At 64.9% G+C, this 230079-nt stretch carries 193 protein-coding genes and 4 tRNA genes (2 of these 197 cut by a window edge); 96 read left to right on the forward strand and 101 right to left on the reverse strand.

Features of this window, described 5'->3' with window-relative positions:
* A protein-coding gene (locus AC56LG_RS06760; RefSeq protein ID WP_497165343.1) for a TonB-dependent receptor crosses the window boundary here: on the forward strand, positions 1 to 1068 show its 3' portion. Its footprint begins 966 nt before the window's first position; the window shows 1068 of its 2034 coding nt (coding positions 967-2034); the start codon falls outside the window, past its left edge; it ends in the stop codon at positions 1066 to 1068.
* A gap of 54 nt (positions 1069 to 1122) precedes the next feature.
* Entirely contained in the window at positions 1123 to 1860 is a 738-nt protein-coding gene (locus tag AC56LG_RS06765; RefSeq protein ID WP_497165344.1) for a 2OG-Fe dioxygenase family protein, read from the forward strand.
* Positions 1861 to 2123: 263 nt separating this feature from the next.
* Here AC56LG_RS06765 and AC56LG_RS06770 read toward each other — a convergent pair whose 3' ends face one another.
* Together AC56LG_RS06770 and AC56LG_RS06775 are read right to left on the reverse strand one after the other, a co-directional pair.
* Positions 2124 to 2492: a hypothetical protein gene (locus AC56LG_RS06770; protein WP_497165345.1), complete on the reverse strand. Its 369-nt coding sequence runs from the start codon at positions 2490 to 2492 to the stop codon at positions 2124 to 2126.
* Between the two features lie 25 nt (positions 2493 to 2517).
* Entirely contained in the window at positions 2518 to 3426 is a 909-nt protein-coding gene (locus AC56LG_RS06775) for a LysR family transcriptional regulator ArgP (RefSeq protein WP_497165346.1), read from the reverse strand.
* A 97-nt stretch (positions 3427 to 3523) separates the two neighbouring features.
* Between AC56LG_RS06775 and AC56LG_RS06780 the strand changes: the two genes are divergently transcribed.
* The 3 genes from AC56LG_RS06780 (at position 3524) to AC56LG_RS06790 (ending at position 8512) form a co-directional block, all read left to right on the forward strand.
* The gene (locus AC56LG_RS06780; protein WP_497165347.1) at positions 3524 to 4141 is read left to right on the forward strand and encodes a LysE/ArgO family amino acid transporter; all 618 of its coding nucleotides are present in this window, start codon (positions 3524 to 3526) and stop codon (positions 4139 to 4141) included.
* Between the two features lie 108 nt (positions 4142 to 4249).
* The gene (locus AC56LG_RS06785; protein ID WP_497165348.1) at positions 4250 to 5386 is read left to right on the forward strand and encodes an efflux RND transporter periplasmic adaptor subunit; all 1137 of its coding nucleotides are present in this window, start codon (positions 4250 to 4252) and stop codon (positions 5384 to 5386) included.
* Positions 5387 to 5395: 9 nt separating this feature from the next.
* Entirely contained in the window at positions 5396 to 8512 is a 3117-nt protein-coding gene (locus tag AC56LG_RS06790; protein WP_497165349.1) for an efflux RND transporter permease subunit, read from the forward strand.
* Positions 8513 to 8774: 262 nt separating this feature from the next.
* Here the strand turns inward: AC56LG_RS06790 and AC56LG_RS06795 are convergent, their stop codons facing one another.
* Both AC56LG_RS06795 and AC56LG_RS06800 read right to left on the reverse strand, forming a co-directional pair.
* The gene (locus tag AC56LG_RS06795; RefSeq protein ID WP_497165350.1) at positions 8775 to 9701 is read right to left on the reverse strand and encodes a hypothetical protein; all 927 of its coding nucleotides are present in this window, start codon (positions 9699 to 9701) and stop codon (positions 8775 to 8777) included.
* A gap of 84 nt (positions 9702 to 9785) precedes the next feature.
* On the reverse strand, positions 9786 to 10100 hold the full coding sequence (locus AC56LG_RS06800) for an ElaB/YgaM/YqjD family protein (RefSeq protein WP_497165351.1): 315 nt from the start codon (positions 10098 to 10100) through the stop codon (positions 9786 to 9788).
* On the opposite strand from AC56LG_RS06800, the gene AC56LG_RS06805 reads away from it, so the two are divergent.
* Entirely contained in the window at positions 10084 to 10578 is a 495-nt protein-coding gene (locus tag AC56LG_RS06805; RefSeq protein ID WP_497165352.1) for a hypothetical protein, read from the forward strand. The two genes, AC56LG_RS06800 and AC56LG_RS06805, sit on opposite strands and share 17 nt — an antisense overlap.
* A 767-nt stretch (positions 10579 to 11345) precedes the next feature.
* Here AC56LG_RS06805 and AC56LG_RS06810 read toward each other — a convergent pair.
* The 3 genes from AC56LG_RS06810 to pepN form a co-directional block, all read right to left on the reverse strand.
* Positions 11346 to 11421 (reverse strand) — tRNA-Thr (locus tag AC56LG_RS06810).
* A 105-nt stretch (positions 11422 to 11526) separates the two neighbouring features.
* Positions 11527 to 12528, reverse strand: a complete 1002-nt coding sequence (locus AC56LG_RS06815) for a class 1 fructose-bisphosphatase (protein WP_497165353.1) — start codon at positions 12526 to 12528, stop codon at positions 11527 to 11529.
* A gap of 28 nt (positions 12529 to 12556) precedes the next feature.
* The gene (gene pepN, locus AC56LG_RS06820) at positions 12557 to 15202 is read right to left on the reverse strand and encodes an aminopeptidase N (protein ID WP_497165354.1); all 2646 of its coding nucleotides are present in this window, start codon (positions 15200 to 15202) and stop codon (positions 12557 to 12559) included.
* Positions 15203 to 15408: 206 nt separating this feature from the next.
* Between pepN and AC56LG_RS06825 the strand changes: the two genes are divergently transcribed.
* Positions 15409 to 16056 (forward strand): DUF4136 domain-containing protein, encoded by a 648-nt coding sequence (locus AC56LG_RS06825; RefSeq protein ID WP_497165355.1) that lies wholly within the window; start codon positions 15409 to 15411, stop codon positions 16054 to 16056.
* Between the two features lie 69 nt (positions 16057 to 16125).
* Here the strand turns inward: AC56LG_RS06825 and AC56LG_RS06830 are convergent, their stop codons facing one another.
* The 4 genes from AC56LG_RS06830 to AC56LG_RS06845 are packed head-to-tail and all read right to left on the reverse strand — an operon-like array spanning position 16126 to position 18534.
* Positions 16126 to 16269 (reverse strand): hypothetical protein, encoded by a 144-nt coding sequence (locus AC56LG_RS06830; RefSeq protein WP_192049446.1) that lies wholly within the window; start codon positions 16267 to 16269, stop codon positions 16126 to 16128.
* Complete coding sequence (locus AC56LG_RS06835) at positions 16266 to 17240, reverse strand: quinone oxidoreductase family protein (protein ID WP_497165827.1); 975 nt, start codon at positions 17238 to 17240, stop codon at positions 16266 to 16268. The genes AC56LG_RS06830 and AC56LG_RS06835 overlap by 4 nt, the downstream gene beginning before the upstream one ends.
* Positions 17240 to 17635 (reverse strand): methylglyoxal synthase, encoded by a 396-nt coding sequence (locus AC56LG_RS06840; protein ID WP_497165356.1) that lies wholly within the window; start codon positions 17633 to 17635, stop codon positions 17240 to 17242. Before AC56LG_RS06840 ends, AC56LG_RS06835 begins: the two co-directional genes overlap by 1 nt.
* A gap of 11 nt (positions 17636 to 17646) precedes the next feature.
* On the reverse strand, positions 17647 to 18534 hold the full coding sequence (locus AC56LG_RS06845; protein ID WP_497165357.1) for a DMT family transporter: 888 nt from the start codon (positions 18532 to 18534) through the stop codon (positions 17647 to 17649).
* A gap of 135 nt (positions 18535 to 18669) precedes the next feature.
* Here AC56LG_RS06845 and AC56LG_RS06850 point away from each other — a divergent pair, with 135 nt between their 5' ends.
* The 12 genes from AC56LG_RS06850 to pepA all read left to right on the forward strand — a co-directional run bounded on the left by AC56LG_RS06850 (position 18670) and on the right by pepA (position 29622).
* Entirely contained in the window at positions 18670 to 19545 is an 876-nt protein-coding gene (locus AC56LG_RS06850; protein ID WP_497165358.1) for a DUF2182 domain-containing protein, read from the forward strand.
* A 77-nt stretch (positions 19546 to 19622) separates the two neighbouring features.
* Positions 19623 to 20351 (forward strand): YebC/PmpR family DNA-binding transcriptional regulator, encoded by a 729-nt coding sequence (locus AC56LG_RS06855; RefSeq protein ID WP_497165359.1) that lies wholly within the window; start codon positions 19623 to 19625, stop codon positions 20349 to 20351.
* Positions 20352 to 20358: 7 nt separating this feature from the next.
* The gene (gene purD, locus AC56LG_RS06860; RefSeq protein ID WP_497165360.1) at positions 20359 to 21624 is read left to right on the forward strand and encodes a phosphoribosylamine--glycine ligase; all 1266 of its coding nucleotides are present in this window, start codon (positions 20359 to 20361) and stop codon (positions 21622 to 21624) included.
* Positions 21625 to 21929: 305 nt separating this feature from the next.
* Positions 21930 to 22841, forward strand: a complete 912-nt coding sequence (gene hemF, locus AC56LG_RS06865; protein WP_497165361.1) for an oxygen-dependent coproporphyrinogen oxidase — start codon at positions 21930 to 21932, stop codon at positions 22839 to 22841.
* Positions 22838 to 23509, forward strand: coding sequence for a nicotinate-nucleotide adenylyltransferase (locus AC56LG_RS06870; protein WP_497165362.1), 672 nt, complete (start codon positions 22838 to 22840; stop codon positions 23507 to 23509). The genes hemF and AC56LG_RS06870 overlap by 4 nt, the downstream gene beginning before the upstream one ends.
* Positions 23509 to 24234, forward strand: a complete 726-nt coding sequence (gene rsfS / locus AC56LG_RS06875) for a ribosome silencing factor (protein WP_497165363.1) — start codon at positions 23509 to 23511, stop codon at positions 24232 to 24234. Before AC56LG_RS06870 ends, rsfS begins: the two co-directional genes overlap by 1 nt.
* Before the next feature lie 17 nt (positions 24235 to 24251).
* Positions 24252 to 24722, forward strand: coding sequence for a 23S rRNA (pseudouridine(1915)-N(3))-methyltransferase RlmH (gene rlmH, locus AC56LG_RS06880; protein WP_497165364.1), 471 nt, complete (start codon positions 24252 to 24254; stop codon positions 24720 to 24722).
* A gap of 11 nt (positions 24723 to 24733) precedes the next feature.
* Positions 24734 to 25351, forward strand: a complete 618-nt coding sequence (locus AC56LG_RS06885; protein ID WP_497165365.1) for a Maf family protein — start codon at positions 24734 to 24736, stop codon at positions 25349 to 25351.
* Positions 25352 to 25617: 266 nt separating this feature from the next.
* Positions 25618 to 27081, forward strand: a complete 1464-nt coding sequence (gene rng, locus AC56LG_RS06890; protein WP_497165366.1) for a ribonuclease G — start codon at positions 25618 to 25620, stop codon at positions 27079 to 27081.
* An 8-nt stretch (positions 27082 to 27089) separates the two neighbouring features.
* A complete protein-coding gene (locus tag AC56LG_RS06895) occupies positions 27090 to 27314 on the forward strand; it encodes a hypothetical protein (RefSeq protein WP_497165367.1) in 225 nt (74 codons plus the stop codon).
* A 206-nt stretch (positions 27315 to 27520) separates the two neighbouring features.
* The gene (locus AC56LG_RS06900; protein ID WP_497165368.1) at positions 27521 to 28312 is read left to right on the forward strand and encodes a sensor histidine kinase; all 792 of its coding nucleotides are present in this window, start codon (positions 27521 to 27523) and stop codon (positions 28310 to 28312) included.
* A gap of 458 nt (positions 28313 to 28770) precedes the next feature.
* Positions 28771 to 29622, forward strand: a complete 852-nt coding sequence (gene pepA, locus AC56LG_RS06905; protein ID WP_497165369.1) for a flocculation-associated PEP-CTERM protein PepA — start codon at positions 28771 to 28773, stop codon at positions 29620 to 29622.
* Between the two features lie 70 nt (positions 29623 to 29692).
* Here pepA and AC56LG_RS06910 read toward each other — a convergent pair whose 3' ends face one another.
* The 6 genes from AC56LG_RS06910 to AC56LG_RS06935 form a co-directional block, all read right to left on the reverse strand.
* Positions 29693 to 30376: an ABC transporter ATP-binding protein gene (locus AC56LG_RS06910; RefSeq protein ID WP_497165370.1), complete on the reverse strand. Its 684-nt coding sequence runs from the start codon at positions 30374 to 30376 to the stop codon at positions 29693 to 29695.
* The gene (locus AC56LG_RS06915) at positions 30373 to 31080 is read right to left on the reverse strand and encodes an ABC transporter permease (RefSeq protein WP_497165371.1); all 708 of its coding nucleotides are present in this window, start codon (positions 31078 to 31080) and stop codon (positions 30373 to 30375) included. The genes AC56LG_RS06910 and AC56LG_RS06915 overlap by 4 nt, the downstream gene beginning before the upstream one ends.
* 23 nt (positions 31081 to 31103) lie before the next feature.
* Positions 31104 to 31973, reverse strand: coding sequence for a formate dehydrogenase accessory sulfurtransferase FdhD (locus AC56LG_RS06920; RefSeq protein ID WP_497165372.1), 870 nt, complete (start codon positions 31971 to 31973; stop codon positions 31104 to 31106).
* Complete coding sequence (fdhF, locus tag AC56LG_RS06925; protein WP_497165373.1) at positions 31970 to 34771, reverse strand: formate dehydrogenase subunit alpha; 2802 nt, start codon at positions 34769 to 34771, stop codon at positions 31970 to 31972. The genes AC56LG_RS06920 and fdhF overlap by 4 nt, the downstream gene beginning before the upstream one ends.
* A 6-nt stretch (positions 34772 to 34777) precedes the next feature.
* Entirely contained in the window at positions 34778 to 36490 is a 1713-nt protein-coding gene (locus AC56LG_RS06930; RefSeq protein WP_497165374.1) for an NAD(P)H-dependent oxidoreductase subunit E, read from the reverse strand.
* 208 nt (positions 36491 to 36698) lie between these two features.
* Positions 36699 to 38339 carry an OFA family MFS transporter gene (locus AC56LG_RS06935; RefSeq protein WP_497165375.1) on the reverse strand — a complete coding sequence of 547 codons (1641 nt, stop codon included), beginning with the start codon at positions 38337 to 38339 and terminating at the stop codon, positions 36699 to 36701.
* A 121-nt stretch (positions 38340 to 38460) separates the two neighbouring features.
* Between AC56LG_RS06935 and AC56LG_RS06940 the strand changes: the two genes are divergently transcribed.
* The 6 genes from AC56LG_RS06940 to udk all read left to right on the forward strand — a co-directional run bounded on the left by AC56LG_RS06940 (position 38461) and on the right by udk (position 43469).
* On the forward strand, positions 38461 to 39537 hold the full coding sequence (locus tag AC56LG_RS06940; protein WP_497165376.1) for a substrate-binding domain-containing protein: 1077 nt from the start codon (positions 38461 to 38463) through the stop codon (positions 39535 to 39537).
* 163 nt (positions 39538 to 39700) lie between these two features.
* On the forward strand, positions 39701 to 40255 hold the full coding sequence (locus AC56LG_RS06945; protein WP_497165377.1) for a PAAR domain-containing protein: 555 nt from the start codon (positions 39701 to 39703) through the stop codon (positions 40253 to 40255).
* Between the two features lie 10 nt (positions 40256 to 40265).
* Entirely contained in the window at positions 40266 to 41339 is a 1074-nt protein-coding gene (locus tag AC56LG_RS06950) for a DUF2515 family protein (RefSeq protein ID WP_497165378.1), read from the forward strand.
* Positions 41336 to 42031 (forward strand): hypothetical protein, encoded by a 696-nt coding sequence (locus AC56LG_RS06955; protein ID WP_497165379.1) that lies wholly within the window; start codon positions 41336 to 41338, stop codon positions 42029 to 42031. The genes AC56LG_RS06950 and AC56LG_RS06955 overlap by 4 nt, the downstream gene beginning before the upstream one ends.
* A gap of 32 nt (positions 42032 to 42063) precedes the next feature.
* On the forward strand, positions 42064 to 42567 hold the full coding sequence (locus AC56LG_RS06960; protein WP_497165380.1) for a hypothetical protein: 504 nt from the start codon (positions 42064 to 42066) through the stop codon (positions 42565 to 42567).
* A gap of 236 nt (positions 42568 to 42803) precedes the next feature.
* Positions 42804 to 43469: a uridine kinase gene (gene udk / locus AC56LG_RS06965; RefSeq protein ID WP_497165381.1), complete on the forward strand. Its 666-nt coding sequence runs from the start codon at positions 42804 to 42806 to the stop codon at positions 43467 to 43469.
* Between the two features lie 19 nt (positions 43470 to 43488).
* On the opposite strand, the gene AC56LG_RS06970 is transcribed toward udk, so the two are convergent.
* Complete coding sequence (locus tag AC56LG_RS06970) at positions 43489 to 43725, reverse strand: hypothetical protein (RefSeq protein ID WP_497165382.1); 237 nt, start codon at positions 43723 to 43725, stop codon at positions 43489 to 43491.
* Positions 43726 to 43971: 246 nt separating this feature from the next.
* Between AC56LG_RS06970 and AC56LG_RS06975 the strand changes: the two genes are divergently transcribed.
* Positions 43972 to 46233, forward strand: a complete 2262-nt coding sequence (locus AC56LG_RS06975; RefSeq protein ID WP_497165383.1) for a sugar nucleotide-binding protein — start codon at positions 43972 to 43974, stop codon at positions 46231 to 46233.
* 249 nt (positions 46234 to 46482) lie between these two features.
* On the opposite strand, the gene waaF is transcribed toward AC56LG_RS06975, so the two are convergent.
* Positions 46483 to 47508 carry a lipopolysaccharide heptosyltransferase II gene (waaF, locus tag AC56LG_RS06980; protein ID WP_497165384.1) on the reverse strand — a complete coding sequence of 342 codons (1026 nt, stop codon included), beginning with the start codon at positions 47506 to 47508 and terminating at the stop codon, positions 46483 to 46485.
* Complete coding sequence (gene msbA / locus AC56LG_RS06985) at positions 47505 to 49169, reverse strand: lipid A export permease/ATP-binding protein MsbA (protein WP_497165828.1); 1665 nt, start codon at positions 49167 to 49169, stop codon at positions 47505 to 47507. Before msbA ends, waaF begins: the two co-directional genes overlap by 4 nt.
* Before the next feature lie 306 nt (positions 49170 to 49475).
* Between msbA and AC56LG_RS06990 the strand changes: the two genes are divergently transcribed.
* The 3 genes from AC56LG_RS06990 to AC56LG_RS07000 are packed head-to-tail and all read left to right on the forward strand — an operon-like array spanning position 49476 to position 52310.
* A complete protein-coding gene (locus tag AC56LG_RS06990; RefSeq protein WP_497165385.1) occupies positions 49476 to 50735 on the forward strand; it encodes an O-antigen ligase family protein in 1260 nt (419 codons plus the stop codon).
* A gap of 45 nt (positions 50736 to 50780) precedes the next feature.
* Entirely contained in the window at positions 50781 to 51650 is an 870-nt protein-coding gene (locus tag AC56LG_RS06995) for a glycosyltransferase family 2 protein (protein WP_497165386.1), read from the forward strand.
* A gap of 3 nt (positions 51651 to 51653) precedes the next feature.
* Positions 51654 to 52310 carry an NAD(P)H-binding protein gene (locus AC56LG_RS07000; RefSeq protein ID WP_497165387.1) on the forward strand — a complete coding sequence of 219 codons (657 nt, stop codon included), beginning with the start codon at positions 51654 to 51656 and terminating at the stop codon, positions 52308 to 52310.
* 289 nt (positions 52311 to 52599) lie between these two features.
* On the opposite strand, the gene dnaE is transcribed toward AC56LG_RS07000, so the two are convergent.
* A complete protein-coding gene (gene dnaE / locus AC56LG_RS07005; protein WP_497165388.1) occupies positions 52600 to 56097 on the reverse strand; it encodes a DNA polymerase III subunit alpha in 3498 nt (1165 codons plus the stop codon).
* Positions 56098 to 56290: 193 nt separating this feature from the next.
* On the opposite strand from dnaE, the gene AC56LG_RS07010 reads away from it, so the two are divergent.
* From AC56LG_RS07010 to AC56LG_RS07035, 6 genes are read left to right on the forward strand one after another with little or no spacing between them, the layout of a single operon-like run.
* Positions 56291 to 58504 (forward strand): glycosyltransferase family 4 protein, encoded by a 2214-nt coding sequence (locus tag AC56LG_RS07010; RefSeq protein WP_497165389.1) that lies wholly within the window; start codon positions 56291 to 56293, stop codon positions 58502 to 58504.
* A 34-nt stretch (positions 58505 to 58538) separates the two neighbouring features.
* Entirely contained in the window at positions 58539 to 59423 is an 885-nt protein-coding gene (locus AC56LG_RS07015) for a sulfurtransferase (RefSeq protein WP_497165390.1), read from the forward strand.
* A gap of 13 nt (positions 59424 to 59436) precedes the next feature.
* On the forward strand, positions 59437 to 59760 hold the full coding sequence (locus tag AC56LG_RS07020) for a hypothetical protein (protein WP_497165391.1): 324 nt from the start codon (positions 59437 to 59439) through the stop codon (positions 59758 to 59760).
* Between the two features lie 53 nt (positions 59761 to 59813).
* Positions 59814 to 62768, forward strand: a complete 2955-nt coding sequence (locus AC56LG_RS07025) for a glycosyltransferase (protein WP_497165392.1) — start codon at positions 59814 to 59816, stop codon at positions 62766 to 62768.
* Between the two features lie 35 nt (positions 62769 to 62803).
* Positions 62804 to 63604, forward strand: coding sequence for an ABC transporter permease (locus AC56LG_RS07030; protein WP_497165393.1), 801 nt, complete (start codon positions 62804 to 62806; stop codon positions 63602 to 63604).
* Positions 63605 to 63618: 14 nt separating this feature from the next.
* The gene (locus tag AC56LG_RS07035; protein WP_497165394.1) at positions 63619 to 64371 is read left to right on the forward strand and encodes an ABC transporter ATP-binding protein; all 753 of its coding nucleotides are present in this window, start codon (positions 63619 to 63621) and stop codon (positions 64369 to 64371) included.
* Between the two features lie 87 nt (positions 64372 to 64458).
* On the opposite strand, the gene AC56LG_RS07040 is transcribed toward AC56LG_RS07035, so the two are convergent.
* Positions 64459 to 69213: an FkbM family methyltransferase gene (locus tag AC56LG_RS07040; protein ID WP_497165395.1), complete on the reverse strand. Its 4755-nt coding sequence runs from the start codon at positions 69211 to 69213 to the stop codon at positions 64459 to 64461.
* A gap of 247 nt (positions 69214 to 69460) precedes the next feature.
* Here AC56LG_RS07040 and AC56LG_RS07045 point away from each other — a divergent pair, with 247 nt between their 5' ends.
* The 3 genes from AC56LG_RS07045 to AC56LG_RS07055 are packed head-to-tail and all read left to right on the forward strand — an operon-like array spanning position 69461 to position 72603.
* Complete coding sequence (locus tag AC56LG_RS07045; RefSeq protein ID WP_497165396.1) at positions 69461 to 69862, forward strand: GtrA family protein; 402 nt, start codon at positions 69461 to 69463, stop codon at positions 69860 to 69862.
* A gap of 54 nt (positions 69863 to 69916) precedes the next feature.
* A complete protein-coding gene (locus AC56LG_RS07050; protein ID WP_497165397.1) occupies positions 69917 to 70669 on the forward strand; it encodes an SDR family NAD(P)-dependent oxidoreductase in 753 nt (250 codons plus the stop codon).
* Positions 70670 to 70683: 14 nt separating this feature from the next.
* Entirely contained in the window at positions 70684 to 72603 is a 1920-nt protein-coding gene (locus tag AC56LG_RS07055; RefSeq protein ID WP_497165398.1) for a hypothetical protein, read from the forward strand.
* 133 nt (positions 72604 to 72736) lie between these two features.
* Here the strand turns inward: AC56LG_RS07055 and AC56LG_RS07060 are convergent, their stop codons facing one another.
* Together AC56LG_RS07060 and AC56LG_RS07065 are read right to left on the reverse strand one after the other, a co-directional pair.
* Positions 72737 to 74035, reverse strand: a complete 1299-nt coding sequence (locus tag AC56LG_RS07060) for an FAD-binding oxidoreductase (RefSeq protein WP_497165399.1) — start codon at positions 74033 to 74035, stop codon at positions 72737 to 72739.
* A complete protein-coding gene (locus AC56LG_RS07065; protein WP_497165400.1) occupies positions 74029 to 75507 on the reverse strand; it encodes a UbiA family prenyltransferase in 1479 nt (492 codons plus the stop codon). Before AC56LG_RS07065 ends, AC56LG_RS07060 begins: the two co-directional genes overlap by 7 nt.
* A 220-nt stretch (positions 75508 to 75727) precedes the next feature.
* On the opposite strand from AC56LG_RS07065, the gene AC56LG_RS07070 reads away from it, so the two are divergent.
* Entirely contained in the window at positions 75728 to 77386 is a 1659-nt protein-coding gene (locus AC56LG_RS07070; protein ID WP_497165401.1) for a histidine kinase famiy protein, read from the forward strand.
* A 165-nt stretch (positions 77387 to 77551) separates the two neighbouring features.
* Here AC56LG_RS07070 and AC56LG_RS07075 read toward each other — a convergent pair whose 3' ends face one another.
* On the reverse strand, positions 77552 to 79048 hold the full coding sequence (locus AC56LG_RS07075; RefSeq protein WP_497165402.1) for a DEAD/DEAH box helicase: 1497 nt from the start codon (positions 79046 to 79048) through the stop codon (positions 77552 to 77554).
* A 394-nt stretch (positions 79049 to 79442) separates the two neighbouring features.
* Here AC56LG_RS07075 and AC56LG_RS07080 point away from each other — a divergent pair, with 394 nt between their 5' ends.
* The gene (locus AC56LG_RS07080) at positions 79443 to 79922 is read left to right on the forward strand and encodes a hypothetical protein (protein WP_497165403.1); all 480 of its coding nucleotides are present in this window, start codon (positions 79443 to 79445) and stop codon (positions 79920 to 79922) included.
* Positions 79923 to 80094: 172 nt separating this feature from the next.
* Here the strand turns inward: AC56LG_RS07080 and AC56LG_RS07085 are convergent, their stop codons facing one another.
* From AC56LG_RS07085 to AC56LG_RS07095, 3 genes are all read right to left on the reverse strand, one after another.
* Positions 80095 to 80841: an anti-sigma factor gene (locus tag AC56LG_RS07085; RefSeq protein WP_497165404.1), complete on the reverse strand. Its 747-nt coding sequence runs from the start codon at positions 80839 to 80841 to the stop codon at positions 80095 to 80097.
* Positions 80842 to 80849: 8 nt separating this feature from the next.
* Positions 80850 to 81470: an LON peptidase substrate-binding domain-containing protein gene (locus AC56LG_RS07090; RefSeq protein WP_497165405.1), complete on the reverse strand. Its 621-nt coding sequence runs from the start codon at positions 81468 to 81470 to the stop codon at positions 80850 to 80852.
* A 124-nt stretch (positions 81471 to 81594) separates the two neighbouring features.
* Positions 81595 to 82071, reverse strand: a complete 477-nt coding sequence (locus tag AC56LG_RS07095; protein WP_497165406.1) for a cupredoxin domain-containing protein — start codon at positions 82069 to 82071, stop codon at positions 81595 to 81597.
* Between the two features lie 222 nt (positions 82072 to 82293).
* On the opposite strand from AC56LG_RS07095, the gene AC56LG_RS07100 reads away from it, so the two are divergent.
* Positions 82294 to 84567 carry a CHASE domain-containing protein gene (locus AC56LG_RS07100; protein WP_497165407.1) on the forward strand — a complete coding sequence of 758 codons (2274 nt, stop codon included), beginning with the start codon at positions 82294 to 82296 and terminating at the stop codon, positions 84565 to 84567.
* Between the two features lie 74 nt (positions 84568 to 84641).
* On the opposite strand, the gene AC56LG_RS07105 is transcribed toward AC56LG_RS07100, so the two are convergent.
* Entirely contained in the window at positions 84642 to 85610 is a 969-nt protein-coding gene (locus AC56LG_RS07105) for a homocysteine S-methyltransferase family protein (protein ID WP_497165408.1), read from the reverse strand.
* Positions 85611 to 85859: 249 nt separating this feature from the next.
* Between AC56LG_RS07105 and AC56LG_RS07110 the strand changes: the two genes are divergently transcribed.
* Together AC56LG_RS07110 and AC56LG_RS07115 are read left to right on the forward strand one after the other, a co-directional pair.
* Positions 85860 to 87140, forward strand: a complete 1281-nt coding sequence (locus AC56LG_RS07110) for a cytochrome P450 (RefSeq protein WP_497165409.1) — start codon at positions 85860 to 85862, stop codon at positions 87138 to 87140.
* Positions 87141 to 87247: 107 nt separating this feature from the next.
* Positions 87248 to 88216, forward strand: coding sequence for an MBL fold metallo-hydrolase (locus tag AC56LG_RS07115; protein WP_497165410.1), 969 nt, complete (start codon positions 87248 to 87250; stop codon positions 88214 to 88216).
* A 15-nt stretch (positions 88217 to 88231) separates the two neighbouring features.
* On the opposite strand, the gene AC56LG_RS07120 is transcribed toward AC56LG_RS07115, so the two are convergent.
* The gene (locus AC56LG_RS07120; protein WP_497165411.1) at positions 88232 to 89368 is read right to left on the reverse strand and encodes a GGDEF domain-containing protein; all 1137 of its coding nucleotides are present in this window, start codon (positions 89366 to 89368) and stop codon (positions 88232 to 88234) included.
* A gap of 413 nt (positions 89369 to 89781) precedes the next feature.
* On the opposite strand from AC56LG_RS07120, the gene AC56LG_RS07125 reads away from it, so the two are divergent.
* The 7 genes from AC56LG_RS07125 to AC56LG_RS07155 all read left to right on the forward strand — a co-directional run bounded on the left by AC56LG_RS07125 (position 89782) and on the right by AC56LG_RS07155 (position 97195).
* Positions 89782 to 90540 carry a hypothetical protein gene (locus AC56LG_RS07125; RefSeq protein WP_497165412.1) on the forward strand — a complete coding sequence of 253 codons (759 nt, stop codon included), beginning with the start codon at positions 89782 to 89784 and terminating at the stop codon, positions 90538 to 90540.
* A gap of 106 nt (positions 90541 to 90646) precedes the next feature.
* The gene (locus AC56LG_RS07130) at positions 90647 to 91732 is read left to right on the forward strand and encodes an HAF repeat-containing protein (protein WP_497165413.1); all 1086 of its coding nucleotides are present in this window, start codon (positions 90647 to 90649) and stop codon (positions 91730 to 91732) included.
* A 104-nt stretch (positions 91733 to 91836) separates the two neighbouring features.
* Positions 91837 to 92910 (forward strand): HAF repeat-containing protein, encoded by a 1074-nt coding sequence (locus AC56LG_RS07135; protein ID WP_497165414.1) that lies wholly within the window; start codon positions 91837 to 91839, stop codon positions 92908 to 92910.
* 1054 nt (positions 92911 to 93964) lie between these two features.
* Entirely contained in the window at positions 93965 to 95530 is a 1566-nt protein-coding gene (locus tag AC56LG_RS07140; RefSeq protein ID WP_497165415.1) for a pilus assembly protein TadG-related protein, read from the forward strand.
* Positions 95527 to 96024, forward strand: a complete 498-nt coding sequence (locus AC56LG_RS07145) for a TadE/TadG family type IV pilus assembly protein (RefSeq protein WP_497165416.1) — start codon at positions 95527 to 95529, stop codon at positions 96022 to 96024. The genes AC56LG_RS07140 and AC56LG_RS07145 overlap by 4 nt, the downstream gene beginning before the upstream one ends.
* Positions 96011 to 96631 (forward strand): TadE/TadG family type IV pilus assembly protein, encoded by a 621-nt coding sequence (locus AC56LG_RS07150; RefSeq protein WP_497165417.1) that lies wholly within the window; start codon positions 96011 to 96013, stop codon positions 96629 to 96631. Before AC56LG_RS07145 ends, AC56LG_RS07150 begins: the two co-directional genes overlap by 14 nt.
* Positions 96632 to 97009: 378 nt before the next feature.
* Entirely contained in the window at positions 97010 to 97195 is a 186-nt protein-coding gene (locus tag AC56LG_RS07155) for a hypothetical protein (RefSeq protein ID WP_497165418.1), read from the forward strand.
* 26 nt (positions 97196 to 97221) lie between these two features.
* Here the strand turns inward: AC56LG_RS07155 and AC56LG_RS07160 are convergent.
* From AC56LG_RS07160 to ybiB, 7 genes are all read right to left on the reverse strand, one after another.
* Positions 97222 to 97300: transfer RNA gene (locus AC56LG_RS07160), tRNA-Ile, on the reverse strand.
* A gap of 118 nt (positions 97301 to 97418) precedes the next feature.
* On the reverse strand, positions 97419 to 99647 hold the full coding sequence (rpoD, locus tag AC56LG_RS07165; protein WP_497165419.1) for an RNA polymerase sigma factor RpoD: 2229 nt from the start codon (positions 99645 to 99647) through the stop codon (positions 97419 to 97421).
* 256 nt (positions 99648 to 99903) lie between these two features.
* Positions 99904 to 101700, reverse strand: a complete 1797-nt coding sequence (gene dnaG / locus AC56LG_RS07170; protein ID WP_497165420.1) for a DNA primase — start codon at positions 101698 to 101700, stop codon at positions 99904 to 99906.
* A 115-nt stretch (positions 101701 to 101815) separates the two neighbouring features.
* On the reverse strand, positions 101816 to 102265 hold the full coding sequence (locus tag AC56LG_RS07175; protein ID WP_497165421.1) for a GatB/YqeY domain-containing protein: 450 nt from the start codon (positions 102263 to 102265) through the stop codon (positions 101816 to 101818).
* Positions 102266 to 102393: 128 nt separating this feature from the next.
* Complete coding sequence (gene rpsU, locus AC56LG_RS07180) at positions 102394 to 102606, reverse strand: 30S ribosomal protein S21 (protein ID WP_005665410.1); 213 nt, start codon at positions 102604 to 102606, stop codon at positions 102394 to 102396.
* Between the two features lie 278 nt (positions 102607 to 102884).
* The gene (locus tag AC56LG_RS07185) at positions 102885 to 104093 is read right to left on the reverse strand and encodes a BaiN/RdsA family NAD(P)/FAD-dependent oxidoreductase (RefSeq protein WP_497165422.1); all 1209 of its coding nucleotides are present in this window, start codon (positions 104091 to 104093) and stop codon (positions 102885 to 102887) included.
* Positions 104094 to 104174: 81 nt separating this feature from the next.
* On the reverse strand, positions 104175 to 105161 hold the full coding sequence (gene ybiB, locus AC56LG_RS07190; RefSeq protein ID WP_497165423.1) for a DNA-binding protein YbiB: 987 nt from the start codon (positions 105159 to 105161) through the stop codon (positions 104175 to 104177).
* Positions 105162 to 105280: 119 nt separating this feature from the next.
* On the opposite strand from ybiB, the gene AC56LG_RS07195 reads away from it, so the two are divergent.
* From AC56LG_RS07195 to AC56LG_RS07205, 3 genes are all read left to right on the forward strand, one after another.
* Entirely contained in the window at positions 105281 to 106342 is a 1062-nt protein-coding gene (locus AC56LG_RS07195) for a 3-deoxy-7-phosphoheptulonate synthase (protein WP_497165424.1), read from the forward strand.
* 115 nt (positions 106343 to 106457) lie between these two features.
* Positions 106458 to 107498, forward strand: coding sequence for a tRNA (adenosine(37)-N6)-threonylcarbamoyltransferase complex transferase subunit TsaD (gene tsaD / locus AC56LG_RS07200; protein WP_497165425.1), 1041 nt, complete (start codon positions 106458 to 106460; stop codon positions 107496 to 107498).
* A gap of 99 nt (positions 107499 to 107597) precedes the next feature.
* Positions 107598 to 108452: an endonuclease/exonuclease/phosphatase family protein gene (locus AC56LG_RS07205; protein WP_497165426.1), complete on the forward strand. Its 855-nt coding sequence runs from the start codon at positions 107598 to 107600 to the stop codon at positions 108450 to 108452.
* Between the two features lie 163 nt (positions 108453 to 108615).
* Here the strand turns inward: AC56LG_RS07205 and AC56LG_RS07210 are convergent, their stop codons facing one another.
* The 3 genes from AC56LG_RS07210 to AC56LG_RS07220 all read right to left on the reverse strand — a co-directional run bounded on the left by AC56LG_RS07210 (position 108616) and on the right by AC56LG_RS07220 (position 110546).
* Complete coding sequence (locus AC56LG_RS07210) at positions 108616 to 109278, reverse strand: DsbA family oxidoreductase (protein ID WP_497165427.1); 663 nt, start codon at positions 109276 to 109278, stop codon at positions 108616 to 108618.
* 86 nt (positions 109279 to 109364) lie between these two features.
* Positions 109365 to 109985: a glycerol-3-phosphate 1-O-acyltransferase PlsY gene (plsY, locus tag AC56LG_RS07215; protein ID WP_497165428.1), complete on the reverse strand. Its 621-nt coding sequence runs from the start codon at positions 109983 to 109985 to the stop codon at positions 109365 to 109367.
* 69 nt (positions 109986 to 110054) lie between these two features.
* Positions 110055 to 110546 carry an aminoacyl-tRNA deacylase gene (locus AC56LG_RS07220; protein WP_497165429.1) on the reverse strand — a complete coding sequence of 164 codons (492 nt, stop codon included), beginning with the start codon at positions 110544 to 110546 and terminating at the stop codon, positions 110055 to 110057.
* 38 nt (positions 110547 to 110584) lie between these two features.
* Between AC56LG_RS07220 and AC56LG_RS07225 the strand changes: the two genes are divergently transcribed.
* Positions 110585 to 111559, forward strand: a complete 975-nt coding sequence (locus AC56LG_RS07225; RefSeq protein ID WP_497165430.1) for an endonuclease/exonuclease/phosphatase family protein — start codon at positions 110585 to 110587, stop codon at positions 111557 to 111559.
* Here AC56LG_RS07225 and AC56LG_RS07230 read toward each other — a convergent pair.
* A complete protein-coding gene (locus tag AC56LG_RS07230) occupies positions 111540 to 113657 on the reverse strand; it encodes a putative bifunctional diguanylate cyclase/phosphodiesterase (protein WP_497165431.1) in 2118 nt (705 codons plus the stop codon). The genes AC56LG_RS07225 and AC56LG_RS07230 overlap by 20 nt on opposite strands.
* 322 nt (positions 113658 to 113979) lie before the next feature.
* Here AC56LG_RS07230 and AC56LG_RS07235 point away from each other — a divergent pair, with 322 nt between their 5' ends.
* Together AC56LG_RS07235 and AC56LG_RS07240 are read left to right on the forward strand one after the other, a co-directional pair.
* Complete coding sequence (locus tag AC56LG_RS07235) at positions 113980 to 115209, forward strand: efflux RND transporter periplasmic adaptor subunit (protein ID WP_497165432.1); 1230 nt, start codon at positions 113980 to 113982, stop codon at positions 115207 to 115209.
* 4 nt (positions 115210 to 115213) lie between these two features.
* Positions 115214 to 118333, forward strand: a complete 3120-nt coding sequence (locus AC56LG_RS07240) for an efflux RND transporter permease subunit (protein WP_497165433.1) — start codon at positions 115214 to 115216, stop codon at positions 118331 to 118333.
* Positions 118334 to 118541: 208 nt separating this feature from the next.
* On the opposite strand, the gene AC56LG_RS07245 is transcribed toward AC56LG_RS07240, so the two are convergent.
* The 3 genes from AC56LG_RS07245 to AC56LG_RS07255 form a co-directional block, all read right to left on the reverse strand.
* Positions 118542 to 118742, reverse strand: coding sequence for a hypothetical protein (locus AC56LG_RS07245; RefSeq protein WP_497165434.1), 201 nt, complete (start codon positions 118740 to 118742; stop codon positions 118542 to 118544).
* A gap of 69 nt (positions 118743 to 118811) precedes the next feature.
* Entirely contained in the window at positions 118812 to 119714 is a 903-nt protein-coding gene (gene xerD, locus AC56LG_RS07250; protein ID WP_497165435.1) for a site-specific tyrosine recombinase XerD, read from the reverse strand.
* Positions 119687 to 120211, reverse strand: a complete 525-nt coding sequence (locus AC56LG_RS07255) for a methylated-DNA--[protein]-cysteine S-methyltransferase (RefSeq protein ID WP_497165436.1) — start codon at positions 120209 to 120211, stop codon at positions 119687 to 119689. The genes xerD and AC56LG_RS07255 overlap by 28 nt, the downstream gene beginning before the upstream one ends.
* Before the next feature lie 121 nt (positions 120212 to 120332).
* Here AC56LG_RS07255 and AC56LG_RS07260 point away from each other — a divergent pair, with 121 nt between their 5' ends.
* Complete coding sequence (locus AC56LG_RS07260; protein WP_497165437.1) at positions 120333 to 123257, forward strand: EAL domain-containing protein; 2925 nt, start codon at positions 120333 to 120335, stop codon at positions 123255 to 123257.
* A 474-nt stretch (positions 123258 to 123731) separates the two neighbouring features.
* Here the strand turns inward: AC56LG_RS07260 and AC56LG_RS07265 are convergent, their stop codons facing one another.
* Positions 123732 to 124724, reverse strand: coding sequence for a TRAP transporter substrate-binding protein (locus AC56LG_RS07265; RefSeq protein WP_497165438.1), 993 nt, complete (start codon positions 124722 to 124724; stop codon positions 123732 to 123734).
* 94 nt (positions 124725 to 124818) lie between these two features.
* On the opposite strand from AC56LG_RS07265, the gene AC56LG_RS07270 reads away from it, so the two are divergent.
* The 3 genes from AC56LG_RS07270 to AC56LG_RS07280 all read left to right on the forward strand — a co-directional run bounded on the left by AC56LG_RS07270 (position 124819) and on the right by AC56LG_RS07280 (position 128080).
* Positions 124819 to 126816 carry a sensor histidine kinase gene (locus AC56LG_RS07270; protein WP_497165439.1) on the forward strand — a complete coding sequence of 666 codons (1998 nt, stop codon included), beginning with the start codon at positions 124819 to 124821 and terminating at the stop codon, positions 126814 to 126816.
* Positions 126817 to 126838: 22 nt separating this feature from the next.
* Positions 126839 to 127420: a response regulator transcription factor gene (locus AC56LG_RS07275; protein WP_497165440.1), complete on the forward strand. Its 582-nt coding sequence runs from the start codon at positions 126839 to 126841 to the stop codon at positions 127418 to 127420.
* A gap of 279 nt (positions 127421 to 127699) precedes the next feature.
* The gene (locus tag AC56LG_RS07280; RefSeq protein ID WP_497165441.1) at positions 127700 to 128080 is read left to right on the forward strand and encodes a DUF3052 family protein; all 381 of its coding nucleotides are present in this window, start codon (positions 127700 to 127702) and stop codon (positions 128078 to 128080) included.
* Here the strand turns inward: AC56LG_RS07280 and queG are convergent.
* Positions 128075 to 129157: a tRNA epoxyqueuosine(34) reductase QueG gene (gene queG, locus AC56LG_RS07285; protein ID WP_497165442.1), complete on the reverse strand. Its 1083-nt coding sequence runs from the start codon at positions 129155 to 129157 to the stop codon at positions 128075 to 128077. The two genes, AC56LG_RS07280 and queG, sit on opposite strands and share 6 nt — an antisense overlap.
* Before the next feature lie 57 nt (positions 129158 to 129214).
* Between queG and tsaE the strand changes: the two genes are divergently transcribed.
* From tsaE to AC56LG_RS07300, 3 genes are all read left to right on the forward strand, one after another.
* Entirely contained in the window at positions 129215 to 129700 is a 486-nt protein-coding gene (gene tsaE, locus AC56LG_RS07290; RefSeq protein ID WP_497165443.1) for a tRNA (adenosine(37)-N6)-threonylcarbamoyltransferase complex ATPase subunit type 1 TsaE, read from the forward strand.
* A complete protein-coding gene (locus tag AC56LG_RS07295) occupies positions 129664 to 131082 on the forward strand; it encodes an N-acetylmuramoyl-L-alanine amidase (RefSeq protein WP_497165444.1) in 1419 nt (472 codons plus the stop codon). Before tsaE ends, AC56LG_RS07295 begins: the two co-directional genes overlap by 37 nt.
* Positions 131083 to 131162: 80 nt before the next feature.
* A complete protein-coding gene (locus AC56LG_RS07300; protein ID WP_497165445.1) occupies positions 131163 to 131966 on the forward strand; it encodes a D-hexose-6-phosphate mutarotase in 804 nt (267 codons plus the stop codon).
* 122 nt (positions 131967 to 132088) lie between these two features.
* On the opposite strand, the gene AC56LG_RS07305 is transcribed toward AC56LG_RS07300, so the two are convergent.
* Both AC56LG_RS07305 and AC56LG_RS07310 read right to left on the reverse strand, forming a co-directional pair.
* Positions 132089 to 133273 (reverse strand): carbonic anhydrase, encoded by a 1185-nt coding sequence (locus AC56LG_RS07305; protein WP_497165446.1) that lies wholly within the window; start codon positions 133271 to 133273, stop codon positions 132089 to 132091.
* A 129-nt stretch (positions 133274 to 133402) separates the two neighbouring features.
* Positions 133403 to 134047 (reverse strand): VTT domain-containing protein, encoded by a 645-nt coding sequence (locus AC56LG_RS07310; RefSeq protein ID WP_192056785.1) that lies wholly within the window; start codon positions 134045 to 134047, stop codon positions 133403 to 133405.
* A 162-nt stretch (positions 134048 to 134209) separates the two neighbouring features.
* Here AC56LG_RS07310 and AC56LG_RS07315 point away from each other — a divergent pair, with 162 nt between their 5' ends.
* From AC56LG_RS07315 to AC56LG_RS07335, 5 genes are all read left to right on the forward strand, one after another.
* Positions 134210 to 135130: a peptidylprolyl isomerase gene (locus AC56LG_RS07315; protein ID WP_497165447.1), complete on the forward strand. Its 921-nt coding sequence runs from the start codon at positions 134210 to 134212 to the stop codon at positions 135128 to 135130.
* A gap of 45 nt (positions 135131 to 135175) precedes the next feature.
* Complete coding sequence (gene mutL, locus AC56LG_RS07320; protein ID WP_497165448.1) at positions 135176 to 137074, forward strand: DNA mismatch repair endonuclease MutL; 1899 nt, start codon at positions 135176 to 135178, stop codon at positions 137072 to 137074.
* Between the two features lie 6 nt (positions 137075 to 137080).
* Positions 137081 to 138037, forward strand: coding sequence for a tRNA (adenosine(37)-N6)-dimethylallyltransferase MiaA (gene miaA / locus AC56LG_RS07325; protein WP_497165449.1), 957 nt, complete (start codon positions 137081 to 137083; stop codon positions 138035 to 138037).
* 80 nt (positions 138038 to 138117) lie between these two features.
* Positions 138118 to 138194: transfer RNA gene (locus AC56LG_RS07330), tRNA-Met, on the forward strand.
* A 161-nt stretch (positions 138195 to 138355) separates the two neighbouring features.
* Positions 138356 to 138432 (forward strand) — tRNA-Met (locus tag AC56LG_RS07335).
* Between the two features lie 42 nt (positions 138433 to 138474).
* Here AC56LG_RS07335 and AC56LG_RS07340 read toward each other — a convergent pair.
* The 5 genes from AC56LG_RS07340 to AC56LG_RS07360 are packed head-to-tail and all read right to left on the reverse strand — an operon-like array spanning position 138475 to position 143641.
* Positions 138475 to 138786 carry a putative signal transducing protein gene (locus tag AC56LG_RS07340; RefSeq protein WP_497165450.1) on the reverse strand — a complete coding sequence of 104 codons (312 nt, stop codon included), beginning with the start codon at positions 138784 to 138786 and terminating at the stop codon, positions 138475 to 138477.
* Between the two features lie 58 nt (positions 138787 to 138844).
* The gene (locus AC56LG_RS07345) at positions 138845 to 140113 is read right to left on the reverse strand and encodes a DUF445 domain-containing protein (protein ID WP_497165451.1); all 1269 of its coding nucleotides are present in this window, start codon (positions 140111 to 140113) and stop codon (positions 138845 to 138847) included.
* Between the two features lie 35 nt (positions 140114 to 140148).
* Positions 140149 to 141300 (reverse strand): CaiB/BaiF CoA transferase family protein, encoded by a 1152-nt coding sequence (locus AC56LG_RS07350; RefSeq protein WP_497165452.1) that lies wholly within the window; start codon positions 141298 to 141300, stop codon positions 140149 to 140151.
* 11 nt (positions 141301 to 141311) lie between these two features.
* Positions 141312 to 142457 (reverse strand): acyl-CoA dehydrogenase family protein, encoded by a 1146-nt coding sequence (locus AC56LG_RS07355; protein ID WP_497165829.1) that lies wholly within the window; start codon positions 142455 to 142457, stop codon positions 141312 to 141314.
* A gap of 2 nt (positions 142458 to 142459) precedes the next feature.
* Positions 142460 to 143641 carry a lipid-transfer protein gene (locus AC56LG_RS07360; protein ID WP_497165453.1) on the reverse strand — a complete coding sequence of 394 codons (1182 nt, stop codon included), beginning with the start codon at positions 143639 to 143641 and terminating at the stop codon, positions 142460 to 142462.
* Positions 143642 to 143803: 162 nt separating this feature from the next.
* Between AC56LG_RS07360 and AC56LG_RS07365 the strand changes: the two genes are divergently transcribed.
* Complete coding sequence (locus AC56LG_RS07365; RefSeq protein ID WP_497165454.1) at positions 143804 to 145513, forward strand: cation:proton antiporter domain-containing protein; 1710 nt, start codon at positions 143804 to 143806, stop codon at positions 145511 to 145513.
* Positions 145514 to 145641: 128 nt separating this feature from the next.
* Here the strand turns inward: AC56LG_RS07365 and AC56LG_RS07370 are convergent, their stop codons facing one another.
* Positions 145642 to 147600, reverse strand: a complete 1959-nt coding sequence (locus AC56LG_RS07370) for an AAA family ATPase (RefSeq protein ID WP_497165455.1) — start codon at positions 147598 to 147600, stop codon at positions 145642 to 145644.
* 550 nt (positions 147601 to 148150) lie between these two features.
* On the opposite strand from AC56LG_RS07370, the gene AC56LG_RS07375 reads away from it, so the two are divergent.
* Positions 148151 to 148426 carry a hypothetical protein gene (locus AC56LG_RS07375; RefSeq protein ID WP_497165456.1) on the forward strand — a complete coding sequence of 92 codons (276 nt, stop codon included), beginning with the start codon at positions 148151 to 148153 and terminating at the stop codon, positions 148424 to 148426.
* An 18-nt stretch (positions 148427 to 148444) separates the two neighbouring features.
* Here the strand turns inward: AC56LG_RS07375 and AC56LG_RS07380 are convergent, their stop codons facing one another.
* The 3 genes from AC56LG_RS07380 to AC56LG_RS07390 form a co-directional block, all read right to left on the reverse strand.
* A complete protein-coding gene (locus AC56LG_RS07380) occupies positions 148445 to 149011 on the reverse strand; it encodes a DUF1697 domain-containing protein (RefSeq protein ID WP_497165457.1) in 567 nt (188 codons plus the stop codon).
* A gap of 52 nt (positions 149012 to 149063) precedes the next feature.
* Entirely contained in the window at positions 149064 to 149669 is a 606-nt protein-coding gene (gene gstA, locus AC56LG_RS07385; RefSeq protein ID WP_497165458.1) for a glutathione transferase GstA, read from the reverse strand.
* Between the two features lie 306 nt (positions 149670 to 149975).
* Positions 149976 to 150359 (reverse strand): hypothetical protein, encoded by a 384-nt coding sequence (locus AC56LG_RS07390; RefSeq protein ID WP_192052690.1) that lies wholly within the window; start codon positions 150357 to 150359, stop codon positions 149976 to 149978.
* A 628-nt stretch (positions 150360 to 150987) separates the two neighbouring features.
* Here AC56LG_RS07390 and miaB point away from each other — a divergent pair.
* The 3 genes from miaB to ybeY are packed head-to-tail and all read left to right on the forward strand — an operon-like array spanning position 150988 to position 153870.
* Entirely contained in the window at positions 150988 to 152349 is a 1362-nt protein-coding gene (gene miaB, locus AC56LG_RS07395; protein WP_497165459.1) for a tRNA (N6-isopentenyl adenosine(37)-C2)-methylthiotransferase MiaB, read from the forward strand.
* Positions 152346 to 153425, forward strand: coding sequence for a PhoH family protein (locus AC56LG_RS07400; RefSeq protein ID WP_497165460.1), 1080 nt, complete (start codon positions 152346 to 152348; stop codon positions 153423 to 153425). The genes miaB and AC56LG_RS07400 overlap by 4 nt, the downstream gene beginning before the upstream one ends.
* A complete protein-coding gene (gene ybeY / locus AC56LG_RS07405; RefSeq protein ID WP_497165461.1) occupies positions 153400 to 153870 on the forward strand; it encodes an rRNA maturation RNase YbeY in 471 nt (156 codons plus the stop codon). Before AC56LG_RS07400 ends, ybeY begins: the two co-directional genes overlap by 26 nt.
* A 182-nt stretch (positions 153871 to 154052) precedes the next feature.
* Here the strand turns inward: ybeY and AC56LG_RS07410 are convergent, their stop codons facing one another.
* Positions 154053 to 156272 carry a xanthine dehydrogenase family protein molybdopterin-binding subunit gene (locus AC56LG_RS07410; protein ID WP_497165462.1) on the reverse strand — a complete coding sequence of 740 codons (2220 nt, stop codon included), beginning with the start codon at positions 156270 to 156272 and terminating at the stop codon, positions 154053 to 154055.
* 8 nt (positions 156273 to 156280) lie between these two features.
* On the reverse strand, positions 156281 to 156733 hold the full coding sequence (locus AC56LG_RS07415) for a (2Fe-2S)-binding protein (RefSeq protein WP_497165463.1): 453 nt from the start codon (positions 156731 to 156733) through the stop codon (positions 156281 to 156283).
* A gap of 148 nt (positions 156734 to 156881) precedes the next feature.
* Between AC56LG_RS07415 and AC56LG_RS07420 the strand changes: the two genes are divergently transcribed.
* The 7 genes from AC56LG_RS07420 (at position 156882) to AC56LG_RS07450 (ending at position 164751) form a co-directional block, all read left to right on the forward strand.
* On the forward strand, positions 156882 to 157769 hold the full coding sequence (locus tag AC56LG_RS07420) for a CorC family transporter (RefSeq protein ID WP_497165464.1): 888 nt from the start codon (positions 156882 to 156884) through the stop codon (positions 157767 to 157769).
* A complete protein-coding gene (gene lnt, locus AC56LG_RS07425) occupies positions 157769 to 159343 on the forward strand; it encodes an apolipoprotein N-acyltransferase (protein WP_497165465.1) in 1575 nt (524 codons plus the stop codon). The genes AC56LG_RS07420 and lnt overlap by 1 nt, the downstream gene beginning before the upstream one ends.
* A gap of 81 nt (positions 159344 to 159424) precedes the next feature.
* A complete protein-coding gene (gene glyQ / locus AC56LG_RS07430; RefSeq protein WP_497165466.1) occupies positions 159425 to 160339 on the forward strand; it encodes a glycine--tRNA ligase subunit alpha in 915 nt (304 codons plus the stop codon).
* Positions 160340 to 160366: 27 nt separating this feature from the next.
* Positions 160367 to 162454, forward strand: coding sequence for a glycine--tRNA ligase subunit beta (gene glyS, locus AC56LG_RS07435; protein ID WP_497165467.1), 2088 nt, complete (start codon positions 160367 to 160369; stop codon positions 162452 to 162454).
* A 9-nt stretch (positions 162455 to 162463) separates the two neighbouring features.
* The gene (gmhB, locus tag AC56LG_RS07440; protein WP_497165468.1) at positions 162464 to 163015 is read left to right on the forward strand and encodes a D-glycero-beta-D-manno-heptose 1,7-bisphosphate 7-phosphatase; all 552 of its coding nucleotides are present in this window, start codon (positions 162464 to 162466) and stop codon (positions 163013 to 163015) included.
* Positions 163016 to 163090: 75 nt separating this feature from the next.
* Complete coding sequence (locus tag AC56LG_RS07445; RefSeq protein WP_497165830.1) at positions 163091 to 163783, forward strand: lysophospholipid acyltransferase family protein; 693 nt, start codon at positions 163091 to 163093, stop codon at positions 163781 to 163783.
* A gap of 41 nt (positions 163784 to 163824) precedes the next feature.
* Positions 163825 to 164751 (forward strand): M48 family metallopeptidase, encoded by a 927-nt coding sequence (locus tag AC56LG_RS07450; RefSeq protein WP_497165469.1) that lies wholly within the window; start codon positions 163825 to 163827, stop codon positions 164749 to 164751.
* 129 nt (positions 164752 to 164880) lie between these two features.
* Here AC56LG_RS07450 and AC56LG_RS07455 read toward each other — a convergent pair whose 3' ends face one another.
* From AC56LG_RS07455 to AC56LG_RS07485, 7 genes are all read right to left on the reverse strand, one after another.
* Complete coding sequence (locus AC56LG_RS07455; RefSeq protein ID WP_497165470.1) at positions 164881 to 165420, reverse strand: YcxB family protein; 540 nt, start codon at positions 165418 to 165420, stop codon at positions 164881 to 164883.
* 47 nt (positions 165421 to 165467) lie between these two features.
* Positions 165468 to 166736, reverse strand: a complete 1269-nt coding sequence (gene waaA / locus AC56LG_RS07460; RefSeq protein ID WP_497165471.1) for a lipid IV(A) 3-deoxy-D-manno-octulosonic acid transferase — start codon at positions 166734 to 166736, stop codon at positions 165468 to 165470.
* The gene (gene waaC, locus AC56LG_RS07465; RefSeq protein WP_497165472.1) at positions 166733 to 167713 is read right to left on the reverse strand and encodes a lipopolysaccharide heptosyltransferase I; all 981 of its coding nucleotides are present in this window, start codon (positions 167711 to 167713) and stop codon (positions 166733 to 166735) included. Before waaC ends, waaA begins: the two co-directional genes overlap by 4 nt.
* 12 nt (positions 167714 to 167725) lie before the next feature.
* Positions 167726 to 169111, reverse strand: coding sequence for a phosphomannomutase/phosphoglucomutase (locus AC56LG_RS07470; protein WP_497165473.1), 1386 nt, complete (start codon positions 169109 to 169111; stop codon positions 167726 to 167728).
* A gap of 187 nt (positions 169112 to 169298) precedes the next feature.
* A complete protein-coding gene (locus tag AC56LG_RS07475) occupies positions 169299 to 169610 on the reverse strand; it encodes an H-NS histone family protein (protein WP_056343802.1) in 312 nt (103 codons plus the stop codon).
* Between the two features lie 88 nt (positions 169611 to 169698).
* Positions 169699 to 170787: a glycosyltransferase family 4 protein gene (locus AC56LG_RS07480; protein WP_497165474.1), complete on the reverse strand. Its 1089-nt coding sequence runs from the start codon at positions 170785 to 170787 to the stop codon at positions 169699 to 169701.
* A 268-nt stretch (positions 170788 to 171055) separates the two neighbouring features.
* Entirely contained in the window at positions 171056 to 171313 is a 258-nt protein-coding gene (locus tag AC56LG_RS07485) for a hypothetical protein (protein WP_497165475.1), read from the reverse strand.
* A 101-nt stretch (positions 171314 to 171414) separates the two neighbouring features.
* Between AC56LG_RS07485 and AC56LG_RS07490 the strand changes: the two genes are divergently transcribed.
* Positions 171415 to 172266, forward strand: a complete 852-nt coding sequence (locus AC56LG_RS07490) for a symmetrical bis(5'-nucleosyl)-tetraphosphatase (protein ID WP_497165476.1) — start codon at positions 171415 to 171417, stop codon at positions 172264 to 172266.
* Here AC56LG_RS07490 and AC56LG_RS07495 read toward each other — a convergent pair.
* From AC56LG_RS07495 to AC56LG_RS07520, 6 genes are read right to left on the reverse strand one after another with little or no spacing between them, the layout of a single operon-like run.
* Positions 172263 to 173030, reverse strand: coding sequence for a lysophospholipid acyltransferase family protein (locus AC56LG_RS07495; protein WP_497165831.1), 768 nt, complete (start codon positions 173028 to 173030; stop codon positions 172263 to 172265). The genes AC56LG_RS07490 and AC56LG_RS07495 overlap by 4 nt on opposite strands.
* Before the next feature lie 47 nt (positions 173031 to 173077).
* Positions 173078 to 174358 carry a dihydroorotase gene (locus AC56LG_RS07500; RefSeq protein WP_497165477.1) on the reverse strand — a complete coding sequence of 427 codons (1281 nt, stop codon included), beginning with the start codon at positions 174356 to 174358 and terminating at the stop codon, positions 173078 to 173080.
* An 11-nt stretch (positions 174359 to 174369) separates the two neighbouring features.
* Complete coding sequence (locus AC56LG_RS07505; RefSeq protein ID WP_497165478.1) at positions 174370 to 175347, reverse strand: aspartate carbamoyltransferase catalytic subunit; 978 nt, start codon at positions 175345 to 175347, stop codon at positions 174370 to 174372.
* The gene (gene pyrR / locus AC56LG_RS07510) at positions 175328 to 175870 is read right to left on the reverse strand and encodes a bifunctional pyr operon transcriptional regulator/uracil phosphoribosyltransferase PyrR (RefSeq protein WP_497165479.1); all 543 of its coding nucleotides are present in this window, start codon (positions 175868 to 175870) and stop codon (positions 175328 to 175330) included. Before pyrR ends, AC56LG_RS07505 begins: the two co-directional genes overlap by 20 nt.
* Positions 175857 to 176249, reverse strand: coding sequence for a Holliday junction resolvase RuvX (ruvX, locus tag AC56LG_RS07515; protein WP_497165480.1), 393 nt, complete (start codon positions 176247 to 176249; stop codon positions 175857 to 175859). Before ruvX ends, pyrR begins: the two co-directional genes overlap by 14 nt.
* Positions 176250 to 176276: 27 nt before the next feature.
* A complete protein-coding gene (locus AC56LG_RS07520) occupies positions 176277 to 176897 on the reverse strand; it encodes a YqgE/AlgH family protein (RefSeq protein WP_497165832.1) in 621 nt (206 codons plus the stop codon).
* A 323-nt stretch (positions 176898 to 177220) separates the two neighbouring features.
* Here AC56LG_RS07520 and AC56LG_RS07525 point away from each other — a divergent pair, with 323 nt between their 5' ends.
* Positions 177221 to 178693, forward strand: coding sequence for a cryptochrome/photolyase family protein (locus AC56LG_RS07525; protein WP_497165481.1), 1473 nt, complete (start codon positions 177221 to 177223; stop codon positions 178691 to 178693).
* A gap of 138 nt (positions 178694 to 178831) precedes the next feature.
* Here the strand turns inward: AC56LG_RS07525 and AC56LG_RS07530 are convergent, their stop codons facing one another.
* From AC56LG_RS07530 to AC56LG_RS07555, 6 genes are all read right to left on the reverse strand, one after another.
* The gene (locus tag AC56LG_RS07530) at positions 178832 to 184099 is read right to left on the reverse strand and encodes a hybrid sensor histidine kinase/response regulator (protein ID WP_497165482.1); all 5268 of its coding nucleotides are present in this window, start codon (positions 184097 to 184099) and stop codon (positions 178832 to 178834) included.
* A gap of 37 nt (positions 184100 to 184136) precedes the next feature.
* Positions 184137 to 186455: a methyl-accepting chemotaxis protein gene (locus tag AC56LG_RS07535; RefSeq protein ID WP_497165483.1), complete on the reverse strand. Its 2319-nt coding sequence runs from the start codon at positions 186453 to 186455 to the stop codon at positions 184137 to 184139.
* Positions 186456 to 186493: 38 nt separating this feature from the next.
* Complete coding sequence (locus tag AC56LG_RS07540) at positions 186494 to 187027, reverse strand: chemotaxis protein CheW (protein WP_497165484.1); 534 nt, start codon at positions 187025 to 187027, stop codon at positions 186494 to 186496.
* Positions 187027 to 187395 carry a response regulator transcription factor gene (locus AC56LG_RS07545; protein WP_497165485.1) on the reverse strand — a complete coding sequence of 123 codons (369 nt, stop codon included), beginning with the start codon at positions 187393 to 187395 and terminating at the stop codon, positions 187027 to 187029. The genes AC56LG_RS07540 and AC56LG_RS07545 overlap by 1 nt, the downstream gene beginning before the upstream one ends.
* A gap of 21 nt (positions 187396 to 187416) precedes the next feature.
* A complete protein-coding gene (locus AC56LG_RS07550) occupies positions 187417 to 187812 on the reverse strand; it encodes a response regulator (protein ID WP_056343748.1) in 396 nt (131 codons plus the stop codon).
* 355 nt (positions 187813 to 188167) lie between these two features.
* On the reverse strand, positions 188168 to 188320 hold the full coding sequence (locus tag AC56LG_RS07555; RefSeq protein WP_192052709.1) for a rubredoxin: 153 nt from the start codon (positions 188318 to 188320) through the stop codon (positions 188168 to 188170).
* A 134-nt stretch (positions 188321 to 188454) separates the two neighbouring features.
* Between AC56LG_RS07555 and thiD the strand changes: the two genes are divergently transcribed.
* Together thiD and hemL are read left to right on the forward strand one after the other, a co-directional pair.
* On the forward strand, positions 188455 to 189255 hold the full coding sequence (gene thiD, locus AC56LG_RS07560) for a bifunctional hydroxymethylpyrimidine kinase/phosphomethylpyrimidine kinase (protein WP_497165486.1): 801 nt from the start codon (positions 188455 to 188457) through the stop codon (positions 189253 to 189255).
* On the forward strand, positions 189252 to 190550 hold the full coding sequence (gene hemL / locus AC56LG_RS07565) for a glutamate-1-semialdehyde 2,1-aminomutase (protein WP_497165487.1): 1299 nt from the start codon (positions 189252 to 189254) through the stop codon (positions 190548 to 190550). The genes thiD and hemL overlap by 4 nt, the downstream gene beginning before the upstream one ends.
* Before the next feature lie 22 nt (positions 190551 to 190572).
* On the opposite strand, the gene AC56LG_RS07570 is transcribed toward hemL, so the two are convergent.
* Both AC56LG_RS07570 and AC56LG_RS07575 read right to left on the reverse strand, forming a co-directional pair.
* Positions 190573 to 191853, reverse strand: a complete 1281-nt coding sequence (locus AC56LG_RS07570; RefSeq protein WP_497165488.1) for a PepSY-associated TM helix domain-containing protein — start codon at positions 191851 to 191853, stop codon at positions 190573 to 190575.
* Between the two features lie 11 nt (positions 191854 to 191864).
* On the reverse strand, positions 191865 to 194012 hold the full coding sequence (locus AC56LG_RS07575; RefSeq protein WP_497165489.1) for a TonB-dependent siderophore receptor: 2148 nt from the start codon (positions 194010 to 194012) through the stop codon (positions 191865 to 191867).
* A gap of 234 nt (positions 194013 to 194246) precedes the next feature.
* Here AC56LG_RS07575 and AC56LG_RS07580 point away from each other — a divergent pair, with 234 nt between their 5' ends.
* Both AC56LG_RS07580 and AC56LG_RS07585 read left to right on the forward strand, forming a co-directional pair.
* Positions 194247 to 195053, forward strand: a complete 807-nt coding sequence (locus tag AC56LG_RS07580) for a glycoside hydrolase family 19 protein (RefSeq protein ID WP_497165490.1) — start codon at positions 194247 to 194249, stop codon at positions 195051 to 195053.
* Entirely contained in the window at positions 195022 to 195501 is a 480-nt protein-coding gene (locus AC56LG_RS07585; RefSeq protein WP_497165491.1) for a hypothetical protein, read from the forward strand. Before AC56LG_RS07580 ends, AC56LG_RS07585 begins: the two co-directional genes overlap by 32 nt.
* Before the next feature lie 90 nt (positions 195502 to 195591).
* Here the strand turns inward: AC56LG_RS07585 and corA are convergent, their stop codons facing one another.
* The 9 genes from corA to mpl form a co-directional block, all read right to left on the reverse strand.
* Positions 195592 to 196566, reverse strand: a complete 975-nt coding sequence (gene corA, locus AC56LG_RS07590) for a magnesium/cobalt transporter CorA (protein WP_497165492.1) — start codon at positions 196564 to 196566, stop codon at positions 195592 to 195594.
* A 122-nt stretch (positions 196567 to 196688) separates the two neighbouring features.
* On the reverse strand, positions 196689 to 197417 hold the full coding sequence (gene mtgA / locus AC56LG_RS07595) for a monofunctional biosynthetic peptidoglycan transglycosylase (RefSeq protein ID WP_497165493.1): 729 nt from the start codon (positions 197415 to 197417) through the stop codon (positions 196689 to 196691).
* A gap of 8 nt (positions 197418 to 197425) precedes the next feature.
* A complete protein-coding gene (gene aroE / locus AC56LG_RS07600; protein ID WP_497165494.1) occupies positions 197426 to 198235 on the reverse strand; it encodes a shikimate dehydrogenase in 810 nt (269 codons plus the stop codon).
* Positions 198232 to 199083 (reverse strand): energy transducer TonB family protein, encoded by an 852-nt coding sequence (locus tag AC56LG_RS07605; RefSeq protein WP_497165495.1) that lies wholly within the window; start codon positions 199081 to 199083, stop codon positions 198232 to 198234. Before AC56LG_RS07605 ends, aroE begins: the two co-directional genes overlap by 4 nt.
* A gap of 266 nt (positions 199084 to 199349) precedes the next feature.
* The gene (locus AC56LG_RS07610; protein WP_497165496.1) at positions 199350 to 199640 is read right to left on the reverse strand and encodes a hypothetical protein; all 291 of its coding nucleotides are present in this window, start codon (positions 199638 to 199640) and stop codon (positions 199350 to 199352) included.
* Between the two features lie 2 nt (positions 199641 to 199642).
* Complete coding sequence (locus AC56LG_RS07615; protein ID WP_497165497.1) at positions 199643 to 201685, reverse strand: ribonuclease catalytic domain-containing protein; 2043 nt, start codon at positions 201683 to 201685, stop codon at positions 199643 to 199645.
* A 1-nt stretch (position 201686) separates the two neighbouring features.
* Complete coding sequence (locus AC56LG_RS07620) at positions 201687 to 202310, reverse strand: chorismate--pyruvate lyase family protein (RefSeq protein WP_497165498.1); 624 nt, start codon at positions 202308 to 202310, stop codon at positions 201687 to 201689.
* Positions 202265 to 202864, reverse strand: coding sequence for a YqiA/YcfP family alpha/beta fold hydrolase (locus tag AC56LG_RS07625; RefSeq protein WP_497165499.1), 600 nt, complete (start codon positions 202862 to 202864; stop codon positions 202265 to 202267). Before AC56LG_RS07625 ends, AC56LG_RS07620 begins: the two co-directional genes overlap by 46 nt.
* Positions 202861 to 204231, reverse strand: a complete 1371-nt coding sequence (gene mpl, locus AC56LG_RS07630; RefSeq protein WP_497165500.1) for a UDP-N-acetylmuramate:L-alanyl-gamma-D-glutamyl-meso-diaminopimelate ligase — start codon at positions 204229 to 204231, stop codon at positions 202861 to 202863. The genes AC56LG_RS07625 and mpl overlap by 4 nt, the downstream gene beginning before the upstream one ends.
* Positions 204232 to 204307: 76 nt before the next feature.
* Here mpl and AC56LG_RS07635 point away from each other — a divergent pair, with 76 nt between their 5' ends.
* The 8 genes from AC56LG_RS07635 to AC56LG_RS07670 all read left to right on the forward strand — a co-directional run bounded on the left by AC56LG_RS07635 (position 204308) and on the right by AC56LG_RS07670 (position 211356).
* The gene (locus AC56LG_RS07635) at positions 204308 to 204940 is read left to right on the forward strand and encodes a hypothetical protein (protein WP_497165501.1); all 633 of its coding nucleotides are present in this window, start codon (positions 204308 to 204310) and stop codon (positions 204938 to 204940) included.
* Entirely contained in the window at positions 204937 to 205488 is a 552-nt protein-coding gene (locus AC56LG_RS07640; RefSeq protein ID WP_497165502.1) for a TlpA family protein disulfide reductase, read from the forward strand. Before AC56LG_RS07635 ends, AC56LG_RS07640 begins: the two co-directional genes overlap by 4 nt.
* A gap of 130 nt (positions 205489 to 205618) precedes the next feature.
* Entirely contained in the window at positions 205619 to 206050 is a 432-nt protein-coding gene (gene aroQ, locus AC56LG_RS07645) for a type II 3-dehydroquinate dehydratase (RefSeq protein WP_192052651.1), read from the forward strand.
* A gap of 99 nt (positions 206051 to 206149) precedes the next feature.
* A complete protein-coding gene (accB, locus tag AC56LG_RS07650; protein WP_497165503.1) occupies positions 206150 to 206617 on the forward strand; it encodes an acetyl-CoA carboxylase biotin carboxyl carrier protein in 468 nt (155 codons plus the stop codon).
* A gap of 91 nt (positions 206618 to 206708) precedes the next feature.
* Positions 206709 to 208097, forward strand: a complete 1389-nt coding sequence (gene accC / locus AC56LG_RS07655; protein WP_192052649.1) for an acetyl-CoA carboxylase biotin carboxylase subunit — start codon at positions 206709 to 206711, stop codon at positions 208095 to 208097.
* Positions 208094 to 209050, forward strand: coding sequence for a 50S ribosomal protein L11 methyltransferase (gene prmA, locus AC56LG_RS07660; protein ID WP_497165504.1), 957 nt, complete (start codon positions 208094 to 208096; stop codon positions 209048 to 209050). Before accC ends, prmA begins: the two co-directional genes overlap by 4 nt.
* A gap of 10 nt (positions 209051 to 209060) precedes the next feature.
* Positions 209061 to 210407, forward strand: coding sequence for a zinc-ribbon and DUF3426 domain-containing protein (locus AC56LG_RS07665; protein ID WP_497165505.1), 1347 nt, complete (start codon positions 209061 to 209063; stop codon positions 210405 to 210407).
* A gap of 7 nt (positions 210408 to 210414) precedes the next feature.
* Positions 210415 to 211356 (forward strand): carbohydrate kinase family protein, encoded by a 942-nt coding sequence (locus AC56LG_RS07670; protein ID WP_497165506.1) that lies wholly within the window; start codon positions 210415 to 210417, stop codon positions 211354 to 211356.
* A gap of 263 nt (positions 211357 to 211619) precedes the next feature.
* On the opposite strand, the gene AC56LG_RS07675 is transcribed toward AC56LG_RS07670, so the two are convergent.
* The 11 genes from AC56LG_RS07675 to AC56LG_RS07725 form a co-directional block, all read right to left on the reverse strand.
* Positions 211620 to 212144, reverse strand: coding sequence for a YggT family protein (locus tag AC56LG_RS07675; protein WP_374001008.1), 525 nt, complete (start codon positions 212142 to 212144; stop codon positions 211620 to 211622).
* 81 nt (positions 212145 to 212225) lie between these two features.
* Positions 212226 to 213923: a hypothetical protein gene (locus AC56LG_RS07680; protein ID WP_497165507.1), complete on the reverse strand. Its 1698-nt coding sequence runs from the start codon at positions 213921 to 213923 to the stop codon at positions 212226 to 212228.
* 783 nt (positions 213924 to 214706) lie between these two features.
* On the reverse strand, positions 214707 to 215819 hold the full coding sequence (locus AC56LG_RS07685; protein WP_497165508.1) for a ribonucleotide-diphosphate reductase subunit beta: 1113 nt from the start codon (positions 215817 to 215819) through the stop codon (positions 214707 to 214709).
* Between the two features lie 75 nt (positions 215820 to 215894).
* Positions 215895 to 218813, reverse strand: a complete 2919-nt coding sequence (locus tag AC56LG_RS07690; RefSeq protein WP_497165509.1) for a ribonucleoside-diphosphate reductase subunit alpha — start codon at positions 218811 to 218813, stop codon at positions 215895 to 215897.
* 681 nt (positions 218814 to 219494) lie between these two features.
* The gene (locus tag AC56LG_RS07695; protein ID WP_497165510.1) at positions 219495 to 220949 is read right to left on the reverse strand and encodes a sigma-54-dependent transcriptional regulator; all 1455 of its coding nucleotides are present in this window, start codon (positions 220947 to 220949) and stop codon (positions 219495 to 219497) included.
* Positions 220946 to 222697: a sensor histidine kinase gene (locus AC56LG_RS07700; RefSeq protein WP_497165511.1), complete on the reverse strand. Its 1752-nt coding sequence runs from the start codon at positions 222695 to 222697 to the stop codon at positions 220946 to 220948. Before AC56LG_RS07700 ends, AC56LG_RS07695 begins: the two co-directional genes overlap by 4 nt.
* Entirely contained in the window at positions 222697 to 222954 is a 258-nt protein-coding gene (locus AC56LG_RS07705) for a PP0621 family protein (RefSeq protein ID WP_497165512.1), read from the reverse strand. The genes AC56LG_RS07700 and AC56LG_RS07705 overlap by 1 nt, the downstream gene beginning before the upstream one ends.
* Positions 222951 to 223760: a cytochrome C assembly family protein gene (locus AC56LG_RS07710; RefSeq protein WP_497165513.1), complete on the reverse strand. Its 810-nt coding sequence runs from the start codon at positions 223758 to 223760 to the stop codon at positions 222951 to 222953. The genes AC56LG_RS07705 and AC56LG_RS07710 overlap by 4 nt, the downstream gene beginning before the upstream one ends.
* A 64-nt stretch (positions 223761 to 223824) precedes the next feature.
* The gene (locus AC56LG_RS07715) at positions 223825 to 224619 is read right to left on the reverse strand and encodes an ABC transporter ATP-binding protein (protein ID WP_497165514.1); all 795 of its coding nucleotides are present in this window, start codon (positions 224617 to 224619) and stop codon (positions 223825 to 223827) included.
* A gap of 11 nt (positions 224620 to 224630) precedes the next feature.
* Positions 224631 to 225467 carry an ABC transporter permease gene (locus AC56LG_RS07720; protein WP_497165515.1) on the reverse strand — a complete coding sequence of 279 codons (837 nt, stop codon included), beginning with the start codon at positions 225465 to 225467 and terminating at the stop codon, positions 224631 to 224633.
* A gap of 19 nt (positions 225468 to 225486) precedes the next feature.
* Positions 225487 to 226458: an ABC transporter substrate-binding protein gene (locus tag AC56LG_RS07725; RefSeq protein ID WP_497165516.1), complete on the reverse strand. Its 972-nt coding sequence runs from the start codon at positions 226456 to 226458 to the stop codon at positions 225487 to 225489.
* Positions 226459 to 226680: 222 nt separating this feature from the next.
* On the opposite strand from AC56LG_RS07725, the gene ffh reads away from it, so the two are divergent.
* Positions 226681 to 228051, forward strand: a complete 1371-nt coding sequence (gene ffh, locus AC56LG_RS07730; protein WP_497165517.1) for a signal recognition particle protein — start codon at positions 226681 to 226683, stop codon at positions 228049 to 228051.
* 248 nt (positions 228052 to 228299) lie between these two features.
* The gene (locus AC56LG_RS07735) at positions 228300 to 228701 is read left to right on the forward strand and encodes an SWIB/MDM2 domain-containing protein (protein WP_192052630.1); all 402 of its coding nucleotides are present in this window, start codon (positions 228300 to 228302) and stop codon (positions 228699 to 228701) included.
* A gap of 180 nt (positions 228702 to 228881) precedes the next feature.
* On the opposite strand, the gene AC56LG_RS07740 is transcribed toward AC56LG_RS07735, so the two are convergent.
* Positions 228882 to 230079 carry the 3' portion of an alkaline phosphatase gene (locus AC56LG_RS07740; RefSeq protein ID WP_497165518.1) on the reverse strand. Its footprint extends 200 nt past the window's final position, so only the last 1198 of its 1398 coding nucleotides appear in the window; its start codon lies off the right edge, out of view — the gene reads right to left on this strand; its stop codon occupies positions 228882 to 228884.

Below are 230079 nucleotides of genomic sequence, written 5' to 3' on the forward strand. Positions count from 1 at the left end.
GACCGGCGCGTCACCAGCGGCGCAGATGCAACACACACCTGGCACGTACACCGCGGCGACACGATGGCGTCGGACCTGACCGTCGGCGCGCGCCTCCAGAACGACAACATCTTCAACGGGCTGTACAACACCCGCGCCCGTGAACGCCTGAGCACCACGCGCGAAGACCACGTGGTCGAAACCAGCGGCGGCCTGTTCATCGAAAGTGCGACGCGCTGGAACGAAGTCGTGCGCACCAAGGCCGGCCTGCGCGCCGACCGCTACCGCTTCGACGTGACGAGCGACCTGGCGGCCAACAGTGGCCGCGCGAACGACACGCAGGTGAGCCCGTCGTTCAGCCTGATCCTGGCGCCGTTCGCTTCGACCGAGTTCTACCTGAACTATGGCCACGGCTTCCACAGCAACGATGCGCGCGGTACCGTTGCCGCGATCGACCCGGCCACGCGTGATCCGCTCGAACGCGCGCCCGGCCTGGTGCGCTCGCGCGGCATGGAACTGGGCATGCGCACCGAGGCGATCCCGAAGATGCAGACGGCGGTGTCGCTGTACCGCCTCGACTTCGATTCAGAGCTGACCTATATTGGGGACGCCGGCATGACCGAAGCGGGCGATGCCAGCCGCCGCTACGGCGTCGAGTTCTCGAACTACTGGCGCCCGCTGAAATGGCTGGCGGTGGACTTCGATGCGGCCTACGCACGGGCGCGTTCGCGCAATGGCGATCGGATTCCAGGCGCGGTCGAGGGCGTGGGCCAGCTGGCGCTCACCGTCGACAAGGTCGGACCGTGGTCGGGCGCGCTGCGCCTGCGCTACTTCGGGCCGCGTCCGCTCATCGAAGACAACAGCGTGCGCTCGCATGCCAGCACCACGCTCAACGGGCGCGTCGGCTACAAGATCGACAAGGACCTGCAGCTGGAACTGGAAGCGTTCAACCTGACCGACCGCCGCGCCTCGGCGATCGACTACTTCTATGCGTCGCAACTGCCTGGAGAAGCCGAACCGCGCGACGATATCCACTTCCACCCGATCGAACCGCGTTCGCTGCGCCTGACGCTCACCAAAACCTGGTAAACCAGAGGGGCCGGTTTTTCACCGGCCCTTGTAAAAGCTGCTACGCTACCGGGCATGACACCATCCGAACTGCCCTACAGCGACCCATCGCGCCTGGCCGAAGCCCTGGTCGGCGATGGCTACGCCCTTCTTCACCCCCACGACGTCGCGCGCCTGGCCGGCTGCCTGCTTTCCGACTTCGACGCGCTGGCGCCGAGCTGGGACCACCTCGAACTCGATCACTACCTGAAGGACGGCGGCCGCTACCGGCGCCGGCGCCACTCCTGTTTCGTCGACGACGGCACCACGCTGGCGCAAACGCCGCACCGCGCGCACTGGCAGCCGGTCGAATACAACGCCCTGCACGGCGGCATGCACCGCCTGTTCGAACCGATCGAGCCGGCCACCATCGCCCAGCCCGGCTGGCAACAGCTGGTGCGCGCGCTCGGCGCGGTCTGCTCGCAGGTCAAAGCGGCGCGGCCCTGGTATGTGGAAGCGCACCAGTTCCGCATCGACACCGCCGACGGCATCGGCCGCCCGACGCCGGAAGGCGCGCACCGCGACGGCGTCGATTTCGTGGCGGTGATCCTGATCGGGCGCAGCGGCATCAAGGGTGGCGAGACGCGCGTATTCGACGCCCACGGGCCGCGCGGCCAGCGCTTCACCATGACCGAACCCTGGACCCTGCTGCTGCTCGACGATGCGGCCGTGATCCACGAATCGACGCCGATCCAGCCGCTGGGCGAGCACGGGCACCGCGATACGCTGGTGCTGACCTGGCGCGCGGGGTCGTTCCAGGGCGAGGGCGTGTAATCGTCACCGCATCATCAAAAAAAACGCCCGCGTACCTTGCGGTAGCGGGCGGTAATCCAGAATTTCGGAGAAAAACTGGAGGAGACAGGTCCAATATACCTCCGTTTATTGTGCAGCGCAATACAGTAAAACTACTGCGCAGCTGGGACTTTCCCTCCTGTCTGTGTAGGCATTTTCTGACGATCCATGTCGTATGGATCAGATTATGACGCAACGCACCATCGCAGTGCGAATACGCTCAATCCTGCACGCATAGAAGGCATTTACGGGTCGTCCGACGTTGCTTTGCCGTCTGCCGGTGCGCCCGATGTTGCGGCGCTCGCGCAAGGAGCTTGTGTATTTTTTTTCACGTGGGTGTTGTCGCCGGCACGCGCCCTCACTGCCGCCATTGCGCGCGCCGATGGCGTCGATGCATGTGAGGGCACGCGCCCAGCGGCGGCGACGCTGCCGAGTTGCGGTTCGGGACGGGTGCTGGCGCGGGCCGGCAGGGCGCTCGACGCGCGCAGGCTATCGGTCGGCGCGGCACAGGGTGCAGTCGGCGCGGCGGCTATGCGTGGTTCCGGCACGGCCTGGCCGGTGGCACAGCCGGGCAAGGCGGCGCAGGCGGTGGCGATCAGTAGCGGCATGTTCATGGCGACCTCCCTCGATCAACCAATTCTAGCCCTGTTCTTCATCCGGCAGCGGCAACAGCACCGTCCGCGCCGCCTCTACCAGCGCCGCGCCCATGCGCTCGACGCGCTGCGGCTGGATGCGCCATGCATGCCAGTACAGCGCCACGTCCACCGGAAACTGCAGCGCCAGGTCGACCAATTCTCCCGCGTCCAGCAAGTGCTGGCATTGTTCGAGCGGCAGCATGCCGTAGCCGAGTCCGAGCCGGATCGCATGCACATACGGATCGCTGGCCGGCACATAATGGCAGGGGTAGCTGCCTTCAGGCAGGCCGAGGTGTTCGAGCAGGAAGGCGGACTGCAGCGAATCCTTGCGGTCGAACACGACCACCGGCGCGACCCTGGCCGCCTCGCGCTCGAGGCCGTCGGGGAAGCAGCGGCGGGCGAAGTCGGCCGAAGCCACCATCCGGTAGCGCATCAGGCCGAGCGGCGTCGCGGTGCAGCCGTGCATCGGCTGGGCCTTGCCGGAGATGCAGGCCAGCACGCGCCCCTCTTCCAGCAAGGCGAAAGTATGGCCCTGGTTGTCGAGCACGAATTCTGCCAACAGTCCCTCGGCGGCCAGGATCGGCGCCAGCGCCGGCAGCAGCCAGGTGGCGAGCGTGTCGTTGTTGACGGCCAGGGCGACGCGCGCCGGCCCGGCATCCATCCCCATCTCGGCCAGGAATTCGGATTCGAGCAGCAGGCTGCGGCGCAGGTATTGCAGCAGGCGCATGCCGGGAATGGTCGGGCGGCACGGACGGCTGCGCACCAGCAGCGGCGTACCGAATTCCTGTTCCAGCGCCGAGATGCGTTGCGAGACTGCCGACGACGTGATCCCCAACTGGTCGGCTGCCCCTTCCAGGCTGCCGGTATCGACGGCGGCGGTGAATGCACTGCTGCGGCGCGGATCGATTTTCATTATTAAGTATTTCTTGGGTACCTTTAATAATCATAAATATAATTGAAGTAGTGGTCTGCCCTTGGGAAAATCGCGGCTCTTCTGTCTTGAGGTTGTCATGTTTTCCCAACAAATTTTCTTGCAAGGCCTGGGCCTCGGCGCCAGCCTGATCATGGCGATCGGCGCCCAGAACACCCATGTGATCCGTACCGGCGTACGCGGCGAGCACGTATTCGCGACCGTCCTCACCTGCATCGCGGTCGACGTGGCGTTGATCGCGCTCGGCATGGCCGGCCTGGGCAGCGTCATCGAATCCTCGCCGCCGCTGCTGGCGCTGGCGCGCTACGGCGGCGCCGCTTTTCTCATCTGGTATGGGTGGCGTTGCTGGTCGAGCAGCCTGCGCGGCGGCGCGGCGCTGGCGCTGTCGGGGCAAGACAGTCGCCAGAGCCTGCAACGGGCGCTGGTCACGGTGCTTGCGCTGTCGCTGCTGAACCCGCACGTATATCTCGACACCGTGGTGCTGCTGGGCGCGGTCGGCAGCAGCCTGGCCGGCGACCAGCGCGGCTCCTTTGCCGCTGGCGCCATGGCGGCCTCGGTGCTGTGGTTCAGCGCACTCGGGCTGGGCGCGCGGCGCTTTGCCACGGTGCTGGGCCGTCCCGCGGTCTGGCGTGTGATCGAGGCGCTGACCGGCACGCTGATGCTGGTGCTGGCCGTACTCCTGCTGCGCGGCGCGTAGATCGGGGCGATGCTCCAATTCGCATCCATTTTTCGTGCCTTTTGATAAACTGCTCCATTGCGTTCAAGGCATCCGCCTTGCCCGACCATGGAACGGAAATCCAAGCACATGCCCTCAACGACATCGCGCACTTCACTCATCGGCTCGGCCGCCCTCTTCTGCCTCCTGCTCGCCGCGTGCGGTAAGGACGACGCCAGGAAAACGGCCGCTCCCGCCACCCCGGCCCTGACCGTCAGCACGGCGGCGCCGACCACGGCCAGCCTGCCCTTGCAACTCGGCGCCAACGGCAACGTCGCCGCCTGGCAGGAAGCGGTGATCGGCAGCGAGTCGGGCGGGCTGCGCCTGCTCGAAGTGCGCGTCAACGTCGGCGACGTCGTCAAAAAAGGCGAAACCCTCGCCGTGTTCTCGGCCGATACCGTGAATGCCGACGTCGAGCAGGCGCGCGCGGCGCTGCAGGAAGCGCAGGCGAATGCCGCCGAAGCCGCCGCCAACGCGCGCCGCGGCCAGTCGCTGAAAAGTTCGGGCGCCATGAGCGAGCAGCAGGTCACCCAATATCTCACCGCCGAGCGCACCGCGGCCGCGCGCGTCGCCGCCGCCAGGGCAACGCTCACCCAGCAGCAGCTGCGCCTGAAATACACGCAGGTGGTGGCGCCCGACAGCGGCGTGATCTCGGCGCGCAGCGCCACCGTGGGCGCCGTGGTCGGCGTCGGCACCGAACTGTTCCGCCTGATCCGCCAGGGCCGCCTCGAATGGCGCGCCGAACTGCCGGCTCTTGAGGTCGGCCGCATCAAGCCGGGCACGCGCGTGCGTGTGAAGGGCGCCAGCGGCGGCGAAGTCGTGGGCAAGGTGCGCATGATCGCGCCGACGGTCGATGCGCAGACCCGCACCACGCTGGTGTACGTCGACCTGCCCCCCAGCCTCTCGGCCAACGCGCCCCTGAAGGCCGGCATGTTCGCCGGCGGCGAATTCGAACTCGGCGCCTCGAACGCGCTCACGGTGCCGCAGCAGGCGATCGCCGTGCGCGACGGTTTCAGCTACGTGTTCCGCCTGAACAAGGACAGCCGCGTCAGCCAGCTGAAGATCGCCACCGGGCGCCGCCTGGGCGACCGTATTGAGGTCGTCAGCGGCCTGGCGCCGGATGCGCAGATCGTCGTGAACGGCGCCGGCTTCCTGAACGATGGCGACCTGGTGCGGAACGTGCCGGCAGCGGCGCCGGCCGCTCCCGCCAAGGTCGCGGCGCGCTAAGGGCAGACGATGAACTTTTCCGCTCTTTCGATCCGCAACCCGATCCCGGCGATCCTGCTGTTCGCCCTGCTGACGCTGGCCGGCCTGCTCGCCTTCAAAGCCAATAAAGTCCAGTTCTTCCCCGATATCGAACTGCCGATCGTGACCGTCACCGCCACCCTCGATGGCGCGGCGCCCGCCCAGTTGGAGACCGAGGTGGCGCGCAAGATCGAGGATTCGGTCGCCACCCTGCAGGGCGTCAAGAATATCTACACCAAGGTGCTCGACGGCGTGGCCACGGTCACCGTCGAATTCATCCTCGAAAAGAACCTGTCGGACGCCGAGAACGACGTGCGCGGCGCCGTCTCGCAGGTGCGCGCGGACATGCCGGCCGAGATGCGCGAGCCGAGCGTGACCAAGGCGGCCACCGCCGGGCGCTCGATCCTGACTTTTACGGCCGCGTCCAAGCCAGGCACCAACGGTTTAGATGACCAGGAACTGTCCTGGTTCGTCGACAATGCCGCCGCCAAGCGCCTGCTGACCGTGCCCGGCCTGGGCGCGGTAAAACGCGTGGGCGGGGTCGATCGCGAAGTGCGGGTCGAACTCGACGATGCGCGCATGGCCGCGCTGCGGGTGTCGGCGCTGGACGTGTCGCGCCAGCTGCGCAACGTGCAGAGAGAAGCGCCTGGCGGACGCGGCGACGTCAGCGGCGCCGAGCAGTCGGTGCGTACGCTGGCGACGGTAGGCAGCGCGCAGGAACTGGCGCGCATGGACATCCCGCTGCCGGACGGGCGCCGCGTGCGCCTCGACGAAATCGCGCGCGTGTCCGACACCGTCTCCGAACCGCGCGCATTGGCCGAGCAGGATGGACGCAAGGTGGTCGGCTTCGAGATCTTCCGCACGCGCGGCGCCAGCGAGACCGAAGTCGCCGCCGGCGCGCGTGCCGCAGTCGCCGAACTGCAGAAATCGCATCCGAACCTGGTACTGACCGAAGTCGTCGACAACGCCGAGCCGGTGCAGGAAAACTTCGACGCCTCGATGGAGATGCTGTACGAAGGCGCGGTGCTGGCGGTGCTGGTGGTGTGGTGGTTCCTGCGCGACTGGCGCGCCACCTTCGTCGCGGCCGCCGCTTTGCCTCTGTCCGTGATTCCCGCCTTCCTCGGCCAGTACCTGTTCGGCTATACGCTGAACATGGTGACGTTGCTGTCGCTGGCGCTGGTGGTCGGGGTACTGGTGGACGACGCCATCGTCGAAATCGAAAATATCGCACGCCACCTGCACATGGGGAAAAGCCCGATGCAGGCGGCGCTGGAGGCGGCCGACGAAATCGGCATGGCGGTGATCGCCACCACCTTCTCGCTGGTGGCGGTGTTCCTGCCGACCGCCTTCATGGGCGGCATTCCGGGGCGCTTCTTCAAACAGTTCGGCTGGACGGCGGTGCTGGCGATCCTCGCCTCGCTGGTGGTCGCGCGCCTGCTGACGCCGATGATGGCGGCCTACATCATGAAGAAGCCGTCGAAGCCGCACGTCGAACAGGACGGCGCGCTCATGCGGCGCTACATGGCGAGCATGCAGTGGTGCCTGCGCCACCGCCGCATCACGGCGATCGTCTCGATGCTGTTCTTCGCCGGCTCGATCGCGCTGGTGCCGCTGCTGCCGACCGGTTTCGTGCCGGCGGCCGACCGCGGCCAGACCATCGTCAACGTCGAACTGCCGCCCGGCTCGACGCTGGCGCAAACCCATGGCGTGGCCGAACAGGCGCGCGCCGCCGCCATGCGCGTGCCCGGCGTGAAAAGCGTGTTCAGCTCGATCGGCGGCGGCTCCAGCGGCGACGCCTTTGCCCCCGGCGCCTCGGCCGAAGCGCGGCGCGCGGTACTCACCGTGACTACCTCGCATCGCAGCGACCGCGACGAGGGACTGTCGGAGCTCGAGCGCCGCATACGGACGGAATTGTCCGGCATTCCGGGCGCGCGTTTCAGCGTCGGCCAGGCCGACACCGGCGGCAAGCTGCAGCTGGTCTTGCGCAGCGAAGATCCGGCCGCCCTGTCCGCCGCCGCCCAGCGCGCCGAGCGCGAACTGCGTGGTTTGCAAGGCATCGGCAACGTCAGCTCCAGCGCTTCGCTGGTGCGCCCCGAAATCATCGTGCGCCCCGACTTTGCGCGCGCGGCCGATCTCGGCGTGACGGCGGCGGCGATCGGCGAGACGGTGCGCGTGGCCACCGCCGGCGACTACGAGCAATCGCTGGCGAAGATGAACCTGTCCGAGCGCCAGGTGCCGATCCGCGTCAAATTGCCCGACGCTGTGCGCGCCGACCTCGACGCCATCGGACGCCTGACGGTGCCCGGCAAGAACGGCCCGGTGCTGCTGGCAACCGTCGCCGACATCACCATGGAAAGCGGCCCGGCCGAGATCAATCGCCTCAACCGCAGCCGCAATGTCACGCTCGACGTCGAGCTGGGCGGGCGCTCGCTGGGCGACGTCAATGCCGAAGCGCGCGCCCTGCCCGCCTTCCAGCAGTTGCCGGCTTCGGTGCAGATCGCGGAACTGGGCGACGCCCAGGAAATGCAGGCGTTGTTCGCCAGCTTCGGCGTGGCGATGGCGATCGGCGTGTTGTGCATCTACGGCGTGCTGGTGCTGCTGTTCCACGACTTCATGCAGCCGATCACCATCCTGGCCGCGCTGCCGCTGTCGATCGGCGGCGCCTTCATCGCCCTGCTGCTCACGGGCAGTGCGCTGTCGATGCCGACCATGATCGGCCTGATCATGCTGATGGGGATCGTCACCAAGAACTCGATCCTGCTGGTCGACTACGCCATCCTCGCGCGCGAGGCCGGCATGAACCGCTTCGATGCCCTGGTCGACGCCTGCCACAAGCGCAGCCGGCCGATCATCATGACCACGATCGCGATGGGCGCCGGCATGCTGCCGCTGGCGCTGGGCCTGTCGGGCGACCCAAGCTTCAGGTCGCCGATGGCGATTGCGGTGATCGGCGGGTTGATCACCTCGACCTTGCTGAGCCTGCTGGTGGTGCCGGCGGTGTTTACCTATGTCGACGACCTGAAGGGATTGATGAATCGCGGGGTGCGCCGGTTGCGCAAGCATCCCAACGAGCCGGTGCGGGTGAGTGAGCCGTCGGCGATGAAGTAGGTGTGCCGCGTCATTGATGGCGAAGGCGGGCATGCCCGCCCTACGTTACACGTCGGCCAACAATATAATCTGCGGCCATGGTGCGCCGTAGGGCGGGCATGCCCGCCGATACGACGTATCCACAAACAAAAACGCCGGCATCCCTGCCGGCGTTTTTGTTCTTACTTTAAACCGCTCAGAAAATAATCGCGAGCAGGATGATGACCGGAATCGGAATCCCTATCAGCCACAACAGAATCGAACGCATACGGTTCTCCTTAAATTAACGACGGGATACGGCAGCGACGCCGTCGCGCAGTTTGCCGCCCAGGGTGGCGCACCAGCTGGCGACAAAGGCGCCGACCAGCAGGGCGACCGTCAGCCAGAGTGCGGTGCCGGCAGCGGCCTTGCGGGCGGTGTCGGCGGCTTCCTTGGCGGTGGCCTTGGCTTTGGCGGCGGCAGCGGCGCCGCGGGCATAGACGTCGTCCACGCGCTTTTCGGCGCTGGCCTGGTCGAGGCCGGTGCGGGCGGCAATGCGGCTGGCCAGGTAGGCGCGGTCGTCGGTGGCCAGGCTGCCGTTCTTGATGGCGTTGGCGAGGATGCGCATGGTTTCCTGGCGCAGGTCGGCGCTGCCGCCGGTCGTGTCAGGCTTGTCGGTGCGCAGCATCATGTCCGAGAAATAGTCGAGCGGGTTGCCGCCGGCGCTGTCGCCGTTGTCCCTGGCGGCGGCTGCCGTGGCGGCCGCGCCGCTGGCCATGGTGGCTTTGGCCACGCCGGCGCCGGCATCGACCGCGGTGCCGGTCATCTTGCCGATCACGCTCGAGAACAGCGCCGCGGCCAGCATGGTCGACACCGCCCAGGTCAGCAGACCGTGCGCGGTATCTCGGAAATAGACTTCGTCGGTATGCACGCTGGTCCACTTGACGCGCAGGCGCCCGGCCATGTAGCCGCCGATGGCGGAGGCGGCCAGCTGGGTCAGCGTCAGCCAGAGAATCGCGCCGACGCCGAAGGCCACGCCGCTGTTGTCGGACCAGGGAGACGCGGCGGACAGGCCGAGGCCGGAACCGAGCAGGTACAGCACCAGCGACAGTGCGGTGGCCGCGGCGGCGCCGGCCAGGATGGCGCCCCAGGAAACGCCGGAACGCGCTGTTTCGACGGCGTCGCCATTGATAGGGACGTGCGTCGTCGCACTCGTTGAATGAGCTTGCATGGTGTCCTTTTTTTGTTATGAATGAAAAACGGACGCCCGGCCGGGCGTTGCGCCGGCCGGGTGCGTCCAGTGAAACGCTACCGATCAGTAGTCGTCGCGGCGGCGGTTGCTGCCACCAAGCAGTTTTGCCAGGATGTAGCCGGCGCCGAGGGCGATTGCCACGGCGGTGCCCGGCTTGTTGCGCACGTATTCGCGGCCCGAGTCAGCCAGTTGCTGATAGGTGTCGGTCACTTGCGCGGAACGGTCGGTGAACTGGGTCGATGCACCGCTGAGCAGGCCGCTCAGCTTGTCGACGCCGGCGTGGGCCGTGCTCACGACGCGCTCGACGATTGGCTGGGCTGCCTCGGCGGCCTTGTCGATCGTCTTGTGCAGTTCGTCAGGCTTGACCGCTGCCAGCACGCCGGCTGCGGTCGAGGTCGACGACGAATCGCTGCCCGAACCGGCGCTGGCGCCGCTCGAACCGCCCTGGGCGCCCGACGACGACGAACCGCCGGTCGAACCGGTCGAACCCGTGACAGACGAGCTGCCCAGTGCGCCGGTGCCCGACGATGCGCCACCCATGGCGCCCGACGAACCTGCCGACGACGAACCGCCGCTGACCGAACCCGTGCCGGCCGTGCCCGACAGCGACGAGCCGGTCGAGCCGGTCGACGATCCCGATGCGGACGAACCCGATGCCGACGAACCGCTGGCGCCGCTCGACGAACCGCTCAGGCCGCCGCTGCTGCCGGCGCCGCTCGAACCCATGCTGCCGGTGGAGCCGCTGCTCGAACCGGTTGCCGGGCTGGCGCTCGACGACGCGCCGCCCGACAGGCTGCCCGACGAACCGGCGCTGGCCGACGAACCGGTGCTGCTCTTGTTCAGGTTGTTCGACTGATCCTTGCCAATGCTGCTGCCTTGCTTGCTAGCATCAACGCCTTTTCCCTCGCTCGACTTCTGATTATCCATGACTTTTGTCCTTATAAAATGTAGACCAACGCGGAGTAGACCGGTGCCCGACCCTCACCACATTCTTCCTCGATTCCGTTCGAAACAAAACGGAGGCGCGAAAATGAACTGCGCTACATCAATGGATCAGTCGATACCATGCTCTCGGTCAATGAGTTAAATCGACGACCTCGAACAAGCTCAAAAGTTCCCTCAACCAGCCACGTCACTTTCGCATCCCGTTTTGCAAGCGTACGCCAATTCCGGCGTACCGCACGATTGCAGCGGTCGGGCTACCTCGTGCGATACAAAAAATATAACGAATGGGCGCGATGGACCGTGCGTTGACTAACAGAACCGGCAGGATCGGTGCCGATCGGGTGAAAATAGGCGCGGAAGCACGCCAGTTCGGCACCGTTTCGATGAGCGGAGGAAATTAAAACGGTTGAGTAGAAACAAACAAGAACAGAATGCAGCTAGCTTGGCAACCGGATGCAGGCTTCTGCTCGCAGAGCAGGGCCGCCACGCGTTCAACCGCCCCATGCATCCTCGCGTCCATGCTTGCTCTGGTCGAACGCGTGGGCGGCATTCAAGCCGCGAACCAATCAGACAGCAGAGTGGAACCGTCCACCCTACGTCCCTTCGCTTGCGGCTAAAGGAAATAAAAAAAGGGTTACATGCCGAAGCATGTAACCCTTTGATCTTACTGCAAATTCTTGGTGCCGCTGGCCGGAATCGAACTGGCGACCTTCGCATTACGAATGCGCTGCTCTACCAACTGAGCTACAGCGGCTCTTAACCGGGGCTAACCCGACGAAGAGCCGTATTCTAGCAAACAACCGGCCAAACTTGCTAGTCCGACTCGGCAATTTCTTGCCGGACTGGCCAAAAAATCGATTTATTCGGCGTGGTAGCGCGTCACGAGCTCGACTTCTTCCTTCGAACCGAGGAACACGGGCACGCGCTGGTGCAGCTTGTGCGGCGCGATCTCCATGATCCGCTGCGTGCCGTCGGTGGCGGCGCCGCCGGCCTGCTCGACGATCATCGCCATCGGGTTGGCTTCGTACATCAGGCGCAGCTTGCCCGGCTGGGCCGGGTCGCGCATGTCGGCCGGGTACATGAAGACGCCGCCGCGGTTGAGGATGCGGTGCACGTCGGCCACCATCGAGGCGATCCAGCGCATGTTGAAATCTTTTGCGCGCGGCCCGGTCTTACCGGCCAGCATTTCGTCGACGTAACGCTGCACCGGCGCGTGCCAGTGGCGCTTGTTCGACATGTTGATCGCGAATTCCTTGGTCGTGGCCGGGATCTGGATGTTGCTCTGGGTGAGCACCCAGGAACCCATTTCGCGGTCGAGCGTGAAGCAGTGCACGCCGTCGCCGGTGGTCAGCACCAGCATGGTCTGCGGACCGTACACGGCGTAGCCGGCGGCCACCTGCGCCGTGCCCGGCTGCAGGAAGGCCTGTTCGGTCGGTTCGCCCATGCCTTCGGGCGCCTTCAGGACCGAGAAGATGGTGCCGATCGAGACGTTGACGTCGATGTTCGACGAGCCGTCGAGCGGATCGAAGAGCAGCATGTATTCGCCCTTCGGATAGCGGTTCGGGATCGGGTGGATGCTTTCCATCTCTTCCGACGCCATCGCCGCCAGGTGGCCGCCCCACTCGTTCGCCTCCAGCAGGATTTCGTTGGAGATCACGTCCAGCTTCTTCTGTACTTCGCCCTGGATGTTTTCGGTGTCGGCGCTGCCGAGGATGTCGCCCAGGGCGCCCTTGCTGACTTCATAGCTGATGCGCTTGCAGGCGCGCGCCACGACCTCGATCAGGAGGCGCAGCTCGGCCGGGATGGAATTGTGGAGGCGTTGCTGCTCCACCAGGTGTTGCGTGAGACTGACGCGTTTCATGACTTCCTTTTGCTTGGATTGAATAGTTTTAATTGGCGAGCGCTTTGCCGACGACTTCACGCACGTTGTTCGACAGGCGCTGCTGACCGGCCACTTGCTGCAACGCCTTTTTCATCTGCTCCTGCAGTTCCGGCGTGTAACGGCGCCAGCGGTCCATCGAGCGCGCCAGGCGGCTGGCCACTTGCGGGTTAAGCGCGTCGAGGGTAATCACCTGCTCGGCCCAGAAGGCGTAGCCGCTGCCGTCCGGGGCGTGGAATTGCACCGGGTTGGCGGTGCAGAAGCTCGAGATGACGCTGCGCGCGCGGTTCGGGTTGCGCAGGTTGAACGCCTGGTGGCGCATCAGGCCGCGCACGGTCGGCACGTCGGCAAGCGGGTTGGCTGCCTGCATCGCGAACCATTTGTCGATGACCAGCGGTTCATCCTCGAATTCGTCGTAGAAACGCTGCAGCGCCGCGTCCGCGCCCGGGGCGCGGGCGTCGACCAGGGCGGCGAGTGCGGCGATGCGGTCGGTCATGTTGCCGGCCTCGTCGAACTGCTGCTGGGCCAGCGCCAGGCCCTCATCATCGCGTGCCGCGGCCAGGTAGGCCAGGCACAGGTTTTTCAGGGCGCGCTTGCCGGCGGACAGGGCATCCGGGCTGTATTCGCCCGGCGTCTGGTTGGCCTGGTATTGCGCCAGCAATTCGGTGCGCAGGTAGGCGCCGATGTTGGCGCGCATGAACTGGCGCGCCAGGTGGATCGACATCGGATTGACGACTTCGATCTGCTCGGCAACCATGCCTTCCGAAGGCAGCAGCAATGCCTGCTCGCGGAATGCGGGGTCGAGGGTATCGTCGGTCAGCATCTTGCCCAGCGCCACCAGGAAAGTATCGTCCAGCAGCAGCGGTGCGCCGACGCCGGCTTCGCCGGTCAATTTCAGCAGGCGCCCCATGGCCAGGCGCTGGCCGGCTTCCCAGCGGTTCACGGCATCGCTATCGTGGCTGAACAGGTGCAGCAGGTCGGCGTCGCCATAATTGAAGTCGAGGATGACCGGCGCGGAGAAATTGCGCAGGATCGATGGGGTCGGCTGCTCGGGCACGTTTTCGAAGACGAAGCTTTGCTCGAATTCGGTCAGCTCCAGCACGGCGGTGGTGCCCTGCTCTGCGTCGTCGATCGTCAAGACCATGTCGCTGCCGTCCGCACCCAGCAGGCCGACCGCGATCGGGATGTGGAACGGGAACTTGCTGGCCTGGCCTGGCGTCGGCGGGCAGGATTGGAAGAAGGTCAGCGTGTAAGTCTTTTCGATTTCGTCGTAACGGGTTTCGGCGCGCACGACCGGGGTGCCGGACTGGCTGTACCAGCGTTCGAAGCGGGTCAGATCGCGGCCGTTGGCGTCGGCCATGGCGCGCAGGAAATCGTCGCAGGTGACGGCCTGGCCGTCGTGGCGCTCGAAATACAGGTCCATGCCCTTCTTGAAACCGTCGCGGCCGAGCAAGGTCTGGTACATGCGCACGACTTCGGCGCCTTTTTCGTACACGGTCACCGTGTAAAAATTATTGATTTCGACAAAGGAGTCGGGACGCACCGGGTGCGCCATCGGGCCGGCGTCTTCCGGGAACTGGGCCTGGCGCAAGGTACGCACCTGGTCGATGCGGCCGACCGCGCGGCCGGTGTCGGTGCCGATCATGTCGGCCGAGAATTCCTGGTCGCGGAACACGGTCAGGCCCTCTTTCAGCGACAGCTGGAACCAGTCGCGGCAGGTGACGCGGTTGCCGGTCCAGTTGTGGAAGTATTCGTGGCCGACCACCGCCTCGATGCCCTGGAAGTCGACGTCGGTCGCCACGCGCGGATTGGCCAGCACAAATTTCGTGTTGAAAATGTTGAGACCCTTGTTTTCCATCGCGCCCATGTTGAAGTCGCCCACGGCGACGATCATGAAGCGGTCGAGGTCGAGTTCGAGATCCCAGCGCTCCTCGTCCCAGCGGATGCTGTTTTTCAGGGCCTGCATGGCGTAATCGGTTTTGTCCAGGTTGCCGTCTTCGACCCAGACTTGCAGCAGCGCATTGCGGCCATCCTTGAGGCGGAACGTTTCTTCCTGGCAGACCAGGCGTGCGGCGACCAGCGCGAACAGGTAGCTCGGCTTCTTGAACGGGTCTTCCCACTTGGCGTAGTGGCGGCCGTCGCCGAGCTCGCCTTCTTCGACCAGGTTACCGTTCGACAGCAGCACCGGGTATTTTTCCTTGTCGGCACGCAGCATGACGGTAAACACGGCCATCACGTCCGGACGGTCCGGGAACCAGGTGATCGCACGGAAGCCCTCGGCTTCGCACTGGGTATAAAAACTGCCGTTCGACGTGTACAGGCCGTTGAGCGTGGTGTTTTGTTCGGGCACGCAGATCGTTTCGATCTCGAGCGTGACTTCTTCCGGGGTATCGGGAATCGTCAGCAGGTGGCCCTCGATGCGGTAATCCTTCTCGCTCAGCGCTTTGCCGTTCATGCGCAGCGCCACCAGTTCCAGGTTCTCGCCGTAGAGCTCGATTTCGCGCTGGGCGCTGTCCGGGTTGCGCCGCATCGTCATCCGGTTGGCGACGATGGTGCGCGCCGGATCGAGGTCGAAGCCGAGTTCGACGGTATCCACGAGATAGCTGGGCGGGGTGTAATCTTTCCTGTAAATCGTCTGGGGCGTATCGGTGCGCATGGGGAAGGTCCGGAATATACAGTCGAAGAAGCACTTATTTTACCAACAAGATTTAGCGTGCTCCGCGCAATTCAGCCGCGGCGTGCCTGTGCGAAATGTGTCGTCAAGTAGGGTTGGTAACCATGTGTAAATTAATCTGCGAAAATTGACGAAGCGGCGCAATCTGACGCTAGGCAAAGACCGTGAAAAAATTGGAGAGAAAACGAATGAAACGCTTGATTGCAGCAGGCATGGCGCTCACCGCGCTATTGCTGGGCGGGTGCGCCACCACCATCCGCTCGGACGTAACGACCTTCCACCAGTGGCCGGCTCAGGTCGACGACAAGAGCTATGTCTTCGAGGCGCCGCCGAACTTCGACAACACGCTCGAATACCAGAGCTACCAGAACCTGGTGCGCGGCCAGCTGGCGCAGCTGGGCTTCCGCGAATCGAACCTGAGCCCGGCCGCCCTCAAGGTGGCGATGCGTTTTACCACCACCGACGTGCCGGTGCGTGTCGTGCAGCCGGTGATGTTCGACGATTTTTCGTACTTCGGCCCGCGCTATAGCGCGTTTTATGGCCCGCGCTTCGGCCCGCGTGGACGCTTCGCCCGTTGGCACCATCCGTTCTACGACCCGTTCTGGAGCCCCGTTCCGGCTTACCAGGTTTCGATCGAACACCAGTACCGGCGCGAGCTGCAGGTGTCGATCAAGGACAAGGGCGACAAGCGCCTGTTTGACGTCACCGTGCACAACCTGAGCCGCGAACTGTCGACGCCGCAAGTGATGCCGGCGCTGGTGCAAAGCGCGTTTGCAGGGTTCCCGGGGCCGAGCGGCCAGGTGCGACGGGTGGAGTTGCAGCGCAAGGATGGCTAAGTTGCCGCTTGGGCGCTGGTTAAAAAAATAAAAGCCGGAACGTTCGCGTTCCGGCTTTTTTATTTCAACTTACGTGAAATACGCCTCCGAAGCGAAGGTGATCACGATGATCAGCAGCACCGCCAGCAGCAACACGATCAACAGACGCCCGAACTTCGGTGCGCCGACCGTGTCCGGCTCTTGCGGCTCGTTATCGTCGCTGAACTCCCTCATGGCAGCAGGATGGTCGAGCCGGTGGTGCGGCGCGCTTCGAGCGCGATGTGGGCTTGCGCCGCCTCGGCCAACGGGAAGCGCTGGTGGATGTCGATCTTCACTTTGCCGCTCTCGACCATCGAGAACAAATCGGCCGCGCGTTCTTCCAGCGCGTCGCGGGTGGCGACATAGGCGCCCAGCGAGGGCCGGGTGAGGTACAGCGAATTGCGCGACGCCAGTTCGTTCATCGAGAACGGCGGCACCGGTCCCGACGCATTGCCGAAGCTGACCATCAGCCCGCGTGGCTGCAGGCAGTCGAGCGAGCGAATGAAGGTGTCCTTGCCGACCGAGTCGTAGACGACCGGCACCTTCGCGCCATCCGTGATCTCGAGCACGCGCGCCACGATGTCTTCCTCGTTGTAGTTGATCACATGGGCGGCGCCGGCCGCTGTCGCCAGCGCCGCCTTTTCCTTGGACCCGACGGTGCCGATCAGGTTCACGCCCATCGCGCGCGCCCACTGGCAGGCAATCAGGCCGACGCCGCCGGCGGCCGCATGGAACAGGATGGTCTGGCCGGGTTTGAGCTGGCAAGTGCCGTTGAACAGGTATTGCACCGTCAGGCCCTGCAGCATCATGGCCGCGGCGGTCTCGAAATCGATTGCGTCCGGCAGGCGCACCAGGATATCCGCCGACATTGTGCGCAATGCGCTGTAGGCGCCGTTCGGGCGCCCGGCGTAGGCGACGCGGTCGCCCGGCTGGACGTGGGTCACGCCCTCGCCCACTGCTTCGACCACGCCGGCGCCTTCCTGGCCCAGGCCCGAGGGCAGCGGCATCGGATACAGGCCGGTGCGGAAATACACGTCGATGAAATTCAGGCCGATCGCATGCTGGCGCACGCGCGCCTCGCCCGGTCCGGGCTCGCCTACCTCGACGTCGACGTACTCGAGTACTTCCGGCCCGCCGGTGCGGGTCATGCGGATTGCCTTGGCCATCATGCTGCGATCTCCTCTTTATTGATTGTCATGAGCTGGCTCAGCAACAAATGAGCCGTCGATGGATTGGTGGCGCAGGCGACGTTGTGGACGTCGCAGGCGCGCACCAGCGCGTTGATATCGGGTTCGTGCGGCTGCGGCGTCATTGGGTCGCGCAGGAAAATCACGGCGTCGATGTTGCCCGTGACGAGTTCGGCGCCGATCTGCAGATCGCCGCCGAACGGGCCGGAGTGCTTGCACTCGACCGCCAGGCCGAGTTCGGCGATCAGGCGCGATCCGGTGGTGCCGGTGGCGACCAGCGCGCAGCCGGCCAGGAAGTCGCGGTAGGCGCCCGCGAGCACGATCATGTCGTCCTTCTTCTTGTCGTGCGCGATCAGCGCGATGCGTGGTTTCATCTTCTCGCCTCTTATTTTTTCAGGGACAGCAAGGTAATACCGGCCAGCACCAGGCCGGTGCCGCCCAGCTGCACGGCGGTGAGCGGCTCGCCCAGCACCAGGTAGCCCAGGAACAGCGTCGACACCGGGCCGATCATGCCGGCCTGGGAAGCGGTGGCCGCACCGATGCGCCCCACCGCCGCCATGGTCATGAATACCGGGAAGATAGTACAGAAAACGGCGTTGACGAGCGAGAGCCCGTACACCGGCAGCGGCTGCGCCAGCAGCGTCACCGGGCGCAGGACGAGGAACTGGATCACGCAAGCCAGGCCGGACACGCACATCGCATACGCCACCAGGCGCAGCGAGCCGACGCGGCGCACCATCTCGCCGGTGCCGAGCAGGTACACGGCGTAGGTAATGGCCGAGCCGGTCACGAACAGCGCACCCAATACCGTGTTGCTCGCTTCCCCGCCGGCCAGGTCGTGCATGAAGACCAGCACGATGCCGCAGTACGACAGCGCGAGCGCGCCCCATTCGAAGGGGCCGATGCGGCGCTTGAAGAAGATGGCGGTGATCGCCAGCACGAAGGTCGGCGTCAGGAACAGGATCAGCCGCTCGAGCCCGACGGAAATGTATTGCAGGCCCAGGAAATCGAGCGTGCTCGACAGGTAATAGCCGATCAGGCCGAGCCCGGCGATGCGCCAGCGGTCCGCCGGGCTGAGCGGGGCCTCGGTACGCATCTTCCAAAAGGCGACGGCGGCAAACACCGGAAGCGAGAACAGCATCCTGAACGCGATCAAGGTGATCGCATCGATGTGGTATCGGTACAGCAGTTTGGCGACGATGGCTTTCGTGGAAAACAAAACGGCGCCACCGATGGCAATCGCAAGGCCGGCAAGGAAGGCCGGGCGTGGCATGGAGGTTGCAGTCGCGGCGAGTTCGGGCGGGGTCATCCAACGATTGTACGGCCAAGCACAAAATCGAGCTCGGCAGCACCGCGGAACGCAAGGCCGCCTGCACAGTCCAACCTCGGCCACCACCGAACAATGAGGATGCACAATGCCGAACTGGAACATGGCCTGGAACTTGAAACGGCCACCGGCGCATTCGCCGCCCTGCCCGCACCTACCGCCCGCCGGGGTGGCGCGATGACGTCTTTGATCCGCGTCGATACCCAGCCCGGCCGCGAACGGCCGTTCGTGATTGCCTGCTTGGCGCTGCTGGTGGCAATTTGCTGGGCCTGCCTGGTGTTTCGCGCCTTGCGCATCGCCACGCTCGATCCGCCGCCGCCCGGCACGGTGCTGACGACGCCGCCCTACCGCGTGGCCGAACTGGGGCTCGTACTGGCAATGTGGGGCGCGGTGCTCTCGGCCATCACGTTGCCGGCGGCGACGCCGGTGATCCTGCTGTTCGCCCACATCAACCGGCTGGCGCGCGCGGTACGCTTAGCGAACGTCGGGACGCTGGCCTTCATCCTCGGCTACCTGGCGGCCTGGATCGGCTTCGGCGCAGGCGCCACGCTGGCGCAATGGGCGCTGCACGACGCCGGCGTGCTCGACACCGGCATGGCCATCGTCAATGGCGCGGGGTGTGGATTGCTGCTGGTGGCGGCCGGGATCTACCAGTGGACGCCGGCCAAGCACGCCTGCCTGCGCCATTGCCGGGCGCCGCTGTCGTTCGTGATCACCAGCTGGCGGCCGGGCCTGGCGGGCGCCCTGTGCATGGGCTGCACGCACGGCCTGTACTGCGTGGGCTGCTGGTGGCTGCTGATGCTGCTGCTGTTCGCGGCCGGGGTCACCAACCTGGGTGCGCTGCTGGGCCTGGCGGGGCTGGTGATGCTGGAAAAGCTGGTGCCGGGCGGCGCCGTGGTGGCTTGCGCGGGCGGCCTGGGGCTCCTGGCATGGGGAACCTTGTTGTTGTTTCCATAAGCCGATGTCGTTTTTTGCAGACGGTGCGCATGCTAGAATGACGGCCATTCTTGCATACCGTCTAAGGAATTCTCGACATGGCTGGACACAGCAAATGGGCCAACATCAAACACAAGAAAGCCGCGACTGACGCCAAGCGCGGCAAGATCTGGACCCGCCTGATCAAGGAAATCACGGTCGCCGCGCGCATGGGCGGCGGCGACATCGACGCCAACCCGCGCCTGCGCCTGGCGGTCGACAAGGCAGCCGACGCCAACATGCCGAAGGATAACGTCACCCGTGCGATCCAGCGCGGCTCGGGCAGCCTCGAAGGCGTGAACTACGAAGAAATCCGCTACGAAGGCTACGGCATCGGCGGCGCGGCGATCATCGTCGACTGCATGACCGACAACCGCGTACGCACCGTGGCCGAAGTGCGCCATGCCTTCAGCAAATTCGGCGGCAACATGGGCACCGAGGGTTCGGTCGCCTTCATGTTCAAGCACACCGGCCAGTTCCTGTTCGCGCCCGGCGTCGACGAGGACAAGCTGATGGAAGCGGCGCTGGAAGCCGGCGCCGAAGACGTGGTGCAGGACGAGGAAGGCGGCTTCGAAGTGCTGTGCGATCCGTTCGCCTTTTCGAACGTCAAGGATGCCCTGGAAAAGGCCGGCTTCAAGGCCGAAGTGGCCGAAGTCATCATGAAGCCTGCCACCGAGACCGAATTCACCGGCGACGACGCGATCAAGATGCAAAAGCTGCTCGACGCGCTGGAAAACCTCGACGACGTGCAGGACATCTATACCAACGCCGTTATCAGCGACGAATAAGCCCACTATGAAGATCCTGGTAGTCGGCTCTGGCGGCCGCGAACACGCCCTGGCCTGGAAACTGGCCCAATCCGAACGCGTCCAGATGGTGTATGTCGCGCCCGGCAATGGCGGCACCGCGCGCGATCCGCGCCTGGTAAACGTCGACATCACGGACCCGGCGCAACTCGCCGATTTCGTCGTGGCCGAACACGTCGCGCTGACCCTGGTCGGCCCGGAAGCGCCACTGGCGGCCGGCATCGTCAACCTGTTCCGTGCGCGCGGCCTGAAAATCTTCGGACCCACGCGCGAAGCGGCGCAGCTGGAAAGTTCCAAGGACTTCGCCAAGGCCTTCATGCAGCGCCACGGCATTCCGACCGCGAAGTACCAGAGTTTTTCCGACGCCGCCCAAGCCCATGCCTATGTGGATGCGAACGGTGCGCCGATCGTCATCAAGGCCGATGGCCTGGCGGCCGGCAAGGGTGTCGTCGTCGCGATGTCGCTGGAAGAGGCGCATGCCGCAGTCGATCACATGCTGTCCGATAACGCCTTCGGCGACGCCGGCGCGCGCATCGTGATCGAGGAATTCCTGGCCGGCGAAGAAGCGAGCTTCATCGTCATGTGCGACGGCAAGCACATCCTGCCGATGGCGACATCGCAAGACCATAAACGCCTGAAGGACCACGACCAGGGCCCGAACACGGGCGGCATGGGCGCCTATTCCCCGGCGCCGATCGTGACCCCGGCGATGCATGCGCGCGTGATGCGCGAGATCATCAACCCGACTATCCAGGGCATGGCCAAGGACGGCATCGTCTTCACTGGCTTCCTGTACGCCGGCCTGATGATCGACAGCGAGGGCAATCCGCGCACACTGGAATTCAATTGCCGCATGGGCGATCCGGAAACCCAGCCGATCATGGCACGCCTGAAAAGCGACTACGTCACGGTGCTGGAACACGCCTGCAACGGCACCCTCGACGCGGTCGACCTCGAATGGGACCGGCGCACCGCGGTCGGCGTGGTGATGGCCGCCGCCGGTTATCCGGACAGCCCGCGCAAGGGCGACCTCATCGAGGGCATCGCCGCGGAGACGCCGGAATGCGTGACCTTCCATGCCGGCACCACGATCGTCGACGGCAAGCTGCAATCGAATGGCGGACGTGTCCTGTGCGTCGTTGGCCTCGGCGACAGCGTCAAGATGGCGCAGAAGCAGGCGTACGACGGCGTGGAGAAGATCCGTTTCGAGGGCGCCCAGTTCCGGCGCGATATCGGGTGGCGCGGGATCAAGTAAGCGTTTCGATTGCGGGAAAGTTGGACTGCCGTGGAGTCAGGAGGCTCGGCGCCCCCTCCACCCTACGAAAAGCAATGAATCGTAGAGGTTGTGAAAAAATCGTCAGGGCAAGGGATACGGCCGCCCGGCGCCGAGTCGAAGACAGTACGAGTGTACGGCGAGACGAGGCAACGCAGCCATGGCGATTTTTTCACAACCTCGTAGGGTGGAGTCCTGACTCCACGCGTTTACGGCGTGCGATCTGCCGCCACCCCACGCCGCAGTGTACAATCCCCCTCTTATTTTTCTTCCACGACCCGCCCTCCATGTCCACACCCTCCCCTTCCGCCATCAAAGCCTGGCTGCTCGACCTGCAGGCAAGCATTGTCGCGGGACTGGAAGACGTCGACGGCAAGCCTTTCTTGCGCGACAGCTGGGAACGGCCCGAGGGCGGCGGCGGCATGTCGCGCCTGATCGAGGAAGGCAATGTGCTGGAACGCGGCGGCGTGAATTTCTCGCACGTGACCGGCGCCAGCCTGCCGCCATCGGCAGCCGCTGCCCGGCCGGAACTGGCCGGGCGCGCCTGGGAAGCGATGGGCGTGTCGCTGGTACTGCACCCGCGCAATCCGTACGCGCCGACGGTGCACATGAACGTGCGCTTTTTCGAAGCGACGGCGGACGGGCAGGAGCCGGTCTGGTGGTTCGGCGGCGGCATGGACCTGACGCCGTACTACGGCAACGCCGACGACGCGCGCCACTTTCACCAGGTCTGCCACGATGCCCTCGCGCCCTTCGGCGCCGGCCTGCATCCGCGTTTCAAGAAGTGGTGCGACGAGTATTTTTATATCAAGCACCGCAAGGAAGCGCGCGGCGTCGGCGGCATCTTTTTCGACGACTTCAACGAGTTGCCCTTCGATGAAGCCTTTGCCATGGTACGCATGGTCGGCGACGGCTTCCTCGACGCCTACCTGCCGATCTTGAAAGCGCGCAAGGACACGCCGTACGGCGAACGCGAGCGCGATTTCCAGGCCTACCGCCGTGGCCGCTATGTCGAGTTCAACCTGGTCTGGGACCGCGGCACCCACTTCGGCCTGCAGTCGGGTGGACGCACCGAGGCGATCCTGATGTCGCTGCCGCCGATCGTAAAATGGCGTTACGACTGGCATCCGGAACCGGGCAGCGCAGAAGCGGCGCTGTACACCGATTTCCTGCCGCACCGGGACTGGCTCTCTTCGTGACCACCTGCATCACCCTGCTCGGCGGCAGTTTCGATCCCGTCCACCACGGCCACGTCGCGCTGGCGCGGCTGTTCTGCGAACTCCTGCAGCCGACTGCGTTGCACGTGCTGCCGGCGAAACCGTGGCAAAAATCGTCCCTGCAGGCGAGCGACGCCGAGCGCGTGGCGATGCTGGAACTGGCCTTCCGCAATAGTGGTTTGCCGGTCGTCATCGACCAGCGCGAAATCGAACGCGGCACCTCGACGTATACCGTCGAAACGCTGCGCGGCCTGCGCGCCGAACTCGGGCCGCGAGCATCGATCGTGTTCCTGATGGGAGCCGACCAGTTGCAAAACCTGGACAGCTGGCGCGACTGGCAGCAGCTGTTCGCGCTGGCCAACATCGCGGTCGCGGCGCGGCCGGGATACACGCTGGAACAGGATGCGCTGCCGCAAGCGGTGGCGCACGAACTGGCGCCGCGCATGGCGTCACCAGAACAAGTGCGCACCACGCCTGCCGGCCTGGTGTGCCTGGCCCACACATTGGCGGTCGATATCTCGGCCACCCAGGTGCGCGCCCTGCTGCGCAAGGAAGAGGAACTGAGGGACGATTCGGCTACGGACCTGAACTCGCTCGTCCCGCCGGTAGTGCTAGACTATATTCAACAACATCATTTATACAAGAACTAATGGATATCAAAAAACTGCAAACGGTCGTCGTGGACGCTCTCGAAGACGTCAAGGGCCAGGAGATCATGCTGTTCGATACGACTGGGCTGACCAGCCTGTTCGACCGGATTGCGGTCGTCTCGGGTACCTCGAACCGCCAGACCAAGGCGCTGGCCGCCTCGGTGCGCGACAAGGTCAAGGAAGCCGGCGGCGACATCGTCGGCATGGAAGGCGAAGACACCGGCGAATGGGTGCTGGTCGACCTGGGCGACATGATCGTCCACATCATGCAGCCGGCCATCCGCCAGTATTACCGCCTCGAGGAAATCTGGGGCGAGAAGCCGGTCAAGCTGGGCGCGGCCAAGCGCAAGTCGACCGCCGAAGCGGCGGAAGCGGCCGAGCCGAAAGTGAAATCGAAGCACCTGGCCGCCAACCAGGACGCGCCGGAAGTGAAACCAGTCAACGAGCGCAAGCCGGCAGCAAAGCGAGCTTCGACAGTGTCGAAGACGAGCGCTGCGGCCAAGACCACCGCCACCAAGGCGCCGGCCAAGAAGCCAGCCGCCAAAGCGGTGTCGAAGGCGGTCGGCAAGACCATCACCGTCGCGCCGAGCCGGACCGAAATCGCCGCCGTCGAAGCGACCAAGGCCAAGCCGCCAAAGCGCAAAGTCGCAGCCCCAGCCGTTGCGGCCGATGCTGCACCCGTGAAAAAAGTCATCAAGCGCGTCACCAAAAAGGCCGCCGAGTAATTTTTACCTAAGTTTCAATGCAACTCATCATCGCCGCGGTCGGTCATAAAATGCCGGCCTGGATCGACACCGGCTTTTCCGAATACACGAAGCGCATGCCGCCCGAGCTGCGCATCGTGCTCAAGGAAATCAAGCCGGTCGAACGTTCCGGCAGCAAGACGGCCGCCACCGCGATGGCGCTCGAACGCGAGCGCATCGAAGCCGCATTGCCGAAAGGCGTGCGCATCATCGCCCTCGACGAGCGCGGCAAGGACCTGACCAGTGTCGGCCTGTCCCAGCAATTGCTGGGCTGGCTGCAGGATGGCCGCGATACCGCCTTCCTGATCGGCGGGGCCGACGGCCTCGATCCGGAACTCAAGGCGCGCGCCGAAGGCCTGATCCGTATTTCCAGCATGACGCTGCCGCACGGCGTCGTGCGCGTGATGCTGGCCGAACAGCTGTACCGCGCCTGGTCGATCACCCAGAACCATCCGTACCACCGCGTCTGACCAGGTTTGCCATGAAAGTCCTCGACAAGAAGATCTACCTCGCCTCGAAATCGCCGCGGCGGCGCGAACTGCTGCGCCAGGTCGGCGTGGACTTCGACCTGCTGATGCTGCGCAGCGACCCGGCGCGCGGCGTCGACGTCAGCGAAGACGTGCTGCCGGGCGAACCGGCGCACGACTACGTGGTGCGCGTCGCGCTGGAAAAGGGCGCGTTTGCCTGGAAGGTATTGCAGCAGCGCCGCCAGCCGCTGCGTCCGGTGCTCACGGCCGACACCACCGTCACCGTCGACGACGAGATCCTCGGCAAGCCCGCCGATCCGGTCGAAGCCGCCGCCATGCTCGAACGCCTGTCGGGGCGCACGCACCAGGTGCTGACCACGGTGGCGGTGCATTTCGTCGACATGGCCGAGCACATCACGCAAGTGTCGAACGTGCGCTTCGCCAAACTGACGCCGCAGGCCATCCGCGCCTATTGCGCCACCACCGAACCCTACGACAAGGCGGGCGGATACGGCATCCAGGGGCTGGCGGCGCTGTTTGTCGAACATATCGAGGGGAGTCACTCGGGGATCATGGGGCTTCCTTTGTTCGAGACGGCAGGGTTATTGCGCAAGGCAGGCGTGTTAATCTGATCGTTGGCCGCCGCGTACCGTAGGGTGGGCTCTCGAGCCCACGCGGTGCAGCGGTGGATCAATCGCACCTTGGTTTGATGGCGCAATCGCTGAGCAACCGCCGTACCGCGTGGGCACAAGTGCCCACCCTACAACGGCGAAGGGCAAAAGCTTAAGCCGCCATTAACGTCCCGCCTTCGTCCCCTCTCAACCAGCCAGTTCCCCTCCGCCGCCCTTGCCGGGCGTGTATCATGGCACTCTGAACAATATCCCGTGCCCGGCGTGCCATGAACGAAGACATCCTCATCAATATCACTCCGCAGGAAACGCGCGTGGCGCTGGTCTTGCAGGGCGCGGTGCAGGAGTTGCACATCGAACGCACGCTCACGCGTGGCCTGGCCGGCAACGTGTATTCGGGCAAGGTGGTGCGGGTGCTGCCGGGGATGCAGTCGGCTTTCATCGACATCGGCCTCGAGCGCGCCGCCTTCCTGCACGTGGCCGACATCTGGGAAGCGCGGCCGCACGACAATTCGAACACGCCGCCGACGCCGATCGAAAAGCTGCTGTTCGACGGCCAGGTGCTGACGGTACAGGTGATCAAGGATCCGATCGGCACCAAGGGCGCGCGCCTGTCGACGCAGATTTCGATTGCCGGGCGCATGCTGGTCTACCTGCCGCAGGATAACCACATCGGCATCTCGCAAAAGATCGAAAAGGAAGCCGACCGCGAACTGCTGCGCACGCGCATGGGCGGCTTGCTCCCGAGCGACGAAAAAGGCGGCTACATCGTGCGCACCCAGGCCGAGGACGCCTCCGACGCCGACCTGGCCGCCGACATCGATTACCTGCGCAAGACCTGGGCCGCGATCCAGAATGGCGCGCGCACCCGTCCCGCCACCAGCCTCTTGTACCAGGACCTGAACCTGGCCCAGCGCGTGCTGCGCGACTTCGTGCACGACGAGACGGCGACCATCCAGGTCGACTCGCGCGAGAACTACGCCATGCTGGTCGAGTTCGCCAAGATCTACACGCCGAGCGTGCTGGCGCGATTGCAGCACTACACCGGCGAGCGCCCGCTGTTCGACCTGTATGGCGTCGAAGAGGAAATCCTGCGCGCGCTGGGACGCCGCGTCGACCTGAAAAGCGGCGGCTACCTGATCGTCGACCAGACCGAGGCGATGACGACGATCGACGTGAACACCGGCGGCTACGTGGGCGGACGCAATTTCGCCGACACCATTTTCAAGACCAACCTGGAAGCGGCGCATGCGATCGCGCGCCAGTTGCGCCTGCGCAACCTGGGCGGGATCATCATCCTCGACTTCATCGACATGGAAAACAACGAGCACCGCAACCAGGTGCTCGCCGAACTCAAGAAGACATTGGCGCGCGACCGCACCAAGGTATCGGTCAGCAATTTCTCTGCGCTGGGCCTGGTCGAAATGACGAGGAAGCGCACCCGCGAATCGCTTGCCCACATCCTGTGCGAGCCCTGCCCGGCCTGCGCCGGCAAGGGACAAGTCAAAACCTCGCGCACGATCTGCTACGAAATCCTGCGCGAATTGCTGCGCGAAGCCAAGCAGTTCAACCCGCGCGAATTCCGCATCCTCGCCTCGCAGGAAGTGGTCGATCTGTTCCTCGAGGAAGAATCGCAGCACCTGGCGATGCTGGGCGACTTCATCGGCAAGAAGATCTCGCTGCAGGTCGAAAAAGGGTATCACCAGGAACAGTATGACGTGATCCTGATGTGAAGTGACGCATGGAACCGTTCGGGGAGCGCTGGCAGCTGCTGTGGCAGGATATCGGCACCGCGGCGCCCGCCGGCCTGCTCGACGCCCTGCTGGCGGCCTGGCGCGAACCGCAGCGCCATTACCACACACTGCAGCACCTGAAAGAATGCCTTCTCCAGTTCGACGTCCTCGCGACCTGGCCTCGTCCCACTTTTGACACGCATGTGTTGCCTGGTGCTGCGCGCCGATCTTGACTCGCCAGACGAAACTACCTAGCTTCCCAAGCAGGTAGTTGAGCACACGGGTATTCCTCGCGGCGAAATCACTTGTTTTCGATATGGGTACACAACCGTTCAGCCCCAGGAAGGAGATACATGGTCGGCGCCGCACAGACCAGCGCACTTCGCACGGCAGCCATGCGCTCGACGAAAGCGCCACCAACGCTTCCTGCAAAGCGGCCATGTTGCGCCTGACGCAGGACCAGCTGCTGGTCAACCAGGCGCTAGTGGAAAAGATCTCTGACTTCGAACAGACCGAGGCCGCGCTGCGCGCGTCGGAACAAAAGCTGCACGACCTGCTGGCGCACCAGCAGACGGCGCGCGAGAACGAGCGCAAGCGGCTCTCGCGCGAGCTGCACGATACGCTGGGGCAGAACCTGCTGGCGCTGCGCATCGACATCGTCATGCTGTACCAGCAAACGACGCGCCGGCACTACCGCCTGCGCGAGCGCATCGGCGCCGCGCTCGACAACGTCGACGCCATCTTGCGCTCGGTCAGGCAGTTGCTGGACGACCTGCGGCCATCCTGCCTGGAACTCGGCCTGATGGCCACGTTTGACATGGAATTGCGCAAATTTACGCGCGCCAGCGGGATTGCCTGCGAGCTGGCCGGCGAACCCGGCATCGACGAGCTGGTCGTGGACGAGGAAGCATTGCTGACGCTGTACCGGGCGCTGCAGGAATGCCTGAACAATGTGCTGCGCCACTCGCTGGCAAGCCGGGTGAACGTGCGCCTGCACCTCGTGCACGGCATGCTGGCGATGAGTATCGTCGACAATGGCATCGGCTTCGACCCGGCGGCGCCGCGCAAACCGGGCAGCTTCGGCCTGCTCGACCTGCACGAGCGCGTCGGCGGGCATGGCGGCAGCCTGGTCGTCAAAGGCGCGCGCGGGCACGGGACCGAGGTGCTGGTGAACATTCCGCTTCCCGCTGCTTCCCCTGTGGATGTGCCCGGCCAGCCGGCAACCGGATAGCAAACAACCTGGCGCCCAGACTGCTGTTGCCCAACCCCCTGCCGATACCGACCGGGCTGTCCGCCACCTGATCATGCTGCGCTATATCGAATACCAAACGATGCCACGAGGATTAAAAAAATCGTCATGAATCGTGCCTCGCAGCATTCAAATAAGCCTCTTTAATTGCCTACGGTTATCGATTCATTGCTGCTTGTTCGGAATCTGCAACAGGCCGTCTTCTTTCTGCCCGATAAACTTATTTTATGTAAATTCGACCTTTATAATAAGTCCATGCCAAACGGAAACGGCGCGTTGTCGGAATTTCTTACACGTATTTACGACAAACGAAATCGCTTACTCTAAGGTATTGATTTTAAATAATATTTATTTTAGGCATGGCGATTGCTTTACTAAAAGTTTTCTCACCTTCACGACAACCTGTCGAAAGATTAACAATGAATTTCGTTAAGAAACTTATGTGCGCTGCAGCAATGGCGCTGGGCACAACCGGTGCCGCAATCGCGAGTCCGGTGCTCAACAACTGGGTGTTCAACCCCACCGGTACCGGCTTTGGCGGCGGCCAGGTCATCAACGAATACCTGGATATCAACGGTAACGCTTTCATCCAGTTGAACCGGACTGGCAGCACCTCCTTCGAGTTCCGCGAGCATGCCGTCTTCAACGTGCCGCAGGCCGATAGCAATGGCCGGTATTTCCCCATCACTTACCGCGGCGGGAATATCACGGCGACCTTCGAAGCGACCGGCAGCGGCACTTTCGGCGGCGCCTTCACCTTCACCGGCGGCACCATGCGCATGTACCAAAACCCGACCAATGGCCAGTACGCGACCACGACCGGGATTTATGGCGCCAACCTGGGCAACATGATCGCCGAGTTCAACGTGCTGGGCGGCGGCGGCATGGTCGACCAGAATGGCATTCCGACCAACAATGGCCAGGTCAGCGTCTTCGCCGAGGCGGCTGCGGGCATGCTCGACCCCGGCTACTTCTTCAACAGCGCCGGCAAGGACCTGTCGACCGATTCGATCCTGTCGTTCGCGTTTACCAACGCCAACACGCTCGGCTCGCCGACCTCGCGCCTGGTCAGTGAAGTCGCTTGCCAGTTTTCCGGCTTCACCGGTGCGGGCTGCAATGGCAGGACCTATCGTAACCGTCCGGGCGAGTATTTCTTCATCGGTTCGAACGGCCAGTTCAAGCTGGCCGAAGCACCGCGCGACGTGCCGGAGCCTGGTTCGATCGCCCTGTTCGGCATCGCCCTGGCCGCTGCCGGGGCGGTGGCGCGCAAGCGTAAAGCCGTGTCGAAGTAAGCACGACGAAACGAAAAAAAGCGGCTGCGGCCGCTTTTTTTATTGCCTGTCCTTTTTATTTCCTGGCCGCTCAAGGCATGGCGTCGGGTTCGGTCTTGCCGGGCCGGTATTCGAGGTGGCCGTCGCGCAGCTTCAGGCGGCGCACCCCGGGCAGCCCGATCAGGTCGCGGTCGTGGCAGGCCATGACCACCGTGCTGCCCTCCTGCACCAGCGTCGGAATGAGGGCGATCACCTGCTCGCGCGCGGCGCCGTCGAGGTTCGCGGTCGGTTCGTCCAGCAGCAGCAGGCGCGGTTGCAGCACACGCGCGCGCGCCAGCGCCACGCGCTGCTTTTCGCCGCCGGACAGGCGCGCCGGATCGGTGTCGCGCAGGTAGCCGACACCGGCCCAGTCCATCGCCTCGGCGACCAGCGCCGCCACCCGCGCCCGCGGTTCGCCGCGCGCCGCCAGGCCATAGCCGATGTTCTGCGCGACGCTGGTCGAAAACATGACCGGATGCTGGTGCACGTAGACGATGGCGCGACGCAGGGAGGGTGGATACGGGTCAAGAGCGACCGGCTTGCCTTCGAAGACCGCTTGGCCGATCTCGGCGGTGTCCAGGCCCGCCAGGATGCGCAGCAGCGTGCTCTTGCCGACGCCGTTGGCGCCGGTGAGGACATAGGCGCTGGCCGCGTCCAGCGTCAGCGTGTCGATGTCGAACAGCAGGCGTTCGCCATGGCGCTTGCGCAGTCCATGTACCTTGAAAAGCGTATTCATGCACGGCCTCCAGCCGTATGCGCTTCACCCTGCAGCAGCATCAGCGCGCCGTTCATCAACAGCGCCAGCGCGACCAGCACGATGCCCAGCGCGATCCCTTGCGCGAATTCGCCCTTGCTCGTTTCCAGCGCAATCGCGGTGGTGATGGTGCGGGTTTCTCCTTCGATGTTCCCGCCCACCATCAGCGCGCAGCCGACTTCCGAGATCACGCGGCCGAAGCCGCTGATCACGGCCGCCATGACGCCGTAGCGGGCTTCGTGCAGCACGGTGGTCATGACGCGCCAGCGCGAGGCGCCGAGCGCGCGCGCCGTCTCGGCATAGCGCGCATCGAGCGCCTGCACCGCCGCCAGCGTAAACGCCAGCAGCACCGGCAGGCCGACCACGAACTGGCCGGCGATGATGCCCGACTGCGAGAACAGCCATTCCAATGGCCCCAATGGGCCGCGCCGCGACAGCAGCAGATACAGCAGCAGGCCGATCAGCACCGTCGGCAGCGACAGGGCGCACTGCGCCAGCCAGACCGCGATGCGGCGCCCCGGAAAACGGTGCATGGCGATCGCATACCCCAGCAGCACCGCCGGCGGCGTCGCCAGCAGGAGGCCGATGACGCTGGTTTTAATCGAGACCCAGATGATGCGCCAGAGCGCGGCGTCGCCGGAAAACAGCAGCGCGAAGGCGTGCGCCGTGGCGTCGAACAAAGACATGAGGTAATAGAACCCGCGGCCGCTCAGGCGCTGCGCGGATAGTGCGGAACGTCGGCCAGTTCCGGCTCGAACACGAGCCGCTCCTGCCCGGCCAGCAGCAGGAAGTGCCTGCCACTGCAGCGCGCCAGCAGGCTCATGCCGACCTTTTGCGCCACCATGTGCCCCATCTGCGTGGTGCCCGAGCGCGACAGGAGGAAGGGAATGCCCATCTGCGCGCCCTTGATGACCATTTCGGAGGTGAGGCGGCCGGTCGTATAGAACACCTTGTCGGCACCCTCGATCCCCTCCAGCCACATCAGGCCGGCGATCGCATCGACCGCGTTGTGGCGGCCGACGTCTTCGACGAAGTACAGCAACTCGCCCGTGTTCGAGAACAGCGCGCAGCCATGCACCGAGCCGGCCTGCTTATAGATCGACTGCTGGGTGCGGATGGTGTCGACGATGCGGTAGACGACCGACTGGGCCAGCGTCGCCGTCTCGCTCAGGGAAATCGTCTCCACCTCATCCATCAAGCCGCCGAACACCGACCCTTGCCCGCAGCCGGTGGTGACGACCTTTTTCGCCGTGCGCTCTTCGACGTCGGCGATGCCGTTGCGGGTGACCACCGCCACCGCGTCGACCGACCAGTCGACCTGCACCGACACCACGTCGTCGATCGAACGCACCAGGCGCTGGTTGCGCAGGTAGCCCAGCGTCAGCGCTTCGGGCGCGCCGCCGAGGGTCATCAGGGTGACCAGTTCGCGCTTGTCGACGTACACCGTCAGCGGGCGTTCGGCCGGGATCGACATGGTGGAGGCGCGTCCGCGTTCGTCGAGCGCGCTCACCTCGTGGGTGAGGTGGGCGCGGGCATCGGAGAGTTGGGGGCGTGTGGGCGGCAGGTCTGGGCGGTTCATGACACGGATTGTGCCATGCCCGAGAGAATTTGGCCTCCACCATAGCTGGTTTGCTGCGCGACCTCCCCGCCGGGCGTGACCTTGATCGCGCAATATTTGAATTCCGGGATCTTGCCGAACGGGTCGAGCGCGGCGTTGGTCAGCCTGTTGATCGCCGCTTCGTAGTAGCAGAACGGCACGAAGATCGCCCCGACCGGCGAACTGTCGTCGGCGCGCGCCCACAACACCACTTCGCCGCGGCGCGACGCGATCGTGATCGGCGCACCGGGCGCAATGCCCAGGCGTTCCAGGTCGAGCGGGTGGACGAGGGCCACCGGATCGGGTTCGATCGCATCGAGCACGGTGGCGCGCCGGGTCATGCTGCCGGTATGCCAGTGCTCCAGCTGGCGGCCGGTGATCAGCACCATCGGGTACTCGCTGTCCGGGCGCTCGTCGGCCGGAATGATGTCGGCCGGGACGAAACGCGCCCTGCCCCCTTCGCGCGGGAACAGTTCGGTAAACACCACCGGCTGGCCGACGTCGCCTTCGTTCATGCACGGGTAGACCACGGCGCCATTCCTTTCCAGGCGCTCCCAGGTGATGCCGCCGATGCTGGCCATCGTGTGGCGCATCTCGTCGAACACTTCCGACACGTGGCCGTAGTTCCACGGCAGGCCGAGACGGTTCGCGATCTGCCCGATGATCCACAGGTCCTGCTTCGCCTCGCCCGGCGGATCGATCGCTTGCCGGCCCAGCTGCACCAGGCGGTCGGTATTGGTAAACGTGCCGGTCTTTTCCGGGAAGGCGGAGGCCGGCAGGATCACGTCGGCGAGATACGCGGTCTCGGTCAGGAAGATGTCCTGCACCACCAGGTGCTCCAAGGCCGCCAGCGCGGCGCGCGCGTGGTTGGCGTCGGGGTCGGACATGGCCGGATTTTCGCCCATGATGTACATGCCGCGGATTTGCCCGTGGTCGATCGCGTCCATGATCTCGACCACGGTCAGGCCGGGCTTCGGATCGAGCTTGCTGCCCCAGGCGGCTTCGAAGCGTTCGCGCGCGGCCTGGTTGTCGACGCGCTGGTAGTCCGGCAGCATCATCGGGATCAGGCCGGCGTCGGACGCGCCCTGCACGTTGTTCTGGCCGCGCAGCGGATGCAGGCCCGTGCCGGGACGGCCGATCTGGCCCGTCATCAGCGCCAGCGCGATCAGGCAGCGCGCATTGTCGGTGCCGTGCACGTGCTGCGAAATGCCCATGCCCCACAGGATCATCGAGGCTTTCGAGCTCGCATACAGACGCGCCACGTAGCGGATGGTGTCGGCATCGATGCCGCAGATGGGCGCCATCGCTTCCGGGCTGTACTCGGCCACGTTCTTTTCCAGGTCTTCATAACCGACCGTGCGGCTGGCGATGAAGTCCTGGTCGACCAGGCGTTCGCTGACGATCACATGCATCATCGCATTGAGCAGCGCGACGTCGGTGTCGGGCTTGAATTGCAGGTAGCGGTGCGCGTGGCGCGCCAGCTCGGAGCGGCGCGGATCGAGCAGGATCAGTTTGGCGCCGGTACGCACCGCGTTCTTGATCCAGGTGGCCGCCACCGGGTGGTTCACGGTCGGGTTGGCGCCGATGACGACGATGACTTCGGCGCGCGTGACGTCCATCACCGGGTTCGACACCGCGCCGGAACCGATCCCTTCCAGCAGGGCCGACACCGAGGAAGCGTGGCACAGGCGCGTGCAATGGTCGACGTTGTTCGTGCCGAAGCCGGTACGCACCAGCTTCTGGAACAGATACGCCTCTTCGTTGCTGCCCTTGGCCGAACCGAAGCCGGCCAGCGCGTCGCCGCCGTGGGCGTCGCGGATCTGCGCCAGCTTGCCGCCGGCCAGCGCCAGCGCCTCTTCCCAGCTCGCTTCGCGGAAGACATCCAATACGCGGTCCGGGTCCATCACGAAGTCGCCCGTCTTCGGCATGCCTGCGCGGCGGATCAGCGGCTTGGTGAGGCGATGCGGGTGGTGGGCGTAGTCGAAGCCATAGCGCCCCTTGACGCACAGGCGGCCCAGGTTGGCCGGGCCGTCGCGCCCTTCGACGTACAGGATCTTGTTGTCCTTGATGTTGTAGGTCAGCTGGCAGCCGACGCCGCAATACGGACAGACCGAATCGACCTGTTTATCGGGGATGTTCAGCGCCACTTCGCGCGCCGGCATCAGGGCGCCGGTCGGGCAGGCTTGCACGCATTCGCCGCAGGCCACGCAGGTGGAATTGCCCATCGGGTCGTCCTGGTCGAACACGATCTTTGCATTCTCGCCGCGGAAGGCCAGGCCGATGACGTCGTTCACCTGCTCGTCGCGGCAGGCGCGCACGCAGCGCGTGCACTGGATGCAGGCGTCGAGGTTGACGGTGATGGCCGCGTGCGATGCATCGACCTGGGGCTGGGCACGCGTGGAAGGGAAGCGCGGCTTGCCGACACCGAGCTTTTCGGCCCAGAGGTCGACTTCGTTCTTCCTCGTGTACTCGGCTTCGGGCATGTCGGCCAGCAGCAGTTCGAGCACCATCTTTTGCGCCGTGACGGCGCGGGCACTGTCGGTCGTCACCTTCATGCCGGCGCTCGGGGTGCGGCAGCAGGATGGCGCCAGCGTGCGTTCGCCGGCGATTTCGACCATGCAGGAGCGGCAGTTACCGACGGCTTCGTAGCCTTCCTTGTAGCACAGGCGCGGAATTTCGATGCCTTCGCGGGCGGCGACTTCGATGATGGTCTCGTGCGGCAGCGCCGCCACGGCGTGGCCGTTGAGTTCGAATGTGACGGTGGGCGTATTTGCGTTCATGATGGATTACCTTTCCAGCTCGTGCGGGAAGTACTTGATGACGCAGTCGAACGGATTCGGCGCCGCCTGGCCGAGGCCGCAGATCGACGCGTCGCGCATGACCTGCGACAGTTCGCCCAGCAAGGGAACGTCCCAGACCGGCTTGTTGATGATGTCGAGCGCCTTGGCGGTACCGTTGCGGCAGGGCGTGCACTGGCCGCAGGACTCGTCCTTGAAAAAAGCCAGCGTGTTGCGCGCGGCGGCGGTGGCGGTGTCGTGCTGCGACAGCACGACCACGGCGGCCGAGCCGATGAAGCAGCCGTAGGGTTGCAAGGTATCGAAGTCGAGCGGAATGTCGCCCATGGCGGCCGGCAGGATGCCGCCCGAGGCGCCGCCCGGCAGGTAGGCATAAAAACTGTGGCCTTCCTGCATGCCGCCGCAGTATTCGTCGATCAGTTGCGTAATCGTGATGCCGGCCGGCGCCAGCTTGACGCCCGGTTCGCGCACGCGGCCCGAGACCGAGAACGAGCGCAGGCCGCGGCGGCCGTTGCGGCCAAAGCTGGCGAACCAGTCGCCGCCGCGTTCCAGGATCTCACGCACCCAGTGCAGCGATTCGAAATTGTGTTCCAGCGTCGGCCGCCCGAACAGGCCGACCTGCGCCACGTAGGGTGGACGCAATCTCGGCATGCCGCGCTTGCCCTCGATCGATTCGATCATGGCCGACTCTTCGCCGCAGATGTAGGCGCCGGCGCCGCGGCGCAGGTAGATTGGCGGCATGCCCTGCAGCGGCGGGTCGGCGCGCAACTTGTCCAGTTCGGCTTCGAGCATGGCGCGGCAGCCGTGGTATTCGTCGCGCAGATAAATGTAGATGGCCTCGATGCCGACCGCCCAGGCGGCGATCAGGGCGCCTTCCAGGAAGCGGTGCGGGTCGCGTTCCAGGTACACGCGGTCCTTGAAGGTGCCGGGTTCGCCTTCGTCGATGTTAATCGCCATCAGGCGCGGGCCGGCTTCGGCGCGCACGATGCGCCACTTGCGGCCCAGCGGGAAGCCTGCGCCGCCCAGGCCGCGCAGGCCGGAGGCTTCCAGTGTCTTGATGACGTCCTCAACGTCGTGCTCGCCGGCGACGCAGGCGCGCAGCAGTTGATAGCCGCCGTCCTTGCGGTAATCCATGAAACCGATGTGGTCCGTCACCGCATCCGTGGTCTGGCCGGCGGCGGCTTTCGCCACGATCGTCTCGACGCTGGCATTCGGAATTGCATGCTGTCCCACCACCGCCGCCGGCGCCTGCTCGCAGCGGCCGATGCAGGGCGCTTCCAGCAAGCGCACCTCGCGCCCGAGCAGCGCCGGCAGCCTGGCCAGCAGTTCGCGGGCACCCGCCATCTCGCACGACAGGCCGGCGCAGACGCGCACGGTCAGTACAGCCGGGGCCGATTGGCCCTCTTTCACCACGTCGAAGTGGTGGTAGAACGTGGCGACCTCGTAGACCTCGGTTTGCGCGAGGCGCATTTCCTGGGCCAGCGCGGCCATGTGGGCGCTGGACAGGCAGCCGAAGTGGTCTTGCAGCTTGTGCAGGTGTTCGATCAGCAGGTCGCGCTGGCGCGACTCGGTGCCGAGCAGCGCCTGGACGTCGGCCAGTGCTTGCGGGTCGACGCGGCGGCCCTTCGGGGCTTCGCGCTTGCGCTGGCGGCTGGCGCCGTCAATGTTGCCAATGCGGGCAATCGGGATGATGGGGTGGTTCATGGTGCGTCCCAGGTTGTGATGCGTGTTGCGTTGGTTTGTCGTGGCGATGTTGGTGTTTCGAGCGGTGTACGCGGGCATGCCGCCCTACGCTACGCCCGGCCCGTGGTGCCGGTCCGCGGCGGTGGTCGACCGCGAACCGTGGCGTTAATCCGTGGCGGTGGTACACCGTAGGGCGGGCATGCCCGCCTGCACGCCGCCCGCACAGCGATTACTTGAAGAGCACCGCCGCCTTCTGCAGCGTCACCCACACCCCGAACATCAGCGGAATGCCGACCGCCAGCCAGGCAAACAGCGCCACCGCCGGGCTCGATGCCACGCCGGCGCCGCTGGCGCCGCCTCGGGCGCCGCCCATGGCGCTGACGTCGCGTTCGTGGGCCAGCTTCTTCTCCGCCGCCAGCTCGGCATCGGTCATGAAATGCTTGTCGGCCAATGGACGGATCATCGTGTTGAGCACGATGCCCACCACGATCAGGCCGGCCAGCACGTACATCGTCACGTCGTACGCCTGTGCCTTCGGCACGCCGTGGGCGATCTGGTACTCGCGGATGTAGTTGATCAGGATCGGACCAAGCACACCGGCGGCGGCCCAGGCGGTCAGCAGGCGGCCGTGGATCGCGCCCACCATCTGGGTGCCGAACAGGTCGGCCAGGTAAGCAGGCACAGTGGCAAAGCCGCCGCCGTACATCGACAGGATGATGCAGATGAAGCCGACGAACAGGGCCAGCTGGCCGGCATGCGCCATCGACGGAATCGATGCATACAGTATGAACCCGAGGACCAGGAAAATGAAGTAGGTCGCCTTGCGGCCGATGTAGTCCGAGCACGAAGCCCAGGCGAAGCGCCCGCCGATATTGAACAGCGACAGCAGGCCGGTGAAGCCGGCGGCAATCGCCGCGATCTGCCCCTTCTGCGCGGCGTCGAGTTCGTTGAAACCGAGGTCGACGCCGATCAGGCGCCCGCCGAACACTTCCTGCAGTAGCGGCGAGGCCATGCCGAGGATGCCGATGCCGGCCGAGACGTTCAGGAACAGCACGCCCCAGATCAGCCAGAACTGCGGAATGCCCCAGACCCGGCTGGCGTGCACGTGGCGCGAGGTGATCATCGTGTTGGCGCTTTGCGCCGGCGGGGTCCAGCCGGCCGGCTTCCAACCGGTGGCGGGCACGCGGTAGGTCAGCGCGCCGGCCACCATGAAGACGAAATAGATCGCGGCCAGGGCCAGGAAGGTTTCCCAGACGCCGACCGAGGTGGCGGTGGCGAAGTGCTTCATCAGCTTGTCGGCCAGCGGCGCGCCGATCATGGCGCCGCCACCGAAGCCCATGATGGCCATGCCGGTCGCCATGCCGCGCCGGTCCGGGAACCATTTGATCAGCGTCGACACCGGCGAAATGTAGCCGAGGCCGAGGCCAATGCCGCCGATGACGCCGGAACCGAGCCACATCAGCCAGATCTGGTGCGTGTAGATGCCGAAGGCGGAGATCACCAGCCCGCCACACCAGCATACCGCCGAGACGAGGCCGGCCTTGCGCGGACCGGCATGCTCGAGCCAGCCGCCGAACAGCCACGCGGCCAGGCCCAGGAAGACGAAGAACAGCGTGAACATCCAGCCGAGCATCGAGATCTTCCAGTCGCAGGTGGTGGAAAAGATCTCGGCCATGAAGCCCATGTCGGCGGCGCAGGCCACCGGATCGTTGATGCCGATCGCTTTCGACAGCGGCAGCCAGAACACCGAAAAGCCATACGCCATGCCGATGCACAGGTGGATCGCCAGCGCCGCCGGCGGTACCAGCCAGCGATTGAAACCCGGTCCCGCGATCGTGCGTTCCTTGCTCAGAAAATCAAACAACCCCATTGTCCCCTCCAGTTTTTTATGTTCCTGAATATGCTTTTTTAAGCATATCTATCAGGCATTTATTATTGCTTTCCGAGGGTATCATGATGTTTTTGGCACTGAAATAGGCTATTTTCAGCATATGCTCACCGTTCACATCCGCCCGCACTGGGAAATCAGTGTCAAGGGAGAAGTGCCGCTCGACATGGCCAACCTGCTCGGCCTGCTGCTGTCGATCCAGGACACCGGTTCCATCGCCCAGGCGGCGCGAAGCGTCGGCCTGTCCTACCGCTATGCCTGGGGCCTGTTGCGCGCGGCGGAAAGCCTGTTCGGCACGCAGTTGCTGCAGACCGGACGCGGGCGCGGCACGCTGCTGACGCCGCTGGCGCAAAAGCTGGTCTGGGCCGACCGCCGCATCGCCGCGCGCCTGTCGCCCACCCTGCACAGCCTGGCCTCGGAACTGGAAGCGGAACTGGGGCGCATCACGGCCAATACCATCCGCACCCTGCGCATGGATGCCAGCCATGGTTTCGCGGTAGCCGCGCTGACCGGCTGCATCGACCGCGACGCCTTGCCGCTCGACCTGCGCTACCGCACCAGCACCGACGCCGTGGCGGCGCTGGCGCGGCGCGAATGCGACCTGGCCGGCTTCCACATTCCGCTGGGGCGCTTCGAGGCGCAAACGACGGCCTGGTATTTGCGCTGGCTCGATCCGAACCTGCACTGCCTGGTGCGCGTGGCCGGGCGCCAGCAGGGGCTGATCGTGGCGCGCGATAATCCACTGCGCATCCGCGGCCTGGCCGACCTGGCGCGGCCCGAAGTGCGTTTCGTGAACCGCCAGGCCGGCTCGGGCACGCGCATGCTGCTCGAGATGATGCTGGCGGCCGACGGCCCGCCGCCCGAATCGCTCAACGGTTTCAACAGCGCCGAGTTCACCCATTCGGCGGTGGCGGCCTACATCGCCAGCGGCATGGCCGACGCCGGCTTCGGCATGCAGGCCGCTGCCGCCCAGTTCAAGCTCGACTTCCTGCCGCTGGTGCGCGAACATTATTATTTTGCACTGCGCCGCGACGCCGTCGACGAGCCGGCCATGCGCCAGTTGTTCGAGGTGATGCGCAATCCGTCCTACCACCGGCTGGTGGCCGCCCTGCCCGGCTACGACGCGGCCGGCACCGGCGAACTGGTTTCGATCGCCGAGGCATTTTCGCTGCGAACGTAATAGGCGTTCGGTGCCGGCGACGCTTGTGCGCAACCGTGGTCTTTGCAGGCCTTTCCTGTAGCTGCCTTCTCTCGACATGACATGCCTGCGCTTGCGCAAACGAGCAGCCTCTCCCATCGCTAGATTGGAGTCTTCGCCAACACGACGAGATGACGAGGACGCCATGGTCGACAGATATTTCATCACACTCGGTGCCGCGACGTCGGCCGGCGGCAAGGTCACGTCCGGCAGCCGCTTCCGAACCATCAACGAGGTGCCGGTGGCGGTCGCGGGCGACAGCTGCTGGTGTCCCGTCTGCCTGTCGGAAGGCGTCATCGTGCCCGACGGCACGCGCCTGGACGAAACGGCCGACGGCCGCCTGGTGGCCCTGCACGACGACCTGTGCGTCTGCAAATGCAGCCCGCCGCCGCGCCTGGTCGCAGCGCAAACCTTCATGTGCCAATCGATCGACGGCGACTGGTACGCCGGCAAAGCGGCCGCCGCCACGGAGGCGGCGGCGCGCGCCAACGCGGCCGGGCTCGATGCCGACGACGCCGACCTGCTGCCGCTCATCCTGCTCGATCCGGACACGCTGCAGCCGCTGGACACCGGCTCGTACCGGCTCGACCTGGCGCAGGGGACGGTTGCGGATCTGCTCGACGACATGGGCCGCACCGAACCGCTCGCGCCCGCGCAGCGGACCGGCGCCGTGACCTGGCAGGTGGACGACGCCGGCTGAGGGGCGCCCGATGCAGGCCCGTTACGTCCCCGGTGCACCGAACCCCTGGTTCCCCAGGCACAAGTACCACGGCATTCCCATCAACCGCAACATCAAGCCGCTCGCCGAGTGCAAGTTGCACCACTGCGTCGGCCCGGCGGCCACCGTGGAAAAGGCGATCGGCGTCCCGATCCTGACGCCGGAACACCTGTGGGGCACCTTCCAGGTCGAAGCCGAACACATCCTCACCATCGACGGCAGCCTGGAAGGCAACGACCGCGAGCGCAACCGGCGCATCAATGCGGCGTATGCGAAGTTATGGCTGGCCGATAACCGCTTCCAGTGGGCGGGACTGGCGGCGTTCGCGTCGAAGCAGGTTGGGTGCGGGTTGCTGCATTCGGCCGAAACGCTCGACAAGAATCGGCGCGCGCGCGAAGACCTTGCGCATTCGATTGCCGCGGCCATGCCGGGGGCGGAGGCGGCGGTCGGGATGCAGGCGGCGACCGAGGCTGGCGCGGCATACATGTTTCAGAAGCTGGGCTTCGGAAATGCGCATCTGTTTTTGGATATTTATCCGCTGCACAGGTTTTTTATGGAGCGGGGGTGGAAAGATTTTGAGACCTACTTAAAAAGAAGATATAGCGAGAAACATTCAGTGCATTGGGCGGTTAGCAGAAACAAGCTGCGCTTCGGAATACCATTCATCGAGATTCGTGACGCGTTTGAACAGATCGAACACGGAAATCTCGCGCGTAGTGTTGAAATCTTGGCTCAGCATGAGCAAGTGAACATTCTCCAGAAAATTATATACGACGACGAGGTGCTGCAAAAGCTCCTTGCCATGAATCAGTATGCGTGGGCAACTGGATTTCCAACTGGAGACTATATGGAAATCAAATTGACCCTGTCGGCCGAATGTCGAGCGAGCACGGGCTTCACCTCATGGTTCTCGCGGGCCAAAGATGCCAAGCTTTGGTTGGCTGCCGAGCGCATGCAATTCGTGAATCAGGCTGCGAAACAATTTGACCAACTTCTGAACAGTGCAGAGCGGCCTCGTGTCGAAAAGTCGATCCGTGCAATTGCCGCCGGCGGAGGCGTGGTATGAAAGGTCGGTATCGCATCTTGGCCGTTTTGGCTGGCTTTATCGTCCTGGCTATCGGTTGGCAATCGCGCCCCCCTAAGCCAACCATCCTCTCATTTCGCCCGGGGCAAGCTTTTGAGGGGGTAGTTAAAGACTCGACCTTCCCGGTCCTGGAGCGCTCGAGTCCGCCGGACCCCGAAACCGGCTGGGGTGGGATTTGGGTTACGGAGCCGGCCGTTATCATCCGCCTCAATGACGTCCAACATGGATTCACGCTGCCGCCGACAAAGTTTGCTGCGCTCAGTATCCAGCGAAACGTAGCCGCCACGCTCGCTACATCGCCCATGCTTGAGGAGCTATCCTTCGACCAAGCCGTTGCCGTTCTGGAAAACCTGCAAGATCAATTCAAGGCAGGAGGCTGGCAGCCATGGGCAGACGACGACAGTACGTGGTTCGACCTGACGCCAGAAGGCAGGAAGCGCCTGTATGCACGGATGTTCGAGCCCGGATACGCAGAGGAGGCAAGCTTGCGTATTCCCGATCTGTACGGCATGGTCTTTCGGCTCAAATGTACCGAAGGCTGCTGGACACGTGAGCCGCCCTACAAATTCCTTATCGATGTTGGTGTCGGCCGCGATGTATTCGGATCAGAAAAAGGAGCTCCCATGCTGTGGGACCCGTCTCATCCGGCTGCCAGTCGCAGGGGTATGAAGTGAGGCCATCCCGTTCTCATCTCGCCGTCGGGTCTATGGCCATTGTCGCCATTGTTTGGTGGCATTCACGCCCTCCCGAGCCGACCGTTCTGGCGTTCCGCCTTGGCCAGACCTTCGAGCAAGTTGCCAAGGATTCTAGCTATCCAGTGATGGAACGCTCAAACCGACCCGCCGACGACACAGATAATAAGTTCGGCGCGACCTGGGTTACAGAACCGGCCGTGATTATCCGTTTTACCGATCCGAAACACGGCTTCACGCTGCCACCGACCAAGTTCGCTGCGCTTACCTTCTCGCAAAACCAGGCAGTCTCGCTTGCTACTTCACCGATGTTGGATCCGCTGCCTTTCGACGAGGCCGTCCTCATCCTGGAAAACCTGCAGAACCAATTCAAAGCGGGCGGTTGGGAGCCCTGGGTCAAGGACGACAGTACCTGGTTCGACCTGACACCAAAGGAAAGAAGCGGTTATACGCACGCATGTTCAGGCCCGGATACATGGAAACAGCAAGTGTGCGCGTTCCATAAATGTACGGAATGACCTTCCGGCTGAAATGTACCGAAGGCTGCTGGACGCGAGAACCTCCTTACCTGTTTCTCATCGATATAGGGGTAGGCGGCGATGTTTATGGTTGGAAGCCAGGGGATCCGGTACGGTGGGAACGCCCCGAGAATGCGGCCATCGGCAGCAGCGTGCAATGAAGACGCGCCATCGCCCACTACCCACTTTTCGGCGAACAGCCTGCAGTCCTGTCGCCGCTCCGGTATCATGCGGGGATGAATGAGATTTCTTCCCTCCCTTCTTCTCTTCCCTCATCTTTTCCCTTCGTCATTGGTGTCGCCGGCGGCAGCGGCAGTGGCAAGTCGACGGTGACCCAGCAGGTGCTGGCGTCGTTCGGCACCGAGATGGTGTCGGTGGTAATGCAGGACGATTACTACCGCGACCAGTCCGACCTGACCCCGGAAGTGCGGCGCAAGCAGAATTACGACCATCCGCAGGCCTTTGACTGGCCGCTGCTGGTCCAGCATGTGCGCGCTTTGCGCAATGGCGAAGCGATCGAGATGCCGGAGTACGACTTCACGATCGACAACCGCTCGGACCGCACCATTCCAGTGAAACCGGCGCCGGTGATCGTGATCGAGGGCTTGTTCGCCCTGTATGACGCGGATCTGCGCAAGATGATGTCGCTGAAGATCTTTGTCGACACCGCCGCCGACGTGCGCTTCATCCGCCGCATGCAGCGCGATATCACCGAACGTGGCCGCACGGTGGAGAGCATCGTCAGCCAGTACCTGGAAACCGTGCGCCCGATGCACAAGCAATTCATCGAGCCGACCAGGCGCCAGGCCGACGTCATCCTGCCGCACGGCGCGAATGGCCCGGCGATCGACGTGATCACCACCAAGGTGGCCAGCGTCATCGGCCAGCTGAAGCAGTCCTGATTGTTACGGCGGCCGTGCCTCAGCGCCGCCGCTTTTTCCAGTCGTAATCCGGCCCTGTCACGTCCACCCCGGGGTGTCCCACCGACTCCGGGTGCTCGGAACACATCGTGATGAAGCGCACGCCCTCGCCCGCGCGCTGGCGCCGCCGCAAATCTTCCATGAAGCCCATGGCCTTGACCATTTCGTCGGTGCCGAATCCTTGCGCATGGGGACGGCAATCCGTTTCCTCAATAATCGTCCAATACACCATATACATGAGCTACTCCCGCGCCTTCGTTTTGACGGAATTGCTGAATAAACAATAATGTGACAATTCTGCACGTGCCCGCCGAACAGAAGCGCACGATTTCGATGCAGATAGGCGATATTTAGCAGAGGAAATGGATGTTAAGCTAAAAAGTAGGACTAGTCCGAAATGTCACTTATATGTTAGCCGATTCACATAACAGCCTGCGCTGGGCCGCTAGGCTGGAGCCTGTCTTCATCAAAGCAGGTAGATCTCATGAACATCAACAAGCAAATCCAGCCAGATACCGCACCCGAGCTGGCGCTTTGGGGCGGACTCGAATGCACGGTCAACCGTGTACGCGACAATTACTTCAGCCAGATGGAACGCAATGGCCACGTCGGCCGTCTGCAAGACATCGAACGCTTCGCCTCCCTCGGCATCAAGGCCATCCGCTATCCCGTCCTGTGGGAATGCGTGGCTCCCGATCGCATCGAGGATGCCGACTGGTCCTGGTCCGACGAGCGCCTGCCGGTGCTGCAGAGCCTGGGCGTGACCCCGATCGTCGGCCTGCTGCACCATGGCAGCGGTCCGCGTCACACCAGCCTGGTCGATGCCGACTTTCCCGAAAAGCTCGCCGAATACGCCGGCGCGGTAGCCCGCCGCTACCCGTGGGCCGAGTATTACACCCCGGTCAACGAACCACTGACCACAGCGCGCTTTTCAGGCTTGTATGGCGTCTGGTACCCGCATGGCGAGTCCCACGAGATCTTTATCCGTGCCCTGATCGGCGAATGCCGCGGCACGGTGCTGGCGATGCGCGCCATCCGCGCAGTCAATCCGGACGCCAAGCTGGTGGCGACCGACGACCTGTCGAAAACCTACGGCACGCCGGAGATGCAGGAACTGGTCGACTTCTTCAACGAGCGGCGCTGGCTGGGCTGGGACATGCTGTGCGGGATGATCGACGAGAATCACAAGATGTATGGCTACTTGATCGACTCCGGCGCCACGCCGGAAGAACTGCAATGGTTCCGCGACAACCCCTGCCCGCCCGACATCGTCGGCGTCAACTACTACGCGACCAGCGAGCGCTGGATCGACCACCGCCGCGAGCGCTATCCGGAAAGCCGCTGGGGCAGCTACGACGGCCAGCTATTCGCCGACATCGAAACCCCGCGCGCGCTGGCCACGCCGACCCCGGGCATCGGGCCGCTCCTGCAGGAATGCTGGGAACGCTACGGCTTGCCGATCGCGGTCACCGAAGCCCACATCGACGCCAACCGCGAAGACCAGATGCGCTGGCTGGTCGAGATCTGGAACGCCGCAAAGAAGGTGCGTGAGAAAGGTACCGACGTGCGCGCCGTCACCGTCTGGGCCCTGCTCGGTTCCTACGACTGGAACTGCCTGGTCACTGAATGCCGCGGCTACTACGAACCGGGCCCGTTCGACGTGCGCGGCCCCGAACCGCGTCCGACCGCCGTCGCCAACCTGATGCGCGAACTGTCCTCGGGACGCCCGCTGACCAATCCGGTGCTGCAGGGTGAAGGCTGGTGGCGCCGTCCGGACCGCTTCATGTGCAAACCGGTTGCCACCCGCACCGCCGTGGCGGACTTCGCGGTGCGCAGCCAGTTCAAGTCGGCCCACGTGCAGCCGATCCTGATCACCGGCGCCACCGGCACCCTGGGTTCGGCCTTCGCGCGCATCTGCAAGAAGCGCAACCTGGCCTGCCACGTGCTGACGCGCGAGGACATGGACATCACCGACCCGGCCTCGGTCGAAGCGGCGATCCAGCACTTCAAACCCTGGGCGATCATCAACGCCGGCGGCTACGTGCGCGTCGACGATGCCGAAACCGACGTCGAGAACTGCATGAACGGCAATACGCTCGGACCGAACATCCTGGCCCTGGCCTGCATCCGCCATGCGCTGCGCTTCATGACCTTCTCGTCCGACCTGGTGTTCGACGGCGCCAAGGACACCCCTTACCTCGAGTCCGACCCGGTGGCGCCGCTGGGCGTGTACGGCCGCAGCAAGGCCGAAGCTGAACTGCGCGTGCTGGAAGCCGACCCGCAGGCACTGATCATCCGTACCAGTTCGTTCTTCGGTCCCTGGGACCGGCACAACTTCGTGACGCAGGCCCTGGCCGCGATGAAGGCCGGCCAGCCGTTCACGGCCTCGAACGACCTGGTGGTGACGCCGACCTACGTGCCCGACCTGGTCAACGCCAGCCTCGACCTGATGATCGACCGCGAACGCGGCGTCTGGCATCTCACCAATAGCCAGCCCGTGACCTGGGCCGACCTGGCGCGCAAGGCCTGCGAGGTGGCCGGTGTCGAGCCGCGCACGCTGGAAGAGCGGCCGGCGACGGAACTGGGTTATGTGGCGGTACGTCCGCACTACTCGGCCCTGGGCAGCGAACGCGGCATGCTGCTGCCCTCGCTCGAGGATGCGCTGGCGCGCTACATCAAGGCGCTCGAAGAGCACGCGGCCGACGATGGCGAACTGGCCGGGGAAGCGGCGCATTACGCGAGCTGATTGTTCAGTCAGCGCCGGGCTGCGTGTCCGGCGTTATACGTTGCGGGTAGGTTGATGCAAGAACGCGTGGAGTCAGGACTCCACCCTACGATTCGCCGCTGTTCGTAGCGTGGACTCCCGAGTCCACGCGTTTTTCGTGTCCGGACATACCCGACGGTTAAACGCCGGCCAAGGGCTTCAAACGGGCGCTAGCCGATCGCGTAGGGTGGGCATGCCCACGCGTGTCCGTGCTTAAAACTGCCCGAACGCCTACCGCGCCAGCATCGGCGCCAACGCCTTCCACACCAGCGGCGCCTCCATCTTCTCCATGCAATCGTGATGCCCGAGCGGGCATTCGCGCTGGCGGCAGGGCGAGCAGTCGATGCGCAGCGACAGCGCGCGCGCGATGTCGGAAAACGGCGGCGCGTGGTCCGGATCGGTCGGGCCATACAGCGCGATCACTGGCCGGTTCAGGCTCGATGCGACGTGCAGCAGCCCGGAATCGTTGGCCACCACGGCAGCCGCGCGCGCGATCAGCGCGAACGCTTCGTCGAGTTTCGTCTCGCCGGCGAGGTTGCGCATCGACGCCGCCGCGGCGCCGGCAGTGGCCAGCACCTCGTCGCAGGTCTCGCGGTCCTTGGGCGAACCGAGCAGCGCGATCTGGGCGTCGCCATGCTGTTTGAGAATCGCTTGCGCCAGCGCGCCGAAATGGCGCGGCGGCCAGCGCTTGGCCGGGCCGAATTCGGCGCCGGGCGCGAACACGACCAGCGGCCGGCCGGCCTCGATGCCGAGGCGCGCGCAGGCCGCTTTGATCCGTTCTTGCGGCACCTGCAGGCGCGGGCGCGGCGCCGGCGCCAGCGGCGCATCCGGCGCCAGCGCCAGCGCCGCATAGAACGGCACCATCGGGCGCGGCGGCACGTCGTCGCGGTGCATCACATTGACCAGGCCGTAGCGCATCTCTCCCTTGTAGCCGACCCGGCGCCGAATGCCGGCCAGCCACGGGATCAGCGCATATTTCAGGGTATTCGGCAGCACGTAGGCGTCGACGTAGCCGCGCGCGCGCAGCACCTGCGCATACTTCCAGCGCTCGCGCAGCTGCAGCGCCTTGTGCCGGAACGGGGTTTCGAGCACGGTATCCACTTCGGGCGCGGCGCGCCACACCGGCGCCACCGACGGCGGCGCCAGCACGTCGATCGGGCGCTCCGGATGCTGCTGCTTGAGGCGCTGCAGCAGCGGCTGCGCCATCACGGCGTCGCCGATCCAGTTGGGCGAGATGACGAGGGTGCGCCCGCTCATTCTTCGGCCACCGCGGCGGCGAACTGCAGGCGGTACAGATTGGCGTACATGCCGCCCTGCGCCAGCAGCGCGTCGTGCGTGCCCTGCTCGACGATGCGCCCGCCTTCCATCACCACGATGCGGTCGGCACGCTCGATGGTCGACAGCCTGTGCGCGATGACGATGGTGGTGCGGCCGGCCATCAGGGTATCGAGCGCGGCCTGCACGGCGCGTTCGGATTCGTTGTCGAGCGCCGATGTCGCCTCGTCGAGGATCAGGATCGGCGCATCCTTGTAGATCGCGCGTGCGATCGCCACGCGCTGGCGCTGGCCGCCCGAGAGGCGCATGCCGTTCTCGCCGATCATCGATTCGACGCCGTCCGGCAGGCGCGCGACGACGTCGGTCAGGTGCGCGGCCTTGATCGCCGCGGCCAGGCGCTCGTAGTCGATGCGCTCGACGCCATAGGCGATGTTGGCCGCCAGCGTGTCGTCGAACAACACCACGTTCTGGCTCACCATCGCCAGTTGCGCGCGCAGGCTGGCCAGCCGCAAGTCGCGGTAGGGCACGCCGTCGAGCAGGATGCGCCCGCCTTGCGGGTCGTAGAAGCGGGTCGCGAGGTTGACAAAGGTCGACTTGCCGCCGCCCGAGACGCCGACCAGGGCCACCGTCTGGCCGGGCTGGATATCGAGCGTCACGTCCTGCAGCGCCGCGTTTTGCGCGTTCGGATAGTGGAAGCGCACGTTCTCGAAGCGCAGGTGGCCGGCCGCCCTGTCCAGTTCGCGCGTGCCGGTATCTTCCTCGACCGGCGAGTCGATCATCTCGAACACGGTTTCGGCGGCGGCGATCCCGCGCTGCATCGGGCCGTTCACTTCGGCCAGCGATTTCAAGGGCGTGAGCAGCATCAGCATCATGGTCACGAACTGCGTGAATTCGCCGACGGTCATATTGGCGCGAATGGCCAGCACGATCACCAGCGACAAGGTCATGGCGGTGGCGATTTGCGTGATCGGCGTGGTGGCGGCAAAGGCGACGGTACTGCGCTGCGAAAAGCCGCGCAGCGCCTCGCTGCGGGTATCGAAACGGCGGCGCTCGTAGCGCTCGCCGGAAAACACGCGGATCACCTGGTGCCCGCGCGCCGCTTCTTCGACCACCTGCGTCATTTCGGCGGTCACGCGCTGGTTCTCGCGGTGCATGTGGCGCAGGCGCTTGGTGGTGGTGCGCACGATGCCGGCGGTGAGCGGCATGACGATGACGGCCACCAGGGTCAGGCGCCAGTTCAGGTACAGCAAGGTGCCGAGCAGGCCGATCACGACCAGCGTGTCGCGCACGCAGGCGATGAACACCGAGTTGATCATGTCCACGACCTGGCGCACGTCGCCGATCACGGTGTTGATGATCTTGCCGGTCGATTCTTCCTGAAAGCGCGCCGCAGGCAGGCGCAGCAGGCGGTCGAACAGCCTGGCGCGCAGGTCGTTCAGTACGCGGCTGATGACCCAGTTGTTCAGGTAGGCGGTGGCGAAGGTGCCGATGCCGCGCAGGATGAAGATCGAGACCAGCACGGCCGGAATCCACCACAGGGGAAACGGCACGTTCTCCTTGAAACCCTTGTCCAGCAACAGCTGCAAGGCTTTGCCGAGCAGCGGCTGGGTGGCGGCGGTGAGCGCCATGGCCAGCAGCGCCATGTAGGCGCGCCCGCTATAGGGTTTGATGAACGCCCACAGGCGCTTGACGATGACACTGTTATCCAATTTGCTCTTTTCGCTCGCGGTGGAGGGCGCCGTGCGGCGCCGCGGGAAATCCGGCCCGCCATGGCAAGGCGGCCAGCCCGCCATTTTCGCATATTCGCGCCGCTACGCGCCGCCGAACACCGGCGGGCGCGGCGCGGCACAGTATGGAAAAAGCACCAATTGTCTCAGGTACAATGCACAGGATTTTGCCGGCGGCCCCGAGGCGTCACGCCGGCGCGACGCCCCGACCAAGGAAACAAGATGCAGTACCCGTCCTACCCTGCCGCCTCCGCTCCCGCCTGCGGCCGCATCGAGCGCGCGGCGCGCCTGCTGCTCCTGCTGGCCGCCTTCAGCATCCCGTTCTCCACCGCGCTGATGAACCTGTTCGTCGGCCTGACGCTGATCGCCTTCGTGCTGGCGGCGATCTTCGACCGCACGCTGCTGCAGCCGCTGCGCACGCCGGCGGCCCTGTGCGCGCTCGCCCTGCTGGCGCTGGTGATCGTCGGCAGTACCTGGTCGATCGCGCCGCCGGACGAGGTCCGCACCGGCATGCGCAAGTACGCGAAACTGCTGGTGCTGCCGGTCGCGGCATGCCTGTGCTGGCGCGCCGCCGACCTGCCGGCGCGCGTGCTGCGCTGGTCGCTGGCCGGCTGCACGTGGCTGGCGACCGCGCTCTACCTGGTCTGGCTCGGCATGATGCCGACGTCGAGCCTGGGCTGGTGGCGCGTGGGCGACCTGCAGGATCCCTACGCCTACCGCAACCACATCACGATCGGCATCCTGCTCTCGTTTGCCGCCTGCGCCGTCTTCCTGCTCGCGACCTACGCGCGCGATTGGCGCAAACGTATCGCCCTGCTGGCGCTGGGTGTGTATTTCGCCGCGCCCATCCTGATGGGCAATGGCCGCACCGGTTATGTCGGCCTGTTCCTCGGCCTGTTCGCGCTGTACCTGCTGCGCGGGCGCATCACGCTGCTGCGCTGCATGCTGGTGGCCGCCGCCATGTCGGTCATGTTTGCAGGCGTCTACCTGGTGTCGCCCAACTTCAAGATGCGCATGGACCTGCTCGCCATGGAAGTGGCCAGCAAGGACGCGACCTCGCCCAACGGCCTGCGCATGAGCTTCATGAAAATCGGCACCCAGGCCGTGCTCGACCGGCCCCTGCTCGGTCATGGTACCGGGTCCTTCTCCGAGGTCTTCGCGCCGGAAGCACAGCGCATCTGGGCCGGCTCGCCGAACGAGCTGAAAATACGCCACCAGCCGCACAGCGAGCCGCTGCTGCTTGCGGTGCAGCTCGGCCTGATCGGCGCCGGACTGTATTTCGCGCTGCTCGCCGCGCTCGGCAAGGCGGCGCTGTACCGGCGCGACGAGAACGCCGACGCACTGGCGCTGCTGGTAGCGATCTACGGCACTACCTCGCTGTTCAACAGCCTGTTGTGGGACCCGACCGAAGCCTACTGGTTCCTGCTGCTGGCCGGCGCCCTGTATGGACATTGCGTCCAGCGGCGCGGCATTGCACAATAGGCGCTTCGAGACAGCGCTACGCCGGCATTGCGCGCCGCGGCCCACATGAACAATAACATCCGCATTTCCCTCATCGTCGCCACCTATAACTGGCCGGAAGCCCTGCGCGCCTGCATTGAAGGATGCTTCCGCCAGAGCGACCGCAATTTCGAAATCATCGTTGCCGACGATGGCTCGGGAGAGGCGACGCGCACGCTGGTGGAGCAATTGTGCGCACGCGCGCCGGTGCCGATGCGCCACGTCTGGCAGCCCGACGACGGTTTTCGCCTGGCCGAATCGCGCAACAACGGCATCCTGGCCGCCAGCGGCGACTACATCGTCACCCTCGACGGCGACTGCGTGCCGCAGCGCGACTTCATCGCCCGCCACCGCCAACTGGCCGAACCGGGCTACATGGTCACCGGCAGCCGCATCCTGCTCAGCGAGGCCTTCAGCAAGCGCGTGCTGGCGGAAGGCATCGACCTGCAGTCGCTCAGCGTGGGCGAGACGCTGCGCTACCGCCTGCAGGGCCTGGGCAAGGCGGCCCAGTTGCTGATCAAACTGCCGGACATCGGGCGCCGCCGCCACCGCTTCAGTTTCCGCCGCATCAAGGGCTGCAACATGGCCTTCTGGCGCAGCGACCTGGAACGCGTCAACGGTTTCGACGAGAGCTTCCGCGGCTGGGGCTACGAGGATTCGGACGCGGTCGCGCGCCTGTACCACGCCGGCGTGATGCGCAAGGACGGCGCCTATGCAACCGAGGTGTTCCACCTGTGGCACCGCGAAGCGAAGCGCGACCAGGCATCGAGCAACCAGCACATCGTCCTCCAGCGCATGGCCAGCAAGACGACGCAGGCGGCCATTGGCTTACGCGACCATGGCGACCACGGCGTCCAGGCGCTGTCCGCGGCGGCGGACCGGCAGCCGTCCGCCTGAACCATGGCTAACGCGCCGGCGCCGCGCCGAATCTTGCTGGCCGGGGCCACCGGCCTGGTCGGGCAGGAACTCCTGCACGCGCTGCTGCCCGATCCCACGGTCGGGTCGGTGCAGGTGCTGGCGCGACGCTTGCCCGGCGTCGATCACCCGAAGCTGGCAACGCAGGTCGTCAATTTCGCCGCCCTACCCGCCCTGGCGGGGATCGACGAAGTGTATCTGGCGCTCGGGACCACGATCAAGGTGGCCGGCAGCCAGGCCGCGTTTCGCGCGGTCGATCTCGATGCCAACCTGGCGGTGGCGCGTGCGGTCCGCAACGCCGGCGCCAGGCGGCTGGGCCTGGTCAGCGCGATGGGCGCCGACAGCGGTTCGCGGGTGTTCTACAACCGCGTCAAGGGCGAACTCGAAGACGCGCTGGGCGCACTCGGTTTTGAAGGCCTCGTGATTGCGCGGCCGTCGCTGCTGACCGGCGACCGCGCAGCGCTCGGGCAGCCGGCGCGTGCCGGCGAGCGGATCGGGGGCGCATTGGCTGGCGTACTGCGGCCGTTCATCCCTGCGGACTATCGGCCGATCAGGGCTGTCGACGTAGCGCATGCCTTGCTGGCGCATGTCCCCCAAGCGCGGGGTACGTTCATCCTGCGCTCAGGCTCGATGCAAAGGTAAACGCAGCGCACCGTATGGGTCATCGAGGCCAATGGCCTCGATGACGGGTTCACCGGGCATGCCCACGCGGAATGCAACGCAGTGTTAGCCCACGAGCGCGGAGGCAGCGCCAGCCAACCATTCAACTCTCCTGCGGCGTCACGTTAGCGGTATTTTATACACGTCGAAGCGAGTCATCACAGCCAGCGACTGCGGACCGGCACGTAACGCGTGGGCATGCCCACCCTACGGTGCACATCAGCCGCGTAAAAAAACCACCCGCAGGTGGTTTTTTCACGTCCTCAAGCGATCAATACTCCACCGCCACGTCCTTCGCCCCCAGCGTCAACTCGAGCGCGTGCTTCAGCGCGTCCGACGGCGCCACGCGCCATTCGTCGCCCAGCTGCAGGATACAGTCGACGTTCGCCGGCTTGATGCGCATGCTGACCGGCAGTCCGTCCGGGTGTCTATAGGGCGCCAGCACTTCGGCGATCCTGGCCGGGCTGACCGTGCAGGCCAGGTCCATCTCCAGCTTGTGGCCATACTGGATGCGCGAACTGGCCAGGTCGTACACCTTTTCGGCGCTGATGCGCAGGCCGCCATTAAAGCGGTCTTCCGATACTTTGCCGACCACGAGTAAAAATTCGTCTTCCTTGAAGGCGTTCTTGTTCGCCTCGAACACTTCGTTGTAGACCGTGACCTCGACCACGCCGGTCTTGTCGTCGAGCGCCACGATCAGGATCTTGCCGCGCTGGGTCATCTGGGTGCGCACCCCCGTGATCACGCCGCACAACATGCGCGGCTCGCGCGACGGTTCCAGGTCTTGCAGGCGGGTGCGCGCGAAGCGGCGCACTTCGCCGGCGTAGATGTCGAACATGTGGCCCGACAGGTAGTAGCCGAGCGCGGTCTTCTCCTCGGACAGCTTCTGGCGGTCGGTCCAGGGCGTCGCCTTGACGTATTCCGGTGGCGCGACAAGATCGCTGTCGTCGCCGCCAAACAGACTGACCTGGTTGGCGGCGGCCGCTTCCTGGCCCGCCACTTCCATTGCAAAGGTGACGGAAGCCAGCAGGATCCCGCGATCGACGCCGAAGCAATCCATCGCGCCGGCGCGGATCAGCGACTCGATCGTGCGGCGGTTGATCTGCTTGCGGTCGACGCGCTTGCAGAAGTCGAACAGGTCCTTGAACTTGCCCCCTTCCGTACGCGCGGCCACGATCGCCTCGATCGCGCCCTGGCCGGCGCCCTTCACGCCGCCCAGGCCGTAGCGGATGTTCGATACCTGCTTGCCGGTGACGGACTTCGGCTGCCCTTCCGGCGTGAAGCGGAACTGCGACTCGTTGACGTCCGGTGGCAGCAGCGTGAGCTTGCAAACGTCCTTCGCGTCCTCGACCAGGATCTTGATCTTGTCGGTGTCCTCCATCGCCAGCGACATGTTGGCCGCCATGAACGCGGCCGTGTGGTGCACCTTCAGGTAGGCCGTGTGATACGACAGCAGCGCATACGCGGCGGCGTGCGATTTGTTGAAACCGTAGCCGGCGAACTTTTCCATCAAGTCGAAGATCTCGTCGGCCTTTTCGGTCGACAGGCCATCCTTGGCGGCGCCGGCGCGGAAGATCTCGCGGTGCTCGGCCATCTCTTCGGCCTTCTTTTTACCCATCGCGCGGCGCAGCATGTCGGCGCCGCCCAGCGAATAGCCGCCGACGATCTGCGCCATCTGCATGACCTGCTCCTGGTAGACCATGATGCCGTAGGTCTCGGACAGGATCGACTCGGTGCGCGGATCGGGATAATCGAACTTTTCGCCGTGCTTGCGCTTGCAGAAGTCGGGGATCAGGTCCATCGGGCCCGGACGGTACAAGGCCACCAGTGCAATGATGTCCTCGAAGCGGTCGGGACGCGCATCCTTCAACATGCCCTGCATGCCGCGCGACTCCAGCTGGAAGATCGCGACCGTCTTCGCATCCGACAGCAGCTTGTAGGACGGCCGGTCGGTCAGCGGCAGCGTTTCCAGGTTGAAGTCGGCATCAAGCGGATCGAGTGCGCGGATATAGTTCACGGCGCGGTCGAGGATGGTCAGCGTCGTCAGACCCAGGAAGTCGAACTTCACCAGGCCGACGGCTTCGACGTCGTCCTTGTCGTACTGCGAGACCACGCCGGCGTCGCCGCCCTGCGTGTACAGCGGGCAGAAGTCGGTCAGCTTGCCGGGCGCGATCAGCACGCCGCCGGCGTGCATGCCGATGTTACGGGTGATGCCCTCGACCTGCTGCGCCAGTTCCAGCACCTGTTTGACTTCTTCCTCGTTTTCGAGGCGTTCCTTGAGCAGCGGTTCTTCCTCGATCGCCTCGGCGATCGAGACCGGCTTGCCCGGCTTGAATGGAATCAGCTTCGAGACGCCGTCGCAGAAGTTGTAGCCGTAGTCGAGCACGCGGCCGACGTCGCGGATCGCACCCTTGGCCGCCATGGTACCGAAGGTGGCGATCTGCGACACGGCATCGCGGCCATATAGATCCTTCACGTGCTGGATCACCAGTTCGCGCTTTTCCTGGCAGAAGTCGATGTCGAAGTCGGGCATCGAGACACGTTCCGGATTCAGGAAGCGCTCGAACAGCAGGTTGTACTTCAGCGGATCGAGGTCGGTGATCTTCAGCGCATATGCCACCAGCGAACCCGCGCCCGAGCCGCGGCCGGGACCGATCGGCACGCCGTTGTTCTTGCCCCACTGGATGAACTCGGCAACGATCAGGAAGTAGCCCGGGAACTTCATCTTGATGATGGTGTTGTTCTCGAACTCCAGGCGCGCCTCGTAGCGCGGGCGCTCGGCCTCGCGCTTGACGGGATCGGGGAACAGCTGTTCGAGGCGCTCTTCCAGCCCCTTTTTTGTTTCGGCGACGAGGAATTCGTCGATCGTCATGCCGGGCGGCGTCGGGAAGTCGGGTAACTGCGGCTTGCCGAGCGTGAGCACGACGTTGCAGCGTTTGGCGATTTCGACCGAATTGGCCAGCGCCCCCGGCAGGTCGTGGAACAGCGCGGCCATCTCGGCCTGCGTTTTAAAACACATCTCTTCGTTGAAGCGGCGCACGCGCTTGGCGTTGGCCAGCATCTCGCCCTCGGCGATACAGGTGCGTGCCTCGTGGGCGATGAATTCGTCCTTGCTGATGAACTGCACCGGGTGCGTCGCCACCACCGGCAGCCCGAGGCGGCCGGCCAGCGCCACCGAATGGCGCACGGCCGCCTCCTGGTTGGCGGCGCCGGCGCGCTGGATCTCGATATAGAAGTGGCCGGGGAAGATGCGTGCCCAGCGTTCGGCATTGCGTTCGGCGCGTTCGAGGTCGCCGTTGTCGATGGCCTGGCCGACGTCGCCGAAGCAGGCGCCGGAGAGCACGATCAGGGCATTGGCCTGGTCGACGTCGGGCGTCAGCGTGGATGTCGAGGTCGCCAGCGCTTCGAGCCATTCGGTGCGGATCTCGGCGCGCCCCTTGTGCTGGTTGGTGAGCCAGGCGCGCGACAGCAGGTCGCACAATTGCAGGTAGCCGGTATGGTTCTTTGCCAGGATCAGCAGGCGCGACGGCTTGTCGCGGTTATCGTCGTTCGTGATCCAGGCATCGACCCCGACGATCGGCTTGATCCCCTTGCCGCGCGCCGCTTTATAGAAGCGCACCATGCAGAACATGTTGGCGAGATCGGTGACGGCCAGGGCCGGTTGCTTGTCCCTGGCGGCGGCGCCGACCAGGTCGTCGATGCGCACCAGGCCGTCGACGATGGAGTATTCGGAGTGGACGCGCAGGTGGGTGAAAGTCGGGGAAGTCATACCGTATTTTAACCCTTCAGGCGCCCTCTCGACAGGCGCCGGCGCCGTCCGCGGTCGTAGTTGCAGCGCGACAACAGCCTGTGCGCAGGACCTTGTGCCGCCGGCCGGGCGCGTGCCCTCTTATAATACCGACCATGCGTATCGACCAGTGTTGCCACCCCTGCCTGCCGCGCCACCGCGCGTTCCGATCCCGATGACGGCGGTCCCGGCGACGCTGTTCGACCTGCTCACGGCGGAGCCTGCGGAGGACGGCTGCGTCATCGCCGTGCTGCCGCCCGCCGCAGCCGATGCGGCGCCGCCTGCCGCTGCGGCCGGCCGGCCGCGTGCCCTGCGCCGCCTGGCCGCGCCGCTGCTGCTGGCGGCGCGCCTGGTGCTGCGCCGGCCGCAAGTGCGCCAGCTGGCGCTGCGCATCCTGAAGCGTTCCCCTGGCCTGTATGCACGCGCTTACCGCATGATGATGGCGTCCGGGAGCGCGGCCACGTCGGCCCCAAGCGCCGCACAGGCCGACGCCATCGCCACGCTGTCGCCGCGCGCGAACGCGATCCTGCGCAGCCTGCGCACCTTGCAGGCGGGCGCGCCGCGCGAGCCGGGTCCCCGTCCGCGCCTCGCCTTTGTCTCGCCGCTGCCGCCGCAGCGCACCGGCGTCGCCACCTATGCCGTCGAACTGCTGGCCGAACTGTCTACGCATTTCGAGATCGAACTGGTCGTCGCCCAGGACGAAGCGATCCTGCCCCCGGGCCTGGCGCACCTGCCGCTGCGCCAGGCCGCCTGGTTCCTCGCGCACGGCGCCGATTACGACCAGGTGCTTTACCAGTTCGGCAACAGCCCCTTTCACAGCCACATGTTCGCGCTACTGGCGCGCCATCCGGGCGTGGTGGTGCTGCACGATTTTTTCCTGGGCGGCGCGCTGGTGCATGCGCAGATGAGCGGCGCCAGCCCGCGCGCCTGGGCCGAGGCCCTGCTGCAGGCGCACGGCTATGGCGCCGTGCGCGCAACACAATCGGCACAGGGCGGTGGTCAGGCGCACAAGGACTGGCCGTGCAGCTTGCCGGTGCTGGAAAACGCCACCCGCACCATCGTCCACTCGCGCCATGCGCGCCGGCTGGCGGGCGACTGGTTCGGCGCCGGCGCCGCGCACGGCATCGACGTCATCCCGCATCCGCGCACGCCGCCGCCGGTGCACGACCGCGCCGCCGCGCGCGCGGCGCTGGGCATCGATGCGGACACCTTCCTGGTCTGCAGCTTCGGCTTCGTCGCGCCCAATAAACTGACCCACGAACTGCTGCGCGCCTGGATCGCCTCTCCCCTGCACGGCGAGCGCGGCTGCGCGCTGGTGCTGGTGGGCGCCAACCACGACAGCCCGTACGGCGTCGAGGTCGAGGCGCTGATCCGCGGCGCCGGGCCGGGCGCCAACATCCGCATCGCCGGCTGGACCGACGACCCGGTGTACCGCCAGTACCTGCAGGCGGCCGACGTCGGCGTGCAGTTGCGCACGAATGCGCACGGCGAAAGTTCGGGCGCGGTACTCGACTGCATGAACTATGGATTGGCGACGATCGTCAACGCCAACGGTTCGATGGCCGAATTCCCGCCTGACGCGGTATGGCAGTTACCCGACGCCTTCGAGGTTGCCGAGCTGGGCGCGGCCTTGGTAGCCCTGCGCCGCGATCCGGCGCGGCGCACGGCGCTCGGCCAGGGCGCGCTGGCGCTGCTCGACGCCCATTTCCGCCCGGCGCAGTGCGCGCGCCAGTATCGCGCCACGCTCGCTGCCGCACGCGCGCAGACGCAGGCCCGGCACGCGGCCTGGCACGCGGCGCTGGCGCAGGCCGCGCCGGCGGACGAGGAGCAGTTGCAGGCATTGGCCGCGCATCTGGCCGAGAATATGGCTGAAACCGCACCCGCCATGCAACGCCAGCTGCTGGTCGACGTCAGCGACTGGGCTTCTGCCGGCGCCACGCCCGATGCGCTGGCGGCCAGCCAGCTGCGCGAACTGCTCGCGCACACGCGCGCCGGCTGGCGCGTCGAACCGGTGTGGCTCGACACCTCCGGCGCGGCGCCGCGCTACCGCCAGGCGCGCAACGCCGCCGGCCGCGTGCTGGGCCTGGACTGGCCGGTGCAGGACGAGCCGGTGCTCGACGCCCACCCCGGCGACGTGTATTACGCACCCGCTGCGGCGTCCCCCGCGGTGAAGACCGCCTTCGACAGCGGCCTGCTTCCCGCCTGGCGCGCGCGCGGCGTGCACGTTGCCCTGCTGGTGCGCGGCGCCGAGCCGGACAACGTGCTGCGCGGCGCCGACCGCCTGCTGTGCGCATCAGCGGCGATTGCACAACAGTTGGCGGCCTGTTCGGACACCGGTACGCCGTCAGACCGGCCTGCACGATTTCCGCGCGGGCCCGACGGCTTATAATAGCGGTTGACCAGAATTGAGCTACTTGGCAATCATGCAAACCACCACCCATCACACGACGGCCGCCCCAGTCGCCGGCCAGTACGTCAACATCGCCGCCTATAAATTCGTCAGCTTCGACGACACCGAAGAAGCGCGTCCGAAGTTCCAGGCGATCTGCGCCGAACTGAATTTGAAAGGCACCATCCTGCTGACGCCGGAAGGCATCAACATGTTCCTCTCCGGCCTGCCGGCCGACATCGACAGCTACCTGGCCTGGCTGCGCAGCGACGCGCGCTTCGCCGACATCGAAGTCAAGTACAGCCATTCGGAAGAACAGTCGCACAAGCGCATGCTGGTGAAGATCAAGAAGGAGATCATCACCATGCGCATGCCGCTGATCAAGCCGGAGCTGGGCCGCGCGCCCGCGGTCGAAGCGACCACCCTCAAGCGCTGGCTCGACCAGGGCCATGACGACAACGGCAAGCCGGTGGTGATGGTCGACACCCGCAACGATTTCGAAGTCGACGTCGGCACCTTCGACAACACGGTCGATTACCGCATCGCCAAGTTCACCGAGTTCCCGGACGTGATCGCCGCCCACAAGGACGATTTCGCCGGCAAGACCGTGGTCACCTTCTGCACCGGCGGCATCCGCTGCGAAAAGGCGGCGATCCACATGCAGAACATCGGCTACGACAACGTGTACCAGTTAGAGGGCGGCATCCTGAAATATTTCGAGGACGTCGGCGGCGCCCACTACACGGGCGACTGCTTCGTCTTCGACTACCGCACCGCGCTCAACCCGAAGCTCGAGCCGACCGTGACCACCCAGTGCTTCGCCTGCCGCGCCGTGGTCACCCCGCGCGAGCAGCTCGCGCCGCAGTACGTGTACGGCGTGTCGTGCCCGCATTGCGCGGACCAGCCGGCCGCAGGCTGAGCGCGCGCCGCCGATGTCATCCGATCCCTCCCCCGCGCAGGCGCGCGTGCCCTACCGCCGCGCCTTCGCGGGCATGGCGCGCCGCGTGCTCAAGGCCGGCGCCCTGCGCATGGTGGGGTTCGTCCTGGCGCGCCCTGGCCTGGACGGTTTCCTGCGCCGCCAGATCTACCGTTTCCCCGGTATTGCCGGGCGCGTGCGCGCGGCCCTTGCGCGTTCGCGCCGCGCCACCTGGCAGACGCTGCCCGTCGTGCTTACCGACGAAGCCGACCTGACCGATAGCGCGCGCGAAGTGCTGCACGACCTGCGCCGCGCGCTCGACCACCCCGGCAAACCGTAATTACTCTCCCGATGCGCATCATTCTCGATCTACAGGCATGCCAGGCTTCGAGCATGCACCGCGGTATTGGCCGTTATTCGATCGCCCTGGCGCTGGCCATGGCGCGCAACAGCGGCGGGCATGACTTGCGCATCGCCCTCAACGGCGCCTTCCCCGACAGCGTGGCCACGCTCAGGAAAGCCTTCGACAGCCTGCTGCCGCAGTCGGCGATCACGGTCTTCTCGACACCGGCGCCGGCCGCCGAAGCCGATCCGGGCAATGCCTGGCGCGTGCTGGCCGGCGAACGCATCCGCGAGCACTACCTGGCCGGCCTGCGCCCGGACATCGTGCACGTGGCCAGCCTGTTCGAGGGACTGAGCGACGATTCGGTCGCCTCGGTGCTGCACGGCGAAGGCGGCTTCGACACGGCCGTCACGCTGTACGACCTGATTCCCCTGCTGCGCAAGGAACGCTACCTGAGCGACCCGAACATCGCCCGCTGGTACTACCGCAAGCTCGAGAGCCTGAAGAAGGCCGAACTGCTGCTCGCCATTTCGGCGAATGCCCGCAGCGAGGCGATCGACGCCCTGGGCTGCGCGCCGGACGCGGTGGTCAACATCTCGTCGGCGGTGGACGAGATCTTCCGCCCGCGCGTCCTGTCGCCGCAGGCGCGCAAGGAATTGCTGGCGCGCCACGGCATCGGGCGCGAGTTCATCATGTACACCGGCGGCATCGACTACCGCAAGAACATCGAAGGCCTGATCGAAGCGTATGCGCTGCTGCCGGCGGCGCTGCGCCGCCGTTACCAGCTGGCGGTCGTGTGCAGCGTCCAGGCGGCGGACCGGATGCGCCTGCAGCGCCTCGCCGCCAAATGCAAGCTTGCTGCCGGCGACCTGGTCCTGACCGGATTCGTGCCCGACGACGACCTGGTATCGCTCTATAACTGTACTTCCCTGTTCGTGTTCCCCTCGCTGCACGAGGGCTTCGGCCTGCCGGCGCTCGAGGCGATGTCCTGCGGCGCACCCGTGATCGGCTCGAACAGCAGCAGCATTCCCGAGGTCATCGGACGCGCGGACGCGCTGTTCGACCCGGCCAGCGCCGCCGCAATCAGCGCGAGCATGGCCGCGGTGCTGGGCGACCCGGCGCGCGCGGCGGACTTGCGCGCGCACGGCCTGGTCCAGGCGACCAGGTTCTCGTGGGACGCCAGCGCGCAGCGCGCGTTCGCGGCCTTCGAAGAAACGCACCGGCGCCGTGTCGCCGCGCGCACGGCCAAGGTGGCGGTCGCGGCGGACCTGCCGGCCCGCAAGCCGCGCCTGGCCTTCGTTTCGCCGCTGCCGCCCGAGCGCTCGGGCATCGCCGCCTACAGCGCCGACCTGCTGCCGGAACTGGCGAAGTACTACGATGTCGAACTGGTGCTGGCGCAGGAACGGGTCGACGATCCCTGGGCGCGCGACCAGCTGCCGCGCCATTCGGTCGCGTGGTTCGACGCCCATGCCCACGAGTTCGACCGCATCGTCTACCAGTTCGGCAATTCGGAATTCCACATTCACATGTTCGGCCTGCTCGAGCGCCACCCGGGCGTGGTCGTGCTGCACGACTTCTATCTCAGCGGAATCTACAATTTTGCCGAAGCGCGCCATCCGCTGCCGAACCATTATTGCCGCATGCTCTACCTGGCGCATGGCTACCGCGCCCTGGTGGAAGAACGCGAACAGGGACGCGCCGCCTCCTGCTTTACCTATCCGTGCAACAAGGCGGTGCTCGACCGCGCCGCCGGCGTGATCGTGCACTCCACCCATGCGCTCGACCTTGCCGGGCACTGGTATGGCGCCGCGATGGCGCAGGACTGGCGCGTGCTGCCCCTGCTGCGCCAATTGCCCGATGCGCTCGACAAGGCGGCGGCGCGCCAGGCGCTCGGCCTGGCCGGCGACGACTTCCTGATGTGCTCATTCGGCATGCTGGCCGCGACCAAGTGCAACGACCGGATCGTCGACGCCTGGATCGGCAGCGCGGCGGGAAGCGACCCGCGCTGCCACCTGGTGTTCGTCGGCGAAGCCGGCAACGACGCCTTCGGCAGCGCACTGCGCAAGCGCATCGCGGCCCACCCGCGCATCCGCATCACCGGCTACGCCAGCAACGCCGCCTACCGCGACTACCTCGCCGCCGCCGACGCCGCGGTCCAGCTGCGCACCGGTTCGCGCGGCGAGACCTCGGCCGGGGTGCTCGATTGCCTGGCGTACGGCCTGGCGACGATCGTCAATGCCCACGGCTCGGCGGCGGAAGTACCGCAAGCGGCCTGCCTGCGCCTCGACGACAGGTTCGGCGACGCTGCCTTGCGCGGCGCGATCGACGGCCTGCGCGGCGACCCGGCCCTGCGCGCCGCGATCGGCGCGCGGGCGCATGCCTACATGCGCGCCGGCCACAGCCCGCAGCGCGTCGGCCTGCTCTACCGCGATGCGATCGAAAACTTCGCGCGGGATGGCGCGCGCGCCGCCGAGCGCCGCCTGATCGGCGCGGTGGCTGCCCTCGATGGCACGGTTTCCCAGCCGGATTTGATGCAGGCCGCGGCGGCGATTGCCGCCAACCGGCCCGCCGGCGGAGCGCGCCAGTTGCTGGTCGACCTCACCGGCGCCGGAACGGATGCCACGCGCGACGCGTCGCGGCGCGCGCTGGTGCGGACCCTGGTGGCGCAGGCGCCGGCGGGATGGCGCGTCGAGCCGGTCCGGCACGACGGTACGCGCTACCGCTATGCGCGCCGGCTGACGCTCGACCTGCTCGAGCGCGGCGACCTGCTGATCGAAGACGCGGTTGCCGACGCCTGTTGCGGGGATGTGCTGCTGGCGCCCGACGCCGCCACGGCGCCGGCGCTGCCAGCGGCCTGGCGTGCGCGCGGCGTCGTTGCGCACGCGCTGGGGCCGGCGGATGCCGAAGGCGCCGCGCTGGCAAGGCACATGGCAGAGCTGTTCGCTGGCCAGGCGGGCGCCGCCGCCTGGCCAGAAAAACGCCCCCTCGGGTTCTCAGCAGTTTAAAATGCCACTCTCTTCCCTGTGCTTCCTTATTAGTAATGCGCAACAGCAACTCCCTCGTCGCCCTGTCCGATATCGCGGCCGCACTGAAACGTCATCACCTCGTCGGCGTCCTTGGCTGGCAGGACGTACGTCAACGCTACCGCCGCTCGGCACTCGGCCCCTTCTGGATCACGCTGGGCATGGGCGTGATGATCGGCACCATCGGCATCGTGTTCGGCCAGATCTTCAATTCGCCGATGCACGATTTCTTCCCCTTCCTGGCCGCCGGCACCATCCTGTGGAGCTTCATGTCGGCCGTCATCTCCGAAGGCAGCCTCGGCTTCATTTCGGCCGAGGCGATCGTCAAGCAGTTGCCGATTCCCCTGTTCGTGCACATGCTGCGCATGGTCTGGCGCAACCTGCTGATCCTGGGGCACAACATCGTGATTTTTCCGCTGGTGCTGATCGCGGTCGGCAAGCCGCTGACCTGGGTCGCCCTGCTGAGCATTCCCGGCTTGATGCTGACCATCGTCAACCTGACCTGGATCGCGCTGGCGCTGGGTATCCTGTGCGCCCGCTACCGCGACCTGCCGCAGATCGTCACCAGCGTCCTGCAGGTGGTGTTCTACCTGACGCCGATCATGTGGATGCCCAAGCTGCTGCCGGCGCGCGCCGGGGTCTACCTGCTCGACTCCAACCCCTTCTATCACATGATCGAGATCGTCCGCGCGCCCCTGCTGGGCGAGTACGCTTCGCTCACCAACTGGGGCGTGTCGCTCGCGCTTGCCGTACTCGGCTGGACCTTCACGGTCGTCTTCTTCGGCCGCTACCGGAACCGCATTGCCTACTGGCTGTAACCCCAACGTACATCATGGCATCCATCGAATTTCATAACGTATCGGTCGACATCCCGATCTACAACGCGAGCGGCCGTTCGCTCAAGAAACGCCTGATCCAGGTCGCCACCGGCGGCCAGATCGCCGCCGACCCGCACGGCCGCGTCGTGGTGCGCCCGCTCGCCGGCCTGACGTTCACCCTGGGCGACGGCACCCGCCTGGGCCTGGTTGGCCACAACGGCGCCGGCAAGAGCACCCTGCTGCGGCTGCTGAGCGGCGTCTACGCGCCTTCCGAAGGCAGCGCCCGCATCGAGGGCGAAATCGGTTCGCTGATCGACATTTCGCTCGGGATCGATCCCGAAGCCAGCGGCCGCGAGAATATCTATCTGCGCGGCGCCCTGTTGGGCATCTCGAAGACCGAGATGAACCGGCGGATCGACGAAATCATCGAGTTTTCCGAACTGGGCGACTTCATCGACATGCCGCTGCGCACCTATTCGAGCGGCATGCACCTGCGCCTGGCGTTCTCGGTCTCGACCATGGTGCGTCCCGAAATCCTGCTGATGGACGAATGGCTGTCGGTCGGCGACCAGGGTTTTACGCACAAGGCCGAGGAACGCCTGACGGAGCTGGTGCAATCGACCAATATCCTGGTCATCGCCAGCCACTCGCGCGACCTCATCATGAAGACCTGCAACCGCGTGCTGTGGCTGGAACACGGCAAGATCCGCATGGACGGCCCGCCCGAAGAGGTATTGCCCTACTATTTCGGCGAGATCGCCGCCTGAAGCGGGCCGGCGCGCGGCGCGCCATGATAAAAAAACGGGCTCCGCGGAGCCCGTTTTTATTTTTCCGCGTTTGCCGCCTTTTCCTCCCTAGCGGCGCCGGAACTCGATGCGTTCGAGGTCGATCGTGCCGCCTGCCGGCACCGCGGCGCGCAGTTCGAAACGCACCACGTCATGCGCCAGCGCGAAGCCGGCGACGGCCCGGCCCGGTGCCATGTCCAGTTCCGCCAGTACCCGGCGCTGCTCTTCCACGAGCGTGATGCGCACCGGGCCCGACATCTCTCCATGCAATTCGACCTCCCACTGCCCGCCCTGCAGGAACCAGTCGGGGCCAAAGAAGACGATGGCGTCGCCTTCCGCCTGGTAACGGGTGCGCCCAGCGCGGCTTTCGCCGCTTCCTTTCAACTGCCCCGGATAGACCGAGAAGCTGGCGCGCGCCAGTTGCGTCACCGCCGCAGCGGGCGCCGCCAGCACGTCGCCCACCCAGCCGCGGTAGGCATCGTCCGCCAGCGGCACCAGCACCGCGTTCGGACCGACCCCGTACAGCGACAGTCCATGCTGCCCGAGCAGCTGGGCGATGGCGTTGCTGTCGCCCGTATCGGCCAGCTTTTCGAACAGGATCTTGATATCGGGGGAGCGGCGCAGGACGTCCTCCATGCCACGCAGCACTTGCAACTCATGGCCCTCGACGTCGACCTTCACCAAATCCACCGCCAGCCCGGCGGGCAGCAGGTCATCGATGCGGTGCGCGGGCACCGAGACCGTCCGGCCCGGCTCGTCGAGCGTGCGGCTCGCGGTGCCGCGGCCGAGGTGCCCCTCCGGATAGAACAGTTCGAGACTGCCTGCGCGATCGGACACGGCGCAGGGCGACAGCGTGACCACCGCCTCCAGGCTGTTGAGCTGGATGCTGCGCTCGATCAGGTTGGTGAGGGCCGGATGCGGCTCGAAGGCATGGACGCGGCCACGCTTGCCCAGCCGGTTGCCGATCGCGACCGTGAAGTAGCCGACATTCGCGCCGACGTCCAGGAACACCGTGTCGGCCTTCACGAAACTGAGCAGGACCGCCAGGTTCTCGGGTTCCCAGACACCGCCGTTGACGATCGGCGACGGGCAGCCGAGGTCGCCCGTGTTGACGAACAGGGGGCTCTCGTCGCGCAGGTAGGTCAGCACGGCGCCGTCGCCGGCAAACGTGGCCAGCCGGTCCTTGACGAAGCCGACCTTGTATTCGACCAGGGCGACGTCGGACGCCAGCCGGGCCAGCGCGGCACCGCTCGCGTCATGCCCGGCCCGGACGGCGTGCTCGACCTCGTTCAGGCTGCGCACGTGTCGCGCCTGGGCCGACTTCAGCGCGCGCATGCCGTCCTGCAGGCTGCGCGACAAGGCTTGCAGCTCGTGCGCGCACTCGGCCTGGGCCTGGGCCAGCGCAGCCTGGGCCAAGGCCGCCTTGGACAGGGTGGCCTGGGTCCGCTCGGCCTGGGCCTCGAGCGCCTGCGCCAGGGTGGCCTGGGCCGCCACGGTGTGGTTGCGCATCTCCTCCTGCAGGGTGCGTGCCAGGGTGGACAGGGCGACGCCCTGGTTCGCCTGGACCGCGGCGAGCCGCTGCGTTTCATGGCGCAGGTCGGTAGTGGCCTCGACCATCAGGGTACGCAAGCGCGTCGCCAGGCGACCGGTCAGGGGCTTGGCGCTGCGGTAGACGCGGCGCAGCACTTTGTACAGCACCTGCTTGACGAAGACCTTCGCGCCGCGCCGGGACGCCGCCCCGGCCGCCCCGGCCGCCTCGGCAGGCGCGGCAGGCGCGGCAGGCGCGGCAGGCTCGGCCGGTGTGTACGGCAGCGGCGCGGCCGTCGCGGCAATCAGGATTCCCTCTTCGCGCAATTGCGCCGCGGCCGGCGCCGCCTGCACTGGCGGCGTGGCGACGGCGTCGGCCGGCGGCAGCACCTGCAGGAAGCGGGTCAGCAGGGCAACCTCGTCGAAGCGGGTCTGGAATACCTGCACCGATGTCGCCGTCACCTGGTCGACCTGCTCGCGGTCGAGCGCGACGATGCGTTCGGCCAGGGCGGCGGTGTCGAAACGCCAGGCCGAGACGATCGAGCGGTCGTTGTCCGGCATGGCCATCGCGGTGGCCGGGATCAGCCAGCCGGTCTCGCCTTCGAGCACGATCTCGTTGTGCGGCGCGGCGTCGAGCGACAGCACCGGCGTGCCGCGCGCGATCGATTCGTAGAAGCCCAGCCCCAGCCCTTCGTGCGAAGAGACCTGGATGCTGACGTCGTGCGCCTCGTACAGGTCGGCGATTTCGTCGCGACCCAGGCTGCGGTCGATGACGGTGATTCCGGCCGGCAGCGGGTACGGGTAGTAGCTCGCCAGCGGGTCCATCGACGTCACGGTCAGCTCGATGTCGCTGCGCGCGGCCAGCGCCTGGGCGAACGCTTCCATCACTTGCGGCGTGTTCTTGCGGGTACGCGGATTGTGGCCGGCAATGTGCAGGAAGCGGATCCTGGCGCGCGTGGCCAGGCGCTCGCGCTTGGCCTGCATGCGTGCCGGCGGCAGTGGGCGTCCGATGCCGAAGCCGAGGAAGGCGCCGTTGTGGACGCCGTTCGCCGTCAGCGCGTGTTCCGACAGGCGCGTGCAGAACAGGGTCGCCGCCAGCCGGTTGTGGTGCGCCACCTCGTCGCGGATCACGATCTCGATCATCGGGATCGTGCAGATCTTGAGCTTGCTGATCCTGATCGCGAACAAACGCTCCCAGTTCGGCTGCCAGCACACCTCGGGCACTAGCAACGTATGGATGTTGTTGGTCAGGATGAATTGCGACAGTTCGTAGACCGTCACCTCTTCCCGGTGATTGAACGAGTAGTACACCGAGTCGGCGTTGCGCGGCACGCTCCAGTCTTCGGGATCCTGTTGCCGCACCAGACCTTTGCCGATCGATGCGTAAGGCTGGAACGAGAAGATGTGCACGCGGTAGCCGGCGCTGCGCAGCAGTTTCGCGTGGACGTGGCTGAGGTTGCCGAGACCGAGGTCGCCCCAGACGGTGAAGATGCCGATATTGCGGGTGGCGGCGCCGTCGATCAGGCGCATGGCCGAGGACGTGAAACCGCTGAAGTCGCTGCCGAACATGGCCGTCAGGCGCGCGCGCTGGGCCGCACCGATCTGGAGCAGGCGTTCCTCGTCATGGTAGAGGTCGCGGATGGCATCGATCCACTGCGCCGGCGTCTCGGGCAGGAACACCCCGGTCTCGCCCAGCATCGACGGCAGGTAGCCGTTCGCGGTGCACAGCACGGGAATGCCGTTCATCGCCGCCTCGAACGCGACCCGGCAGAAGGTTTCGTCGACCAGGGTCGGCACGATCACGATGCGCGCGCCACGATAGAACTCGCGCACGTTGCCGTAAGAGACGACGCGCGACAGCGGACGCGTGTCGACGTCGGCCTGCAGCGCGTCGTAATACTCGTCGTCGCCCGGTTCGCTGCGCACGCCCAGGAAGGGAATCGTCTCGCCCAGCGTCTTGACGCAGTCGCGGAAGATATCGCCCCCTTTCAGGCGGCAGACATTCACTTGCAGCACGTACTCGCCCGGCCCCTCGCGCCGCGCCAGGAACTGGGCCGCGTCCGAGATCGGATGGATGACCTGGATCTGCTCCTTGCCGCCCAGGCGCTGGTAGACCTCCTGCATGAACTCGGAAGCGACGTATTTGTGGATCAGGCGCGACTGCGGCGGCGCGCCCTTGCGCAGCGTGTGCTGCGTGATGTTGTCGAGGATATGCTGGTTGCCGCTTGCGCCGAGCTCGACCAGGCCGTTCCAGAAGTGGTAGCCGATCATCGTGGTCAGCCGGTTCTGTTCCGCGATCTCCATCGCGACGTCGCCGGTGCCGCCCTGTGCGTGGATCAGGTCGGGGCGGAAGCGGTCGACCGCTTCCTGGATCGCTTCCTTGCTGCAGCCGCCGCCGTGGCGCACGTCCAGGTAGTACGGGGTGCAGGTCAGCGACGACTTCGCATACCAACCGGAGCGCGGATCCAGGAAGCTCACCCAGACGCACTTGACGCCGAACTCGCTGAGGATGCGGCAAGTCTGGTACAGGAAGCTCTCGCCGCCGCCCATCGGATAGCCGAGGTGGGTCGGGATCAGGTACACCGGCACGACCTTGTCGAGCGTCTTGACGACGCCGATCAGTTCGTCCGGGCCGAAGCGCTCGTGCAGGTCGAACAGGTAGTCCTGCGCCGTCCATGCCAGGCGCAGCAGGATGTTGAATAGCTGGTTGGGCAGCACCAGCCGCGTCGTGCCGCGCGCGCCGTTGGCGGGCGAAAAGCCAGCGTTGCGGGACACGGCGCCTGCGCGCGCGGCGCCGATGACGTCGTGGATCGCCTGGGCGTCGACCAGCACCGTGTTCAGAGCCAGCGCCTGGGCCTCATATTCCTTGAACGCGCGAAACAGCGTCTTCTCGCGGCACTGGGCATCGAGATACGGCAGCACCACGCTCTCGATCATCTCGATGCGCTGGCCGACGATGTCGTAATCGACCAGCCAGCTGTGGGTGTCGGCGGCGTCGCCGCCCAGGCTGGCGATGGCCGTGTCCAGCAGGCCGCGATCATCCAGGGAAATGTCGATGTTGGCCAGGAAGCCGGACAGGGATTCCATGTCGCCTGCGCGCGCGAGCACCCGGATAATGGCTTGCGCCGCGCCGCGGTCCATCCGCACCGCCTCCATGTCGCCGCGATCCGCATTGGTCAGCAATGCCAGGACCAGTTTCAGATTTTCAGCATCGTCCTGCAGCGCGCCGTCCGTTTCCGATATGGCCTTGATGCGGGAAACGAGGTCGGGCATACGGCTCTTTGCGCTGACATTCACGCCATTCTTCATTGTCCGGCTCCTGCAGAATTCAATGTTTAATAGTTCTCGATAACCTGTCCGCGGCATTCGCGAAAGGCGGCTCATTTTAGTGCAAGGGTGTGCCAGCGTCACTGCTTTTATCCTCGCCATGGCAGCCCGGTGGGCGCGCCTGCCGGGGGCTCCACGGTACGCGATCGGGCGGCGCGCCAGATGAGTTACAATGCCCGATCCGCAGTAAACGGCCGGTCATTACGCGCAAAATTTCGTGAAACTCCCACTGACTTATGCTTTCCTGGCGCTCGTCGCGACCGCTGTGAATATCGGCGCGCAGGATATTGCCATCCGCTTGTATTCCGGTCCCGGCGCGGTCACGCTGTCGATGCTGTTCGGCACCGCCATCGGCCTTGTCGTGAAATATATCCTGGACAAGCGTTATATCTTTTTATTCCGCGCCCGCGATGCCGCGCACGATACCAGGACATTTGCGCTGTACACATTAATGGGTGTATTGACGACGGCCATTTTCTGGGGCGTCGAATTGACCTTCGATCACCTGTTCGGCACGCCGGGCATGCGCTATGTCGGCGCCGTGATCGGACTGGCGATTGGTTATGTGACCAAATATTATCTCGACAAAAAATACGTTTTTGGTGCCGCCAATCGTTGATGCGCAAGCCGGCGCAGGCGGTCTTGCCTCCCCTTTCTATTACTGGAAACAGAATTGAATAACAAACAGCGTATCGTTATCGTCGGCGCGACTTCGGCGATCGCCGCCCATTGCGCCCGCTTGTGGGTTACGGACAAAGCCGTCGACCTGACCCTGGTCGGCCGCGACCTGGCCCGGACCGAGCGCACCGCCGCCGACCTGCGCGTGCGCAGCCCGGGATCGGAAGTGCGCGCACTGACTGCGGAATTCCTCGACGCCGCCGGCATCGACGCCGCGGTGGCCGCGATCGTGCGGGACGGCGTGCCGGACATCGTGCTCATCGCGCACGGCATGCTGCCCGAGCAGGGCGACTGCGAGCGCGACCTGGCGGCCTGCCAGTCGGCGCTCGAGATCAATGCCATCTCCCCGGTCCTGTATGCCGAAGCGTTCGCGCGCCATTTCGCGGCGCGCGGCGAGGGCACACTGGCCATCATTGGCTCGGTGGCGGGCGACCGCGGCCGCAAGTCGAATTATGTGTACGGCGCCGCCAAGGGCCTGGTCGACCGTTATGCCCAGGGCTTGCAGCACCGTTTCGCCGCCAGTGGCGTCAAGGTTGTCCTGATCAAGCCGGGTCCGACCGATACGCCGATGACGGCGCACCTGAAGGGCCAGGGCGCTAAATTGGCATCGGTGGAGTCGGTCGCGCAGGATATCGTCGATGCCATCGCGGCCGGTAAGGCGGTCGTCTACGCGCCCGCGAAATGGCGCATCATCATGCTCGTCATCCGCCACCTGCCGGCTTTCGTGTTCAACAAGCTCAACATCTAGATCGTCCGCGTTCCATGTTCAAGAAAATCCTGCTGCCCATGGTCTTCTTGATCATGGGCCTGTCCTCCGTGGCAATCGCCTACCAGGCCGGGCATCCGCTCCAGGCCTACCTGTTCCATGCCGATTCGCTGTACCTGCCGGTCCTGTTCCACGACCTGTTCGCGGGCGGCGGCCGCCTGGCCGACTGGTACCTGACGCCGGCGCCCTACTTCTTCCCGGATTTCGCCCTCTACCTGGCCGCTTACCTGGGCGGCGGCGGCGCCTATCAGCAGATCCTCGTCTTTGCGCTGCTGCAGACGGCGCTGACCGCGCTTGCGCTGTTCTTCGTCGTCTCGGCCATTGTCGAGCGCCATCGCATTGCGACCACGGCCCTGATCGCGCTGGCCCTGCTCTGGTTCGGCATGAATGCCGCGGAACCCTTCGTGGAGTTGTTTACCAGCGCCTACCACTTCGGCGCCTTCGTGTCGGCGCTGGCCTTCGTCGCCCTCTGGCTGCGCTACGAACGCAGCGCCGACCGGCGCTTGCTGGCCGCCCTGTGCCTGCTTGCCTTCCTGAGCGCGCTGTCCGACAACATCTTCCTGGTGCAGGTGATCGCCCCCTATGCGGTCACCCGCGCCCTGCTGCCCGGGTCCGCGGCAGGCGCCTTCCTGGGACGCCTGCGCCCTGCATGGCCGATCCTGGCCGCCAGCGTACTCGGCTCCCTCTCCTACAAGCTGGTCGTGGCCCACCCGACGCGCTATCCGACCAAGCTCGGCGTGGCCATGTTCGACAAGAACCTGCATGACCTGCTCGAGCTGCTGGGGCGCCTGTTCCTCCAGTTCCCGCTGCTGGGCGCGGTGTTCTGCGCCTATCTCGCGTTCGGCATCGCCTGTCTGGCCGCAAGCCTGCGCAAACGCGCCATGCTGGGCTTGCCGCGCCCGCTGATCCTGCTGATCGTCTTTTCGCTGGTGTCGATGGCGGGAACACTCAGCGCCGTGCTGCTCGTGCAGAACCTGCCGGTCGCGCCACGCTACCTGATTCCGGTCCTGATCTGGCCCCTGGTCATTGCCATCCTGGTGCTGCGCCACTTCATCCGCGAACGCTACGACTGGATCAGCCTGTTCGCGTCGGCGCTGCTGGCGAGCACGCTGCTGGCCGACAGCATTCGGCTCGACGGCGGCCAGGCGCGGCCCGCAACCTATTATCCGGAGCAGATCGCCTGCATCGACAATGCACTCGGCGCCAGCGGCCTGCGCCACGGCATCGCGCAGTACTGGGATGCCAAGCATATCCAGGCCTTCAGCCGCCATCCGCTCAGGCTGGCGCAATATGTCGACGACCTGAACCGGCACAACTGGATCACTTCGGAGCGGTTTTTCAGGAAGACCTACGACTTCGCCATCATCAACAACGCCGCCGAGGGCATGTTCAAGCTTCCTGCCGCCAGGCTGATCGAGATGAACGGCCCGCCATCGAAGAGCGCCACCTGCGGCGACAGGACCATCCTGATATTCGGCCAGGACCAGTTGCGCCTGGAAAGGACGGCGCTCCCCGGCGTCAGCCTGCGCTGGAAAGGCTGCGAGCTGCCGACGCTGATCGGCAAGCCCACGCCCGCATGCGAAGTCCAGAAGAGCGCGCCGGACCAGGATGGCTTCCTCAGTTTCGGTCCTTACCAGTCCTTGCCGGCAGGGACATACGCCTATGAAGTCGAGTATGCCAGCAGCAAGGCGGCGGATGAAATCGCGGGCGAATGGGACGTGGCGCTGGCCTTGCCGAAGGAAGCCAGGCGCCTGCAGGCAGGCGCCTTGCCCGGCACCGGTGGTGAACTGCGCAAGCTCAGCGGCAAGTTCACCGTGCCGAAGGAGTACGACATGGCCAGGATCGAAATCAGACACCTGTCGAACAAGGGTGGGACGATGAAGATCGTTTCGCTCAGTATCACCCGCCTCGACTGACGCCGGCCTGGCGCGGCCTCGATCACGCTGTCGCGGCCGGGGATTGCGGTACATTTCCCGGTCCGGCGCGCCGTGAAGAACCGTTCTTCCATGAAATCGCCGCCGACCGTGGCGGCGCTGGCGGCGCCGGGTGTCAATAACCCATCAGGCGCCGCGAGAGTTGCGAGCTGATACCCGGATCGCGGTAGGCGAGAAATTCGCGCAGGCGCGGATAACTGGCTTCGAACAGGTCGCGCGGCATGCGCGCGTCCTTGGCCAGGTAGATGCGTCCGCGCGCATCGCGCACGACGGCGTCGAGGCGTTCGAACAGGCGCGCGGTGCGCGGCCCATGGTTCGGGAAGTCAAGCGCCAGGGTGGCGCCGGGCTGGGCGAAACTGAGCATGCCGGGCGCGGCGCGCTTGCCGAAGGTTTTCAGCACGGCCAGGAAGGAACCGTCGCCATCCCTGCGGATTTCGCGCAGCATCGCGGCCACGGCGTCGGCGGCGACACCCGGGGGCACCACGCACTGGTATTGATAGAAGCCGCGTGGACCGTACATGCGGTTCCATTCGAGCAGGTTGTCCAGCGGGTAGAAAAAGCCCTCGTAGTGCGCCAGCCTGCGGCCTGCACCCTGGCGGTTGCTCTCGAAATAGGCGGTATTAAACAGGCGCAGCGACAAGCCGTTGACCAGCGAGACCGGCGGCACGAACGGCATCGTGCGCGGGCGCTTGCGCGGCGCCGCCGGTTCGCCGACGGCCGCCGTCGAGTTGGCGCGCATGAACAGCCCGCGTCCGCGGCGCGACAGGCAATCGATCCAGGAAACCGTGTATTCCCAGTCGGCCTCCGAAGCGTCGGCCAGCGTAAAGAATTCTTCCAGGCGCTCGTAGGGAATCGTTTCGGTGTCCAGCCACGGCCCGGCCACCGGGCGCAGCTGCAGCTCGGCATGGGTGATCACGCCGGTCAGGCCGGCGCCGCCGACGGTGGCCGCGAACCATTCCGGCGCCTGGGCGGGACCGCATTCGATGGTGCTGCCGTCGGTGCGCACCAGGGTCAGGCGCGTGACGTGGTCGCCGAAGGAACCGACGACATGGTGATTCTTGCCGTGCACGTCGTTCGCGATGGCCCCGCCCACCGTCACCATCTGGGTGCCGGGCGTGACCGGCAGTATCCAGCCGCGCGGAATGGCCATGCGCTGGATGTCGCGCAGCATGACGCCCGCTTCGCAATAGAGCCTGCCGCTGGCGGCGTCGAAACGGACGAATTTGTCGAGTCCGGTCGCCTGCCACAGGACGCCCCCCGGGTTCAGGGCGACGTCGCCGTAGCTGCGGCCGAGCCCGCGCGCCAGCCCCGGCCCGCCCGCCTGCAACTGGCGCGCGACCGTGCCCGGATCGGCCAGGAAACGCAGGTCGTGTTCCGGACTGTCCAGCCGCCCCCACGACGTTACTTTCACCATGGCCATTCCGTGGCGCCGATGGCGAGGATGGCGCCGAACGCGAGTCCGGCGGCCAGGCTGGCGCGGTCCTTGACGGCGAACACGAGCGGGTCGTCATGCATGTGGCCGCGATGCGCCTGCATCCAGATCCAGCTGACCCAGAACAGGATGACGGGCACCGCGCCCCAGACGACTTCGGGCATCCGGTACAGCATCAGCACGGCGTCGCTATTCAGATACAGCGACAGCACGACCACCGCCGCATAGCCGGAGGTAATGCCGAGCATCTGGATCAGCGGCGCGTCGGAGGTCAGGTAGCCGCGCCCGTGTGCCTTGGTCTTGCCGGCCAGGATCTGCACCTGGAGTTCCGCATAGCGTTTGACGAAAGCGAGCGACAGGAACAGGAAGACCGAGAATGCCAGCAGCCAGAACGACAGGGTAATGTCGGCCGCCGCGGCGCCGGCCACGATGCGTAGCGTGTACAACATCGCCAGCGTCAGGCAGTCGACCAGGACCAGGCGTTTCAGCGACCAGGAATAGGCACAGGTCACGAAGAAATAAAACAGCAGCCAGGGCAGGAAATTGCCCCCTACATAAGCTCCGAGCACGAGACTGACCGCCAGCAATACCGGTGCCAGCAGCACGCCCATCCAGGCCGGCACCAGGCCCGAGGCAAACGGGCGCGTACGCTTGCGCGGGTGCAGCCGGTCGCTTTCCAGGTCGAGCAGGTCGTTGGCGATGTACACAGTCGAGGCGCACAGGCTGAACGAGACGAAGGCAAGCACCAGCGCCAGCCAGGGATCGACGCTGCCGAACTGGTGGCCGGCCACCAGCGGGATGAACAACAGCAGGTTCTTCATCCACTGGTGCACGCGCAGCACGCTGGCGAGGGCGCGCAGGCCCAGCTTTGCACGCGGAAATACCTGCTCGACCTCGCACTGCTGGCCGGCCTTGTGCAACAGGCTGTCGGATGCATTGACGACGATCGCACGGCGCGCGCTGGCCCACACCGCCAGGTCGGCATGCGAATTGCCTACGTAATCGAAACCGCCCGCCCCGAAGCGTTGCTCGAGCGCGAGCGCCTTGTTGGGACCGGCCAGGTTGACGGCGCCGTCGCTGGCCATGACTTCGTCGAACAGGCGCAGGTGCGCGGCGATGGCGTCGGCGATGGCGCGGTCCGACGCCGTGCACAGGATGAGCCGGCGGCCGCCGGCGCGCTGTTCTTCGAGCCAGGCAAGCAGGTCGCCGTTATAGGGAAGCGCCGCCGGATTGAAGTCCGAGCGCCCGGCCAGTTCGCGCTTGAGCGAGGCCTTGCCGCTCATTAACCAGCCGGGAATGCGCAGTACGCTCAAGGGCTGATCCCGCAGCATCGACAAGGCAGACTCGTGCAGCATGTCCGTATGGATCAGGGTGCCGTCAAGGTCGACAACGATAGGGGGATAAATTTTAGTACTCCACAGGCTGGACCCTGCCCCGGCACGGCCAGGTGTCACGACAACCAGGCGCGCGGACATCTGCGTGAAAGGGGGGAAAGGCAGGATTATAGCTGACAGCTCAGCAACATATGCGCCGATTTGCCAAAATAGCATCGCGAAAATACGCTGTACCCCGGCTCTGCGTGAGCCGGCGCACAGTCGCGCAAGGTGCGCGCGCGCTAGCATTCAGTGACGACGCGCGCCGACGGTGGATTGGCGAATACATGTGGAGAATTCGATGGCAACCGGCTCGACCCCCGAAGAAAACGTAGACAAGCCGGTCGACCTGCAAGGCGACGGCCAGAGCGTCGGCGTGCCGGCCGACGGCGAGCTCGAAGGCAGCGCTTACAATCCGCTCGGCAATCCCGGCATGAAGCACTGGCAGGCCGGCTACATCGAGCAACCCGGCCTGGAGGACCGCGGCAACATCTTCTTTGCCGCCGTCGAAATGACGCGCATGCCGATGGTCGTGACCGATCCGCGCCAGCCGGACGACCCGATCGTGTTCGTCAACCGCGCCTTCCTCGACCTGACGCTGTACGAGGAAAAAGACCTGATCGGCCGCAATTGCCGCATGCTGCAAGGACCGCAGACCAATCCCGAGACGGTCGCCGAGTTGCGCACCGCGCTGTCCGAGCGGCGCGCCGTCGCGCTCGACATCCTGAATTACAAGGCCGACGGCACCCCGTTCTGGAATGGGCTGTATATCGGCCCGATCTTCGACCAGGAAGGCGAACTGCTGTATTTCTTCGCCTCGCAGATGGACATCACCCAGCGCCGCATGAGCGAACAATCCTCGCTGCAGGCGCAAAAGATGGAAGCGATCGGCCAGCTGACGGCCGGCATGGCCCACGATTTCAATAACCTGCTGCAAGTCATCAACGGCAACCTGGAACTGGCCCTGCTGGCGATGGACAAATCGGGCGCCGGCGCCGAACCGATCCGCCGCGCCCAGCGCGCCGCCATGAAGGCCGGCAAATTAACCCAGCAGTTGCTGACCTTTGCGCGCAAGCAGCGCCTGGAACCACGGCGCGTCAACCTGAATGCGCTGCTGGTCGAGTTTTCCGAATTGCTGGTGCGCACCCTGGGCGACCGGGTAGTCCTGCAACTCGACCTGAAACCCGGCCTGCCCTCCTGCAAGCTCGACCCGACGCATTTCGAGATGGCCCTGCTCAACGTCCTGATCAATGCCCGCGACGCCATGCCGAATGGCGGCCGGGTACGCGTCAGCACGCTGCTGGTGGCGGACGGCGCCGACAGCGCCGGCCAGGTGGCGGTCTGCATTACCGACGAAGGCGAAGGCATGCCGCCGGAAGTGGCGCAGCGCGCCACCGAACCCTTCTTCACGACCAAGGGACCGGGCACCGGTCTCGGCCTGGCGATGGTGCATGGCTTCGTGCAGCAGTCGCGCGGCCGGCTCGAGATCGACAGCACGCCTGGCCAGGGCACCACGGTGCGCATGGTGTTCCCGGTGGACGGCGCCCTTTCCCCCGAGGCCGAGGCGGATGGCGCGCACCCGGAAGAAAACGCCCGCGCGCGCATCCTGGTGGTCGAAGACAACGAAGACGTGCGCGAACTGGCCGAAACGATGCTCGAAGGCGCCGGCTACGCGGTGGTGTCGGCGCCGAGCGGCGAACAGGCCCTGACTCTGCTCGAAGAAGGCAGCGCGATCGACCTCGTGTTTACCGATGTGATGATGCCGGGCGGGATGAACGGCCTGCAACTGGCGGACCAGGTACGCGCGCGCCGCCCCGGCACGCCGATCCTGGTGACCACCGGCTACATGGACGAATTGCCGACGGCACGCGGGCAGCGGCTCGACATCCTCAGTAAACCCTACCGCCAGGAAGATTTATTGGCGCGGGTGCGCGCGATTTTGCCGGCAGCCAACGGCTGAGCCCGCCAGCACGGAATAGAAGCGCACTGTAGGGTGGGCACTTGTGCCCACGCGGTTCACCGCTTCCCCATCGAAACGCATTTTCGACCCGCCCACGCCGCACCGCTTGGGCACGAGTGCCCACCCTACGGCCTCTCGGCGCGCGGGTTTTGAAAGCAGCCGTGCTTACTGCGGCTGCTTCGGCAAGCCACCCAGCAAGGCGGCAATCTTCTGCTTCGGCTTGGCCGGCGCATTCGCCAGGTTCTGGTTCGTGTCCTGGCGCGGGGCGTTGGCCGGCTCGTACGGCTTCAGGAACCACGGGTCGACCTTCTCGCGGCGCGGCAGCGGGCCGGCGCCATAGCTGCGCTGCGGGCGCTCGCCGCGTTCGGATTCGGCGCGGCGCGGGCCGCGTTCGCTGCGTTCGCCCCGCTCCGGACGTTCGCCGCGCTGTGGCCGCTCGCCGCGCTCGCCGCGTTCCGCATGTCCGCGCGCACGCACCGCAAAACCGGTCAACTCGCCGCGCGTGATGGTTTGCTTGATCAGCTTTTCGATATCGGCCAGCAAGCGCTCGTCCTTGTCCGAGTACACCGACAGCGCGTCTCCCGACGCGCCGGCGCGGCCGGTACGGCCGATGCGGTGCACGTAATCCTCGGCGTTATACGGCAAATCGTAGTTGATCACGCACGGCAGGTCGGAGATGTCGAGGCCGCGCGCGGCGACGTCGGTCGCCACCAGCACTTCGATGTCTCCCTGCTTGAACGCATCGAGCGCGGCCATGCGTTCCTGCTGGGTTTTATCGCCGTGGATGGCCGAGGCCTTGATGCCGGTCTGCTCGAGGTGGCGCGACAGGCGCGAGGCGCCGATTTTCGTGTTCGAGAAGATGATGACCTGCTTCAGCTCGCGCTGGCGGATCAGGAATTCGACGACGTCGCGCTTTTGCTCTTCGTCGACCTTGTAGACGATTTGCGTGACCTTTTCGGCGGTGGCATTGCTGCGCGCCACTTCGATCAGCACCGGCTGTTGCAGGAAGCTGTTGGCCAGCTTCTTGATTTCCGGCGAGAAGGTGGCCGAGAACATCAGGTTCTGGCGCTTCTTCGGCAGCAGGTTGATGATGCGCTGCAGGTCGGGCAGGAAGCCCATGTCGAGCATGCGGTCGGCTTCGTCCATCACCAGCATCTGCACCTGGCTCAGGCTGACGTTCTTCTGTTCGATGTGGTCGAGCAGGCGGCCCGGGGTGGCGATGACGATCTCGACGCCGCCTTTCAGGACCACGGTCTGCCCCTTCATGTCCATGCCGCCGAAGACGACGGTCGAACGCAGCGGCGTGTGCTGGGCGTAGGCGCGCACGTTGTCGGCCACCTGCACCGCCAGTTCGCGCGTCGGGGTCAGGATCAGTGCGCGCACCGGGTGACGCGCCGGCGACATGCTGCTGTTGGCGTGCGCCAGCAGCAGCTGGATGATCGGCAGCGAGAAGCCGGCGGTTTTACCGGTACCGGTCTGGGCGGCGCCCATGACGTCGCGGCCCTGCAGTACGACGGGAATCGCCTGGGCCTGGATCGGGGTCGGATGGACGTAGCCCTGGTCGGTCAGCGCGCGCAGGATGGCAGGCGCCAGGCCGAAATCGGCAAAGGTCACGCTCGGTTCGACGGCCGCGGCTTCGGTGTTCATCTGTGTATCAGACATTGTTCTTTCCGGGATAAGGGAAACCGATCACTGATCGAGCCCCTTTTTGAATTCAACTTGCTCTACGGGCGATGACCACGCGAACCCAGCAGGCGTGGCCGGCAGTGACAACTCCTGGAGGGGCGGGCGGGCCGCCGGCTGGAACATGGCCTGGGCCTGTGGCCGGCTCGGTGGGCGCGTTGCGCCGGCAAAACCGGCAGCGCAGACGTAGAGACACTATATCGCCCTCAAGGTTACCTGAAATCCACGGCAGTGTATATGGAATCGTGTGTGCGCATGGGTCGCTCCGGCTTGCCGTGCTTTACCCGGCTTTACATTCCCTGCCCTGCTGCTGCGGTTTGGGGCGCCGTTAATAGGATAAGAGCGAGACAAGACGGATAGCGAAGGAATGACGATGGTTTCAGCAATCGGCGCCGGCAGCCTGGTGCAGGCGACGCCGGCGCGGGTGGAAACGCGCAAGACGGAGGAGCCGGCGGCCGCAGCCACGGCAATGGCGATCGATGCGGGCACGGCTACCGTACCCAGTGCGCAGGCGGTAGCGGCGGCGCGGGTGGGCGGGCAGCTCGATGCGCAATTCGATGCGGGACGTGTGCAGCGGGCCCAGGAAGAAGTGGCGGCGGCCGATGGCGGCGCTGGCGAAACAAGTGAGGCTGCGGCTGCGGCGGACACGGAGACGACGACGGATGCCGGCGCCAGCGGTACGGCAACGCCGGCGGCAGGCGCCGGCGCGGCAGGCAGCAGCGACAGTGCCACTACTGACTATATTGCCGAAGCCGACACCAATAATGACCGCAAGGTGAGCGAGGAGGAGCGCGCTGCGTATGCCAGGAAGCAGGCAAGCGAGGTGGCGGGAAAAGCCGCGGCGGCGGCGTAGTCGCACGAGCAGGAAGTGCGGCAGGCGTATGTGCCGCAGGAGGTAGCGGGGTCGCAACTCGATGTCAGCGTTTGATGCAGGCAGGTGCAATTCTCCGGAATCGGAGTGATTTATATGTGCAACCGGAGTGACGCGGGCGAGACGCGGGCTTTACGCGTGGACGAAGTCCACCCTACCCTTCGCGTCGCCAGCCGCGGGCCTGGGCGGCGCGTTCGGCGTCGGGGCGGAGCGGGGTGCCGGCGATGCGGCCGTCGATGGCGTCGAGCACGGCCGGCGGCAAGCCGGTGCCGTCCATCCAGGCTGCGCCCGCCGCGCCCTGCGCCAGCACCGGCACCTTCCAGGCGCCGCCGTCGCGGCAAGCCAGGCCGGCGGTCGTGTCCATCACGAAGCTGCGGCAATACTTGCCATCCTTGGCCAGAAAGCTGATGCCGATGCGCACCCGCCCCGACGGACCGGGGCTGGCCAGCTGCGCGCTCAGGGCCGCTGCCAGGCGGCCCTGCGCCACCAGCGCGCCGTCGGCGCCGCTGAGGGACGCCAGTTCCGCTTCGCCCTGCCAGGCACGCCAGCCAAAAGCGCCGGCGAGGCTACCCGCCACCAGCGCCGCGGCCAGCGCGCACCAGTGGCGCAGGGTCCAGGCCGGCGGCGGCGTCGGCGTGGGCAGCGGGCCATTGCGCGCGGCGCGGACCATGTCGAGCTGGACGATCTTGGCGCCCCCGGGGCAGCCATGCGCATGCGTGTGGCTGCCGCCCTCGCGCCCGCCCGCCACCACGCCGTAGACGCGCGAACGCCGGGCCCGCAACTGGGCCACGCGCGTGGCGATCGCCGGGTCGGCGCGCAGCGCGCGTTCGACCGCCGCACGGGCCGGCTCGGCCAGTTCGCCGTTGACGAATGCAAGCAAGAGTTCGTCCGAAAATTTCATGGCAGTGGTTACGAGGTGATCAAGCCATGTTCGTCCAGCACGTCGTGCAGCAGTTCGAGACGGATCACCGGATTGTCGAGCATGAGCATGTTGTGCTTCTGGTTGTTCGGCAAAGGCAACAGTTCACACCAGCGGTTGGCGACCCAGCCACAATCTTCCAGCCGGAACGGGGGCTGTACAGGCCAGCGCTCCTGCGGCACGTCGTGCAGCGAGGCCAGCACCCGGTCGAGCGCGTCGGACGCGCCTTGCAGTTCGGCGGGAATGCGTACGGCGTGGTCGTCTTCCACCAGTTCGACCTCGGCGACCCACAAACCGTTCAGTCGTTGTTGCGACGATTTGACTTCGAAGCGCGCGCCGCCGCGGCAGACCACCTGCAACAGCCCCGGCGTGGTGGCCGTGGTATCGCAGACGGTGGCGAGCGTGCCGCTCTCTACGAAGCGCTCGGGCTGCCCGCCGCGCGCGCGCACTTCATGGCCCTGGGTCAACAGGACCACGCCGAAAGGCGTGTCTTCGGTCAGGCAACGGCTGACCATGTCGAGATAGCGCGCCTCGAACACCTGCAGCGGCAACACCCCGTCCGGGAACAGCACCGTGCTGAGTGGAAACAATGGAAGGGAAATCGTGGCCATGCCCCATCATGACAGAATCGCCGGGCGGACCGCAGCACGATTGCCGACAGCGCGCCGCGCTTGCCGCCGGGCTCCTGGGGCGCGTTCGCAGGACAATAAATCAGGGGAATTGACAGGACGAAAACTACTTCTGCGGCGCCATGATCGGTAATGTCCGCAGTGTCTGCATTAACGCACCAAGGCGCCATTTAAAACGCTCCCAGCCGGGATCGGGCAGGCGCACCACGCGCACGGTCAGGGTGCCGCCGGCCACGTCCGGACAGGCATAGTCATACGTCCCGGCCTGCTCGAAGGGCAGGCGGAATTCCTGGCCGGGCAGCAGTTGCAGCGGGCCGAACACGTGAGGATGGCGATCGAGATTGCGCAGCAACAACACATCCTGCACGCCCAGGGTCAGGCGGATCTCGCGCGGCAGCGCCGGTGCGCGCGCGGCAGCCAGGCCCGCCGCGCCGGCCCCGACCGGCGCCGGAAAGGTAAAACCGCGTTCCTGGCTGGGCGTACGCAGCGGCGCCAGCGCGCCCCACAGCAGCGCCAGCAGCAGTACACCGAGCACGGCGCACGGCAGCCGGTGGCGGCGCAGGAGGGAATCGGGGGCGATCATGGGAATCTGGTTCTATGCGCCGGACAAATGCGGCGGCCGATTGTAGCACTGCGAATATTGTATTATGCAAACAAAACCACCGGCCGGCCGGGCTGGCCGCCCCCACACGTGCGCCTGTGGCGGGACTGGCCGCGTATGCTGGCCGGTGCCAAGGCTTGCACCGAGCCCCCCTCACTCCTGCCGTCCGCGGCCGACTTTCGACCCGACTACCGACCCGACTACATGCAGCGTTCCGATCCCGACGAGACCATCTCCATCCCGGGCGCCCGCCTGCGCCAGGGATGGGGACCCCTGATCCTCGCCGGCCTGGTGTTCCTGGTGTCGCTCCTGATCACCTGGGGCGCCTGGAGCGGCGCGCGCCGCGATGCCGCCACCGATCTCGCCGGACAGTTCGATTACCGCGCACGCGACCTCGTCAACACGACGGTGCGGCGCATGGCTGTCTACGAGCAAGTATTGCGCGGCACGCGCGGCTTCATGCGCGGCAGCGTCGACATCGACCGCCGCGACTTCGCGGAATATTTCCAGACCCAGAACCTGCAAGAACATTTCCCCGGCATCGAGGCGCTCGCCATCGCCAGCATCATTCCTCCGGCGCAGCTGGCGGCGCACGAGGCGGCCCTGCGCGCGCAGGGGTTTGGCAGCTACGCCGTGCATCCGCGCCCAAACGGCGGCTTCGCCACCTCGATCACCCATATCGAGCCCTTCTCCGGACGCAACCTGCGCGCCTTCGGCTTCGACATGTACAGCGAACCGGTGCGCCGCGCCGCGATGGAGGCCGCACGCGACAGCGGCGCCGCCGCCCTGTCGGGCAAGGTGGTGCTGGTGCAGGAAGGGCATAACGCCCAGCCCGGCTTCCTGATGTATGTGCCGGTGTACCGCAAGGGTGCACCGATCGCCAGCGTCGACCAGCGCCGTGCGGCGATCGTCGGCTGGGTGTATGCGCCGTTCCGGATGGCGGACCTGATGCGCGGCCTGGGCGGCACCCACGCGGACGACCTGCAGGTGGCGGTCTACGACGGCGCCCGCGCCGATCCGGACGCGCTGCTGTTCCGCTCGCAGGATGCCGTGGCCTGGCGCCAACCGCTGCACCGGCGCACGCTGCCGGCCACCATTTCCGGGCGTCCCTGGCTGATCGACATCGCCTCGTCCGCCGCGTTCGAGGCGGGGCGTGATACGCGCCGCCCGCAAGTGATCGCCACCACCGGCATCGGCCTGGGTTTCCTGCTGGCCCTGGTGGTGTGGCTGCTCGCCAGCGAACGGCGCCGCGCCGTGCAGCTGGCGCGCGCGATGACGCTCGAATTGCGCCAGTCCTACGAGCGCATGGACCTGATCCTGCAAAACACCTACGACGCCTTTATCGCCATCGACAACGATGGCCGCATCACCGACTGGAACCCGCGCGCCGTGCAGCAATTCGGCTGGACGCGCGCCGAGGCGCTGGGGCGCGAGATCGGCGAGCTGCTGGTGCCGCCGGACCAGCGCGTGGCCGGCGAACGCGGGTTTGCACAATTTGCCCGCGACGGCCAGCCGCTAATAATGGGCGAGCCGGCCGAAGTCATGGCGCGCCACCGCGAAGGGCACCTGGTGCCGGTCGAAATCGTGGTCGCCGCCCTGCCCGCCGAAGTCGGCTACGGCGCCAGCGCCTTCCTGCGCGACATCCGGCCGCGGCGCGAAGCCGAGGCGCGCGAGCAATTGCGCAAGCAACGCCTGGACGAGGCGCGCATGGCGCTGGCGCGCTCGCAAAAGCTGGAAGCGGTCGGCAAGCTCACCGGCGGCGTGACCCACGACTTCAACAACATCCTGCACATCATCAGCGCCAACGTGCAACTGCTGCAGAAGGCGGGCACCAATGGCGGCAACATCGAAAAACGCCTGCGCAGCATCCAGGACGCGGTCGAGCGCGGCGCCAAGCTGTCGGCCCAGCTGCTCGCCTTTGCCCGGCGCCAGCCGCTGCACCCGAGCCTGGTCGACGTCGGCCTCTTGCTCGAACGCATGGACAGCCTGCTGCACCGCGCCGCCGGCGATGCGGTCGCGATCGAGCTGGCGCGCGCCGGCGACCTGTGGCACACGCTGGTCGACCCGAACCAGCTGGAAAACGTCCTGCTCAATCTCGTCATCAATGCGCGCGATGCCATGGCCGGCAGCGGCAAGGTGACAATCACGCTGGCCAACCGCACGCTCGACAGCGAGCTGGCCGGCGACGACCCGGAACTGGCGCCGGGCGACTACGTGCTGATTGCCGTGGCCGACAGCGGCGAAGGCATGCCGCCCGAGGTCATCGAGCGCGCCTTCGAACCCTTCTTCACGACCAAACCCGAGGGCAAGGGAACGGGACTGGGCCTGTCGATGGCGCACGGCTTCGTGCGCCAGAGCGGCGGGCACATCCGTATCGACAGCCGGCTGGGCGAAGGGACGACGATCAGCATTTATTTGCCGCGCGCGCTGGCGGAGGTGGATGCGGCCTTGACGCCGCCGGCGGCAACGACGCATTGAGCCAACGAGACGCGGGCTGAACGCGTGGACGGCTCTGCCGTCCACGCGTTACACGGCATCCTTCCCACCGCAACCTACGGCGGCCCGGCACGCGCCGCCCGCCCCGTCAGATGCCGCGCAATCGACGCCACGTGGCGCTCGTCCGTACCGCAGCAACCGCCGACCACGTTCATGCGCGGCAACAGGTTGTGCAGCGCCAGGTATTCTTCGCCCAGTTCTTCCGGATCTCCGTCGTCGAGCTCGGTCGATTCGTCGAGTTCGGCGTGGCTGAGGCGCGAGGCGTTGGCGCGCAAGCCGTGCAGGCGCTCGCGCCAGGCGCCGCCCTCGGCCAGCGCCGGCGCGAGATGGGTCGGATGCACGCAATTGACCATGTAATAGGCGGCGTAGTTACCGGTTTCGGCATCGGTGCGCAGAACGGCGTCCGACAGCGAGTCGCCGGACGGCAGGCGGCCGTCGATTTCCAGCGTAAAGGAAATGGCGACCGGCATCTCACAAGCCGCCGCCGCGTCGACAATGCCGATCGCCTCATCAGGATAGGTGATCGTGAATGCGGACACCATGTCGGCTTCGGTGCCGGAAAAGGTGGCGATCTGTGCCAGGTGGTAGTCGTGGGCGGCGGCCGCGCTCATGCGGAGATCAGCGCGGTAGCCGTCGCCGCGCGGTCCCAGGTTGCCGCTGATGACGACCGGCGTGAGCGGGCTGTCGTAGGTGGCGCGCACCTCGGCCAACAGCGCCACCGCGTCGCGGTTGGCATCGGCCAACGCCAGGGCGTTGTAACCCAGCGCCTGTCCCCAGTCGGGATTGGCGCGCCAGGTCGGGGTTTCCAGCACCAGCCCGGTCCGCTGCGCCTGCGCCAGGCGCGCAAACTGGTCGAAATACGCCTTCAGGGCCGCGCGCCCGCGCTCGTCGTCCAGCAGCACGAAGGATGCGAACGCGGGCAGCGTGAAACTTTGCTGGAAGGAGAGCACCGTTTCCAGGCCGGCATCGGCCAGGAACAGGCGGCCCTCGAGCTGGGGCAGGCGCTTGCGGTAACGGCTCATCATGAACACTCCTGAAGCACTCCTGGTCAGGCCGGCAATCCAGCGGCACGCAATACTGACTTGGAACGCGACCGGACGCCTGCGGTTCCCGTACTGACGCGGCGCGCGCGTGATGCGCCGCAAGACGCCCAGGCGCGGGCACTGGCACGCCGCTGGCTTGTGCATAAAACACAACAGGGCCGCGTTGCGAGCGCCAGCGCACATTCGGAACACGGCTGCTCTGGCACACTCGGGGGCAAAAGGAGAATGCCCATGAATGCCCCCCATTCCACCGCCCTGCCCGTGCACCGCACCATCCCCCAGGCGCCCGGCTTCGACAACTCGATCGCGCTCCTCAGCGAGGGCTACCGTTTCATCGGCAACCGCTGCGACGAACTCGGCTCCGACATTTTCGGCACCCGCCTGATGCTGCGCCGCGTGGTCTGCGTGCGCGGCGAGGCGGCCGCGCGCATGTTCTACCAGCCGGGCCGCTTTACGCGCCAGGGCGCCAATCCCCCGACCGCCATGGCCCTGCTGCAGGGTCACGGCAGCGCCCACGTGCAGGACGGCGAAATGCACCGGGTGAGAAAGGCGATGCTGATGTCGCTGCAAACGCCGGCGTCGCGCGCGCGCCTGGTCGACCTGGCCGAACGCGAATGGCGCCTGCGCTTCGAGCGCTGGCCGCGCCTGCGCCGGCAAGTGCTGATCCAGGAAGCGCAGGCCGTGCTGTGCCGCGCCGCCTGCGCCTGGGCCGGTGTGCCGCTGGCCAATGTTGAAGAGGAAGTGCTGCGCACCGCGGAATTCTCGGCCATGATCGATGGCGCCGGCGCCGTCGGCCCGCGCAACTGGCTCGGCGCCTCGCTGCGCCGCCATACCGAACAATGGGCGCACGACCACATCGTGGCGGTACGCACCGGCCGTCCGACCGACCCGGAAAGCCCGCTGGCGACGATCGCCTTCCACCGCGACGCCGACGGCGAAGTGCTGTCGAATGCGGACGCGGCGGTGGAACTATTGAACGTGCTGCGCCCGGTGGTGGCGGTGGCGCGCTACATCGTCTTCGGCGCACTGGCCATGCACGATTACCCTGAATGGCGCACGCGCCTGGCCGGCGGGGACGATGCCGCACTGGAGATGTTCGTCGCGGAAGTGCGGCGCTATTACCCCTTTTTCCCCGCCATCGGCGGCCGCGCCAACCATTCCTTCGCCTGGAACGGCCTGCAGTTCGACAAGGGCGACTGGGTCTTGCTCGACATGTACGGCACCAACCACCACCGCGGCACCTGGCCCGACGCCGATCTGTTCAGCCCGCAACGCTTCGAAGCGCGCAAGGACAGTGGCTTCGACCTGATCCCGCAAGGCGGTGGCGATGCGGCCTCGGGCCACCGCTGCCCGGGAGAGGCGGCTACCATCGAACTGACCAAATCGGCGCTGCGCCTGCTCGCCGGCGCTATCCACTACGAGGTCCCGCCACAGGACCTGACCGTGAGCCTGGAGCGTATGCCGGCCCTGCCCGCCAGCGGCTTCGTGATCGAAGGGGTGCGGCCGGCCTGACCTGGCGGGCGCTGCCGCGCCCATGCGGCTGGCCTGCCGCCATGCTCGGCAATTGTCCGCCGCGTTCGCCCGGTTCGCGCATAATCGCGAAAACAAGGACCGACACGATGGAACTGCAATTCCTGGGCACCTCTTCCGGCACGCCGAGCCGCGCGCGCAACGTCGCGGGCCTGGCGCTGCGGGCGACGGGATCGAAGCACTGGTATCTGGTCGACTGCGGCGAAGGCACGCAGCACCGCATCCTGCGCACCCATTACTCGCCGATGAGCCTGCGGGCGATTTTCATCACCCATATCCACGGCGACCACTGCTACGGCCTGCCGGGTCTGCTGGCCAGCGCCGGCTTGCTCAACCGCAGCGAGCCGCTGTTGATCGCCGGACCACCCGCGGTCGAACGCTTTGTGCGCGGGGTGATGGAGAGCACCGAGCTGCGCCTGCCGTACTCTCTCGAATTCGCCGCCGTCGAACCGGGCTGGACGAGTGCCGCGCTGCCCGACTTCCACATCGAAGCGACCGCACTGTCGCACCGCGTGCCCTCGTTCGCATTCACCTTTATCGAAAAAAGCGTCGAGCGCCGCCTCGATACGGCCAAGCTCGAACGCGACGGCATCGTTTCCGGCCCCGGCTGGGGCCAGCTCCAGCGCGGCGAAGACATCGATTTACCGGACTGCCGCGTCGCCCGCAGTGCCGACTACATCTTGCCGGGCCGGCGCCAGCGCAAGATCATCGTCGCCGGCGACAACGACACGCCCGCCCTGCTCGCCGCCCAGGCCGAGGACGCGCACTTGCTGGTGCACGAAGCGACGTATACCGAAGAGGTATTGCAAAAGGTCGGACCGGGACCGCAGCACAGCTCGGCACGGGCGACGGCGTCCTTTGCCGAATCGGCCGGGATTCCGAACCTGATCCTGACGCATTTCAGCCCGCGCTACCAGCAAGCAGGCAATGGCCCGTCGATGGCCGACGTCGAGGCCGAAGCGCGCGCGGCCTACACGGGGAACATGTTCCTGGCGAGCGATTTACAACGGTATACGCTCGACCGCCATGGCGCGCTGGGATTGCTGGCCGATAACTGAGACTTATCGCCGGTATCAAACCAACTGCAACGACTCGATCCGGTCACGCCCGTTGCGCTTGGCCCGGTACATCAACTCGTCGGCAGCCGTGATCAGCCGGCGCAGCGGCGCATCGGAAGTTAGCTGCGCGAGGGCGACGGTGGCGACGCCGAAGCTGGCGGTGGCGCGCAGTCGGGTTGCGCCATCGTGCGACACGACTTCGGTCGCGGCAAAGGTGACGCGCAGGCGTTCGGCCAGGCGGATGCCGCCGCCCAGATCGGTCCCCGGCAACACCACCAGGAATTCCTCGCCGCCATAGCGCACCACGCTGTCGATGCCTTCGCGGGTGGCGGCGTGCAGGATGCGCGCGAAGCCGCGTAGCACCATGTCGCCGTCGCCATGGCCGTGGGTATCGTTGATGTGCTTGAAACGGTCGATGTCGCACAGGACGACGGTGAGACTGTTGGCGTCGAGCGCACGGCCGGCCCACTGCCCGCCCATCAACTGGTCGTGCAGGTAGCGGCGGTTGAAGCAGCCGGTCAGATGGTCGCGCTCGGCCGCATGTTTCAGCACCGACCAGGAGCGGTATTCCTGGCGCGACACGTGGTTGAAACGGCGCGCGGCCAGGAAGCCGAAGGTATTCACCAGGACCAGCAGCATGACCATCGTTAATTCATCGGCAAACGACATGCGGCTGTACTTGTCGGCGAGCGCGACAAAGGCCAGCGTCGCCGCCACCGCCAGCGCCGTCGCATAGCGCAGGCGGTTCGGGATATACAGATAGATCACGACCAGCATGATTGCCAGCGACATCGCATGCCAGTGGAATTCGCTTGGGCGCAGCAATGAGATAAGCATGAAGCTGGCGAGCGCCACACCTTCGGACAGCGAGGCGGCAATGCGCGTGGCGCATACCGACAAGGCGCGCCGGTAAGCCAGCCAGGCGCAGGTGCCGGCAATGACCGCCACCAGCGTACGGGCGGCCAGCGACACCATCGTTTCAAAGCCCCAGCCGAGGAAGGCGAGGTCGGTGGCGAAAAAGCCGAGATAAAAAACAGTGCAAAACACCAGCGTGAAGCCGAGCAACTCCTGGGTCTGGGCCTGCTTGTGTTTCAGGTACGCGCCTTCAAGTGGCGCGAGCGCGAACTCGCCGGTCAGCGAATTGATTTCCATGGGAGAAGCTCCAACGCCCTGGGCTTTGCTGATCAGAATGCTATTTTGCCAGTAATGTGGCCTAGAAGAAATCCCGACATTCTTGCTTGTGGCCGTTTTCAGACATAGCCCGAGAAAAACATCCCGCGCTGCCTGTCCCGCAGGCGCAACAGGCGCCCCCGAATCGGCATTCGCCTGCAAGCGCTACCCATCTCGCATTGTGCGGTGCCAAATCCAGCCAGCGCCAACGGCGTACCTTGACTGACGAGCAGGCGCTGCCTGATGCAAGCCCTTGTTTCTTAAAGAGATTCTCATGTCGATGCGAAACGATTTCGCTTTAATGTTGCCGGCTTCAGCGCCGCGCGAGACGAGCGACGGGCGCAGATCGGCGGCTCTGTCCCTCGTCGCAGGTCTTTGTTCATGGGGAGATGATCATGTGGAAGCGAAACAGTTTGGCGTGGATACTACTGGCCGCGGCATGTGGACTGGCCGGCGCGGCACAACCCCGGATCGAGTACAGGTTCACCCGGGTGGCGCCCCTGATCAGCGGTGGCCTGGCCATCAACAATGCCGGCGCAACCGTCGGCGACTTCCAGTTCACCGGCGCCGGCGCCCATGGTTTCCTTACCCGGGGCAATAGCACGGTCGAGATCGGTGGACTGGGCGAATTCCGCATTTTCAGCATCGCCAACGGTATCAACGACCGCTTCCAGGTGGTCGGCACGTCCGACGTCAGCGGCGGCACCCGTGGCTTCATCTACGGGCGCGGGGTGCCCAGGGACGTCAACCTCTTCCTGCCGCCGACGACCACCGCGGCCGCCATCAACAACGCCGGCTACGTCGTCGGCACCTACCAGTTCAACTTCGGGCCGCGGCGCGGCTACCTGCGCGCGCCCGACGGCGGCTTCCGCGACATCGGCGCCCTGCCGTTTACTAACCCGTTCACGCTGCCGGCAGCGATCAACAAGCATGGCCAGGTCGTCGGCGGCTCCGGCCCCTTCGTCTACCGCGGTAACAAGATAGAAAGCACCAATGCCCTGATCGACCCCGCCGGCGGCTACACCATCACCAGCATGCAGGGCATCAACGACAAGGGACAGATCGTCGGCACGGCGAACCAGGCAGGCGTTGCCTTCGGTTTCGCGGTGCGGCTCGATCCGTGCCACGGCGCAGCGGACGCGCGCAAACAATGAGCGAACCGGTTGGCGCACCGATCCACGGAAGCCCCGATGGCGGGCGCAATCTGACGGCGGCCTTGCCATTGCCGCTCCCACCGGCCGTCAACTTATGGAGAATGCCATGCGAACCCCTCATCGCCTAGCGCTGTTCCTGCTACCGTTCACCCTTGGCCTGGCGCATGCCGCCCCGCCCTACCCCGAGTACCGCGTCACGGTGGTGGGGCCGGCCAACAGCACCGCTACCGACATCAACAGTGCCGGCGTCGTGGTCGGCACCTGGCCGGCCAGCCCGACCTCGACCCACGGTTTCCTGAACCGCGGCAAGGGCCTGGTCGACCTCGGCACCCTGGGCGGCAGCGCGAGCGATGCCGTCGCCATCAACGACAAGGGCGAAGTGCTCGGCCACTGGACGACCGCCAGCGGCCAGCGGCGCGGCTTCATCTACTACCAGGACAAGCGGCGTGATATCGGTGCACTGCGCGGCACGTTCGCGCGCTATACCGACATCAACAATGCCGGCTACGTCACCGCGACCGCGGAGTCGCCGCGGTTTCCGGGCGGCTGGCGCGGCTACCTGCGCGACCCAGGTGGCAAGTTCCGGGACGTCGGCAACCTGACCTTCCCCGACTGGCCCGATGTACCAACCCTGAACACCGCCCTGGCGCTGAACAACCGCAATCAGGTGACTGGCGAGACCGGTCCCTTTTCGCAGCCGGACCAGCCGCTGCGCGCCTATACCTGGACCAATGGGGTGATGCGTGACCTGGGCGACTTCGGCTGGGCGCCGAACGGCGGCAACGCCATCAACGACCGAGGGCAGATCACCGGCTACATGTCGGTGCCGACCGGCTTTCGCAGCCGCGTCGCGTATATCTACAGCCATGGCCGCCTGATCGACATCGACGGGCGCGGCGGCGCCGTCGCCGAACGCTCGAGCGCGGGCGCCGGCATCAACAATCACGGCCATGTCGTCGGCAGCAGCGACCACCTGTCCGGCTTCGTGTACCGCGGCAAGCGCATGCAAAGCCTGAATGTGCTGATCGACCCGAAACTCGGCTGGGACATCGTCGAGCCCGAGGCGATCAACGATGCCGGCCAGATCGCGGCAACGGCCTTGCGCAATGGCGTGCCCTACGCTGTGCGGCTCGACCTGATCCGGCCGAGCGTACTGGCGGCGCCCCAACTGGAGAACAAGGACGCCGACTGACGCACGCAAGATGTTGCCGTATCGGGAATCGCCCTGGTGACGGGTGTCACGTTGCGGCTGGCGCCATCGCCTTGCCCAGCCGCTTTCACCTTCTGGAGATGGTCATGGTCACACGCAATCGCATTTCAATGGCGTCGCTGTTCTTGCTGTCGCTCGCGGCAGGTATGGCCAACGCGTCCCCCGGCTATGCCGAATACCGCGTCGCCGTCGTCGGCCCCGCCGGCAGCCGGCCAACCGGCATCAACGCCGCCGGCGCCGTCGTCGGCACCGTGCAGACCGGCACCCTGGTCTACCGCAGCTTTGTCAACTACGGCAAAGGCCCGGTCGGCCTGAGTCTGCCAGGCGCCACGTCCAACATCGCGGTGGCCATCAACGACAAGGGCGAAGTCCTCGGCAACTGGACCACCACCACCGGCCAGGCGCGCGGCTACGTGTATTACCGCGGCAGCTTCCGCCCGCTGAGCGGCCCCGGCGGCGCCCCCGCCCGCTACGTGGACATCAACAATGCCGGCTATATCCTGGCGGCGGCCAGTCCACCGACCACCGATCCGGCCGGCAGCAACCCGCGCGCTTACCTGCGCGCGCCGAACGGCAAGTACCAGGACATCGGCACCCTGCCCTACGACAACCCGACTACGCAGCCGGAAGCACTCAACAACCGCAACCAGGTCACCGGCGAGTCCGGGTCGCTGTTCAGTCCGGAAATCCCGTTCTACGCCTTTGTGTGGAGGCAGGGCGCCATACGCCAGCTGGGCGACTTCGGCTTCACGCCCAGCTACGGCCTCGACATCAACGACCGCGGCCAGGTCGCCGGCTACACCTCGACCGAAACCTTCCGCGAAGCCCTCGCCACCGTATGGACTCACGGCCGCCCGACTCTGATCGACACCCGCCCCGCCGGCGATTACCGCTTCAGCACGGCCCAGGCCATCAACAACCACGGTCACGTCGTCGGCAACAGCAACCACCTGGGCGCGTTCGTCTACCGCGGCAAGCGGCTGGAAAGCCTGAACGCGCTCATCGACCGCAAGTCGGGCTGGAGCATCAACTTCTCGCGCGGGATCAATGATGCCGGGCAGATCATCGCGGACGCGTCGCGGGGTGGCGTGGGGTATGCGGTGCGGCTGGATTTGATTCGGCCGCATGCGCTGGGAGCGGCGCGGGTGGATGAAGACTGAGCTCGCTGCGGCGACGTATTGAAGGAAGGAGTGCCGCTTGGCGCGGCCGCAACATCCGGACCGCGTTACCTTCCTTTAATCTTGCTCATTTTTCGAAGACCTCCACCCGCGTTGAGCGGCTGCCGCCGATGTTGGGGGAGCATCCTGATGATTCCCATCAATGGTTCAGGATACTTTGATTGCAGCGGAATCCTTCGTGGTCCACACTTGGCCGAGCGAGCCTTTGCCTGCTGGACAACAGCTTTATTCGCCGCCAATAAAGGAAGATGCCATGGACTCGAATAGCGTTCGGCTTGCGAAGCCTCGCCCATACTGGTCATTCATAGCGCTTCTCTACTCGCTTTTAGGCTGGGTGCTTTTCGACGCGTGGCTATTCTTGCTGAGTGCGGGATTTTTATGGCACGTACTCGTAGCGATTCCAGCGGCTACGCTTGTTTTCCGGTCCGCCATGTGTCCATTCATCGTTGGCAGTAGCGTGGTCGAACAAAGCAAGGGCCCAGTTGCGGAATCACGCTGGGAGAAATTACCATGTGTCCTGCTCTATGTTGTAGGCGCGACGTTCGGGGCTTTTGTCCTAAACGGGAGCTTTATTCTATTCGGAGTAATTGTAGCTTTGTTCACTTTCGCTCCGTGGGCTAGGCTTCCTTTTACCCGTAACCATATCGCCATATCTTGCCTCACTACGATAAGCGGATTTGTATCCGTCCTTGTGATTGGTCATCGCTTTATCGATTTCATGTTTCTTCCCTTCGCCGCGTGGGTCTTCTGGGCATTTGCGTGCGGTGCATTGCTTTTCAGGGCAGAAGACGTGCAGCGTGCCAGGCAGGAAACGACTGTGGCGACGAAACCCAATGAAACCGAGACTCGCCCGATCCACTCCCCTGGCTAACCGCCATTTCTGCCATTCAGCTTCTGTTTGAAGCATCTACGCGCACGAGATATGCAACCTTACTTCTGGCCAATCTCAACTTTGTCAGCTCTCCACTCGCTAGAATTATTTCGTTCGAGCCAGAGCTACCAAGCACTTCAATGGTCCAAGGATATGAGGCAAGGTATGGCATTCCGGCAGCAAGCATCTCGTGCACAGCACAACGCTTTCACAAATAAAGCAGCCAGGGACCGGCGCCCGGTGAAGACTACCCTCTCGAGACAGGAGGGTGCCTTTGCAGTGATGTTTGCCCCATTGCTCATTGTGATAATCGGTTTTTGGGCCCTTGCTTTGGATATTGGACAGGTTTATAACCGTAAAGTCGACATGTACGGAATAGCCAAGGCGGCCGCACTGGCGGCGGCCCGAGAACTCAACGGAACCCCCGAAGGGCTTGTTGCGGCGAGGGACGCAGCGAGTGCCGCGGCAGCCAATCTTCGCTACCAGAATTATGGTAACGGCACTTCCTTCACCTGGAGCGAGGACGCTCTCAGTTTCGGCACTACTCCCTCGCGCTCGGGGACCTGGATCCGGTCGGCTAGCGCAGGAGGATCAAGCACCCAGGTAGCGGATCTTTTTTTCGCGCGGGTGGATACTGCGGATCTTGGTCCAGCCATTGGCAAAGTTCATACCTTTTTCCTCAAGATCCTGACCGGTAATACGGTGACGGCCCAGATCAGCGACAGTGCGATCGCCGGAAGGACGTCGGTGAAGGCGATGCCAATCGGGATTTGCGCGATGTCGCCGGACGCCGCGAAAGCACGCCCAGCACCCAGCCCTGCCGAGCCGACGCTCTCCGAGCTGGTGCAATACGGGTTTCGGCGCGGAATCAGCTATGACCTGATGAAGCTCAATCCAAATAGCACAACGCCGATCCGTTTCGCAATCAACCCGGTCGCTGAACCAGGAACAAACAGCCAAAGCTTTGACATCTCAGCGCTGCAACCATTTGTGTGCAGCGGTTCCATGTGGGTGAGACGACTAACTGGCAACACGATTCGCGTCTCCGCGCTCCCCGACGCGTCCCCGCTTGCATCGTTGAGGGCTGCGATCAACACGCGTTTCGACAATTATGCGAACGGGTCCTGTACTCCGATCAGCGCGGCGCCGGACCAAAATATCAAGTCGTACGCATATGACCAGACAGGTGTCGTCAAGTGGATGAGCCCTAACAAGGGGGCGGCGGCCGTGGCAACAACGACAGAGCGTGGCAAGAGTGAGCCCGTCATTAATCTGCCAGCGGCACCGGCGTCACCCGAGCAGTACGGCCCTTTGTGGGCATATGCGAAAGCAGTCAAAGCACCGTCGCCTGCCGATTCGCCCGAACCCGCCAGCGGTTATGAAACGTTTTCCACCACGGACTGGCCGAGCCTTTACCCAGCAGGTCCTACTTCACCAACTTACCCAACAGCGCCGGCAGTGCCCTATGTTCCGTCCGCCACAGCCACCGCCTATTCCGAACCTCCGCGTCTTGCAAACAGACCGATGGCGCTTCGGGATCGGCGAGTATTGAACATCCCGCTGCTCTCGTGCTCCCCGACAGCGCCGTCCGGTTCGAACGCGTCGGCAACCGTGGTTGCGATCGGAAAATTTTTCATGACTGTTCAGGCGACGGACGAGAGCCTCATCGCCGAGTTTGCAGGATTATTGCCCATTCAATCGTTGCCAGGTCACGTAGAACTCTTCCCATGAACAAATTTCGTTTCGATACTGTCCACAGGTCGATGAAACGCCAGGCTGGCAGCGCAGCGGTAGAGCTCGCGCTCCTCCTGCCGATTCTCGTACCATTTCTTACAGTAGGTTTCTTCACTGTAAGCATATTGTGGCATTACACGATGGCACAGAAAGCGGCGCAGGACGCCGCACGCTACCTTGCTACCTTGTCACGAGCCGAAATAACGACCCCAACGCTGGCGAGGGCGGCGGATACAGTGGCAAGACAAATCGTCACGCGGGAACTCGCTGACTCTTCCCCTGGGATAGCACCTGTAGGCCTCGTAGTGCTCTGTAACGCCTCGGCCTTCGCTCCTGCCCTTTGCGCCGACGTCGCACCGGGCCCTAATGTCCCGGACACTGTCCAGGTGAATTTTTCGATCACCATGTTTGACCCTTCGGGGTTTGTTGATACTGGATGGTACGGTCTAAGGATCACCGCTAGCCACAAGATGCGCTATGTCGGCAATTAATCTCTCTCGGCGCAACGGCTGGCGCCCCCTCAAGACACAGGCTGGCACCGCAGCGGTGGAGTTCGCGCTGCTCGCCACGATCTTTTTTATGTTGGTTTTCGGCATCATTGAGTTGGCACGCCTCCTGTTTGTCTTTAACACCCTGCATGAAGTTACACGCAGGGGTGCTGCCGCAGCAGCACATGTCTATCCGCGCGACACTGACGCAACTGCCCGGGTAAGGCAACACGCGATTTTCCGAAGCTCCCCAGGTGGCCTCGTGCTTGCGGAACCTGTTACGGACGAATACATCCGGTTGGAATACCTACGGTTTGATTTGTCCGTGATACCTGATAGCTCATGGCCAATCAACGCGGCTGCCAACAGGCAGATCTGCATGAATAACCCGCAGGCGCCCACGTGCATCCGCTTCGTGCAGGTTAGCGTCTGCGACCGGGGAGTACAGAACCAGTGCAACAACGTGACCTCGAGGATGCTACTGTCGCTGATCGACCTGCGCGTGCCATTTCATCGAGCAACGACGATTGTGCCAGTCGAGTCTTTGGGATACGTTCCCGGGACCCTTCCACCACCACTGCCACCACCGCCGCCGCCTTGCCCATGCTAGTAAGCGAGCTACCGGAAAAGGGCAGCTAGGAGCCGGCGGAAGTGGCGTGCGTCGGGCGCTCGATATATCGGCCCGTCGAGCTGTCGCAAGGCCTGCGACGAGTAGAGGTGGATCGAGAAAGCGCCAAAGATCAAGCTGTACCGGGAGGCGAAGCGCCGGATGCGGTGGATGACTCCGGCGCAGGCAAAGGCATTGCTGGCGGAGTATCAGGAGCACCAGCGCGATTTGGTGCCGTTCGCGCTGGTGACAGGTCTGCGCCAGGGCGACGTGATCGGCTGATGTTGGTCGCAGGTCGACCTTGGTCGCCGTACAGCGCGGGTTCATGGCGACGACGCCAAGAACGGCGGTGACCTGCATGTGTCGCTCAACGACCTCGCCATGGATGTCCTGCAGCGCCAGCGTGGAAAACATCCGGAGCACGTCTTCGCCTACAAGGGAGAGCCGATCAACTGGGCCAATACCCGTGGCTGGAAACGCTGCGTGATCGATACCCTGCTGTACGTTACAACTACGTCACAATGCCGTTCGCAAGGCGAACAAAAAAGGGGTCACGGAACGCCGTAACCCCTTGATTCGCAATTAACATATTGTGGTAGGCCTCCCGTGAGTCGAACACGGCACCAACGGATTATGAGTCCGCTGCTCTAACCAGGCATGAGCTAGAGGCCCAGAAATCGGAACAATGACAAAATTTCTCGCCACTCTGCTGCACGGCGCGAGTCCGTGCAGCAGAGTGGCGAGAGGATATTGCGTTTAGTGCAGGTACGTCAAGGCTCAGCTACAACAATCAGCTGCTGCCCTCCAGGAAGCTCTTCAGCTTGTCCGAGCGCGACGGGTGGCGCAACTTGCGCAGGGCCTTGGCTTCGATCTGGCGGATGCGTTCGCGGGTGACGTCGAATTGCTTGCCGACCTCTTCCAGCGTGTGGTCGGTCGACATTTCGATGCCGAAGCGCATGCGCAGCACCTTCGCTTCGCGTGGGGTCAGCGAGTCGAGCACGTCTTTGACCACGCCGCGCATCGAGGCGTGCAGGGCTGCGTCGGACGGGGCCAGCGTGTTGTTGTCCTCGATGAAGTCGCCCAGGTGCGAATCGTCGTCGTCGCCGATCGGCGTTTCCATCGAGATCGGCTCTTTGGCGATCTTCATGATCTTCCGGATTTTGTCTTCCGGCATTTCCATCTTGATGGCCAGCGTTGCCGGGTCCGGCTCCGCGCCCGTCTCTTGCAGGATCTGGCGCGAGATGCGGTTCATCTTGTTGATGGTTTCGATCATGTGCACCGGAATCCGGATGGTACGCGCCTGGTCGGCGATCGAGCGGGTGATGGCCTGGCGGATCCACCACGTCGCATAGGTCGAGAATTTATAGCCGCGGCGGTATTCGAATTTATCGACCGCCTTCATCAAGCCAATATTGCCTTCTTGGATCAGGTCGAGGAATTGCAGGCCGCGGTTGGTGTATTTCTTTGCGATCGAGATCACCAGGCGCAAGTTGGCCTCGGTCATTTCGCGCTTGGCCTTGCGGGCCTTCATTTCGCCCGCTGCCATCTGGCGGTTGATGTTGCGCAGGTCTGGCAGCGGCAGCACGACGCGCGATTGCAGGTCGATCAGGCGTTGCTGCAATTCCTTGATCGTCGGGATGTTGCGGCCGAGGATGGCGCTGTAGGCGTGGCCGGCGTTGACTTCGCCGTCGACCCATTCCAGGTTCGTCTCGTTGCCTGGGAAGACTTTGATGAAGTGGGCGCGCGGCATGCCGCAACGGTTCACGGCGACATCGAGAATTTGCTTTTCGATGTGGCGCACTTCGTCGACCTGGCCGCGCAGGGTGTCGCACAGCTTTTCGACGACTTTCGCGGTGAAACGGATGCCCAGCAGTTCGTCGGAGATGGCTTCCTGCGCCTTGACGTAGGCTTTGGAATTGTAGCCATCCTTTTCGTAGGCCTTGCGCATCTTGTCAAACTGTTGCTCGATGGTGCTGAACTTGCCCAGTGCCGCGGCTTTCAGCGCTTCGAGCTGCTCGGCGGAATAGCCGGCGGCGCCCGGCGTGGCGGCGGCTTCCTCTTCCTCGCCCTCTTCCTCGTCTTCGGCGTCTTCATCATCCTCGTCATCGCCGTCCGTGGCGGGCACGACGGCCGATGGCGAGGTTTCTTCGGCGCCTTCTTCTTCGACCAGGCCGTCGACGATTTCGTCGATCTTGATTTCGTCGGCGTCGATGCGCTGGGCGGCGGAGATGATTTCGGCGATGGTGACCGGGCAGGCCGAGATGGCCTGGATCATGTCGCGCAGGCCGTCTTCGATGCGCTTGGCGATTTCGATTTCGCCTTCGCGCGTCAGCAGCTCGACCGAACCCATTTCGCGCATGTACATGCGCACCGGGTCGGTGGTGCGGCCGAAGTCGGAGTCGACGGTCGACAGCGCCGCTTCGGCGGCGGCTTCGGCTTCGTCGTCGCTGGTGACGGTGGCAACGTTATCGGACAGCAGCAGCGACTCGGCATCGGGCGCGTGTTCGTACACGGCAATGCCCATGTCGTTGAAGGTACCGATGATGCCTTCGATCGCTTCCGGGTCGACGATGTTGTCGGGCAGGTGGTCGTTGATTTCCGCATAGGTGAGGAAACCGCGCTCCTTGCCGTTCTTGATCAGCGCCTTGAGCTTCTGGCGCCGGATCTCGATTTCTTCTTCGCTCGCTTCGGTATCCGAGGCGAACGCGTCTTTCAACAGGGCTTTTTCCTTGGCCTTGCGGTCCTTGGCCTTGGCCTTGTCGACGGCCTTCAGTTCGGCGCGTTCGACCGCGTTGAGCGCGGCGACTTCGTCGTTCTCGGGCGTGAATTCTTTCGGTTTGCGACCGCGGCGCCCCGGGACTTTGACGGATGGCAGCACGTAGCCGGACGTGTCGATGGCGGCCAGGGCGGCCGCATCGGTGGTCTGGCTGACGACGGGGGCGGCGCCCGCGGTGCGGACATCGGCCTTGTCTTGTGCGTTGTCTGCCTGGGCAGACGCTCTGGTGGGTTTGGCAGCCACTTTGGGTTCGGGTTTCTTGGTTGGCACAGGCGCTTTCGATGTCACAACGACTAACTTTACGATGGTTAAAGATAAAGTTTTGTTACCTTACATCACGCTGCATCCAGCGTACAACACTGCTGCGCTAACTGAAACTCCACGCCCCTTTTGACACGAAAGTCGTTTCAAAGGTTGCAATAGTTAGCGTTTTATTATAGCACGCACCCCTCTTTTTCCAAGTTGCACGAAGCCTACTTGCCGACTTCGCAACGCACCCTCAGCGGGGGCTGCGGTCGGCAGCCTGCTCAGCCTCCAGAACCTGCTGCTGTGCTGTGATTTCGCGATAGCGAGCGCTCACCTGATCTGGGGTCAGACCCTTGGAAAACAACTGGTTCAACTCCTGTTTCAACGCGTCGAGCTTGATTTGTCTCACTGCACTAACCAGGAACACGCGGTCGGCATCGGGATCGGATTCCGGCTCGGAGGCGATCTCGGCGATGATCCGGTCGTAGTGGTTACTCGCCTCTTTCAACTGTTCCGACAGTGACGCGAAGTTGCCGTATTCCCCCAGCGCCTGGGCCACGCTGACCAGGTAGCGCAAAGCATCGCTCGATTCCTGTCCGAAATAGTCGAAGGCCTGCAGCGCAGATTCGTCCAGGTTCAGCGACAGCGCCGGATGCGCGACCAGGATGCGCGTGATCTGCAATTCGAGGCCGACCGGCTCCGGGCGGCCCTGGCGCGGCGGCGCCTTTTTCGCCACCGATACCGGCTTGGACAATTCGAACAGGCTTTCGATCTCGGCCGGCGAGGATTCTGTCAGGCTGGCCAGGCCGCGCACGATCTGCAGGCGCAGCGAGGATGGCGTCATCGCCTGCAGCAGCGGCTTGGCGTCGTACTGGGTGGCGGCGCGCCCTTCCGGCGTCGACAGGTCGTGCTCGCCCGTTACCTCTCTCAGCAGGAATTGCGACAGCGGCATGGCATCGTTGATTTCCTGGGCAAACGCGTCGGCGCCGAATTCGCGCACGAAGCTGTCCGGGTCATGCTTTTCCGGCAAGAACAGGAACTGGATGGTCTTGTTGTCGGACACTTGTGGCAAACACGCTTCCAGCGCACGGCGGGCGGCGCGGCGGCCGGCTTTATCTCCGTCGAAACTGAAGATGACGTTGTCGGTCTGACGCAGCAATTTTTGCACGTGGGTACTGGTGCAGGCGGTACCGAGGGTAGCGACCGCTTGCGGGAAGCCGAGCTGGGCCAGCGCGACGACGTCCATGTAGCCTTCGGTCACCAGCACGTAGCCGGCGTCGCGGATCGCCTGGCGCGCTTCGAACAGGCCGTACAGTTCCAGGCCCTTCTGGAACAGCGGCGTTTCCGGCGAGTTCAGGTATTTCGGTTCGCCGCCGTCGAGCACGCGGCCGCCGAAGCCGATCACTTGCCCTTTGGTATTACGGATCGGGAACATGATGCGTTCGCGGAAACGGTCGTAACGCTTCTTGTTGCTGCCGTCCTCATCCACCTTGTCGATGACGAGGCCGGACTCGACCAGCGCCAGCATGTCGTAATCGGCAAATACCGTGCGCAGGTTGTCCCAGCCGGACGGGGCGTAGCCCATGCCGAAGCGGGCGGCGATTTCGCCGGTCAGGCCGCGGTTTTTCAGGTAGCTGATCGCGTTCGACGCGGTTTTCAGCTGGGCGCGGTAATAGTCGCAGGCCTGGCTGAGCGCTTCGGTCATCGACTGCGATTGCGCCTGCTGGGCGGCGCGCTGCAGCGGCGGGATCTTGTCGTCGGCTTCGGGCACGACCATGCCCACGTTCTGCGCCAGGTCCTTGACGGCATCGACGAAGCCCATGCCCGAGTATTCGATCAGGAAGCCGATCGAGGTGCCATGGGCACCGCAACCGAAGCAGTGATAGAACTGTTTGGTCGGGCTGACGGTGAAGCTGGGGGATTTTTCGCTGTGAAAAGGACACAGCCCCATGTAATTGGCGCCGCCCTTTTTCAGCTGGACGTAACGCCCAACGACGTCGACGATGTCGACGCGGTTGAGCAAATCGGTAATGAAGGATTGCGGAATCACGTAAGAGCTCTACACCGTGTTTGTCTAAGGTCAGACTATACCGCAGCGCCCGCTGCAAATTGATTTACAACAAGCAAGGGCCGGTCGGACCCATTTGTGCTTACTTGTGTGCGAATCAGGCGCCAGTCAGTGCTTTCTTGACCAGGGTCGAGACGACCGTCATGTCGGCACGTCCCGCCAGCTTCGGCTTGACGATGGCCATCACTTTGCCCATGTCCTGCGGGCCGGCGGCGCCGGAGGCGGTCACGGCGGCGGCGACTTCGGCGGCGATTTCATCGCTTGATAAGCCGGCCGGCATGTAGGTCACCAGCACTTCGAGCTCGGCCTTTTCGATCTCGGCCAGGTCGGCGCGGTTGCCGGCTTCGAACTGGGTGATCGAATCCTTGCGCTGCTTGATCATCTTTTCGACGATGGCGACGGTTTGCTGGTCGTTCAGTTCGATCTGCTCGTCGACTTCCTTGCGCTTGATGTCGGCCAGGATCAGGCGGATCGTGTTCAGCTTGCCGGCTTCCTTGGCGCGCATCGCCGCTTTCATGTCGTTGGTGATTTGTTCTTTCAGGCTCATGGATTCTCCAATCGATAGGGGACAAACAACAAAACCCGCCAGGGTGACAACCAGGGCGGGTTCGAGGACTTCTCGCAGCTACCGGGACGAGCGCAGCGCTTCGTCGCCGGACTAGCCGGCAGACAGTCTTAGTACAGTTTCTTAGGCAGTTGCTGGCTGCGGATGCGCTTGTAGTGGCGCTTCACGGCAGCGGCAAGCTTGCGCTTACGCTCTGCAGTTGGCTTTTCGTAGAACTCGCGTGCGCGCAGTTCCGTCAGCAGACCGGTTTTTTCGATAGTGCGCTTGAAGCGACGCATAGCGACTTCGAACGGCTCGTTTTCTTTAAGGCGGATAGTGGTCATGTAAAAATCAAACCGTTGGATTTAGGGAAGAACGAAATTCTAGCAGCTTTTGGCAAGCAGTGGAAGAGATTAAGGAGGTGTGATCTATTTAATACAGGGGTATGCATCGGGTTGTGGAGCTGCGGCTGAGCCGTTAGCGGTGGGCATAATCCGCGTGGGCTTGGAGAGCCCACCCTACGGGCGAGGCCGCAGGCCGGAGTTCGCGAAACCCAGGCCAGGCCGCAGGCGGTAGCCTGCGAAACCCGATCATGCCGGCGATCTTTGCTGGTAAAAAAAACTTAGACGCTCTGCCCTGCCACGTAAGCCGAGGCCCAGGCCCACTGGAAATTGTAGCCGCCGAGCCAGCCGGTGACGTCGACGGTTTCGCCGATGAAGTAGAGGCCGGGAACATCTTTCGCCATCATCGTCTGCTGCGACAGGGCGCGGGTGTCGACCCCGCCGAGGGTGACTTCGGCCTTGCGGTAGCCTTCGGAGCCGGTCGGGACGATGGCCCAGCGGTTGATGGCGTCGCCGAGTTTACGCAGCTTGGCGTCGGGCATGTCGGCCAGGCGGGCGTCAGGCGCCAGGCCGTTGGCCAGCAGCAAGCCCTCGACCAGGCGCGCCGGCAGCCATCCGGTCAGCACGTTGCCGAGCTGTTTTTTCACGGTCGTCTTGGCGCCGATCAGCTCTTCGGCAATGTCCATGTCGGGCAGCAGGTTCACCACGATCGGCGTACCCGGTTCCCAGTAGCTGGAAATCTGCAGTATCGCCGGACCGGACAGGCCGCGGTGAGTAAATAACAGATCTTCGCGGAACAGGCCGCGCCTGGCGTTTTTACCCTTGCCGGAACCGGTCGATACTTCCACTTCCAGCGCGATGCCGGCCAGCGGTGCGAACGCTTCCCAGCTCGGACCGTCGAAGGTCAGCGGCACCAGGCCCGGACGCGCCTCAATCAGCGGCAAGCCGAACTGGGTGGCGATGCGATAGCCCAGGTCGGTGGCGCCGATCTTCGGAATCGACAGGCCGCCGGTGGCGATCACCACGCTGTCGGCTTCGATGTCGCCGTGGTCGGTGTCGATGCGGTAGCCGTCCGCTTCCTTCGCGATGCCATGCACCTTGCACGGCATGCGCCAGTTGACTTCGGCGGCGCTGCATTCGGCCTTCAGCATGGCGATGATCTGCTCGCTCGAGTCGTTGCAGAAGAGCTGGCCGCGGTGCTTTTCGTGGTAGCCGATCCGGTGCTTTTTCACCAGCGCCAGAAAGTCTTGCGCCGTGTAGCGCGACAGCGCGCTCTTGCAGAAGTGCGGATTCTGCGACAGGAAGTTGGCCGGCCCGGCGTTGATGTTGGTGAAGTTGCAGCGTCCGCCGCCGGAGATGCGGATCTTCTCGGCCAGCTTTTCCGCGTGGTCGATCAGGACCACGCGTTTGCCGCGGGCGCCGGCGATTGCCGCGCACATCATTCCGGCCGCGCCTGCGCCGATAATCGCTACATCGAATTGTTTTGCCATGAGCTGCTGCCGCCAAATTCCAAACCCGCCATTGTAAACGCTGGGCCTCGCGGCCGCACGCCCATCGACGCCAGTGTGGTTTTACGGAGCAGCCAGCGCAGTGCGCCGGCGCACCTCGCGCGCGGCCGCCGCCACCCGCGCCACCTGGTTGGCGATCGACACGGGCACCGGCGCCTCGCCGGCGAGCGCCGCGCGAATCCAGGCAGCGGTAGCGGCGGCATCGCGCGCTTCCGGCACGGCGGACAAGGTATCGGCCGGCGGATCGCGCTCGACCAGCACGTCGCGCGCGCCCTCATGGAACCAGTCGATCTGCTGGGCACGGTGCGGATTGGCGACGGTCTCCCCTTCGGTGCCGCGCATCAGGAAGGCGTCGCCGCGTGCGTGCGGCGCGACGGTCTGAAAATATTCGCCCAGCGTTTGCAGGTATTCGGGATGGGTGTACGAGACCAGGCGCAGCGCCGCGCCTTCGAAAGGTTGCAGGATCTTGACGATGGTATGCGTCGAGTTGCGCACGCCCAGGATGCGGCGCAGCGACAGCATGTGGGCCAGACTCGGCGCCAGCGTCTCGATCGGCATGAAGGCGGGGCGGCGCGCTTCGAAGGCATCGTGCACGGCCGCGCTGGTGGCGGCTTCGGCCAGGCCCAGTTCGGCCAGGATCTCGGCGGTGGTGATGCGGCCCGGATCGGTGCGTACGCCATGCACCAGCGTCGGTACGCCTTCGCGCGCCAGCAGCAGCGCCAGCAGCGGCGTCAGGTTGGCGAGCTTGCGCGCGCCGTTGTAGCTCGGGATGAGCACCGGGGCGAACTCGCCGGGCGGCGCCGGCAGCGGCGCGAACGCGTTTTCGGCGGCGTCCATGAAGCCGGCCAGCTCATCCACCGACTCGCCCTTGATGCGCATGGCGAGCAGGATAGCGCCCAGTTCCAGGTCGGAGACGCGACCATCGAGCATGGCGCCGTAGAGCGCCGCGGCATCGATACGCGTCATGCTGCGCGCGCCTTTGACGCCGCGGCCGATCTCCTTGATGAAGTGGGCGGCGGGGAATGGGTTTACATGATTTTCGGTCGTCATACCGTCAGCTTACACCCACATGCGTGCGCCCTGCTTCGGCGCTGTTTGCTGCACGTTGCTGCAGACAAGCATTTTTGGCGCTACACTCGTCGATCCGACTTTGTCCAACGGACCGCACCATGCAGATCACACCAGATATCGAAAATACCAACGTTACCTCGTTCGGGCGCATGCCGACCCCGACCGAGCTGCACGCCAAGCTGCCGCTTTCCGAGGGGGCGTTTGCCACCGTCATGAACGGCCGCGCCGCGCTGCGCGACATCCTCGACCGCAAGGACGGGCGCCTGTTCGTCGTCGTCGGCCCCTGCTCGATCCACGATCCGGAAGCGGGCCTGGACTATGCGCGCCGCCTGAAGGCTTTACAGGCCGAAGTCAGCGAGACCATGCTGCTGGTGATGCGCGTGTACTTCGAGAAGCCGCGCACCACCACCGGCTGGAAGGGCTACATCAACGATCCGTTCATGGACGACTCGTTCCAGGTCGATGTCGGCATGGAACGCGCGCGACAGTTCCTGATCGACGTCTGCGAACTCGGCCTGCCGACCGCCACCGAGGCGCTCGATCCGATCTCGCCGCAGTACCTGGGCGATCTGATCGCCTGGACCGCCATCGGCGCGCGCACCACCGAATCGCAGACCCACCGCGAGATGTCTTCGGGCCTCTCGACCCCGGTCGGCTTTAAAAACGGTACCGACGGCGACGTGGGCATCGCGATCAATGCGGTGCTGTCGTCGGCCAATCCGCATGCCTTCCTCGGTATCAACGACAAGGGCGCGGTCTCGATCGTGCGCACGCGCGGCAACGGCTACGGCCACGTGGTGCTGCGCGGCGGCGGCGACCGTCCGAACTACGATTCGGTGTCGGTCACGATCGCCGAGCAGGCGTTAACAAAGGCGGGATTGCCGGCCAACCTGGTGGTCGACTGCTCGCACGCGAACAGCTACAAGAAGCCGGAACTGCAGCCGCTGGTGATGTCGGACGTGATCCAGCAGATCAAGCACGGCAACCGCTCGCTGGTCGGCGTGATGATCGAGTCGAACATCGTGGCCGGGAACCAGCCGATTCCTGCGGACCTGAGCCAGTTGAAGTATGGCTGCTCGGTGACCGACGGCTGCATCGGCTGGGACGATACGGTGACGATGCTGCGGAATGCGCACAAGGAGTTGATGCAGCGTCCGTAAACACGGTGGGCATGCCCACCCTACGGTCGCGAATGATCAAACGACCTGGCGGCCGGCATCTGCCGGCCGTCTGCTTTACAATGCCACCTTCCGCTTTTCCCTTCCGGCTTTTCCCATGATTGTTCTCGGCGTCGAATCCTCCTGCGATGAAACCGGCCTGGCTCTGTACGATACCCAGCGCGGGCTGCTGTCCCATGCCCTGCATTCGCAGGTCGCCATGCACGAGGAGTACGGCGGGGTGGTGCCGGAACTGGCCTCGCGCGACCATATCCGGCGCGCCCTGCCCCTGCTCGAACAGACCTTGCATGACGCCGGCATCGCCAAGGACGACATCGACGCCATCGCCTACACCCAGGGCCCGGGCCTGGCCGGCGCGCTGCTGGTGGGCTCCTCGGTCGCCTGCAGCCTGGCGCTCGCGCTCGACAAGCCGGTGCTGGGCGTGCACCACCTCGAGGGCCACCTGCTGTCGCCGCTGCTGGCGACGGACCGTCCGGCCTTTCCCTTCATCGCCCTGCTGGTCTCGGGCGGGCACACGCAGCTGATGCGCGTCGACGGCGTCGGCCGTTACACGCTGCTCGGCGAAACGCTGGACGACGCCGCCGGCGAAGCCTTTGACAAATCGGCCAAGCTGCTCGGCCTCGGTTATCCGGGCGGACCGGCGATTTCGCGGCTGGCCGAATTCGGCGACCCGAGTGCCTACACGCTGCCGCGCCCGATGCTGCACTCGAAGGATTTCAACTTCAGCTTCTCGGGCCTGAAAACGGCCGTGCTGACGGTGGTGAAGAACCACGAAGAGAAGGTGATCGCCAACATCTGCGAGCAGGACAAGGCGAACATCGCGCGCGGCTTCGTCGACGCGATCGTCGACGTCCTGACCGCGAAATGCGTGAACGCGCTGCGCCACTCGGGTTTGAAACGGCTGGTGATCGCCGGCGGCGTCGGCGCCAATGCGCAGCTGCGCGCCTCGCTGAATGCCGCTGCCGAGAAGCGCAAGTTCCGCGTGTTTTATCCGGAGCTCGAATTCTGCACCGATAACGGCGCGATGATCGCCTTTGCCGGCGCGCTGCGCCTGGAGAGAAATCCTGCCCTGGCGACGCGCGATTATGCCTTCAATGTGCGGCCACGCTGGCCACTGGACGAGCTCGAAGCCGCATGATGCTTCGATGAACTTGCACCGCCCGCATCGATCCTAACGTGTGACCGCCCTGTCCCAAACGGTGGCAAACTCTGGCGGTTCAGTTTTGGGAGGCACTACATGCGCGTTGTAAGTTGGAACATTCACTGGGGTTGCGGGAAGGACGGGCGCATCCGTATTCACGCGATCATCGATGTGCTGCGCAAGCTCAATCCAGACATCATCTGCCTCCAGGAAGTCGCTGCCAACCACCCGGAACTCGAAGGCAGCGCCACCGCCAACCAGTTCAAGCAACTGGCCGGCGCCTTTGGCGGCTTCCACGCGATCGAGTACGCGCCCAGTGAGATCTACCGCAACAACGTCCCCCGCCTGTTCGGCAACCTGATCCTCTCGAAGTACCGCGTCACCCAGGCGCACCGCCACCTCCTGCCCTGGCCGGCCGATCCGGACAACCTGCCCGGCATGCCGCGCGGCGCCATCGAAGTCGTGCTCGACACGCCGGGCTCGAAGCTGCGCCTGGTCACCACCCACCTCGAATACCATTCGCCGCTGCAGCGCCTGGCCCAGGTGCAGCGCCTGCGCGAACTGCACGCGCACGCCTGCGCCCGCGCGCGCATCTTCGCGCCGCATCCGGAAATGGACGCGCCCTACCAGCTGGGCGAACGTCCGGCCGGCGCCGTCTACTGCGGCGACTTCAACATGGCGCCCGGCGCCGCCGACTACCAGGCCCTGCTCGCGCCCGGCCTCGACGGCGCATCGACGCTGGTCGACGCCTGGGCCGCCCAGCACGCCGGCCAGGCCCACGCGCCGACGACCGGCCTGCACGGCTACCCGTGGCCGGAAAAGCCCGACTGCTACGATTATTTCTTCGTGACCGAAGACCTGGTGCGGCGCGTGGTCTCGGTCGAGGTGCAGTCGGAGACGGCGGTGTCGGATCACCAGCCGGTGGTGCTGGAATTGATTCCAGGGGCGTGATTCGCGCACCGGACATATGGTGTGTGCAGCAGGACGTAGGGTGGGCGCCCCGTGCCCACGCGTAACGCTTGCATGGTGTTGGCCCGGTTTTCCAACCCTGCCAACACGGTGCGCACTTCACGCGTGGGCACGGGGCGCCCACCCTACACACCCCACCCACCAATCAAATCAACGGCGCATCGGCCTGCGCCGCGATCTCGCGCAGCGCGCGTTCGAACACTTCCGGCGGCTGGCCGCCGGAGATCAGGTGGCGCTGGTTGATGACGATCGCAGGCACCGAGCGGATGCCGGCGCGCTGGAAGAACAGTTCGGTCTCGCGCACTTCGTCGGCATACTCGCCGCTGTCGAGGATGCGCTGCGCCTCGGTGGTGTCGAGACCGACCTGGCCGGCCACGCGCACGAGCAGTTCGCGCGAGCTCGGGTCTTCGCAGTGGGTGAAATAGGCTTCGAACAGCGCCAGCTTCAATGCATGCTGGCGGCCCTGCTCTTCGGCCCAGTGCAGCAGGCGGTGGGCGTCGAAGGTATTGTAGATGCGGCCGCGGCGCGCCATGTCGAACGTAAAGCCGACCGCTTCGCCGCGCTGGCGGATCTGTTCGCGCGACTGGATTTGCTGCTCGAGCGGGGCGCCGTATTTTTCGGTGATGTGTTCGACGATGTCCTGGCCTTCGGGACCCATGTCGGGATTGAGTTCGAAGGGCTGGAAGTGCAGCTCGGCGGTGACGTCGGGGGCGACTTTTTCGAGTGCCTGTTCGAGTGACTTGAGGCCGATCGCGCACCAGGGGCACGACACGTCCGACACGAAATCAATCCTCACTTGCTTGCTCACGTTGTACCGCCTTCCTGATTGGGCGCCGGCGCAGAGTGCGCCGGCTTTGCCACGATATGGGGATGGTTGTGAGGGAATCAACAGCCTTACTTCTTCCTGGCGCCGGCGGCCTTGCTGCCGATGCGCGATTCCTTGCCGGCGATAAGGTTGCCGATGTTGCTGCTGTGGCGCCACAGCAGGAGCGAACTCATGGCGACGACCGCGAACAGGATTTCGTTCACGCCGAACAGCAGGCCGTAGTAGAACGGGGCGAACACGGCGGCGATCAGCGCGGCCAGCGACGAGTAGCGGAAGGCGTAGGCCACCACCAGCCAGGTCACCAGGGTGGCCAGGCCGAGCCAGACGTTCAGGCCGAGCAGCACGCCGAGCGCGGTGGCGACGCCCTTGCCGCCAACAAAACGGAAGAAAATCGGGAACAGGTGGCCGAGGAAGACGGCAATCGCGACCAGGGCGATGCCGGCGTCGTCGAGACCGTAATCCGGACCGAGCTGGATCGCCAGGAACACGGCCAGCCAGCCCTTGGCGCCGTCGCCGATCAGGGTGGCGATTGCCGCTTTCTTGCTGCCGCTGCGCAGCACATTGGTCGCGCCCGGGTTTTTCGAGCCGTAGGTGCGCGGGTCGGACAGGCCGAACACGCGGCTCATCACGACGGCAAACGAAATCGAGCCGATCAGATAGGCGGCGATGGTGGCAATCAGGGTGTTCATGATGTTGTCTCTCTGTTATGACCCTCTGGCGGGCTCGTGAATATACACTAGCGCGCCATACAACGATAGTCAGTCAGCCAGCGCGCACTGCACCGCTTTGGCGCCGAGCACGTCGACCAGCACCCCAGGGGCGATGCCGACCAGGTAGCCGCGGCGGCCGCCGTTGATATAGATTTTTTCCAGCGCCAGGATGCTCTCCTCGACGTACACCGGCATCGCCTTGCGCGTTCCGAAGGGAGAGGTGCCGCCGATCAGGTAGCCCGAGTGGCGCTGCGCCACCTCGGGCTTGCACGGTTCGACCGATTTGCAGCCGATCGCACGCGCCAGGTTCTTGGTGGATACCTTGCAGTCGCCATGCATCAGCACGATGAGCGGACGCGCCGCCTCGTCCTGCATCACCAGCGTCTTGACGACGTCGTGCTCGGGCACGCCGAGGGCGCTGGACGACACCGCGGTGCCGCCATGGTCTTCGTAGGCGTAGGGATGCTCGGTGAAACTCACCGCATGCTTGCGCAGGAACCCGGTGGCGGGTGTCTCGGACACGTGCTCTTTCTTGGCCATGCGTGATACGCTAAACACTGGAATAAAGGGTTTCTATTATGCAGCAAGAAATACGCTTTGCCACCTTTAACGTATGCAACCTGGCGCCGCCGGGTGTGAAGCTGTACGACAACCTGCTGCCGACCACGCAGGCCGAATACGAAGCCAAACTGGACTGGACCGCGCACCAGATCGACTTGCTCGATGCCGACGTCATCGGCTTCCAGGAAATCTTTTCGCAGGCGACGCTGAAGGAAGTGCTGGCGCGTACCAGGCGTTACCGTGAAGCCTTTCACCTCGGCTTCGATCCCGACCCGGGCGCGCTGCGCCTGACGCCGAGCGTGGCGCTGGTGTCGCGCCTGCCGTTGTCCGGCCCGGCGCAGCAGATGGTCGAATTCCCGCGCGGTATCGAACTGCCGAGCGGCAGCCGCGACGCCGCGCGCTTTACGCGGGCGCCGCTGCACGCGGTGGTGACCGTCTCGCCCGACGTGCTGGTCGACGTGGTGGTGGTGCATTTGAAGTCGCGCCGTCCGGATTACCGCAGCGGCGACACCGGCGAAGACCCGGCCCTGTACGCGCTGGCCTGCCTGCGCTCGCTGATCCGGCGCGGCACCGAAGCGGCCGCGCTGCGCGTGCTGATGACCGAAATGGGCCGTGCTCACCGCCGTCCGCGCGTGCTGCTGGGCGACTTCAACGACGTGGCCGACTCGGTGACCACCAGCATCGTGCTCGGCGCCGGCACGCCGCTGGGCGACCGCCTGTACGACGCCAGCCAGGTGCAGAGGCGCGCCGACCACGCGCACCACCTCGGCTTTTCGAGCGTGCACGAGGGCCATTATTCGACGATCGACCACATCCTGGTGTCGGAAGAATTCAACGGCGCCCTGCCGAACGCCATCGGCGAAGTGGTCGACGTGATCTACCTGAACGACCACCTCGACCTGGCGCTGCCGCACGCGTCCGACCATGGCCAGGTGCTGGCGCGCATCCGCCTGTATGACGAGGGACACGGCCTCATGGAGGCGGGCGTATAGGCGGCGCTGCTGGCGGCGCTCCTGGTGACGCTGCGCCCTCCCCCGTGCATGCATAAAACCCCTGGTATTCGTCGCAGCCATGGCGCTGCAGGTAGTCCAGCTGCGCGGCCGTCTCCACTCCTTCCGCGATCACTTTCAACTTGAGGCTGCGCGCCAGCGCGATGATGGCCGGGATCATGGCGGCGCCCTCGGGTGCGTTGACGATGTCGTCGATGAAGCTGCGGTCGATCTTGAGTTTCGACAGCGGAAAGCGGCGCAGGCTCGACAGGCTGGAAAATCCGGTGCCGAAGTCGTCGACGGTCAACTGCACGCCGCGTGCGCGCAAGGTGTTGACGGTGGCCAGCGTGGCGGCCTCGCCGTTCATGATCGATTGCTCGGTGATTTCCAGGTCGAGGAATTCGGGCGCCAGGCCGGACGCCCCCAACGCTTCGTCGACGTACCGCAGCAAGTCGTCGTGAACGAACTGGACATTCGACAGATTCACCGCTACCACCACCGGAAAGCCGGCATCGTGCCAGCGCCGTCCCTGGCGGCAGGCTTCCTGCAGCACCCATTGGCCGATCGGCACGATCAGCCCGGACGCTTCGGCGGCGCGGATAAACGCGTCCGGATGCAATAGTCCGCGCTCGGGATCGCGCCAGCGGATCAGCGCTTCGAAGCCGACCGTGCGGCCGCTGCCGATATCGATTTCGGGCTGGTATTCGAGCTCGAACTCGCCGTTTTCCAGGGCCCGGCGCAGGCGGTTTTCGGTCTGCACGCGCTCGAGCACGCGCGAGTTCATTTCGGGGCTGAAGAAGTGAAAGGCGCTGCGGCCACTCTCCTTGGCATGGTACATCGCCACGTCGGCATGGCGCAGCAAGGTTTTCGGGTCGTCGCCGTCGCTCGGGCAGATGGCGATGCCGATCGACACCGACAGCGTGACGGAGCCAGGCGGCGCCGCCAGCGGCCGCGCCACCGATTGCACGATGGTGGCCGCCACGTGCGCGGCCTGGTCGACGCCGCCGATGTCGGCCAGCAGCACCACGAATTCGTCGCCGCCGAGCCGGCTGACGGTATCGACCCGGCGCACGCAGCGGCGCAGGCGGTCGGCCACTTCCTGCAGCACGCTGTCGCCGACTTCGTGGCCGTGGCTGTCGTTGATCGCCTTGAAATGGTCGAGGTCGATGAACATCAGGGCAAACTGGCGGCGCTGGCGCGCGACCGCGGCCAGGGCTTGCCCGAGGCGGTCCATGAACAGGATCCGGTTCGGCAGCCCGGTCAGGGCGTCGTGCTCGTCCTGGTGGCGCGCCTGCTCGACCGCGCGGCGGCGTTCGCTGATGTCGGTCAGCATCACCATGTAGCTGGTGACGGCGCCGCCGGCGTCGGTGATCGGCGACAGCGCCGCGCGGATCGGGAGCGTGCTGCCGTCGCGGCGTACGCCCCATAGTTCTCCTTCCCAGTGCTGGTGGCCGTCGAGCTGGTCGCGCAGCCGGTCGTAGAAGGCACGGTCCTGCACGCCCAGCTGCAGGCTCGGCAGTTCAGCCCCCACCACTTCCTCGACCGCATAGCCGGTCAGTTCGGCATAGGCGCGGTTGGCGGCCAGCACGCGGTGCTCGCGGTCAACCAGCAGGATGGCGTCGCGCGCATGGTCGAATACCTGGCTGGCGCGGCGCAGCGAATCTTCGAGTTCCTTGCGCGCGGTGACGTCGACTTCCATGCAAAACACCTGGCGTGTGGTCCCGTCTTCGGGAATCGGGAAATGGCTCGAATGCAGCCACAGGCGCCGCCCGTCGCGCAGCTCGACATGCCATTCGCGCGCCTTGACCGCCGCGCCGGTGCGCCAGACAGAGGCAATGGTGGCGTCGAATTCCTCCTGCTTGCCCAGGTGCCGAACCAGCTTGGCGAAGGGCTGGCCAACGGCTTCGTCGGCGGAGATGCCGGTGAGCTCGGCGCAGGCGCGGTTCCAGAAGCGCACCACGCCCTGGCGGTCCTGGCTGTGCACGGCCACCGACGGGCTCAGTTCGATCGCCGCGACGAAGCGGTACAGCCAGTCCAGCGCTTCGCGCGCCGGCCCGCCAGAGGGGGCGGACGGGGGCGGCTCGGGCAATTCGCTGCTCACGAAGCAATCCTTTTCTTTAATGTAACGAGACGGCGGCGGCTGCCTCCAAGCGAACCATTCTTGATGCCGCCGCCCCCATTCCGTTTGTGCGCACGCAAAGATATGGCGCCTGCATACATGCGCGCCAGCGCCACCGCGCTCCGTCCGTCTTTTCTGCACTTCAGCGTCCAAAAACCCCTGCTTGTCGCATTTCGATGGTGTCTGGTCTTGTCAATTTCTATAGTCCCACCATGCGCACGGAGCTTCGCCTCACACAAGGTGGAGCACGCGCGCTCCCTATTCCGCTCTCCTCGTGCTCTTAACAATTCGAACAACGGCCGCCATGAAAATCGAAACCTTGCCGCTCACGTCCAGCCCTCCTTCCACCACCACCCGGCGCCGCTGGCGCAAGCCGGCCATCGCGCTGGTCGTGGCGGCGCTCGCGGCCGGCGGCTGGTTCGCGTATCAGAGCAATGCCGAGGGCAAGTCAGCGCCACCCGCGGCAAGCGCGGAGAAAAAGGCCGACAAACCCACCGTCTTCGAACTGGCGCAGAACGACGTCGTCACGGTCGAGTCGCGCGAACTGGCACTGCGCCTGCCGCTGTCGGGTTCGCTTGCGCCGCTGGCGCAAGCCACCGTCAAATCGAAGGTGTCAGGGGTGGTGCTGAACACGACCGTGCGCGAGGGCATGAACGTGAGCGCAGGCCAGGTCATCGCGCGCCTGGACGACGCCGATGCGCGCGCCCGCGTGGCGCAGCAGGCGGCCATGCTCAAGGAAGCGACTGCACGGCTGGCGCTGGCGAACAAGAACGAGGCCAACAGCCAGGCCCTGCTCAAACAGAACTACATCTCGCAAAGTTCGTTCGACACCACCCGCAACAGCGTCGAGCTGGCGCAGGCGGCGGTCGACGCGGCGCGCGCGCAACTCGACCTGGCGCGCATCGCGCTGAACGACACGACGATCCGCGCGCCGCTGTCCGGCGTGGTCAGCAAGCGCTTCGTGCAGGCCGGCGAAAAGCTGTCGCCGGACAGCCCGGTGATGGCGATCGTCGACCTGCAGCACCTGACGCTCGACGCCCAGGTGCCGGCGTCCGACATCCCGCGCGTGCAGGTCGGCCAGGAGGTGCGTTTCAAGGTCGACGGCTTCGACGGCCGCGCATTCACCGGCAAGGTCGCGCGCATCAATCCGGCCACCGAGGCCGGCTCGCGCGCGATGCTGGTGTATATCAGCGTCGCCAACGACGACGGCCTGCTGCGCGCCGGCATGTTCGCCAAGGGCGAAATCACGACCGACAAGTCGGCCGCGCGTCCGATCGTGCCGCTGGCGGCACTGCGCAAGGATGGCGCGCGCGACGTGGTGTACCGGGTCAACGGCGGCAAGGTGGTGGCGCAGCCGGTCCAGCTGGGCATGAAGAGCGAGGACGAGGGGCTCGCCGAAGTCACCGGCGGCGTGGAAGCAGGTGCGGTGCTGCTGGCGGTGCCGCTCGACGGCGTCAAGCCGGGCAGCGCGGTCAAGTTGGCAGCGGCGGCAAAGGCGGCACCGTCGGCCGTCACCCTGGCGAAGAAGGACTGACGCCATGTGGATCACCAAAGTCAGCATCCGCCATCCGGTCTTCGCCACCATGGTCATGGTCGGCCTGATGGTGCTCGGCCTGTTCTCGTACCGCTCGCTCGGCGTGGAAAGCATGCCCAACGTCGACATTCCCTATGCCTGGGTCGAGACCCAGTATCCGGGCGCCTCGCCGGAGCAGGTCGAGAACGACGTCACGCGGCCGATGGAAGAAACCATCAATACCGTCAGCGGCATCAAGAACATCCGCAGCAATTCATGGGAAGGCCGCAGCGGCGTCTCGATCGAATTCCACATCGCCACCAACATGGACAAGGCGATGCAGGATTTGCGCGACAAGGTGGCGCGCGTGCGTCCCGGCTTCCCGAAAGAGGTCAAGGAACCGTTCGTCATCCGCGCCGACGGCGAGAACCAGCAGCCGATCGTGCGCCTGTCGGTGACCTCGAACGAGCGCGACATGCGCGCCCTCTCCACGCTGGCGGAACAGGTGATCGTGAAGCGCCTGCAAAGCGTGGCCGGCGTCGGTGAAGTGCGCACTGGCGGCGTGGCGCGGCGCCAGATCCTGGTGCACGTGAAACCCGAACAGCTGCGCAGCCAGAACATCGGCATCGACGAAGTGCTGCGCGCGATCCAGGCGACGAACGCCAATCTCCCGGCCGGCAACCTGCAATACGGCGCGGCCGAGCGCCTGGTGCGGGTCGAGGGCAAGATGCGCGAAGCGCGCGAGTTTAAAAACATCATCGTCGCGCGCCGCGCCAGCGGCCCGGTCTACCTGTCGCAGGTGGCCGACGTCGTCGATGGCGAGCGCGAAGAGACGTCGATCTCGCGCGTCAACGGCGTGCGCGCCATCTCGCTCGACATCACCAAGGTGCAGGATGCGAACACGGTGCAGGTCGGCACCGGCATCATGAAGATGGTCGAGCAGATGAGGAAGACGATGCCGGCCGACGTCCAGTTCCGCGTGATGGACGACCAGTCGACCACGGTCCAGCAGCAGCTCGACAACGTCAAGCGCACCATCATCGAAGGCGCGATATTGACCATGGTGATCGTGTTCCTGTTCCTGCACTCCTGGCGCAGCACGGTGATCACCGGCCTGACGCTGCCGATCTCGGTGCTGGCGTCGTTCATCGCGATGCGCTACTTCGGCTTTACCCTGAACTTCCTGACGCTGATGGCGCTGTCGCTGTGCATTGGCCTGTTGATCGACGATGCGATCGTGGTGCGCGAAAACATCGTGCGCCACCTCGGCATGGGCAAGAGCCACCTGCGCGCGGCCGAAGAAGGCACCAACGAGATCGGCCTGGCCGTGATGGCGACGACCTTTGCGATTGTCGCCGTGTTCGTGCCGATCGCCTTCATGGACGGCATCATCGGGCGCTTCTTCCTGCAGTTCGGCGTCACCGTGGCGGTGGCCGTGCTGGTGTCGCTGTTCGTCTCCTTCACGCTCGATCCGATGCTGTCGTCGGTGTGGCCGGACCCGGTGAAGGACCGCTTCAAATACGTGCCCTGGCTGGGACGCGCCATGGCGCGCATCGAGGTCGGCATCGAGCACGTGCACGGCATCTACGGCCGCGTGCTGGCGCTGGCCCTGCGCTGGCGGAAGTCGACGCTGGCGCTGGCGCTCGGCATCTTCGTCGGCAGCCTGTTCCTGATCCCGCTGATCGGCGGCGAGTTCGCGCCGAAAACCGACAATGGCTTCATCGAGATGCGCTTCAAGACGCCGGTGGGATCGAGCCTGGCCTACACCGACGGTAAAGTGAAGCAGGTCGAGGATGCGCTGCGCCCTTATCCCGAGATCGAAGCGGTCAGCAGCGCCATCGGCGTCTACGAAGGCCACAACAGCGCCCAGGTGATTTTAAAACTGACCGACGTGCGCAAGACCAAACGGCGCTCCCAGGAAGAGATGGAAGGCGTGATCCGCGAGCGCCTGTCGTCGATCGCCGGCATCACCATGTCGGTCGGGAACAAGCCGGTGTTTATCGCGATCCTCGGGCGCGACGAAGCCAAACTCGACGCCGCCGCGCACAAGTTGATGGACAAGATGCGCGCCATCAAGGGCGTGGTCGACCTCGAGTACAGCCAGGAAGGGGCGAATCCCGCCACCGTCATCAAGATCAACAACGAACTGGCCAGCGACCTGGGCCTGTCGGTGGCGCAGGTGGGCGCGGCGCTGCGGCCTTTCGTCGGCGGCGACCAGATCAGCCAGTGGCTGGCGCCGGACGGCCAGAACTACGAGGTCAACGTGCAGCTGCCGAGGAGCGGCCGCCAGAAGGTGGCCGACCTGGCCGACCTGTCGCTGGCCTCCTCGCGCATGGACGCCGCCGGCAATCCGATCATGGTGTCGCTGCGCCAGGTGGTCGAGTTCGTGCCTTCGTTCAGCCCGCAAGTGCTGAAGCGCCAGGCGCTGGAACGGCGGGTGGCGATCTACGCCGGCATCGAAGGCCGGCCCTCGGGCGACGTCAACGCCGACATCAAGAAGGCGATGGACGCGATCGAACTGCCGGAAGGCGTGCGCTTCGACGTCGGCGGCGATGCCGAGCAGATGGCCGAGACCATGGCCAACTTCGTGTCGGCGATCGCGATTGCGATCATCTTCATCTACCTGGTGCTGGCCTCGCAGTTCGGCAGCTTCCTGCAGCCGATCGCGATCATGATGTCGCTGCCGATGTCGCTCATCGGCGTGCTGCTGGCGCTGCTGGCGACGGGCAGCACCCTGAACATCTTCTCGGTGATCGGCGTGGTCATGCTGATGGGGCTGGTGACCAAGAACGCGATCCTGCTGGTCGACTTCGCCAACCACGGCCAGCGCGAAGGCCGGGCGCAATTTGCGGCGATCCTGGAAGCGGGGCAAGTGCGCCTGCGCCCGATCCTGATGACGACGCTGGCGATGATCTTCGGCATGCTGCCGATGGCGATCGGCGCCGGCGACGGTGGAGAAACGCAAGCGCCGATGGGCCGTGCGGTAATCGGCGGGGTGATCACGTCGACGCTGCTGACCTTAGTCGTGGTGCCGGTGGCGTACAGTTATCTCGACAATATCGGCAAGCGTGCGCGCAAGTGGTTTGCCAAGGGACATGAGGAAATCGTCGACGTAATGCCGGTCGTTGTGAAGGAATCTGCATAACGGCAGTCCGTGGCGGGAGTGCACCGTAGGGTGGGCTCCCCGAGCCCACGCGTGAACGCGCCGCAGTGTTAGCTTCGTTCGAAGCCAACATGCGGCGCGTCGTTGTATTGGAAAAAAATGGAATTGCGACCGTCAACGACGTGTCATGCAGTACGAAGAATCATCGGCCGCGTGACGCGTGGGCACAAGTGCCCACCCTACAAGTTCATTACGGCGTCTGCGTTTCCTGCGCATCCACATTCATTGCAGCATCGGCTTCGGCCTCGTCCGCCCCTTCCTCCGTCACCGCACTTGCCTCCCCATTCGGATTGGCCTTTGCTTCCGCTTTACGTTTGGCTTTTTCTTCCGCCTTGCGTTTCTTTTCCAGTTCCCGCTGCCGCTTCTCGTAACTGAAGTTAGTTTTGGCCATGATCACCTCATATGCTTGGTTGAATTAGTGCGCAACTATTATGCGCCAGTTAAGCTTTCAGGATTTGAATTAACCACGTGGGTGGTGCTGTGCATGCAGGTGCTTCAACCGTTCGCGCGCAACATGGGTATAGATCTGTGTGGTGGAAATGTCCGAGTGTCCCAGCAACAATTGCACCACGCGCAAGTCAGCACCATGGTTCAACAAATGCGTCGCAAATGCATGGCGCAGCGTATGCGGCGACAGCGGCGCGCGGATGCCTGCCTTGAGCGCATGCTTCTTGATGACGACCCAGAACATCTGGCGCGTCATCGCCCCGCCGCGGCCGGTGACGAACAGGGCGTCGTCGACCTGCCCGTTCAGGATGATGCCGCGCGCATCTTGCAGATAGCGCTCGAGCCAGGCGCGCGCCTCGCCGCCAAAGGGCACCAGGCGCGTCTTGGCGCCCTTGCCGGTGATGCGCAACACGCCGTCGTTCAAGCTGAGTTCGACAATTTTCAGCGCCACCAGTTCCGACACGCGCAGACCGCTCGCATACATCAGTTCGAGCATCGTGCGTTCGCGCAGGCCGAGCGGCGTCGCTACGTCCGGCGCCGCCAGCAAGGCCTCGACCTGCGCCTCGCTGAGCGTGTGGACGAAACGCGTCGGCTGGCGCGCGGTGGCCATTTTCAGGCAGGGGTCGCTATTGACGCGCCCCTGGCGCAGCGCCAGCGCATAAAACCGCTTCAAGACCGACAGGCGCCGGTTGGCCGTGCTCGGTTTGGTGTCGGGATGGCGCTCGGCGAAATAGCCGGCCAGGTCTTCCGGCCCGGCGCCGAGCAGGCCACGGCCGGGCCGCTTGGCGTCCAGCCATGCCAGGAACATGCGCATGTCGCGCCGGTAGGCGTCGAGCGAGTTCTTCGCCAGGCCCTGCTCGAGCCAGAGCGTGTCGCAGAACTCGTCGATCAGTCCCAGATCGCCTGCTGCTGCCATGGAGATGCGGTGGCGCCTTCGTGACGCAGCAGCCAGCGCTTGACGGACAAATGAAAACCGTTCTCGTCGTCATGGCTGGCAAAGCCGCCGAGGCCGCCGGCGGCGGTCACGCGGTGGCAGGGAATGACGAGCGGGAACCAGTTGGCGCCGCACGCCTGGCCGACGGCGCGCGGCGCCGAGCCGATGTCTTTCGCAATCCGGCCGTAGGTCTTGACGGTGCCGCGCGGGATTGCGCTGATCGCGTCCCAGACACGCTTCTGGAAAGCGCTGCCGGCCTCGAACAGGGGCAGGTCGAACGTGAAATCGGGATCGGCCAGGTAACGCTCGACCTGGCGCGCGGCAGTGTCGGCGACCGGGTCCTGCGCGTCTTTCGCGTCGAAGCGCGGCTGCAGATAGACGAGCTCGCGCACCCGTCCGCCTTCGGTGCGAATGCCGATCGCGCCGAACGGGGCCGCCACGATGGCGGAAAACAGCTCGCTGCCTGGTTGTGTAGTCATAACGGCAGTTTACTCCTCGGATCGCGCGGCCACCACCCCTTTTTCGCCTGAGCAATAGCTTGTGCGTGCGGCTGACTCAGCCGAAAAAGATTATGCTGATTCCATACGTCAGAGGATTCCCATGCCGCCCGCGAAACGCATCCTGGCTCTACTGCTCCTCCTTGGCTGTCTGGCCAGGGCGGAGTCCGTATCGCAGGGCGCATTAACGGAGGGGCCAGCGCTCGCGTCGGCGGCGTCCCTGCGCGTCGGCGTCTATCCGAATGCACCGAAACTGTTCATCGATGCGGACGGCAATGCCTCCGGCATCCTGGTCGAACTGCTGCAGGAGATCGCCAGCGCCGAGCACTGGGCGCTCGAATTCGTGGCCTGCGAATGGCAGGCCTGCCTGTCGGCCCTGGAGGCCGGCCGCATCGACCTGCTGCCGGACATGGCCTGGTCCGAAGAACGTGCGCGCAGCTACGCATTCCACCAGGTGCCGGCGCTGCACAGCTGGTCGCAGATCTATGCGCAGCGCGGCAACAAGATCCGTTCCCTGCTCGACCTGAAGGGCCGCCGCATCGCCGTGCTGGCCAGCTCGATCCAGGCGCTCACGCTGCCGAACGCGCTGGCCGGCTACGGCGCGGTGCTGGTGCCGGCTGCCTCGCTCGAACGTGCGTTCGCCCTGGTCGCCGCCGGCCAGGCCGATGCCGTGGCGGCCAGCCATTATTTTGGCGACGCCGCCGCCGGCAGGCACGGGCTCGAGGCGACGCCGGTCGTGTTCAACCCGGCGCGCCTGCACTACGCCGCCATGCCGGGGCGCCGGCAGGCGGCGCTCGACGCCATCGACCGCCACCTGGCCAGCTGGCGCGACGATCCGAACTCGGTGTATTTCAACACGCTGCGGCGCTGGCAGGCCGCCGGCCCGGCCACTTCCGTGCCGAACTCGCTGCTATGGGCGCTGGCGGCCACGGTCGGCCTGCTGCTCTCGGCGCTGGCGGTGGCCAGCTGGCTGCGCACCGAGGTGGCGGTGCGCACGCGCGAATTGCGCGACAACGAGCGCAAACTGGCGACCATCCTCGACAGCGTCGATAGCCTCATCTACATCAAGGATGCGCAGTCGCGCTACCGGTACGTCAACGGCGCCATGTGCCGCCTGCTCAAACGCCCGGCGTCGGCCATCGTCGGCCAGACCGACGACGTCCTGTTCGGCGCCGAGCAGGCGCAGGTCACGCGCGCCGGCGACCTGGCCGTGATCGAGGACCACCAGCGCTTCGTCTCCGAGGAGCGCCTGTTCGACAAAGTGTACATCACCACCAAGATCCCGCTCATGCACGGCGAGGCCGTCACGCAGCTGTGCGGCATCACCACCGACATCACGCCGCACAAGCAGGCCGAGGAATCGCTGCGCATCGCCGCGACCGTGTTCCAGTCGGGCGCCGGGATGTGCGTGCTCACACCCGACGCGGTGATGATCGAGGCGAACCAGGCATGGGGCGAACTCTACGGGCGAGGCGCCGAGGATTTGCCCGGCACGCCCTTCCCGCATTTTTCGCTCGAACCCGAGGGCGATGACAGCCGCGAACGGATGTGGCAGCGCGTGCGCGAACAGCAGCCCTGGCAGGGCGAAGTCTGGATGCAGCGCGAGGATGGCCGCCGCTATCCGGCCTGGCTGACCGTCAGCGCGGTGCGCGATGCCAGCGGCGTGCTGACCAATTTCGTCTGCACCCAGTCCGACATCAGCGCGCGCAAGCAGGCCGACGAGAAGATCGTCCAGCTGGCCTATTACGACGCACTGACCGGACTGCCGAACCGGCGCCTGTTGTACGAACGGGTCACGCACTGCCTCGGCCTGCACGGACGCACCGGCCGCACCGGCGCCCTGCTCTTCCTCGACATGGACAACTTCAAGGACCTCAACGACAGCCGCGGCCACGCCGTCGGCGACGAATTGCTGCAGCAGGTGGCGGCGCGCCTGCTGGCCTGCACGCGCGAGGTCGATACCGTGGCGCGCCTGGGCGGCGACGAATTCGTGATCCTGCTCGAATCGAGCGGCGTCGACGAAGCGGAGGCGCAGCAGCACGCCGAAGTCGTCGGCGACAAGATCCTGACCGCCCTGCGCGACCCGTTCGAGGTCGGTGGCGCCGTGCACCACGCCAGCTGCAGCATCGGCGTCACGCTGTGCACCGGCCGCAAGGACGAACTCGACGACCTGATGCGGCGTGGCGACCTGGCGATGTACGAAGCCAAGCGGCAAGGCCGCAACACGCTGCGCTTCTTCCAGCCGCCGATGGAACAAGAGGTGACTTACCGCACCGAGATCGAAACCGAACTGCGCGCGGCGCTGCTGCATTCGCAGTTCGTGCTGCACTACCAGGGCCAGGTCGATGGCGACGGCATCATGACCGGCGCCGAAGCGCTGGTGCGCTGGCAGCATCCGACGCGCGGCCTGGTCGGACCGGCCGGCTTCATCGCGATTGCCGAAGCGTCCGGCCTGATCGTGCCGCTCGGGCGCTGGGTGTTGCGCACCGCCTGCGAACAGCTGGCGCTGTGGGCGGGTACGCCAGCGACGGCGCAGTTCACGCTGGCGGTGAACGTCAGCGTGCGCCAGTTCCTGGAGGCCGACTTCGTCGAAGAGACGCTCGCCATCGTGCGCGCCAGCGGCGCCAATCCGACGCGTCTGAAACTGGAACTGACGGAGACGCTGATGATCGAAGGCGTCGAGGAAACCATCGGCAAGATGCGGGCCCTGCGCGAACACGGCATCTGTTTTTCGCTCGACGATTTCGGCACCGGTTACTCGTCGCTGAGCTACCTGAAGCGGCTGCCGCTCGACCAGCTGAAGATCGACCAGAGCTTCGTGCGCGACGTGCTGGTCGACCCGAACGACGCCTCGATCGCACGCAGCGTGGTCGCGCTCGGCAAATCGCTGGGCCTCAGCATCATCGCCGAAGGAGTCGAGACCGAAGCCCAGCGCAATTTCCTCGCGGGGATCGGCTGCGATCACTGGCAGGGGTATTTGTTCAGCCGGCCGGTGGATGCGCGCACCCTCGAGGAGCTGGCGGCGTAGGGTGGGCACTTGTGCCCACGCGGTTTCACCGGATGAGCAGAAGCGCCATTGCATCGAACTGGAAGCACGCGTACCAATTGGAACCGTTGCGGCACGCATTGGCACGAACGCGTGGGCACAAGTGCCCACCCTACGAACTGCCGCGGGTGAACCTAAAATTCCGGACAAAAAAAAGCGCACCCAAAGGTGCGCTTCAATCATCAGGCACGTTCCGGCCGTTTGGTCGATGCCAACGGCTTCTGTCGAACGTGTGTCTCCTCTCATGATCTCCGGTATGGACTACCGTATTTTTGTGCCCTCCCCAAGACGTGTGTCCGGATTGCCTGCACCGCTTTGGTGCCGCAGCGCCCAATCATAACGCAACTGTCCAACAGAGAATAGTTTTTTATATACGGTTTTTGAATTCCCCCCACGGCCGAGGTTTGGACGCCACAACGTATTGACGCATAAGGCTTTTTACTGACTGGTGCGTCATTATTTGCGGGCCGCTTCGCGCGTCATCGCATCGATTAATTCCTTGCCGATGCGGCGCTCCATCTGGCGGTGTACCGGCAGCAGCGCCGCGCGCCATTGCGCCTGTTCCTGCGGCGTCAGGTAGTAAATCGTGGTCTTGCCGGTCTTGCGGATCGCGTCCAGGGCGCGGTCGTTGTCGCGCTGGGCGATGGTTTTCTCGAAGGCCGTGGCGTCGCGCATCGCCCGTTCCAGCGCGGCGCGCACGTCGCCCGGCAAGCCATCCCAGAACTTGCGGTTGACGATCACGGCGTAGCCCAGGTAACCGTGGTTCGACACCGTGAGGTACTTTTGCACTTCATGCATGTGCTGGGTGTACATGTTCGAGGGCGGATTCTCGGTGCCGTCGACCACGCCCGTTTCCAGCGCCTGGTAAGCTTCCGAAAACGCCATCACCTGGGGCCGGGCGCCGAGCGCGCGCATCTGGGCGTCGAGCACGGTCGACGACTGGATGCGCATGCGCAGGCCGCGGAAATCGGCCGGCACGTGCAGCGGACGGTTGGCCGACATGACTTTAAAGCCGTTGTCCCAGTAGGCGAGACCCGTGATGCCTTTCGACTGGAGTTTACGCAGCAGGTCGCGCCCGATCGGGCCTTCGGTGACGGCGTACAGCGCCGCCTTCGAGGGGAAGATGTAGGGCAGGTCGAAGGCCTCGAATTCCTTCACGCCGAGCGGACCGAACTTGGCCAGCGAAGGCGCCAGCATCTGCACCGCGCCCAACTGCAGGGCTTCGAGCTCTTCCTTGTCCTTGTAGAGCTGGCTGTTCGGATACACTTCCACTTTGACGCGTCCGCGCGTGAACTGTTCGGCGAGCAGTTTGAAACGTTCGGCCGCCTGCCCTTTGGGGGTTTCGGGCGCGACCACGTGGCTGAATTTGATGACGATCGGGGCTTGCGCCCAGGCGTTGCCGAAGCAAGCGATGAGGACCGCGGCGGCGGCCAGGAACTTGATGGACATGCGTCGATAGAGAAATTGCAAAGAGTGGAACGCGGTTGCGTTGCCGCGACAGAAGTCCACAATAGCATCCGAGAAGAAAACCTTCCACATTCCCATGAAAAACCCGTTCTCGCTGCGCCGCCGCGCCAACCTGGCCCGGCCCTGGCGCTGGCTGGTACCGCTGCTGCTGGTGCTGCTGTTTCTCGCCGTGCTGTTCTGGCTGCCCTGGCAGGCGCGCCAGATGGAAACCACCGAGCGTCAGGAGCAATTGATTGCCGACACGCTGTGGGTCGAGCAGACGCTGCGTTTCGAGCTCACGCGCAGCGAGGAAGCGCTGGCCACGCTCGGCGCCGACCTGGTGCGCAAACCACCGCCGCCCGCCGTCCTGCAGGCGCGCATGGCGCAAATGTTCAAGAACGGTCCGGAACTGCGCCGCGTGCTGTGGCTGAGTCCGGACGGCGACGTGCTGGCGCGCCACGGCGTCGACCTGCCCCAGGGCACGCCGGCCCCGGCCCTGACCGAAACGCAGGAAATGGCGCGTTTGACCAAGGCCGGCCGTTATTCCGAACCGTACGGCGCCAGCGCGCACACGCCTGGCCTGCTCGACTATTACCTGCCCCTCTACCGCGGCGGCGCCTACGCCGGCAGCCTGGTCGCGACCTACAGCCTGAAAGTGCTGCTCGATGAAACCGTTCCCTGGTGGTTCGCCCAGGACAATGCCTTGTCTCTGCTCGACCGCAACGATGCGCCGGTGGCGGCGCGTGCCGACGGCGGTCCGGGGCGCGGCGTCTACACGCACCGACGCGCGCTCGATTTACCGGGCGCTTCGATCGTGCTGGCCACCGATAGCGTCAAGAACGCGCCGCGCCTGCTGCCCAATCTGCTGGTGGGCTCGGTGATCGTGCTGGCCCTCGGCCTGCTGATGAGCCTGATGACGCTGTGGCGCCACATCTCGCGCACGCTCGCGGCCGAGTCGGCGCTGCGCCAGCAGATGGCGTTTCGCACGGCGATGGAAAACTCGCTGATGACCGGCCTGCGCGCACGCGACCTCGAAGGGCGCGTCACCTACGTCAACAAGGCCTTTTGCGAGATCGTCGGTTTGGCGCCGGAAGAGCTGGTCGGGCGCAAGCCGCCGATGCCCTACTGGGCGCCGGAAGTGCGCGGCGACTACGAGCAGCGCTTCGCCGGCGTGCTGGCCGGCACCGTGACGCCGCAATTCGAAACCGTGTTCCAGCGCTCGGACGGCGTGCGCGTGCCGGTGCTGGTGTTCGAGGCGCCCCTGGTCGACAGCCGCGGCAGGCAGACTGGCTGGATGAGTTCGATCCTCGACATCACCGACCGCAAGAAGGCCGAAGAACTCAATCGCCAGCAGCAGGAAAAGCTCGAGACCAGTGCGCGCCTGGCGACGATGGGAGAAATCTCCTCGATGCTGGCGCACGAACTGAACCAGCCGCTGGCGGCAATTTCGAGTTACACGGCCGGCGCCCTGAACGTGCTCGAACGCGCCGACAAGGGCGTGCCGATCGAACCGACCCTGCTGCGCCGCGCGCTGGAGCAGGCGCGCCAACAGGCGCAGCGCGCCGGCCAGATCATCAGGAGCGTGCACGAGTTCGTGAAAAAGAGCGAGCCGCAGCGCGAGACGGTCGATATCCACAGCGTGGTCGACGGCGTGCGCGCGCTGATCGAACTGCAGACGCGCCAGTCCTACGTCGCGCTGCAGATCAACCTGCCGGCGCAGCTGCCACCGGTGCTGGCCGACCGCGTGATGCTCGAACAGGTGCTGCTGAACCTGACGCGCAACGGCATCGAGGCGATGGCCGGCGTCGCGCCCGAACAGCGCATCCTGCAGATCACGGCCGCCGCCGATGCCGCCCAGGTGTCGGTATCGGTGATCGACCATGGCCACGGCATCGCGCCCGACGTCGCCGAGCGCCTGTTCTCTCCCTTCTTCTCGACCAAGGCCGAAGGCATGGGCATGGGCCTGTCGATCTGCCGCACCGCGATCGAATTCCACGGCGGGACGCTGAACCATGCGCCGAACCCGGGCAGCGGCACGGTCTTCACCTTCAGCCTGCCCCGCTCCACCGCCGTGGGCGCGGTCGAGCTACAATAACGCACCATCAGGAGAACCCCGCATGCTGCATATCGTCGACGACGAAGACGTGATCCGCGACGCCCTCGCGTGGCTGGCGCAATCGCGCGGCCTTGCCGTGCGCGGCTATGCGGGCGGCCAGGCCTTTCTCGACGCCGTCGGCGAACCCGATGCCGACGGCGATTGCGTGTTATTGGATGTGCGCATGCCCGACATGAACGGCATCGCCGTGTTCGAACAACTCATCAAGCGCGGCTGGCTGGCGCGCATGCCGGTCATCTTCCTCACCGGCCACGGCGACGTGCCGATGGCGGTCGATTCGCTCAAACGCGGCGCCTTCGACTTCTTCGAAAAACCCTTCAACGACAACGACCTGATGGACCGCGTCGACCAGGCCCTGGCCGCCTCGCGCAACGCCGCCAGCGCCGCGCAAGTGCAGGCGCGCCTGGCGACCCTGTCGGCGCGCGAACGTGAAGTGCTCGACCTGATCCTCGCCGGCAAGATGAACAAGGTCGTCGCCGACGAGCTCGGCATCAGCATGCGCACGGTCGAGGTGCACCGGGCGCATATTTTCGACAAGATGCAGGTCAAGACGGCGGTGGAGTTGGCGGGTTTGTTGAAGTAAATTGTTGGCGGTTGCGCGTTGCGTATCCGGGTTTCGTATGATCTTGCCGTTAGCGGTGACCGTAGGGTGGGCTCCGCCCACGCGGATCACGCTCACCATTAGCTGCTCAGCAACAGCTCCCCAACCGCCCGCATACCCCACTCGGCCACAACTTCCAGTCACAAACCCGCGCGCACAGAACATGCCGCACACCCGCCCTTTTCGACGATCGCTTGTAAAATCCACATTGAACGCGTCGCCGCTTGCGCCCCGCGACGCCAACTTCTTTAGGGAAAGCAGATGAACGAAAAGACAGTTGCAGACAGGATGTTTTTGCGTAACGCGAAAGCGATGCAGATCATCAATGGCGGCGTGCACCCGACGGTCGTAGCGCAATTTCCGCAAGAATTGATCCAGGAAGGCGATGGCCCTTTCGACGTGATCATGATGTTTTGCATGAACCGCAAGGACCTGGAACAGTACCTGCCGCAGGCCAAGGATCGCCTCGGCGACAAGGGTTCGCTCTGGATCGCCTACCTGAAGCAGACCGCCTCGAAAGCCACTGATATCAATCGCGACTCAATCAACGAGTTTCTGAAGGAAAACGGTATCACAGCCGTGGCGATGATTTCGATCGATGGCGACTGGTCCGCCGTGCGCGCCAAGCGGATGGAACTATGATTGATGGCGTGCCAATGCCCACTCGACATGCTCGCGCACCAGCGCGGACGGGTGTTCGGCGCGCGCCCGCAATGCCGCCACGATGAGCGGATCGCCGCGCCGCCCCGCAGCCGCATTCCCCATCCCGACCGCCAGGTTGCGCAGCCAGCGCTCGTGACCGATGCGCCGGATCGGACTGCCTTCCATGCGCCGGTTGAATTCTTCTTCTTCCCACGCGAACAAGTCGACCATGCTGGAATCCCCTAACCCGTTGCGCTCCTCGAAATCCGGCACCGTTGTGCGCTGGGCAAACTTGTTCCAGGGGCAGGCCAGCTGGCAATCGTCGCAGCCGTAGATCCGGTTGCCGATCAGCGGGCGCAGCTCGACCGGAATGCTGCCCTTCAGTTCGATCGTCAGGTAGGAAATGCAGCGCCGCGCATCGAGCCGGCCGGGGCCGAGAATGGCCCCCGTCGGACACAGGTCGATGCAGTTGCTGCAGGCGCCGCAATGGCTGGAGGTGGCCGCGTCGGCCGGCAAGGGCAAGTCGACCAAAATTTCGCCGATAAAAAAGGTCGAGCCGGCGTCGCGCGAGAGCAGCAGCGTGTGCTTGCCGCGCCAACCGAGGCCCGCCTTTTCCGCCAGCGGCAATTCCATCACCGGCGCCGAATCGGTGAACACCCGGTAGCCATACTCGCCGATCTCGGTCTTCACGCGCTCGGCCAGTTGCGCCAGGCGGTTGCGCAACACCTTGTGGTAATCGCGCCCGCGCGCATACATCGACACCACGGCCGCGCCGGGTTCGACCTGGCGCGCAAGTTCGCGTTCGCGCCAGCCGTCCGTCAAAGGCAGGTAATCCATGCGCGCCACGATCGCGCGCACCGTGCCCGGCACCAGTTCGGCCGGCCGGGCGCGCTTCATGCCGTGGCTTGCCATATAATCCATCTCGCCATGGTGCCCCGCCGCCAGCCAGGCGCGCAGCCCCGCTTCGGCGTGCGCCAGGTCGACGTCGGCAATGCGCACGTCGGCAAAGCCGAGTTCGCGGCCCCAGGCCTTGATGGCGCGGGTCAATTCCTGCAGGTCGGGAGATTCGATGGACATTCGGTCTGAAGACAATCGCGGCGCAGGTGCGCGCCGCCAAACCTCACATTTTAATTGATGCAGCACTTCACAGCCTACCTGCCGGACGAATCGGCGACCGCCGACTTTGGCGCCGCCCTGGCGCGCGCCGTCGTGCCCGGCCTCGTCATCTACCTGCACGGCGACCTCGGCGCCGGCAAGACCGCGCTCACGCGCGCCCTGCTGCGCGCGGCCGGCTACCAAGGCACGGTCAAGAGCCCGACCTATACCCTGTCGGAGCCGTATCGCGTGCAGCTTGGCGGCGAGACCGTCGACGTCATCCACTACGACCTGTACCGCATGTCGAGCCCGGAAGAATTCCTCGATGCCGGTTTTCGCGAAGACTTCGACGGCAAGAATATCTGCATCGTCGAATGGCCCGAAAAAGGCGAGCCGGTGTTGCCGCCACCCGACGTCCGCGTTTTGCTCAACGTCAGCGGTCTCGGCCGTGCTGTAGAATTACAGGCGTTGTCTCAACAGGGCCTGTTATGCCTCGACCGCCTCTCCTACGCCCAGCCACGCTGACTTCCCCTGCCCGCCGCCGTACCGTGCTCAAGCTCGGCGGTACGCTGCTGCTGTCCGTGGTCGCCCCGCTGCCGGCGCGCGCCGCGCAAATCCTCGCCGTGCGCGTCTGGCCGGCCGACGACTACACGCGCGTCACGCTGGAAAACGACACCGACCTCAAGGCTGAGCACTTCCTGGTGCCCGATCCGCCGCGCCTGGTGGTCGACATCGACGGCCTGGTCCTGAACGACACCCTGAAGGGCCTGGTCGCCAAGATCGAGTCGAACGACCCGTACATCAAGCAGGTGCGCGTCGGCCAGAACCGCCCGAACGTGGTGCGCCTGGTGTTCGACCTGAAGGAAGCGGTCAAGCCGCAGGTGTTTACCCTGGCGCCGGTGGCCGAATATAAACACCGGCTGATCTTCGACCTGTATCCGGTGCGCGAAGCCGACCCGATCGCCGCCCTGATCGAAAAGGGAGAATGGTCGCCCGGCGACGGCACGGCCACCGCGGTGCCGGCCGTGCCGGTGCCGCCGGCGCAGCCGGTCGCGCCCGATCCGGTGGCGCGCCTGGAAGCGGAAATCGCCGCGATGAACGCCAATCCGGCGCCGCGCGTGACCCAACCCGCATTGATACCGCCGCCGGTGCTCGGCAAGCCGGCGGCCAAGCCGGCGCTCCCCGCCAACAACGTGGTGCGCATGGTGACCATCGCGCTCGACCCCGGACACGGCGGCGAAGACCCGGGCGCGATCGGCCCGAGCGGCACGCGCGAAAAGGACATCGTGCTGGCGGTGGCGAAAAAACTGAAAGCGCGCCTGGAAGCATTGCCCAACACGCGTGTCATGCTCACCCGCGACGGCGATTATTTCGTCCCGCTCGGCACGCGCGTGGAAAAGGCGCGAAAGGTGCAGGCCGACCTGTTCGTCTCGATCCACGCCGACGCCTTCATCGAAGCACGCGCACGCGGCTCCTCGGTCTTCGTGCTGAGCGAAAAAGGCGCCAGCTCGACGGCGGCGCGCTGGCTGGCGACCGACCAGAACAAGGCCGACCTGATCGGCGGCGTGAATTTCGCGAAGCACGACCGCCAGCTGGCGAGCGTGCTGTTCGACCTGTCGACGACGGCGCAGATCAACGACAGCCTGAAACTCGGCAAGGCCGTGCTGGGCGAGATTGGCGGCATCAACCGCCTGCACAAGGCGGCGGTCGAACAGGCGGGATTCGCCGTGCTCAAGGCGCCGGACATTCCCTCGATCCTGGTCGAGACGGCCTTCATTTCGAATCCGGAAGAGGAAGCGAAACTGAAGGACGACGGCTACCAGGACCAGCTGGCAAACGCGATCACCAAGGGCATCAAGCGCTATTTTTCGGCGAATCCGCCGATGGCGAAGAGCCGGACGACGTAACGCATCGGGGTGCAGGCGGCGCGGCAGCGGCCTTGGCAACCGTGGCATACTACGCGGCCCGGACCCGTTAACCTTTCGCCATGAACCACCTCGACGCCGCCATCGCCACCACCTTCGGCCAGCTGCCATCCCTGCTCCTGAGTGCTCCCGATGGCGCCCAGGCGAGCATCACGCTGTACGGCGCCCACCTGGTGTCGTGGCGCGGCGCCGACGGGCGCGAGCGGCTGTTCTGCAGCGCCAGGTCCGCGCTCGACGGCAGCCGTGCCATCCGCGGCGGCGTGCCGGTGATCTTTCCGCAATTCGCCGAACGCGGCAACGGCATGCGCCACGGCTTTGCGCGCGTGAGCACCTGGCGCGTGCGCGACTCCGGTGTCGACGATGGCTGGGCGTATGCCGTCCTCGCGCTGACCCGGGCCGACCTCGACCCGCGCCATGCGCAAGCCTGGCCGCACGGTTTCGAACTGGCGCTGCGGGTGGCGATCCGCGCCAATGAATTAATCATGCGGTTCGAGGTGCGCAACACGGGCAGCGCTGCGTTTCCGTTCGCGGCGGCGCTGCATACCTATTTCCTGGTCGACGATGTCAGCGGCATCCGCATCCTTGGCGTCGAGCGCGAGGAACTGGCGCTCAGCGACAAGTTCGACCGCGTGTACGAAGGTGTCGAATCGCGGCTGGCGCTGGTCGATGGCGGCGTAGTGCTGACGCTGCGTCAAGAGGGGTTTCCCGACGCGGTCGTGTGGAATCCGGGCGCGCAGGATGCGGCGGCGCTGGCGGATATGGGCGACGAAGAATACCGGCGCTTCGTGTGCATCGAGCCGGCCTTATTGAATGGGCCGATGCTGCAGCCGGGGGAAAGCTGGCGCGGCGAGTACCACGTCAGCTGAAGGTAATCCGTTGGCTCATGCCGGAGGGACGTAGGGTGGGCGGGGGAACCCGCCCACCCTACGTCCCAGAGGCGATCGCCGCGTCCATCCCACAAAAAAAGCCGGCAACGCCGGCTTTTCGTTTAATTCGATTCCTTGACCATCCGCCCTTCGCTCGCCTGCACCGGCCGCGCATTGAGCGGATACAGGCGCGAGAACAGCGCCATCTGCGCCGGCGAGGCCGTCATCGGCTGCTTCATCACGATCCACAGCACGTTCTCGGTGCAGGGCGGTTCGGTCAGCGAGCCCATGTAGGTGTAGTACTCATGCCGGTTCGGCAGCAGTTCGAACGCATCGAGTTCGATGCCGGGTGCGCCGAGCTGCCCTTTTTCGAGCGGGATGTTGTTCCATACCGTCTGGATGGCGTCATTGGCCTTGCCGCGCTCGAGCAGCACCGCCACCACCGCCATCCGGCCGCGCGCGTCGCGGTGCACCAGGTGAATCACCATCTCGGTACCCTTGCCGTTGATCTTCTCTTCCGATGGCCGGTGGAAGTGGAACTGCACCAGTTCGAAGCGATCCACGCCCACGTTGAGGAAATTGCCGCGCGCGAGGTTCACCTGCACCGTGTGGCCGTTGTCGATCTCGGTGAAGGTCGAGGGACGGTAGTCGAAATCGATCTCGTCGAGGTCGACCTTGATGCCGTCGCGGATGTCGATCGGCGACTGGCGGTTGCCCTTGCCGCACTGCGACCAGGCCGGGTTGATCTTGCCCCAGTTGTCCGGACCGAATTCGCCGTCGTAATCCCAGTGGGTGCTGACCTTCGGCGCGGCGGCGACCGCGGCCAGCGCCGCTTCCTTCTTGCGCTTGGCATCGGCCGCTTTTTTCGCTTTCGCGGCGGCGGCCACGCGCGCGGCCTGCTTGGCGCGCATCTCGGCCAGGCGTTCGGCGATGCGCACGGACAGGTCGACCTGGTCCTCGTCCTCAGGGGCGGAGATGGCGGCGGCGACCTTGTCGGCGCCAGCGGCAGTCACGGCCGCCTTCGGTGGCTTTTCGACCAGCGACTTGTCGATCAGCGGTTTTTCGATCAGTGGCTTGGCGACAATGGATGGGGCAGCCTTGGCGCCGTGCTCGGCGGCTGGCTTCTCGATCGCCTTGGCCGGTTTGGCCAGCTCGGCCGCCAGCTTGGCGGCGTCGGCGGTTTTCTTGGCCGCATCGGGCGCCGGCTTGACAGCCTCGGAGGCTGGCTTGGCGGCGTGCGGCGCGTCGGACGCGCTTGCGCCGAGCATGACAAAACTGCAGGCAAACAGGGCGATCAGGTTACGCATGGGGTAAGGAGGAGTACATTCACCCACCCTTAACGACGCTTCCGTACGGAAACTTGAGCGCAAAAATACAAACGCGCCGGATAAATCCGGCGCGCTGGTCGATCCAACAAGAAGCTTGCTGCCCTGCTATCAGCGGCTGAGCACCTTGCGCCCGAACTTGTACAGCCCGCCAATCGCGAGCGGCACCAGCGCCGCGCTGACGCCGACCAGGACGATTTCCGTCAGGTGGTTGCGCACCACCGGGATATTGCCGAAGAAATAGCCGGCAGTCACCAGGCTGGCCACCCACAGCACGGCGCCGGTCACGTTGTACAACTGGAAGCGCCAGTGGGTCATGTCCGACACACCCGCCACAAACGGTGCGAAGGTGCGCACCACCGGCACGAAACGGGCCAGGATGATGGTCTTGCCGCCATGTTTTTCGAAGAAATCGTGAGTGCGGTGCAGCGCATCCTTGTTGATCCAGCGATAGTTATGGGTAAACATGCGTTGGCCGACCGCTTCGCCGATGTAGTAATTCAGGGTATTGCCGGTAACCGCCGCAACGATGAGCAAGGACATCAGCAAGGGATAACTCATCTGGCCGGTGGCGCAAAAGGCGCCGGCGATGAACAGCAAGGTGTCGCCCGGGAAGAAAAACAGGACCACCAGGCCCGTTTCGCAGAACACGATCGCGAACAGGACAATATAGACATAGATGCCGTACTCGGCCAGCAGCACACCCAGCGTCTTATCGACATGAAGAATCATGTCGAAAAATTGCATCAGATCCATAATTTTCCTAAACGGTAACAGCGAATCATACCATCAGACAGCCATGCTTAACGGCTGGGACGCCATGCGCCGCGCCAGATTTTCGACACCTGTTAAGTTTTTTATACAGGGCAAAAATCGCGATTACAATTGCTCAACATTAATAACGCGGGAGGGCGGGAGATGAAGGCAGTCAAGATTGTAGTCCTGGCAAGCGTGGCATCCGCCGTGCTCGCCAGCGGCGCCGTGCAGGCGGCGCCCAAGAAAGAGTTGCCGCCAAAACCGAGCGTCGGCGACATCGTCAAGGAAGCCAAGGCGGCCGACTGGCGCCCGCTCGACCTGGAAAACACGCTGTACATGGACTTGCCGGGCGGACGCGTCGTGATCGAACTCGCTCCCACCTTTGCCCCGCTGCACGCCGCCAACATCAAGGCACTGGCGCGCGAACAATTTTTCGACGGCCTCGTGATCCTGCGCTCGCAAGACAATTTCGTCGTCCAGTGGGGCGACCCGGACGAGAAGAACCCGCGCCAGCCGAAGAAGGCGAAGACGACCTTGCCGGGCGAGTTCACGGTGCCGATGAAGAGCGACACGAAGTTCACGCGCATGAAGGACGTCGACGGTTATGCGCCGCAAATTGGCCATTCGAACGGCTTCCCGGTCGGGCGCGATCCGAAGGCGGGCGAAACCTGGCTCGCGCATTGCTATGCGATGGTCGGCGTCGGGCGCGATGCCGATGCCGACAGCGGCGGCGGCACTGCCCTGTACGTCGTCACCGGCCAGGCGCCGCGCCAGCTCGACCGCAACATCACCGTGGTCGGACGCGTCGTGTCCGGCATGCCGCTGCTGTCGACCGTGGCGCGCGGCCCGGCGCCGATGGGCTTTTTCGACAAGCCGGAGATGCAGGTGCCGATCAAGGCTTTCCGCGTGGCGGCCGACGTGCCGGCATCCGAGCGCAGCAACTTCGAGGTCATGCGCACCGAGAGTGCGACGTACCAGAAAGTGGTGGAAGCGCAGCGCAACCGCGGCGGGCCGTGGACCAAGGTCGCGGCCGGCCACGTCGACCTGTGCGCGGCGCCGATTCCGGTACGCGAGGCGAAATAAAGACGGTGGCCTGATGCCGCCGGGGCAGCGCGATATAATCGCCGTATGAACGCGCCTTTGCCGACCCACCGTCCCATCCAGCAGCTGAACGACCAGCTGATCTCGCAGATCGCCGCCGGCGAGGTGGTCGAGCGGCCCTCGGCCGTGGTAAAGGAGCTGCTGGAAAACGCGCTCGACGCCGGCGCGACCCAGATCACGGTGCGCCTCGAAGAAGGCGGCGTCAAGCGCATTGCGATTACCGACAACGGCCGCGGCATCGCGCCCGACCAGCTGCCACTCGCCCTGGCGCGCCATGCGACCTCGAAAATCGCTTCGCTGACCGACCTCGAGAACGTGGCCACGCTCGGCTTTCGCGGCGAAGCGCTGGCCTCGATCGCTTCGGTGGCGGCGGTGTCGATCACTTCACGCACGGCCGACGCGCCGCACGCCTGGGAAATCGTCGGCTCGCACCAGGGCACCGTGGCGCCCTCGTCCGGCCCCTGCGGCACCACCATCGACGTACAAGACCTGTACTTCAATACCCCGGCGCGCCGCAAGTTCCTCAAGTCGGAACAGACCGAATACGGCCACTGCGCCGAAGTCGTGCGCCGCATCGCGCTGGCGCGGCCCGACGTGGCCTTCAGCCTGACGCATAACGGGCGCACCATCGACCACTGGAAAGAATGCGAGATGGCGAAGCGCAGCGCCCAGATCCTGGGCAGCGACTTCGCCGAAGCGCGATTGTCGATCGACGAAGCGGCCGGTCCCTTGCGCCTGTACGGCTATGCCGGCTTGCCGACGGCCTCGAAAGCGCGCGCCGACGGCCAGTTCTTTTACGTGAACGGGCGCTTCGTGCGCGACAAGCTGCTGGTGCACGCGGTGCGCGCCGCCTACCAGGACGTGCTGCACGGCGACCGTTTTCCCTCCTATGTGCTGGCGCTGGATCTCGATCCGGCGCTGGTCGACGTGAATGTCCACCCGTCGAAAATCGAAGTGCGCTTCCGCGACAGCCGCGCGGTGCACCAGTTCGTGTTCCACGCGGTGCAGCGCGCGCTGGCCGCCACCTCGGCCACGGCGCACGGCAGCGTGCCGGCGCCGATCACGGCCGCCGAAGTCACGCCGTCCGGCGGCTCGGACTGGCGCCGGCCGCACGAGCAGACATCGTTCGGGACGCAACTGAGCCAGCCGCACTCGCAAACGTTTTCGCCTTCTCCCTTCCCGCCGGGCAGCCGCTGGGACGCGCCCGAGCAGGCGGGCGTGGCGCAGAGCACCGCCAACTACGGCGCCCTGTTTGCCGATACCGCGGCGCGCCCAAGCGCATCGTCCGCAATGCCGATGCCGGCGCCGTCGAACGCACCGAGCAACGACGACTTCCCGCTCGGCTTCGCGCTGGCCCAGCTGCACGGCATCTACATCCTGGCGCAGAACACGCGCGGCCTGGTGCTGGTCGACATGCATGCGGCGCACGAACGCATCCTGTACGAGCAGCTGAAAAACGCGCTCGACGCCCAGGTCGACGGCCACGACATGCAGGTGCAGTCGCTGCTGATTCCGGTCACCTTTTTCGCCGATGCGGTCGAAGTGGCCACCGCCACCGACCACCAGGAAACATTAAAAGCGCTCGGCTTCGACATCGCCGCGCTGTCGCCGACGACCTTGGCCGTGCGCGCGGTGCCGACGCTGCTGAAGAACGCCGACGCCCAGACGCTGGCGCGCGACGTGCTGCGCGACGTGCGCGAATTCGGCGGCTCGCGCGTGCTGATCGAACGCCGCAACGAACTGCTCGGCACCCTCGCCTGCCACACGGCGGTGCGCGCCAACCGCATCCTGAGTACCCCCGAAATGAACGCGCTGCTGCGCCAGATGGAAAGCACCGAGCGCGCCGACCAGTGCAACCACGGCCGCCCGACCTGGGTCCAGCTCGACATCTCGGCGCTCGACAAACTTTTCCTGCGCGGCCAATAAATGACAATGGAAGCGAACGACGCCAGGCCGCTGGCGGTGGCGATCATGGGTCCGACCGCGTCGGGCAAGACCGCGGCGGCGCTGGCCATCGCGCGCGAGCGCCCGGTGGAGATCATCTCGGTCGACTCCGCCCTGGTCTACCGCGAGATGGACATCGGCACCGCCAAGCCCAGCGCCGAAGAACTGGCCAGCGTGCCGCACCACCTGATCGACATCATCGACCCGCTCGACGCATATTCGGTCATGCAGTTCAGGACCGACACCCTGCGCCTGGTGGCCGACATCAGCGCGCGCGGCAAGCTGCCACTGCTGGTGGGCGGCACCATGATGTATTTTAAGGGGCTCACCGAAGGCCTGGACGACCTGCCCACTGCCGATACCGAGGTACGCGCCGCGCTCGACGCCGAAGCCGCGCGCATCGGCTGGCCGGGCATGCACGCCAAACTGCGCGACCTCGATCCGGTCACGGCCGAGCGCCTGGCGCCGAACGACGCCCAGCGCATCAACCGCGCGCTGGAAATCATCAAGCTGACCGGCAAGCCGATGTCGGCCCTGCTGGCCTTGCGCGCCAAGCCGGAGCTGCCCTTCAATCTTGTCTCGTTTGCGCTGGAACCATCCGACCGCGCGGTGCTGCACAAACGGATCGCGCTGCGCTTCGACCAGATGCTGGGCGAGTCCGATGACGCGGGCATCGTCGCCGAAGTGGCGCGCCTGCGCGCACGCGGCGACCTGCATCCGAATCTGCCGTCGATGCGCTGCGTCGGCTACCGCCAGAGCTGGGATTACCTGGACGGCAAGATCGACCGCGCCGGCTTGCGCGAGACGGGCATCATCGCCACCCGCCAGCTGGCCAAACGCCAGCTGACCTGGCTGCGCGCGATGCCGGACCGGATCGTCATCGATTGCCTGGGGCGCGACCCGACGGGAGAACTACTGACCCGTTTGAAAGGCTTGCCGGGTTAGCCGCCGCGAAAAACCCTGCTTGCTCGGCGCACACAGCCTTGACAGGAGGCGCCGCGCCTTGGATAATAGCGTTCTCTTTCGGTGATATAGCTCAGTTGGTTAGAGCACAGCACTCATAATGCTGGGGTCGGTGGTTCAAGTCCACCTATCACCACCAGAATTCAGGCAGATGGCTTGGCTCCCACGAGTCGGGCCATTTTGCTTTAAGAACGCCTGATAAAACCTCATGGCGGTGTTGCAGCGTCTCGCCGTACCAGCGTACTGTCTTCGACGCTGCGCCTTGCCCTAAGGCTTTATCAGGCGTTCTTTTAGAGTTTCGGTGATATAGCTCAGTTGGTTAGAGCACAGCACTCATAATGCTGGGGTCGGTGGTTCAAGTCCACCTATCACCACCAGAAATTAAAAAGCCACCGCTTCGCGAGAACCGGTGGCTTTTTTTATCCCACGTCGGCATCCTCGTCGAGCGCGAATTCGCCGCGCTTGAATGCCTCGATGGTCGCCTGCGCTTGCTGCACGTAGGACGCCGGCACCAATATCCGCACCCCGCCCAGGGCCGGCGCCAATAATAAATCGGCTTGCATCAAATGGGCGTCGGCCAATACCGCCGGAATGCCGGACGCTTCCATGCAGCCCTGCATCAGCGCCGCTTCCATCGGAATCAGGTAGCGCGCCACGATGAACAGATCGCGCCCCGGAATCGCTTCGATTTCGGGGTGCGCGGCGAGCCAGGCATTCAGTGACTGTTCCATGACGTTCTCCTGATGGATGAGCCGATAGTACGCCTCGGCGGCATCTTTCGACGCGCGCTTAGTGCACGAACCCCGGCAGCGACGACAGCAGATACAGCGTCACGCCGATCAAGCCGCCGACGATCGTGCCATTAATGCGTATGAATTGTAGATCCTTGCCGATATTCAGTTCGATCTGTTCCGACATTTCGGCACTGTCCCAGTTTTTCACGGTGTCGGCGATGTGCCGCGTCAGGTAGCCGGCGAACTCCGGGGCGGCGGCGCGTGCGGCCAGTTCCAGGTTGTCGTTGAGCGACTGGCGCAGTTGCGGGTCTTCGGCCAGGGTCTTGCCGAGCCAGGCGCCGGTCGCTTGCAGGCGCCGGCGCAGGGTCGAGTCGGCGCTGTCCAGGTCCTTTTTCAGCCAGGCTTTCAGGTCGCCCCACAGCGACGCCAGGTAGTCGTTGAGCGTGTCGTCGTTGAGCAGATAGTTCTTTATCTCTTCGCTTTTATCCGAGAGTTGCGGATCGCTTTTCAGGCGCTCGATGAATTCGGCGGTGAATACATCGAAGCGCTGGCGCAGCGGGTGATCCGGGTCGTGCGCGACCTTGTTGAGGATACCGGAGGCCAGCCGGACGGCAATATCGGCGCCCTTGCGGCCGATGAGTTCCGACGGCAGCATCCGTTCGATAAAGGCATATTCTTCCTTCAGCCAGTCGACGATGCCTTCGGAAATCGTCGTCTGCGTGTCGACATTGTCGAGCAGTTGCGCCAATTGATGGATGCCTTCGTTCAGCAATTCCTGGTGCCGTCCGCCTTTCGTCAGACTTTCGAGGATGGTGCCGGCCGATTTCGACAGGTCGACGCTGCCGACCATGGTATGCACGGCCTTGCGCAGGAAATTCTGGATCGCCGATTCTTCGGTGAAGTCGAGCATCCAGCTTGCCACTTTCACGAGGTAGCCGCCCATCTGTTCGGTATTCGCCGGTTTCACCAGCCAGTCCGCGACTTTCTGCGCCGGGTCGTGCTTCTGGATCAGGCGGATGATCGATTCGGTATCGAGGAATTTCTCGTGGACGAACAGGGCCAGGTTATCGGCAATCTTGACCTTGTTGTTGGGGATGATGTTCGTGTGGGTTGATACGACCGGAATCGGCACGCGCCTGAACAGCGCCACCACGGCGAACCAGTCGGCCAGGGCGCCGACCATCGCCGCTTCGGCAAAGGCCTTTAGTAAACCCGTCCACCAGGAGGGCGGCAGGAAGAAGCTCAGGATGAACAGCAGCGCGGCGCCGATAAAGAAACCCAGCGCCAGCCGTTTCGATTTGTCGAGTTCACGTTCCTTCGTCATGCGGCTCCCGGTAGCTCAGCGTTACCCCGGTAATCCTATATGACGCCGGCGGTTTTCAGCGATTCGATTGCCGCCGGCGCCCAGCCCCAGTCCGTCAGCACCTGCGTACTATGCTGGCCCGGCGCGGCGGCGGCCTGCCCTGCTTCCGGTGCGGTGCGGCTGAAGCGCGGCGCCGGCGCGGGCTGGACCACGCCGTCGATCTCGATGAAGCTGGCGCGCGCGGCATTGTGCGGGTGGCCTGGCGCTTCGGCCATGTCGAGCACCGGTGCGACGCAGGCGTCCGTCCCCTCCAGCAGCACGCACCAGTCGGCGCGGGTTCTGGTGGCGAACAGCGCGGCGAATTTCGCTTTCAGTTCCGGCCAGCGCTTCTGGCTCCACTGCTTTTGAAACTCCGGATCGGTCGCGCCGCACAGCGCCAGCAATTGCGCATAGAACTGCGGCTCGATCGCGCCGACCGACAGGAATGTGCCATCGCGGCAGGCATAGGTATCGTAGAACGGCGCGCCGCCATCGAGCATGTTCGCTTCGCGCTTGTCCTGCCAGGAGCCGAAAGCACGCAAGCCGTACATCATCGCGCCCAGCAAGGCGGCGCCATCGGTCATGGCGGCGTCGACGGTCTGGCCGCGGCCCGAAGTCTTCGCTTCCAGCGCCGCGCAAACCACGCCAAAGGCGAGCATCATGGCGCCGCCGCCGAAGTCGCCGACCAGGTTCAGGGGCGGACTTGGCGGCGTATCGGCGCGCCCCATCGCGTGCAGCATGCCGGACAGGGCGATGTAGTTCAGGTCGTGGCCGGCGGCCTGCGCCAGCGGGCCGGTCTGGCCCCAGCCGGTGACGCGGCCGAAGACGAGTTTCGGATTGCGCGCGTGGCAGGCGTCTGGGCCGAGGCCGAGTCGTTCCATCACGCCGGGACGGAAACCTTCGATCAGGATGTCGGCCTGTTCGACCAGGTTCAGGACGACTCCGCGTGCTTGCGGATGTTTCAGGTCGAGCGCGAGCGAGCGGCGGCCGCGCGCCATGACGTCGAATTTCGTGCCCAGCATCGGGAACGGATTGTCGGCGCCGGGCTTGGTTTTGCGGTCGATGCGGATCACCTCGGCGCCCATGTCGGCCAGCATCATGGCGGCGAAGGGGCAAGGGCCGAGGCCGACCATTTCGATGATTTTGATGCCGGCAAGGGGTCCGGGCATGAAGCGCTCCTTTATAACGACCTGGCGATGATCTCTTTCATGATCTCGTTGGCGCCGCCGTAGATGCGCTGGACGCGGGCGTCGACGTACATCTGGGCGATCGGGTATTCGAGCATGTAGCCGTAGCCGCCGAAGAGCTGCACGCACTGGTCCACGACCTTGCACTGCAAGTTCGAGATCCAGTACTTCGCCATCGAGGCGCGCACCGTGTCCATGCGTCCGGCCAGCATGTCTTCGATGCAGCGGTCGATGAAGATGCGTGCGACCGTCGCTTCGGTCTTGATCTCGGCCAGGATAAAACGCGTGTTCTGCATCTCGATCAGGGCCTGGCCGAAGGCCTTGCGCTCTTTCGCATGCGCGACGGTCAGCGCCAACGCGCGCTCGATCGCGGCCACCCCGGCCACGCCGATGATGGTGCGCTCGTAGGGCAGTTCGGTCATCAACTGGACGAATCCCCTGCCCTCCTCGCCACCGAGCACACCGTCGAAACCGACGTGGGCATCGTCGAAGAACAGCTCGCAGGTGTCCTGCCCCTTTTGCCCGACCTTTTCCAGGATGCGGCCGACGCGAAAGCCCGGGTTGTCGCGCGTCTCCAGCAGCATCAGCGAGATGCCTTTCGCACCGCCGGCCGGATCGGTCTTCGCCACCACCAGCACCAGGTCGGCCAGGTAGCCGTTCGAGATAAACGTCTTGGAACCGTTGACACGGTAGCCGTCGCTGCCCTTCACAGCCGTGGTGCGGATGCCCTTCAGGTCGGAGCCGGCGCCAGGTTCCGACATGGCGATCGCCGCGATCATCGCGCCGCTGGCCAGTTGCGGCAGGTAGCGCCGTTTCTGCGCTTCGGTGCCCTGGTTCAGCAGGTAGTGGGCGACGATCGCGTGGACGTGCAGCCCGAAAGCCATGTCGCCGGCATGGCCGAGTTCTTCGAAAACGATGGCCATGTGGGCGAAGTTGCCGCCCGAGCCGCCGTATTCCTCGGGAATGTCGGCCGCCAGCAAGCCCATTTCACCGGCCTTGATCCACAGGTCGCGGTCGACGTGCTGCTGCTGGCGCCAGCGTTCGCCGTGCGGCGCGATTTCGCTGGCGACGAAACGGCGCACGGCATCGCGAAAACTGTCCAGTTCCGGGTTCATCCAGGAGGGCGTCATCAGCGCCATGTTCATGCCGCCTGGTACAGGGTGACCACGCAGGCGCCGCCCAGGCCGAGGTTGTGCTGCAGGGCCGTGCGCGCATTGTCCATCTGGCGCGCGCCGGCGCTGCCGCGCAACTGGTGGGTCAGCTCGAAACACTGGGCCAGACCCGTGGCGCCGAGCGGATGGCCTTTCGACAGCAGGCCGCCGGATGGATTGGTGACGACCTTGCCGCCATAGGTGTTGTCGGCGTCAAGGATGAATTTGGCGGCGCCGCCTTCCGGGCACAGGCCGAGCGCTTCGTAGGTAATGAGTTCGTTGTGGGCGAAGCAGTCGTGCAGTTCGACCACGTCAAGGTCGTCGGGGCCGATACCGGCTTGGCTGTAGACCTTGTCGGCCGCTTCGCGGCTCATCTCATAGCCGACCAGGCGCATCATGTCGTTCGCATCGAAGGTGCTGGCGCGGTCGGTCGTCATCGCTTGGGCGGCGATGAAGACATCCGAACGCAGGCCGCGCTTCTTCGCGAACGCTTCCGAGACTAGCACCGCGGCGGCGGCGCCGCAGGTCGGCGGGCAGGCCATCAGGCGCGTCATCACGCCGGGCCAGATGGCCGGCGCGTCGAGCACGTCCTGGGCGCTGACTTCCTTCCTGAACAGCGCCAGCGGATTGTTGGCGGCGTGGCGGCTGGCCTTGGCGCGGATCTCGGCGAACGCCGCCAGCGGCGTGCCGTATTTTTCCATGTGCGCCAGGCCCGCCCCGCCGAAATAGCGCAGCGCCAGCGGGATCTCGGGCTTGCCGACCAGGCGGTCGGTGACGGCGTCGAAGTCGTCGAAGGGCGCAGGGCGGTCAGTGAAGACGGAACCCAGGGCGCCGGGACTCATCTGTTCGAAGCCGAGCACCAGTACGCAATCGGCGGCGCCGCTGGCGATCGCCTGGCGCGCCAGGAACAGCGCCGTCGAGCCGGTCGAGCAGTTGTTGTTGACGTTGACGATCGGGATGCCGGTCATGCCGACGCCATACAGGGCTTTCTGGCCGCAGGTCGAGTCGCCGTAGACGTAGCCGGCATAGGCTTGCTCGACCTCCTCGTAGTCGATGCCGGCGTCCTGCAAGGCGGCGCGCGCGGCCTCGGCGGCCATGACGTGGTACGGGGCGCTGGCGCCCGGTTTGGCGAACGGGATCATGCCTACGCCGCTGACGAATACCTTGTTCATGCTGTCTCCTGTTTGTGACCGTCTGGTCTTTATCGAATCGATTATAGCCAGCCCGTGCAGCCTTGACGCAACCGGGCCACCGAAGGTCTATTCTATTTTCTGACCATGTCGTCAACGTCGCTTATACTGCCGGGATTCCACATTGATAAGGAGACGTCCTGCATGCATCATGAACTCAGCCTGATTACCACCATCGCCGCCGCCCTCGGGTTCGGCCTGATCTTCGGCATGCTTGCCGTGCGCCTGAAATTGCCGGCGCTGGTCGGCTATCTCGCCGCCGGCATCGTCATCGGCCCCGCCACACCGGGCTTCGTCGCCGACGTGTCGCTGGCCTCGCAACTGGCCGAGATCGGGGTAATGCTGCTGATGTTCGGGGTAGGACTGCACTTCTCGCTGCGCGACCTGCTCGACGTGCGCAAGATCGCCCTGCCCGGCGCGATCCTGCAGATCGCCGTGGCGACCGTGATGGGCATCGGCATGGCGCACCTGTGGGGCTGGAGTTTAGGCGCGGGGCTGGTGTTCGGCCTGGCGCTGTCGGTGGCCAGCACCGTGGTGCTGCTGCGCGCGCTGGAAAGCCGCGGCATCCTCGATTCGATGAACGGCCGCATCGCGGTCGGCTGGCTGGTGGTCGAAGACCTGGTGACGGTGCTGGTGCTGGTGCTGCTGCCGGCGATCGCCGGCCCGCTCGGCGGCAAGGGCGCCGATGGCGCCGGAGCAGATACGTCGCTGCTGTATGCACTCGGTAAAACGCTGCTGCAGGTCGGCGCCTTTGTCGCCTTCATGCTGATCGTCGGCCGTAAACTGTTTCCCTGGTTCCTGTGGAAAGTTGCCAAGACCGCTTCACGCGAGCTGTTCACGCTGGCGGTGATCGCCGCCGCCGTCGGCATCGCCTACGGTTCGTCGGAACTGTTCGGCGTGTCGTTCGCGCTGGGCGCGTTTTTCGCGGGCATGGTGCTGCGCGAGTCGGACCTGTCGCACCGCGCCGCCGAAGAATCGCTGCCGCTGCGCGACGCATTCTCGGTGCTGTTCTTCGTCTCGGTCGGCATGCTGTTCGACCCGATGGTGCTGGTCGACAGTCCATTCAAGGTGCTCGGCGTCGTCTTGGTGATCATCTTCGGCAAGTCGATCGCGGCCATGCTGCTGGTGCTGGCCCTGCGCTACCCCTTGAATACCGCAATTACGGTCTCGGCCAGCCTGGCGCAGATCGGCGAGTTCTCGTTCATCCTGGCCGCGCTCGGCATCACGCTGGGGTTGATGCCGCAGGAAGGTCAGAGCCTGATCCTGGCCGGCGCCATCATCTCGATCGCGGTCAATCCGCTGCTGTTCACGGCGATCGAGCCGCTGCAGCGCTGGCTGCGCGCCAATTCGCAGGCGGTGCGCAACATGGAAGCGTCGCCCGACCCGCTGGCCGAACTGCCGATGACGGTGCCGCACGAGCGCCTCACCGGCCAGGTGGTGCTGATCGGCTTCGGCCGCGTGGGCCGCCGCATCGCCGACGAACTGACGGCCCAGGGCGTGCACTTCGTGGTGGCCGAACAGAACCGCGAGCTGGTCGAGATGCTGCGCCGGCGCGACCAGCCGGCGGTGGTCGGCAATGCGGCCGAGCCGGCGGTGCTGATCCAGGCCCACATCGCGCGCGCCGCGGTGCTGGTGATCGCCACGCCCGACACCTTCCACGTGCGCACCATGATCGAGACGGCGAAGATGCTCAACCCGACCATCCGCTGCCTGGTGCGTACCCATAACGAGGAAGAAGCCGAGCTGCTGCGCAAGGATACGGGCGGCAAGGTGTTCATCGGCGAGCAGGAGCTGGCGGGGAGCATGGCGCGCTATGTGCTGGAGACGCTGGCGCAGAAGGCGCATGCGCATTGAGGTGAGGATGCGTCGCTGCTGATCGAGCTGTTTGCGCGGGCATGCCCGCCCTACGGTGCACGTTGGTCAACAATGAAAAAGCCCGCTGGCGCATTGCGCACAGCGGGCTTTTTCGTTGAGGTTCCACTTTACGCGGCGACCATCTCGCCGGTTTCCGAGCACAGCTTCAGGTTCGCATGCTTGGGCGCGAAGTGCAGCAGTTCCTTGCGCTCTTCGAGCAGCGCGAACACGGCGTCTTTCGACAGCACGTACTGGTCGAGCAGCGTGTCCTTGATCGACTCGATCAGCGCGCGGTAGTCGCGCATCGCGCCCAACGTGTAGCTGTAGAGCTCATCGGCCTTTTCTTCCATCTGGCGCAGGGTGTGCTCGCCGCTGGCGTCGTTCTGCAGCTGGCTGTAGTCGATCTTCGAGCGCGAATACATCGACAGGCGGTTGACCATCAGGTTGAGCATCTTGGTGACCTTCTCGATGTCGTTCTGGGCGCCGACCGAGATGCCGCGGGCGCCGTAGAACAGCTCTTCGGCCGCCATGCCGCCGTACAGGCCGACCACGTCGCGCTCGAGTTCTTCGAGCGTGCGCAGCGACATGTCGTCGCCCGACTGCAGCACGTAGCCGAGGGCGCCGATTTTTGAGACGGCTTCGGTCGAAATTTTCAGCAGGTGCGACTTTTCCTTTACTTCGGCGAGCGACAGGCCGGCACGCAGGTGCGGGTCGATCTGCATGAAGAAATGGCCCAGTTCGTGCAGGGCGATGCGCTCGCGCTGCTTGTGCTTTTCGGCGGTGGTGGCGCGGTCGGTCAGGCCGATGGTGGCGCGCTCGTAGGCACGGAACAGCAGATCGGTATTGATGATCGTCTTTTCCTGGATCGACAGCATCGAGGCGCGTTCGACCACGGTTTCCAGCAGCGCCGGGCTCAGGTTCTGGGTGATCTCGGCGACCTGGTCCAGGTCGAGGTCGTTGTAGTCGACCAGACCATCCTTCTTGCGCGACAGGAAACTGCGCAGCAGTTCGCGGCGCTCGCCCTTGTTCGGCAGGCGGAAGTTGATCTTCACCGAGAAGCGGCGCAGCATCGCTTCGTCCATCTCGGTCGAGGCATCGTCGAAGTTCGAGGCGATGACCCAGATCACGCCCTGGCCCTTGTCGCTTTTGACGCCATCGAGCAGGCCGAGCAGCGTGTTGGCGGTATCGTCTTCCCACTTCTTTTCGCTGCGGCCGCGCGGCATGAACAGGCTCTGGCCTTCGTCGAGGAAGATGATGCATTTGCCTTTGGCGCACGCCTTGCGGTAGAGGGCGTTCAGGGCTTTCGAGCCGCCGCCGACGTAACCCGATTCCAGCGCCGACCCCGAGGCCGAGATCAGCGGCAGGTTCAGGCGCTTGGCCAGGTAGCCGACCAGCTTGGTCTTACCGGTACCGGCAGGCCCGGTCAGCATCACGTTGAACGGCTTGTCGATGTTGTGCGAAGCGTATTCGTCGCGGTTGCGGATCATGTCTTCCAGGTGCAGCACTTCCTGCTTGATGTCTTCCATGCCGATCAGATCGTCCATGCTGCCCTTGAGCTTGTCCGGCATGATCATGGTCGAACTCGCACCCATGCCCGGGATGCCGAACTTCAGGCAGTACAGGATCAACAACAGCAACACGATTTCGAAGGCATGGCGCTTGACGAAGTCGCCGGCGTGCGCGCCCATCGAGCCGCCTTCGTCGAGCACGGCTTCATGCGATGCCAGGAACTCGTCCTTGGCGATCGAATAGGGAATCGCGTTCTTGAGCAGCACTTCGCGCTCGAGCGACAGGTGCGAGGTGCTCGGCACCTTGACCACGTGCAGTTCGGGCGCGTTCTTGAACTTGAAGACATAGCGCGGCGATTCCGACAGCGGCTTGGCCACCATCAGGTAATCGAGCTTGTCCTTCTGGCCTGCCAGGCGGGTGATTTCAGAAATGTCTTGCGAATGAATGACCGGGCTCGGGTCTTGCGGCGCATCGGCCGAATAAATGGCGAGGCCGGTCAGCGCGCCCAGCAGGACGGCAGCGGCGATGCGTACATAAACATTCTTAAAAGCAATCTGAAGTCGGGCAAAGTTAGGCATGTTCGGAACTTTACAAATAGTTGGATGCGCAGATGAGACAGTGCAAACAGCGATGCCGTTCCGGATGACGCTGGCGGAAGGGCGACGGCTCTTGAAGGCCGGTGATGATCAGAAGCGCATGGAGGAACACATATGTGTTCATCATCGTTTTGATGCCGTTAGGCAATAGGGATAGGGAGACTATACCCGTAAAGAAAACGCAGATGTATACGCCACGCTTAAAATTTCTTGATCTCTGTCATAGCTGGAAAACCTGACAATGCTATTCGTTGCAGGCTTGGCAAAAAAGGCAGCGATATGCTTAACGTTTATGAAAAACAGTTAATACTGTTCTAACAGACGGGCATGAAAGTCTTGGCGTTCCGATAAGGCCGGATTGGCGCGCTGTCGCATTTCTTTCACACCCCACTGGGTGTTTGCCGCGCGGCCGTTTTCTGCCCGAATCGAACGGCGTCGCGTTTCAGCGCTTTGCTATGCTCTTTCGCAGAGCGTCGCTTGCGGCGCCCTCCTCCGCTTCTCCGACCGCCAGGCTTGCAAGGAAGGAAGCATCGTGAACAGATTCGCACTCGCAGCAGCGCTCGCCATTGGGCTGAGCGGCATCGCCCAGGCGAAGGTCATCGATCTGGCCCCACAGGCTGCACCGGGCGCCTTGCCGGCCATCTTGCCGGTACATGCGCAGGCCGGCGCAGGGATGCCCGTGCCCGGCGTGTTGGCCCTACCGGGCATCTCCGAATTGCCGGAGCCGGAAGTCTTTGCCATGATGCTGGTCGGCCTGGTCCTGCTGGGCTACCGGGCGCGGCGCAACAGCCGCGAGAAGTTCAAATAGCTCAGGGGGCTCAGGGGCTCAGGCGCCGGGCGGCACCGACGCGGGCTCGCTGCAAAGCGCGTAGAGCTTGCACAGGGTGTTCCAGTTGCGCGCGGTGGTGTTGTCGCCCAGTTGCTTGCCGAGGGCGCCGGCGGCGGCGCTGGCAAGTACCCCTTCCGGGCACCAGACATAGACGGCGCGCTGGCCCAGCGCCAGCGCTTCGCTGCCCCAGCTGCGTTCGCACAGCGCGCCCACGCCCGTGCGCAGGGCGGCGTCGCCCAGGATGAAGACCAGCAGGCGCGCATGGTCGGTCGCCTGCGCCAGCAAGGTGTTTTCGGCCAGCACGGCGGCCAGCTCTTCACCGCTGAGCACCATGACGCGCGCCGCCACGCCCAGCTTCAGCACCATCCGCTCTTCGATCGCGGCCGCGGCGGTACCGGGGTCGATGCCGTCGGCCGCGAACACGAGGTTGCCGCTGTTGAGGACGCTACGGACGTCGCGATAGCCGAGCTCGGCGAGCAGCTTGCGCAAGTCGGCCATGGCCACGCGCTTGGCGCGGCCGACGTTGATCCCGCGGATCAGGGCAATGTAGCGTTGGCTTGTCATGGGGCCATGGTACTCCTCAGGCAAGCCGGGCGGCAAATGCTTGCTTGGACGCTTACTTCATTAAACCTTCGGCGCGCAATGCCTGCTGTACGGCCGGGCGTGCACCGATGCGGGCGCGGTACACGCCCAGCACCGGCCAGGCAGACAGGTCGAGCCCGACGACATCAGCCCAACCGAGCACCGTGAACAGGTAGGCGTCGGCAACGCTGAAGCGGCCTTCCAGGTAGTCGCCCTTGCTCAGCTGCGCCGCCACGTATTCCAGGCGCAAGGCCAGCATCTTGCGCGCATGGGCTTTGATGTCGTCGCTTGCCGCCGGATTGAACAGCGGGCTGAAGTTCTTGTGCAGTTCCGACGAGATATAGCTCAACCACGAGATGACCTTGTAACGGGCAGCATCGCCTACCGGCGGCAACAAGCCGGCAGCGGGCGCCAGGTCGGCCAGGAACTGGACGATGGCCGCGCCTTCGGTCAGCACGCTGCCGTCGTCCAGGGCCAGGGCCGGCACATAGCCTTTCGGGCTGATCGCGCGGAAATCCGCACCGGTCGCCGTCAGTTTTGCGCGCAGGTCGACCTGTTCGGCGCTGAAGTCCAGCCCTGTTTCGAGCAGGACGATGTGGGGAGAGAGCGAGCAGGCGCCGGGGCTGAAATACAGTTTCATGGGTTTCCTTGATCCGGGTTGGCAAAATGCGCCAGGCATGTACAACTGACATGTCCGGCGGAGCACGGCGAGAATACAATACCCGGCGCCGAAGGGCTCCGGACGGGCGCAAGCAGGCCTGGCAGAATGCCGCACAAATGGTGGATCAGGAAAGCGAAGAGGAGCGGAAACGACAACGCATCCGGCAGGCCAACCGCCAGCGGACGCGCAAAAGAAAAAGGCAGCGTGCGCAGCGTCGCTCAGGACGCCGGGCCGCTGCCTGGCATTACCGGGGGCATGGCAGTGAAACCTGCCACGCCGCCGGCATTAGTGCGCATAGTTGCCGGACGACGAAGGCGTTGCCTCGTTGTTCTGCGCTGGCTGTTGCTGGGCTGCTGCTGCTGCGGCGGCGGCTGCCTTCTCTTCTGGCTTCGGGCGGCCCTGGGCATCGGACAGGCGGTATTTGGTGCGGCGATCGCCCATCAGGTCGCGCAGGTCGCGGATGCTCATGCCGGTGACTTCGTGCATGCGGATCAGCAGCGAGGCGCCGACCGGCAGGCGGTGGTGGCGGATCTTGCTGATGACCGGTGGCGCCACCTCGAGCATGCGCGACAGGGCCGCGTCATTCTTCAGCTGCATCTTGCCCAGCAAGATGTCGAGCAGGTGGTTCGGGTTGTAGCTTTCCTGTGATGACAAAGCATGGTGTGCCATGATGGTTTACCTCGTAAAGTGAATAAAATAGTTCCGTTACGAACTTTTGAAAACGACGTGCTTTCGTCAACATAAGTTCCCGGACATGCTTCTCAGCCATGATTCCGAATAGAGTCTGCAGAACAAGTCTGAGTCCTGGCTTAAAAACAATGCCGGCGTACATGCGTCCTGCTTAACACTCCCCGAACGCACTTGTCTTTCAAACAAATTATCAGACTCTTACGAACCCAATGTGTGCGTCCTGAGCACATGACTCATTGTTCGAAATCAAGCTATCGCGTGGAAAGCTTGTCACATAAGCATTTCAACACATGGAGATAATTTGTGGCGCACGCAAGAGATTTTTTTTAGTAATTTGTGTAAAAGAATTTGAGGCGAAGGTCTTGATTTACAACAGGAAATATATTGAGCAAGCCCAGACTCTGCCTTACTCTCCGCGATTTGATTCCTAAGCGCAATTTAACAATCTGAATATAATGACAATCGCCTTAAGCCAAGCAACACTTAGTTCCTGATTGCACTAAATATCGCGGCTGCATACGCCGTTTTTCGGTGAACGGCACTGAATTACGGTAAACTCGCTTGTTGCCTTGTCACGGCCTCCGCCCTCCCTTTCCCGCCAGCACTCATGCAGAAAAAAGTATTTATCAAAACCTTTGGTTGCCAGATGAACGAGTACGACTCGGACAAGATGGCAGACGTCCTCGGCGCTTCCGATGGGCTCGTGCGTACCGATACGCCGGACGATGCCGACGTCATCCTCTTTAATACGTGTTCTGTCCGCGAAAAGGCGCAGGAAAAAGTATTTTCCGACCTGGGGCGCCTGCGCGCCTTGAAACGCGAACGTCCCGACCTCATTATTGGTGTGGGTGGATGCGTCGCTTCGCAGGAAGGCGAAGCCATCGTCAAGCGCGCGCCGCACGTCGACATGGTGTTCGGGCCGCAAACCCTGCACCGCTTGCCGCAAATGATCCGCGAGCGCCGCCATACCGGTACGGCCCAGGTCGACATCAGCTTCCCGGAAATCGAGAAGTTCGACCATTTGCCGCCAGCCAAGATCGACGGCCCGGTGGCCTATGTGTCGATCATGGAAGGCTGCAGCAAGTATTGCAGTTACTGCGTGGTGCCCTACACCCGCGGCGAGGAAGTATCGCGCCGCTTCGAAGACGTGCTGACGGAAGTGGCTGGCCTGGCGGCCCAGGGCGTGAAGGAAATCATGCTGCTGGGCCAGAACGTGAATGCCTTCCGCGGCCAGATGGAAAGTGGAGAGGTTGCCGACTTTGCCTTGCTGCTCGAATACATTGCCGATATTCCCGGTATCGAGCGCTTGCGTTTCGTCACCAGCCACCCGAAGGAATTTACCCAGCGCCTGATCGACGCCTACGCCAAGATCCCGCAGCTGGTGAACCACCTGTATCTGCCGGTGCAGCATGGTTCCGACCGCATCCTCGGCGCCATGAAGCGCGGCTATACAGGGCTGGAGTACAAATCGATCATTCGCCGCATTCGTGCGGTGCGCCCCGACATCGCGATCTCGTCGGACTTCATCGTGGGCTTCCCCGGTGAAACCGATGCCGATTTCGAGGCCATGATGAAGCTGGTGCAGGACGTCGGCTTCGATAACAGTTTCAGTTTTATTTTCAGTAAGCGTCCCGGTACGCCGGCCGCGAACCTGGAAGACGATACCCCGCACGAGGTCAAGCTGGCGCGCCTGCAGCGCCTGCAAGCCCTGATCGATGCCAACACGCGCAAGTACAGCGCGGCGATGGTCGGCACGGTCCAGCGTGTGCTGGTGGAGGGACCGTCGAAGAAGGATCCGTCTGAATTGCAAGGCCGCACCGAGAGCAACCGGGTGGTCATTTTCGCTCCAGGCACCGCGGGCAATGCACTGGTCGGCCAACTGGTCGACGTACGCGTTACCGAAAGCCTGGATTATTCACTGCGCGGCGAACTCGTCGCCAATCTCGATACGATTGCCATAGCCAGTTGAAAACACAGCCATCACTGCCGTCTTATTTCATTCCCGAGCCGCTCGATAACACGCGGCTCGCCCACCTGTGCGGTCCGCTCGACGAAAACCTGCGCCAGATCGGCGCAGCGCTCGACGTGACCATCTTCCGCCGCGGCGAGAAATTCATCGTCACCGGCGCCAATGCCGAGCGCGCGGTCGAATTGCTGGAACGCTTCTATGCGGTGGCCAACAAGGTCGTACCGATCGAAGAAGTGCAGCTGGCCCTGGTCGAACAGCGCGCCGGCCTGCGCCCGACCGTCGAAGGCGCCGAGCCGAAAGCCGAGGCCGTATCTGCTGCGCCCGAGGAAGGCGTCGACGAATCCGAACTCGTCAGCCCGATGCTGAAAACCCGCCGCAGCGACCTGCGCGGACGCACGCCGCACCAGATCCAGTACCTGAAAGCGGTACTCGAGCACGACATCAGCTTCGGCATCGGCCCTGCCGGCACCGGTAAAACCTACCTGGCCGTCGCCTGCGCCGTGGACGCGCTCGAGCGCGATGCCGTAAAACGCATCATCCTGACCCGTCCAGCCGTGGAAGCGGGCGAGCGTCTTGGCTTCTTGCCGGGCGACATGAGCCAGAAGGTCGACCCCTACCTGCGTCCGCTGTACGACGCGCTGTACGACCTGCTCGGCTTTGACCGCACGCAAAAACTGTTCGAGAAGCAGGTAATCGAGATCGCGCCGCTGGCCTACATGCGCGGCCGTACGCTGAACCACGCCTTCGTGATCCTCGACGAAGCGCAGAACACGACCGTCGAACAAATGAAAATGTTCCTGACGCGTATCGGGTTCGGCAGCAAGGCCGTGGTGACGGGCGACGTCACCCAGGTCGACCTGCATAAAACCCAGCGCAGCGGCCTGGTCGACGCCATGCACGTGCTGAAAGACGTGCGCGGTATCGCCTTTACGCAATTCTCGAGCGCCGACGTGGTGCGCCACCCGCTGGTCGGCCGCATCGTCGATGCCTACGAAAAGGCAACGGCAGTCCAGGAAATGGGCGCCCTTCCAAAACCAACGACTACCCGCAATGCAAGAAAAAAACCATCCGCTTGACCTCGACGTCCAGTACCCGGACGCCCGCCTGGAAGCGTCGATCACCCCGGAGCTGGTCGAGCGCTGGGTGCGCGCCACCCTGCTCGGCCCGGCCGAGCTGACCGTCCGTTTCGTCGACAGTGCCGAGGGGCAAGTGCTGAACCGCGACTACCGCGGCAAGGACTATGCGACCAACGTGCTGACCTTTGCCTATAACGAAGGCGAAGAACTGCTTGATGACGAACCGACCCAGGCCGACATCATCCTGTGCACGGACGTGCTGCAGCGCGAAGCCGAGGAACAGAAAAAGACGGTCGAGGAACATGCGGCGCACCTGGTGGTGCATGGCGTGCTGCATGCCCAGGGGTATGACCACGAGCATGACGAGGAAGCCGAAGAGATGGAGCAGTTCGAGCGCGACATCATGGAAGTGCTCGGCTATCCGGATCCGTACGCAACCGAATAATGGGTGTGCCGTTGTAGGGTGGGCACTTGTGCCCACGCGGTCGTGCAGATGCGATCTGGTGCGTTCCGCGTCACGACGCGAGCATTGAAGGATGGAATCTCGCTGTCACGACGCATGCGGTAATCCGCGTGGGCTCAAGAGCCCACCCTACATTACGCCACTGTTAACAGTGGCGTTTTCATTTACCCCTTCAACTGTTCGCCAATCGGCAACTTGCGAATCCGCTTGCCCGTCGCCGCAAACACGGCATTCGTCAGCGCCGGCGCAATGCCGGCCGTGCCCGGCTCGCCGATACCGCCCGGCTCGTCCGTACTGGTGACGATGTGCACTTCGACCCTGGGCGCCTCGTTGATGCGCATCATGCGGTAATCGCCGAAGTTGGTCTGCTGCACCCGTCCCTTCTCCAGGGTGATCTCGTTCCACAGCGCCGCCGTGGCGCCGAACACGATGCCGCCTTCCATCTGGGCGACGATGGTGTCGGGATTGATGGCCTGGCCGCAATCGACCGCGCAGACGACGCGGTGCACGCGCACGTCGCCGTCGGGGCCGACCGACACTTCCGCCACCTGCGCCATGTAGCTGCCGAAGGCAAACTGGGTCGACACGCCACGCCCGACCTTGCGCCCCACGACCGGCGCCAGCGGCTTGCCCCAGCCCGCCTTTTGCGCCGCCAGGTTCAGCACGCCCAGCGTACGCGGCGATTTATCGAGCAAGGCACGGCGGAAAGCCACCGGGTCCTGTTTCGCGGCTTGTGCCAGCTCGTCGATAAAACTTTCCACCACGAATACGTTATGGGTCGGACCGACGCCGCGCCAGAAGGCGGTCGGCACGCCCGCCGGTTCGTGGCGCACGTACTCCACACGCATGTCGGGAATCGTGTATTGCAAGTCGGCCGCGCCCTCGACCGCATCCGGATCGACGCCATTCTTGACCGCCGGCGGTGCAAAGCGCGCCATGATCGACGAGCCCGTCACGCGGTGGAACCAGGCCGCGACGCGTCCCTTGTCGTCCAGGCGCGCCGCCAGCCGGTCCACGTAATACGGACGGAACATATCGTGCTGGATATCTTCTTCGCGGGTCCAGATGAATTTCACCGGTCCCTTGGTCAGTTTCGCAAAGGCGACTGCCTGGATCACGTAATCGACTTCCAGGCGCCTGCCGAAACCGCCGCCAATGTAGTAATTGTGGACCTTGACCTTGTCGACCGGGATGCCGGCCACCTTGGCGGCGGCACCCTGCGCCAGCGCCGGCACCTGCGTGCCGACCCACAGGTCGCAACCATCGGCGCGCAAGTCGACCGTGCAATTCATCGGTTCCATGGTCGCGTGGGCAAGGAAGGGCATTTCATAGACGGCTTCGACCTTGCGTCCACCCGCCTGGTCGAGCGCCTTGACGGCGTCGCCGGCGTTCTTGGCCACCGCACCCGTGCCTTCCGACACCTTCATCATGTCGCCGACGATACCAGCCAGCGATACCTTGCCGTTGGCGCCATCGTCCCAGCGCGGCGCGGCCGCCGCCAGGCCCTGCTTGGCGGCCCAGAAATGGTCGGCCACGACGGCCACCGCGCCCTCCAGGCGCAGCACCTGGCGCACGCCTTTCACGGCCATCGCTTTCGCTTCGTCCACGCCGGCCAGCTTGCCGCCGGTGACCGGCGAAGCAGCTACCGCGGCAATGCCCATATTCGGCAGGCGCGCGTCGATGCCGAACAGCGCTTCGCCATTGGTTTTAGCGGCCGAATCGAGGCGCCGCATCGATTTGCCGATCAGCACGTATTGCTCCGGCGCCTTCAGCTTGACGTTTTTCGGCAACTCCATCTTCGATGCCGCGTCGACCAGCTCACCGAAATGGGCCGAACGGCCCGAAGCCTGGTGGCGCACCGAACCGGCCACGACTTGCAGCTCGTTCGTATCGACATTCCAGTTTTTCGCGGCGGCCTGCACCAGCACGCTGCGCACCATGGCGCCCGCTTCGCGCAGCGGCTTCCAGGCGCCGCGCACCGAGGTCGAACCGCCAGTCACCTGGCCGCCGAGCAGTGGATCGGCATACAGTTCGTTGTTGGCCGGCGCCTGCTCGAGTTTCACTTTAGACAGGTCGGCACCCAGTTCCTCGGCCAGCAGCATCGGCATCGATGTAAACGTGCCCTGCCCCATCTCGACCTTGTGGATGACCAGGGTGACGATGCCGGCGCGGTCGATGCGGATAAAGGCGTCGCGCGCCAGGCCCGGCGGGGTGTCGGAATGTTCGGTCGAAGCCTGGCCGACCGCCTTTTCAGGCGGTGCTTCCTTGCGGTCGCCATCCTTGCTGCAACCGAACAGCGAGAAGCCGAACAACAGCCCCCCGCCGGCGGTCGCCCCGAGCTGCATGAAACGGCGCCGGGAATTGGGTACTTTATGTTGGTTCATGTGGGACCTTATTTGCTGGCGGCGATCTTGATCGCCTGGCGGATGCGTCCATAGGTACCGCAGCGGCAGATGTTGCCGGACATCGCATTGTCGATGTCGGTATCGCTCGGCTTCGGCGTCGTTTGCAGCAAGGCGGTGGCCGACATGATCTGGCCGGACTGGCAGTATCCGCACTGCACCACGTCGATCTGGCGCCAGGCATCCTGCACCTTGGCGCCAACCGGGTCCTGGCCAATGGCTTCGATGGTGACGATTTTCTTGCCTGCCGCGCTTGATACCGGCGTCACGCAGGAACGGATCGGCTGGCCGTCGAGATGGACGGTGCAGGCGCCGCACAGGGCCTGGCCGCAGCCGAACTTGGTGCCGGTCAGGCCGGCGACGTCGCGCAGCACCCACAACAGGGGCATGTCGTCGGGCACGTCGAGGTTCGTGGTGCTGCCATTGATGGTGAGGGCGGGCATGCTGTTTCCTTTGTTATTTGACCAATTGAAACATGATAAATCAAGCCTGCCGGGCTTGCTCATGGCAGGGCCGCGGCACCTCGCGCGCTCTGGCGGGTCCGCTTTTGGTGTATGCTACGTCCATCGCAACAACGGCTTCACGCCAACTATGCCCGAGTATCCCAGTGACGTCCGATCGGACGCCAAACCCCACCGGTCGCTCTTCGAACGACTGACCGCACTCATCTCCCCTGAGCCAGAAAACCGCACCGAGCTGCTCGAAGTGCTGCACGAAGCACACGAGCGCAACCTGATCGACGCCGACGCCCTGTCGATGATCGAGGGTGTGTTCCAGGTCTCCGACCTGTCGGCGCGCGACATCATGGTGCCCCGTTCCCAGATGGACGTGATCGACATCACCGATCCAATCGAGGAATGGCTGCCGATCGTGCTGCAAACCCAGCACTCGCGCTTCCCCGCCATCGAAGGCGAGCGCGACAAGGTAGTCGGTATCCTGCTGGCCAAGGATTTGTTGCGTTATTACACCGAGAAAACCTTCGACGTGCGCGCCATGCTGCGCCCGGCGATTTTCATTCCGGAATCGAAACGCCTGAACGTGCTGCTGCGCGATTTCCGCGCCAACCACAACCACATGGCGATCGTCGTCGACGAGTACAGCGGCGTGGCCGGCCTGATCACGATCGAAGACGTGTTGGAACAGATCGTCGGCGACATCGAGGACGAATACGATTTCGACGAGGAAGAAGACAATGTCCTGTCGGTCAAGGAAGGCCAGCTCGGTCCACGCTGGCGCGTGAAAGCGCTGACGGAAATCGACCAGTTCAACGAAGAAATCGGCGTCGACCTGCCCGAAGACGAAGCCGACACCATCGGCGGCTTTGTCGCTGGCCACCTCGGCCGCATGCCGCACAAGGGCGAGGAATTTACCCTGCGTAATCTGCGCTTCGAAGTGCTGCGCGCCGATGCGCGCCAGATCCACGTTTTGCTGGTCGAAAAGCTGCCGCACGCGCAGCACGCCCGCGACGACGACGCCTGATGCTGCGCCGCCGTTCCGCCAGCGCGCCTGTGCCCGTTGCGCCAACTGTGCGGGGCGCGCGTCCTTCCCTGCGTGAACTCGTGCTGGCCGCCCTGGCCGGCGGCGCCTCCGTCCTCTCGTTCGAACCCTTTGGCTGGTGGCCGCTGCAGTTCATCCTGCTGGCCTATATTTTCTACCGGGTCGGGCTCGGCAATTCCGTGAAACGCGCCACCCTGCTCGGCTGGGCCTTCGGCTTCGGCTGGTCGGTCGGCGCCATGCACTGGCTGTATATTCTGATGACCCGCTTCGCCCACTTGCCGGCGATCCTGGGCGCGCTCGGCATCGTCCTGCTCGGCTTGTACATGGGCCTGTTCGGCGCCATCGCCACTGGTGTCGCCGCCTGGCTGCGGCGGCGCTGGTCGCTGCCGATCGCCGCCTTTGTGCTGCTGGTGTTGCCGGTGACCTGGGGTGTGTCGGAATGGATGCGCGGCTGGGTGTTTACGGGCTTCCCCTGGTCGGTCTCGGGCTACGCCCACGATACGGCGCCCCTGGCCGGCTTCGCGCCGCTGATTGGCGTGTACGGCATCGGCATGCTGGTGGCCTTGTGCGGCGGCTGCCTGGTGCTGCTGACGCAGCGTTCGCGCCCCTGGGCGATCGGCCTGCTGGGCGCCGTGCTGGTGTCTGGCTACACGTTGCGCCACATCGAATGGACCGAGCAAACCGGGTCGCCGATCACGGTACGTTTGTTGCAGGGCAATGTTCCGCAAGATCAAAAATTCGACCAGGCTTTCCTGACCAGCATCCTGCAGCGTTATCACGGGATGATCACGGCGGCCCCGGCCGACCTGATCGCCACGCCGGAAACCGCTATTCCGAGTTTTCCGCAGCAATTGCCGCCGGGTTACCTCGAGAGCCTGCAACGCTTCGCCAGCGGCAGCGGCAGCACGCTCGCGGTCGGCATTCCCTTGCTCGATGGTCCGCGCCAGTACGCCAACAGCGTGATCGCACTGTCGCCACAGCCGGCGCCCTACCGCTACGACAAGGCGCACCTGGTGCCCTTCGGCGAATTCATCCCGCCCGGCTTCCGCTGGTTCACCGACATGCTGAACATTCCGCTGAACGACGCTACCCGTGGCAAGGCGCTGCAACTGCCGTTCGCCGTCAAGGATCAGCTGGTGTTGCCGAACATTTGCTACGAAGACGTGTTCGGCGAAGAGATCGCTTATCAGTTGCGCAATGCACCGCGCCCGGCGACGCTGCTGCTGAACATGTCGAACCTGTCCTGGTACGGCCAGTCGTACGCGATCCCGCAACACTTGCAGATTTCGCGCATGCGCACGCTGGAAACGGGCCGCCCGATGCTGCGCTCGACCAACGACGGCGCCACCGCCATCATCGACCACCGCGGCCGCGTGCAGCAGGCGCTGCCTTTCTATACCGAGGGCGTGCTGAGCGCGACCGTGCGCGGCACGACCGGCATGACGCCATTCATCCGCTTCGGCAGCCATGCCTTCCTGTTGCTGGGCGCCCTGGCCCTGGCCGGGGCCTGGCTGTCCGGGCGACATTATCGGAACAAAAAGGCCGATGTCGAATAGCTGAGGTGAACTAGGTCCCAGAGGCCGGGCAAAACCCGCTAGAATTGGTCATTTGGCAAACTTACTGCGGCGTTACCCACGATGCTCACATTCCAACAAATCATCCTGACCTTGCAAACCTATTGGGACAAGCAAGGCTGCGCCCTGCTCCAGCCCTACGACATGGAAGTGGGCGCCGGCACCTTCCACACCGGCACTTTCTTGCGCGCGATCGGCCCGGAGCCGTGGCGCGCCGCCTATGTGCAACCCTCGCGCCGCCCGAAGGATGGCCGCTATGGCGAGAATCCGAACCGCCTGCAGCACTATTACCAGTACCAGGTGGTGCTGAAACCGGCGCCGGAAAACATCCTCGATTTGTACCTCGGTTCGCTCGAAGCGCTGGGACTCGACCTCAAGAAGAACGACGTGCGTTTCGTGGAAGACGACTGGGAAAGCCCGACCCTGGGCGCCTGGGGCCTCGGCTGGGAAGTCTGGCTGAACGGCATGGAAGTGACCCAATTCACCTATTTTCAGCAAGTCGGCGGCCTCGATTGCAAGCCGGTGCTGGGCGAGATCACCTACGGGATCGAGCGCCTGGCGATGTACCTGCAGGGCGTCGAAAACGTCTACGACCTGGTCTGGACCGAGTGGGAAGAGAATGGGCAGACGAAAAAGCTGTCGTACGGCGACGTGTTCCACCAGAACGAAGTCGAGCAGTCGACCTACAACTTCGAGCACGCCAATACCGAGCTGCTGTTCCAGGCCTTCGCCAACCACGAATCCGAAGCCAAGCGCCTGATTGAACTGGAACTGACGCTGCCGGCCTACGAGCAGATCATGAAGGCCTCGCACAGCTTCAACATGCTCGATGCGCGCGGCGCCATTTCCGTGACCGAGCGCGCCGCCTACATCGGCCGCGTACGCACGCTTTCGCGTCTGGTGGCCCAGGCCTATTACGATTCGCGCGAAAAGCTCGGCTTCCCAATGGCACCGACGGCTGTCGCAGCTGCTGCCTGAGTCCCGGAACAGACAAGAACAGAACCCATGAATCAAACACTACTCGTCGAACTGCAGACCGAAGAACTGCCACCGAAAGCGCTGGTCAAACTGGGCGCGGCCTTTGCCGCCGGCATCGCCAATGGATTGAAAGCGCGCGACTTCCTGGAGCTTGACAGCGTCGTTACGCCCTACGCCACGCCGCGCCGCCTGGCCGTCTCGATCACCAACGTGCGCGCCACCTCGCCCGATAAATCGATCCGCGAAAAGGTGCTGCCGGTCTCGGTCGCACTGGACAAGGAAGGCAACCCGAGCGCGCCGCTGGCCAAGAAGCTGGCCGCCCTCGGTTTCCCCGACCTGAACATCGCCGACCTCGAACGCGCCCAGGACGGTAAAGCCGAAAGCTTCTTCTACACCCATACCGCTCCCGGCAGCGCGCTGGCCGGCGGCCTGCAGGACGTGCTGGGCGAGACCGTCGCCAAGCTGCCGATCCCGAAGGTCATGAGTTACCAGCGTCCCGACGGCGCCACCGTGCAGTTCGTGCGCCCGGTGCACCTGCTGCTGGCCCTGCATGGCGAACAGGTACTGCCGCTGTCGCTGCTCGGCCTGCAAGCCGGCCGCGAGACCGTGGGCCACCGCTTCCTGTCGCATGGCGGCGCGATCGCCGTGGCGCATGCCGACCAGTACGCCAGCGTGCTGGAAAACGAAGGCAAGGTGCTGTCCTCTGCCGAAGCGCGCAAGGAAAGCATCCGCGCCCAGTTGCTGGAAAAAGCCGGCGCCGACCAGGTGCTGATGCCGGAATCGCTGCTGGACGAAGTCGCGGCCCTGGTCGAATGGCCGGTGGTGTACGAATGCCGTTTCGAGGAGACCTTCCTGTCGGTGCCGCAGGAATGCCTGATCCTCACCATGCAGACCAATCAAAAATATTTCGCGCTGACCGATAGCGAAGGCAAGCTGCGTTCGCGCTTCCTGATCGTCTCGAATATCGCCACCGACGATCCGCAGCACATCGTCGGCGGCAACGAGCGCGTGGTGCGCCCGCGCCTGTCTGACGCCAAGTTCTTCTTCGAGCAGGACAAGAAGAAGACGCTGGAATCGCGCCTGCCGCAACTGGCGAATGTCGTCTACCACAACAAGCTGGGCACGCAAGCCGAACGCACCGAACGCGTGACGCAGCTGGCCGGCGCCATCGCCAAACGTTTGGGCTACGACGTCGCCCTGGCCGAACGCGGCGCGCGCCTGGCGAAAGCCGACCTGTTGACCGACATGGTCGGCGAGTTCCCCGAGCTGCAAGGCATCATGGGCACGTATTACGCGCGCCACGACGGCGAGCACGATGAAGTCGCCCTGGCCGCCTCCGAGCACTATCAGCCACGCTTTGCCGGCGACAAGCTGCCGTCGACGAACACGGGCCTGGTGGTCGCGCTGGCGGACAAGCTGGAAACCCTGGTCGGCATCTGGGCCATCGGCCTGCAGCCGACCGGAGAGAAGGATCCGTTCGCGCTGCGCCGGCATGCGCTGGGCGTGATGCGCATGCTGGTGGAGAAGCGCCTGCCGTTGGCGCTGTCCGAGCTGCTGGCGGACGCTGTGCGCGTGTTCGAGGGCCAGACGGCTTTCAAAGATCCGTCCACCGAAGTAAAAGCCTTCATGCTCGATCGCCTGCGCGGCATGCTGCGCGAGCGCGGTTTCACGCCGAACGAAGTGGAAGCGGTGCTGGCCCAGAATCCGGACCGCGTCGACGACGTCGTTGGCCGCCTGGAAGCGGTGCAGGCCTTTGCTGCGCTGCCGGAGTCGAGCTCGCTGGCCGCCGCCAACAAGCGCATCACCAACATCCTGAAAAAGACCGACGCCGCCATCGGTACCGTGTCCCAGGACCTGCTGCAGGAAGAAGCCGAGCGTACGCTGGCCGCCAGTGTGGAACGCGTGCGTCCGCAGGTCGACGCGGCATTCGCGGGCGGCGACTTTGCCGGCACCCTGAAAACGCTGGCGCAGCTGCGCGACGACGTCGATGCCTTCTTCAACGACGTGATGGTGATGGCCGAAGACGAGGCGCTACGCAACAACCGCCTGGCGCTGCTATCGAGCTTGCACGGCATGATGAACCGCGTCGCCGACATCTCCAAGCTGGCGGCGTAAAGGTTCACCATGAAGCTGATCATCCTCGACCGCGACGGGGTCATCAATCACGACTCGCCGGATTTCATCAAAAGTCCGGCCGAGTGGATTCCGATCCCCGGCTCGCTGGAAGCGATTGCACGCCTGAACCAGGCCGGCTACCGCGTCATCATCGCCTCGAACCAGTCGGGCATCGCACGCGAACTGTTCGACATGCCGACCCTGAACGCGATCCACCAGAAGATGCACAATGCGGCGCAGCAGGTCGGCGCCGACATCGACGCAGTGTTCTTCTGCCCGCATGCGGCGGCCGACAACTGCGATTGCCGCAAGCCGAAGAACGGCATGTTCGAGGAGATCAGCCAGCGTTTCAAGGTCAGCCTGAAAGGCGTGCCGACGGTCGGCGACTCGCTGCGCGACCTGCAGGCCGGTTTCATCAGCGGCTGCCTGCCCTACCTGGTCCTGACCGGCAAGGGCGAGAAAACCAACCAGACCGGCGGCCTGCCGCCCGGCACCCAGGTCTTCCCCGACCTGGCGGCGATGGTCACGGCGCTGCTCAAGGCGGCGCCACGTTCCAACTAAGTTTCAACCAACACCGAAGAGAATCCCTTGCGTACCGTCGTCCCCTTCCTGCGTTCCCTGTTGTTTACCATCGTGATGGTGATTGCCACCGTGGTCTGGGCCTGCGTCTGTTTTCTCGCCGCACCGCTCCCCTACAACAAGCGCTTCTGGGTGACCTCGCGCTGGAACGTCTTCATCATCTGGTGCGCGAAGGTCATTTGCGGCATCCGCTACCAGTTCAAGGGCTACGAGAACCTGCCGGACGCGCCGGCCATCGTGCTGTCGAAACACCAGTCGGCGTGGGAGACGATCTTCCTGCTGCCGAACCTGATTCGCCCGCTGGTCTTCGTCTTCAAGAAGGAAATCCTGTACATCCCCTTCTTCGGCTGGGCGATGGCGCTCTTGCGCATGATCCCGATCGACCGCAGCGAAGGCAAGAACGCCTTCGGCCACGTGGTCCGCCACGGCAAGCGGCGCCTGGCCGACGGCCAGTGGATCATCATGTTCCCGGAAGGGACGCGCATCCCTGTTGGAAAAAAGGGAAAGTACAAGAGCGGCGGTGCGCGCCTGGCCGTAGAAACCCAAGCCGTGGTCGTGCCGATCGCGCATAATTCAGGTGAGTGCTGGCCGAAGAATTCGTTCATCAAACGGCCCGGCCTCGTGACCGTCTCGATCGGCAAACCGATCTCGCCGGCAAACCATACTCCCGACAGCCTGATGCAAGAGGTCGAAAATTGGATAGAATCAGAAATGCGCGTCATTTCGCCCCACGTCTACACCGATGGCTGAACGAAGTTGGCGCCCTGATCAAAGCACCTCCCACGCATGACATGACATCCCCCAAGATCGCCGGGCCCCAACTCGATTTGTTCGCACAAGCGGCCAGCATGCCGGAACCCTTCCAGCGCGTGCTGGCGCCGCCGGCGCCGGCCCCCAAGCCGGTGCCGCCGCAGCCGCTGTTCAAGGCCCCGCCAAGCCCGCCCCGCATCACCTTGCCCTCCCCGCCACGCACTACCGACGATCCGCCCCTGCGGCGCATCGTGCTCGGTCACTACGCGGTCGACTACGAACTGAAACGCTCGGCGCGCCGCTCGATCGGCTTCATGATCGACGACGACGGCCTGCACGTGACGGCGCCGCGGCGCGCCATCCTGCCCGACATCGACAACGCGATCCGCGCCAAGCAGCGCTGGATCCTGACCAAGCTGCACGAACGCGGCGAACGCCGCGCGAAACGCGCCGAACGCGCCCCGCTGGTGTGGGAAGACGGCGCGCGTCTGCCCTACCTCGGTGGCGAGATCACGCTGCACCTGCAGCCGGCGCCACGCAGCCACTGCGTGTTCGATGCGGAGACGCGCGAATTGCGGGTCGGCGTGACGCCGGGACTGTCGGAGTGGCAGCTCAAGGAGCGCATCAAGATCTGGTTCCAGGCCGAAGCGAAACGCCTGTTCAGCGAACGTCTCGATTTCTACGCACCGCAGCTGGACGTGCGCTACAGCGCGCTGACCCTGTCGTCGGCCGGTACGCGCTGGGGGTCATGCACGATCGGCGGCAGCATCCGCCTGAACTGGCGCCTGGTCCACTACGCGCTTCCGCTGCTCGATTACGTTGTCGTCCATGAACTTGCGCACCTGCGCGAGATGAACCACAGTCCGCGCTTCTGGGCTGTCGTTGGGTCGGTGTATGCGGATTACGATGGGGCGCGGCTGGAGTTGCGGCGCAGGTCGCACGAGATGCCGGTGTTGTTCACCGACTGAGCGTCTCGGCTGCGCTGGAGCTGGCTGGACGCGTGGACGGGGAACCCGTCCACCCTACGTTCAGCAGCTCGCCCGTAGGGTGGACGGCTCTGCCGTCCACGCGTTCGACGCACGCCACCACATCGCGAACTAGTTCAAATAATGATCCCGCCGCGCCTCGGCCAACCCGCGCATCGCCCCGCGCTGCGCCTCGTTCAGGCAGCGGTATGGAATCGGCAGCGTGCCGCGTTTCAGCACCATCATGAAGCCGCGCGAATAGGTGCGCACGGCCATCACGTCGGCCCAGTTAATCAGGGTCACGCCGCCGCTGGTGCGCACGATGCCGTGTTCGTCGATGGTGAATTCGTAGGTGCGGCGCCCACGCCCGAGCAGCACGAAGTTCAGCGCCGCGCTGGCGGTGCTCTTGATACGCAGGTAGAGGCTGGCTGGCCAGCGGATGCGGCGGCGGCGGATCAGGAAGCCGCCGTGCTGCCACATGAAGGCGGTGTATTCGCGCAGCGAATAGCGCACGAAGAAATGCAGCTCGCCCAGTTTGGAGACGACCGTCGGCAAGGCTGGCGCGCCCGTGGAACCATAGAAACCGTCATCGGCGCCGTCGGCTGCGCCCTGCGCCATCATGGCCATCGGCTTGCCGCTGCCGTGTGGCCCCGGGTGATTTAACGACGACATGCGCGCCCCCTTTTTCTACCGAACTCAAAGAGCAATGGTATCAAACCCTACTCGAATTCCCGTTGCAGGAGTTCAACAGTGCGCAGGGTCGCGCCACGGTGCATGCTTGCAAATCCGGCCGCATTGGTGCCCATTTGCGCGCGCGCATGCGGGTCGCATAAGAGGCGGACAGCCTGTTGCAGCAAACCGTCCGCGTCGGGCACGCGCAAGGCCGCGCCGGCCGCGACCGCTTGCTCGGTTGCATCGAGGAAGTTGAAGGTGTGCTCGCCAACCAGTACCGGCTTGCCCAGCGCGCAGGCCTCGATCAGGTTCTGCCCGCCCAGCGGCAGCAGGCTGCCGCCGATGTAGGCGCAGTCGCAGGCGGCGTAATAGGCGAACATTTCGCCCATCGAGTCGCCCAGCAGAACGTCGGTCTCGACCGCTGCGCCTGCCAGCGACGAACGGCGCTGGACCGACAGGCCGCGCGCGCGCGCCAGTTGTTCGACTTCGTCGAAGCGCTGCGGGTGGCGCGGCACGATTGCCAGCAGCATGCCGGCCGGGCGATCGGTCAAACGTGCATAGGCGTCGAGGATCAGCGCCTCCTCGCCTTCGCGCGTGCTGGCGCACAGCAGCACCGGGCGGTCAGTAAAATGCGTGCGCAGCCAGGCGCCAAGGTCCAATGCGGCTTGCGGCGGCACTACGTCGAACTTGATGCTGCCGGTGACGGCGACGCGCGGCGCGCCGAGCGAGCGGATACGCGCGGCGTCGGCGTCGGTCTGCGCGGCGACCGTCGTGATGGCGCGCGCCGCTTCCCCCATCAAGCCGCCGAACTTCCGGCCGCGGCGCAGCGAGCGCTCGGACAGGCGCGCGTTCACCAGCGCTACCGGCACCTGCTGCGCGGCGCAGCCGGCGATCAGGTTCGGCCAGACTTCGGTCTCCATCAGGATGCAGATGCGCGGCGCGAAGTGGCGCAGGAAGCGGCGCACCATGAAGCCGGTGTCATAGGGCAGATAAGACTGGATCACGCGTTCGCCATGGCGCGCGAACAGGGTGCGGCCGGTGGCGCGCCCGGTCGGCGTCATGTGGGTCAGGAGCACGCGGCTGTCGGGCCAACCCGCGAGCAAGGCTTCCACCAGCGGTTCGGCGGCGCGCGTCTCCCCGACCGAGACGGCGTGTACCATGAAGGTCGTGCGCGGCGCCAGGGGTGTGCCGTACAGGCCCAGGCGTTCGCCCAGGTGCGCCCGATAACCCGGCTCCTTGCGGCCGCGCCACCACAGGCGCGCCAGCACCAGCGGCAGCGCCAGCCACCACAGGAAGGAATACAGGGGCCGGTTCAATGCGTCTCCAGCAGGCCGCGCGCAGCGGCGATCACGGCGTCGGCCGATGGCGGCGCGCCCTTGTCGCCGAGGTTGACGATGCGCGGCGACCAGTTGCCCTCGGTTTTCCACTTGGGCGAGTCGGCATAGATCTCCACCGTCGGCCGGTAAAAGGCGGCGGCGATGTGGGTCAGGCCGGTGTCGACGCCGATCGCCAGCGCCGCCTGCTGCGCCACGGTGACAGCATCCATCATCGACAACCTGGGCAGCACGCGCGCGTTCGGCAGTTGCGCGGCCAGCGCCTCGGCTTCGCGCTTTTCTCCTTCCGAGCCCCAGGGCAGCAGCACCGGCATCGGCGACAGCGCCTGGCCGGTGGCGATCCAGTTCGCGCTCGCCCACTTCTTGGCGTCGCGCGCGGTGCCGTGGAAGAAGACGGCGTAATCCTCGCGCGGCAGCCAGTCGGGACGCCCGGCTGCCGTTGGTGGCGGCAGGCCGAAGTCGGGCGGCGTGTCGACCGCGTAGCCGAGCGCGGCGCCGGCGACCAGGCGGCCGCGCGCCACCGCGTGCGTGCGCGGGTCGAGCGGGATGCTCTGGGTATGGAACAGCCGCGAGATGCCCTCGTAGCCGGAGCCTTCGCTGCCGTTGGCCAGTCCCACCTTGCGTCCGCCGCGGGTAACGCGCGCGGCGCCCATGATGACGCCGGTCTTGAGTAAACCCTGGGTGTCGAACACGACGTCGTATTCTTCCGCGCGCAGGGTGGCAAAGAAGGCCTTGATCTCGGCGCGCACGGCGGAATTGCGCAAACCCTTGCGCCAGCGCCGCAAGGCGAACGGAATGATGCGCCGTACGTGGGGATTCAGGCGCACCAGGCTGACATAGCCCTCTTCCACCACCCAGTCGATCGTCGCCTGCGGATGGTGGCGCAGGATGTCGGCCACCATCGGCAGGTTATGCAGGACGTCGCCCAGGGACGACACCCGCACCAATAAAATCTTCACGCCAGGGCCGCTTCAGAACGGCAGTGTGGCGTCCGGCTTGGCGGCCAGGATCACGCTGCGGAACTCGTCCTGGATGCGTGCCAGCGCTTCCGGGTTCTCGCCTTCGAAACGCAGCACCACGACCGGGGTCGTGTTCGACGAACGCGCCAGGCCGAAACCGTCCGGGTATTCGACGCGCAGGCCGTCGATGTCGTTGATTTTTTCCGAGGTCGGGAACGTGGCGTCGGTACGCAGCTTGTCGATCAGGGCGACGTTCTCGCCTTCCTGCAGGTGCAGGTGCAGTTCCGGCGTGCTGATCGCCATCGGCAGCGCATTGAGCAGCGCTGACGGGTCGTCCGTTTTCGTCAGCAATTCCAGCATGCGCGCGCCCGAATACAGGCCGTCGTCGAAGCCGTACCAGCGATCCTTGAAGAAAATGTGGCCGCTCATCTCGCCGCCCAGCGGAGCGCCGGTTTCCTTCAGCTTGGCTTTTACCAGCGAGTGGCCGGTCTTGTACATCAATGGACGGCCGCCGTGCTGTTCGATGTACGGTGCCAGGTGGCGCGTGCACTTGACGTCGTACAGGATCTCGGCGCCCGGGTTGCGCGACAGGACATCGGCGGCGAACAGCATCATCTGGCGGTCCGGATAGATGATGTGGCCATCCTTGGTGACGATGCCGAGGCGGTCGCCGTCGCCATCGAAGGCGAGGCCGATTTCGGCGTCGCTCGACTGCAGCGCGCGGATCAGGTCTTGCAGGTTTTCCGGATGCGCCGGATCAGGATGGTGGTTCGGGAAGTGGCCGTCGACTTCGCAGAACAGCTCGACCACGTCGCATCCCATGCCGCGGTACAGGTCGCCCGCAAAGGCGCCGGCCACGCCGTTGCCGCAGTCGACCGCGATCTTGATCGGGCGCGCCACCTTGACGTCGCCAATGATGCGCTCGAGGTAGGCGGCGCGGATGTCGTGGGTGCTGTAGCCACCTGGCGTCGCCGCGCTGCTGCCGTCGTGCGCTTCGATGCTGTCGTACAGGGCGGTGATCGCGTCGCCGTAGATCGCTTCGCCGGCCAGCACCATTTTAAAGCCGTTGTAGTCCGGCGGGTTGTGGCTGCCGGTGACCATGATGCCCGAGCGCGTGCCTTCCAGGACGTTGGTGGCGAAGTAGACCATCGGCGTGGCGACCATGCCGAGGTCGATGACGTCGACGCCGGCGGCCTGCAAGCCTTCGGCCAGGGCTGCTGCCAGGCCTGGTCCCGACAGGCGGCCGTCGCGGCCGATCACGACCTTGCGCTCTCCCTTGGCCAGGGCGGCCTGGCCAAAGGCTTGCCCAATGCTGCGTGCCACGCCGGCATCGAGCGTGCTGTCGATGACGCCACGAATGTCATACGCCTTGAAAATCGTTTTTGAGAGAGCAACCATGTTCTACCTTGAATGAGCCGGACGCCGTCGTGCATGGCCCGGTCCGCCGGAACGGAGGGCAGCCAACGCCATATGATGAGAGGATGACAAAACAGAGGGTATTGTAGCGGCAAGCGCGGCCATCGGGTAATCCTGATGGCCGGCTGGAGTGCATTACCGACGAGCGCCGGCAAGCAGGGGTAAAAACTTAAACGCGGAGTTTATCCAGGGATTTGCCGCCTTCGACCCATTCCTTGACCCACTTTGGCTGGCGGCCGCGGCCAGTCCATTGTTGCGACGAATTGTCCGGGTGGCGGTAACGCACTGCGACCGAACCGGTTTTGGTGCCGCGTGCCGGCGTATTGATCAGGTCTTTCAGCGGTACGCCAACCTTTTGAGCGATAGCCAGGATCTGCTCGCGTGCTTGTTGCACCTCCTGATGCTCACGCTGTTTCATTTCCTGCTTGATTTGCTCCTGCAGGTTGCGCAAATCGCCAACCGACATATTTGACAGATCCATCATCGTTCCTCGAAAGTTGGGTTAATCCAATTCAGGTGAAATCTCACCAAATGTCGCAATATACTACATTGGCAATTAATTGCCAGTGTTACTTGCGCCAAATCAGCCATCTGGGGGACCTGAATCGAACAATACGCGCATACAGCCACAGATAACTGATCACGAACAATAAAGAGAATACTATCAAGACGATGGTATTTTGCCAGAACAATGTAGCAGGGATGACTGCCATGAGTGAAAACAACCACAAATAAGGCGAGGTCCGCGCATTTCGCTGGAGCAGTGCACGCGCCTCTTTTTTACCGACGGTCCATCTGACAATACGCCTGAAAATAAGGCTATGCAAGTGAATACCGTCGGGTACCGCCGGCGATTTTCCACGTACAAACATGCGCCGATAAGCGGAAAAAATCGTTTCGAATGCGGGATAAATGAGGAGCAATGCCGCGTACCAGGTCGACACTTCCGGGTTGCGCATTACCAGCATCAGGGCCAGTTCACCGAGCATGAAACCGATGAAATAAGCGCCGCCATCGCCGAGGAAAATCAGGCCCACCGGATAATTCCACACCAGGAAGCCGGCCGTTGCGCCGGCCACCATCAGGGCCGTAATCAGGATGAACATGTCGTCCACCTGCAAGGCCACATAGGCCAGCGACACCAGCATGCAGATCGTGACCATGCTGGCCAGACCATTGAAACCGTCGATGATATTCACCGCGTTGGCAATCCCCGCCACCGCCAGCACCGTCAAGGGCAGTGCGATCGCACCGGAGGCCAGGATGACCAGGCCGAATGGCAGGTCGATGCGCTGCATTTTTGCATCGAGCAGAAAATAGGCCAGCGTCGCGCCCGCCATTGTCAGCAGCAACCGGCGCGATGGGCGCACCGCCCCGGTATAGTCTTCGAGCACGCCGCCGATGAATGCCACAAAGGCGCACAGCAGCAACAAAGGCAGCAGTTGCAATGGTATTGGCTCGCGCCACATCGAGATCGCGGCGGCCAGCACCACCGACAGGTAGATCGGCAGCCCGCCGATCCGCGCCACCAAATGCGTGTGCGCACGCTGTACGCCCGTAAAGTCGCTGTCGAGGGCCGGTCCATGCAATTTCGCCTGCTTGATGACGAGCAGGGTCAGCAGGGCCGAGCAGACGAAGCTGACAAAAAATGAAAACATGGAGGTTCCGCGGTTTCATGGCTCGACGGGCGGCTGCTCAGGTGCAATGCGGCAGCATGTTTTGTCAGGCGCGCTGGATCCATTTTAGCCGGATATATGCCTGCAACACGCGCCCGCAACACGAACACGCCAGTTTACCGTACCTGCAGTGTTGGAAATTGCGCCAGATCGCGTGGCGATTCGGCCACTGCAATCCTGCACCGGTAACGCCATTCATGCATCTGCCATCGGCAAGACCTCGGGCCGCACCAATCCGGGGCACGCATTGTTAGCCATGCGCTGGCAGCAATTGGAATCCATATGGCCGCTCCGGCATCGCGGCGATCGGATCGGACTTTTCCTTTATGGCGGCATCAATATAGCGCCCTTTACAGACAAGGCCGCCAATGGCGTCCAATGATCCGGCACGCCTGATTTTGTGGCGGATACCAAGGACCGCATAAGGCGCACCAATTCCATTGCCCGGCACGCTCCCGGCAATAGCCGCAAGCTGAGCTGATGCCGCAGTGGCGCTGATCCGGGCCACGCATATTCGTTCGCCGCGGCGAGGGCGCATAATCCCCCATCGCGCAACGTACCCGGGCAAAATCATTTAGTATGCCCTCCAAAGCAAACTGGAATACAACCATGAAAACCTATGTCATAGGCGACCTGCAGGGTTGCGCCCACGAGGCCGAGGCCCTGCTCGAGAAGATTGCCCTGGACGCCGGCGCCGACACGCATGCGCGCATTCTCTTCGTTGGCGACCTGATCAACCGTGGACCGGAATCGCTATTGGCGCTGCGGCGCATGAAGGCGCTGGCCGAACGCAGCGCCGGCCGCGTGGAAGCCCTGCTCGGCAACCACGACCTGCACCTGCTGGCGGTGGCCGCCGGCGCGCAGGCGGCCGGCAAGTCCGACACCCTCGACGAGATCCTGGCCGCGCCCGACCGCGACGAGCTGATGGCCTGGCTGCGCGGGCGCCCGCTGGCGATGTTCGTCGACGCCCATCTGCTGGTCCATGCCGGCGTGGCGCCGCAATGGGACGCGGCGCAGACGATGGCGCTCGCAGGCGAAGTCGAGGAGGTGCTGCGCGGCGACGGCTGGATCGATTTTTTGGCCAACATGTACGGCAACCATCCGGACCGCTGGGACGACAATCTGACCGGCATGGACCGCTTGCGCTGCATCGTCAACGCCCTCACGCGCATGCGCCTGTGCCTGCCCGACGGGACGATGGATTTCGCGCACAAGGAAAGCGAGAGCGGGCCGATCGGATCAAGCCTGCTGCCCTGGTTCGACCTGCCGGGGCGGCGCACGATGGACGTGACGGTGGTCTTTGGCCATTGGTCGGCGCTGGGCCTGATCCTGCGCCCGAACCTGGTGGGGCTGGACAGCGGCTGCGTCTGGGGCGGCAAGCTCACCGCCGTCTGCCTGGACGACCGCGGCCTGCTGCAAATCGACTGTCCGGAATACCGGCCGCACGCCGGCAAGGTCTAGGACGTTACCTTGTCCGCTTGCGCATCCGTAGCAGGCTGCGCCAGCGCGCCCTGGATCGCGTCGTGGGCGGCTTGCGCCAGCTCCCTGCGGTGGGCGCCGGCGCCTTGCAACGGGGCCAGGCAGGCCAGGCGCGCCCGTACCGGTGCGCCCTTCAGGATGGTCATGAGGCTGTCGACAAAACTCACGTCGCCCGTGTAATCGACGCCGCGATGCCAGTTGCCGGCCGCGTCGAGGTAAGCCAGCGCGCACGGCTGGACGGCCACGGGCGCATCGATGGCGGCTTCGAACAGGTTGGCGTGAAACGGCAGCACGCTGCCCTGCCAGGCCACCGTCCCTTCCGGGAACAGGCCGACGCGCTCGCCGCGCTGCAGCACCTCGACGATCCCTTTAAAAATGTGGCGCAGTTCGCGCCGGTTGCCGCGCGCGATGAACACGGTGCCGGCGCCGGCAGCCAGCCAGCCCAGCACCGGCCAGGAGCGGATCTCGGCCTTCGCCACGAAGCGGCAGGGATACAGCGAATTGATGACGAAGATGTCGAGCCACGAGATGTGGTTCGCCACCAGCAGCGCGTGCTCGAGCGCCGGCGCGCCGGATGCCGCTTCCACGCTCACGTTGCAGATGGCCAGCAGCCGGCGCGACCAGCGCCGCGTGGCCGCATCGCGCAGGGGCCGGCCGGCCCAGGGAAAGACGAACGCGCAGGTCGCCAGGCCCGCAAGCAGGTGAACGGTCACGCGCGCGAGGCGCCAGGCGAGACGAAGTCGGATCATGGGCAACATGCGGGGCCGCGGCCCCGCGCAGCGGTTAGCGCAAATTAGCGCCGGTAGGCGATGCGCCCGCCGACGACGGTCGCGCGTACCTGCCCCGGCAGCTCGAAGCCGAGGAAGGGCGTGTGCTTGCCCTGGCTGGCCAGCGCCGCGCCTTCCACTTTCCAGCGCGTCGCCGGATCGAACAGCACGATGTCCGCCTGCGCGCCGACGCCGAGCTGGCCGGCGGGCAGGCCGGCGGTGCGCGCCGCATCGACCGTGATCTTCGCCAGCGCCCGCGGCAAGGCATCCGCGCCATGCTGTTCTTCGGCCCATTTCAGCATCAGGGACAGCAGCAGTTCCAGGCCGGTGGCGCCAGGCGAGGCTTCAGCGAAAGGCAGCAGCTTTTCGTCGTCGTCGACCGGGGTGTGGTCCGAGCAGACGGCGTCGACCGTGCCGTCGAGCAGGCCGGCCGTGATCGCATCGCGGTCGCGGCCACTACGCAGCGGTGGGGTCAGGCGCGCATTCGAATCGAAGAAGCCGATGTCGGCGTCGGTCATGTGCAGGTGGTGCACGCCGACGTCGCAGGATACAGGCAAGCCTTCCTTTTTCGCCGCGCGTACCAGCGCCAGGCCGGCGGCGGACGAGATGCGGCACAGGTGGACGCGCGCGCCGGTCGAGCGCACCAGTTCGAAGATCGTGTTCAGCGCAATGGTCTCGGCCATCACCGGTACGCCCGACAGGCCCAGGCGCGAAGCCAGCGGCCCGCTGTGGGCCACGCCGCCGCGGCCGATGTGCGGGTCCTGCGGGCGCAGCCAGACGGTATAACCGAAGGTTTTGGCGTACTGCAGCGCGCGCAGCAGGACGTTGGTGTCGAGGATCGGCACTTCGGCCTGGGCGAAGCCGATGCAGCCGGCTTCCGTCAGTTCGGCCATCTCGGTCAGCGCTTCGCCCTTGAGGCCCATGGTCAGCGCGCCGAGCGGGTGCACGTGGGCCAGATCGAGGTTGCGCGCGCGGTGCTTGAGCATTTCGACCAGGCCCGGTTCGTCCAGCACCGGGTCGGTGTCGGGCGGGCAGACCAGGGTCGTCACGCCGCCCTGCACCGCGGCGCGCATTTCCGATTCCAGCGTCGCCTTGTATTCGTAGCCCGGTTCGCGCAGGCGCGCCGACAGGTCGACCAGGCCCGGCGCGACCACGAGACCGGTCGCGTCGATGGTGTCGTCGGCATTGAAACCGCTTGGGGCGGCGCCGATTGCCGCAATTTTGCCGTCCACGACGAACAGGTCGGTGACGCGGTCGATGCCGTTTGCCGGGTCGATCAGGCGCCCGTTCTTGATGTGGAGTTGCATGCGTGCGAAGTTCAAACCCGGCCTCCCGCCAAAATACTCATCACTGCCATGCGCACCGCGATGCCGAAGGTCACCTGCGGCAGGATCACGGCCTGCTTGCCGTCGGCCACCGCCGAATCGATCTCGACGCCGCGGTTCATCGGCCCCGGGTGCATCACGATCGCATCCGGTTTCGCCAGCGCCAGGCGCTCGGGCGTCAGGCCGTAGCTCTTGAAATACTCTTGCGCCGACGGCAGCAGCGCGCCCGACATGCGTTCGTTTTGCAGGCGCAGCATGATGATGACGTCGACGTCCTTGAGGCCTTCGTCCATGTTGTTGAACACGCGCACGCCCATGTGCTCAAGGCCGCTCGGCAGCAGCGTCTGCGGGCCGATGGCGCGCACTTCCGGCACGCCCAGCGTGGTCAATGCATGAATGTCCGAACGCGCCACGCGGCTGTGCAGGATGTCGCCGACGATGGCCACGCGCAGGTTGGTGAAATCCTGCTTGTAGTGGCGGATCGTGTACATGTCGAGCAGGCCCTGGGTCGGGTGCGCATGGCGCCCGTCGCCGGCATTCACGACGTGGATGTCGTTGCGGCCGCTGTCGTTCAGGTGCTTGGCGATCAGGTAAGGCGCGCCCGACTGCGCGTGGCGCACCACGAACATGTCGGCGTGCATGGCGGCCAGGTTGTCGATGGTGTCGAGCAGCGATTCACCCTTGGTGGTCGACGAGGCCTGGATGTTGAGGTTGATGACGTCGGCCGACAGGCGCTTGGAGGCGATCTCGAAGGTGGTGCGGGTGCGCGTGCTGTTCTCGAAGAACAGGTTGAACACGCTTTTACCGCGCATCAGCGGTACCTTTTTCACTTCGCGGTCGGAGATGCCGACGAAACTCTGCGCGGTGTCGAGGATGTGGTTGATGATCGCCTTGGGCAGGCCTTCGATGGTGAGCAGGTGCTGCAGCTCGCCGTTCCTGGTCAGTTGCGGGTTATTGTGCAGAATCGGCATTGTCTTCTTCGATCGTGAGCGAGAGTTGACCGGAGGCGTCGCGCGCCAGCGACAGCAGCTGGTTGTTTGCCAGCGTGGTGGTCACGCCGACGAAATCGGGCGCCACCGGCAGTTCGCGTCCGCCGCGGTCGGCCAGCGCCGCCAGCTTGATGCAGGCCGGACGGCCGTAGTCGAACAGCACGTTGATCGCGGCGCGCGTGGTGCGGCCGGTGTACAGCACGTCGTCGACCAGCAGGATGGTGGCGCCGTCGACGTTGAAACCGATATGGGTCGGCTTCACATCCGGATGCAGGCCCTTCCTGGCGTAGTCGTCGCGGTAGAACGAGACGTCGATGAAGCCGAGGCGCTCTTTGAGGTCGAGGTCGGCGGCCAGGCGTTCGGCCAGCCAGGCGCCGCCCGAGTGGATGCCGACGATGGCGGCGTTGTCGCGAAATTCGGGCACGCCGGCAAGGCCGGCGCGCACCTGTTCGAGCAGCGCGCGGTACAACGCTTCGGCATCGAAGTCTTGATTAATTGTTGGCATGGTCGTCAAAGTACTGTTGCAAAATAATGGCGGCGGCCTTGGCGTCGATGATCTCGCCGCGCCTGGCGGGGATCACGACCGACGAGTAGCGCTCGTCGACCAGCGCGACCGGGAGATTGAAACGTCCGTGCAGCTGGTTGGCGAAGCGGCGCGCACGCAGGGTCATGTCGTGCTCGGCGCCGTCGGGATGGCGCGGCTCGCCGACGACGAGGCGCGCCGGGCGCCATTCGTCGATCAGCTTGCCGATGGTGTCGAAACGGGTGGCGTTGTCGATGGCCTTGATGACGGTCAGGGGCTGGGCCTGCCCGGTAAGCGTATTGCCCATCGCGATGCCGATCCGCTTGATGCCGAAGTCGAACCCAAGAACGATATCGACCATCAATATCGACGGCCGTCACGAGAGGCGTCACGCATGGCCGGCCTCGGTGGCGAGCATCATCGGGTCGATGCCCAGCAGTTTGATGGCGGCGTTGTAGCGTTCCTCGATCGGCAGGTCGAACAGCACGTGCGCATCGGCGCCGACCGTGAGCCAGCCGTTGCGCGAGAGTTCTTCCTCGAGCTGGCCGGGGCTCCAGCCGGCATAGCCGATCGAGACCAGCATGCGCTTGGGGCCGGCGCCGCTGGCGACCGCCTCGAGCACGTCGATCGAGGTGGTGAATGCGACCTCGCTGGTCACGTTCAGCGACGACGAGTAACGTCCGCTCGGGCTGTGCAGCACGAAGCCGCGGTCGTCCTGGACCGGGCCGCCGAACATGATCGGCTCGTCGACCACATGCGAACGTAAACCTTCGGCCACTTTCAGGTCGATGCGGTCGAACAGCACTTCCATCGTCATGTCGGTGGGTTTGTTGATGACGACGCCAAGCACGCCTTTTTCGTTGTGCTCGCAGACGTACACCACCGCGCCGCCGAAGATCGGGTCTTCCATGGAAGGCATGGCGATGAGGAAATGATTGGCCAAGTTCAACCCTGACGGTGCCGGACCGATATTGCCGAGGGTTTCGCTCCCCTGCGGCATGCCGGCCATGGACGCAGTGGTGCCGATTTTGCTTTTCTTCATACGCTGACTCTCAGTTTTGGCTCGCTCTCTGGGAGAACCTCGATCGACCGGCCGCGCGTTGGATCGTCCACCCGCCGCGGTTTCCCGAAGCCCGTGTTTGACTACTAGTATCCAGACAACAACATTAGGCTTTTCGATAGTTTACACTGAAACGCGCGACCGGCCATCGGGAGCGCCGTTGCGCGCGTGGTAACAGGCGAGATACGGCAGTCCCGCAAACGTCTCGCTCACCTGGCGCAACGGTTCGATCCTAGCCCGTAAAATGGCCCGCCCTGTTGACTGAAAACACGATGATTCCGAAAAGCAAGTCTCTGGTCTGGTTCCGCCGCGACCTGCGCGCTTTCGACCATGCCGCGCTGCATCATGCGCTGGCGACCGCCGTGCAACAAGGTGGCGCCGTCTATTGTGTCTTCGTGTTCGATAGCGAGATCCTGGCCGGGCTGCCGCGCGCTGACCGCCGGGTGCGTTTCATCCACGCCAGCCTGCGCGAACTCGATGCGGAGTTGCGCAAGCTCGGCGGCGGCCTGATCGTGCGCCACGGTGCGGCGCGCGCATGCATCCCGCACCTGGCGGCCGAACTCGACGCCGACACCGTCTATGTCAACGATGACTACGAGCCGGATGCGATTGCGCGCGATGCGGCGGTGGCAGAGGCGCTCGAGCACGATGGGCGCAGCCTGTTGCGCTTCAAGGACCAGGTCATCTTCGAAAAGAGCGAGGTGCTCACGCTGGCCGGCGGCCTGTATGGCGTGTTCACGCCCTATAAAAATGCATGGCTCAAGCGGCTGAACGCGCAACCGGAAGCGGCCGCGCCGTGGATGATCGAACCGTATGCGGCCGGGTTCGCAGCGATTCCCGCAACCCCATTGCCCAGTCTCGCCGACCTTGGTTTCGACGACGCTCCCCTGCCCGCTCCAGCCGGCATGGATGGTGCGACCCGGCTGTTCGAAGACTTCCTGCCGCGCCTGGCCGACTACGGCACGGCACGCGATTTTCCGATGCAGGACGCGACCTCGCGCCTGTCGATCCACCTGCGCTTCGGCACGACTTCGGTGCGCCACCTGGTGCGCACCCTGCGCCAGATGATGGCCAACGGCGCCGGCGGCGCGGGTGCACCGGTGTGGTTGTCGGAACTGGTCTGGCGCGACTTCTACGCGATGATCCTGTTCCACCATCCGCACATCGCGCAACAGGCGTTCAAGCCCGCGTTCGATGCGGTCGCCTGGGAAGCGGGCGAACCTGCCGCGGCGCTGTTCGCGGCCTGGTGTGAAGGCCGCACCGGCTATCCGCTGGTGGACGCGGCGATGGTCCAGCTCAACACGACTGGCTTCATGCACAACCGCCTGCGCATGGTGACGGCGAGCTTTTTAACTAAAGATCTCGGCATCGACTGGCGCTGGGGCGAGCGCTATTTTGCGCGCCAGCTCAACGATTACGACCTGGCCTCGAACGTCGGCGGCTGGCAGTGGGCGGCGTCGACCGGATGCGATGCGCAGCCATGGTTCCGGATTTTCAATCCAACCACGCAGTCGCAGAAGTTCGACCGGCAGGGGGCGTTCATCCGGCAGTATTTGCCACAGTTATCGGGACTCGATGCACGGGACATTCATGCGCCGTGGCTGGTGCCGGCGGATGAATTGGCAGCGTGCGGGATTGTGTTGGGGCGGGATTATCCGGCGCCGATTGTCGATCATGCCGAAGCGCGGCAGCGGACGTTAGAACGGTTTGCAGTGGTGAAGGTAGCACAGCCGGACAGCGATTAGCAGGATGTAAGGTGGGCGGGTTCCCGCCCACGCGTTCAACCAACGCAAGATCTGCCGGTGCGCCTATTCAAACTTAACCTATCACCGCGTGGACGGGAGACCCGCCCACCTACGGGTATGATCACCCGGTTCGACTATTCACCCTTCCGGCATCTCGCCATTCAATAACCCGGCAATCGTCCCCAACAACACCGGCTCCTGGAACGGCTTGCCGAAATACGCATTCACGCCCAGCCCGAGCGCGACGTTGCGGTGCTTATCGGCCGTGCGCGAAGTGATCATGATGATCGGCAGCGCGGCGGTGGCGGCGTCGCCGCGCACGTGGCGCACCAGGTCGAAACCATCCATGCGCGGCATCTCGATATCGACCAGCATCAGGTCCGGCCGCACCTCCGGCAGCTGCGCCAGGGCGTCGACGCCATCCTTGGCCAGCGCCACGCGATACCCCTCGCGCTCGAGCAGGCGCTGGGTCACGCGGCGCACGGTGAGCGAATCGTCGACCACCATCACCGTCGCGCGCTGGAGAGGGGCCGGCTGACTGGCGCCAGGCGCTGCCATTGCCGCGGCCGCGGTCATGACCACACCTGCATTGCGACCGAGCGCCAGCGGATTGAGGATCAGGACGATGTCTCCGGTGCCGAGCACGGTGGCGCCGGCAATGCCCGGTACCCGCGCCAGCTGCGGCCCGAGGTTCTTGATGACGACCTCGCGGTTGCCGAGCACCTCGTCGACCTGCAGCGCACTGCGCTCGCCGGCGCTGTGCAGCACCAGCAGCGGACGCGAACGCAGGCCGGGTTCGAACCGGTCGCCCTCGCCCAGCAGCGCCGGCAGGTAGTGGAAAGCCAGTACCTGTCCGCCCGCCTCGATCGTGCCAGAATCAAAAGCGGCGGCCAATTCCGGCTCGCGCACCTGCACCACCTGCTCGACCAGGGTCGAGGGCAGCGCATAGGTCTTGCCGGCACTGGACACCAGCACCACCTGCGTCACCGCCAGCGTCAGCGGCAGGCGAATGGTGAAGCGCGTGCCCTGGCCGGCCGTGGTGTCGATCGTCACCCTGCCGCCCAGTGCCTGCGCTTCGGAGCGCACCACGTCCATGCCGACGCCACGGCCGGCCAGTTCGGTCAGCGTGTCGGCGGTCGAAAAGCCGGGTGCGAAAATCAGTTCGGCTGCCTCGTCGTCGGGCAACTCGGCATCCTGCGCAACCAGCCCCAGGGTTTTGGCCTTGGCGCGGATGCGTTCCAGGTCGAGACCGGCGCCATCGTCGCCGAACTGCAGCACGACCTCGTTGCCCTGCTGGCTGACCTGCACCAGTAATTCACCGGTGTCGGGCTTGCCCGCTGCCGCACGCGCGTCGCGCGCTTCGATGCCGTGCACGATGGCGTTGCGCAGCAGGTGTTCAAAGGGCGCCGCCATCTGTTCAAGCACGCTGCGGTCGATCTCGACGGCGCCGCCGCGGATATCGAGGTTCACGCGCTTGTCGGTTTCCTTCGCCGTCTGGCGCGCGACCCGGAACAGGCGTTCGGACAGGCTGGCAAACGGCACCATGCGCACCCGCATCAGGTCGCGCTGCAGGTCGCGCGTCATGCGCGCCTGGGCGGCCAGTTCCGCGCCGGCGCCGTCGACCGTACGAGACAGCGACTCGTGGAAGGAGGCGACGTCGTTCACGCTCTCGGCCATCATGCGCGTGAGTTCCTGCAGGCGCGTAAAACGGTCGAATTCGAGCGGGTCGAATTCGCGTTCTCCCGCGATCGACATGCGCGAGGCGATCTGCGATTCGGCCTGCATCTCGACTTCGCGCAACTGGCGCCGCAGGCGGCCCAGGTTGTCCGAAAAATCGTTCAAGGCGCCTTTCAGCACGCCCATCTGGTTTTCCAGTTTCGAGCGCGTGATCGAGACTTCGCCGGCCTGGGTTACCAGGCGGTCGAGGATGTCGGCGCGCACCCGCACCAGCGGCGTGCGTACTTCCGCCGCGGGTTCGAGAGCGGGCGGCGCCTCGTCTGCCGGCGCGGCGGGTTCGGGTGCCTGCGCAGGCTGCACCAGCTGTTCGAACAGCGCCAGCGCGGTGTCGTAGTTGGCCATCAGCTCGTCGAACGCGGCAGGGAGTGTCGTTCCCGCATGCACCATGTTCTCGACCTGCGTTTCCAGCTCGTGGGTGTGCTGGCCGATGCGCATCGCGCCGGCCATGCGCGCACTGCCTTTCACGGTGTGCAGCGTGCGCAATAACCCTTGCGCTGGCGCCGCATCGTGCGGATTGTGCTGCCACTGGCGCAGGCCATTGCCGATCTGCGGCAGCAGGTCGGCGGCCTCTTCCAGGAATACCGGCAGCAGGTCGGGATCGAGTTCGTCGTGCAGCACGGGTTCGGCCACCGGCGCGCCGCTGTCGGCCGGCAGGGCGAGGCTGCGTGCAATCGCTTCCGGCTGTGCCGCGGGTTGTGCTTGGGTTTCTGCTTCAGGTTCGGGTTCGGAAACCGGAACCTCCTCACCACCCTCCTCGCTTGGTGCCGGCATGTGTGCCTGCGGACTGTCGAACAGGGCGTCGAAATCGAGGCCGAACAGGTCGTCGTCGACCGCTGCGTTGGCAGCCGGCTCCGCTGCAACCGGCGGCCTGGCCGGCTCCACAACGGGCGGCTCGGCCAGCAGGCTCTCGTAAGCTTGCGCGAACAATTCGTCGAGCTGGCGCGTCAAGTCGGCACCGGCGTCGCCGTATGCGGCGGCGGCCTGCTGCTGCGCCAGGGCCTGGCTCAGGGCGTCGAGTTGCGCCAGCATCTCGGGCTGGGCGTCGGCCAGTTCGTCGCGTCCGAAGGCTTGCAGCATCTGGCGCACGCGCGCCAGCGCGGCATCGAGCACGTCGTGCTGGGCGGGGTTGAGCACCGGCGCAGGCTCGGCAAGCATCTCCAGCGCCGTCTCCAGCGCCTGCGCCAGGTCGCGCAAGGCCAGGAAACCGACCGTACCGGAGCAGCCTGCCAGCGTGTGCGCCGCCGCCAAGGCCTCGGCGCTGGCCGGACGGCCCGCTTCGTGGCGCCACTCGCCGAAGTCGCGCTCGAGCAGGCGCAGCAGTTCGTCGGTCTCGGCGACATAGATGTTGTACAGCGCCAGCGGAATCTCGAGCGTGCCGACACGGTGCATGTTTTCGTCGGCCGCCGGCGCCGGGCGCGTGGCGGTGGGCAGGGCGAACACGTTACTGGCCGCTTCGTGCTTATCGAGTGCTTCCGGCGCCGCGGGCACGTCGGCAAACGCGCCGCCCGCCGCCACCCGTTCGGCCGCCTCGATCAACTCCGTGCCGCTGCGTTCCGAAGCGCCGTGCGCCGCCAGCTCGGCCACCCAGGGCGTCAAGGCGGCATGCGCGTGCTCGATCAGGTCGAGCACATCCGGCGTGGCGGCGCGGCCATCGGCCAGCCAGACGTTCATCACGCGCTCGAGCGCCGCCGCGGCGGCCGCGAAGTCGTCCAGGCTGACCATGCGCGCGCTGCCCTTGAGCGTATGAAAGGCGCGCCGCACGGTGGTCAACGCGTCCTGCGCCTGCGGGTCGTGGCGCAGCGCCGGCACGGTGGCGGCGATGGTGTCGAGCACTTCGCCGGCTTCGGCCACGAAGATCTCGAGCAGCTCGGCATCGATCCCGGCGGGTTCGCTTTCGGCTGCTTCAGATTCAGCAACTTCGGGGACCACGACGGCTTCCTGCGCGGCGCCCGCCTGCTCGAAGCTCAGTTCGCGCAGCAGGCCCGCTTCGTCGTCGAAAATGAAACGGCTGTGCGCGCTGTCGCTGTTCTGCGCCAGCATATCGGTGAAGAAGCCGAGTGCGCCGATATTGCGGGCGATGTTGTGCAGGACACCGGCCTGGGTTTCGAGGTCGCCGTCGCCGCCGGCCAGGCCGGCCACCGCCTCGCGCACGTGGTGCGCGGTGCGCGCCGCCGCTTCCTGGTCGAGGATACTGAGCGCGCCCTGGATCTGGTGCAGCACCGGGTCGGCCGCGACCAGCGCGCCGCGCTTGTGCTGCGGGTCGTCGTAGTATTCGTCGAGCAGTTTTTCGACCTGGCGCAGGCCGGATTTTATTTCGCCTGCCAGCACTGCCAGCGTCTGGCCCTGGCCGACGCGCTGCGCCAGCGCATTCTGCCAGTCCGGCGCCGCCGGCAGTGTCTCGCCGGCGGCCAGCGCCAGCAGGCGCTGGCCCATCAGTTCGGCGTGCCGGATAAAATCGTCCGGCAGCCGGCGTACCTGGTCCAGGCCATGTTCGACGAACAGCAGCGCAGCGGCCATCTCGAGACCGAGCTGCTCGCCGCGGCCGGCGGCAAGCGACTCGATGGCCGCCCACTCCAGCTGGTGCAGCAGATCGGCCAGCGCCGGCGCGCCGAGCTGTTCGCCGGCGCCGGCCAGCGCGGCCAGCGCAGCCTTGAAGTCGGTTTCGCCGCGTGCGTCGGCGCGCGCGGCCAACTGGTCCCAGCCGGCTTGCGCGCGCGCCAGCGCTTCCTTCGCCTGTTTCAGTGCGGCCGGATCGACCTTGCCGTAACGGCGTTCGGCGTAGTCGGGCGGCACGGCGCCGTCGAGTCCGAACAGGCGGCGCAGCTGCACGGCGTCGCCATCGCCCGCTGGTGCGGCGGCGATGAAGAACAGCGCATCGCGCAGCATCGATTCGGGCAAGCCGGCCTGTCCCTGCGCCAGGCGACGCAGTTGCAGGTTGATCTGGCCGAACAGCTGTTTGACGTACAGGTCGCCGGCCAGCAGACCGTCCGCCACCAGGGTGGCAACCGCGTGCAGCGCGCGCCAGGCGGTGCGCGCCTGCGCATCCGGGCCATTGATGGATAGCGGCGCAATCGCCGCGGCCAGCGCGCCGGCATGCTGGCGCTGGGCGGCGGCATCCGGACTTTTCAGGTAAGGCAGCAGCGACTTTTCGAACTGGGCGCGGCATGCCGCATAGCCGGGAGCGGCGTCGACGGCGCCTGGAGAATCGAGCGTGCGCGCGCTGTCGATGTGCAGCAGGTCGGACGGGTGGATGCGCTCCGCGCCCAGCAGCTCCTGCAGCGCGCGATAGTAGGGGAACAGGCGCAGCGGCTGCGGCGCGCTGCCGGCCACCAGTTCATCGAGGTATTCGCCGATCGCGCCAAAGGCCGCGCGCACGACCTGGGCATGCTCCGGCGTGCAGTCGAGCGTGCGTTCCTTGAAGCGATCCAACGTGCGCTCGGCGGCGGCGGTGAGCAGCCCCACGCCCTCGACGTCGACCATCTGCAGCGCGCCGTGCGCCTGGTGCAGGTGCGTCTTCGCATGCAGCAGCAAGGTCGGCTGGGCTTCAGTCGAGCGCGTGGCGGCATCGAGCAAGGCGCTGCCGGCGCGCTCGAGCGCGCCGCGGATTTCGCCGATCACCCACGACAGGGGACCGGTGTCAAAGGCGGGTGCTGGCGAAAATGAAGTCATGGTCAAAATAAGGAGTAGAGACGGGAGTAGAAACGGCTCAAGCGGCGACGCGGAAGCGCGACACCGAATTTTTCAGTTCCTGCGCCAGCACGGCGAGCTGGCGGATCGATTGCGCGGTCTGTTCGGTGCCAACTTGCGTATGCTCGGTTACCGCCAGGATGTGCTGCATGTTGTGCGCCACGCCGTTGGCCGACGTCGCCTGCAGGCTGGTGGCGAACGAGATCCCCTGGATCAGTTCCGCGAGGCGGTTCGAAACACGCGAAATGTCCGCCAGCGCGGCGCCGGCCGCATCCGACAGACGCGCGCCTTCGACCACGCCCTGGGTCGATTTTTCCATCGCCGCCGCGGCGTCGTGCGTATCGGTCTGAATCGTTCGCACCAGCGCGCCGATCTGCTTGGCCGCGTCGCCCGAACGTTCGGCCAGGCGCTGCACCTCTTCAGCCACGACCGAGAAGCCGCGCCCCGCTTCGCCGGCCGACGCCGCCTGGATCGCCGCGTTCAGCGCCAGCACATTGGTCTGCTCGGTAATGTCGGAGATCAGTTCGGTGATCTCTCCGATCTCCTGCGACGATTCGCCCAGGCGCTTGATGCGCTTCGAGGTTTCCTGGATCTGTTCGCGGATCTCGTGCATGCCGAGGATTGCGTTCTGCACGGCGGCCGAACCCTGCTCGGCCGCGAGCACCGACTGGCGCGCCACGTCGGCCGATTCGTTGGCCGATTTCGAGACGTCGGTGATGTCGCCGGCCATGCGCAGCACGGTCGAAGATGCGTCCTCGATCTCGCGCGACTGCTGCGCGCTGGCGCCGAGCAGGCCGGTCGAGATGTCCTGCGCCGCGTTCGAGGCCAGCGTCACCTGTTCGGCGGTCGTGGTCACGCGCTGCACCAGGGTGCGCAATTCCTCGACCGTGTAGTTGACCGAATCGGCGATCGCGCCGGTGATGTCTTCCGAAACGGTGGCGTGGACGGTCAGGTCGCCGTCGGCGACTTCCTGCAGTTCGTTCATCAGGCGCAGAATCGCGGCCTGGTTCTGGTTGTTGGTGGCGCGGGCTTCTTCTTCCTGGGTTTGCGCCAGCTGGCGCAATGCCTCGGCTTCGCGGCGGCGCGCGTCGGCGCCGCGGGTGCGGTTGCGCGAGTCCTGCAGCATGACGCGGCTGATCGAGCCGGCCGTGGCCAGCGTGAAGATCGACGCCACCACCATCAGCCAGAACCAGCCGTTCTGCGAGGATTGCTGTTCGCGGTAGTCGCCCTGCAGCGCGGCGACTTCCTTCTTGACCTCTTCGTTGTCGCGGTGGATGGTACGCGCGGCGGCGCGCGCCTGCGAATAGGCGGCCGGATTGTCGAGGAAGGGACTGAAGTCCTTGCGGAAGGCGTCGAAGCGGCTCTGCACCTGCACCAGCTTGTCGCGCAAATCCGGATTGCGCTGGGCCGCGGCGCCGCCCAGCAGCGTGCCGAGCGCCTGGTCGAAGGCGGCGCTGTCGGCGCCGATGCGCTGCGCGGCGTCGTCGCCCGGCACGCCGATGGCGAAGAAGCCGTTGGCGCCGCGCGCCAGGCGCTGGGTCAGCATCATCATGCGGCCGATCGCCGCCAGCTCGCGCGCGCTGGCGCCGCGCTCGACGTTTTGCGCCATCAGTTCCTCGGTCAGGACCAGCATTTCCGAGGCGAGGCCGTCGAGCTGGCGCACGCTCTTGTCGAAAGCGACCAGCGCCGGTTGCATTTTCAGGATGTTGAGCGCGCCCTGTTCGGAAGCGCTCCAGGTGGCGCGCACGCGCTGCAACTGGGCGGCTTCGCGGCCGCCGGCGCCGGGGATGCTGACGCCGCCCAATTCTCCGCCCTTGGCCAGCAGGCGCATGCTGCGCTCGACTTCGGCGCGGCTTTCGTCGAGCTGGGCGAACGAATCGGCGCGGCCGGCGAGCGCATTCGGCGCCGCCTTGCCGGCACGCTGGGTATGCATCAGGATGTCGCCGGCGACCTGGATCTGCGCCGCCACCTTGGCGTTGCCGTCGGCGTTCTGCCACATGCCGAGAATGGTCAGCAGGATGCCGCCGGCAAATGCGACCAGCAGCAGGCGCAGCTGGCGCGGCAGCGACAGATGACCGATCAGCGGCAGGCTGAGGTTATCCTCGTCGTCGCCCGCGTCGGCCGCGACCGGCGCGCGGCGGCGCATCACGTTCCCGAGGCGCAGCATGGCTTCCTCGGCCGAGCCGCCCGCGGGCAGCGCAGCGGCAGGGGCCGTGTGGACGGCTGCGTCGGCCAGCACGTCGGCGCCGAAGCGCGTGTCCGGCGAGGCCAGCACGGTGTCGTTGCCGCCCTTCCCCTTCGGGAAGAAATTCAAACTCATCTTGGAAGCGATGCCCATTGCGGCTCCTGCTGCGGTGTTATTGATTGTGGAGAGATTCAGACAGGCGCGAGCGCCACGTGCAGGAAGCGCTCTTCCCGCACCAGTGCCGCCAGCGACAGCGGCGTCCACGCGTGGCCGTCGGCGTCGCGCAGCAGCTGGCCATCGGCCTGCATCGCGCCTGGGCGGCGCAAGCCATACACGCGCGTGACCAGCAGCGCGCAATTGAAACCGAGGCGCGGCGCCAGCGATACCAGGCGCGCATCGGGCCCCGCGGCGCCGGCGCCGCCATCGAGATAGCGCGCCAGGTCGATCACGCCGAGCAGGCTGCCGCGCACGTTGGCCAGGCCCAGGTACCAGGGTTGCGTGAGCGGCACGCCGGCCAGCGCTGCGAACGGCACGATTTCTCCGGCTTCGGTCAGTTCGAGCAGGTAGCGTCGCTCGCCGATCGCCACGCCCAGCTGGTGCTGGGCCTGATAGGTGCCGCTTTGCGCGGCCTGCATGCGCTCGATCAGCTGCGCCTGGTAGTCGCGCAGGCGGGTGCGCCGCGGTGATTGCGGCGGCGGCGCAGCACTGTCGACGCCGGCGTGCATCAGGCGCCCAGCGCGGCGATGCGCGCCAGCAGCTGGCTGGGGTCGACCGGTTTCACGAAATAATCCCGCGCGCCCTGGCGCATGCCCCAGATGCGGTCGGTTTCCTGGTTCTTGCTGCTGCAGATAATGACCGGCACGGCGGCCAGCTCGGGATCGCGCGCGATCGAGCGCGTGACCTGGAAGCCGTTCGCGCCGGGCATGACGACGTCCATCAGGATCAGCTCGGGCCGGTCGGCGCGCATTTTAAGGAGCGCGTCTTCGCCGTTGTCGGCGGTGGAAACGGAGAAGCCGTTTTTGACCAGGATGTCGGTCAGGTAATAGCGTTCGGTCGGCGAGTCGTCGACAATCAGGATTTTATGAATGGCCACATGGGCTCCGCAATGGGTGATTCAGGCCTTGGCGGCCGTGTGCTCGCGGACCGCCGCGAGCAGGGTGTCTTTGGAAAACGGCTTGGTCAGATAGGCGCTCGAACCGACCATGGCGCCGCGCGCACGGTCGAACAGGCCATCCTTCGAGGACAACATGACCACCGGCGTCGCATGAAAGCGCGCGCTCTTCTTGATCAGGGCGCAGGTCTGGTAACCGTCCAGGCGCGGCATCAGGATGTCGCAAAACACCAGCGCCGGATGATGGTCGTTGATCTTGGCCAGCGCGTCGAAACCGTCCTCGGCCAGCACCACCTGGTAACCGGCTTGCGTGAGGAAAATCTCGGCCGACCGGCGGATCGTGTTGCTGTCGTCGACCACCATGACGGTGAGGCCGCTTGCTCCTTGCGATGTCGTCATTTTCGTTTCACTTCAGCATGGAACGCCACCATAGCATAGCGGGATCGGCTTGTGCGCGAAGTGTTGCACAGCGTCAACTACGCGCAAACGGAAGGGAGAAAAGCTTGTCGGAAGGTGTAGAAATTACATTATCGGGTGGAGTGGGATTGATAACTTGATTGGCGGATTACCAAGGTTTTGTAGGGTGGACTCCGTCCACGCGGTTTGGTACCGATGCGTACCACTGAGGACATTCCACGCTGCGGCTGTGCCGATGTTCGACCGCGTGGGCGGAGCCCGGTGAACCCGTCATTGAGGCCATTGGCCTCAATGACCCCTACGATTCGCGGCAGATCAAGCACCGCGACCCGGAAATTTAGATCGCGGTCATCTCGAAATCGTCCTTGCGCGCGCCGCATTCCGGACAGGTCCAGTTCATCGGTACATCGGCCCAGCGCGTGCCCGGCGCGATGTTGTCCTCGGGTGCGCCCGCTTCTTCGTCGTAGACCCACCCGCAAATCAGGCACATCCAGGTCTGGTAGGCGGTTGCGGTCGTTTCGTTACTCACGTTTAGGTTCCTTCGATCTAGTAAAATGGGGAATCAGGTATCTTAATCTACCCGTCGTGCAAAACCAACCGTCTCCACTGATTCTCACATTTGGGGTGTCCGACCCGGTCGGAGCACTCGGCGTCCAGGCAGATGTCGCCACCTTTGCCGCCCATGGCTGCCACGCCCTGTCGATCAGCACCGCATTGCTGGTGTCCGACAGCGCGCGCGTCGAGGAATGGCATGAGGTCGATACCGGCGTGATGGCCGACCAGGCGCGCAAGGTGCTGGAAGACATGCCGATCGCGGCCGTCAAGATCGGCGCGATCGCCAGCATCGAGCAGGCCGCCGCGCTGGCCGAGATCGTCTCGGACTATGCCGACGTGCCGCTGATCGTCGACCCTTTCCTGTCCGCCCTACCCGACTCCGGCATGTCCGACGAAGACATCGTCGCCTCGATCCGGCAAATCCTGGCGCCGCAGGCAACCTTGCTGCAGCTGTCGCAATCGGAACTCGGGCGCATGGCCGAGCTTTGGCGCGAGGCGGGAGCCGACGGCTCGCTGGCGTCGGACGTGGCCGAGCTGACCGCGCGCGGCTGCCAGTACGTGCTCGTGACCGGCACCTCAAGCAAGGGCCACAAGCGCGCCAACACCCTGTTCGACCGCGAAGATGGCGTTACCACGATCGACTGGCAGCACTTGCCCGGCCATTTCGTCGGCGCCGGCACTACGCTCTCGGGCGCGATTACTGCCTGCATGGCGCAGGGGATGGACGCCATCGAAGCCCTGCACTGCGCCCAGGATTACACCTATGGCGCCCTCCTGCACGCCCAGCGCTTCGGCATGGGCAAACTCGTTCCCAACCGTTTTTACCGCATCCTGCCGCAACCCGGCACCAAGAAAGTATCTTCGACATGACGACTGAACAATCCGCAAGCCGCAACGACACCCTGTTCGCCCGCGCCCAGCAAAGCACGCCCGGCGGCGTCAACTCTCCGGTGCGCGCCTTCCGCTCGGTGGGCGGCACGCCGCGTTTCATCACCCGCGCCGAAGGACCGTACTTCTGGGATGCCGACGGCAAGCGCTACATCGACTACATCGGTTCCTGGGGGCCGGCCATTGTCGGCCATGCACACCCGCAAGTGATCAAGGCGGTGCAGGATGCCGCCGCGAACGGCCTCTCGTTCGGCGCGCCGACCGAAGGCGAAATCGAGATCGCCGAGGAAATCTGCAAGCTGGTGCCGTCGATCGAACAGGTGCGCCTGGTGTCCTCGGGCACCGAAGCGACCATGAGCGCGCTGCGCCTGGCGCGCGGCGCCACCGGCCGCGACAAGATCGTGAAGTTCGAAGGCTGCTACCACGGCCACGCCGATTCGCTGCTGGTGAAAGCCGGCTCCGGCCTGCTGACCTTCGGCAACCCGACCTCGGCCGGCGTGCCCGAAGACTTCGTCAAGCACACGCTGGTGCTCGACTATAACAACGTGGTGCAGCTGGAAGAGGCCTTCGCCTCGATGGGCGACACTATCGCCTGCGTCATCGTCGAGCCGGTCGCCGGCAACATGAACCTGATCCGCGCGACGCCTAAATTCCTCGGCCGCATGCGCGAACTGTGTACCGAACACGGCGCCGTGCTGATTTTCGACGAAGTGATGTGCGGCTTCCGCGTCGGCCTCGGCGGCGCCCAGGAAATGGTCGGCATCACCCCGGACCTGACCGCGCTCGGTAAAGTCATCGGCGGCGGCTTGCCGGTGGCGGCGTTCGGCGGCAAGGCCGAACTGATGCAAAAGATGGCGCCGATCGGCCCGGTCTACCAGGCCGGTACCCTGTCGGGCAACCCGGTGGCAGTGGCGGCCGGCATGACGACCCTGAAACTGGTGCAGCAGCCGGGCTTCTACGAGCAGCTGACCGCCACCGGCCAGAAGCTGGTCGAGGGCCTGACGCAAGCAGCGCAGGAGGCCGGCATCGCCTTCTGCGGCGACTCGGTCGGCGGCATGTTCGGCATGTATTTCAGCGACACCGTGCCGGCGACCTACGGCCAGATGATGGCCGGCGACAAGAACCGTTTCAATGCCTTCTTCCACGGCATGCTCGACGAAGGCGTGTACTTCGCGCCGGCCATGTTCGAAGCGGGTTTCGTGTCGGCGGCCCACGACGATGCCGTGATCGCCGAAACGGTCGCGGCGGCGCGCCGGGTGTTCGCGCGCCTCGCCTGACGTCATACCTTGATGCGGTCGGTCAGACCGGCCGCATCAGCGCCTGGCGCTGCGTCGCCGCCACCTTGCGCGAGGCGCGCTTTCTCCACCAGATGATCACGCCGGTCACGCTCAGCATGGCCACCACCACGCCCATGAACGAGATCAGGATCCGCCCCGGCAAGCCGAGGATGCGGCCCGAATGCAGCGGGAACTGGGCTTGCACGAAGATGTCGGCGGCAGTGCCCTTCCATGGCTGGCGCTCGCCCAGCAGGCGCGCGTCGACGCCGTCGTAATACAGCAGGGCCGGCCCGACGCCGCCGCTGCCATGGTCGCCGCCCGGCTGGAAGAAGCTGACCATATAAATGCCGTACTCCTGCGAATAATAGATGCCGCCGACCGGATCCTGCCAGCCGCGGCGCAGCCCTTCCGCGCCAGCCTGCGCCACGGCCGCATCCATCGGCAGCTTCGGTTCGATCAGGTTCCCCTTGTCGGCCATCGTGCGGGTGTCGAACGGCGTCGGCGTCACTTGCGACACCTTGCTGATCACCGGATAAAAGATTTCCTGGTACAGGTTCAGCGAAAACGCGGTGAACGCGAGAATGAACAGCAAGCCCCAGGTCCACAGGCTGAAGGCGCGGTGCAGGTCGAAATTGAGTTTGGCGGCGCCGCCGCGCCAGCGCACTTTCCAGGCCGGCTGCCAGCGTCGCCACCACGCCTTGGCGGCCGGCGTCTTGTCGGTACCGGCATCGAAGGCCAGCGCCGCCTTGCGCCGCCGCGCCGGCAAGGTCAGATAAAAGCCGACAAAGCTGTCCACCATCCACACCATCGCAATCACGCCCATCAGCCAGACGCCCCAGCGGTCGATGCCCCACAGTTCGGGAATGTGCAGCGTGTAGTGCAGGCGGTACAGGAAGGAGACGAAGGTCTCCTGGGTGATCGGCCAGACCGCGCCCCATTCGCGCTTGCCCAGTTCCTGGCCGCTGACCGGATCGACGAAGACCTGGTTGAAGCCCGGCCGGGTCAGCTCGCGCGTCGCCGGGTCGTAACGCGGCGACACGCCCAGGGCCAGCGACTCGCCCGCCTCGACGTGCAAGGGAATGTACGAGACGCGGATCTCCGGATAGCGCGCCTCGACCTGCCGCGCCAGCAGCAGCGACGGCTGGGCGGCGCCCGGCGTATGCGCCTCCATCAGGTGCGGATTGAGCAGGTCGTCGAGCTCGTGGTCCCAGGAGATGATGGCGCCGGTCAGGCCGCTGACGAAGAGAAAGGCGGCCGTCAGCAGGCCGGCGTAACGGTGGATCGCGGTCCAGAAGGTGCGCATGCCGGCTCCGATCAGAACCGGTAGCGCAGCGTCAGCGATGCGCTGCGCGGGGCTTGGTAGTTGATGCCGCCATAGGCTGCGAACATGCCGAAATGGCTCTTGTCGAACACGTTGTTCAGGTTCAGCTGGGCCGACAACTGCTGGCTGAACTCATAGCGCGCCATCAGGTTGACCAGGGCGAACGCCTTTTGTTCGATGATGCCGTTCGTCGCGGCCGGCGCCAGCGGGTCGACCGTATAGGTACGGCCTTCCCAGTTGACGCCGCCGCCGACGCTCAAGCCGCTCCAGGCGCCCGGCAACTGGTAGCTGGTGAACACGCGCAGCAGGCGGCGCGGGTAGATGCTGTTGACGTCCGCACCCACCGCATCTTTGGCGCGGAAATGCGTGTAGCCGGCGCTGGCGTTCCAGCCTTGCGCCAGGCGGCCCGCCAGGTCGAACTCGATGCCTTCGCTTTTGGCGCCGGCGGCGGCGCGGTAATAGGTTTCGGGCAGTGACGCGCCGGGACGCAGCACCGTGCCCGCTTCCTGGCCCAGGCCATCCTGCTCGATGCGGAAGATGGCGGCCGACGCATTCAGGCGCCCGCCGAAGAACTCGCCCTTGACGCCGGCTTCGGTACTCTTGCCGATGACCGGCTCGAGCATGTTGCCATTGAAGTCCTTCAGGTTTTGCGGCTGGAAGATGTCGGTATGGCTGGCGTAAGCCGAATACTGCGCATTGATATCGTAGACCAGGCCGGCGTAGGGCGTGACTTCCTTGTCGTGCTTGATCGCATACGCCGCCTTCCACAGGCCGCGGCCCTGCTTTTCGTAGTCGGTGATGCGCGCGCCGACGATGAGTTTCAATGGATCGGCCAGCGAGAAGCGCGCCACGCCATACAGCGCATCCTGCTTCGTCTCGCTGCCTTCGTAAAAGGTGCGCGCGCCCCAGCTCGGTTCCGGATAGGCGGCGCCGTTCCAGTTGTTAAAATCGGTGACGGTCGAACTCATGCCGCGGAAATCGGCCGCGCGGTTATCGGAATTGAATTCCTGCTTCATGCGCGCGGCGCCGAATGCCGCCTCGTGGGTGCGCCCGGCGAAGCTGAATGGACCGCTCAGGTGCAGGCTGAGGTCTTTCTGGGTCGTGCGGGTGTTGTAGGAACCGGAAAAGTCGCTCATGCCGGCGCCGCTGAAACGCTCGGGCATGCCCGAGAGGTAGAGCAGATACGAATCGCCCTTCCTTTCGCCGTGGTTGACGTTGGCGCGCAGCTTCCAGCCATTGGCGAACGCGTGGTCGAGGGTGACGAAACCGTTGCCGTAGGTCGAAGGCAGGCGGGTCCAACTGGCGGCGGTGGTTTTCGAACGGTCCCAGTTGGTGCGCGTGCCGTCGGTGTACCAGTATGGCAGGCTGCCCCACATCGGGCCACGGGCGTCGGTGTCCTGGTAGCCGTAGCCGGCCGACAGCTGTGTATCTGGCGTCAGGTCGGCGGAGACGGTCGCGTACACGGTATGGCTCTTGTTCTTCAAGAGGTCAACCCAGCTGTCACCTTGCGTATATTCGCCTACGATGCGCGCGCGGACCGTGCCGCTCGCGTTCAGCGGCGTCGAGACGTCGCCCAGCAGGCGCCGTTCGTTCCAGCGTCCGATGCCGGCTTCAATCCATCCCGTTACCTGCTTGCTGTCGGCGTGCTTGCGCACCAGGTTGATCGCGGCCGACGGATTGCCGGCGCCGGTCATGAGGCCGGTCGCGCCGCGCACGACGTCGACCCGCTCGTAGGTCGCCAGGCTGCCGGCCGCTTCACCGGCGCTCCAGGCTTGCTCGTAGGTGGTCGGGATGCCGTCGATCTGCAGGTTGTCGATGTCGAAACCGCGCGAAGTAAATCCGGCGCGGTTGGTTTCGTACTGGTTGACCGAGACGCCGGTGACGTTGTTGACGATGTCCGTCACCGAGCGCAGGTTCTGGTCCTGCATGCGCTGCTGCGTGACCACCGATACCGATTGCGGCGTCTCGCGCAGAGACAGCGCCAGCGGCGTGGCGGAAGCCTGTTCGCGCACGGTGTAGGCACTCGTTTCCTTTTGCGCGCTGACCTGGACCTGCTGGATCGGTTCGTCCGCCGGGTCAGCCTCGGCGGCTTGCACCAGCAAAGGCAGGGCCATGCCGACCAGCAGGGCGACGCGATTCATTCGGTGAGGTCCAGCAGCCGGCGCTTGCATATACATCGTTAACTTTCATGTTAAATAAGAATGCGAATGATAACAATTCTCATTTAAAAGTCAAGGAAGCGTGCGCGATGCACTCCCTGATACGAGGAAATCCAACCTCCGCGGCGCTTAAGGCAGAGCAAACGCGGCGCGCCGGCGCACGCGGCGCGTGCTGCACGCTGTGCCATCATGGATTCAACTCCGGCTGAACTCACCATGGCACGACTCCGACGCTCCGTTCCCGGCGCGCCCCGTTCACGGGTGCCGCGCTCACAGCAGCCGCAGCCGCTGCCCCAACCGGGGCCGGCGGCGGTTACGGTCGCGCTGCTGCGCGCGGCCGACCCATCGAATTCCGATGCGTATTACGCCGGCATCGTCGACGCGCTGGCCGATTACGCGCGCCGCTACGCGGTCACCACGCCGCTGCGCCTGGCCCACTTCCTGGCGCAGATCGGACACGAGAGCGGCTTGCGGGCGGCGGAGGAAAACGGTAATTATTCGGCGCCACGCATGCGCGAGATGTTCGGCTGCCGCGGTGGCCGCGCCCAGTACGACCGCGCCGGCGACGATTGCCGCCTCGGCCCCGATGGCCAGCCGGCGCGCCTGCGCCCGAAACTCTGGCTGGAAGCGGACAGTTACGCCGGCAATCCCGAGCGCCTGCTGTCGTACGTGTACGCGAACCGCCTCGGCAACGGCGACGAAGCCTCGGGCGACGGTTACCGCTACCGCGGACGCGGCCTGGTCCAGCTGACGGGAAAAAGCAATTACGCCGCCTTTACGGAGGTGCACAATGCGCGCAGCCCGGCGGACTTGCGCGATTTTCTAGCCGCACCCGAACTGCTCATGAGCGAACTCAAATACGCCATCGAATCGGCTTTCTATTACTGGGATGCGCGTACAGTCAATGCGCTTGCCGACCAGGACGACCTCGAGCAAGTGACGCGCGCCATCAATGGCGGCTTGAATGGACTGGAAGACCGCGGAGAACGCCTTGCAAGAATCAAGAAAGTGCTGGGGATCTAGATTGGCCCTGCTGGCGGCGTGCGCTGCCGCGCCGCTGCAGGCGGCGTCGCTGTGCGCACCGAATGAACCCGTCGTGTTCGCCTGCCATGTCGGCGGCAAGATGGTGTCGCTGTGCCGCCCCGCCGGCGACCGCGGCATGCTGAGCTACCGTTTCGGCGGCCCCGACAAGCTCGAACTGACCTACCCCGAACCCGGCCGCCAGGCCAGCGCGGCGTTCACCGTGAAATCGATCCCGCTGATCGGTGGCGGCGAAACCACGGTCGCGTTCAAGCGCGGTGTCTACACTTACACGGTCTACAGCAAGGTAGCGCGCTCGGAGGATGGAACGTCGCCCGAATTCGAAGACGGCGTCATTGTCGCGCGGCGTGGCAAGGTGCTCAGCAAGATGCGCTGCGAGGATGGGGGCGAAGGCTTTCGGGAACCGATGAGCGCAGTCGCGGTGAAATAAAATTTCATTTCAGCCGATAACTTGAAATTTTGTTTCACGTAGGGTGGACTCCGTCCACGCGTGAAGTATGCGTCATGTTGGCAGATCCGCTTATGCCAGCTTCAACCAGCCCCGCTTCCTGAAGTACCACAGCGGCGCAATCGCGCTCGCCACCATCAGCCCCAGCGCGAACGGATAGCCGAAGGTCCAGTCCAGTTCCGGGAACCATTTGTGGAAGTTCATGCCGTAGATGCTGGCGATCAGCGTCGGCGGCAGGAAGGCGACCGAGGCCACCGAGAAGATCTTGATGATCTTGTTCTGGTTGATGTTAATGAAACCGACGGTCGCATCCATTAGAAAGTTGACCTTGTCGAACAGGAAGGAAGTGTGGCCGTCCAGCGATTCGATGTCGCGCAGGATCTGGCGCGCGTCATCGAACTGTTCCGAGTTCAGCAAGCGCCCGCGCATCAAAAAACTGACGGCGCGACGGGTATCCATCATGTTGCGGCGGATGCGGCCATTCAAGTCTTCCTCGTGCGCGATCGCGTTGAGCGCGGCGGCCGCGTCCTGGTCGGTGAATTCCTTTTGCAGTACGCGCGTGCTGACTTCTTCCAGGCTTTCGTAGATGCCCTCCAAAGCGTCCGCCGAGTACTCGGCATCGGTCGCGTACAGGTCGAGCAGCACGTCCATGTAGTCGGCGATCGAGCCGGGACGCGAGCGGGCGCGCATGCGCACCAGGCGGAACACGGGCAAGTCGTCGTTATGCACCGAAAACAGCATCTTGCCTGACAAAATAAAGGCAACTGTGACCACGCGCGACGGACCATCCTCTTCCTCGCGCAGGAAATCGGTGCGCAGGTGCAGGTCGCCGTTCTCCGCTTCGTAGTAACGGGCCGAGGCTTCGATGTCCGATACTTCGTCTTCGTCCGGCAGCGTTACCCCATAGATCGCCTTGACCCACGCGCGTTCGTCGTCATCCGGATCGGTCAAATCGACCCAGACAGGCGCGGCATTCTCCAGGTCGGCGCGCGACGCGATGGGGACCTGGTTCAGCCGGCCATTTTGTAGGACAAATACGTTGATCATGCGCTTTCTCGGCCGGAATCAAAACTGTCGCAAGTGTACCCGTTAGGCCCGAGACCGGCCACCCCGAAACGACAGTTTCGCGGGGCATTCATGGGTTTTTCAGCGAATTGCGATACGGGCGCTCAGGGCAGCTCGGCCGAGGCCATGCGGCGCTGGATCAGGCTGGTGCGCTTGACCAGGTAATTCGTGCTGCGGTTGCGGTCGTAGTAGCGCGGATTGGGCAGCATCACCGCCAGCCGCGCGGCCTGGGCCGGGGCCAGTTTGGCCGCCGGCACGCGGAAGTAATAGCGCGCGGCCGCTTCGGCGCCGAACACGCCGCGGCCGAACTCGACCACGTTCAGGTACACCTCGAGAATGCGCCGCTTGCTCATCACCGTTTCCAGCATGAAGGCGATGATCATTTCCTGCCCCTTGCGCACGTAGCTGCGCGAGCCCGACAGGAACAGGTTCTTGGCCAGCTGCTGGGTGATGGTCGAGCCGCCGCCGACCACCTTGTGCTTGCGGTTGTTGCGGTCGTAGGCTTTTTCGAGCGCTTCGAAATCGACGCCCGGGTGATCGGCGAAATTCGCGTCTTCCGAGGCGACGACCGCGCGTTTCAGGTTGTTCGAGATGCGCTCGTACGGCACCCATTCGTGCTTGAGCTGGGCATCCGGATTCTTGTCGCGCAGTTCGGACAATTGCTGGCGCATGAAGCTGGTCGAACTCGGATTGAAATACACGAACCAGCACACTTGTACGAAGAAATACAGCTGGAGCAGGAACACGGCCAGCAGCGGCCCCAGGAAAATCCATTTGATCCAGCGCCGGCCGCCCTTGTTTGCCGCCCCTACCGCATTGCCTCGTTTTGCCATTGTTATAGTTATGGTCGTAGTTTATCGAAAACGGCACCCGTCTGCGGCCGCACGCCGCGCCAGACCAGGAAGGCCTCGGCCGCCTGCTCGACCAGCATCCCGAGTCCGTCGCGCGTCGCGGCGCCCTGCTCGCCCGCAAACACCATGAACGGCGACGGCACGCTGCCGTACATGATATCCAAAGCCAGTGTTCCTTTGGAAAAAGCCGAAGTCGGCACCGGCGGCAATTGCGCCGCCAGGCTGCTCGAGGTGGCGTTGACGACGATATCGTAGGGGCCTGTGATGTCGTCGAAGCCGCCGGCGGCCAGTTCGACGGCGTGGCCGCTGAAACCGGCGACCAGGCTGTCGGCCGTGGCGCGGGTGCGGTTCGCCACCAGGATCGAACGCGGTCCTTGCTCGATAAACGGCAGCATGATCCCGCGCGCGGCGCCCCCCGCTCCCAACAGCAAGATGCGTTTACCGGTCAGCGTCACGCCCGCATTCCTGAGGATGTCGGCCACCAGGCCGGGACCGTCGGTGTTGTCGCCGATAATTTCCCCATCCCGGAAGCTGAGGGTATTCACGGCGCCGGCGACACGGGCGCGTTCGGTCAACTGCGTCGCCACCGCCACCGCTTCGATCTTGAACGGCACCGTGACGTTCGCGCCCTTGTATCCCTGCGCCACCAGCTCGCGCACCGTGGCGGCGAAGCCGTCGAGGGGAGCCAGGCAGCGTCCGTAGGCGATGTCCTGCCCGGTCTGGGCGGCGAACACGGGGTGGATCTCGGGCGATTTGCTGTGGGCGATCGGGTTGCCGATTACGCAATACTGGTCGGTCATGCCTGCTCCTGGAGTTCGGCTTTTACTTTTTCTTCGCGGGTGAACGTGAACCGGGTGATCACGATCCATAAATCGTCCTTGCCGGCCGTGCGCATGTTTTGCGGGAAGGCGCCGAAGGGCGCGGCGCGGCGCACGATCTCGAGCGCCGCCTTGTCCAGCGCCGGATTGCCGGAACTACGCTCGACGCGCGGTCCGCCCTCTTTCTGATACAGGCTGCCGTCCTGGAAGACCGGGATCGAGATGACCAGTTCGCCGTAGAGTTTCTTGCCGTTTTGCTGCGGGAAGTTCAGCGTGCCGACTTCCTCGACCTGCTTTTGCATCGCCTTGTAGTACAGCGCATAGCCGACCTGGCGCGTGCTCGGCGAAATATGGGTGCGCTTCGGACGTTTATTTTGGTCCTCGATCGTTTGCGTGATCTCGGCCGTCATGCGCGCGATCTGGCGCGCGGTGTCGACCTCGTCGGCGCCGGTGCGGGTCGGATCGGGCTTGTCGTTGTCGGTGACGGGCGCGGCCTTGAAGTTCGATTTCTGCACGCGCGTGAGCACGTTCTGCTGCAACTGTTCGAGTTCGACGATGCGCTTTTGCAGCGCCTTGATGCTGTCGCCGTTCTCGTTCTTGCGCAGGTCGGGCAAGGGAGATTTCGAACGGCCAGCCTCGGCCATGCCGCCGCCTTCGAGGTTGGCCTGGGCCAGCGCCTCGGCTTTCACCGGCGCCTTGGCGTGCTTGGCGTTGACGAGGATGACTTCCAGCCCCGGATCGGCCGGCTCGAAGCGCAAGGCATCGGGCGCCACGAACCGGATGGCGAGCAGGACCGCATGCGCCGCCACCGAAGCGGCCAGGGCAATCATGAGGGGACGGTTTTCTCGGGAATACTTCACGCGGGCGGCCGGACGGCTGTTGAATCTGGGAATCCAAGCATTCTACCGTGCGGAGCGGCGCTTGGGGATGTCCGCGCGGAGAGCAGGTGGCAGCACGGCAACGGACGGGGTGGTAGGGTGGGCACTTGTGCCCACGCGGTATCGCACCGTTGAACGTTCGAAACAACTTTGTGGCTGTTCAACCGTCGTACCGCATGGGCTCGAGAGCCCATCCTACGTTACACCGCTGCCAACGATTAATGCTTGCAGACGAGCTTTAGCGCGTGCCCGTCTTTTTCAGAAAAATACTCGACGCACTCTTCTCCCTGCCGGTAAATCGTGCGCATGCCGAACGAAGACACGTAATCGGCCTCGCTGAAACTGACCGATCCGTCGTGGTCGAGATCGATCGCCTCGTACGGCAGCGGCGAGCGGTACACCATCCAGGCGAAGATCGCCCAGTAGCCCAGGATGATGAGGGCTGCGGCGATCACGGCAGTGCGGATCGAACGGTGCATTTTGCGGCCCGATGTCGCGGCAGGGTTCATGGTCAGGCGCCGGCCGGCGTCGCGTCGTCCGTACTGACCGCCGCCACCGCGCCTTCCGCTTCGACCGCTTCCTCGACTGCCGCTTCGCCGGTGTCCGTAGCGTCTCCTTCGTCTTCTTCCAGCGCCAGCTCCTCGCTTGGCGCCGCGACGACTTCGAGCAGGCGCGCTTCCAGCGACAGGTCGACTTCGTCCCAGCGCACGATATCCAGGCGCACCGGCGTGCCGCGCGCCACCTGCGGCATGCCGGCCAGGCGGATCACCAGCGGCACGTCGGCCAGGCGCAGCACGTCGTCTTTCAGGACGACGGCATCGGCCTGCTTGACGTTTTCCTGCCCCAGCCAGCGCAGGCACCAGTAGCGTTCCATCGTCTGCTGGAAATCGTTGTACGCCGCATAGGCGGCATCGAAGGCCGAGACGATCGAGAACAGCGTCGCGTCGCGCGGTTTGAAGGGGGCGACCAGCGGCGCCGTCACGCCGTGCTCGGCGCAGGCGATGATTTGCCACTGGTTGACCAGGTCGGTGTAGCGGCGCAGTGGCGAGGTGCTCCAGGCATATTGATCGACCCCGAGACCCTGGTGCGGCGCCGCGTGCGTGACCATGCGCACCTGCATCTTGGCCGCCCAGCCGGCGCCGCTGCCGGCGCCCTGCGAACGGTAGATGCCCGGCACGCCCGAGTCGTGCAGCAGCTTGCCCCAGGTGCTGTTCGCGAAAATCATCAGTTCGGCAACGATTTTATCCAGCGGCGCGCCGCGCTTGCGGCGCACGATCGAGACCACGTCGTCCTCGACATAGAAATTGAAATCGACGCGGTTGCCCTGCTCCGGCTTCAATCCGAACGCTTCGCGCTTGACCATGCGCCCGGCCTCCAGCTTCAGCGCCCATTTCCACAGCAGCCCCAGCTCGGCCTTGTGCGGATATTCGCCTGCGCCATTTTCCAGCGTTTCCTCGTTGACCAGCGCGTCGAGGTCGTTATGGCGCAGATTACTCTTGATCGGCACCAGCTCGGCGCGCGTCGTCGTCGAAATGGTGGACCAGTCGGCCGGGTTCAAGGTCGCGTACAACGACAGTGCCGGGCAAGTATTGCCTTCGGCCAGCGTGAAAGCGTTCACGACTTCGTCCGGCAGCATGGTGATCTTGTCGCCCGGCATATACACGGTGGACATGCGGCTGCGCGCGATCTTGTCGATCTCGTCGTCCGGCTTGATGGCGAGACCCGGCGCCGCGATGTGGATGCCGACGCGCACGTTACCGTCTTCCAGTTGCTCGACCGAGAAGGCATCGTCGATCTCGGTGGTGGTGACATCGTCGATCGAGAAGGCGGCAACGTTCGCCAGCGGCAGCGCCGTCGGCGCGCTCGGCACCGCAACCGGCTGGAAGCCGGCGCCGCGCGGGAAGTTCTCGAACAGGAAACACCCCATGTGCAGCTCTTTGGGCGAGGCGACGCCCTTGGTCGCCAGCATCAGGCGCGGCGCCGTGGTTTGCAGTTCGTTGGCCGCCGCTTCCAGCGCCTTGTATTCGATCATGTTCTTGTCCGGCTTGAACAGCAGCTGGGCAACGATCGGCTGCATCGCCGCCGGCAGGGTGCCGGCTTTCAGCTCTTCCACATAGCCGGCCTGGACCAGCGCCTGCTGCTTTTTCTTTTCGATGCCGGCCTGGGCCGCGCGCAGCGATTGCTCGGGCGCGGCCTTGTAGCGTCCGCGTCCTTTCTTGTAGAAATAGATCGGGGCATTGTGCAGCGCCAGCACCAGGCCGGCGGCCTCAAAGGGCAGCGGCGCGTGGCCAAAATATTCGGCGCCCAGCTCGGCAAAGCCGAACTCTTCTTGCCCGGCCACTTCCCACAGGAAGTCGAGGTCGACTTCGGCGGCGATGCCTTTCGCTTCTTCCAGCAGCGCTTCGGGCGCCGGCTTTTCGAACTGCAGCAAGACATCCTTGATTTTGACCTTGCTGCGTTTTCCGCTGGCCAGTTCTACCTGATAGGCTTCGCCGGCGGTCGACAACACCGAGCCAACCTTGAAGTCGCCCGATTCTTCAAAAAATACGTTCATGTTATTTCGCTATCTTTATTGTTGCGGTTGCCGCCAGGTTGAGTACAGCCGGCAAGAATATCTCGGTGACCATCAGCAAGCCTTGATGGCGGCGATAGACACAGCGCCGCGCATGGAATTCGTGCCCGCCGAGCTCCCCGCCCAAGGCCGCGCGTACGCGCACCAGCAGCGGGTGACCCGCGCGCAGGCGGGCAAATTCGAGCGGCCCGCGCTTCACTTTCGGGTCATGAAACAGGGTGGTGCCAAGCGACCGTTCGCCCAGCGCCGAAAACAATGGCCAGTCGCTTGCCGTGGCCGCCAGCGGCACGACGGTATGGCCGAATACCACGGGCACGCCGTCGCAGCAGAGTAAAACCTCGCGCTCCCAGACCCGCGCGCGCCGCGCCAGGCCCAGCGGCGCCGTTTCTTCGAAGGCACAGGCCGCGCTCTTCTGGTGCAAACGGCGCACGCGGAACGTAGCGCTGCTCGCTACCAGGCGCGCCGTCAGCGAACCCGGCGTTGCCAGCCAGTCGCGCATCCCCGCATCGGCACCGACGCCGCTTACCTTGGCGTGCCACTTCGCCAGGCGCAGGCGCGCGCCTACGATGCCGCCTTTCCTTGCGACCAGTCGGCGTGCGGCTGGCAAAACGCCAGCACGTCGTCGACGTACTGCGGAAACTCGGAAATCGCATGGTCGCTGCCTTCGATCACATGCTGGCGCGCACCTTCATAATGGGCCACCATGTCGCGGTAATCCAGTACTTCGTCGCCGGTGGCGGCAATCAGGAAATAGCGCTCGGGCCGGGTAATGCGTGCGACTTTCAATTCGGCCAGTTCGTCGATGTAGTCGCGCCGGAATTCGAAGGGTTCATCCGAATGCCAGTTCGTGGTGACGCCGACGTGTTTCTCGAGGTTTTTCAGCGGATCGACCGCGGGATTGAGCAGCACGGCCGGCACGTCCAGGCGCTCGGCCAGCCAGGTGGCATAAAAGCCGCCCAGCGAAGAGCCGACGATGGACAAGTTGTGCGGCGCATGGCGCCCGGCCAGCAGCAGCGCGAGTTCCATCGCCGCTTTGGGCGAGGCTGGCAGTTGCGGACAGATCAGGTCGCCGGCACGACCGGCGGCCGCCATTCGCTCCTGCAGCACGCGCGCCTTGAATGAGCGCGGCGAGGAGCGAAAGCCATGCAGATATAAAATCATTTCGCCAGTGCCTCGAGCAGTTTCTGGTGCACGCCGCCGAAGCCGCCATTGCTCATCACGAGGATGTGGTCGCCCGGCTGGGCCGCCTGCACGATGGCTTGCACCATGTAGTCGATCTGGTCGAAACTGTGCGCGATCGTCCCCAGCGGTTTCAAGGCATCGGCCAGCGACCAGCCCAGCGCCTGCTGGCTGCCGAAACCGAACACCAGGTCGGCATCCTTGAGGCTGCCCGGCAAGGCGTCCTTCATGGCGCCCAGCTTCATGGTGTTCGAGCGCGGTTCCAGCACGGCCAGGATGCGGCCCTTGGCGCCGATCTTCTGGTGCAGGCCGCCCACGGTCGTCGCGATCGCCGTCGGGTGGTGCGCGAAATCGTCGTAGACAGTGATGTTGTTGACGACGCCGCGCACTTCCATGCGCCGCTTGACGCTCTGGAAGCGCGACAGCGAATCGACCGCCTGCGCCACCGGCACGCCGACGTGGCGTGCGGCGGCGATCGCGGCCAGCGCGTTCGAGCGGTTGTGCTTGCCGGTGAGGTCCCAGTGGACCGTGCCCTGGCTCTCGCCATTGAAGATGACGTCGAAGCTGGACCCGCCCGGATGCTCGACCATCGCCCAGTCGACGCCGTCGGACACGCCAAAGGTTTCTTTCTCGCTCCAGCAGCCGCGCTTGATGACGCGCGCCAGCGAGGTTTCGTCACCATTCACGATCAGGCGCCCGACGCCGGGCACGGTGCGCACCAGGTGGTGGAACTGGGTTTCGATGGCGCCGATGTCCGGGAAAATGTCGGCGTGGTCGAATTCGAGGTTGTTCAAGACCGCCGTCTTGGCGTGGTAGTGCACGAATTTGCTGCGTTTATCAAAGAAAGCGGTGTCGTATTCGTCGGCTTCGATGACGAAAAAGTCCGATTCGCTTTCCCCCTGCAGGCGCGCGGAAATACCGAAATTCATCGGCACGCCGCCGATCAGGAAGCCGGGCGCATAGCCGGCGTCTTCCAGGATCCAGGCCAGCATCGACGAAGTCGTGGTTTTACCGTGGGTACCGGCGACGGCCAGCACCCATTTTTCGCGCAAAATATGTTCGCCAATCCACTGCGGGCCCGACACATACGGCAAGCCGCGGTTCAGGATTTCCTCGATCAGCGGATTCCCGCGCGTCATCACATTACCGACCACATATAAATCGGGATTCAGCGACACTTGCTCCGGGCCATAACCCTGGATCAATTCGATGCCCTGGGCCTCGAGCTGGGTACTCATCGGAGGATAGACGTTGGCGTCGCAACCGGTAACGCGGTGGCCGGCCTCTTTCGCCAAAACCGCCAGGCCGCCCATGAAGGTGCCGCAAATGCCGAGGATGTGAATATGCATGATCGTGAGGAAAGAAGCGAATACGCGATTCTACCCGACGCGATGCCATTTTTAGTTCAAGAGTATGATCGAGGGCATGATGCCAACCCAGAATAATGACCTCCAGCAGTTGCGCGCGCAGATCGCCGCAACCGCCGCGCGCATGATCGCGCAGGACGGCGCCGACTATGCCACGGCGCGCACGAAGGCGGCCCGCCAGGTACTGGGCGTGGACCAGCCCCGCCCGAACCTGATGCCCGACAATGGCGAGATCGAAGACGAAGTGCGGCGCTACCAGGCCCTGTTCGGCGGCGCCGCCCATGCCGAGCGTCTGCAACTGCTGCGCGAAAAGGCGCTCGAGGTGATGGATGCGCTTGCCGAGTTCCGCCCTTACCTGACCGGCGCTGTGCTCAACGGCACCGCGGGCGAACACGACGACATCCATTTGCAGCTGTTTGCCGACAGCGCAAAGGAGGTCGAGATTTTTCTCCTCAACCGCAACGTCAATATAGATATCTCGGAAACCCCGCATTTCAAGGGCGCCCGGCACGATCCGGTTGAAACGGTGAGCTTCCTGTGGCATAAGGAGGCGGTGCATGCCGAGTTGTACGATTTTCATGATTTACGCGGCGCCTTGAAACCGCGCGCCGATGGCCGCATCCAGCGCGTCGACGCCGCCGGCTTGCGCGCCCTGATGAGCACCGATCAATCCCTGGAACAGGACGAATGAATAAGAAGAAATTGGCCGCGTTTGCGGCTGTGGCAGTTATTTTTGGCGCGCTTGGCGCCGTGTTCGGAACGAAAAAAGACGCAGCGCCGGTGACGACCACCATGGCGCCGACTGGTGGCCCGGCCCATACCGCCTCCACTAACTTATATGCGCGTACCCTGGAAGACCTCGGCGGCAAGCCGCAAGCCTTCAGCCAGTGGCAAGGCAAACCCCTGCTGGTGAATTTCTGGGCCACCTGGTGCGCTCCCTGCGTGCAGGAAATGCCGGAACTGTCGGCCATTGCCAATGAAGAAGCCGGCAAGCGCTTCAACGTGATCGGCATCGGCATCGATTCGCCCACGGCAATGCGCGAGTTTGCAGCCAAGCACAACATCAAGTATCCCCTGCTGGTGGGCGGCATGGGCGGCACCGACATCGCACGCGATTTCGGCAATGCCAACGGCGGCCTGCCCTTCACGGTCCTGATCGGCGCCGACGGACAAGTGCGCAAGACGTATCTCGGCAAGTTAAAATTCGACGCGTTGAAGGCCGACCTGGCGGCGCTGTAAAAAGCCGCGCACGGTCGTTCGTTTCCGATCTGCGCGTCAGCCTCCTCTATCCACAGAGAATTTTATCGCTTGCCAATAGCTGACGTTAGCGGCAAAATGCGACACTTTCGAGCATAGACTCTAGAATACAATGGCGAAAAAGCTACTGCTGCTCAACGGTCCCAACCTGAATTTATTGGGCACCCGCGAGCCTGCGGTGTATGGCGCGGCAACGCTGGCCGACATCGAAAGTGCTGCACAGGCGCAAGCCGAAGCTGCGGGCGGATCGCTTTCCTGCTTTCAAAGCAACCATGAAGGTGCGCTGATCGACCGCATCCATGCCGCCCGCGAGGAAGGCGTCGACGCGATCGTCATCAATCCCGGCGGACTCACCCACACGAGCGTGGCATTGCGCGATGCGCTCGCCGCGGTGGCGATTCCGTTCATTGAGGTGCATATCTCAAATATTTATCAGCGCGAAGAATTCCGTCACCATTCCTATTTGTCGGCCCTGGCCCGCGGCACCATCTGCGGACTCGGCGTCGACGGGTATCGGTTTGCCATCGACTTTGCGCTTAAATAGCGTTAATCTACGACAACTTCATGCATCATCCTCGGCTGCGCCGTGTTTTTGCGCGCTGTTTTACTCTTCTAATACCACAATAATTCCAAGGGGTTTCACATGGATTTACGTAAACTCAAGACTTTGATCGACCTCGTCGCCGAATCGGACATCGCTGAACTCGAAGTGACCGAAGGCGAGAGCAAGGTTCGCATCGTCAAGTCGTCCGCCACGCCCCAAGGCCAGATGGTCATGATGCCGCCTGCCGGCATGCAGCAGTACTCGGCGCCCGCCCCTGTCGCCGCACCTGCAGCCCCGGCCGCGCCAGCTGCACCTGCTCCCGCCGCCGAAACCGGCCACGTCGTCAAGTCGCCGATGGTCGGCACCTTCTACCGCTCGTCGGCACCCGGTGCCGCGGCCTTTGTCGAAGTCGGCACCAACATCAAGGAAGGCGATACCCTCTGCATCATCGAGGCAATGAAACTCCTGAACGAAATCGACGCCGATGTGTCCGGCGTGGTGACCAAGATCCTGGTGGAAAATGGCCAGCCGGTCGAATTCGGCCAGCCACTGTTCGTGATCGGTTAATTGTCCTTCCGGCCGTGATCTCTTCCCGGCCGCACCATCCCGAATCCAGGCCGGCGCACGACGCCGGCACTCTCACCTGACCAAGCTAACCATGTTTGAAAAAATTCTTATCGCCAACCGTGGTGAAATCGCGCTGCGTATCCAGCGTGCATGCCGCGAAATGGGCATCAAGACGGTGGTCGTTCACTCGGAAGCCGACAAGGACGCCAAGTACGTCAAGCTGGCCGACGAGTCGGTCTGTATCGGCCCGGCGCAGTCGTCGCTGAGCTACCTGAACATGCCGGCCATCATCAGCGCCGCCGAAGTGACGGACGCCGAAGCAATCCACCCCGGCTACGGCTTCCTGTCGGAAAACGCCGACTTCGCCGAACGCGTGGAAAAATCGGGCTTCGTCTTCATCGGCCCGCGTTCCGATTCGATCCGTTTGATGGGCGACAAGGTCTCGGCCAAGCAGGCGATGATCCGTGCTGGCGTGCCTTGCGTGCCGGGTTCGGATGGCGCGCTGTCGGACGATCCGAAAGAAATCATCCAGACCGCCCGCAAGGTCGGCTATCCGGTCATCATCAAGGCCGCCGGTGGCGGCGGCGGACGCGGCATGCGCGTGGTCCACACCGAAGCGGCGCTGTTGAACGCCGTGGCGATGACCAAGACCGAAGCCGGTACCGCCTTCGGCAATCCGGAAGTGTACATGGAGAAGTACCTGGAAAATCCGCGCCACGTGGAAATCCAGATCCTCGCCGACGAACATAAAAACGCCGTCTGGCTGGGCGAACGCGACTGCTCGATGCAGCGCCGCCACCAGAAGGTGATCGAGGAAGCGCCGGCGCCGGGCATCCCGCGTAAACTGATCGAAAAGATCGGCGACCGTTGCGCCGAAGCTTGCCGCAAGATCGGTTACCGCGGCGCCGGCACCTTCGAATTCCTGTACGAAAACGGCGAGTTCTATTTCATCGAAATGAACACGCGCGTGCAGGTCGAACACCCGGTCACCGAAATGATCACCGGCATCGACATCGTGCAGGAACAGATCCGCATCGCCTGCGGCGAAAAGCTGCGTTTCCGCCAGCGCGACATCATGCTGGCCGGCCATGCGATCGAATGCCGCATCAATGCCGAAGACCCGTTCAAATTTACGCCGTCGCCGGGGCGCATCACCGGCTGGCACCCGCCGGGCGGTCCCGGCATCCGTGTCGATTCGCACTCGTATGCGGGCTACTATGTGCCACCTCATTACGACTCGATGATCGGCAAGGTAATTTCCTACGGTGCTACGCGTGAGCAAGCCATCCGCCGCATGCAAATCGCGTTGTCGGAAATGGTGGTCGAGGGTATCTTGACCAACATCCAGCTGCACCGCGAACTGATGGTCGATGCCCGCTTCATCGAAGGCGGCACCAACATCCACTACCTGGAACAGAAGCTGGCCAACCGCCCCGACACCAAAGTGGTCGTGGCTCCCGAGAACAAGGCTGACGCATGAGCTGGACCGAAGTCATCATCGAAATCGCACGCGAACACGCCGAGGCCTTATCTGACGCCTTGATGGAAGCGGGTGCGCTGTCGGTGTCGGTGGAAGACGCCGACGAAGGGACCGACCAGGAAAAGCCGCTGTTCGGCGAGCCTGGCATGGAGCCGACCGAAGCCGCCTGGGACCACAGCCGTGTCGTGGCGCTGACCGACGTCGACGCCGACCAGGCTGCGATCATCGCCGAAGCGGCTGCCGCCATCGGCCTGGCCGCGGCGCCTGCGTTCACCACGCGCGACGTCGCCGACGCCGACTGGGTGCGCCTGACGCAATCGCAGTTCGAGCCGATCCACATCGGCACCAACATCTGGGTCGTGCCGAGCTGGCACGAAGCGCCGGACCCGAACGGGCTGATCCTCGAACTCGATCCGGGCCTCGCCTTTGGTACGGGCAGCCATCCGACCACCCGCCTGTGCATGGAGTGGCTCGAAGCCCATCCGGCGCCGGGCAAATCGGTGCTCGATTACGGCTGCGGTTCGGGCATCCTGGCGATGGTCGCCAAGAAGCTCGACGCCGCCGACGTCACCGGCGTCGACATCGATCCGCAGGCGATCGAATCGGCGCGCGCCAACGCCGAGCGCAACGGCTGCGACATCACTTTCTACGTGCCGGACGAACTGGCTGTCTCGGACAACGAGCGTCATAAAAGCGGCAAGTTCGACATCGTCGTCGCCAACATCCTGTCGAGCCCATTGAAGCTGATGGCGCCGATGTTGTCGGGCCGGGTGGCGCCGGGCGGTTCGCTGGTGCTGTCGGGCGTGCTGGCGCGCCAGGCCGAGGAAGTGGCCGCGGCGTATGCACCTTTCATCAAGCTGGGCGTCTGGGCCGAGCAGGACGGCTGGGTTGCCCTTCACGGGACGCTTGGCCAGGATACGGTACCGGCCGCGCGTTCCGCAACGAACGCCTAAGGAGCCCGGCATGGCGCTTGCCACACAATGCCCCCATTGCGGCACGATGTTCCGGGTCGCCTCGGACCAACTCAAGCTGCGTGGGGGCATCGTGCGTTGCGGCTCCTGCCAGGAGATTTTCGACGGCAGCGCGACGCTGGTCGACCTCGATGCGCTGCCGGCCAGGAACGAAGCGCCTGCGCCTGTTCCTGTTCCTGTTCCGGAGCCTGAACCGGTCGCCGCTGAAGCGGCCGCTGTACCCGAGCCTGCACCTGTGGCGCAGGCGCCGGTCGAACCGCCCTCTCCCGCCATCCCCGAAGAAGAACCGCTGGCGCCGCTCGACGTGGCAGTCGATCTGCCGAACTTCGACGACCAGCCGGTCTATACGCTCGACTTCGACCATACCTTCGATCCGTTCGGGATTTTGCCGAAGGTCGATGATGCGCCACACGATGCGCCACCTGCCGACGCCGAGCCTGCCGCCGTCGTGCCTGCCCCTGAACCGGCGATCGCTGCACCTGCCGACGCGCCATTGACGCCACCAGGCACCGGCCGCATCGAACCCATCTTCGGCCTGCCGGTCGACGAGGAACTGGTCGCCGCGCCGCTGCCCGGCCACGGGCAGGACGAGCCTGCCGCCCCTGCCTCGGCACACATACAACCTGCCGCCGACGCGCCGCCGATGCCGATGCGCGAAGCGACCGCCAGCACGGTCAGTCATCCTCCCGTGGCCCACATCCCGCCGGTGGCGCGCACCCCGGGCGCCCAGCGTGCCGACAAGGCCGCGGCGCGGCGCTCGAAACTGACGCCGACCCGCATCGAAGCGCAGCCGAAGCTGCGCGCGGCCGAGATCGACGAGCCGGATTTCGTCAAGCGCGGCCGCCAGCAAGAGCAGACCGGCCGCACGCGCAAGGTCGCGCTGCTGAGCGGCGCCGTCGTCATGCTGGTGCTGCTGTTCGCGCAAGGCGCCTTCACCTTCCGCAACGCGCTCGCCGCGCGCTTCCCGGATGCGAAACCGGCGCTGGTGTCGGGCTGCGCGGTGTTCGGCTGCCGCGTCGAACTGCCGATGCAGGCCGATAACCTCGCCATCGAAACCGGAGAATTGACCACGCTCGGCGGCGGCGCCTATTCGTTCACCACCGAACTGCGCAACACGGGCGCCACTGCCCAGGCCTGGCCGAGCCTCGAACTGGCGCTCACGGACGCCGACGACAAGCCGCTGGTGCGGCGCGTGTTCGCACCCAGGGATTATCTCGCCGCCGCGGCCACGGCAGCCGCCAACGGCATCGCCCCGCGTGCCGAACAACCGATCAAGCTCCACTTCCGGGTGGACGACCTGAAACCTTCCGGCTACCACATCGCCGTTTTTTATCCTTAAAGCTCCCATGACCCAACCGACCCTGATCTGCGGATCGCTCGCCTTTGACAAGATCATGCAGTACCACGGCCGCTTCGCCGACACCCTGCTGGCCGACCAGCTGCACCGCGTGAACGTCTCGTTCCTGGTGCCGACGCTGCGCACCGAATACGGCGGCTGCGCGGCGAACATCGCCTACAACCTCAAATTGCTCGGCGGCGACCCGCTGATCATGGCCACCCTCGGCCAGGACGGCGCCGACTACCTCGAGCGCCTGCGCAACTTCGGCATCAAGACGCGCGCCATCAAGACCATCGGCGACGCCTACACGGCGCAGTGCTTCGTCACGGCCGACCAGGACAACAACCAGATCAACGCCTTCCACCCGGGCGCGATGCAGTTCTCCCACGAGAACAAGGTCGCCGACCAGGGCCCGCTGCGGGTGGCAATCATCGCCCCGGACGGCCGCGACGGCATGCTCCAGCACGCGCACGACTGCGCCGCGCAAGGCGTACCCTTCATGTTCGACCCGGGCCAGCAGCTGCCGATGTTCAGCGGCGAAGAACTGCTGAACTTCATCGAACAGGCCACCTACCTGGCCGCCAACGACTATGAATTCGAAATGGTCATGGACCGCACCGGCCTCACGCTGGAACAGATCGCGGCGCGCCTGAACGCCCTGATCGTCACGCGCGGCGAAAAGGGTTCCGAAATCTACGCCGGCGGCGAACGCTTCGACATCCCGCCGGTCACCGCTGCCGCCGTCGTCGACCCGACCGGCTGCGGCGACGCCTACCGCGCCGGCCTCCTGTACGGCATCGCCCAGGGCTACGACTGGCCAACCACCGGCCGCCTCGCCAGCCTGCTCGGTTCGATCAAGATCGCCCACCAGGGCGGCCAGAACCACAGCTTCACGCCGCAGGAAATCGCCGCCAGGTTCGAATCCGCCTTCGGCTACCGTTTTAATTAAAACCAGCGGCGGTCGCGCACCGTAGAGGTTGTGAAAAAATCGCCATGGCTGCGTTGCCTCGTCTCGCCGTACACTCGTACTGTCTTCGACTCGGCGCCTTGCCCTGACGATTTTTTCACAACCTCGTAGGGTGGGCTCCGCCCACGCGTTACGCACGTTGAACGTGGGCGACGGCGCAGAAACATCGCCCGCACAATCGCCGCGTGCTACGGACAAAAAAATGGGCAGCCACGCTGCCCATTTTCACATCCATTCCGATCACGCTAGATCGGCACCACCATCCGCAACAAATACAGCGCAATCTGCAGCAGCACCACCGCCACCAGCACCGACAGATCCAGCCCGCCGATCGGCGGCACCACCTTGCGGATCGGCCGCAGCAGCGGATCGTTCAGCGCATGCACGAACGGCGCCAGCGGCGCATGCGGATTGACCCAGCTGAAGATCGCCTCGATGATCAGGAGCGCGATGAAACCGTAGATGATCCACTTCAGGAAGCGCCCCAGCGCCAGCAGGAACACCTGCTCCGCGCTGGCCCCGACGATGAACAGGATCGAGGTCGCCAGCAGCACTACCAGGAAGGCGCCGATCAGGCTGGCCCAGTCGTAGCCGCCCGCGCCCGGCACCAGGCGGCGCAGCGGCTTCACCAGCCAGTCGCTCATCGTGAAGGTGAACTGCGCCACCGAGGCGGGCGGACGCACGCGGATGGCCTGCATCCAGAAACGCAGCAGGAGCGCGGCCCCCAGCAAAGTGGCGATGGTATCGACGATCAACTGAAGAATGGGCACGACAACTCCTTGAGATAAAAAAAACCGCTGTGTGACAGTTTCACACAGCGGTATTTTGCCCTAAGCGGGCCTGGCCTGGCGTTATGGACGGCTGCTGGTCGGGAACGGCCATGCGGCCGCCGGCGCCAGCACGGTCTTGGCGGCTGGTGCGGGTGCTGCCGGCTTGGCTTCCGCCTTGGCGTCGGCGCCTGCCTGGGCTTCGCCCTTGGCTTCCGCCTTGGTAGCCGGCTTCTTCGCCGCAGCCTTCTTCGCTGCAGGCTTGGTCGACTTGGCTGCCGGCTTGGCCGCGGCTGCCGGCTTCCCTTCCGCTTCTGGCTGGGCTTCCGCTTTGGCCGCCGATGCTTCCGGCTGCGCTTCGGCTTTCGCTTCCGGCTGGGCTTCGGCCTTGGCTTCCGGCTGGGCTTCGGCTTTTGCTTCCGGCTGGGCTTCGGCTTTCATGGCCTCTGGCTGCGCTTCGGCCTTGGCTGACTTGGCTGCCGGCTTGGTAGCGGCCTTCTTTGCAGCCGCGCCCTTGGTCGCAGCAGGTGCCGCGGACTTGGCAGCGGTGCTCTTGGTCGCCGCCGGCTTGGCTTGCGCCTTGGCGGCGGTCCTGGTGGCAGCAGCCTTGGCTGGCGATGGGGTGGCAGTCTTGGCGGCTGACTTGGCCGGCGCCGGCGTGGCACTCTTGGCAGCGGCTTTGGCGGGCGTCTTGGCGGGCGTCTTAGCAGACGCCCCCCCCTTGGCTGCGCTCTTGGCAGCGGATTTGGCCGGTGCTTTGGCTGCAGTCTTGGTCGCCGTCTTGGCCGGGGTCTTGGCAGCAGTCTTCACCGGTGCTTTGGCTGCAGTCTTGGCGGGCGTCTTGGCAGCGCTCTTGGCCGGCGTTTGCGCCGCGCCTTTCGACGCCGACTTGGCAGGCGCCTTGGTTGCGGTTTTCGCTTCCGACTTGGCCGGCGATTTGGTTGTCGCAGCTTTTGCTACCGGCTTGGCAGCCGACTTGGCTGCGCTCTTGGCGGCTGGCTTTGCAGCCGATTTAGCGGCCGATTTTGCAGCCGTTTTAGCGGCTGGCTTGGCTGCTGTCGTCGTCTTGGCCGCTGGCTTGGCAGCGGCGGTTTTCTTCGCGGCTGGCTTGGCTGCCGACTTGGTGGCGGCGGCTTTCGCTACCGGCTTGGCTGCAGCTTTGGTGGCGGTCTTCTTGGCGGCTGGCTTGGCAGCGGCTTTGGCGGCGCTCTTCGCAGGTGCCTTGGCTACGGTCGACTTGGCTGCGGACTTCTTGGCCGCTGGTTTGGCTGCCGGCTTGGTTGCGGTGGCTTTCGCTGCGGGTTTAGCGGCAGCTTTCTTTGCAGCTGGTTTAGCAGCCGGTTTAGCAGCGGCTTTGGCGGCTGGCTTGGCAGCGGCTTTGGCGGCTGGCTTGGCAGCGGTTTTGGCGGCCGGCTTTGCAGCTGGCTTGGCAGCAGCTTTCGCCGGCGCCTTCGATGCAGCCTTGGCTGCCGGCTTTGCAGCCGGCTTTGCAGCCGGTTTTGCAGCCGGTTTTGCTGCAGTCTTCGCTGCCGGTTTGGCCGCAGCCTTCGCTGCAGGCTTTGTAGCCGGCTTGGCGGCCGGCTTGGCGGCGGCTTTGGTGGCCGTCTTTGCAGGCGTCGCCTTTGCCGCGCTCTTCGCGGCCGACTTGGCGGCTGGCTTCTCCGCTGCGCCAGCCTTGGCGGTGGCTTTAGTGGCGGCGGTTTTGGTGGCCGCTTTGGTGGCCGTCTTGGTGGCAGCCTTGGCCGCCGGTTTTGCTGCTGATTTCTTGGTTGCTGTTGCCATTTCGTTCTCCTAATCTGCGATGAGAAAATACGCTACAAGGTTGAAACCCGTCCGTCCGGATGGCCAGGCGGGTTATTCATCGGCATAAACCGTATGGTTATTGCCAATGAATCCGGCACCAGCTGAACTGCTGCAACTCCTCACGATTGCAGCGCTTCAGCCAACGACGTCGGGACACCTGCTCTTGACTCAGATGCGCTTTCACATCGCTGCCCGCGCGGGCACGAAAAGAAAAAGCCGCCATGCCTGAACACGATCAGGCAGTGCGGCTTGTTCTTTTCGTTACGCGTATGTGCATGCTGGCTTGAATCAGCGTCCCATTACGGAAGTTCCGACCGGTGGGCGGCGCGTGTCGTGCACGCTCGCTTTCGCTGCCGGGACTCCCTCGATTCGATCGGTTTTCTTTGTCCGCGCGCATGCAAAAAGATCCATGTTCACGTTTTGACAAATTCAATCACGTAAAGTACACGAAAACCTTGTCACTTCGCAACCCGCGCACGAGTAAATTCGATTCTTCACTACGACTACAACAAATCGCAGGCCGGAACCAATGGCAAATGTGAAGAAGTGCATTTCGAAGCGCGCCTGATTCCATCAGGGCTGCTTCAATGTGCGCCGGCGCCGCGGCCCGTGATCGGCTGCGGCGCATCGACCAGCATGCACCCATCGCCCGCCAGCTGTTTTGACCTTCGGCGGGGTCATATGTGCCGCAAGCCGCCGCCCATGAAAAAAGCCCGATGATCGCTCATCGGGCTTTCGGTATCCATACAAGACCGCCTGGAATCAATCCCAGTTCAGCGCACCACCGGTCTGGTACTCCGTCACGCGCGTCTCGAAGAAGTTACGTTCCTTCTTCAGGTCGATCATTTCGCTCATCCATGGGAATGGATTTTCCTCGGCCGGGAACAGCGGATCGAGGCCGATCTGCACCGCGCGGCGGTTGGCGATGAAGCGCAGGTAGCCCTTGAACATGGTGGCGTTCAGGCCCAGCACGCCGCGTGGCATGGTGTCTTCGGCGTAGCGGTATTCGAGTTCGACCGCTTCCAGGAACAGCGCTTTCAGTTCGTCCTTGAAGGCCGACGTCCACAGCAGCGGGTTTTCCATCTTGATCGTGTTGATCAGGTCGATGCCGAAGTTCACGTGCATCGACTCGTCGCGCAGGATGTACTGGTACTGCTCGGCGGCGCCGGTCATCTTGTTCTGGCGACCGAGCGCCAGGATCTGGGTGAAGCCGACGTAGAAGAACAGGCCTTCCATCAGGCAGGCGAAGACGATGATCGACTTCAGCAGCGTCTGGTCGGTTTCCAGCGTGCCGGTCTTGAAGTCAGGGTCGGTCAGGACGTTGATGTGCGGGATCAGGAACTGGTCCTTGTCGTGGATCGACGGGATCTCGTTGTAAGCGTTGAAGATCTCGCGCTCGTCCAGGCCGAGCGACTCGACGATGTACTGGTAGGCGTGGGTGTGGATCGCCTCCTCGAAGGCCTGGCGCAGCAGGTACTGGCGGCATTCCGGTGCCGTGATGTGGCGGTAGGTGCCCAGCACGATGTTGTTGGCGGCCAGCGAGTCGGCGGTGACGAAGAAGCCTAGGTTGCGCTTCACCAGGCGGCGCTCGTCTTCCGACAGGCCGTTCGGGCTCTTCCACAGCTCGATGTCGCGCTGCATGTTCACCTCCTGCGGCATCCAGTGGTTGGCGCAGCCGGCCAGGTACTTGTCCCAGGCCCACTTGTACTTGAACGGCACCAGCTGGTTGACGTCGGTCTTGCCGTTGATGATGCGCTTGTCGTCGGCGTTGACGCGCTTGGCGACTTCGGCGGCGGGGGCGCTTTCGGTGTTACCCGCGGCGAGCGCCGGGTTCACGGCCGGCGCGCTGGTTGGTTCATCGTCCCATGACAGCATGATTTGTTCCTCTTGAATTCTGTGACAGCAGCGCCCGGCGCGCAGGCCGGGCGTGAAATTAATTAACTAAGCAGCTTATTGGCAGGCTTCGCATTCATCGAAACCGGCATCGCCCGGACGCAGGTAGCACGCCGCGCCATCCGCCTCCGGGGCGCTGGCCGCAGGCGCAGCAGCCGGAGCTGCCGGCGCCGCATGACCGGCCGCCAGGCCGCCCGAGACCGGCACCGCGTTCAGCGCGCCGGTGCGGGTGGTCGACTTCTCCATGTGCGTCGCCGCGATGGTGCGCAGGTAGTAGGTCGTCTTCAGGCCGCGCAGCCAGGCCAGCTTGTAGGTCTCGTCCAGCTTCTTGCCCGAGGCGCCGGCCATGTAGATGTTCAGCGACTGCGCCTGGTCGATCCACTTCTGGCGGCGCGATGCCTGCTCGACCAGCCACTTCGGCTCGACCTCAAATGCGGTGGCGTAGATGTCGCGCAGGTCTTGCGGCACGCGGTCGATCTTGCTCAGCGAACCGTCGAAATACTTCAGGTCGGCGATCATGACTTCGTCCCACAGGTCGCGTGCCTTCAGGTCGCGCACCAGGTACGAGTTGATCTCGGTGAATTCGCCCGACAGGTTCGACTTCACGTACAGGTTCTGGAAGGTCGGTTCGATGCAGGCCGAGACGCCGATGATGTTCGAAATCGTCGCGGTCGGGGCGATCGCCACGCAGTTCGAGTTACGCATGCCGAATTGCTTGATACGCTCGCGCACCACGCTCCAGTCCATCGATTCGCTGGTGTCCTGCTCGAGGTAGCCGCCGCGTTCTTCCGCCAGCAGCTTGATCGAGTCCTGCGGCAGGATGCCGCGGTCCCACAGCGAACCGGCATATGACTCGTAGCGGCCACGCTCTTCGGCCAGCTCGGTCGAGGCCAGGTAGGCGAAGTAGCAGACGGCTTCCATCGAACGGTCGGCGAACTGCACTGCCTGTTCCGAAGCGAACGGTACGCGCATCATGTGCAGGCAATCCTGGTGACCCATGATGCCCATGCCGACCGGACGGTGGCGCAGGTTCGAATTGCGCGCCTTTTCCACGGCGTAGTAGTTGATGTCGATGACGTTATCCAGCATGCGCATCGCCGTGCGGATCGTCTTCTGCAGCTTCACGTGATCCAGGCCATCGCCCTTCATGTGCTGCGGCAGGTTGATCGAGCCCAGGTTGCAGACCGCGATTTCGTCGGCGCTGGTGTTCAGGGTGATCTCGGTGCACAGGTTCGACGAGTGCACGACGCCGATGTGCTGCTGCGGCGAACGGATGTTGCATGGATCCTTGAACGTGATCCATGGGTGGCCGGTTTCGAACAGCATCGACAGCATCTTGCGCCACAGGTCGAGCGCTTCGATCTTTTTGAAGACCAGCATCTCGCCGCGCTCGGCCTTGGCTTCATAGGCCAGGTAGGCTTGTTCGAAGGCTTTACCCACCAGGTCGTGCAGGTCCGGCGTTTCGCTCGGAGTGAACAGGGTCCAGTGGCCCTTTTCCATCACGCGCTTCATGAACAGGTCGGGAATCCAGTTCGCCGTGTTCATGTCGTGGGTGCGGCGGCGGTCGTCGCCGGTGTTCTTGCGCAGGTCGAGGAATTCCTCGATGTCCATGTGCCAGGTTTCCAGGTAGGCGCAGACCGCGCCCTTGCGCTTGCCGCCCTGGTTCACGGCGACAGCGGTGTCGTTGACCACTTTCAGGAACGGCACCACGCCTTGCGACTTGCCGTTGGTGCCCTTGATGCGCGAACCGAGCGCACGCACCGGGGTCCAGTCGTTACCGAGGCCGCCGGCGAACTTCGAGAGCAGCGCGTTTTCCTTGATGGCATCGTAGATGCCTTCCAGGTCGTCGCCGACGGTCGTCAGGTAGCACGACGACAGCTGCGAGCGGCGCGTGCCCGAGTTGAACAGGGTCGGGGTCGAGCTCATGAAGTCGAACGACGAGAGCAGGTTGTAGAACTCGATCGCGCGCGCTTCGCGGTCCGCTTCGCGCAAGGCCAGGCCCATGGCGACGCGCATGTAGAAGGCCTGCGGCATTTCGATGCGGGTGTCGCGCACGTGCAGGAAGTAGCGATCGTACAGGGTCTGCAGGCCGATGTAGCCGAATTGCAGGTCGCGGTCGGCGACGATGGCTTTCGCCAGGCGCTCGAGGTCGTAGTTGCCGAGTTCGGCGTCGAGCAGTTCGTTCTCGATGCCTTTCGCCACGTACTGCGGGAAGTAGGTGAGGTATTCGGCAGCGGCGCGTGCTTGCGGGACTTCCTTGCCGAAGACTTCCTTGCGGATCGTGTGCAGCAGGATGCGCGCGGTGACCTGGCTGTAGGCCGGGTCGGTTTCCATCAGCGCGCGTGCGGCCAGGATGGCGGACTTGTGCAGTTCTTCGACCGGCACGCCGTCGTACAGGTTGCGCAGGGTTTCGGCGACGATCGCATCGGCGTCGACGTGCTTTTCCAGGCCGGCGCAGGCGGCGTTCACCAGCGCGTGCACGTCATTGACGTCGAGCGGCAGGCGCTGGCCGTTGTCGACCACATGAATTTGGGGAGCCTGCGGGGCCGAGGTACCCGCAGCCTCTTTGGCGGCGCGGCGCTCTTCCATCTGCTTGGCGCGGTACAGGACGTAAGCGCGCGCGACATCGTGTTCGCCCGAGCGCATCAAGGACAGTTCCACCTGGTCCTGCACATCTTCGATGTGGAAGGTGCCGCCGTTCGGCTGGCGGCGCATCAGGGCGGCGACCACGTTGTTGGTCAGCTCTTCCACCAGCTCGCGGATGCGCGCCGAGACGGCGCCCTGGCCACCGGCGACCGCCAGGAAGGCCTTGGTCATGGCGACCGAGATTTTATTCGGCTCGAACGGCACGACCGCGCCGTTGCGGCGCAGGATGCGGTAGTCGGCGCGCGCGGCCAGTTCGGCGGCGTTCTTGGCGCCGGCAGCCGCTCCTGGGGCCGCTTGCGGGTGGATGGAAATGTCTTGTGAAGTCTGCATGGGGCCTCCAGGAAGGGCAGTCGGGCTGCCGCCTAAAATGGTCGAAACGTTGGTCGAGCGCCCGCGGGGCGGGCAGCCAGTAAATTAACTAAAAATCAAGAAGCAAAACGGACTCTGCCAACTGCTGATCTCCAGGCTGGACAAGGGTATTGCCGTTGGGTTTATCGGGTTTGAAGCAAAGACGACTTTGCTGCCGTGCTGCAATGATTGTCTTTAATGCTTGAGTCTGCTACCACTAGATCTAGTGGCGTAGTTTGACAATGGACTAATTGTAGTACTTGGCTGCGCCAAGCCGCAAGAGATTAAATTTCCAGTTTTGTGCGCTTTTCATGCGAACGACTCTTGACAGCGCGCTGTTGGACGTTGAATGGGCGCTCGCCAGTAAGTGAGTACTAACCTGCTGCCTAAAGCTTGTTCAGCGCTCGGCGGAGCTGCCCAATCGCAGTGCAGCGCGCACCGTTTTGCACTGGCGAAAAGGCAACGCTTTTTGACAAGTTCAGGGTTGAGGCGACACAAGACCGGGTGCTGCGGGGACCGGTTCGCAGACGCGCGCGTCGTAGTTCCAGCGCCCGCCCCGGTCGAGGCAGCTGTCGATGCGGAAGAATCCACCCGACCAATCGACCACCGCAAGAGCCGCTGCAAGGGCGGCGATCGCCGCAACAATCCGCGCGGCGCGGCGCATCAATTCTCCGGCGCCTGGATATCCAGTTTCTGCATCTGGTAGCGCAGCTGGCGCACGCTGATGCCGAGCAGGCTGGCGGTCTTGGTGCGGTTGAACTGGGTCTGCTGCAGCGCGCGGCCGATGATGTCGCGCTCGACCTGTTCCAGGTAGGCCGGCAGGTTGCTCGGCAATGCAGCCGGCCCCAGCCCCACTGGCTCGGCTACGGCCGGCGCTGCAACCGATGCTGCGGCCAGCGGCGCTTCAGGAGGCGGTGTCGCCACGACTGGCGCCGCCGGCGCCACTTCAGGCCGCGCCGTCTCCGCCAGGCGCGCCGCCTTCAGCGACAGATCGTCGACCTGGATCACCCCGTCGTCGGCAAACGCCAGCGCGCGTTCCAGCACGTTTTCCAGTTCGCGCACATTGCCGGGGAAGGAATACGCCCGCAGCGCTTCCAGCACGCCCGGCCCGAGCGTCGCACGGCTGGCGCCCGCTCCCGCCAGGCGCGCCAGGATGGCGCCGGTCAGCACCGGCAAGTCATCCAGCCGCTCGCGCAGCGGCGGCAGCGCCAGTTCGATCACGTTCAGGCGATAGAACAGATCCTGTCTGAACACCCCGGTTTCGACGCACTTCGCCAGATCCTTGTGGGTGGCGCTGATGATGCGCACGTCGACCGGTTCCTCGTTGGTGGCGCCGATCTTGCGCACGCGCCGTTCCTGGATCGCGCGCAGCAATTTGACCTGCATCGACAGCGGCAAGTCCGCCACCTCGTCGAGCATCAGGGTGCCGCCGTTGGCCGCCTGGAAGAAGCCGTCGCGCTCCTCTCCTGCCCCGGTAAACGCGCCCTTGCGGTGACCGAAGAATTCCGACTCCATCAGATTTTCCGGAATCGCACCGCAGTTGACTGCCACGAACGGTTTATTGGCGCGCGAACTCCGGGCATGGATTTCGCGCGCGGCCAGTTCCTTGCCGGCGCCGGACTCGCCGGTAATCGCAATCGGCGCCATCGAGCGCGCCAGGCGCCCGATCTGGGCGCGCAGCGCCTGCATCGCCTGCGAATCGCCGATCAGGCGCGAACCGCTGCCCTGCCCGCCGTTTTGGGTCGCCTTGGTATCGGACAGCTTCAGCGCCGAGCGCACCATCACACGCAGTTCGTCGAGCACCACCGGCTTCGATACATAATCGAAGGCGCCGGCTTTCAGCGCCACCACCGCGTTGTCGGCGCTGCCGTAGGCGGTGATCACGGCGATCGGGGTCTTGGAGGTGCTGGACACTTCGCGCACCAGTTCCAGCCCGAGGCCGTCGGGCAGGCGCATGTCGGTCAGCACCAGGTGGTAGCTGTTGTCCGCGACGTAGCGGCGCGCTTCGCGCAGCGTCGCCGCGCAGTCGACGTCGAGACCCATTTTCAGCAGCGTGATCTCGAGCAGTTCGCGCAGGTCGGCTTCGTCGTCGACGACTAAAATCCGGGGTGAACTCATGCGTTGCTCTCCTGGGCGAAGGTGATGACGAAGCGGCCGCTGGCCTGGCGCGCACCCGCGGCCGCCGTGTCGAAGCGCGAGTCGAAACGTGGGTCGAAACGTGGGTCGAAACGTGACTCGTAATCGAGTTTAGCGCCGTTGTTCAGGCACAGCTCGCGCGCCAGGTACAGCCCCAGGCCCGTGCCCTTGCTGGACGTCGTATAAAACGGCTCGAACAGGTGCGCGCGCACTTCGGGCGTGATGCCGGGGCCGTCGTCCTGCACGTGCAGTTCCAGCGTGCCGAACGCGTCCAGTTCGGGCCAGATGCGGATGCTCGACGGCTGGCGGCTGGCATAGCGGATCGCATTGCCGAGCAAATTGACCAGCACTTCGCGCAGGTGCAGCGCATCGAAACGCACCTCGATGGCGCCGGCGCCGCCCAGCCACACCATCTCGTCCGGCAAGCCCTGGGTTTCGCAGAATTCGGCTTTCAATTCGAGCAGGAATGGCGCCAGCTGCACCGGTTCCGCATACGGCTGGGCTTTCCTCGACAGCTGCAGGATGTCTTCCACCATGCGGTTCACACGCGCCACATTGTCGCCGATGATTTTCAGCAGCCGCACCTCGGCCTTGCCGTGCAGGTCTTCGGCCAGCAGGGCCGTGGCGTGGCCAATCGCCGACAGGGGATTCCTCACCTCGTGTGCGATGCTGGCCGTCAGGCGCCCCATCGAGGCCAGTTTCAGTTGCTGCGCCTGGTTTTCGATGGCGCTGACGTCCTGCAGGAAGATCACGCTGCGCCCAAGCATGCCGCCCGCGGCCGCCACCCGCGCAAAGCGCAATTTGATGTGCGCCGGCTGGTCGCGCCGCGCGCGCAGGCCCGCCTCGCCCACCACCACTTCCTGGTAGGGTTTTAATATGACATAGGCCGTATCCGGCCCGGCTGCGCCCGGCACCGGCTCGACGGCGGCCAGGGTCGCCGGTCCGGCGGATTCGGCGCCGAGCCAGCCGGCGAACGCATGCGCCACCGGTTCCAGTCCCGGCAAGGCGTCGAGCTGCAAGCCGGCGACGGTCTCCATGCCGAGCATGCGCCGCGCCGCCGGATTGGCGGTGTGGATGCGGCCGTCGCTGCCGACCACCAGCACGCCGTCGCCGACGTCCGCCACCACGATCTCGTTGATCGCCTGCTGCACCTGCAGGTCGACACCGCGCTGGGCCGCCAGTTCTTCCTGCGCGATCAGACGCGCCGCCAGCCGGTTGACCAGCCAGACCACGGCAAAGAAGGCGCTGCCGATCATCCCGGCCTGCATCAGGGCCGGCTCACCGTCGCGCGTAAACAGCTGCCAGGTGGCGTCGACCAGCACGAACAGGGTCGCCAGCGCGGCCGAGAACAGCGCCGGCACCAGCGGCGCCAGGATCGCGGTCCCGGCCAGCGGGAACAGATACAGGATGCCCAGGCCGCTGCGCACGCCGCCGGCGGCCAGGTACAGGAGCGAGATCACGGCCAGGTCGAGCGCGATCTGGCTGGTCAACTGGAGCGTGAAGCGGCGCCGCCAGAACACCGTCAGCAGGCCGAAGAAGACGGCGGCGCCGAGGTAGGCGAAGCAGGTCGGCGCATAGGCCGGCACTGCGCGCACCCCGCCTTCGCGCACGTCGAAGGCAAGGTACAGCAGCAGCACCAGCGCGATCACGATGCGGGTGACGGTCAGCGCCTGCAGCGAGCGCCAGAAAGTGGCGCGCGACTGCGTGGACAGCACCTGCCGCTCGGTCATCAAGGCTGGGGCGGCAGGCGCGGCAAGTGGGCCGGGCTGCAGTAGTCGCGTCCGTCGGCGTGCAGCGCTTCCGAGGCCGGGAAGTGCAGGCCGCAGTGCGCGCAGCTGGTCATGTTTTCGATGGCGGCCGGCGGCGGCGCATTCTGCTGCCGGGGCGGCACGTGCATTTGTTGTTTGCGGGCGGCGGCGCGCAGCTTGGCGCGCACTGCGAAATACACCAGCAGCGCCAGCAGGATCCAGAACAGGACACGGCTCATGCGATCCCCCGGTGCAGCACGACTTCGAGCACGAAGCGGCTGCCGACATAGGCCAGCGCCAGCGTGGCGAAGCCGGCCAATGTGAAGCGCAGCGCCGTCTTGCCGCGCCAGCCGCGCCACTGGCGTCCCGCCAACAAGGCCGCGAACAGCACCCACGACAGCAGCGCAAAGACATTCTTGTGGTCCCAGCGCAGCGCGCGCCCGAACAGCTGTTCCGAGAACACCACGCCCGACAGCACGGTGAGACTGAGCAGCACGAAACCGATCCAGATCAGGCGAAACAGCAGCTTTTCCATCGTCAGCAGCGCCGGCAGCTGGTCGAGTGCGCCGCCGAACCAGCCACCGCCGGCCGGCACCGCGCGCGCATGCAGGCGCGCTTCCTGCAGCGCCATCAGCACCGCATGGAAGGCGGCAATCGTCAGCGTGCTGTAGGCCAGCACCGCCACCGCCACGTGCCAGCCGAATGCGCTCGACTGGTTTTGCAGCGGCATCACCGCGCCCGGGAACACCATCGGCAGCAAGGCGACGGCGCAGGCGCAGGGCATGACCAGGCGGCGCAGGCCGTCGAGCGCGAAATTGCGGTTCTCGAACCAGTAGGCCGCCACCGAGACCCACAACGCGGCCGAGAGCATGATCGCGAAACCGATGCGCAGGCCGCCCGGCGCGAACGCGTCGCTCCAGAGGGCGGCGCCGTGCACGGCCCAGGCCAGTGCGGTGACGCCGGAAATGACGGCGCCCTGGCGCGACGGCAGCAGGGCGCAAGCCGCGTACAAAATGGCCGCGGCAAGAAAAAGGGTGTTGTGCATAGCCGCGAGTCTACACCATCGGCACGCGGCAGGCGCGGCCCCCCTGCCCCGCCCGGCTGCTACCTTAATCGACCGCCGCCATTCTCCGCTCGTCCTGGTGATGACGCTGCTGCTCTTCCATCACCAGCATGCCGAGTTCGCGTTTGAGGTCGTTGAACGCGGGCGCGGACGGGTCGCGCAGGCGCGGCAGGTCGACCAGGATGTCGCGCTTGACCGTGCCGGGCCGGTAAGTCATCACGACGATGCGGTCGGCGAGATAAATCGCTTCCTCGATGCTGTGGGTGACGAACAGGATGGTTTTTTTCGTCGCCATCCAGATGCGCAGCAGCTCGTCCTGCAGGTTGCGCCGGGTGAGCGCGTCGAGCGCCCCGAACGGTTCGTCCATCAGCATGATCGGCGAATCGAGCGCCAGCACGCGCGCGATCGCCACGCGCTGGCGCATGCCGCCGGACAGGTCCTTCGGATAGCGCGTGCTGAACTCCGACAGCGACAGCATGTGCAGCAGCTTCTCGACCGTGCCGGCGATGCGCGCCTTGGCCAGCCCCTTGATCTCGAGGCCGAAGGCGATGTTTTGCTCGACCGTCATCCAGGGAAACAGCGCGTATTCCTGGAACACCATGCCGCGGTCGGGACCGGGCGCGCTGACCGGCGCGCCATCGACCGTGATGCTGCCGCTGGTCGGATGGGCGAAGCCGGCCACCGCGTTGAGCAGGGTCGACTTGCCGCAGCCGGAAGGCCCGAGCAGGCAGGTGAACTGTCCGTGGGCGATGTCGAGGTCGATGTCCTGCAGCGCCACGATCTCGCGCCGCCCGCTCGCGAACACCTTGTTGACTTTCTTGATACGGATATGCGCTTCCATGCGTGCTCCCGTCAATGCTCCAGGCCGCGGTGCCAGCGCAGCAGGTAGTTGTTCAGGCGGTTCATGCCGATGTCGATCGCCAGGCCAAGCATGCCGATGGTGATCATGCCGGCGATGATCTTGTCGGACCAAAAATACTCGCGCGCCTCCAGGATGCGAAAGCCCAGGCCATTGTTTACCGCGATCATCTCGGAGACGATGACGACGATGAAGGCGGTGCCGATGCCGATCCGTACTCCCGACAGGATGTAGGGCACGGCGGCCGGCAGGATCACGCGCAGGAACACCGTGCCGCGGCTCGCGCCCAGGCTGCGCGCCGCGCGCAGATAAATGCCGTCGACCTGGCGCACCCCGGCGATGGTATTCATCAGCACCGGAAAAAAGGCGCCCAGCGCGATCAGGAACACGGCCGGCGGATTGCCGAGGCCGAACCACAGGATCGCCAGCGGAATGTAGGCGATCGGCGGGATCGGGCGCAGGATCTGCACCAGCGGGTTCATCCAGGCATACACGGCGGGGATGGCGCCCATGGCCAGGCCCAGCGGCAGGGCCAGCGCCGCGCCGATGGCAAAGCCGACCACCACGCGGTACAGGCTGGTGAGGGTGTCGACCACCAGCTCGCCGGAGAAAGCCCAGGCCCACCAGTTGCCGCCGGCGTGTTCCTCGAAGGGCTGCAGCGGCAGCAGGTATTCGACCCACTTGCGGCCGACGTCGTAGGGCGCCGGCAGCACCTGCGGGTTGACCAGGCCGGCGCTGGCGACCGCCTGCCAGATCATGATCGCCAGCAGCGGCACCACCAGGCCCACGCCACGTTCGTACCAATCCTTGCCCCAACTGCGTTTTTCCATGATCGTTCCCCGTTCCGCCTCAGTTCACGTTCAGGCTTTTTTTGGCCGCAGCCAGCAGGTCGGTACGCACCCAGTCGCGCGCCAGCGGCGGCTGGCGCATGCGTCCGACACCGGTCCTGGCCATGGTATCGGTGGTGACCTGGATGTGCTCGGCCGTGATGTCGTACGAATATGGCGCATTGCCGATCGCATCCTCGAAGTCGTCGACGCTGATCTGGCCCTTGAAAATCGTCTCGCGCACGTATTTCGACGCCAGCGCCTTGTCGTCGATGAAGGCCTTGGTTGCCTGCACGAAGCAGCGCATGAATTTCTCGGCGAGCGGACGGCGGGTGCCATAAAACTGTTCGGTCATGACCATGGTGCGCACCGGCGAACCGATCGGCGTGTCGTAGGGTTTCAGTACTTCGACACCGAAGGCCTTGTTGATCGCCTGCGAGGCCTGCGGTTCGGACTGCATCATGGCGTCGATCTGCTTGCCGATCAGCGCGGCGTTGAGGTCGGCGTACGAGAGGAATACCAGCTGCACGTCCTTGCCGGGATCGGCGCTCGAGCTGAGCTTGTGCTTCTGCAGTTCTGCCATCAGGAGCACTTCCTGGATCGCGCCGCGGGTGACGCCGACCCGTTTGCCCTTCAGGTGCGCAACGCTGGTGATGTTGCGCCCCGGCTGCGCGACCAGGCGCGCGCCGCCGGTGGCAAAGCCGGCCACGACGACGATCGGGGCGCCGCCGGCGCGGCCGGATATCGCCGCCTCGGAGGCGGTGGCGCCGACGTCGAGTTCGCCTGCGATGATCGCCTGCATCACGTCCAGCCCCTTGGCGAAGGTCTTTTCCTCGACCTTGATGCCGCACTTCGGTGCGATCTCCTTGATGTACGAGATCGCGCCGAAATGCGCCAGCTTGATGTTTCCGAGCCGGACCACTTCCTGGGCCTGTGCCGCCGCCGCGCCGAGGAAGGCCATGGCGACCAGGGCTGATTTGATTACATTGCTCATACATGTCTCCGTGATGTGCGCCGAAAAACAATGTCAAAAGGAAAGGACAGTCCGCGAATCCAGAATGTGTCAGATAAAGCGAGCTCGGCTTTTGATGCGGAACAAGATGATGGCGGCCAAAAATTCGTGTGGCGTGGAACCCAATGGCCGGGCGGGCAAGCTGGGCGCAGGGTAAAATGACGGATTCGATTCACAGCCCTCTTCTATATAGTCAGGTAGAACATGCTAGATAACCTTACCCAACGCCTTGCCAAGGTCGTCAAGACGATGCGCGGCGAGGCCCGTCTGACCGAAGCGAATACCTCCGAGATGCTGCGCGAAGTGCGCATGGCCCTGCTCGAGGCCGACGTGGCCTTGCCGGCGGTGCGCGACTTCATCGCCAAGGTCAAGGAAAAAGCGCTGGGCGAAGAAGTCATCGGCTCGCTCAGCCCGGGCCAGGCCCTGGTCGGCGTGGTGCAGCGCGAGCTGGCCGCCCTGATGGGCGCCGACCTCGGTCCCGAGGCGACGCAACTCTCGTTCGCGCAGCAGCCGCCGGCGATCATCCTGATGGCGGGTTTGCAGGGTGTCGGTAAAACCACGACCACTGGCAAGCTGGCCAAGTACCTCAAGGAACAGAAGAAGAAAAAAGTGCTGACCGTCTCGGCCGACGTCTACCGTCCGGCCGCGATCGCCCAGCTCGAATCGGTGACCAAGCAGGTCGGCGCCGACTTCTTCCCGTCGACCTCGACCGACAAGCCGGTCGACATCGCCCTGAACGCGCTCGATTGGGCGAAGAAGCATTACCACGACGTCCTGATCATCGACACCGCCGGCCGCCTCGGTATCGACGAAGCGATGATGCAGGAAATCGCCGCCGTCCACGGCGCCGTGAAGCCGATCGAAACCCTGTTCGTGGTCGACGCCATGCTGGGCCAGGATGCGATCAACACCGCCAAGGCGTTCAATGACGCGTTGCCGCTGACCGGTATCGTGCTGACCAAGCTCGATGGCGATTCGCGCGGCGGCGCCGCCCTGTCGGTGCGCCATGTGACCGGTAAACCGATCAAGTTCGCCGGCGTCTCGGAAAAGCTCGATGGCCTGGAAGCCTTCGATCCGACCCGCATGGCCAGCCGCGTGCTGGGCATGGGCGACATCATGGCGCTGGTCGAAGAAGCGCGCAAAGGCGTCGACGAAAAGGCCGCGGCCGACATGGCCAACAAGATCAAGTCGGGCGGCCGCTTCGACATGAACGACTTCAAGGCGCAGCTGTCGCAGATGAAGAAAATGGGTGGCATGTCGGGCTTGCTCGATAAACTGCCGGCGCAGTTCCAGCAGGCCGCGGCCGGCGCCAACATGGACCAGGCCGAGAAGCAGGTCAAGCGCATGTGCGGCATCATCGATTCGATGACGCCGCTCGAGCGCGCCAAGCCGGAACTGATCAAGGCCAACCGCAAGCGCCGCATCGCCGCCGGCGCCGGCGTGCAGGTGCAGGAAGTCAATCGCATGCTGAACCAGTACGACCAGATGCAGACGATGATGAAAAAATTGAAGGGCGGCGGCCTCATGAAAATGATGCGCGGGATGAAGGGCATGATGCCGGGCGGGATGCGTTAAGCGTTTTTGCCCCGGTTGCGGACCCTTTTGTCCTCATAAAACGCCGCGCCCGGCACCATGCCGGCGCGGCGTTTTTTTGGGCGTTTTTGGGGCGTTTTTCACTCTATGAGGACGAGTTGCGAATAAACCCTGTTTTTTGGGCTTATCAGAGTGAAAAAATGGTGAAAAAGACTTGCAGGAACAGTAAAACGCCACCAATATAAGCCGTGCGATGTATTGCGCAATTTCTCATATTAGGAGGCTCGAAGATGGCAACAGCCAAGAAATCCCCAGCAGCGCCTGCAAAGAAGGCAGCCGCGAAGCCGGCCGCCGCGGCCAAGCCTGCAGCGAAGAAGGCAGCAGCTCCTGCCAAGGAAGCCGCACCGAAAGCAGCAGCAGCCAAGAAACCGGCCGCCGCACGCAAGCCTAACGCTGCGTTCATGAAAGAACTGACGCCGTCGGCCGAACTGGCTGCAGTGGTCGGCAACAAGCCGCTGCCACGCACCGAAGTGACCAAGAAAGTCTGGGAATACATCAAGAAAGCGGACCTGCAAGCTGCAGACAACCGCCAGATGATCAACGCCGACGACAAGCTGAAAGCCGTCTTCGGTGGCAAGGAACAGGTCTCGATGTTCGAAATGACCAAGCTGATTTCGAATCACCTGAAATAATAATGTCTGGCCGTACGGCTGAACGTTAAAAGCCCCGTTCGCGAGATCGGGGCTTTTTGTTTATGGATATTCGAATATACGTTTACGTGTGCGCTTGACCCGTAGGGTGGGCGGGTCTCCCGCCCACGCGGTGATAGTTAGCAGCGGGATCATCGCGCCCGATATCAGAGCCGATAACGATCACAACCCCGCCGCCGCCTTCATCAGCGTGAACACGTGCGTATTCTCGATCGTCCCCCGGAACGGCGCCGAGCCGGCGCCGGCAGCGTGCAGCTTGACGTCGCCGCCGCCGTGCGATTCGCTCGACCACTTCACGCCGGTCTCCTGGTGATAGTCCGGCGCCATGGCGGTGGCGCTGTCGACGTCGGTGCGCAGGTCCGGGCGATTCGGGCCGTTGCCGAAGACGAGCGTGGTAAACGTCTTGCCGTCGGCGTCGCGCGTCGGTTCGCCGTCGCGGTAGCCGCGCACGATGTCGAGCACCGGGTTGCCGCGCTTCGGGTAGCCGTTCAGGACCATCGTGTGGTCATGGTCGGCGGTGACGACGATCAGCGTGTTGTCCAGGCCAGGATCGATGGCGCGCATGCGCTCCACCGCGGTCTGGATCGCCTCGTCGAACGCGACCGTTTCTATCATGGCATTGCGCGCATTGGTGTCATGCAGCGCGTGGTCGATCTTGCCGCCTTCGACCATCAGGAAGAAGCCTTTCGGATTGGTCGACAAGAGTTCGATCGACTTGGCCGTCATCTCGGCCAGCGTCGGCTGCTCGGGGCGGCGTTTCGACGCGTAGTCCAGGTGGCTCTCGGCGCTGTACAGGCCGAGGAATTTCTGGCCCGGACGACTCGACGCCATGTCGGCGCGCGTAGCGGCGATGAAATAACCCTGCTTTTCCAGTTCGGCCACCAAATCTCGCCCGTCGGCGCGGCCCTTCGGGTTGCGCTTGGCGTCGAACGGCGTGAAGTGGTTGCGCCCTCCTCCCATCAGCACGTCGACGCCGTCCTTCAGGCGCGTGTTGTAGCCCGCGCCGCCGGGCACGACTTGCCGGGCGATCGTATACGCCATGTCGCGCTCGCAGACGTGCGCGAAGGTCGACGCCGGCGTGGCGTGCGTCAATTCCGTGGTCGTCACCGCGCCGACCGACTTGCCGGCCGCCTTGGCCAGTTCCAGGATCGTCATCGGCGCCGTGCCGTTGTTGGCGCCGCAGCGGTCGATACTCAGGTTGCCGTTGGCGTCCTTGCCGGGCGGGATGGGCTTGGCGTCCTTGAGCGAGATGACGTCGTTGTTGATCTTCACGCCGGTCATGTAGGAACCCATCGACGGCGCACTGTCCGTCACCTGCGCGTCCGCCGAATAGGTCTTGACACGCGCGGTGCGGTCGAGG

Source organism: Telluria sp. ZB2R32 (genome assembly GCF_059685715.1).

What these genes read in the sequence shown, in the direction of transcription:
- purD (WP_497165360.1), top strand. Translation starts at nt 20,359, where the DNA reads ATGAAGATCCTGGTAGTCGGCTCTGGCGGCCGCGAACACGCCCTGGCC.
- accC (WP_192052649.1), top strand. Translation starts at nt 206,709, where the DNA reads ATGTTTGAAAAAATTCTTATCGCCAACCGTGGTGAAATCGCGCTGCGT.
- AC56LG_RS06830 (WP_192049446.1), bottom strand. Translation starts at nt 16,269, where the DNA reads ATGAGGGAGTTCAGCGACGATAACGAGCCGCAAGAGCCGGACACGGTC.
- AC56LG_RS07360 (WP_497165453.1), bottom strand. Translation starts at nt 143,641, where the DNA reads ATGAACAAGGTATTCGTCAGCGGCGTAGGCATGATCCCGTTCGCCAAA.
- AC56LG_RS06825 (WP_497165355.1), top strand. Translation starts at nt 15,409, where the DNA reads ATGAAACGCTTGATTGCAGCAGGCATGGCGCTCACCGCGCTATTGCTG.
- AC56LG_RS06790 (WP_497165349.1), top strand. Translation starts at nt 5,396, where the DNA reads ATGAACTTTTCCGCTCTTTCGATCCGCAACCCGATCCCGGCGATCCTG.
- AC56LG_RS06955 (WP_497165379.1), top strand. Translation starts at nt 41,336, where the DNA reads ATGAAAGGTCGGTATCGCATCTTGGCCGTTTTGGCTGGCTTTATCGTC.
- mtgA (WP_497165493.1), bottom strand. Translation starts at nt 197,417, where the DNA reads ATGGCAAAACGAGGCAATGCGGTAGGGGCGGCAAACAAGGGCGGCCGG.
- AC56LG_RS07570 (WP_497165488.1), bottom strand. Translation starts at nt 191,853, where the DNA reads ATGCGCACCTTCTGGACCGCGATCCACCGTTACGCCGGCCTGCTGACG.
- AC56LG_RS06770 (WP_497165345.1), bottom strand. Translation starts at nt 2,492, where the DNA reads ATGAACATGCCGCTACTGATCGCCACCGCCTGCGCCGCCTTGCCCGGC.
- AC56LG_RS07070 (WP_497165401.1), top strand. Translation starts at nt 75,728, where the DNA reads ATGGCAACCGGCTCGACCCCCGAAGAAAACGTAGACAAGCCGGTCGAC.
- ybeY (WP_497165461.1), top strand. Translation starts at nt 153,400, where the DNA reads ATGCAAGAAAAAAACCATCCGCTTGACCTCGACGTCCAGTACCCGGAC.
- AC56LG_RS06915 (WP_497165371.1), bottom strand. Translation starts at nt 31,080, where the DNA reads ATGTCTTTGTTCGACGCCACGGCGCACGCCTTCGCGCTGCTGTTTTCC.
- AC56LG_RS06990 (WP_497165385.1), top strand. Translation starts at nt 49,476, where the DNA reads ATGCAGTACCCGTCCTACCCTGCCGCCTCCGCTCCCGCCTGCGGCCGC.
- dnaE (WP_497165388.1), bottom strand. Translation starts at nt 56,097, where the DNA reads ATGACTTCCCCGACTTTCACCCACCTGCGCGTCCACTCCGAATACTCC.
- AC56LG_RS07690 (WP_497165509.1), bottom strand. Translation starts at nt 218,813, where the DNA reads ATGCAGACTTCACAAGACATTTCCATCCACCCGCAAGCGGCCCCAGGA.
- AC56LG_RS07390 (WP_192052690.1), bottom strand. Translation starts at nt 150,359, where the DNA reads ATGGCACACCATGCTTTGTCATCACAGGAAAGCTACAACCCGAACCAC.
- tsaD (WP_497165425.1), top strand. Translation starts at nt 106,458, where the DNA reads ATGATTGTTCTCGGCGTCGAATCCTCCTGCGATGAAACCGGCCTGGCT.
- AC56LG_RS07610 (WP_497165496.1), bottom strand. Translation starts at nt 199,640, where the DNA reads ATGAACCCTGCCGCGACATCGGGCCGCAAAATGCACCGTTCGATCCGC.
- AC56LG_RS06940 (WP_497165376.1), top strand. Translation starts at nt 38,461, where the DNA reads ATGCTCACCGTTCACATCCGCCCGCACTGGGAAATCAGTGTCAAGGGA.
- rng (WP_497165366.1), top strand. Translation starts at nt 25,618, where the DNA reads ATGAACGAAGACATCCTCATCAATATCACTCCGCAGGAAACGCGCGTG.
- AC56LG_RS07120 (WP_497165411.1), bottom strand. Translation starts at nt 89,368, where the DNA reads ATGGAAATCAATTCGCTGACCGGCGAGTTCGCGCTCGCGCCACTTGAA.
- AC56LG_RS07025 (WP_497165392.1), top strand. Translation starts at nt 59,814, where the DNA reads ATGCACCGCGGTATTGGCCGTTATTCGATCGCCCTGGCGCTGGCCATG.
- AC56LG_RS07505 (WP_497165478.1), bottom strand. Translation starts at nt 175,347, where the DNA reads ATGCCGATTCTGCACAATAACCCGCAACTGACCAGGAACGGCGAGCTG.
- AC56LG_RS07145 (WP_497165416.1), top strand. Translation starts at nt 95,527, where the DNA reads ATGAACAAATTTCGTTTCGATACTGTCCACAGGTCGATGAAACGCCAG.
- AC56LG_RS07635 (WP_497165501.1), top strand. Translation starts at nt 204,308, where the DNA reads ATGATGCCAACCCAGAATAATGACCTCCAGCAGTTGCGCGCGCAGATC.
- ybiB (WP_497165423.1), bottom strand. Translation starts at nt 105,161, where the DNA reads ATGACGACCGAAAATCATGTAAACCCATTCCCCGCCGCCCACTTCATC.
- AC56LG_RS07530 (WP_497165482.1), bottom strand. Translation starts at nt 184,099, where the DNA reads ATGACTTCATTTTCGCCAGCACCCGCCTTTGACACCGGTCCCCTGTCG.
- rlmH (WP_497165364.1), top strand. Translation starts at nt 24,252, where the DNA reads ATGCAACTCATCATCGCCGCGGTCGGTCATAAAATGCCGGCCTGGATC.
- aroE (WP_497165494.1), bottom strand. Translation starts at nt 198,235, where the DNA reads ATGACCGACCAGTATTGCGTAATCGGCAACCCGATCGCCCACAGCAAA.
- AC56LG_RS07275 (WP_497165440.1), top strand. Translation starts at nt 126,839, where the DNA reads ATGCTGCATATCGTCGACGACGAAGACGTGATCCGCGACGCCCTCGCG.
- AC56LG_RS07695 (WP_497165510.1), bottom strand. Translation starts at nt 220,949, where the DNA reads ATGAGTTCACCCCGGATTTTAGTCGTCGACGACGAAGCCGACCTGCGC.
- fdhF (WP_497165373.1), bottom strand. Translation starts at nt 34,771, where the DNA reads ATGAACGCAAATACGCCCACCGTCACATTCGAACTCAACGGCCACGCC.
- AC56LG_RS07735 (WP_192052630.1), top strand. Translation starts at nt 228,300, where the DNA reads ATGGCAACAGCCAAGAAATCCCCAGCAGCGCCTGCAAAGAAGGCAGCC.
- AC56LG_RS07685 (WP_497165508.1), bottom strand. Translation starts at nt 215,819, where the DNA reads ATGCTGTCATGGGACGATGAACCAACCAGCGCGCCGGCCGTGAACCCG.
- lnt (WP_497165465.1), top strand. Translation starts at nt 157,769, where the DNA reads ATGCTGCGCCGCCGTTCCGCCAGCGCGCCTGTGCCCGTTGCGCCAACT.
- AC56LG_RS07035 (WP_497165394.1), top strand. Translation starts at nt 63,619, where the DNA reads ATGGCATCCATCGAATTTCATAACGTATCGGTCGACATCCCGATCTAC.
- gstA (WP_497165458.1), bottom strand. Translation starts at nt 149,669, where the DNA reads ATGAAACTGTATTTCAGCCCCGGCGCCTGCTCGCTCTCTCCCCACATC.
- AC56LG_RS07130 (WP_497165413.1), top strand. Translation starts at nt 90,647, where the DNA reads ATGCGAACCCCTCATCGCCTAGCGCTGTTCCTGCTACCGTTCACCCTT.
- udk (WP_497165381.1), top strand. Translation starts at nt 42,804, where the DNA reads ATGAATGAGATTTCTTCCCTCCCTTCTTCTCTTCCCTCATCTTTTCCC.
- tsaE (WP_497165443.1), top strand. Translation starts at nt 129,215, where the DNA reads ATGCAGCACTTCACAGCCTACCTGCCGGACGAATCGGCGACCGCCGAC.
- AC56LG_RS06970 (WP_497165382.1), bottom strand. Translation starts at nt 43,725, where the DNA reads ATGTATATGGTGTATTGGACGATTATTGAGGAAACGGATTGCCGTCCC.
- AC56LG_RS07175 (WP_497165421.1), bottom strand. Translation starts at nt 102,265, where the DNA reads ATGAGCCTGAAAGAACAAATCACCAACGACATGAAAGCGGCGATGCGC.
- AC56LG_RS06840 (WP_497165356.1), bottom strand. Translation starts at nt 17,635, where the DNA reads ATGAAACCACGCATCGCGCTGATCGCGCACGACAAGAAGAAGGACGAC.
- AC56LG_RS07580 (WP_497165490.1), top strand. Translation starts at nt 194,247, where the DNA reads ATGGCACGACTCCGACGCTCCGTTCCCGGCGCGCCCCGTTCACGGGTG.
- miaB (WP_497165459.1), top strand. Translation starts at nt 150,988, where the DNA reads ATGCAGAAAAAAGTATTTATCAAAACCTTTGGTTGCCAGATGAACGAG.
- AC56LG_RS07420 (WP_497165464.1), top strand. Translation starts at nt 156,882, where the DNA reads ATGCCCGAGTATCCCAGTGACGTCCGATCGGACGCCAAACCCCACCGG.
- AC56LG_RS07410 (WP_497165462.1), bottom strand. Translation starts at nt 156,272, where the DNA reads ATGAACCAACATAAAGTACCCAATTCCCGGCGCCGTTTCATGCAGCTC.
- AC56LG_RS07345 (WP_497165451.1), bottom strand. Translation starts at nt 140,113, where the DNA reads ATGACGAAGGAACGTGAACTCGACAAATCGAAACGGCTGGCGCTGGGT.
- AC56LG_RS06895 (WP_497165367.1), top strand. Translation starts at nt 27,090, where the DNA reads ATGGAACCGTTCGGGGAGCGCTGGCAGCTGCTGTGGCAGGATATCGGC.
- AC56LG_RS07445 (WP_497165830.1), top strand. Translation starts at nt 163,091, where the DNA reads ATGGTGATTGCCACCGTGGTCTGGGCCTGCGTCTGTTTTCTCGCCGCA.
- queG (WP_497165442.1), bottom strand. Translation starts at nt 129,157, where the DNA reads ATGTCCATCGAATCTCCCGACCTGCAGGAATTGACCCGCGCCATCAAG.
- AC56LG_RS06785 (WP_497165348.1), top strand. Translation starts at nt 4,250, where the DNA reads ATGCCCTCAACGACATCGCGCACTTCACTCATCGGCTCGGCCGCCCTC.
- AC56LG_RS07700 (WP_497165511.1), bottom strand. Translation starts at nt 222,697, where the DNA reads ATGACCGAGCGGCAGGTGCTGTCCACGCAGTCGCGCGCCACTTTCTGG.
- AC56LG_RS06910 (WP_497165370.1), bottom strand. Translation starts at nt 30,376, where the DNA reads ATGAATACGCTTTTCAAGGTACATGGACTGCGCAAGCGCCATGGCGAA.
- AC56LG_RS06930 (WP_497165374.1), bottom strand. Translation starts at nt 36,490, where the DNA reads ATGAACCACCCCATCATCCCGATTGCCCGCATTGGCAACATTGACGGC.
- AC56LG_RS07355 (WP_497165829.1), bottom strand. Translation starts at nt 142,457, where the DNA reads ATGGCGCTGATGACGCCCTCCTGGATGAACCCGGAACTGGACAGTTTT.
- AC56LG_RS07720 (WP_497165515.1), bottom strand. Translation starts at nt 225,467, where the DNA reads ATGGAAAAACGCAGTTGGGGCAAGGATTGGTACGAACGTGGCGTGGGC.
- AC56LG_RS07605 (WP_497165495.1), bottom strand. Translation starts at nt 199,083, where the DNA reads ATGATTGCCCTGGCCGCTTCGGTGGCGGCGCATGCGGTCCTGCTCGCC.
- AC56LG_RS07090 (WP_497165405.1), bottom strand. Translation starts at nt 81,470, where the DNA reads ATGGCCACGATTTCCCTTCCATTGTTTCCACTCAGCACGGTGCTGTTC.
- AC56LG_RS07520 (WP_497165832.1), bottom strand. Translation starts at nt 176,897, where the DNA reads ATGGCCGGCATGCCGCAGGGGAGCGAAACCCTCGGCAATATCGGTCCG.
- AC56LG_RS07310 (WP_192056785.1), bottom strand. Translation starts at nt 134,047, where the DNA reads ATGGATCTGATGCAATTTTTCGACATGATTCTTCATGTCGATAAGACG.
- AC56LG_RS06935 (WP_497165375.1), bottom strand. Translation starts at nt 38,339, where the DNA reads ATGGGGTTGTTTGATTTTCTGAGCAAGGAACGCACGATCGCGGGACCG.
- AC56LG_RS07450 (WP_497165469.1), top strand. Translation starts at nt 163,825, where the DNA reads ATGACATCCCCCAAGATCGCCGGGCCCCAACTCGATTTGTTCGCACAA.
- AC56LG_RS07305 (WP_497165446.1), bottom strand. Translation starts at nt 133,273, where the DNA reads ATGCGTAACCTGATCGCCCTGTTTGCCTGCAGTTTTGTCATGCTCGGC.
- hemL (WP_497165487.1), top strand. Translation starts at nt 189,252, where the DNA reads ATGACGACTGAACAATCCGCAAGCCGCAACGACACCCTGTTCGCCCGC.
- AC56LG_RS07100 (WP_497165407.1), top strand. Translation starts at nt 82,294, where the DNA reads ATGCAGCGTTCCGATCCCGACGAGACCATCTCCATCCCGGGCGCCCGC.
- AC56LG_RS07710 (WP_497165513.1), bottom strand. Translation starts at nt 223,760, where the DNA reads ATGCACAACACCCTTTTTCTTGCCGCGGCCATTTTGTACGCGGCTTGC.
- AC56LG_RS07535 (WP_497165483.1), bottom strand. Translation starts at nt 186,455, where the DNA reads ATGGGCATCGCTTCCAAGATGAGTTTGAATTTCTTCCCGAAGGGGAAG.
- gmhB (WP_497165468.1), top strand. Translation starts at nt 162,464, where the DNA reads ATGAAGCTGATCATCCTCGACCGCGACGGGGTCATCAATCACGACTCG.
- AC56LG_RS06835 (WP_497165827.1), bottom strand. Translation starts at nt 17,240, where the DNA reads ATGGCCAAGGCAATCCGCATGACCCGCACCGGCGGGCCGGAAGTACTC.
- plsY (WP_497165428.1), bottom strand. Translation starts at nt 109,985, where the DNA reads ATGAACACCCTGATTGCCACCATCGCCGCCTATCTGATCGGCTCGATT.
- glyS (WP_497165467.1), top strand. Translation starts at nt 160,367, where the DNA reads ATGAATCAAACACTACTCGTCGAACTGCAGACCGAAGAACTGCCACCG.
- AC56LG_RS07060 (WP_497165399.1), bottom strand. Translation starts at nt 74,035, where the DNA reads ATGGTGAAAGTAACGTCGTGGGGGCGGCTGGACAGTCCGGAACACGAC.
- AC56LG_RS06945 (WP_497165377.1), top strand. Translation starts at nt 39,701, where the DNA reads ATGGTCGACAGATATTTCATCACACTCGGTGCCGCGACGTCGGCCGGC.
- AC56LG_RS06885 (WP_497165365.1), top strand. Translation starts at nt 24,734, where the DNA reads ATGAAAGTCCTCGACAAGAAGATCTACCTCGCCTCGAAATCGCCGCGG.
- AC56LG_RS07185 (WP_497165422.1), bottom strand. Translation starts at nt 104,093, where the DNA reads ATGGCAAAACAATTCGATGTAGCGATTATCGGCGCAGGCGCGGCCGGA.
- AC56LG_RS06900 (WP_497165368.1), top strand. Translation starts at nt 27,521, where the DNA reads ATGTTGCGCCTGACGCAGGACCAGCTGCTGGTCAACCAGGCGCTAGTG.
- AC56LG_RS07260 (WP_497165437.1), top strand. Translation starts at nt 120,333, where the DNA reads ATGCCGCCCGCGAAACGCATCCTGGCTCTACTGCTCCTCCTTGGCTGT.
- AC56LG_RS07240 (WP_497165433.1), top strand. Translation starts at nt 115,214, where the DNA reads ATGTGGATCACCAAAGTCAGCATCCGCCATCCGGTCTTCGCCACCATG.
- msbA (WP_497165828.1), bottom strand. Translation starts at nt 49,169, where the DNA reads ATGGCGCTGCTGGCCATGGCGCTCACCGCCGCCACCCAGCCGCTGCTC.
- AC56LG_RS06855 (WP_497165359.1), top strand. Translation starts at nt 19,623, where the DNA reads ATGGCTGGACACAGCAAATGGGCCAACATCAAACACAAGAAAGCCGCG.
- AC56LG_RS07095 (WP_497165406.1), bottom strand. Translation starts at nt 82,071, where the DNA reads ATGATCGCCCCCGATTCCCTCCTGCGCCGCCACCGGCTGCCGTGCGCC.
- AC56LG_RS07245 (WP_497165434.1), bottom strand. Translation starts at nt 118,742, where the DNA reads ATGGCCAAAACTAACTTCAGTTACGAGAAGCGGCAGCGGGAACTGGAA.
- AC56LG_RS07195 (WP_497165424.1), top strand. Translation starts at nt 105,281, where the DNA reads ATGCAGATCACACCAGATATCGAAAATACCAACGTTACCTCGTTCGGG.
- AC56LG_RS06960 (WP_497165380.1), top strand. Translation starts at nt 42,064, where the DNA reads ATGGCCATTGTCGCCATTGTTTGGTGGCATTCACGCCCTCCCGAGCCG.
- AC56LG_RS07220 (WP_497165429.1), bottom strand. Translation starts at nt 110,546, where the DNA reads ATGGCCAAGAAAGAGCACGTGTCCGAGACACCCGCCACCGGGTTCCTG.
- AC56LG_RS07725 (WP_497165516.1), bottom strand. Translation starts at nt 226,458, where the DNA reads ATGAGCAATGTAATCAAATCAGCCCTGGTCGCCATGGCCTTCCTCGGC.
- AC56LG_RS07540 (WP_497165484.1), bottom strand. Translation starts at nt 187,027, where the DNA reads ATGCACGCCGGCGTCGACAGTGCTGCGCCGCCGCCGCAATCACCGCGG.
- AC56LG_RS06995 (WP_497165386.1), top strand. Translation starts at nt 50,781, where the DNA reads ATGAACAATAACATCCGCATTTCCCTCATCGTCGCCACCTATAACTGG.
- AC56LG_RS06975 (WP_497165383.1), top strand. Translation starts at nt 43,972, where the DNA reads ATGAACATCAACAAGCAAATCCAGCCAGATACCGCACCCGAGCTGGCG.
- AC56LG_RS07480 (WP_497165474.1), bottom strand. Translation starts at nt 170,787, where the DNA reads ATGTTTTCATTTTTTGTCAGCTTCGTCTGCTCGGCCCTGCTGACCCTG.
- AC56LG_RS07300 (WP_497165445.1), top strand. Translation starts at nt 131,163, where the DNA reads ATGAACCACCTCGACGCCGCCATCGCCACCACCTTCGGCCAGCTGCCA.
- AC56LG_RS06850 (WP_497165358.1), top strand. Translation starts at nt 18,670, where the DNA reads ATGCACAATGCCGAACTGGAACATGGCCTGGAACTTGAAACGGCCACC.
- pepN (WP_497165354.1), bottom strand. Translation starts at nt 15,202, where the DNA reads ATGCGCACCGATACGCCCCAGACGATTTACAGGAAAGATTACACCCCG.
- xerD (WP_497165435.1), bottom strand. Translation starts at nt 119,714, where the DNA reads ATGGCAGCAGCAGGCGATCTGGGACTGATCGACGAGTTCTGCGACACG.
- corA (WP_497165492.1), bottom strand. Translation starts at nt 196,566, where the DNA reads ATGATCAACGTATTTGTCCTACAAAATGGCCGGCTGAACCAGGTCCCC.
- AC56LG_RS06920 (WP_497165372.1), bottom strand. Translation starts at nt 31,973, where the DNA reads ATGAACCGCCCAGACCTGCCGCCCACACGCCCCCAACTCTCCGATGCC.
- AC56LG_RS07235 (WP_497165432.1), top strand. Translation starts at nt 113,980, where the DNA reads ATGAAAATCGAAACCTTGCCGCTCACGTCCAGCCCTCCTTCCACCACC.
- AC56LG_RS07265 (WP_497165438.1), bottom strand. Translation starts at nt 124,724, where the DNA reads ATGTCCATCAAGTTCCTGGCCGCCGCCGCGGTCCTCATCGCTTGCTTC.
- AC56LG_RS06795 (WP_497165350.1), bottom strand. Translation starts at nt 9,701, where the DNA reads ATGCAAGCTCATTCAACGAGTGCGACGACGCACGTCCCTATCAATGGC.
- AC56LG_RS07000 (WP_497165387.1), top strand. Translation starts at nt 51,654, where the DNA reads ATGGCTAACGCGCCGGCGCCGCGCCGAATCTTGCTGGCCGGGGCCACC.
- AC56LG_RS07105 (WP_497165408.1), bottom strand. Translation starts at nt 85,610, where the DNA reads ATGATGAGCCGTTACCGCAAGCGCCTGCCCCAGCTCGAGGGCCGCCTG.
- AC56LG_RS07110 (WP_497165409.1), top strand. Translation starts at nt 85,860, where the DNA reads ATGAATGCCCCCCATTCCACCGCCCTGCCCGTGCACCGCACCATCCCC.
- AC56LG_RS07030 (WP_497165393.1), top strand. Translation starts at nt 62,804, where the DNA reads ATGCGCAACAGCAACTCCCTCGTCGCCCTGTCCGATATCGCGGCCGCA.
- mutL (WP_497165448.1), top strand. Translation starts at nt 135,176, where the DNA reads ATGAACGCGCCTTTGCCGACCCACCGTCCCATCCAGCAGCTGAACGAC.
- AC56LG_RS07680 (WP_497165507.1), bottom strand. Translation starts at nt 213,923, where the DNA reads ATGGCAACAGCAACCAAGAAATCAGCAGCAAAACCGGCGGCCAAGGCT.
- rpsU (WP_005665410.1), bottom strand. Translation starts at nt 102,606, where the DNA reads ATGACCACTATCCGCCTTAAAGAAAACGAGCCGTTCGAAGTCGCTATG.
- hemF (WP_497165361.1), top strand. Translation starts at nt 21,930, where the DNA reads ATGTCCACACCCTCCCCTTCCGCCATCAAAGCCTGGCTGCTCGACCTG.
- AC56LG_RS07340 (WP_497165450.1), bottom strand. Translation starts at nt 138,786, where the DNA reads ATGGAACAGTCACTGAATGCCTGGCTCGCCGCGCACCCCGAAATCGAA.
- AC56LG_RS06780 (WP_497165347.1), top strand. Translation starts at nt 3,524, where the DNA reads ATGTTTTCCCAACAAATTTTCTTGCAAGGCCTGGGCCTCGGCGCCAGC.
- AC56LG_RS07205 (WP_497165426.1), top strand. Translation starts at nt 107,598, where the DNA reads ATGCGCGTTGTAAGTTGGAACATTCACTGGGGTTGCGGGAAGGACGGG.
- AC56LG_RS07550 (WP_056343748.1), bottom strand. Translation starts at nt 187,812, where the DNA reads ATGACGACATCGCAAGGAGCAAGCGGCCTCACCGTCATGGTGGTCGAC.
- AC56LG_RS07135 (WP_497165414.1), top strand. Translation starts at nt 91,837, where the DNA reads ATGGTCACACGCAATCGCATTTCAATGGCGTCGCTGTTCTTGCTGTCG.
- AC56LG_RS07455 (WP_497165470.1), bottom strand. Translation starts at nt 165,420, where the DNA reads ATGTCGTCGTTAAATCACCCGGGGCCACACGGCAGCGGCAAGCCGATG.
- aroQ (WP_192052651.1), top strand. Translation starts at nt 205,619, where the DNA reads ATGGCGAAAAAGCTACTGCTGCTCAACGGTCCCAACCTGAATTTATTG.
- AC56LG_RS07500 (WP_497165477.1), bottom strand. Translation starts at nt 174,358, where the DNA reads ATGCAACTCCACATCAAGAACGGGCGCCTGATCGACCCGGCAAACGGC.
- AC56LG_RS06845 (WP_497165357.1), bottom strand. Translation starts at nt 18,534, where the DNA reads ATGCCACGCCCGGCCTTCCTTGCCGGCCTTGCGATTGCCATCGGTGGC.
- AC56LG_RS07055 (WP_497165398.1), top strand. Translation starts at nt 70,684, where the DNA reads ATGTTCAAGAAAATCCTGCTGCCCATGGTCTTCTTGATCATGGGCCTG.
- AC56LG_RS07150 (WP_497165417.1), top strand. Translation starts at nt 96,011, where the DNA reads ATGTCGGCAATTAATCTCTCTCGGCGCAACGGCTGGCGCCCCCTCAAG.
- AC56LG_RS07705 (WP_497165512.1), bottom strand. Translation starts at nt 222,954, where the DNA reads ATGAGCCGTGTCCTGTTCTGGATCCTGCTGGCGCTGCTGGTGTATTTC.
- AC56LG_RS07555 (WP_192052709.1), bottom strand. Translation starts at nt 188,320, where the DNA reads ATGTGCCTGATTTGCGGGTGGGTCTACGACGAAGAAGCGGGCGCACCC.
- AC56LG_RS06815 (WP_497165353.1), bottom strand. Translation starts at nt 12,528, where the DNA reads ATGAAACGCGTCAGTCTCACGCAACACCTGGTGGAGCAGCAACGCCTC.
- AC56LG_RS07640 (WP_497165502.1), top strand. Translation starts at nt 204,937, where the DNA reads ATGAATAAGAAGAAATTGGCCGCGTTTGCGGCTGTGGCAGTTATTTTT.
- AC56LG_RS07470 (WP_497165473.1), bottom strand. Translation starts at nt 169,111, where the DNA reads ATGGTTGCTCTCTCAAAAACGATTTTCAAGGCGTATGACATTCGTGGC.
- ffh (WP_497165517.1), top strand. Translation starts at nt 226,681, where the DNA reads ATGCTAGATAACCTTACCCAACGCCTTGCCAAGGTCGTCAAGACGATG.
- AC56LG_RS07415 (WP_497165463.1), bottom strand. Translation starts at nt 156,733, where the DNA reads ATGCCCGCCCTCACCATCAATGGCAGCACCACGAACCTCGACGTGCCC.
- AC56LG_RS07380 (WP_497165457.1), bottom strand. Translation starts at nt 149,011, where the DNA reads ATGACAAGCCAACGCTACATTGCCCTGATCCGCGGGATCAACGTCGGC.
- AC56LG_RS07085 (WP_497165404.1), bottom strand. Translation starts at nt 80,841, where the DNA reads ATGAAATTTTCGGACGAACTCTTGCTTGCATTCGTCAACGGCGAACTG.
- AC56LG_RS07115 (WP_497165410.1), top strand. Translation starts at nt 87,248, where the DNA reads ATGGAACTGCAATTCCTGGGCACCTCTTCCGGCACGCCGAGCCGCGCG.
- AC56LG_RS07080 (WP_497165403.1), top strand. Translation starts at nt 79,443, where the DNA reads ATGGTTTCAGCAATCGGCGCCGGCAGCCTGGTGCAGGCGACGCCGGCG.
- waaF (WP_497165384.1), bottom strand. Translation starts at nt 47,508, where the DNA reads ATGAGCGGGCGCACCCTCGTCATCTCGCCCAACTGGATCGGCGACGCC.
- AC56LG_RS07155 (WP_497165418.1), top strand. Translation starts at nt 97,010, where the DNA reads ATGGATGTCCTGCAGCGCCAGCGTGGAAAACATCCGGAGCACGTCTTC.
- AC56LG_RS07365 (WP_497165454.1), top strand. Translation starts at nt 143,804, where the DNA reads ATGCATCATGAACTCAGCCTGATTACCACCATCGCCGCCGCCCTCGGG.
- ruvX (WP_497165480.1), bottom strand. Translation starts at nt 176,249, where the DNA reads ATGGTCGATATCGTTCTTGGGTTCGACTTCGGCATCAAGCGGATCGGC.
- AC56LG_RS07020 (WP_497165391.1), top strand. Translation starts at nt 59,437, where the DNA reads ATGTCATCCGATCCCTCCCCCGCGCAGGCGCGCGTGCCCTACCGCCGC.
- AC56LG_RS07490 (WP_497165476.1), top strand. Translation starts at nt 171,415, where the DNA reads ATGAAAACCTATGTCATAGGCGACCTGCAGGGTTGCGCCCACGAGGCC.
- prmA (WP_497165504.1), top strand. Translation starts at nt 208,094, where the DNA reads ATGAGCTGGACCGAAGTCATCATCGAAATCGCACGCGAACACGCCGAG.
- AC56LG_RS06775 (WP_497165346.1), bottom strand. Translation starts at nt 3,426, where the DNA reads ATGAAAATCGATCCGCGCCGCAGCAGTGCATTCACCGCCGCCGTCGAT.
- rsfS (WP_497165363.1), top strand. Translation starts at nt 23,509, where the DNA reads ATGGATATCAAAAAACTGCAAACGGTCGTCGTGGACGCTCTCGAAGAC.
- pyrR (WP_497165479.1), bottom strand. Translation starts at nt 175,870, where the DNA reads ATGCCAACAATTAATCAAGACTTCGATGCCGAAGCGTTGTACCGCGCG.
- mpl (WP_497165500.1), bottom strand. Translation starts at nt 204,231, where the DNA reads ATGCATATTCACATCCTCGGCATTTGCGGCACCTTCATGGGCGGCCTG.
- AC56LG_RS07225 (WP_497165430.1), top strand. Translation starts at nt 110,585, where the DNA reads ATGCAGCAAGAAATACGCTTTGCCACCTTTAACGTATGCAACCTGGCG.
- AC56LG_RS07670 (WP_497165506.1), top strand. Translation starts at nt 210,415, where the DNA reads ATGACCCAACCGACCCTGATCTGCGGATCGCTCGCCTTTGACAAGATC.
- AC56LG_RS07270 (WP_497165439.1), top strand. Translation starts at nt 124,819, where the DNA reads ATGAAAAACCCGTTCTCGCTGCGCCGCCGCGCCAACCTGGCCCGGCCC.
- glyQ (WP_497165466.1), top strand. Translation starts at nt 159,425, where the DNA reads ATGCTCACATTCCAACAAATCATCCTGACCTTGCAAACCTATTGGGAC.
- pepA (WP_497165369.1), top strand. Translation starts at nt 28,771, where the DNA reads ATGTGCGCTGCAGCAATGGCGCTGGGCACAACCGGTGCCGCAATCGCG.
- AC56LG_RS07295 (WP_497165444.1), top strand. Translation starts at nt 129,664, where the DNA reads ATGCCTCGACCGCCTCTCCTACGCCCAGCCACGCTGACTTCCCCTGCC.
- AC56LG_RS07525 (WP_497165481.1), top strand. Translation starts at nt 177,221, where the DNA reads ATGATTCCGAAAAGCAAGTCTCTGGTCTGGTTCCGCCGCGACCTGCGC.
- accB (WP_497165503.1), top strand. Translation starts at nt 206,150, where the DNA reads ATGGATTTACGTAAACTCAAGACTTTGATCGACCTCGTCGCCGAATCG.
- AC56LG_RS07280 (WP_497165441.1), top strand. Translation starts at nt 127,700, where the DNA reads ATGAACGAAAAGACAGTTGCAGACAGGATGTTTTTGCGTAACGCGAAA.
- AC56LG_RS07010 (WP_497165389.1), top strand. Translation starts at nt 56,291, where the DNA reads ATGACGGCGGTCCCGGCGACGCTGTTCGACCTGCTCACGGCGGAGCCT.
- AC56LG_RS07370 (WP_497165455.1), bottom strand. Translation starts at nt 147,600, where the DNA reads ATGCCTAACTTTGCCCGACTTCAGATTGCTTTTAAGAATGTTTATGTA.
- AC56LG_RS07715 (WP_497165514.1), bottom strand. Translation starts at nt 224,619, where the DNA reads ATGGAAGCGCATATCCGTATCAAGAAAGTCAACAAGGTGTTCGCGAGC.
- AC56LG_RS07575 (WP_497165489.1), bottom strand. Translation starts at nt 194,012, where the DNA reads ATGAATCGCGTCGCCCTGCTGGTCGGCATGGCCCTGCCTTTGCTGGTG.
- AC56LG_RS07350 (WP_497165452.1), bottom strand. Translation starts at nt 141,300, where the DNA reads ATGCCCGGACCCCTTGCCGGCATCAAAATCATCGAAATGGTCGGCCTC.
- AC56LG_RS07140 (WP_497165415.1), top strand. Translation starts at nt 93,965, where the DNA reads ATGGCATTCCGGCAGCAAGCATCTCGTGCACAGCACAACGCTTTCACA.
- AC56LG_RS07125 (WP_497165412.1), top strand. Translation starts at nt 89,782, where the DNA reads ATGTGGAAGCGAAACAGTTTGGCGTGGATACTACTGGCCGCGGCATGT.
- AC56LG_RS07315 (WP_497165447.1), top strand. Translation starts at nt 134,210, where the DNA reads ATGAAGGCAGTCAAGATTGTAGTCCTGGCAAGCGTGGCATCCGCCGTG.
- AC56LG_RS07015 (WP_497165390.1), top strand. Translation starts at nt 58,539, where the DNA reads ATGCAAACCACCACCCATCACACGACGGCCGCCCCAGTCGCCGGCCAG.
- AC56LG_RS07475 (WP_056343802.1), bottom strand. Translation starts at nt 169,610, where the DNA reads ATGGATCTGTCAAATATGTCGGTTGGCGATTTGCGCAACCTGCAGGAG.
- AC56LG_RS06765 (WP_497165344.1), top strand. Translation starts at nt 1,123, where the DNA reads ATGACACCATCCGAACTGCCCTACAGCGACCCATCGCGCCTGGCCGAA.
- AC56LG_RS07075 (WP_497165402.1), bottom strand. Translation starts at nt 79,048, where the DNA reads ATGTCTGATACACAGATGAACACCGAAGCCGCGGCCGTCGAACCGAGC.
- AC56LG_RS07615 (WP_497165497.1), bottom strand. Translation starts at nt 201,685, where the DNA reads ATGAACGTATTTTTTGAAGAATCGGGCGACTTCAAGGTTGGCTCGGTG.
- miaA (WP_497165449.1), top strand. Translation starts at nt 137,081, where the DNA reads ATGGAAGCGAACGACGCCAGGCCGCTGGCGGTGGCGATCATGGGTCCG.
- AC56LG_RS06950 (WP_497165378.1), top strand. Translation starts at nt 40,266, where the DNA reads ATGCAGGCCCGTTACGTCCCCGGTGCACCGAACCCCTGGTTCCCCAGG.
- AC56LG_RS07255 (WP_497165436.1), bottom strand. Translation starts at nt 120,211, where the DNA reads ATGACTACACAACCAGGCAGCGAGCTGTTTTCCGCCATCGTGGCGGCC.
- AC56LG_RS07665 (WP_497165505.1), top strand. Translation starts at nt 209,061, where the DNA reads ATGGCGCTTGCCACACAATGCCCCCATTGCGGCACGATGTTCCGGGTC.
- AC56LG_RS07625 (WP_497165499.1), bottom strand. Translation starts at nt 202,864, where the DNA reads ATGATTTTATATCTGCATGGCTTTCGCTCCTCGCCGCGCTCATTCAAG.